Annotated in this window: 204 protein-coding genes, 1 tRNA gene and 13 pseudogenes (2 of these 218 only partly in view); 131 read left to right on the forward strand and 87 right to left on the reverse strand. The window is 69.3% G+C overall.

Translation table 11 applies throughout. The annotated features are described in order from the left end of the window. Positions 1–518 carry the final stretch of a Gfo/Idh/MocA family protein gene (locus HEB94_RS17305; RefSeq protein ID WP_192750854.1) on the forward strand. 640 nt of this gene lie to the left of the window's left edge, so 518 of the gene's 1158 nt are visible here — the last part of the coding sequence; its start codon lies beyond the left edge, outside the window; the stop codon is at positions 516–518. A 375-nt stretch (positions 519–893) separates the two neighbouring features. Here HEB94_RS17305 and disA read toward each other — a convergent pair whose 3' ends face one another. After that, positions 894–1979 carry a DNA integrity scanning diadenylate cyclase DisA gene (gene disA, locus HEB94_RS17310; protein ID WP_192750855.1) on the reverse strand — a complete coding sequence of 362 codons (1086 nt, stop codon included), beginning with the start codon at positions 1977–1979 and terminating at the stop codon, positions 894–896. A gap of 287 nt (positions 1980–2266) precedes the next feature. Between disA and HEB94_RS17315 the strand changes: the two genes are divergently transcribed. Beyond that, positions 2267–4903: an alpha-L-rhamnosidase gene (locus HEB94_RS17315; protein WP_192750856.1), complete on the forward strand. Its 2637-nt coding sequence runs from the start codon at positions 2267–2269 to the stop codon at positions 4901–4903. A gap of 90 nt (positions 4904–4993) precedes the next feature. Here the strand turns inward: HEB94_RS17315 and radA are convergent, their stop codons facing one another. After that, positions 4994–6400: a DNA repair protein RadA gene (gene radA / locus HEB94_RS17320; protein WP_192750857.1), complete on the reverse strand. Its 1407-nt coding sequence runs from the start codon at positions 6398–6400 to the stop codon at positions 4994–4996. A 190-nt stretch (positions 6401–6590) separates the two neighbouring features. On the opposite strand from radA, the gene HEB94_RS17325 reads away from it, so the two are divergent. Then, the gene (locus HEB94_RS17325; RefSeq protein ID WP_337917747.1) at positions 6591–7076 is read left to right on the forward strand and encodes an SAM-dependent methyltransferase; all 486 of its coding nucleotides are present in this window, start codon (positions 6591–6593) and stop codon (positions 7074–7076) included. Positions 7077–7133: 57 nt separating this feature from the next. Here HEB94_RS17325 and HEB94_RS17330 read toward each other — a convergent pair whose 3' ends face one another. Both HEB94_RS17330 and HEB94_RS17335 read right to left on the reverse strand, forming a co-directional pair. Continuing rightward, positions 7134–7832 carry a methyltransferase domain-containing protein gene (locus HEB94_RS17330; protein ID WP_192750859.1) on the reverse strand — a complete coding sequence of 233 codons (699 nt, stop codon included), beginning with the start codon at positions 7830–7832 and terminating at the stop codon, positions 7134–7136. Positions 7833–7864: 32 nt separating this feature from the next. Then, on the reverse strand, positions 7865–8719 hold the full coding sequence (locus HEB94_RS17335; protein ID WP_337917748.1) for a DUF3109 family protein: 855 nt from the start codon (positions 8717–8719) through the stop codon (positions 7865–7867). A gap of 172 nt (positions 8720–8891) precedes the next feature. Between HEB94_RS17335 and HEB94_RS17340 the strand changes: the two genes are divergently transcribed. The 4 genes from HEB94_RS17340 to HEB94_RS17355 all read left to right on the forward strand — a co-directional run bounded on the left by HEB94_RS17340 (position 8892) and on the right by HEB94_RS17355 (position 13150). Further along, entirely contained in the window at positions 8892–9833 is a 942-nt protein-coding gene (locus tag HEB94_RS17340) for a Ppx/GppA family phosphatase (protein WP_192750860.1), read from the forward strand. After that, positions 9830–10915, forward strand: coding sequence for a hypothetical protein (locus HEB94_RS17345; protein ID WP_192750861.1), 1086 nt, complete (start codon positions 9830–9832; stop codon positions 10913–10915). Before HEB94_RS17340 ends, HEB94_RS17345 begins: the two co-directional genes overlap by 4 nt. A 130-nt stretch (positions 10916–11045) precedes the next feature. Continuing rightward, on the forward strand, positions 11046–11924 hold the full coding sequence (locus tag HEB94_RS17350; protein WP_192756504.1) for a TIM barrel protein: 879 nt from the start codon (positions 11046–11048) through the stop codon (positions 11922–11924). Between the two features lie 326 nt (positions 11925–12250). Next, positions 12251–13150: an SGNH/GDSL hydrolase family protein gene (locus HEB94_RS17355; protein ID WP_238361552.1), complete on the forward strand. Its 900-nt coding sequence runs from the start codon at positions 12251–12253 to the stop codon at positions 13148–13150. Between the two features lie 179 nt (positions 13151–13329). Here HEB94_RS17355 and aceA read toward each other — a convergent pair whose 3' ends face one another. Beyond that, positions 13330–14760 (reverse strand): isocitrate lyase, encoded by a 1431-nt coding sequence (gene aceA, locus HEB94_RS17360; RefSeq protein WP_238361553.1) that lies wholly within the window; start codon positions 14758–14760, stop codon positions 13330–13332. Between the two features lie 144 nt (positions 14761–14904). Here aceA and HEB94_RS53565 point away from each other — a divergent pair, with 144 nt between their 5' ends. The 5 genes from HEB94_RS53565 (at position 14905) to proC (ending at position 20925) form a co-directional block, all read left to right on the forward strand. Then, entirely contained in the window at positions 14905–16347 is a 1443-nt protein-coding gene (locus HEB94_RS53565) for a helix-turn-helix domain-containing protein (RefSeq protein ID WP_192750862.1), read from the forward strand. 229 nt (positions 16348–16576) lie between these two features. Further along, the gene (locus HEB94_RS17370) at positions 16577–17905 is read left to right on the forward strand and encodes a hemolysin family protein (RefSeq protein WP_192750863.1); all 1329 of its coding nucleotides are present in this window, start codon (positions 16577–16579) and stop codon (positions 17903–17905) included. Beyond that, the gene (locus HEB94_RS17375; protein WP_192750864.1) at positions 17898–18935 is read left to right on the forward strand and encodes a hemolysin family protein; all 1038 of its coding nucleotides are present in this window, start codon (positions 17898–17900) and stop codon (positions 18933–18935) included. The genes HEB94_RS17370 and HEB94_RS17375 overlap by 8 nt, the downstream gene beginning before the upstream one ends. A gap of 116 nt (positions 18936–19051) precedes the next feature. Further along, on the forward strand, positions 19052–19984 hold the full coding sequence (locus HEB94_RS17380) for a proline dehydrogenase family protein (protein WP_425550404.1): 933 nt from the start codon (positions 19052–19054) through the stop codon (positions 19982–19984). Positions 19985–20106: 122 nt separating this feature from the next. Further along, positions 20107–20925: a pyrroline-5-carboxylate reductase gene (gene proC, locus HEB94_RS17385; RefSeq protein ID WP_192750865.1), complete on the forward strand. Its 819-nt coding sequence runs from the start codon at positions 20107–20109 to the stop codon at positions 20923–20925. 12 nt (positions 20926–20937) lie between these two features. On the opposite strand, the gene HEB94_RS17390 is transcribed toward proC, so the two are convergent. Further along, positions 20938–21321, reverse strand: coding sequence for a nitroreductase family deazaflavin-dependent oxidoreductase (locus HEB94_RS17390; RefSeq protein WP_192750866.1), 384 nt, complete (start codon positions 21319–21321; stop codon positions 20938–20940). A 57-nt stretch (positions 21322–21378) separates the two neighbouring features. After that, positions 21379–22359, reverse strand: a complete 981-nt coding sequence (gene trpS / locus HEB94_RS17395; RefSeq protein ID WP_192750867.1) for a tryptophan--tRNA ligase — start codon at positions 22357–22359, stop codon at positions 21379–21381. A 213-nt stretch (positions 22360–22572) separates the two neighbouring features. On the opposite strand from trpS, the gene HEB94_RS17400 reads away from it, so the two are divergent. Beyond that, positions 22573–23151, forward strand: a complete 579-nt coding sequence (locus HEB94_RS17400) for a GNAT family N-acetyltransferase (protein WP_337917752.1) — start codon at positions 22573–22575, stop codon at positions 23149–23151. 11 nt (positions 23152–23162) lie between these two features. Here the strand turns inward: HEB94_RS17400 and HEB94_RS17405 are convergent, their stop codons facing one another. Then, positions 23163–24716: a serine hydrolase gene (locus HEB94_RS17405; protein WP_192750868.1), complete on the reverse strand. Its 1554-nt coding sequence runs from the start codon at positions 24714–24716 to the stop codon at positions 23163–23165. Between the two features lie 119 nt (positions 24717–24835). Further along, positions 24836–25387 carry an NUDIX hydrolase gene (locus HEB94_RS17410; RefSeq protein WP_192750869.1) on the reverse strand — a complete coding sequence of 184 codons (552 nt, stop codon included), beginning with the start codon at positions 25385–25387 and terminating at the stop codon, positions 24836–24838. A gap of 103 nt (positions 25388–25490) precedes the next feature. Between HEB94_RS17410 and HEB94_RS17415 the strand changes: the two genes are divergently transcribed. From HEB94_RS17415 to HEB94_RS17440, 6 genes are all read left to right on the forward strand, one after another. Then, positions 25491–26456 carry an ROK family protein gene (locus HEB94_RS17415; RefSeq protein WP_192750870.1) on the forward strand — a complete coding sequence of 322 codons (966 nt, stop codon included), beginning with the start codon at positions 25491–25493 and terminating at the stop codon, positions 26454–26456. Positions 26457–26504: 48 nt separating this feature from the next. Beyond that, positions 26505–27716, forward strand: coding sequence for an acetoin utilization protein AcuC (locus HEB94_RS17420; RefSeq protein WP_337917753.1), 1212 nt, complete (start codon positions 26505–26507; stop codon positions 27714–27716). A gap of 162 nt (positions 27717–27878) precedes the next feature. Then, positions 27879–28178 carry a helix-turn-helix domain-containing protein gene (locus tag HEB94_RS55100; protein WP_192750871.1) on the forward strand — a complete coding sequence of 100 codons (300 nt, stop codon included), beginning with the start codon at positions 27879–27881 and terminating at the stop codon, positions 28176–28178. Between the two features lie 202 nt (positions 28179–28380). Beyond that, positions 28381–28482, forward strand: a complete 102-nt coding sequence (locus tag HEB94_RS17430; protein WP_192750872.1) for a 30S ribosomal protein bS22 — start codon at positions 28381–28383, stop codon at positions 28480–28482. Between the two features lie 32 nt (positions 28483–28514). Continuing rightward, positions 28515–29564 carry an NAD-dependent epimerase/dehydratase family protein gene (locus HEB94_RS17435; RefSeq protein WP_192750873.1) on the forward strand — a complete coding sequence of 350 codons (1050 nt, stop codon included), beginning with the start codon at positions 28515–28517 and terminating at the stop codon, positions 29562–29564. Beyond that, a complete protein-coding gene (locus HEB94_RS17440) occupies positions 29557–30564 on the forward strand; it encodes a lysophospholipid acyltransferase family protein (protein WP_192750874.1) in 1008 nt (335 codons plus the stop codon). The genes HEB94_RS17435 and HEB94_RS17440 overlap by 8 nt, the downstream gene beginning before the upstream one ends. A 42-nt stretch (positions 30565–30606) precedes the next feature. Here HEB94_RS17440 and HEB94_RS17445 read toward each other — a convergent pair whose 3' ends face one another. From HEB94_RS17445 to HEB94_RS17455, 3 genes are all read right to left on the reverse strand, one after another. Continuing rightward, on the reverse strand, positions 30607–31881 hold the full coding sequence (locus HEB94_RS17445; protein ID WP_192750875.1) for a DUF5667 domain-containing protein: 1275 nt from the start codon (positions 31879–31881) through the stop codon (positions 30607–30609). 207 nt (positions 31882–32088) lie between these two features. Beyond that, complete coding sequence (locus HEB94_RS17450) at positions 32089–32925, reverse strand: ECF subfamily RNA polymerase sigma factor, BldN family (RefSeq protein ID WP_337917756.1); 837 nt, start codon at positions 32923–32925, stop codon at positions 32089–32091. A 53-nt stretch (positions 32926–32978) separates the two neighbouring features. Continuing rightward, complete coding sequence (locus HEB94_RS17455; protein WP_192750876.1) at positions 32979–33857, reverse strand: HAD family hydrolase; 879 nt, start codon at positions 33855–33857, stop codon at positions 32979–32981. Positions 33858–33971: 114 nt separating this feature from the next. Here HEB94_RS17455 and HEB94_RS17460 point away from each other — a divergent pair, with 114 nt between their 5' ends. Then, positions 33972–35615 carry an AMP-binding protein gene (locus HEB94_RS17460; RefSeq protein ID WP_238361554.1) on the forward strand — a complete coding sequence of 548 codons (1644 nt, stop codon included), beginning with the start codon at positions 33972–33974 and terminating at the stop codon, positions 35613–35615. Beyond that, positions 35615–35869 carry a glutaredoxin family protein gene (locus tag HEB94_RS17465; protein ID WP_192750877.1) on the forward strand — a complete coding sequence of 85 codons (255 nt, stop codon included), beginning with the start codon at positions 35615–35617 and terminating at the stop codon, positions 35867–35869. Before HEB94_RS17460 ends, HEB94_RS17465 begins: the two co-directional genes overlap by 1 nt. An 18-nt stretch (positions 35870–35887) precedes the next feature. On the opposite strand, the gene HEB94_RS17470 is transcribed toward HEB94_RS17465, so the two are convergent. Then, positions 35888–37399, reverse strand: coding sequence for an alpha-amylase family protein (locus HEB94_RS17470; protein ID WP_192750878.1), 1512 nt, complete (start codon positions 37397–37399; stop codon positions 35888–35890). 80 nt (positions 37400–37479) lie between these two features. Between HEB94_RS17470 and HEB94_RS17475 the strand changes: the two genes are divergently transcribed. The 12 genes from HEB94_RS17475 (at position 37480) to ccsB (ending at position 51237) form a co-directional block, all read left to right on the forward strand. Continuing rightward, on the forward strand, positions 37480–38151 hold the full coding sequence (locus HEB94_RS17475; RefSeq protein WP_192750879.1) for a TetR/AcrR family transcriptional regulator C-terminal domain-containing protein: 672 nt from the start codon (positions 37480–37482) through the stop codon (positions 38149–38151). Positions 38152–38426: 275 nt separating this feature from the next. Continuing rightward, positions 38427–39161, forward strand: a complete 735-nt coding sequence (locus tag HEB94_RS17480) for a redox-sensing transcriptional repressor Rex (protein ID WP_192750880.1) — start codon at positions 38427–38429, stop codon at positions 39159–39161. Further along, positions 39158–40528: a glutamyl-tRNA reductase gene (locus tag HEB94_RS17485; protein WP_192750881.1), complete on the forward strand. Its 1371-nt coding sequence runs from the start codon at positions 39158–39160 to the stop codon at positions 40526–40528. Before HEB94_RS17480 ends, HEB94_RS17485 begins: the two co-directional genes overlap by 4 nt. After that, positions 40525–41451 carry a hydroxymethylbilane synthase gene (hemC, locus tag HEB94_RS17490; protein ID WP_192750882.1) on the forward strand — a complete coding sequence of 309 codons (927 nt, stop codon included), beginning with the start codon at positions 40525–40527 and terminating at the stop codon, positions 41449–41451. The genes HEB94_RS17485 and hemC overlap by 4 nt, the downstream gene beginning before the upstream one ends. Beyond that, entirely contained in the window at positions 41448–43049 is a 1602-nt protein-coding gene (locus tag HEB94_RS17495) for a uroporphyrinogen-III synthase (RefSeq protein ID WP_192750883.1), read from the forward strand. Before hemC ends, HEB94_RS17495 begins: the two co-directional genes overlap by 4 nt. Before the next feature lie 218 nt (positions 43050–43267). Beyond that, the gene (hemB, locus tag HEB94_RS17500) at positions 43268–44242 is read left to right on the forward strand and encodes a porphobilinogen synthase (RefSeq protein WP_192750884.1); all 975 of its coding nucleotides are present in this window, start codon (positions 43268–43270) and stop codon (positions 44240–44242) included. A gap of 712 nt (positions 44243–44954) precedes the next feature. After that, complete coding sequence (hemL, locus tag HEB94_RS17505; protein WP_192750885.1) at positions 44955–46301, forward strand: glutamate-1-semialdehyde 2,1-aminomutase; 1347 nt, start codon at positions 44955–44957, stop codon at positions 46299–46301. A gap of 72 nt (positions 46302–46373) precedes the next feature. Next, on the forward strand, positions 46374–47030 hold the full coding sequence (locus HEB94_RS17510; protein ID WP_192750886.1) for a histidine phosphatase family protein: 657 nt from the start codon (positions 46374–46376) through the stop codon (positions 47028–47030). Between the two features lie 34 nt (positions 47031–47064). Continuing rightward, entirely contained in the window at positions 47065–47649 is a 585-nt protein-coding gene (locus HEB94_RS17515) for a TlpA disulfide reductase family protein (protein WP_337917759.1), read from the forward strand. A 2-nt stretch (positions 47650–47651) separates the two neighbouring features. Further along, positions 47652–48455 (forward strand): cytochrome c biogenesis CcdA family protein, encoded by an 804-nt coding sequence (locus HEB94_RS17520; protein WP_192756511.1) that lies wholly within the window; start codon positions 47652–47654, stop codon positions 48453–48455. After that, positions 48425–50158 carry a cytochrome c biogenesis protein ResB gene (gene resB / locus HEB94_RS17525; RefSeq protein WP_337917760.1) on the forward strand — a complete coding sequence of 578 codons (1734 nt, stop codon included), beginning with the start codon at positions 48425–48427 and terminating at the stop codon, positions 50156–50158. Before HEB94_RS17520 ends, resB begins: the two co-directional genes overlap by 31 nt. Before the next feature lie 8 nt (positions 50159–50166). Continuing rightward, on the forward strand, positions 50167–51237 hold the full coding sequence (gene ccsB, locus HEB94_RS17530; protein ID WP_202897241.1) for a c-type cytochrome biogenesis protein CcsB: 1071 nt from the start codon (positions 50167–50169) through the stop codon (positions 51235–51237). Between the two features lie 56 nt (positions 51238–51293). Here ccsB and HEB94_RS17535 read toward each other — a convergent pair whose 3' ends face one another. The 3 genes from HEB94_RS17535 to HEB94_RS17545 form a co-directional block, all read right to left on the reverse strand. After that, positions 51294–52580, reverse strand: a complete 1287-nt coding sequence (locus HEB94_RS17535; protein WP_192750889.1) for a phosphotransferase family protein — start codon at positions 52578–52580, stop codon at positions 51294–51296. A 57-nt stretch (positions 52581–52637) separates the two neighbouring features. Then, the gene (locus tag HEB94_RS17540; protein WP_192750890.1) at positions 52638–53024 is read right to left on the reverse strand and encodes a PLDc N-terminal domain-containing protein; all 387 of its coding nucleotides are present in this window, start codon (positions 53022–53024) and stop codon (positions 52638–52640) included. A gap of 199 nt (positions 53025–53223) precedes the next feature. Further along, a complete protein-coding gene (locus tag HEB94_RS17545) occupies positions 53224–53406 on the reverse strand; it encodes a hypothetical protein (RefSeq protein WP_192750891.1) in 183 nt (60 codons plus the stop codon). A gap of 123 nt (positions 53407–53529) precedes the next feature. Here HEB94_RS17545 and HEB94_RS17550 point away from each other — a divergent pair, with 123 nt between their 5' ends. The 7 genes from HEB94_RS17550 to HEB94_RS17580 all read left to right on the forward strand — a co-directional run bounded on the left by HEB94_RS17550 (position 53530) and on the right by HEB94_RS17580 (position 58109). Beyond that, positions 53530–54012, forward strand: coding sequence for an Lrp/AsnC family transcriptional regulator (locus tag HEB94_RS17550; RefSeq protein ID WP_192750892.1), 483 nt, complete (start codon positions 53530–53532; stop codon positions 54010–54012). A gap of 114 nt (positions 54013–54126) precedes the next feature. Beyond that, positions 54127–55092 (forward strand): threonine ammonia-lyase, encoded by a 966-nt coding sequence (locus tag HEB94_RS17555; RefSeq protein WP_192750893.1) that lies wholly within the window; start codon positions 54127–54129, stop codon positions 55090–55092. Between the two features lie 17 nt (positions 55093–55109). Then, positions 55110–55466 (forward strand): DUF4229 domain-containing protein, encoded by a 357-nt coding sequence (locus HEB94_RS17560; protein WP_192750894.1) that lies wholly within the window; start codon positions 55110–55112, stop codon positions 55464–55466. 131 nt (positions 55467–55597) lie between these two features. Further along, positions 55598–55921 carry a DMT family transporter gene (locus tag HEB94_RS17565; RefSeq protein WP_192750895.1) on the forward strand — a complete coding sequence of 108 codons (324 nt, stop codon included), beginning with the start codon at positions 55598–55600 and terminating at the stop codon, positions 55919–55921. Between the two features lie 71 nt (positions 55922–55992). Continuing rightward, positions 55993–56529: a TetR/AcrR family transcriptional regulator gene (locus tag HEB94_RS17570; RefSeq protein WP_273378000.1), complete on the forward strand. Its 537-nt coding sequence runs from the start codon at positions 55993–55995 to the stop codon at positions 56527–56529. A 104-nt stretch (positions 56530–56633) separates the two neighbouring features. Continuing rightward, entirely contained in the window at positions 56634–57680 is a 1047-nt protein-coding gene (cds1, locus tag HEB94_RS17575; protein WP_425550405.1) for an L-cysteine desulfhydrase Cds1, read from the forward strand. A gap of 210 nt (positions 57681–57890) precedes the next feature. Further along, complete coding sequence (locus tag HEB94_RS17580) at positions 57891–58109, forward strand: hypothetical protein (RefSeq protein ID WP_192750897.1); 219 nt, start codon at positions 57891–57893, stop codon at positions 58107–58109. A gap of 76 nt (positions 58110–58185) precedes the next feature. On the opposite strand, the gene HEB94_RS17585 is transcribed toward HEB94_RS17580, so the two are convergent. Next, on the reverse strand, positions 58186–59058 hold the full coding sequence (locus HEB94_RS17585; RefSeq protein ID WP_192750898.1) for a 1,4-dihydroxy-2-naphthoate polyprenyltransferase: 873 nt from the start codon (positions 59056–59058) through the stop codon (positions 58186–58188). A 116-nt stretch (positions 59059–59174) separates the two neighbouring features. On the opposite strand from HEB94_RS17585, the gene HEB94_RS17590 reads away from it, so the two are divergent. Beyond that, positions 59175–59990: a GNAT family N-acetyltransferase gene (locus HEB94_RS17590; protein ID WP_238361556.1), complete on the forward strand. Its 816-nt coding sequence runs from the start codon at positions 59175–59177 to the stop codon at positions 59988–59990. A 182-nt stretch (positions 59991–60172) separates the two neighbouring features. On the opposite strand, the gene tnpA is transcribed toward HEB94_RS17590, so the two are convergent. Continuing rightward, a complete protein-coding gene (gene tnpA, locus HEB94_RS52490; RefSeq protein ID WP_202896397.1) occupies positions 60173–60586 on the reverse strand; it encodes an IS200/IS605 family transposase in 414 nt (137 codons plus the stop codon). 62 nt (positions 60587–60648) lie between these two features. Between tnpA and HEB94_RS17605 the strand changes: the two genes are divergently transcribed. Both HEB94_RS17605 and HEB94_RS17610 read left to right on the forward strand, forming a co-directional pair. Continuing rightward, positions 60649–61881: an RNA-guided endonuclease InsQ/TnpB family protein gene (locus HEB94_RS17605; RefSeq protein WP_192750900.1), complete on the forward strand. Its 1233-nt coding sequence runs from the start codon at positions 60649–60651 to the stop codon at positions 61879–61881. A 10-nt stretch (positions 61882–61891) separates the two neighbouring features. After that, a complete protein-coding gene (locus HEB94_RS17610; protein ID WP_192750901.1) occupies positions 61892–62527 on the forward strand; it encodes an arylamine N-acetyltransferase family protein in 636 nt (211 codons plus the stop codon). A 49-nt stretch (positions 62528–62576) separates the two neighbouring features. On the opposite strand, the gene HEB94_RS17615 is transcribed toward HEB94_RS17610, so the two are convergent. Both HEB94_RS17615 and HEB94_RS17620 read right to left on the reverse strand, forming a co-directional pair. Further along, positions 62577–63131, reverse strand: coding sequence for a kinase (locus HEB94_RS17615; protein ID WP_192750902.1), 555 nt, complete (start codon positions 63129–63131; stop codon positions 62577–62579). Next, complete coding sequence (locus HEB94_RS17620) at positions 63128–64438, reverse strand: AMP-binding protein (RefSeq protein WP_337917761.1); 1311 nt, start codon at positions 64436–64438, stop codon at positions 63128–63130. Before HEB94_RS17620 ends, HEB94_RS17615 begins: the two co-directional genes overlap by 4 nt. Positions 64439–64524: 86 nt before the next feature. Between HEB94_RS17620 and HEB94_RS17625 the strand changes: the two genes are divergently transcribed. From HEB94_RS17625 to trhA, 8 genes are all read left to right on the forward strand, one after another. Continuing rightward, a complete protein-coding gene (locus HEB94_RS17625; RefSeq protein WP_192750903.1) occupies positions 64525–65487 on the forward strand; it encodes an o-succinylbenzoate synthase in 963 nt (320 codons plus the stop codon). Then, entirely contained in the window at positions 65484–67271 is a 1788-nt protein-coding gene (gene menD, locus HEB94_RS17630; protein WP_192750904.1) for a 2-succinyl-5-enolpyruvyl-6-hydroxy-3-cyclohexene-1-carboxylic-acid synthase, read from the forward strand. Before HEB94_RS17625 ends, menD begins: the two co-directional genes overlap by 4 nt. Before the next feature lie 68 nt (positions 67272–67339). Further along, the gene (locus HEB94_RS17635) at positions 67340–68245 is read left to right on the forward strand and encodes a GNAT family N-acetyltransferase (protein ID WP_192750905.1); all 906 of its coding nucleotides are present in this window, start codon (positions 67340–67342) and stop codon (positions 68243–68245) included. Positions 68246–68362: 117 nt separating this feature from the next. Next, entirely contained in the window at positions 68363–68995 is a 633-nt protein-coding gene (locus HEB94_RS17640) for a hypothetical protein (protein WP_202896398.1), read from the forward strand. A 16-nt stretch (positions 68996–69011) separates the two neighbouring features. Further along, on the forward strand, positions 69012–70646 hold the full coding sequence (locus tag HEB94_RS17645) for an amidohydrolase family protein (RefSeq protein WP_192750906.1): 1635 nt from the start codon (positions 69012–69014) through the stop codon (positions 70644–70646). Positions 70647–70703: 57 nt separating this feature from the next. Continuing rightward, positions 70704–71843 (forward strand): DUF2207 domain-containing protein, encoded by a 1140-nt coding sequence (locus HEB94_RS17650; RefSeq protein ID WP_192750907.1) that lies wholly within the window; start codon positions 70704–70706, stop codon positions 71841–71843. Between the two features lie 202 nt (positions 71844–72045). Further along, positions 72046–73686, forward strand: coding sequence for an ABC-F family ATP-binding cassette domain-containing protein (locus HEB94_RS17655; RefSeq protein WP_192750908.1), 1641 nt, complete (start codon positions 72046–72048; stop codon positions 73684–73686). Between the two features lie 103 nt (positions 73687–73789). Then, complete coding sequence (gene trhA / locus HEB94_RS17660) at positions 73790–74464, forward strand: PAQR family membrane homeostasis protein TrhA (protein WP_192750909.1); 675 nt, start codon at positions 73790–73792, stop codon at positions 74462–74464. Positions 74465–74541: 77 nt separating this feature from the next. On the opposite strand, the gene HEB94_RS17665 is transcribed toward trhA, so the two are convergent. Together HEB94_RS17665 and HEB94_RS17670 are read right to left on the reverse strand one after the other, a co-directional pair. Beyond that, a complete protein-coding gene (locus tag HEB94_RS17665; RefSeq protein ID WP_192750910.1) occupies positions 74542–75423 on the reverse strand; it encodes a PIG-L deacetylase family protein in 882 nt (293 codons plus the stop codon). Between the two features lie 61 nt (positions 75424–75484). Further along, on the reverse strand, positions 75485–76777 hold the full coding sequence (locus HEB94_RS17670) for an isochorismate synthase (protein ID WP_192750911.1): 1293 nt from the start codon (positions 76775–76777) through the stop codon (positions 75485–75487). A gap of 64 nt (positions 76778–76841) precedes the next feature. Here HEB94_RS17670 and HEB94_RS17675 point away from each other — a divergent pair, with 64 nt between their 5' ends. The 19 genes from HEB94_RS17675 (at position 76842) to HEB94_RS17765 (ending at position 96942) form a co-directional block, all read left to right on the forward strand. Beyond that, positions 76842–77534, forward strand: a complete 693-nt coding sequence (locus HEB94_RS17675; protein WP_192750912.1) for a demethylmenaquinone methyltransferase — start codon at positions 76842–76844, stop codon at positions 77532–77534. A 101-nt stretch (positions 77535–77635) separates the two neighbouring features. After that, positions 77636–77863 (forward strand): DUF433 domain-containing protein, encoded by a 228-nt coding sequence (locus HEB94_RS17680; RefSeq protein ID WP_192750913.1) that lies wholly within the window; start codon positions 77636–77638, stop codon positions 77861–77863. After that, a complete protein-coding gene (locus HEB94_RS17685; RefSeq protein WP_192750914.1) occupies positions 77860–78228 on the forward strand; it encodes a DUF5615 family PIN-like protein in 369 nt (122 codons plus the stop codon). Before HEB94_RS17680 ends, HEB94_RS17685 begins: the two co-directional genes overlap by 4 nt. Before the next feature lie 202 nt (positions 78229–78430). Further along, complete coding sequence (locus HEB94_RS17690) at positions 78431–79732, forward strand: geranylgeranyl reductase family protein (RefSeq protein WP_192750915.1); 1302 nt, start codon at positions 78431–78433, stop codon at positions 79730–79732. Positions 79733–79879: 147 nt separating this feature from the next. After that, positions 79880–80239 (forward strand): NADH-quinone oxidoreductase subunit A, encoded by a 360-nt coding sequence (locus HEB94_RS17695; RefSeq protein ID WP_192750916.1) that lies wholly within the window; start codon positions 79880–79882, stop codon positions 80237–80239. A gap of 55 nt (positions 80240–80294) precedes the next feature. Further along, a complete protein-coding gene (locus HEB94_RS17700; RefSeq protein WP_192750917.1) occupies positions 80295–80849 on the forward strand; it encodes a NuoB/complex I 20 kDa subunit family protein in 555 nt (184 codons plus the stop codon). Then, entirely contained in the window at positions 80846–81592 is a 747-nt protein-coding gene (locus tag HEB94_RS17705) for an NADH-quinone oxidoreductase subunit C (RefSeq protein WP_192750918.1), read from the forward strand. Before HEB94_RS17700 ends, HEB94_RS17705 begins: the two co-directional genes overlap by 4 nt. Further along, positions 81592–82938 (forward strand): NADH-quinone oxidoreductase subunit D, encoded by a 1347-nt coding sequence (locus HEB94_RS17710; RefSeq protein WP_192750919.1) that lies wholly within the window; start codon positions 81592–81594, stop codon positions 82936–82938. The genes HEB94_RS17705 and HEB94_RS17710 overlap by 1 nt, the downstream gene beginning before the upstream one ends. A gap of 23 nt (positions 82939–82961) precedes the next feature. Next, a complete protein-coding gene (nuoE, locus tag HEB94_RS17715) occupies positions 82962–83792 on the forward strand; it encodes an NADH-quinone oxidoreductase subunit NuoE (protein WP_192756516.1) in 831 nt (276 codons plus the stop codon). Further along, positions 83789–85111: an NADH-quinone oxidoreductase subunit NuoF gene (gene nuoF / locus HEB94_RS17720; RefSeq protein WP_192750920.1), complete on the forward strand. Its 1323-nt coding sequence runs from the start codon at positions 83789–83791 to the stop codon at positions 85109–85111. Before nuoE ends, nuoF begins: the two co-directional genes overlap by 4 nt. After that, positions 85108–87615, forward strand: a complete 2508-nt coding sequence (locus HEB94_RS17725) for an NADH-quinone oxidoreductase subunit G (RefSeq protein ID WP_192750921.1) — start codon at positions 85108–85110, stop codon at positions 87613–87615. Before nuoF ends, HEB94_RS17725 begins: the two co-directional genes overlap by 4 nt. Then, on the forward strand, positions 87612–89030 hold the full coding sequence (gene nuoH / locus HEB94_RS17730) for an NADH-quinone oxidoreductase subunit NuoH (RefSeq protein WP_192750922.1): 1419 nt from the start codon (positions 87612–87614) through the stop codon (positions 89028–89030). Before HEB94_RS17725 ends, nuoH (HEB94_RS17730) begins: the two co-directional genes overlap by 4 nt. Continuing rightward, entirely contained in the window at positions 89023–89601 is a 579-nt protein-coding gene (nuoI, locus tag HEB94_RS17735; RefSeq protein WP_192750923.1) for an NADH-quinone oxidoreductase subunit NuoI, read from the forward strand. Before nuoH (HEB94_RS17730) ends, nuoI begins: the two co-directional genes overlap by 8 nt. Next, on the forward strand, positions 89598–90470 hold the full coding sequence (locus HEB94_RS17740) for an NADH-quinone oxidoreductase subunit J (protein WP_192750924.1): 873 nt from the start codon (positions 89598–89600) through the stop codon (positions 90468–90470). The genes nuoI and HEB94_RS17740 overlap by 4 nt, the downstream gene beginning before the upstream one ends. Next, positions 90467–90766, forward strand: a complete 300-nt coding sequence (gene nuoK / locus HEB94_RS17745; protein WP_192750925.1) for an NADH-quinone oxidoreductase subunit NuoK — start codon at positions 90467–90469, stop codon at positions 90764–90766. The genes HEB94_RS17740 and nuoK (HEB94_RS17745) overlap by 4 nt, the downstream gene beginning before the upstream one ends. A 72-nt stretch (positions 90767–90838) precedes the next feature. Continuing rightward, positions 90839–92752 (forward strand): NADH-quinone oxidoreductase subunit L, encoded by a 1914-nt coding sequence (gene nuoL / locus HEB94_RS17750; protein ID WP_192756517.1) that lies wholly within the window; start codon positions 90839–90841, stop codon positions 92750–92752. Continuing rightward, positions 92749–94341, forward strand: a complete 1593-nt coding sequence (locus HEB94_RS17755) for an NADH-quinone oxidoreductase subunit M (protein ID WP_192750926.1) — start codon at positions 92749–92751, stop codon at positions 94339–94341. The genes nuoL and HEB94_RS17755 overlap by 4 nt, the downstream gene beginning before the upstream one ends. Then, positions 94338–95900: an NADH-quinone oxidoreductase subunit NuoN gene (gene nuoN / locus HEB94_RS17760; RefSeq protein ID WP_192750927.1), complete on the forward strand. Its 1563-nt coding sequence runs from the start codon at positions 94338–94340 to the stop codon at positions 95898–95900. Before HEB94_RS17755 ends, nuoN begins: the two co-directional genes overlap by 4 nt. A 46-nt stretch (positions 95901–95946) precedes the next feature. Continuing rightward, positions 95947–96942, forward strand: coding sequence for a polyprenyl synthetase family protein (locus HEB94_RS17765; RefSeq protein WP_192750928.1), 996 nt, complete (start codon positions 95947–95949; stop codon positions 96940–96942). Between the two features lie 6 nt (positions 96943–96948). On the opposite strand, the gene HEB94_RS17770 is transcribed toward HEB94_RS17765, so the two are convergent. Continuing rightward, positions 96949–97548 carry a nucleotidyltransferase family protein gene (locus HEB94_RS17770; RefSeq protein ID WP_192750929.1) on the reverse strand — a complete coding sequence of 200 codons (600 nt, stop codon included), beginning with the start codon at positions 97546–97548 and terminating at the stop codon, positions 96949–96951. Between the two features lie 323 nt (positions 97549–97871). Between HEB94_RS17770 and HEB94_RS17775 the strand changes: the two genes are divergently transcribed. Next, positions 97872–99116, forward strand: coding sequence for an acyl-CoA dehydrogenase family protein (locus HEB94_RS17775; RefSeq protein WP_202896399.1), 1245 nt, complete (start codon positions 97872–97874; stop codon positions 99114–99116). A gap of 69 nt (positions 99117–99185) precedes the next feature. Here HEB94_RS17775 and HEB94_RS17780 read toward each other — a convergent pair whose 3' ends face one another. Continuing rightward, the gene (locus HEB94_RS17780; protein ID WP_238361557.1) at positions 99186–101189 is read right to left on the reverse strand and encodes a PhoX family protein; all 2004 of its coding nucleotides are present in this window, start codon (positions 101187–101189) and stop codon (positions 99186–99188) included. 347 nt (positions 101190–101536) lie between these two features. On the opposite strand from HEB94_RS17780, the gene HEB94_RS53575 reads away from it, so the two are divergent. Then, entirely contained in the window at positions 101537–102325 is a 789-nt protein-coding gene (locus HEB94_RS53575) for a DUF4037 domain-containing protein (RefSeq protein ID WP_192750931.1), read from the forward strand. Positions 102326–102385: 60 nt separating this feature from the next. Here HEB94_RS53575 and HEB94_RS17790 read toward each other — a convergent pair whose 3' ends face one another. Then, positions 102386–102751, reverse strand: coding sequence for a DUF427 domain-containing protein (locus HEB94_RS17790; protein WP_192750932.1), 366 nt, complete (start codon positions 102749–102751; stop codon positions 102386–102388). 311 nt (positions 102752–103062) lie between these two features. On the opposite strand from HEB94_RS17790, the gene HEB94_RS17795 reads away from it, so the two are divergent. Beyond that, complete coding sequence (locus tag HEB94_RS17795) at positions 103063–103329, forward strand: hypothetical protein (protein ID WP_192750933.1); 267 nt, start codon at positions 103063–103065, stop codon at positions 103327–103329. A gap of 14 nt (positions 103330–103343) precedes the next feature. Here the strand turns inward: HEB94_RS17795 and HEB94_RS17800 are convergent, their stop codons facing one another. Then, a complete protein-coding gene (locus tag HEB94_RS17800; protein WP_192750934.1) occupies positions 103344–103886 on the reverse strand; it encodes an MOSC domain-containing protein in 543 nt (180 codons plus the stop codon). 96 nt (positions 103887–103982) lie between these two features. Here HEB94_RS17800 and HEB94_RS17805 point away from each other — a divergent pair, with 96 nt between their 5' ends. Further along, entirely contained in the window at positions 103983–104795 is an 813-nt protein-coding gene (locus HEB94_RS17805; RefSeq protein ID WP_192750935.1) for a hypothetical protein, read from the forward strand. Here HEB94_RS17805 and rarD read toward each other — a convergent pair. Both rarD and HEB94_RS17815 read right to left on the reverse strand, forming a co-directional pair. Next, on the reverse strand, positions 104695–105636 hold the full coding sequence (gene rarD / locus HEB94_RS17810) for an EamA family transporter RarD (RefSeq protein ID WP_192750936.1): 942 nt from the start codon (positions 105634–105636) through the stop codon (positions 104695–104697). The genes HEB94_RS17805 and rarD overlap by 101 nt on opposite strands. Positions 105637–105673: 37 nt before the next feature. After that, entirely contained in the window at positions 105674–106585 is a 912-nt protein-coding gene (locus HEB94_RS17815) for an NmrA/HSCARG family protein (protein ID WP_192750937.1), read from the reverse strand. A gap of 97 nt (positions 106586–106682) precedes the next feature. Here HEB94_RS17815 and HEB94_RS17820 point away from each other — a divergent pair, with 97 nt between their 5' ends. Next, positions 106683–107306 (forward strand): TetR/AcrR family transcriptional regulator, encoded by a 624-nt coding sequence (locus HEB94_RS17820; RefSeq protein WP_337917767.1) that lies wholly within the window; start codon positions 106683–106685, stop codon positions 107304–107306. Between the two features lie 66 nt (positions 107307–107372). On the opposite strand, the gene HEB94_RS17825 is transcribed toward HEB94_RS17820, so the two are convergent. Next, positions 107373–108470, reverse strand: a complete 1098-nt coding sequence (locus HEB94_RS17825; RefSeq protein ID WP_192750938.1) for a 2-oxoacid:ferredoxin oxidoreductase subunit beta — start codon at positions 108468–108470, stop codon at positions 107373–107375. Then, on the reverse strand, positions 108467–110359 hold the full coding sequence (locus HEB94_RS17830) for a 2-oxoacid:acceptor oxidoreductase subunit alpha (protein WP_192750939.1): 1893 nt from the start codon (positions 110357–110359) through the stop codon (positions 108467–108469). Before HEB94_RS17830 ends, HEB94_RS17825 begins: the two co-directional genes overlap by 4 nt. Positions 110360–110577: 218 nt before the next feature. Here HEB94_RS17830 and HEB94_RS17835 point away from each other — a divergent pair, with 218 nt between their 5' ends. Next, positions 110578–112338, forward strand: a complete 1761-nt coding sequence (locus tag HEB94_RS17835; RefSeq protein WP_192750940.1) for an ABC transporter substrate-binding protein — start codon at positions 110578–110580, stop codon at positions 112336–112338. A gap of 23 nt (positions 112339–112361) precedes the next feature. Here the strand turns inward: HEB94_RS17835 and HEB94_RS17840 are convergent, their stop codons facing one another. From HEB94_RS17840 to HEB94_RS17850, 3 genes are read right to left on the reverse strand one after another with little or no spacing between them, the layout of a single operon-like run. Further along, positions 112362–113189, reverse strand: coding sequence for an amino acid ABC transporter ATP-binding protein (locus tag HEB94_RS17840; protein ID WP_192750941.1), 828 nt, complete (start codon positions 113187–113189; stop codon positions 112362–112364). Continuing rightward, complete coding sequence (locus HEB94_RS17845; protein WP_337917768.1) at positions 113189–114139, reverse strand: amino acid ABC transporter permease; 951 nt, start codon at positions 114137–114139, stop codon at positions 113189–113191. Before HEB94_RS17845 ends, HEB94_RS17840 begins: the two co-directional genes overlap by 1 nt. A gap of 4 nt (positions 114140–114143) precedes the next feature. Next, on the reverse strand, positions 114144–115067 hold the full coding sequence (locus HEB94_RS17850) for an ABC transporter substrate-binding protein (protein ID WP_192750942.1): 924 nt from the start codon (positions 115065–115067) through the stop codon (positions 114144–114146). 318 nt (positions 115068–115385) lie between these two features. Between HEB94_RS17850 and HEB94_RS17855 the strand changes: the two genes are divergently transcribed. The 17 genes and pseudogenes from HEB94_RS17855 to HEB94_RS17935 all read left to right on the forward strand — a co-directional run bounded on the left by HEB94_RS17855 (position 115386) and on the right by HEB94_RS17935 (position 134496). Beyond that, entirely contained in the window at positions 115386–115787 is a 402-nt protein-coding gene (locus HEB94_RS17855; protein ID WP_192750943.1) for an NADH-quinone oxidoreductase subunit A, read from the forward strand. Continuing rightward, positions 115784–116458, forward strand: coding sequence for an NADH-quinone oxidoreductase subunit B (locus HEB94_RS17860; protein WP_337917769.1), 675 nt, complete (start codon positions 115784–115786; stop codon positions 116456–116458). The genes HEB94_RS17855 and HEB94_RS17860 overlap by 4 nt, the downstream gene beginning before the upstream one ends. Continuing rightward, positions 116455–117372 carry an NADH-quinone oxidoreductase subunit C gene (locus HEB94_RS17865; protein WP_192750944.1) on the forward strand — a complete coding sequence of 306 codons (918 nt, stop codon included), beginning with the start codon at positions 116455–116457 and terminating at the stop codon, positions 117370–117372. The genes HEB94_RS17860 and HEB94_RS17865 overlap by 4 nt, the downstream gene beginning before the upstream one ends. Further along, positions 117365–118324 (forward strand): NADH-quinone oxidoreductase subunit NuoH, encoded by a 960-nt coding sequence (nuoH, locus tag HEB94_RS17870; RefSeq protein ID WP_192750945.1) that lies wholly within the window; start codon positions 117365–117367, stop codon positions 118322–118324. Before HEB94_RS17865 ends, nuoH (HEB94_RS17870) begins: the two co-directional genes overlap by 8 nt. Before the next feature lie 231 nt (positions 118325–118555). Next, a pseudogene (locus tag HEB94_RS50715) lies at positions 118556–118747 on the forward strand (4Fe-4S binding protein); the annotation flags it as partial. A gap of 378 nt (positions 118748–119125) precedes the next feature. Further along, positions 119126–119869, forward strand: coding sequence for an NADH-quinone oxidoreductase subunit J family protein (locus HEB94_RS17880; protein WP_192750947.1), 744 nt, complete (start codon positions 119126–119128; stop codon positions 119867–119869). Continuing rightward, a pseudogene (gene nuoK, locus HEB94_RS50720) lies at positions 119869–120156 on the forward strand (NADH-quinone oxidoreductase subunit NuoK); the annotation flags it as partial. The gene HEB94_RS17880 and the pseudogene nuoK (HEB94_RS50720), both read left to right, overlap by 1 nt. A gap of 116 nt (positions 120157–120272) precedes the next feature. After that, on the forward strand, positions 120273–122186 hold the full coding sequence (locus tag HEB94_RS17890; RefSeq protein WP_192750949.1) for an NADH-quinone oxidoreductase subunit 5 family protein: 1914 nt from the start codon (positions 120273–120275) through the stop codon (positions 122184–122186). Beyond that, positions 122183–123697: a complex I subunit 4 family protein gene (locus HEB94_RS17895; RefSeq protein ID WP_192750950.1), complete on the forward strand. Its 1515-nt coding sequence runs from the start codon at positions 122183–122185 to the stop codon at positions 123695–123697. Before HEB94_RS17890 ends, HEB94_RS17895 begins: the two co-directional genes overlap by 4 nt. A gap of 14 nt (positions 123698–123711) precedes the next feature. Continuing rightward, entirely contained in the window at positions 123712–125421 is a 1710-nt protein-coding gene (locus HEB94_RS17900; protein ID WP_192756521.1) for an NADH-quinone oxidoreductase subunit N, read from the forward strand. An 85-nt stretch (positions 125422–125506) separates the two neighbouring features. Then, complete coding sequence (locus tag HEB94_RS17905) at positions 125507–127126, forward strand: FAD-dependent monooxygenase (protein ID WP_192750951.1); 1620 nt, start codon at positions 125507–125509, stop codon at positions 127124–127126. 73 nt (positions 127127–127199) lie between these two features. Continuing rightward, positions 127200–128081, forward strand: coding sequence for a M48 family metalloprotease (locus tag HEB94_RS17910; RefSeq protein WP_192750952.1), 882 nt, complete (start codon positions 127200–127202; stop codon positions 128079–128081). A 115-nt stretch (positions 128082–128196) separates the two neighbouring features. Beyond that, the gene (locus HEB94_RS17915) at positions 128197–129552 is read left to right on the forward strand and encodes a permuted SH3 domain-containing protein (RefSeq protein ID WP_192750953.1); all 1356 of its coding nucleotides are present in this window, start codon (positions 128197–128199) and stop codon (positions 129550–129552) included. Beyond that, entirely contained in the window at positions 129549–130256 is a 708-nt protein-coding gene (locus tag HEB94_RS17920; protein WP_192750954.1) for an ATP-binding cassette domain-containing protein, read from the forward strand. Before HEB94_RS17915 ends, HEB94_RS17920 begins: the two co-directional genes overlap by 4 nt. Beyond that, positions 130253–131482 (forward strand): ABC transporter permease, encoded by a 1230-nt coding sequence (locus HEB94_RS17925; protein ID WP_192750955.1) that lies wholly within the window; start codon positions 130253–130255, stop codon positions 131480–131482. The genes HEB94_RS17920 and HEB94_RS17925 overlap by 4 nt, the downstream gene beginning before the upstream one ends. A 97-nt stretch (positions 131483–131579) precedes the next feature. Then, positions 131580–132509: a DUF5666 domain-containing protein gene (locus tag HEB94_RS17930; protein WP_192750956.1), complete on the forward strand. Its 930-nt coding sequence runs from the start codon at positions 131580–131582 to the stop codon at positions 132507–132509. Beyond that, the gene (locus tag HEB94_RS17935; protein WP_192750957.1) at positions 132502–134496 is read left to right on the forward strand and encodes an efflux RND transporter periplasmic adaptor subunit; all 1995 of its coding nucleotides are present in this window, start codon (positions 132502–132504) and stop codon (positions 134494–134496) included. Before HEB94_RS17930 ends, HEB94_RS17935 begins: the two co-directional genes overlap by 8 nt. A gap of 225 nt (positions 134497–134721) precedes the next feature. Here HEB94_RS17935 and HEB94_RS17940 read toward each other — a convergent pair whose 3' ends face one another. Further along, positions 134722–135216, reverse strand: coding sequence for a YajQ family cyclic di-GMP-binding protein (locus HEB94_RS17940; protein ID WP_192756522.1), 495 nt, complete (start codon positions 135214–135216; stop codon positions 134722–134724). A gap of 103 nt (positions 135217–135319) precedes the next feature. Between HEB94_RS17940 and HEB94_RS17945 the strand changes: the two genes are divergently transcribed. Further along, a tRNA-Tyr gene (locus tag HEB94_RS17945) sits at positions 135320–135401 on the forward strand. Positions 135402–136022: 621 nt separating this feature from the next. Further along, positions 136023–136586, forward strand: coding sequence for a histidine phosphatase family protein (locus tag HEB94_RS17950; RefSeq protein ID WP_192750958.1), 564 nt, complete (start codon positions 136023–136025; stop codon positions 136584–136586). 10 nt (positions 136587–136596) lie between these two features. On the opposite strand, the pseudogene HEB94_RS17955 reads toward HEB94_RS17950, so the two are convergent. The 5 genes and pseudogenes from HEB94_RS17955 to HEB94_RS17975 all read right to left on the reverse strand — a co-directional run. Next, positions 136597–137215 (reverse strand): annotated as a pseudogene (locus HEB94_RS17955) (transposase); the annotation flags it as partial. Between the two features lie 76 nt (positions 137216–137291). Beyond that, positions 137292–138551, reverse strand: a complete 1260-nt coding sequence (gene ltrA / locus HEB94_RS17960; protein WP_192750960.1) for a group II intron reverse transcriptase/maturase — start codon at positions 138549–138551, stop codon at positions 137292–137294. Positions 138552–139175: 624 nt separating this feature from the next. Continuing rightward, positions 139176–139343, reverse strand: a pseudogene (locus tag HEB94_RS54610) (IS3-like element IS1141 family transposase); the annotation flags it as partial. Between the two features lie 232 nt (positions 139344–139575). Continuing rightward, positions 139576–139980: a transposase gene (locus tag HEB94_RS17970; protein WP_202896400.1), complete on the reverse strand. Its 405-nt coding sequence runs from the start codon at positions 139978–139980 to the stop codon at positions 139576–139578. A gap of 1297 nt (positions 139981–141277) precedes the next feature. Then, a pseudogene (locus tag HEB94_RS17975) lies at positions 141278–141955 on the reverse strand (transposase); the annotation flags it as partial. A 457-nt stretch (positions 141956–142412) separates the two neighbouring features. Between HEB94_RS17975 and HEB94_RS17980 the strand changes: the two are divergent. Beyond that, positions 142413–143630, forward strand: coding sequence for an IS110 family RNA-guided transposase (locus HEB94_RS17980; RefSeq protein WP_192750963.1), 1218 nt, complete (start codon positions 142413–142415; stop codon positions 143628–143630). Here HEB94_RS17980 and HEB94_RS17985 read toward each other — a convergent pair. Both HEB94_RS17985 and HEB94_RS17990 read right to left on the reverse strand, forming a co-directional pair. Beyond that, a complete protein-coding gene (locus HEB94_RS17985) occupies positions 143601–144089 on the reverse strand; it encodes a hypothetical protein (protein WP_420481534.1) in 489 nt (162 codons plus the stop codon). The two genes, HEB94_RS17980 and HEB94_RS17985, sit on opposite strands and share 30 nt — an antisense overlap. Before the next feature lie 703 nt (positions 144090–144792). After that, positions 144793–145320 (reverse strand): NUDIX domain-containing protein, encoded by a 528-nt coding sequence (locus HEB94_RS17990; protein WP_192750964.1) that lies wholly within the window; start codon positions 145318–145320, stop codon positions 144793–144795. 182 nt (positions 145321–145502) lie between these two features. On the opposite strand from HEB94_RS17990, the gene HEB94_RS54615 reads away from it, so the two are divergent. Further along, positions 145503–146084 carry a tyrosine-type recombinase/integrase gene (locus HEB94_RS54615; protein ID WP_202897259.1) on the forward strand — a complete coding sequence of 194 codons (582 nt, stop codon included), beginning with the start codon at positions 145503–145505 and terminating at the stop codon, positions 146082–146084. 368 nt (positions 146085–146452) lie between these two features. Continuing rightward, entirely contained in the window at positions 146453–147556 is a 1104-nt protein-coding gene (locus HEB94_RS18000; RefSeq protein ID WP_192750965.1) for an IS630 family transposase, read from the forward strand. A gap of 276 nt (positions 147557–147832) precedes the next feature. Here the strand turns inward: HEB94_RS18000 and HEB94_RS18005 are convergent, their stop codons facing one another. The 6 genes and pseudogenes from HEB94_RS18005 to HEB94_RS18025 all read right to left on the reverse strand — a co-directional run bounded on the left by HEB94_RS18005 (position 147833) and on the right by HEB94_RS18025 (position 154950). Beyond that, positions 147833–148915: an IS630 family transposase gene (locus HEB94_RS18005; RefSeq protein ID WP_202896401.1), complete on the reverse strand. Its 1083-nt coding sequence runs from the start codon at positions 148913–148915 to the stop codon at positions 147833–147835. A gap of 100 nt (positions 148916–149015) precedes the next feature. Then, positions 149016–150191: an ammonium transporter gene (locus HEB94_RS18010; protein WP_202896402.1), complete on the reverse strand. Its 1176-nt coding sequence runs from the start codon at positions 150189–150191 to the stop codon at positions 149016–149018. Between the two features lie 924 nt (positions 150192–151115). Next, positions 151116–152383 (reverse strand): annotated as a pseudogene (locus HEB94_RS50730) (HoxN/HupN/NixA family nickel/cobalt transporter). Positions 152384–152859: 476 nt separating this feature from the next. Then, on the reverse strand, positions 152860–153204 hold the full coding sequence (locus tag HEB94_RS18020; RefSeq protein ID WP_192750968.1) for a hypothetical protein: 345 nt from the start codon (positions 153202–153204) through the stop codon (positions 152860–152862). Between the two features lie 1345 nt (positions 153205–154549). Further along, positions 154550–154675 carry a hypothetical protein gene (locus HEB94_RS52500; RefSeq protein ID WP_273375863.1) on the reverse strand — a complete coding sequence of 42 codons (126 nt, stop codon included), beginning with the start codon at positions 154673–154675 and terminating at the stop codon, positions 154550–154552. A gap of 32 nt (positions 154676–154707) precedes the next feature. Beyond that, entirely contained in the window at positions 154708–154950 is a 243-nt protein-coding gene (locus tag HEB94_RS18025) for a hypothetical protein (RefSeq protein ID WP_192750969.1), read from the reverse strand. A gap of 928 nt (positions 154951–155878) precedes the next feature. On the opposite strand from HEB94_RS18025, the gene HEB94_RS18030 reads away from it, so the two are divergent. The 4 genes and pseudogenes from HEB94_RS18030 (at position 155879) to HEB94_RS49330 (ending at position 158988) form a co-directional block, all read left to right on the forward strand. Beyond that, positions 155879–157522 (forward strand): endonuclease/exonuclease/phosphatase family protein, encoded by a 1644-nt coding sequence (locus HEB94_RS18030; RefSeq protein WP_192750970.1) that lies wholly within the window; start codon positions 155879–155881, stop codon positions 157520–157522. A gap of 61 nt (positions 157523–157583) precedes the next feature. After that, positions 157584–157817: pseudogene (locus HEB94_RS53580) on the forward strand (ATP-binding cassette domain-containing protein); the annotation flags it as partial. 244 nt (positions 157818–158061) lie between these two features. Continuing rightward, positions 158062–158271, forward strand: a complete 210-nt coding sequence (locus HEB94_RS49325) for a hypothetical protein (RefSeq protein WP_202896405.1) — start codon at positions 158062–158064, stop codon at positions 158269–158271. A gap of 357 nt (positions 158272–158628) precedes the next feature. Continuing rightward, on the forward strand, positions 158629–158988 hold the full coding sequence (locus HEB94_RS49330) for a hypothetical protein (protein WP_202896406.1): 360 nt from the start codon (positions 158629–158631) through the stop codon (positions 158986–158988). 7 nt (positions 158989–158995) lie between these two features. On the opposite strand, the gene HEB94_RS53585 is transcribed toward HEB94_RS49330, so the two are convergent. Beyond that, positions 158996–160933 carry a metallophosphoesterase gene (locus tag HEB94_RS53585; RefSeq protein ID WP_192750972.1) on the reverse strand — a complete coding sequence of 646 codons (1938 nt, stop codon included), beginning with the start codon at positions 160931–160933 and terminating at the stop codon, positions 158996–158998. Positions 160934–161596: 663 nt separating this feature from the next. Here HEB94_RS53585 and HEB94_RS18045 point away from each other — a divergent pair. Continuing rightward, the gene (locus tag HEB94_RS18045; RefSeq protein WP_202896407.1) at positions 161597–162280 is read left to right on the forward strand and encodes a maleylpyruvate isomerase family mycothiol-dependent enzyme; all 684 of its coding nucleotides are present in this window, start codon (positions 161597–161599) and stop codon (positions 162278–162280) included. Positions 162281–162689: 409 nt separating this feature from the next. Here HEB94_RS18045 and HEB94_RS18050 read toward each other — a convergent pair whose 3' ends face one another. Both HEB94_RS18050 and HEB94_RS18055 read right to left on the reverse strand, forming a co-directional pair. After that, positions 162690–163475: a tetratricopeptide repeat protein gene (locus tag HEB94_RS18050; protein WP_192750973.1), complete on the reverse strand. Its 786-nt coding sequence runs from the start codon at positions 163473–163475 to the stop codon at positions 162690–162692. A gap of 1413 nt (positions 163476–164888) precedes the next feature. Further along, positions 164889–166286: an alkaline phosphatase PhoX gene (locus HEB94_RS18055; protein ID WP_192750974.1), complete on the reverse strand. Its 1398-nt coding sequence runs from the start codon at positions 166284–166286 to the stop codon at positions 164889–164891. A gap of 701 nt (positions 166287–166987) precedes the next feature. Between HEB94_RS18055 and HEB94_RS18060 the strand changes: the two genes are divergently transcribed. After that, positions 166988–168043, forward strand: coding sequence for a hypothetical protein (locus tag HEB94_RS18060; RefSeq protein ID WP_192750975.1), 1056 nt, complete (start codon positions 166988–166990; stop codon positions 168041–168043). Positions 168044–168266: 223 nt separating this feature from the next. Here HEB94_RS18060 and HEB94_RS52510 read toward each other — a convergent pair whose 3' ends face one another. From HEB94_RS52510 to HEB94_RS18075, 3 genes are all read right to left on the reverse strand, one after another. Then, positions 168267–169313 carry a PQQ-binding-like beta-propeller repeat protein gene (locus HEB94_RS52510; protein WP_337918532.1) on the reverse strand — a complete coding sequence of 349 codons (1047 nt, stop codon included), beginning with the start codon at positions 169311–169313 and terminating at the stop codon, positions 168267–168269. A 550-nt stretch (positions 169314–169863) separates the two neighbouring features. Next, complete coding sequence (locus tag HEB94_RS18070) at positions 169864–171156, reverse strand: IS110 family RNA-guided transposase (protein ID WP_192750977.1); 1293 nt, start codon at positions 171154–171156, stop codon at positions 169864–169866. A 666-nt stretch (positions 171157–171822) separates the two neighbouring features. Next, the gene (locus HEB94_RS18075) at positions 171823–174393 is read right to left on the reverse strand and encodes an outer membrane protein assembly factor BamB family protein (RefSeq protein ID WP_192750978.1); all 2571 of its coding nucleotides are present in this window, start codon (positions 174391–174393) and stop codon (positions 171823–171825) included. A 359-nt stretch (positions 174394–174752) separates the two neighbouring features. Between HEB94_RS18075 and HEB94_RS18080 the strand changes: the two are divergent. After that, positions 174753–175026: pseudogene (locus HEB94_RS18080) on the forward strand (transposase); the annotation flags it as partial. Between the two features lie 1069 nt (positions 175027–176095). Here HEB94_RS18080 and HEB94_RS18085 read toward each other — a convergent pair. From HEB94_RS18085 to HEB94_RS18095, 3 genes are all read right to left on the reverse strand, one after another. Continuing rightward, positions 176096–176644 carry an alpha/beta fold hydrolase gene (locus tag HEB94_RS18085; protein WP_202896410.1) on the reverse strand — a complete coding sequence of 183 codons (549 nt, stop codon included), beginning with the start codon at positions 176642–176644 and terminating at the stop codon, positions 176096–176098. A 111-nt stretch (positions 176645–176755) separates the two neighbouring features. After that, positions 176756–177286 carry a tetratricopeptide repeat protein gene (locus tag HEB94_RS53590; RefSeq protein ID WP_337918533.1) on the reverse strand — a complete coding sequence of 177 codons (531 nt, stop codon included), beginning with the start codon at positions 177284–177286 and terminating at the stop codon, positions 176756–176758. A gap of 18 nt (positions 177287–177304) precedes the next feature. After that, positions 177305–179002, reverse strand: coding sequence for an XRE family transcriptional regulator (locus tag HEB94_RS18095; RefSeq protein WP_192750980.1), 1698 nt, complete (start codon positions 179000–179002; stop codon positions 177305–177307). A 297-nt stretch (positions 179003–179299) separates the two neighbouring features. Between HEB94_RS18095 and HEB94_RS18100 the strand changes: the two genes are divergently transcribed. Further along, a complete protein-coding gene (locus tag HEB94_RS18100) occupies positions 179300–179461 on the forward strand; it encodes a hypothetical protein (protein ID WP_192750981.1) in 162 nt (53 codons plus the stop codon). Between the two features lie 112 nt (positions 179462–179573). On the opposite strand, the gene HEB94_RS18105 is transcribed toward HEB94_RS18100, so the two are convergent. Then, a complete protein-coding gene (locus tag HEB94_RS18105; RefSeq protein ID WP_192750982.1) occupies positions 179574–179990 on the reverse strand; it encodes a hypothetical protein in 417 nt (138 codons plus the stop codon). Positions 179991–180124: 134 nt separating this feature from the next. Here HEB94_RS18105 and HEB94_RS18110 point away from each other — a divergent pair, with 134 nt between their 5' ends. Continuing rightward, on the forward strand, positions 180125–180895 hold the full coding sequence (locus HEB94_RS18110; RefSeq protein WP_192750983.1) for a transposase family protein: 771 nt from the start codon (positions 180125–180127) through the stop codon (positions 180893–180895). Between the two features lie 736 nt (positions 180896–181631). On the opposite strand, the gene HEB94_RS18115 is transcribed toward HEB94_RS18110, so the two are convergent. Continuing rightward, positions 181632–181844, reverse strand: coding sequence for a hypothetical protein (locus HEB94_RS18115; RefSeq protein WP_192750984.1), 213 nt, complete (start codon positions 181842–181844; stop codon positions 181632–181634). A 225-nt stretch (positions 181845–182069) separates the two neighbouring features. On the opposite strand from HEB94_RS18115, the gene HEB94_RS18120 reads away from it, so the two are divergent. The 3 genes and pseudogenes from HEB94_RS18120 to HEB94_RS18130 all read left to right on the forward strand — a co-directional run bounded on the left by HEB94_RS18120 (position 182070) and on the right by HEB94_RS18130 (position 183948). Further along, positions 182070–182222 (forward strand): hypothetical protein, encoded by a 153-nt coding sequence (locus HEB94_RS18120; RefSeq protein ID WP_192750985.1) that lies wholly within the window; start codon positions 182070–182072, stop codon positions 182220–182222. 151 nt (positions 182223–182373) lie between these two features. Then, positions 182374–182538, forward strand: coding sequence for a hypothetical protein (locus HEB94_RS18125; RefSeq protein ID WP_192750986.1), 165 nt, complete (start codon positions 182374–182376; stop codon positions 182536–182538). Between the two features lie 209 nt (positions 182539–182747). Then, positions 182748–183948: pseudogene (locus HEB94_RS18130) on the forward strand (IS110 family RNA-guided transposase). A gap of 154 nt (positions 183949–184102) precedes the next feature. Here the strand turns inward: HEB94_RS18130 and HEB94_RS18135 are convergent. The 4 genes and pseudogenes from HEB94_RS18135 to HEB94_RS50760 all read right to left on the reverse strand — a co-directional run. Continuing rightward, positions 184103–184378 (reverse strand): annotated as a pseudogene (locus HEB94_RS18135) (transposase); the annotation flags it as partial. A gap of 48 nt (positions 184379–184426) precedes the next feature. Further along, the gene (locus tag HEB94_RS53595) at positions 184427–184984 is read right to left on the reverse strand and encodes an integrase core domain-containing protein (RefSeq protein ID WP_202896411.1); all 558 of its coding nucleotides are present in this window, start codon (positions 184982–184984) and stop codon (positions 184427–184429) included. 508 nt (positions 184985–185492) lie between these two features. Then, complete coding sequence (locus HEB94_RS18145) at positions 185493–185846, reverse strand: helix-turn-helix domain-containing protein (RefSeq protein ID WP_192750987.1); 354 nt, start codon at positions 185844–185846, stop codon at positions 185493–185495. An 87-nt stretch (positions 185847–185933) separates the two neighbouring features. Beyond that, positions 185934–186878, reverse strand: a pseudogene (locus HEB94_RS50760) (IS1380 family transposase); the annotation flags it as partial. Between HEB94_RS50760 and HEB94_RS18160 the strand changes: the two are divergent. The 5 genes from HEB94_RS18160 to HEB94_RS53600 all read left to right on the forward strand — a co-directional run bounded on the left by HEB94_RS18160 (position 186841) and on the right by HEB94_RS53600 (position 189362). Next, positions 186841–187017: a hypothetical protein gene (locus HEB94_RS18160; protein ID WP_192750990.1), complete on the forward strand. Its 177-nt coding sequence runs from the start codon at positions 186841–186843 to the stop codon at positions 187015–187017. The pseudogene HEB94_RS50760 and the gene HEB94_RS18160 overlap by 38 nt on opposite strands. An 80-nt stretch (positions 187018–187097) precedes the next feature. After that, entirely contained in the window at positions 187098–187223 is a 126-nt protein-coding gene (locus HEB94_RS52520) for a hypothetical protein (RefSeq protein WP_273375870.1), read from the forward strand. 119 nt (positions 187224–187342) lie between these two features. Then, complete coding sequence (locus HEB94_RS18165; RefSeq protein WP_192750991.1) at positions 187343–187693, forward strand: hypothetical protein; 351 nt, start codon at positions 187343–187345, stop codon at positions 187691–187693. Positions 187694–187786: 93 nt separating this feature from the next. Next, positions 187787–188398 carry an NADPH-dependent F420 reductase gene (locus HEB94_RS18170; RefSeq protein ID WP_192750992.1) on the forward strand — a complete coding sequence of 204 codons (612 nt, stop codon included), beginning with the start codon at positions 187787–187789 and terminating at the stop codon, positions 188396–188398. Between the two features lie 82 nt (positions 188399–188480). Then, the gene (locus tag HEB94_RS53600; RefSeq protein ID WP_420481592.1) at positions 188481–189362 is read left to right on the forward strand and encodes an NADP-dependent oxidoreductase; all 882 of its coding nucleotides are present in this window, start codon (positions 188481–188483) and stop codon (positions 189360–189362) included. A 91-nt stretch (positions 189363–189453) separates the two neighbouring features. On the opposite strand, the gene HEB94_RS18180 is transcribed toward HEB94_RS53600, so the two are convergent. The 14 genes and pseudogenes from HEB94_RS18180 to HEB94_RS18245 form a co-directional block, all read right to left on the reverse strand. Continuing rightward, a complete protein-coding gene (locus HEB94_RS18180) occupies positions 189454–189666 on the reverse strand; it encodes a hypothetical protein (protein ID WP_192750994.1) in 213 nt (70 codons plus the stop codon). 393 nt (positions 189667–190059) lie between these two features. Then, positions 190060–190295, reverse strand: a pseudogene (locus HEB94_RS18185) (transposase); the annotation flags it as partial. A gap of 174 nt (positions 190296–190469) precedes the next feature. After that, on the reverse strand, positions 190470–190766 hold the full coding sequence (locus tag HEB94_RS18190) for an IS110 family transposase (RefSeq protein WP_192750995.1): 297 nt from the start codon (positions 190764–190766) through the stop codon (positions 190470–190472). 172 nt (positions 190767–190938) lie between these two features. Next, a pseudogene (locus HEB94_RS18195) lies at positions 190939–191105 on the reverse strand (transposase); the annotation flags it as partial. 205 nt (positions 191106–191310) lie between these two features. Continuing rightward, positions 191311–192504, reverse strand: coding sequence for an alpha-D-ribose 1-methylphosphonate 5-triphosphate diphosphatase (locus HEB94_RS18200; RefSeq protein ID WP_192750996.1), 1194 nt, complete (start codon positions 192502–192504; stop codon positions 191311–191313). Next, complete coding sequence (locus tag HEB94_RS18205; protein ID WP_192750997.1) at positions 192501–193271, reverse strand: ATP-binding cassette domain-containing protein; 771 nt, start codon at positions 193269–193271, stop codon at positions 192501–192503. Before HEB94_RS18205 ends, HEB94_RS18200 begins: the two co-directional genes overlap by 4 nt. Positions 193272–193285: 14 nt before the next feature. Then, positions 193286–195073 (reverse strand): alpha-D-ribose 1-methylphosphonate 5-phosphate C-P-lyase PhnJ, encoded by a 1788-nt coding sequence (locus HEB94_RS18210; protein ID WP_192750998.1) that lies wholly within the window; start codon positions 195071–195073, stop codon positions 193286–193288. Positions 195074–195086: 13 nt separating this feature from the next. Continuing rightward, positions 195087–196244 carry a carbon-phosphorus lyase complex subunit PhnI gene (locus HEB94_RS18215; protein ID WP_192750999.1) on the reverse strand — a complete coding sequence of 386 codons (1158 nt, stop codon included), beginning with the start codon at positions 196242–196244 and terminating at the stop codon, positions 195087–195089. Next, positions 196244–196867: a phosphonate C-P lyase system protein PhnH gene (gene phnH, locus HEB94_RS18220; RefSeq protein WP_192751000.1), complete on the reverse strand. Its 624-nt coding sequence runs from the start codon at positions 196865–196867 to the stop codon at positions 196244–196246. The genes HEB94_RS18215 and phnH overlap by 1 nt, the downstream gene beginning before the upstream one ends. Beyond that, entirely contained in the window at positions 196864–197310 is a 447-nt protein-coding gene (locus HEB94_RS18225; protein ID WP_192751001.1) for a phosphonate C-P lyase system protein PhnG, read from the reverse strand. The genes phnH and HEB94_RS18225 overlap by 4 nt, the downstream gene beginning before the upstream one ends. A 46-nt stretch (positions 197311–197356) precedes the next feature. Next, entirely contained in the window at positions 197357–199105 is a 1749-nt protein-coding gene (phnE, locus tag HEB94_RS18230) for a phosphonate ABC transporter, permease protein PhnE (protein WP_192751002.1), read from the reverse strand. A 5-nt stretch (positions 199106–199110) separates the two neighbouring features. Next, positions 199111–199968, reverse strand: coding sequence for a phosphonate ABC transporter ATP-binding protein (gene phnC, locus HEB94_RS18235; protein ID WP_192751003.1), 858 nt, complete (start codon positions 199966–199968; stop codon positions 199111–199113). A gap of 18 nt (positions 199969–199986) precedes the next feature. Further along, positions 199987–200970, reverse strand: a complete 984-nt coding sequence (locus HEB94_RS18240) for a phosphate/phosphite/phosphonate ABC transporter substrate-binding protein (RefSeq protein ID WP_192751004.1) — start codon at positions 200968–200970, stop codon at positions 199987–199989. A 47-nt stretch (positions 200971–201017) separates the two neighbouring features. Next, a complete protein-coding gene (locus HEB94_RS18245) occupies positions 201018–201932 on the reverse strand; it encodes an SIS domain-containing protein (RefSeq protein ID WP_192751005.1) in 915 nt (304 codons plus the stop codon). A gap of 292 nt (positions 201933–202224) precedes the next feature. On the opposite strand from HEB94_RS18245, the gene HEB94_RS18250 reads away from it, so the two are divergent. Continuing rightward, positions 202225–202425: a hypothetical protein gene (locus HEB94_RS18250; RefSeq protein ID WP_192751006.1), complete on the forward strand. Its 201-nt coding sequence runs from the start codon at positions 202225–202227 to the stop codon at positions 202423–202425. Between the two features lie 941 nt (positions 202426–203366). Here the strand turns inward: HEB94_RS18250 and HEB94_RS18255 are convergent. After that, positions 203367–203858, reverse strand: coding sequence for a CGNR zinc finger domain-containing protein (locus HEB94_RS18255; RefSeq protein ID WP_202896413.1), 492 nt, complete (start codon positions 203856–203858; stop codon positions 203367–203369). 64 nt (positions 203859–203922) lie between these two features. Here HEB94_RS18255 and HEB94_RS18260 point away from each other — a divergent pair, with 64 nt between their 5' ends. Continuing rightward, positions 203923–204603 (forward strand): hypothetical protein, encoded by a 681-nt coding sequence (locus tag HEB94_RS18260; protein WP_202896414.1) that lies wholly within the window; start codon positions 203923–203925, stop codon positions 204601–204603. A gap of 42 nt (positions 204604–204645) precedes the next feature. Here the strand turns inward: HEB94_RS18260 and HEB94_RS18265 are convergent, their stop codons facing one another. Together HEB94_RS18265 and HEB94_RS18270 are read right to left on the reverse strand one after the other, a co-directional pair. After that, positions 204646–205407 carry a nucleotidyl transferase AbiEii/AbiGii toxin family protein gene (locus tag HEB94_RS18265; protein ID WP_192751008.1) on the reverse strand — a complete coding sequence of 254 codons (762 nt, stop codon included), beginning with the start codon at positions 205405–205407 and terminating at the stop codon, positions 204646–204648. Next, positions 205400–205996 carry a type IV toxin-antitoxin system AbiEi family antitoxin domain-containing protein gene (locus HEB94_RS18270; protein ID WP_238361560.1) on the reverse strand — a complete coding sequence of 199 codons (597 nt, stop codon included), beginning with the start codon at positions 205994–205996 and terminating at the stop codon, positions 205400–205402. The genes HEB94_RS18265 and HEB94_RS18270 overlap by 8 nt, the downstream gene beginning before the upstream one ends. A 274-nt stretch (positions 205997–206270) precedes the next feature. Between HEB94_RS18270 and HEB94_RS49340 the strand changes: the two genes are divergently transcribed. Next, positions 206271–206438, forward strand: a complete 168-nt coding sequence (locus tag HEB94_RS49340) for a hypothetical protein (protein ID WP_202896415.1) — start codon at positions 206271–206273, stop codon at positions 206436–206438. A gap of 52 nt (positions 206439–206490) precedes the next feature. Here HEB94_RS49340 and HEB94_RS18280 read toward each other — a convergent pair whose 3' ends face one another. Next, positions 206491–207687, reverse strand: coding sequence for a DUF418 domain-containing protein (locus HEB94_RS18280; protein ID WP_192751010.1), 1197 nt, complete (start codon positions 207685–207687; stop codon positions 206491–206493). A gap of 73 nt (positions 207688–207760) precedes the next feature. Between HEB94_RS18280 and HEB94_RS18285 the strand changes: the two genes are divergently transcribed. After that, positions 207761–208549 (forward strand): TetR/AcrR family transcriptional regulator, encoded by a 789-nt coding sequence (locus HEB94_RS18285; protein ID WP_238361561.1) that lies wholly within the window; start codon positions 207761–207763, stop codon positions 208547–208549. Between the two features lie 106 nt (positions 208550–208655). Here the strand turns inward: HEB94_RS18285 and HEB94_RS18290 are convergent, their stop codons facing one another. Next, on the reverse strand, positions 208656–209432 hold the full coding sequence (locus tag HEB94_RS18290) for a methyltransferase domain-containing protein (RefSeq protein ID WP_192756527.1): 777 nt from the start codon (positions 209430–209432) through the stop codon (positions 208656–208658). 289 nt (positions 209433–209721) lie between these two features. Between HEB94_RS18290 and HEB94_RS18295 the strand changes: the two genes are divergently transcribed. The 6 genes from HEB94_RS18295 (at position 209722) to HEB94_RS18320 (ending at position 217224) form a co-directional block, all read left to right on the forward strand. Beyond that, positions 209722–210543 carry an SDR family NAD(P)-dependent oxidoreductase gene (locus HEB94_RS18295; protein ID WP_192751011.1) on the forward strand — a complete coding sequence of 274 codons (822 nt, stop codon included), beginning with the start codon at positions 209722–209724 and terminating at the stop codon, positions 210541–210543. 384 nt (positions 210544–210927) lie between these two features. Continuing rightward, positions 210928–212190, forward strand: a complete 1263-nt coding sequence (locus HEB94_RS18300) for an ABC transporter substrate-binding protein (RefSeq protein ID WP_192751012.1) — start codon at positions 210928–210930, stop codon at positions 212188–212190. Continuing rightward, positions 212190–213134, forward strand: coding sequence for a carbohydrate ABC transporter permease (locus HEB94_RS18305; protein WP_192751013.1), 945 nt, complete (start codon positions 212190–212192; stop codon positions 213132–213134). The genes HEB94_RS18300 and HEB94_RS18305 overlap by 1 nt, the downstream gene beginning before the upstream one ends. A gap of 8 nt (positions 213135–213142) precedes the next feature. Then, positions 213143–214015 carry a carbohydrate ABC transporter permease gene (locus HEB94_RS18310; RefSeq protein WP_192751014.1) on the forward strand — a complete coding sequence of 291 codons (873 nt, stop codon included), beginning with the start codon at positions 213143–213145 and terminating at the stop codon, positions 214013–214015. Positions 214016–214035: 20 nt separating this feature from the next. Then, entirely contained in the window at positions 214036–214686 is a 651-nt protein-coding gene (locus HEB94_RS18315) for a hypothetical protein (protein WP_192751015.1), read from the forward strand. A gap of 30 nt (positions 214687–214716) precedes the next feature. Beyond that, positions 214717–217224 carry a GH116 family glycosyl-hydrolase gene (locus HEB94_RS18320; protein WP_192751016.1) on the forward strand — a complete coding sequence of 836 codons (2508 nt, stop codon included), beginning with the start codon at positions 214717–214719 and terminating at the stop codon, positions 217222–217224. Between the two features lie 78 nt (positions 217225–217302). Here the strand turns inward: HEB94_RS18320 and HEB94_RS18325 are convergent, their stop codons facing one another. Continuing rightward, positions 217303–218523, reverse strand: coding sequence for a glycoside hydrolase family 76 protein (locus tag HEB94_RS18325; protein ID WP_192751017.1), 1221 nt, complete (start codon positions 218521–218523; stop codon positions 217303–217305). 402 nt (positions 218524–218925) lie between these two features. On the opposite strand from HEB94_RS18325, the gene HEB94_RS18330 reads away from it, so the two are divergent. Beyond that, positions 218926–220023 (forward strand): VanZ family protein, encoded by a 1098-nt coding sequence (locus HEB94_RS18330; protein ID WP_192751018.1) that lies wholly within the window; start codon positions 218926–218928, stop codon positions 220021–220023. 24 nt (positions 220024–220047) lie between these two features. On the opposite strand, the gene HEB94_RS18335 is transcribed toward HEB94_RS18330, so the two are convergent. Further along, complete coding sequence (locus tag HEB94_RS18335; protein ID WP_192751019.1) at positions 220048–220815, reverse strand: AAC(3) family N-acetyltransferase; 768 nt, start codon at positions 220813–220815, stop codon at positions 220048–220050. A gap of 267 nt (positions 220816–221082) precedes the next feature. On the opposite strand from HEB94_RS18335, the gene HEB94_RS18340 reads away from it, so the two are divergent. Further along, complete coding sequence (locus tag HEB94_RS18340) at positions 221083–222687, forward strand: hypothetical protein (RefSeq protein ID WP_192751020.1); 1605 nt, start codon at positions 221083–221085, stop codon at positions 222685–222687. A gap of 56 nt (positions 222688–222743) precedes the next feature. Here the strand turns inward: HEB94_RS18340 and HEB94_RS18345 are convergent, their stop codons facing one another. After that, positions 222744–223892, reverse strand: coding sequence for an acyltransferase (locus tag HEB94_RS18345; RefSeq protein WP_238361562.1), 1149 nt, complete (start codon positions 223890–223892; stop codon positions 222744–222746). Between the two features lie 402 nt (positions 223893–224294). Here HEB94_RS18345 and HEB94_RS18350 point away from each other — a divergent pair, with 402 nt between their 5' ends. After that, the gene (locus HEB94_RS18350) at positions 224295–225317 is read left to right on the forward strand and encodes an alpha/beta hydrolase (protein ID WP_192751022.1); all 1023 of its coding nucleotides are present in this window, start codon (positions 224295–224297) and stop codon (positions 225315–225317) included. Between the two features lie 74 nt (positions 225318–225391). On the opposite strand, the gene HEB94_RS18355 is transcribed toward HEB94_RS18350, so the two are convergent. Together HEB94_RS18355 and HEB94_RS18360 are read right to left on the reverse strand one after the other, a co-directional pair. After that, complete coding sequence (locus tag HEB94_RS18355) at positions 225392–226279, reverse strand: slipin family protein (RefSeq protein ID WP_192751023.1); 888 nt, start codon at positions 226277–226279, stop codon at positions 225392–225394. Positions 226280–226451: 172 nt separating this feature from the next. Continuing rightward, entirely contained in the window at positions 226452–227204 is a 753-nt protein-coding gene (locus tag HEB94_RS18360; protein WP_202896416.1) for an isochorismatase family protein, read from the reverse strand. 171 nt (positions 227205–227375) lie between these two features. On the opposite strand from HEB94_RS18360, the gene HEB94_RS18365 reads away from it, so the two are divergent. Both HEB94_RS18365 and HEB94_RS18370 read left to right on the forward strand, forming a co-directional pair. Continuing rightward, entirely contained in the window at positions 227376–228359 is a 984-nt protein-coding gene (locus tag HEB94_RS18365; protein WP_192751024.1) for an aldo/keto reductase, read from the forward strand. A gap of 222 nt (positions 228360–228581) precedes the next feature. Continuing rightward, positions 228582–228971 (forward strand): cupin domain-containing protein, encoded by a 390-nt coding sequence (locus HEB94_RS18370; protein ID WP_192751025.1) that lies wholly within the window; start codon positions 228582–228584, stop codon positions 228969–228971. Positions 228972–228993: 22 nt separating this feature from the next. On the opposite strand, the gene HEB94_RS53605 is transcribed toward HEB94_RS18370, so the two are convergent. Continuing rightward, positions 228994–229875, reverse strand: coding sequence for a DUF1932 domain-containing protein (locus HEB94_RS53605; protein ID WP_202896417.1), 882 nt, complete (start codon positions 229873–229875; stop codon positions 228994–228996). A 628-nt stretch (positions 229876–230503) separates the two neighbouring features. On the opposite strand from HEB94_RS53605, the gene HEB94_RS18380 reads away from it, so the two are divergent. Then, positions 230504–230686, forward strand: the start of a protein-coding gene (locus HEB94_RS18380) for a hypothetical protein (RefSeq protein ID WP_192751026.1). 192 nt of this gene lie beyond the right edge of the window; 183 of the gene's 375 nt are visible here — the first part of the coding sequence; the start codon lies at positions 230504–230506; the stop codon falls past the right edge of the window.

Genomic DNA, 230686 nt, shown 5'->3' on the forward strand with positions numbered 1-230686 from the left:
GCGAGGAGGAGCCGTGGTGGCAGGGTGAGCGCAACCTCAAGCGCTGGCCGCCGAAGTCGCTCACCGGGCTCAACCCGAAGATGGACGTCGAGGACGTCTCGATGGTCCACATGCGGCTCCAGAACGGCATCCTCGCGTCGTACGAGCAGTGCCACTTCACCCCCGACTACTGGCGCAACTACACGATCATCGGGACCGAGGGCCGGATCGAGAACTTCGGCAACGGCGAGCCCGGCACGGTGATCCGGCTGTGGAACCAGCGGCACCAGTACGCCCCGGACGGCGACCACTCGGTGCCGCTCGGCGAAGAGGAGGGCGGTCACGGCGGGGCCGACCCGCGGATCGTCGCGGAGTTCCTGCGCTACGTGCGGGAAGGCGGCGCCACCGACACCTCGCCGGTGGCCGCGAGGTACGCCGTCGCGGCCGGATGCGCGGGTGCTGAGTCGCTGCGTGCGGGCAGCGTGCCGGTGCGGGTGCCGGACGCGAACCCCGAGGTCGTGTCCTACTTCGAGGGCTGATCCGGCAGGTCCGTCAGGGCTGTCAGGGCAGATTCGTTCGATCGCCGCGAGGCCGGCGCCGGAATTCCGGCGCCGGCCTCGCGGCATCTTCGGTAGATGAGTGGGGGGCTGCTCGGGTCGACGACAACGCGCCCAGGCGGGATGCGGGGGCCGGCATGAGGAGCGGGTCATCCGCGCCCGGCTGGGAAGGCGGAGGAGGAGGCGCGTAGCGGTGTTCTACGTGCGACGACGAGAACGCCGCCAGCGTGGATGCGGGGGCCGGCATGAGGAGGGGGTCATCCGCGCCCGGCTGGGAAGGCGGAGGAGGAGGCCCGTAGCGGTGTTCTACGTGCGACGACGACAACGCACCCAGGCGGGATGCGGGGGCCCGCGACCCTAGACGTAGCGTTCGAGGATGCTGGACTCGGCCAACCGGGACAGCCCTTCGCGGACCGAGCGGGCGCGGTTTTCGCCCACGCCGCCGACCGCCTGCAAGTCGTCGATGCTGGCCGCGAGGAGCTTCTGCAGGCTGCCGAAGTGTTCGACGAGCCGGTCGATGACGGTGCCGGGCAGTCGCGGCACCTTGGCGAGGAGCCGGTAGCCGCGCGGACTGACCGCGGCGTCGAGCGCGTCCCCGCCATGACCGAGGGCGCGGGCCACCGCGCCGATGTCGAGCAAGTCGGTGGCCGAGAGCCCGTCGAGCTCGGCGAGAGCCTCCTCGACGCTGCGCTGGCGCTTGCCGGTGGTCTGCGGGAGGTAGTCGCGGGCGACCAGTTCGCGCTCGGGCTCGACGCCCGCCACCAGCTCGTCGAGCTGGAGGGACAGCAGCCGGCCGTCGACACCGAGTTCGACGACGTAGCCGTGGATCTCGTTGGCGATGCGCCGCACCATCTCCAGCCGCTGGGCGACCTGGGCGACGTCGCGCACGGTCACCAGATCCTCGATCTCGAGAGCGGACAGGGTGCCGGACACCTCGTCGAGGCGCAGCTTGTAGCGCTCCAGAGTCGCGAGGGCCTGGTTGGCGCGGCTGAGGATCTGGCCGGTGTCTTCCAGGACGTAGCGGATGTCGTCGACGTAGAGGCCGATGATCCGCATGGACTGCGAGACCGAGACGACCGGGAAGCCGGTCTGCTTGGCGATCCGCTCGGCGGTGCGGTGTCGGGTGCCGGTCTCCACCGTGGGGATGGACGGGTCGGGCATCAGGTGGACGGCGGCCCGGACGATGCGGGTGCACTCCCGGTCGACGACGATCGCGCCGTCCATCTTGGCGAGCTCGCGGAGTCCGGTGGCGCTGAACTCGACATCGAGGCTGAACCCGCCGGTGCACAGGGACTCCACCGTGCGGTCGTAGCCGAGCACGATGAGCGCGCCCGTACGGCCGCGGAGAACGCGCTCGAGCCCGTCACGCAGAGACGTACCCGGCGCGACAGCGGCGAGCGTGGCCCGGAACTTCGCGTCCGGGCTCTTGTCACTTGCAGCCACAACTCTCCTGGGGTGGTCAGCTTGCTCGCGCAAAGTCTACGGTCCGGGAATGTGAGATGGGCCCCGCGCCATGCGCGAGATCTTCACGGCTTTCCGTCCGCTATGTGTGGAGACCGACGGCCTCGCCATTTCGTTGCTTGCCGTGACCGCTTGCGGACAGTGTGACGCTGGACGGGTATAGGCACGGCGGCGTGACACGCAATTCTGGTGCAGCCCGCGTCCGTTGGCACACCGTTCCCGGTAATCGCGGGTGCCCGGCCTACGACAATCCTCTGGAGCCGCCACATATGAGTGCCGTTCTGAGCCCGCACACACTCCGTACCGAGTACGCCGACAATCCCCTCGGAATCGACGAGCCCCGGCCGAGATTCTCCTGGCTGCTGCGCTCCGACGCTGGCAGCGGCGAAAGTTCGGAATCCGGGCAGGGGGCCTTCACCCAGACGTCGTACCAGGTGATCGTGTCCTCCGATCTGCCCGGTCTGGAAGCCGGCCGGGGCGACGTCTGGGATTCGGGCCGGGTGGAGTCCAGCGGCACCGGCCAGGTGGAGTACGACGGAGCGCCGCTGCGGCCGGCGACCGGCTACGTGTGGAGCGTCCGCGTCTGGGACGGTGCCGGTGAGGCGTCGGACTGGGCCGCACCCGCCGCGTTCGAGACCGGTCTGCTCAGCTCCGAGGACTGGGGTGGCGCCGTCTGGGTGCGCCACCCGGCGGCCACCGGCACCGACGGACCCGCCCCCTCACCCCTGCTGCGGAAGACTTTCCAGCTCCCGCCCGGTGACATCGTGCGGGCCCGTCTCCACGCCTGCGGCCTGGGCTTTGGTGAGTTCCACCTCGACGGCGAGCGGGTCGGCCGGGCAGTTCTGGACCCGGCCCCCACCAACTACGAGGCGACCGTCCTCTACTCGACCCACGACGTGACGCCGCAGGTTCGGGCCGGTGCGTCCTCCTCCGAGCACGTGCTCGCGGTCGCCCTCGGGCGGGGCCGCTACGCCGATCCGACGCCGAACGTGTGGTACTGGCAGCGCGCGCCGTGGTGGGACGATCCCAAGCTGCTGGCCCATCTGGTCGTGTCGTACGCCGACGGACGGGTCGAACGCGTGGTCAGCGACCTCAGTTGGCGCGCCGTCGACGGCCCGACCCGGGTCGACTCGCTCTACGCCGGTGAGGTGTACGACGCGGCGAAGACGCGGCGGGGCTGGACCTCCACCGGCTTCGACGACAGCGACTGGAGCGACGTCGTCGCGGCCACTCCGCCACGGGGTGTGCTGCGTTCCCAGCAGGTCGAACCGATCGAGGTGATCGGGGAACTGGAGCCGGTCGGGCTGGCCGAGCCGCAGCCGGGCGTCCATGTCTACGACCTCGGACAGCAGCTCGCGGGGTGGGCGCGGTTGCGGGTGGTCGGTCCGGCCGGCACCAGGCTGCGGATCAGGTACGGCGAGCGGCTCCTGGACGACGGCACGGTCGACATTCGTCAGGTGCACATTGACGGTGACATGCAGACCGACACGTTCGTGCTGAGCGGCGAGGGCTACGAGACGTTCGAGCCGCGCTTTTCCTACAAGGGATTCCAGTACGTCCAGGTCGACGGGCATCCGGGTCGTCCCGACATCGACGACCTGCGCGCCCAGGTCGTTCACACCGCGGTGGCCTCGACCGGTGAGTTCGAGACCGACAACCGGCTCGTCAACCGGATCCACACGGCCACCCGCTGGGCGGTCCTCAACAACCTGCACGGCGTACCGACGGACACCCCGGTGTTCGAGAAGAACGGCTGGACCGGCGACGCGCACCTGACCGCCAACGTCGCGGCCTACAACTTCCACATGCCGCGCTTCTACACCAAGTGGCTGCAGGACTGGGTTGACGCCCAGCTGCCGACTGGGGAGTTCCCGCCGATCGTCCCGACCAGCGGCTGGGGATACCACGGCGACCCGGACGCCGGAATCACCGGACCCATTCCGGCCTGGGACGTGGCGTACGCGGAGATTCCGTGGGTGATGTACCAGCACTACGGTGACGAGCGCATTCTTGCCCGTCACTACGACGGGCAACGGCGCTATCTCGACCACCTCGTCGACGGGTATCTCCGGGACGACGTGGTGCTGGTCGGCCTCGGCGACTGGCTGCCGCCCGGGGTGCACGGGATGCCGCCGGAGGGGCCGGGTGTCTACGAGACGGCGTACACGCTGCGATTCGTCGAGCTTCTCGGCCAGATCGGGCAGGTGCTCGGTCGTCAAGGTGACCTTGCCGGCTACGACGAACTCGCCGGCCGAATCCGGTCCGGCTTCGACCGCGCGTTCTTCGACGCCGCGGCCGGGATCTACCACGGCGAGCGGCCGACGGACTATCGGCAGTCGGTCAACGTGGTCGCGCTGGCCTTCGGGCTGGTCCCCGACGACAGGTACGCCGCGGTCCTCGACCGCCTGGTCGCCGACATCCACGAGCGCGACGACCACCTCGACACCGGCGTGATCGGGACGAAGTTCCTGCTGCCGCTGCTGACCCGGCACGGCATGGTGGATCTCGCCTTCCGGGTCGCGACGCGGTTGACGTACCCGGGTTACGGATTCTGGATGGAGCAGGGCGCGACCGCGTTGTACGAGCACTGGCACGCCGGCTCCCGCTCGCGTAACCACCACTTCTTCGGGCACGTGGACCAGTGGTTCATCGAGGACCTCGCCGGGCTGACTCCGGCGGAGCCGGGCTTCGCCCGGGTGCGGGTGCGGCCGTCGCCGCCGAGCGACCTGGGCCGGGCGCGGGCCGCGCTGGACACCGTACGCGGGCGGGTGGCCACCAGCTGGGAGCGGCGTGGGGAGGGGGTCGCGGTGACGGTGGAGCTGCCGCCCGGGGTGAGCGGCGAGGTGCACGTGCCCGGTGCCGGCGTCCAGGAGTGTGGTCCTGGCACCCACACGTTCGAGTCCTAGGGATCGGGATCCGGTCGGCGAGGTCGAACGCGCGATGCCGGACGTCGTTCGGGCGAGGGGCGGCCGACCAGGCGTCGGTGTGGCCGAACGTCACTGCGGCGAACGGCGGAGCGCGACGACCTTGCCGAGGCGGGCGGCGGCGTCCAGGGCCGCACCGATGTGAGCGACCTGGCGGACCTCCATGCCCTCGGGTCCGGGGCCGCCGTCCAGCGGCACCAGCGCGTAGGTGAAGCCAAGGCGGAACGCCTCGGACAGGCGCCGCTGGATGCCGGTCACGCGCCGGATGTCGCCGCCGAGGCCGACCTCGCCGACCGCGATCAGGTTGACCGGCAGCGGCTGGAGGACGTCGGCGCTCGCGATCGCCAGGGCGACGGCGAGGTCGGAGGCGGGCTCACGCAGGCGTACGCCACCGACGGTGGCGGCGTAGACGTCCTGCCGGCCGATCGAGACCCCCGCCCGGCGTTCGAGCACAGCAAGGATCATCGCCAACCGGCTCGAGTCGAGGCCGGACGTGGCTCGCCGCGGGGTCGCGAGGCTGGACGCCGCAACCAGCGCCTGCACCTCGGCGAGCAAGGGGCGCTTGCCCTCGACGGTCGCGGTGACGCAACTGCCCGACACGGGCGCGCCCCGCCGGGTCAGGAACAGCCCGCTCGGGTCGGGCAGGCTCTCCAGGCCGCCGTCGGCGAAGTCGAAGCAGCCCACCTCGTCGGTGGGGCCGTAGCGGTTCTTCACCGCGCGGACCATGCGCAGCCGGGAGTGCCGCTCGCCCTCGAAGTGCAGGACCACGTCGACGAGGTGCTCCAGCGCGCGCGGACCCGCGATGGATCCGTCCTTGGTCACGTGGCCGACGACGAGGGTGGCGATGTTGCGTTCCTTGGCGACGCGGATCAACGCCCCCGCCACCTCCCGGACCTGTGTCACCCCGCCCGGTGCGCCGTCGACCTCCGCGGAGGCGACGGTCTGCACCGAGTCGAGCACGATGAGATCGGGTCGAACGTCGTCGATGTGGCTCAGCACCGCACCAAGATCGGTCTCCGCCGCGAGGAAGAGTCGGGGCGCCAGAGCGTCGATCCGCTCCGCGCGCAGGCGGATCTGTGCGGCGGACTCCTCGCCGGACAGGTAGAGGCTCTTGCCACCGGAGCGCGCGCGCTGCGCGGCCGCCTCCAGCAGCAGGGTCGACTTGCCGACGCCGGGCTCGCCGGCCACCAGCACGACCGCTCCTGGCACCAGGCCGCCACCGAGCACCCGGTCGAGTTCGGAGATGCCGGTCGGCTCGGCCCGGGCCGCCTCCACACTCACCTGGTCGATCGGGGTGGCGGGCTGGGAGACGGGCCGCGCCGCGGTGACGACGGAGCTGGCCCGACCGGCGCCGATCTCCTCGACCGTGCCCCACGCCTGACACTCGCCGCAGCGACCGACCCACTTGGTGGTCTGCCAGCCGCACTCGCCGCAGCGGTAGGCGGGCCGTGGCGCACGGGACGTCGAAGATCTGGCCATGGTCGCAAAGGCTAGAGCGTGCCGCCGACAGCCCCGGCGTTCTGGCGTACCCGGCGACGAACGTCGCGGCGTGCCCGACAGGCGTTCCAGGTCACGGCTTGGTCTCGTCGCCGTCAGCTTGCGGACAGTTTCGCGGCCCGCTGAGCAATTCGTTGGGCGTCCAAGCAGCGAGGTCCTAGGCTGGTTAGACGTGAGCACCGAGACCAGTTCTGACGTGAGCACACAGATCACGGTCGTTCCGATCGGAGTCGTCGCCGGTGGGCGCGCGGAGATTCGGGACGACAACTGGGCCACCGAGACGGCCCGGATCCTCCTCGACGGCACGCTGCTCGAGCCGGCCGCGACGCAGGGCCTGGCGGCGTTCTCCCACCTCGAGGTGATCTTCTTCTTCCACCGGTCGACCCGGGCGAGATCCGGTGCCGCCCATCCGCGCAGCAACCCGCACTGGCCGCGGGTGGGGATCTTGGCCGACCGTACGCCGCACCGCTTCAACCACCTCGGGGTGTCGCGCTGCGAGCTGCTCGCGGTCGACGGCCTGGAGCTGACGGTGCGCGGCCTGGATGCCGTCGACGGCACGCCGGTCCTCGACGTGAAGCCCTACGTCGAGGAGTACGGTCCGCGTGGACCCGTCCGCGAGCCGGCCTGGACCCGGCAGTTGATGGGCACGTACTACTGATCGGCCCTCTGGATCACTGATCGGTCCGTTGGTGTGCTGGTCGGCTGGCCGGCGGCCTCAGAACTCCCGCCACCACAGGTTGACGGCATAGTCGACCTCGAGGCCCCGGTGCTCGGCCAACACGCGTTCGGCGACCTCGGGACGAAACTCGATCCGTACGACGGCCTCGAAGTCCTGGCGGCGTTCGAAGCTCCACCGCATGTCCACCGCCTCGCGCTGCCAACCGTGGATTGCCCAGAAGCGTTCGACCTCGGCCGGGTCGTAGGCCGGGAACGCCGCCCGAAACCACCCGCCGAAGGTGCTCCGGGTCGCGTCGTTGTCGATCACGAACGCCGCGCCGCCGCGGCGGACGACCCGGCTCAGTTCGGCGAGCCCGGGCTCGCAGCCGGGGCCGAAGAAGTAGGCCCAGCGGGCGTGCACCACATCGACCGACGCGTCGGGAACCGGCAGGTCCTGCGCGGTGCCCTGGCGTACCTCCACCAGGGGCAGCCGCGCACAACGGCGCCGGGCCTGGTCGACGAGGGACCGGTGGGGTTCGACACCGACGACCCGCGCCGCCTCGGCGGCGAAGCGGGGCAGGTGGTATCCGGTGCCGCACCCCACGTCGAGGACGTTCGCACCCGCCCAGGAACGGTGCCGCCGAATCGCCGCCTCGATCGCGCCGTCGGGGTCGACGGCGCGGTTCTCGAGCTCGTAGACGGCGGGACTGTTCCAGATGTTGGGGCTTGGTCTGGCTCCCTTGACGATCCGTGGCACATGGGGAGGTTAGCCCGCCGCACGGAACGTGATCAGCGTGCTCCCTGGTGCGTGGAGGGAAGCTTGCGGGGAAGCTTGCCGCCGGACTTCGCCTTCACCCTCGGGGCGCCCTTCGACTTCGCGGTCGTCTTCGGGGCGGCGGGTGGCACCTCGTCGGCCGGGTGCGGCGCGATCCGCTCCTTCGCGGCGAGGTGTGCCTCACAGTGCTTGGCGAGCTCGTCGTAGGTGGCCTGGCTCATCAGCTCGACGAGCTCGGGCCGGTTGGTGATGTAGACGGGCTCCTGGCCGGCGTGTGCCTCGGTGTTGCCCGTGCAGTACCAGTCGAAGTCGTGTCCGCCCGGACCCCAGCCCCGCCGGTCGTACTCGGTGATCGTGACCTCGGTGTAGGTCGTCCCGTCGGTCAGCTCCACCTCGCGGTAGAGCCGCCTGATCGGCAGCTGCCAGCACACGTCGGGCTTGGTCTCCAGCGGGTGCATGCCGACCCGCAGCGCGTACTTGTGCAGGGCGCACCCGGTGCCGCCCGCGAAACCGGGGCGGTTGTGGAAGATGCAGGCACCGTCGACGACGCGGGTCTTGCGATCGCCGTCCTCGTCGAGTTCGACGAAGCCGTTCTTGCGGCCCTCGGCGCGGTACTGCCAGTCCTCGGCGGTGAGCTTCTTGGCGAAGCCGCGTACGCGCTTCTCGTCGGCCTTGTCGGCGAAATGGGCACCAAGCACACAACATCCGGCATCGGGCTTGTCGTGGAAGATGCCGGGGCATCCGGCGCCGAAGATGCAGTTCCAGCGCGACGTCAGCCAGGTCAGGTCGGCACGGATGACCTGGTCGGCGTCGTCGGGATCAGTGAACTCCACCCAGGCGCGAGGGAAGTCAAGCGAAACCTCGGGCACGCCGCGAAGACTACGCCCCGCACTGTCCACCTGGTGGGACCCCCGCACGATTGGGGTCGTTCGTGCCGGCCGTACGGCGGGCAACCGGGGCCGGGCCAGGACCGGGAGGCCGATTCGGGAGTTTCGTCGGACGCGACGCGACTCGCGCCGGGGCACCCGGTAGCGTCAACCTATGCGTCTCGGCGTGCTCGACGTGGGCTCGAACACCGTTCACCTTCTCGTCGTCGACGCGCGCCCAGGGGCCCGCCCGCTGCCGGCGTACTCCCACAAGACCGATCTCCGCCTCGCCGAGCATCTCGACGACGCCGGCGCCATCGCACCGGTCGGCATCCACGCGCTCCAGCGGCTGGTCGCCGAGGCGCTGGAGATCGGGGAGGACAAGGGGTGCGAATCGATCCTCGCGTTCGCGACCTCCGCGGTCCGGGAGGCCACCAACGGTGAGGAGGTCCTGGGCGCGGTCGCCCGGACCACCGGGGTCGACCTCGGCGTCCTCACCGGCGACCAGGAGGCGACGCTGACCTTCCTCGCCGTACGTCGGTGGTTCGGCTGGTCCTCGCGCCGGCTGCTCGTCTTCGACATCGGCGGGGGTTCGCTGGAGGTCGCGGCCGGCGTCGACGAGGACCCGGACGCCGCGTTGTCCGTCCCGCTCGGTGCCGGGCGGCTGACCCGGACGTGGTTCAGCGCCGACCCACCACCGCGGGAGGAGGTGAAGGCGCTGCGGCGGCACGTGCGGGCCGAGATCGCGAGGCACGCCGGGCAGGTGCTGCGGTTCGGCACCCCCGACCACATGGTCGGTACGTCCAAGACCTTCCGGCAGCTCGCGCGGGTGTGCGGCGCCGCCCCGTCGGCGGAGGGCCCCTATGTCAAGCGGACCCTGCAGCGCACGCTCCTGCACCAGTGGATACCCAAGCTCGCCGCCATGCCGAGCCAGGAGCGGGCCGATCTTCCCGGCGTCTCCCTCGGCCGCGCCCCCCAACTGCTGGCCGGCGCGATCGTCGCGGAGGCGGCGATGGACATCTTCGAGGTGGACGAACTCGAGATCTGCCCGTGGGCCCTCCGTGAGGGAGTGATCCTCCGACACCTCGACACGATGGAGCCGGAGGACTTCGCGTGACGACCATCCGCCCGGCCCGAGCAGCGGCCCGGGAGAAGGCGGAGCGCGCGCGGCCGGTCCGGCTGGTCGTCGACGGCGGCCAGACGATGCTGCGGATGGGCGTCCTCGACGAGGACGGCGACACGCCCCGGCTTCGGGAGCAGGTGTCGGTGCCGGGTTTCCAGTGGACGGCCGGCGACGACCCGGTCGAGCAGCAGTGCCGCCGGGTGGTCGAGGCATGGGACTCGCTGGGCCGGCCGGCGCCGGTCGGCGTGGTCGCGCTCGGGCTGGCCGGCGGAGCGTCCGACCCGGACAGCCGGCGGCGGCTGGCGCCCCTGGTCGCCGAACGCACGGCGGCCGAACGCGTCCTGCTCACCGGTGACGACGTGACCACCCACCTCGGCGTCCTCGGTGGCGCGCCGGGTGTCGTGGTGGCCGCCGGGACCGGTGTCGCCTGCCTGGCCGTGACCGAGGCCGGTGAGTTGATCAACGTCGACGGGCTCGGATACCTCTTCGGTGACGCTGGCGGCGGCTTCTCGCTGGGGCTCGCCGGGCTGCGTGCCGCCCTCGCCGGCTTCGAGGGCCGTGGACCGGAGACCGCGCTGACCGCCCGCGCCGAACGCCGGGTCGGGCGGCCGCTCCGCGACGCCGTGAAGCGGTGGTACCGCTCGCCGTCGCTCGTGGCCGACGTGGCGGGGTTCGCGGCCGAGGTGGCGCAGGCCGCGGGTCCGCCCGACGACGACCCGGTGGCCAGGAGGCTGAGTCTGCGCGCGGGGGAGGACCTCGCGGTCAGCGTGACCGCCGCCGTACGCAAGGGGTTCTCCGGCTCGCGGGACGGCAGCGTCCCGGTGTCGTGGGCCGGCGGGGTGCTCGGAGCGGACGTCATCTTCGAAGCGTTCTCCCGCGGGCTCACGCAGCTGTGTCCGGCCGCCGTGCTGCGGGACCCGATCGGCGACTCCCTCGCCGGGGCGCTACGGCTCGCGGCCGGCAACGCCGTCCCGCACCTCGCGAGCGTCGTCGTCCACACCCGCCCGGCCGGGGCCGGCCTCGGTGCGGGGCCGGGCGGCTCCGGCGGCTCCAGCGGCTCCCCGGCCGCCTCGTAGGGCACGGAAGACCCGGCCGCTGGGGCTGACCGATTGGTGCCGAGGTGTGCGGCCAATCCACAGTCGCCGGGCCGGGCGATGGCACGGGCCGTACGCTGGGGCCGTGCAGTCCGCAGATCCCCAGACCCACGTGCGCGGTAAGGATGCCGTCGTACGGGTTCCGGACGCCCGAATCGCCCTGTCCACGGCTTCGGTCTACCCGGAGTCGACGGCCACGGCCTTCGAGCTCGCGGCACGCCTCGGCTACGACGGGGTGGAGGTCATGGTGGGGGCCGACCCGCTGAGCCAGGACGTCGACGCCCTGCGCCGGCTCAGCGACTACCACCAGCTGCCGATCGTCTCGATCCACGCGCCGACCCTGCTGATCACCCAGCGGGTCTGGGGCACCGACCCCTGGGGCAAGCTCGACCGCAGCGCGGAGGCCGCCAAGGAGCTCGGCGCCTCGGTCGTGGTGGTCCACCCGCCCTTCCGTTGGCAGCGCGACTACGCCCGCGACTTCGTGGCGGGCGTGGCCAAGCGCCAGAAGGAGACGGGGATCAGCTTCGCGGTCGAGAACATGTTTCCGTGGAAGGCGGCCGGCCAGGGCCTTCAGGCCTACCTGCCCGGCTGGGACCCACGGGACTTCGACTACGCCGAGGTGACGCTCGACCTGTCCCACACGGCGACCGCCGGGGTGGACGCCTACGACATGGCCTACGACCTGGGTGACCGGCTCACCCACATCCACCTGGCCGACGGCAGCGGCTCCAACAAGGACGAGCACCTCGTGCCCGGCCGGGGCAACCAGCGGTGCGCCGAGGTGCTCGAACTGCTCGCCCGGCGCGGGTTCACCGGCAGCATCGTGCTGGAGATCAACACCCGGCGGGCGGCCAGCCGGTCCGAGCGTGAGGCCGACCTGGTGGAGGCGCTCGCCTTCGCCCGGCTGAGCTTCGCCGCGCCGGTGGTTCCGTCGTACGCCGTCACCGCCGACGGCACCATCGAGGCGGTCGGGCCGGGCGTCACCAGCTGAGGCTGTCCCTCGCGTCCCCCGCCGCACTCCCGCCCGCTTCCGCCGCTCCCGCCCCTTCTCTCCCGATCTTCATGATCATGAGGTTGTGCGGGTCGCACAGCGCCTGAAATCAGTCATGATCAGTAATGATCACGGACGGGCGGTTGGGTCGGACAAAAGGGTCCGGCCGGTCGGCGCGGGTTTATGAGAGTTTTCTTATCCGCCGTTCGGCGAGCGGCCTTCCCCGCATTCTGGACGCGGCATCGTGGTCTGGTCCGGAGCGTTGTGCGCGACGCCGGGACCTGGCGTCTGTGGGGATCACCTGACGAGGGTTCGGGGTGGTGGCGTTGCGGCGACGACTGGGTTCACAACCGGGCGTACGACCGGGTTCACGACTGGGTTCACGACTGGGTTCACGACTGGGTTCACGACTGGGTTCACGACTGGGCAGGGTCCTGCTGGTCCTCGGGTTCGGTGCGGGATCTCTGCTGGCGACGGGCCTGCCGGCCCGGGCCGCCGCGCCCACCTACACCGCGCTGGGTGACTCCTACACCTCCGGGCTGGGCACCCGCACCTACTACGGCAGCAGTGGTGCCTGCCGGCGCTCGCCGTACAGCTATCCGGTCCTCAACGCGGCTCGGCTCGGCGCGAAACTGACCTTCGCCGCGTGCGCGGGCGCGACGGTGGCCGACGTGCAGAAGCGCCAACTCGCCGGCCTGAACGCCAGGACGACGTACGTCACCGTCTCGGCGGGTGGGAACGACGCTGGATTCGCCGACGTCCTCCTGAGCTGCGGGCTGCCCTGGCCGATCAGCTGCGGCCACGAGCTCGACCAGGCGACGACCTTCATCAAGAAGACCCTGCCCGGACGCCTGGACCGGCTCTACTCCGCGATCCGCAAGGGTGCGCCGAACGCCCGGGTGGCGGTGGTCGGCTACCCGCGGCTGTTCAACGGCGAGCAGTGCAACCTCGTCGCGCGCTTCAGCCCGGGGGAGCAGGCACGGTTGAACGCCGCCGCCGACCTGCTCGCCGTGACGATCCGCAAGCGCGCGCTGGCGCACGGGTTCGGGTTCGTGGACGCGCGGCCGGCGTTCGCGAGTCACCTGGTGTGCGCGGACACGGAGTGGCTCAACGGGCTGTCCAACCCGATCAACGAGTCCTACCACCCCAACCGTAGGGGCCAGGCCGGGTACGCGATCATCGTCGAACCCGCGTTGCGCAAGGCGCCGCTTCCGAAGCTGCTCTGAGCTTCGGGGCGTACGCGGACCGAGCCGAGGTGGCGCGGCCGGCCACAGGCAACCAGACAACGACGAAGGGGCGTCAATATCGCATTGACGCCCCTTCGTCACTCCGTTGTCCGCGAGGCCCGCCGAGCCGGTCACCCGACTTCGGGCCGGCGGGTCTCAGCGGCCGCGAGCCGCGGGACTCACTGCTTCCCCGAGGTGAACTGCTCCTCTTCGGTCGACCCGGACAGGGCCGTCGTCGCGGACTGCGGCGAGATGGCGGTGCTCACCAGGTCGAAGTAGCCGGTACCCACCTCGCGCTGGTGCCGGGTGGCGGTGTAGCCCGCGCTCTCCGACTCGAACTCGCGCTCCTGCAGGGCGACGTAGGCCGTCATGCCATCGCGTGCGTACCCCTTCGCGAGCTCGAACATCGACTCGTTCAGGGCGTGGAACCCCGCCAGGGTGATGAACTGGAAGGTGTAGCCCATCTCCCCGAGTTCGCGCTGGAACTTCGCGATCGTCCCGTCGTCGAGATGTTTCTTCCAGTTGAACGACGGCGAGCAGTTGTAGGCGAGCATCTGGTCGGGGTACTCCGCCTTGATCGCCTCGGCGAACTCCCGCGCCACGTCGAGGTCGGGTTTCGACGTTTCCATCCACAACAGTTCGGAGTACGGCGCGTAGGCGAGGCCGCGTGCGATGCAGGCCGGCAGCCCGTTCCGCACCCGGTAGAAGCCCTCTGCCGTCCGTTCGCCGGTCACGAACGCCCGGTCACGCTCGTCGACGTCGCTCGTGACGAGCGACGCCGCCTGCGCGTCGGTCCGCGCGATCACCAGTGAGGGAACGCCGCAGACGTCCGCCGCGAGCCGGGCGGCGTTGAGCGTACGAATGTGCTGACCGGTCGGGATCAGCACCTTGCCACCGAGATGACCGCACTTCTTCTCCGAGGCCAGCTGGTCCTCCCAGTGCACCCCGGCCGCACCGGCGGCGATCATTGCCTTCATCAGCTCGAACGCGTTGAGGACGCCACCGAAACCTGCCTCCGCGTCGGCCACGATCGGGGCGAGCCAGTGCGGCGCCTCGGCGTCGCCCTCCGCCCAGGTGATCTGGTCGGCCCGCAGCAAGGCGTTGTTGATCCGGCGGACGACCTGGGGCACGGAGTTCGCGGGATAAAGGCTCTGGTCGGGATATGTCTGGCCGGCGAGGTTGGCGTCGGCGGCGACCTGCCAACCGGACAGGTAGATGGCCTGCAGGCCGGCGCGTACCTGCTGCACGGCCTGGTTGCCGGTGAGCGCGCCCAGCGAGTGCACGTAGTCGCGTTCGTGGAGAAGCCGCCAGAGGCGCTCGGCGCCGAGCCGGGCGAGCGTGTGCTCCTCCTGCACCGAGCCTCGTAGCCGTACGACGTCCTCGGCGGTGTAGTCGCGGGTGATGCCGCTCCAACGTGGATCGCGTTCCCAGGCGCGCCGTAGCTCTTCGGCCTCCTTGCGGACGAGCCGGTCGACGTGCCGATCACCATTGCCCTGAGCTGAGGGTTCGGCGCCGGCCTGGGCGTTCCCGGTCGATTCGGACCTGGTGGGTGCGGGCTCCTCCGCCGCGACATCCTTGCGCGCGCGCGAAGGCGTCTCGCTCCGTCTCATCGTGGTCCCCCTCCTTCGGATGTGCTTCCGCCCTGAGTGTCGGACGAAGCCGGGAGGGGCGGAGGAGAACGTCCGACGAAACATTCGCGTTTCTTCTCCTAGCATGAAGTCGAGACCTCCTTCGAACAGAAGGGATCTTCGAACGTGCCAACAGATATCCATCTCGCGACCTTTGGCCAACGATTACGGCATGTCCGGCGTACCCGACACATGACACTCGCCGAACTCGGTGAACGAGTCGGGCGTGCTCCCTCGCAGCTCTCGCTGCTGGAAAACGGTCGGCGGGAGCCGAAACTCTCGTTGATCAAGGCTTTGGCCCAGGTTCTCGACGTACCCGTCGACGACCTGCTCTCCACCGACCCGCCGAGTCGGCGCGCGCAACTCGAGATCGCCCTGGAGGAGGCGCAACGCGACCCGCTCTACAAGGAACTCGACCTTCCGCACCTACGGGTCGGTCCGCGGGTGCCCACGGAGGTTCTCGAACATCTGAGTGCGTTGTACGACGAACTCAAGCGCCGCGACACCAAACCGACCGCGACTCCGGAGGAAGCCCGTATCGCCAATGCCGACCTGCGCCGGCAGATGCGCGAACGCGGCAACTACTTCGAAGACATCGAGAAGGTCGCCGTCCGGACGTTGGAGGCCGTCGGCTACCGAGGCGGGACACTGTCGGACGCGTCGTCGGCGGCGATCGTGATGCACTGCGGGTTCAGCGTGAGGTACGCCGAGGACCTGCCGCGCTCGGTGCGTTCGATCACCGACCTGCGCAACCGCCGCATCTACCTGCGGCGGGAGTCGCTCGGAATGCACACGCCGCGCGGAATTCTCCTGCAGACGGTCGGCCATTTCGTCCTCGGCCACGAGCAGCCGCGCGACTTCGCCGACTTCCTCCGCCAACGCGTGGAGGCCAACTACTTCGCCGCGGCCGTGCTCGTTCCGGAGTTGGAGGCGGCACCGTTTCTCGTGCAGGCGAAGGCCGATCGCGATCTCGCGGTCGAGGACCTGCGCGACATGTTCTCGGTGTCGTACGAGATGGCCGCGCACAGGTTCACCAACCTGGCCACGAAGTACCTCGATCTGCGCTGCCACTTCGTCCGCAACGACGAGGCCGGCACCATCTACAAGGCCTACGAGAACGACGGCCTGCTCTTTCCGGCGGACTCGACGGGCGCGATCGAGGGGCAGCGGATGTGTCGACGCTGGGCCGGGCGGCGGGTCTTCGCCTCCGCGGACCGGTTCTCCGCCTACCACCAGTACACCGACACCCCCGACGGCACCCACTGGTGTGTCGCGCATGTCGACCCGGGCCGCGAGCGGCACTTCGCGGTGACGCTGGGCGTGCCGTTCGAGGAGTCCCGGTGGTTTCGTGGCCGGGAGACCAGCAACCGGGCCGTCTCGCGCTGCCCGACGGGACCGTGCTGCTCCAACCCGCCGCCCGACCTCGCCGCGCGCTGGGAGGGGGCCGCCTGGCCCTCGGCCCGGGCACACTCCCACGTGCTGGCGGTACTCCCGACCGGCACCTTCCCGGGGGTCGACGAGACCGACGTCTACACGTTCCTGGACCGGCACACCCCCGAAGGCGGCTGAGATCGCGATCAGGGCACGAAGTCCGTCGCCCCCGCTTCGGTACAGGGAGAACAGGTAAGATCAGCGACCCACGACGTACTGTGTGTGAATGGTCTTCGGACCTGTTGCCGTACTGGCGATGAATGTGGCATCAATCGTGAACCGCGAGACAGAAGGACATGGAAGGCTCACAACGCTCCTCACCGGCTCCGGTGTCACGATGCGTCGATAGCAGTACGAAGGGTCGCCGATGGTGACCGGACTGCTGGTGGGCGCATCGGTCCTACTGGTGCTCGTCTGCGGCCTCTTCGTAGCCGCCGAGTTCTCCCTGGTGACCGTAAGCCGGCCCGCCGTCGAGCGCGCCGCGAAGGCAAAGGTCCCGGGCGCCCGCGGCGTCCAGAGCGCGGTTCGGTCCCTTTCGACCCATCTGTCGAGCGCCCAGATCGGGATCACGCTCACCAACCTCGCCGTCGGCTGGCTCTCCGAGCCGGCGGTGGCCCACCTGCTCCGGAGCCCGCTCACCGCCCTCGGCGTGCCGAAGGGCGCGGTCGGCGGGGTCTCCCTCGCCGTGGCGCTGGCCGTGGTGACGGTGGCCACCATGGTGATCGGGGAGCTGGTCCCGAAGAACCTCGCCATCGCCCACCCGTTCGCCGTCGCGCGGGTCGTCCAGGTGCCGCAGCGGGCCTTCACCACGGCCACCAAGCCGCTGACACTCGGGCTCAACGCCCTGTCCAACCGGATCGTCCGACTACTCGGCGTCGAGCCGCAGGAGGAGCTCGCCTCGGCCCGGACCCCCGACGAGCTGGTCTCGGTCGTCCGATCCTCCGCCGAGTCCGGCTCGCTGCCGCCGGCCACCGCCGCCCTGGTCGAACGCATGCTGCGGTTCGACGACAAGCAGGCCCGCGACGTCCTCACACCGCGTACCCGGCTGGTCTGGGTCTTCGCGACCGACCCGGTCCAGCGGGTGATCGATCTCGCCCGCGTCCACGGCATCTCCCGGTTCCCGGTGGCGGGGACCGACCTCGACGACATCGTGGGCGTGATCCAGCTGAGCCAGGCGATCGCGGTGCCGCTCGAGCGGCGGTCGTCGACCCAGGTGGGCGGCCTGGCCAGTCCGCCACTGCGCGTCCCGCACACCGCGCCGCTGGACGAGGTGTTGTGGGCGCTCCGGGACCAGCGGACCGAGCTGAGCGTCGTCCTGGACGAGTACGGCGGAACAGCGGGCATCGCGACGTTCGAGGACGTCGTGGAGGAGATCGTCGGCGAGGTGTCCGACGAGCACGACGTCCCGCAGCCGGCGTTCCAGCGCACCGCCAGGGGCTGGGTCGTCTCCGGCCTGCTGCGCCCGGACGAGCTGCACGCACGGATCGGGGTGCGGCTGCCGGAGGCGCAGGGCCGCTACGAGACGGTCGCGGGCCTGGTTTCGCACCAGCTCGGGCAGGTGCCACGCACCGGCGACTCCGTCGCCGTCGACGGGCTGCGGATCACCGTCGTGCGGATGGACGGCCACCGTGTCGACGAGGTACGCATCGAGCGGATCCCGGTGGAGGCTCACCTCGGAGGTGACGGCGATGAGTGACCTCGGCCTGCTGGTCGTCGCCGTCGCGCTGCTGCTCGCGAACGCGTTCTTCGTCGGTGCGGAGTTCGCCCTGGTGTCCGTACGCCGGAGCCAGATCGAACCGCTCGTCGAGAAGGGCTCCCGGCGGGCCCGGGCCACCATGTGGGCGATCCGGCGGGTCACCCTGATGATGGCGGGCGCCCAGCTCGGCATCACCCTGTGCACCGTCGGTCTTGGCGCGGTCGCCGAGCCGGCGCTCGCCCACGTGCTGCAGGGCTGGTTCGGGGCGGTGAACGTGCCGGAGGCGATGGCCCACCCGGTCGCCGTCGTGGTCGCCCTGCTGGTGGTCGTCGCCCTGCACGTGGTGATCGGCGAGATGGTGCCGAAGAACCTCGCGCTGGCCGCACCCGACCGGGCCGCCCTCGCGCTCGGCCCGGTGCTCGGCACCATGGTCCGTGCCACCCGGCCGCTGATCACCGGGCTCAACGGCATCGCCAACGCCGTCTTGTGGGTGGTCCGGGTCAAGCCGCAGAACGAGGTGGCCGACGCCGTGACCCACGAGGAGGTCGCTCACCTGCTCGCGGAATCGCGCCGTGAGGGACTTCTGGACCAGGACGAGCACCGGCTCACCGCGGAGGCACTGTCGTTCGCCGAACGCACGGCGCGGGACGTGGCGATCCCGCTCGATTCCGTGGTGGTGATCGGCGCGGACGCCACGCCCGCCGACGTCGAGGAACTCGCCGCGCGGACCGGGCACTCGCGTTTCCCGCGCCGCGACGTGCGAGGCGTTCTGTCCGGTTACGTCCACCTCAAGGACGTCCTCGCCAACACCGCCGACCAGCGCTCCGCGCCGCTGTCGACCAGCCAGGTCAGGCCGCTGCCGGCGATCTCCTCCGCCACCCCCCTGGTAGACGTGCTCGCCGCCCTTCGCGACGGGGCGAGCCACCTCGCGCGAATCGACGACGCTGCGGGCGCGACCACCGGAGTGCTTACACTCGACGACGTGCTGCTGCGCCTGGTGCCCCCTCGGCACCCGCAGGACGCCCGCTGACATGATCGGCCACCAACCGTGGGGCGTAGCCTGACAGGGCTGGTCGAACGGTGCCGACGGCATGCGACAAGATCCCGGATGCGACAGGATCGTGGTCACACGTATGGGAGGCCAGGGTGGTGCTACGCCAGGCGCTGCTGACCGGCGCCCGCAGTGAGCGGCTACGCAAGCTCGTCTCCACGATGCCGGTCTCCTCGGCGATCGTGTCCCGCTTCGTCGCGGGAGAGACCGCCGACGAGGCGGTGGAGGCGGCCAGGCGGTTGCTCGCCGACGGGCTCCAGTCCTCGATCGACCACCTCGGCGAGGACACCCTCGACCGGGAGCAGGCGACGCGCACCACGAACGCCTACCTCACGCTGCTGGAGCGACTGTCCCGCGCTGGGCTGACCCGCGGCGCCGAGGTCTCCGTCAAGCTCTCCGCGATCGGCCGGGCGCTCGGCGCCGACGGCGAGAAGATCGCGCTCGACAACGCCCGCACCATCGCGCTCGCCGCCCAGAACGCCGGCACCACCCTGACCCTCGACATGGAGGAGCACACGACCGTCGACTCGACGCTGTCGGTACTGCACGAGCTTCGCCGCGACTTCCCCGAGACCGGCGCGGTCCTGCAGGCCTATCTCCACCGCACCGAGGCCGACTGCCGTGACCTCGCCCACGAGGGCTCCCGGGTGCGCCTGTGCAAGGGCGCCTACAACGAGCCGCCGTTCGTCGCCTACCAGAAGCCGAACGACGTCGACCGCGCCTTCGTTCGCTGCCTGAAGATCCTCATGGCCGGGCAGGGGTATCCCATGGTCGCGACCCACGACCCCCGCTTGATCGAGATCGCCAGCGCCCTCGCCATGCGGCACGACCGGTCCCGCGGCAGCTACGAGTTCCAGATGCTCTACGGCATCCGGCCCCAGGAGCAGTTGCGCCTGGTCGCGCTCGGGGACACGGTCCGGGTCTACGTGCCGTACGGCGACCAGTGGTACGCCTACCTGATGCGACGGCTGGCCGAGCGTCCGGCCAACACCGGATTCTTCGTCCGGTCGCTCCTCACCCGGTCCTGACGGACGTGGGCGGCGCGGAGGCGCCCACGGAGGTGTCCACGGGGGCGCACCCACGGGGGCGCACCCACGGGGGCGCACCGGAGCGCAGGCACGGTCGGCGGTAACGAACGGAAGGAAGATCCATGAGTGCGGGACAGCACACCCTGGCGATGGTCGGCGCGGGCAAGATGGGCGAGGCCATCCTGTCGGGGTTGCTTCGAGCCGGCTGGCCGCCGTCCAGGCTGATCGCGACGGCTCGCCGCCCCGAACGCCGGGCGCAGCTCGCCGAGCGCTACGGCGTCCGGGTCCTGTCCAACGCCGAGGCCGCCGCCCAGGCCGACGTCCTGGTGATCGGTGTGAAGCCGCAGGACGCCGCGACCCTGCTGGAGGACCTGGGGCCCCGCGTACCCTCCGGCAAACTGATCATCTCGTTGTGCGCCGGGCTGCCGACGTCGTTCTTCGAGAAGCGGCTGCCCGAGTCGACCCCCGTGGTCCGCGTCATGTCCAACACGCCGGCTCTGGTCGACCAGGCGATGAGCGCCATCTCGGCCGGTTCGCACGCCAGCGCCGAGCACCTGACCTTGACCGAGGAACTGCTGCGCCCGCTGGGCGAGACGATCCAGGTGCCGGAGTCCCAGCAGGACGCCGTGACGGCCCTGTCGGGTTCGGGGCCGGCGTACTTCTACTACCTCGTCGAGGCGATGACGGACGCCGGAATCCTGCTCGGGCTGCCCCGGCAGGTCGCCCACGACCTGATCGTGCAGGCGGCCCTCGGCGCGGCGGTCATGCTGCGGGAGTCCGGTGAGCACCCGGTCACCCTGCGGGAGGCGGTGACCTCCCCGGGCGGAACCACCATCAGCGCGATCCGGGAGCTCGAGAGTCACCGGGTCCGCGCGGCGGTCCTGGACGCCATCGAGGCGGCCCGCGACCGGGCGCGCGAGTTGGCCGCGTCGGTCGACTGACCGAGGCGCGCCTCAGCCGTCCGCGCGGCGCAGGTACAGGAAGTCGGAGACGCCGACCCGCGTCAGGATCACCTTGACGACAGCCGGCATGTCGTCGCGGCGTTCGTCGTGCACGATTCGGGGAGCCCGCAGCCGCACCGTCCGGCCCCGGGTCGTCAGCTCGCAGCCGCCCGCCGCGAGGACGTTCTTCACCCAGTCGGTGGTCGGTCCGTACGTCAGGGCGACGACGTAGCCGTCGCCTCGACGGAAGACGTTGACCGGCGTCCGGTAGCGGCGACCCGAACGCCGGCCCTCGTGCACGACGAAGCCGAACCCCGGCGCCCAGCCGGCGATCCGGCCCGTGATCCGGTTGGTGACGACTCGGTTGAAACGCGCGAGGCCCTTGCTCAGCACCATGCCCTGATCGTCCCGGAGAACCGCGCGTGGTTCAACGGGATGCGGGGACTCGGCCACTCACAAACCCATCGCCGCCCGGGCGGCGGCGACGGTGGGTGTGGTGAGGTCGCGGGCCCGTTCGGCGCCGAGTCGCAGCGTCGCGTCGACGTAGGCCGGGTCCGTCTCGAGTTCGGCGTACTTCTTCTGCAGGGGTTCCAGGACCGCGACCACCGCGTCGGCGGTGTCCCGCTTCAGGGTGGCGTAGGAGGAGTAGCGGCTCGCGAGGGCCGGCAGGTCCGTCTCGCCCACACATCCGGCGAGGATGTCGAGGAGGTTGGCCACGCCTGGCTTGCGCTCGACGTCGTAGCTGACCTCCCGACCCGGATCGGTGACCGCGCGCATCACCTTCCGGCGTACGACGTCGGGCGCGTCCAGCAGCCGCACCGACCCGGGTGCGTCGTCCGGGGCGTCCTTGCTCATCTTGGCGTTCGGGTCCTGCAGGTCCATCACCCGCGCGCCGACCACCGCGTGGCTCATCTCCGGTACGACGAACACCGGCCCGTACGTCCGGTTGAAGCGGACGGCGAGGTCGCGGGTCAGTTCGAGGTGCTGGCGCTGGTCGTCGCCGACGGGCACCTCGGTCGTGCCGTACGCCAGGATGTCGGCCGCCATCAGGACGGGATAGGTGTACAGCGAGACGCGGGTCCCCGGCTGCGCGCGACCCTTCTCCTTGAACTGGATCATCCGGTTGAGTTCGCCGACGTAGGCGGTGGACTCCAGCAGGTAGGCGAGTTCGGTGTGGGCGGGGATGTCGCTCTGCCGGGCGACCACACAGACCGCCGGGTCGAGGCCGGCCGCGAGGTAGAGGGTCGCGGCCTCCCGGGTGAGCCGGCGCAGCCGTGCCGGGTCGTGGTGGACGGTGAGGGCGTGCAGGTCGACCACGCTGAACACGCAGCGGGCTTCGTGTTGCACGTCCACGAACCGGCGCAGGGCGCCGAGGTAGTTGCCGAGGGTGAGGTGGCCGGTGGGTTTGATGCCGGAGAAGATCGTGCGGGCCATCGGTGCTGCCTTTCGGGTCGAAGCCGCCCGGGCGAGGTCACCGTGTGCACGAAAAACGGCCGCCCTCGCTGGGACGGCCGTGGATGCTGGGTCGCGGGTACGCGAGATCGGGCCGCCCTAGGCGGCCCACCAACCAAGAAGTCGGAACGACGTACGCACGGGACCACGATAGCCGCTCGCCGGCGCGGTCGGCGGACTGCGAGGATGCTCGCCGTGACCAACGTTGATCAGCACGCGGAGTCCATGCCGGCCGGGAACGACGGCGCCGGCGACGGCGTGGCCGAGGTGCGCGTCCGGCGTCTGCACGAGGACGACTGGCAGGAGCTTCGACCCGTCCGCCTGGAGGCGTTGCAGGAGGCGCCGATGGCGTTCGGCTCGACCTACGCCCGTGAGGTGGCCTTCACCGAGGCCGACTGGCGGGGCCGGCTCGGCCGGACGTCCGTGATGTTCCTCGCGTACGGGCCCGATCCGGACCTTCCGCCGATCGGGATGGCCGGCGGCTACCAGCCCGACTGGACGCCGGGTGCGATCGAGTTGGTGGGGATGTGGGTACGCCCCTCCGCCCGCGGTCAGCGCGTGGGCGACCCGCTGGTCGAGGCCGTCGTCGGGTGGGCGGGGGAGGTCGGGGCGGCCGACGTGCGGCTGTGGCTGGCCGAGGGAAACACCTCCGCCCAGCGGCTCTACGCCCGGCTGGGCTTCGTCGAGACGGGGGAGCGGCAGCCATTGCCGCACGACGAGACCCGGACCGAGATCGGCATGATCCGCCCGGCCGCGCCGAACCCGTCCGCCTGAGGCTGGCCGGGTCAGGCGTGGCGCATGTTCCTCGCTCGCGGCAGGGCGGTCAGGCCGAGGATGAGGACCGAGAGCCCACGTGCGGTGAGGAACGCGATGATCGCCAGGACGACGACGGTGATGTCCGGCGCGTACCCGAACGCGGTGGAGATCGGCATCGCCCCGCCGGCGCCCATCGTCGCGCCGAGGCCGAAGAAGACGAGTGCGTACACCGCGGCGGCGGCGAGGAGGCTGACCACCGTCGGAACGATCACCGCACGAGTGACACCCCGCTTCGCGACGCGTCCGGGCAGCAGCCGCGCGCGGCGGACCAGGCGAATCACCGACACCACCATGGCGAGCAGGATCAGCGCGGCCACCAGGTCGACCAGGCCGTAGGTCGTCAGGAAGACGTGGCTGGTCTGCGGTGTGGTCGCACCGGTCAGGATGGACAGCGCGCCTTCGTACGCGCCCGCGGTGTCGAACAGGACACCGTTGTACGCCGTGAGCACGACCAGGCCAGCCCGTTGGTCGGGGAGCAGGCCCAGGTTGGCGGAGAAGGTCGCCGTGTCGCCCTCGTGGGACACGACGGGCTGCCCGTGCAGGGTCCCGACGCCCCATCCGAACCCGTAGCCGTCGCTGTCGGGGATCGCGTCGTCGGCTGTCACCGTGGTCGAGGCGCTGTGCATCAGTTTCAGGCCCGCCGCCGACACGATCCGGGTCCCCTGGAAGGTGCCGTCAAGCTGCGCTTGCATGTAGTGGGTCATGTCCTCGGCGGTCGAGATCAGGTACCCGTCGGGCAGCGCTCCCGGGAACGCCGGGGTGCGCCCGGCGACGTCGACTCCGAACCACACCGACGATCCGTCGGGTAGTCCGTCCCCGCGCGCGGCGGCGAGATCGGTGTAGCTGTGCGTCATCCTCAGCGGGCCGAAGATGTGGTCGCGTACGTAGTCGGCGTAGGGCTGGCCGCTGACCTGCTGGACGACCAGCCCGAGCGTGGCGAAGTCCTTGTTGCAGTAGTGGAAGGTCTTCCCCGGCGTGCTCACCAGGTGCACGTCGGCCAGCGCGCGGACGCGTTGTTCCAGCGTGACGTCTGGTGTGTTGAGGTCGACGGTGCCGGCCGAGGTGGGCAGCCCGCTGGTCTGGTCGAGCAGCTGCCGGATCGTGAGGACCGCGTCCGGATCGGCGGTCCGAAACCATGGGAGGTAGCGCGTGACCGGAGCGTCGAGGTCGATCGTGCCTCGGTCGACGAGCTGCATGACCGCGAGAGCGGTGAACGACTTGCTGAGCGAGCCGAGCAGGAAGGGCGTCGAGGTCGAAACCCGGTCACCCACGGCTCCCGAGGCGGTGACGCGACCGTCGCGGACCACCGCGAACGCCGCGGCCGGCGCGTGTGCGGCGGCGAGTTGCTCCCGGGCGAAGGTGGCGGCCCGCTGGTCGACACGCGCTGTGTCGGTGGGCGCCTCCGCGTGGGCCGGTCCCGCGGCCAGAGCTGCGAGCACTCCTGTCCGGAAGAGCAGGTCGTCACGAACCAGCCCGACAGGCGTGTGGTGTTCATATCGGAGACTGTCCTTTCGCGCGGGCACGGCGATGTGGTCCCGCGGTCATGCTGGGACCGACTCCCGTCGTGTGGGAGCCGGTGAGGGGCGAGTCCCGCGAGGTGGCGGGAGCTGGTGGTGGGGGCGCCGTACCCCCGACGCAGCCGTCAGGCTGGTCGCGTCGCGGCCCGGATCTCCCAGGCCAGGTCGAGGAGTTCGGGGTACCACTCCTCGTTGTCCCGCAGCAGAGTCCGCGCCTCCGGCAACGGAACGACGCGGACCTCCTCGACCTGTTCACCGTCAGGTGGGTTGCTCGGCGTCGCGTCGACCACGACGTCGGTGACACACCACAGCCACGCCTTCTCCGGATGTGGAAGGTGCGGACGGTACGGCTCGGGGCCGTCGTCGAGGCAGTAGTGAGCGCCGATCCAGTGCAGGGGTCCGACCCGTCGGGCCCCGGCCTCTTCGGCGATCTCGCGGTCGACGGTCTGCAGGACGGTTTCGCCGGGCTCCCGGGTGCCGCCGGGCAGGAACCAGTCGCGCTTCGCCCGGCACACGGCGATCTCGGTGCCGACGAACCCGACGACGTGGATGCTCTGGACCAGCGGCTCGGGCGGCAGCGTGGTGGAGAACCGCGCGTCCAGCCCGCCCCACTCCCACCGCTGCGGCGTGTGCAGGAGCGGGAAGCGTTCGGCCGGAGTCGCGGGCTTCTCTTCCATGCCGGGCACTCTAGGGTGTGTGTCTGCCTGATCATGGTCGCGTGGTGAGCGCCCCACCGGGACCGGCGTTGGCTCAGCGGCAGCGGACCGGAAGGATGGCGCCGTGACGACCAACCAGCCCGCCGCCCCGCCCGCCGGTCCCGTCCTGGGCGTCGACGTCGGCGGCACGCTGATCAAGGCCGCGGCCGTGGCGGCAGACGGCGAGGTGGTCGCGCGGTTGGAGCGTCCGACCCCGCCCGCCCGTGACCCGGACACCGTCCTGTCCGCGGTCGGTTCGGTGGTGGAGACGCTGCGCGCACAGGTGCCGGATCGCGTGGAGGCGCTCGGCGTCGCCGTTCCCGGCATCATCGACGAGGCGCGGGGCGTGGCCGTGATGGCGGCCAACCTGGGCTGGCGGGACACCCCCGTCGCCGACCTGCTCTCCGCGGCGACCGGGCTGCCGGTCGCCCTGGGCCACGACGTGCGCGCCGCGTGCGTGGCCGAATGGCGGCTCGGCGTGGCCAAGGGCGGCTCCGACGTCCTGCTCGCCACTCTCGGGACCGGCATCGGCGCGGGCGTGGTGAGTGGCGGCCGGTTGCTGGTCGGGAGCGGTTACGCCGGCCAACTCGGCCACACCGTGGTCGACCCGGACGGCCAGCGCTGCTCGTGCGGACAGCGCGGCTGCCTCGCGACGATCGCCTCGGCCACCGCCGTGGTCCGCCGGTACGCCGAGCGCACCGGAGGTGCCGAACACCCCGACGGGACGCCCGCGCTCTCGGCGCGGGACGTGGCTCAGCGCGCCCGGGCCGGTGACCCGGCGGCCGCCGCGGTCTGGGCGGACGCGGTCGGCGCCCTCGGCCGCTCGCTCGCCATCGCGGTGACGGTGTTCGGCTCCGAACTCGTCGTGCTCGGCGGCGGCCTCGCCCTCGCCGGCGACCAGCTCATCGGGCCCGTCCAGGACTCCCTGGACGAGTGGCTGACGTTCCAGCGCCGGCCCCGCGTCGTCCGCGCCGCGATGGGCGCGGAGTCCGGTGTGCTCGGCGCGGCTCTGCTCGGCCGGGCCGCGCTGGAGGAGACGCCCGTCACCTGAGGCGGGGACGAGTTCCGTGTGGGGCTGCCGTCGGGCAAGGTAGGGACCGTGACGGGACATGCGCGGCTGGTCTACGACCCGATGTTGACGGCGTACAACTTCGGGCCCCACCACCCACTTGCGCCGATCAGGGTCAGGCTCACCGTGGCCCTCGCCGAGGAGCTCGGCCTGGTCGGTGCCGCCGGTGCGCTCGAGCAGCCCGGGGGGAAGGGCCTGCGGCTGGTCTCCGCACCGTCGGCTCCCGACGAGCTCGTCGCGTCCGTGCACGACCCGGCCTACGTGCGGGCGGTGAAGCGGGCGAGCGTGCATCCGTACCGGACCGACCTGGACTTCGGGCTCGGCACATCCGACAACCCGACGTTCGCGGGCATGCACGACGCCGCCGCCCACATCGTCGGCGCCAGTGTCGAGGCCGCCCGTTCGGTGTGGACGGGTGAGGCGCTGCACGCGGTCAACGTCGCCGGTGGGCTCCACCACGCGATGCCGGGGTCGGCGAGCGGCTTCTGCGTCTACAACGACCCCGCCGTGGCGATCCGCTGGCTCCTGGACGCCGGCTGTCCGCGCGTCGCCTACCTCGACCTCGACGTCCATCACGGTGACGGTGTCCAGGAGGTCTTCTACGACGATCCGCGCGTCCTCACCATCAGCCTGCACGAGTCGCCGCGGTCGCTGTTCCCCTGGGTGAGCGGCTTTCCGAGCGAGACGGGAGGGCCGAACGCCGAGGGCCTGTCCGTCAACGTCGCCTTGCCGGCGGGGACGGGCGACGCCGGCTGGCTGCGCGCCTTCCACGCCGTCGTACCCCCGCTGCTGCACGCGTTCGAGCCGACGGTGCTCCTCAGCCAGCACGGCTGCGACAGCCACCGGGTCGACCCGCTCGCCCACCTCACGCTGTCGGTCGACGGCCAGCGCGCCGCCGCGCTCGCCGTGCACGATCTCGCGCACCGGGTGTGCGGGGGCCGCTGGGTGGCCACGGGTGGGGGAGGCTACGCCCTGGTCGACGTCGTACCCCGCACCTGGAGCCACCTGCTGGCCATCGCCGGCGGAGAGCCGCTCGACCCCGACACACCCACGCCGGCCGGGTGGCAGGAACTCGTCCAGGTCGAGTGCCGGCGCCCGGGACCACAGTCGATGACCGACGGGGTCACCGCGGCCTACACCGACTGGTCGACCGGATACGACCCCGCCGACGAGGTCGACCGCGCGATTCGAGCCACCCGGCAGGCGACGTTCCCGAGCCACGGTCTCGACCCGGAGCTGTGACCCTGACTCTTGATCACCCCTTCCCCACCGGCCCCGAAAGGTATTAACCTCCCCTCACACCGACCCCGTGGGACATGGGAGCGGTCCGGGGGGCGGCGAAGGTCACGCGAGAAGAGTCCTGGGATGCCCGGGGCCTCGCGTGACGGAAGGCTGTGATGCGCCATGACGTCGCCGAAACCGGGGGAGGAAGAGTCCCCCCACTCCGAGTCCGCACAGTCCACGTCCCCGCAGTCCACCTCTCCGCAGTCCACGTCCCAGACCACGCCGTCGAGGGCCCCGCTGTCCGACGTACGGTTCCTGACCGTGGCCGAGGTGGCCGCGGCGATGCGTGTCTCCAAGATGACGGTCTACCGGCTGGTCCATGCGGGAGACCTCCCCGCGGTCCGGGTCGGCCGGTCGTTCCGGGTGCCCGAGCAGGCGATGCACGACTACCTCCGGCGGGCCTACATCCAGGCGGGTTGACGGGAGGTCAACGTCGGGTGACAGCCGGGCGCGGACCGGGTGCATTCGGGCTGATCGGGCGGCCGGAAGAACCCCACCGTGCCGGGCTGTACCCTGTGAGGGCGCATCGGTCCGCCTCCCAAACGAACGCTCCGTGTTTGTGCGGAGATTCATACGTTCGGATGCGCCTCTGTTGGGTACGAACAGACCGAAAGGTATCGGCGTGGGTTCCGTTATCAAGAAGCGTCGCAAGCGTATGTCGAAGAAGAAGCATCGCAAGCTCCTCAAGAAGACGCGCGTTCAGCGCAGGCGTCTCGGGAAGTAAGCGACGCTCCGTGCCCACGGGGTGAGGCGCAGATGGCGCGTGTTGCACTGGTCACCGGGGTCTCTCGCGACCTCGGGAGTCGCTTCGCGCGCCTGCTCGCCGCCGATCCGTCGGTCGACCGGGTGCTCGGCGTCGACGTCGTTCCGCCGCGGCACGATCTCGGCGGCGCGGAGTTCGTACGGGTCGACCTGCGCAGTCCGGTCGTCTCCCGGGTCATCGCCCGCGAGGGTGTCGACACCGTGGTCCACCTCAACGTGATCGCCACGCCGCAGCATGCCGGCGGGCGGGCCACGATGAAGGAGATCAACGTCATCGGCACGATGCAGTTGCTGGCGGCGTGCCAGCGGCTGCCCTCGGTCAGCAAGGTCGTCGTGAAGTCGTCCACGTCCGTCTACGGCGCCTCTCCGGCCGACCCGGCGATGTTCACCGAGGACATGGAGCCGCGCAGCCTGCCGCACTCCGGCTTCGCCAAGGACGCGGTCGAGGTCGAGGGCTACGTCCGCGGGTTCGCCCGCCGCCGCCCCGACGTGCTGGTGACGACACTGCGGTTCGCCAACGTCATCGGCCCGCGGGTGCGGACGCCGATGACGCGTTACTTCGCGCTGCCCGTCGTGCCCACCGTCCTGGGCTTCGACGCGCGGATGCAGTTCGTCCACGAGGACGACCTGCTCGAGGCGTTGCGCCTCGCGACCGTCGGGCAGACCGCCGGCACCTTCAACATCGCGGGCGACGGCGTCCTGATGGTGTCCCAGGCGATCCGCCGGATGGGCCGACCGACCGCGCCCGTCCCGGCGTTCGCGGTCGCGACGTTCGGGCAGATGTTCCGGGCGGCACGGCTGGCCGACTTCACCCCCGAGCAGTTGACGTTCCTCACCTACGGACGCGGTGTCGACACCACCCGGATGCGTGAGGAGCTTGGCTTCAAGCCGACCTACACGACGGCGAGCGCGTTCGAGACGTTCGCCGAGGCGCACGAGCAGGGACTGCTGAGCGCCGAACGCATCCGCGACGCCGAGGAAGGCGTCGCGGAGTTCCTCGGTGTGCGGGACGGCGGCTCGGGGGTACGACAAAGCCATGGCTGAGTCCTCCGAGGCGAAGGTGATCCCGATCCGGGGTCGCCGTGGCGCAGGTCCCGATTCCGATCCGTCCGCTTCGTCGAACTACGAGGAACTGCCCGGCATCGGCGAGAGTCTGCGCGAGGCGGCGAGCCTCCTCGCGCAGGGGCTCGCGGCCCGGACCCTCGGGGACGACTGGCAGAGCAAGGTCTCCAAGGGGCTCGCGTTCGCGCGGCGGCGGCTCACCGGTGACTACGAGGTCGACGATCTCGGCTTCGACCCCGATCTCACCGAGAACGTCCTGCTCGCCATCCTGCGTCCGCTGTACCACAGCTGGTTTCGGGTCGAGGTCCGCGGCATCGAGAACATCCCGGCCGTGGGCGGCGCGCTGCTTGTCGCCAACCACTCCGGCACGCTGCCACTCGACGGCCTGATGACCCACGTCGCCGTTCACGACACCCACCCGGCCCATCGCCACGTCCGCATGCTGGGAGCCGACCTGGTCTTCCGGATGCCCGTGGTCTCCGAACTCGCCCGCAAGGGCGGAACGACGCTCGCGTGCAACGAGGACGCCGAACGCCTCCTCGACGCCGGTGAGCTCGTGGCCGTGTTCCCCGAGGGCTACAAGGGCCTGGGCAAGCCGTTCTCCGAGCGCTACAAGCTGCAGCGGTTCGGCCGCGGGGGCTTCGTCGCGGCCGCTCTTCGCACCGGCGTTCCCATCGTGCCGTGCTCGATCGTGGGCGCCGAGGAGGCCTTTCCGCTGCTCGGCAACATCGAGCCGCTCGCCCGGCTGCTCGGCGTTCCCTACGTGCCGATCACGCCGACCTTCCCCTGGCTCGGTCCGCTCGGTCTCGTCCCACTGCCGTCGAAGTGGATCATCGCCTTCGGCGACCCGATCTCGACCGACGCCTACGACCGGGACGCCGCCGAGGACCCGATGCTGGTCTTCGACCTGACCGACCAGGTCCGCGAGACCATCCAGCACACGCTGTACGCCCTGCTGCTGGACCGGCCCGAGGCGTTCTGAGCGGACCTCACCGCTCGGCCCGGGGCACGGACCCGTCCAGTACTACGGCAGGTCGACGGGAAGGTCGACCACCTCGCCGCGCCGGTCTTCGGCGGGTGGCGGACCCGAGGACGACCCCGCGGTGGGCGGTGGCTGCTCGGTGGGTTCCGTCCACGACGTGTCGGCGACCTGTGGCCACGGGAGTGGAAGTGGCAGCAGCGTGGGCAACGGCAGCGGCAGGAGCGTGGGCAGCGGCAGCGGCAGGAGCGTGGGCAGCGGCAACGTCGGCAACGGTGTCGGCTCCTGGTCCGAGGGGCCCGGTTTGGGGAGCTCGATCGTGCCGGAGGGATGCGGCAGCGGCAGCCGCGAGCCGTCCGTACGCCGGGGGAGGGGCAAGCCCGGACCGGGGTTGGTCGGCTTCGGGAACTTCCCCGGCCGCATGGTCTGGGACGGACTCCCCTCCGGGCTCTCGGTGCGACCTGTCGGCACGGTGACCGCGGGCTGCGGCTCGCGGCTCCGGCGCTCCGGCACACCTCGGGGGGCGTGCCCAGGTGCGGGTTCGACACAGCGCGGGCAGAGGGCGACGGCCCGCTGGTCGAGGTCGTCGAGGGTCGCTACCGCCGCGGCGAAGGAGTCCGCGAGCGGCGTCGGCAGGAACCCACGCAGGCTGCTCAGACGCGGCCGAGCATCGGCGACGAACGTGTGGATGCCGTTGATCGGCGCCGGGCTGCGGTCGATCTGGTGGGCCCGCACGAGGAGTTCGGCGCCGTCGCGCGCACTGCTGGTGAACTCGTTCAGGGTGGTGCGTGCGAGTCGGACGCGGGCGCGGTCGGTGGCGGGGATCGGCACGCCGTCGGCGAGCCGGTGCGCCTCCGACAGCCGCGCCATGGCCTGCTTGAGGTAGTGGTGACCGCGCGACTCCGGGTTGGAGGCGACGGCCACCTCCGTGCGCTCGAGCCCGAGCTTGAGCGGATACAGCATCTCGCCGGGCTGGGCGCCACGTGCGGCGGCCGCCGTACCGGCCATGCCACCGGCAAGGGCGACGGACAGCGCCACGGCAGCGATCCGCAGCCGGTTGGGCGTGCGGACGGCCGAACGCATGGCCGGGATCGGTACGCCGGCCGGAACGGCATCGCGCGAAGTGTCGGCGGCCGCGCTCACCAGCCGTTCGCGTAGCGCCGCCCGGAAGGCGTCCGAGGGCTCGACAGGCGCCGGCCGCAGCAGCGCCACCAGGTCCTGGAGCGGGGCGAGACCGGGGTCAGCGGGGCGCCGCCGCGACCCCTCCACGAGGCGCGCGAAGTCCTCGGCCCGCCGGCGGGACGCCAGGAGCGAGGTCATGGGCGCCCTCCTCTCACAGGGCCGGCGGGACGGGTCGGGCCATGGTGTCCAGGCCGCGGTGGTACGGGGTTGCCACCTGGTGAACGACTCGCGCGGCCAGGGGTTACGACCTCGCGACCGACCGACTTTCCCGCGCGGCCGACACCGCGGCCGGGGAGGTGCTCGAGGTGGTGGTCGCGGTGGCCGTCGAGGTGGCGGCCGAGGAGCTCACCGGACGCCCTCGGGCAGCAGCTTGGCGAGGTTGCGCACGGCCCGCAACTGGAGCTGCTTGACCGCGCCGTCGCTCTTGCCCAGCACGTGCGCGGTCTCCGCGACGGACAGGCCGTTGAAGAACCGCAGCACCAGGCATTCCTGCTGGTCGGCACGCAGCTGACGGAGGGCCTTGACCAGGGCCTCGTTGGTGAGATGGGAGAGGACGTCGTCCTCCGGCCCGTCGGAGGCGGAGTCGAAGTCGAGGATCTCGCCGGTCGCCACCTCGAGCCGGAAGCGGCCGGACTTGAAGTGGTCCGTCACGAGGTTGCGCGCGATCGTCACCAGCCAGGCGCCGAAGTCGCGGCCCTGCCAGTGGAACGACGAGAGCGAGCGAAGCGCGCGCAGGAACGTCTCGCTCGAGAGGTCCTCGGCCAGCGCGTGCGCACCGACGCGGTAGTAGACGTACCGGTAGACGGTCGAGAGGTAGTGGTCGTAGAGCTGACCGAAGGCCTCGGCGTCACCGCGCTTGGCGAGCTCGACCAGCGCCACGATGCGGGTGGTGCCCGTGTCCGCCGCGGGCTCGCGGGCGCCACTGCGTTCGAAGGCGATGTGGGTGCCGTGCGTGCGGGTCTTGGCCGCCTCCTGGTGGGAGGCCTGCAACAGCCACTCGGCGTCCCGCGGCACGGGGGCGACGCCGGTGCCAGACGCCGTCCCCGGCACCGGGTGGGTGCGCGCGTCGAACAGGGCCTGCAGAAGTGAGTGGAGCTCTGCCACCCCCGACCGGTCGGCGAGAGTGGTCCGTCCGTTTCCAGGTGTTGGTGCCTGGCCCCGAGCGGGGAGTGTTCGGCGCACGGAAGGCATCGTAGGGAAGATCCATTCAGACGGGAACATTCTGTAATGAACCATTACGAACGGTGAAAGGGCCTCCACGGTGAGCGGCCTTTCCCGCTGTTGCGGCGCAGGGCGGCCGCGGCAGCGGCCGCACCGCCCACGGCACCGGCCAGGGCGGCCGCGGCCAGACCGGCCCGGGCGGCTCGCCTGGCGCGGCGGAAGTCGCGGATCCGCCAGCCGCGTTTGCGCGCGTGGGCGCGCAGCCTGCGGTCGGGGTTGATGGCGTACGGCGTGCCGACCAACGACAGCATCGGCACGTCGTTGGCGGAGTCGGAGTACGCCGAGCACCGCCGCAGATCCAGGCCCTCCCGCGCGGCGAGCAGGCGTACGGCGTCCGCCTTGGCCGGACCGTGCATGAGGTCGCCCACCAGCCGGCCCGTGTAGCGGCCGTCCTTCGTCTCCGCGACGGTCCCGAGCGCCCCGGTGAGGTTGAGCCGGTCGGCGATGAGCTGTGCGATCTCCACCGGCGCCGCCGTGACCAGCCACACCCGCTGGCCGTGGTCGAGGTGGCGTTGGGCGAGGGCCGCGGTGCCGGGCCAGATCTTCGTCGTCAGTGCCTCGTCGAAGATCTCCGAGCCCAGCTCGATCAGGTCGCTCACGGGCCAGCCGGCGATGAAGGAGAGCGCGAGCTCACGGACCTCCCGCACGTCCTCGGCGTTCTCCGAACCCAGGACGCGGAACTTCAGCTGCTGGTAGCCGGCGTGCAGGATGTCGCGGGTCGCGAAGTACTGCCGGGAGTGCAGCCCGCGCGCGAGGTAGAACAACGACGCCCCACGCATGAGGGTGTTGTCCACGTCGAAGAAGGCGGCGGCGGTCGGGTCGGACGGCACGCCGGTCTGCGGGGACGTCGAACCATGGGACGGAGCCGTCTGCGCATCCTCCGCGGGCGTCATGTTCCCCGAGCTTAGAGCGCCCGCCGTGTACTACGCCGAGCAGGGATGTGGTGACTCGCGGCGCTTGTCCGGACCCGCCCGGTCGAACGCGGTGGCGTGGATGAGGTGGCGTGGATGAGAGGGGGCGCCGGTGCATGGATGTGTGCCAGACTCGCCGACGTGGTGTTGGCGCCTCGCACACAGCTGCTGCCCGACCAGGTGGGTGCCCCGGTGAACGTGGCCGACCTGGTACGTCGGGCCGCCCAGGATGCTCCCGAACGCCTCGCCCTGGTAGCCGGTGACCGCCGCCTGACCTGGGCGGAGCTCGACCACGCCGTCGACACGGCGGCCGCCGCGTTGTCCGGAGCCGGCCTCGTGACCGGGTTCCGGGTCGCGATCGTCCTGGCCAACACCCCCGAGTTCGTCGCCGCCTACTTCGGCACGCTGCGCGCTGGCCTGGTCGCCGTTCCGGTCAGCCCGGCCAGCACCGCGGAGGAGGTCGCCCGGATGGTGGCGACCGCCCGGGCGCGGGTCGTCCTGGCCGACGAGACCAGCATCGCGGCCGTGCGCTCCGGTGTACGCCAGCTCGACTCCGGCGCCGACCCCGACACCTCGCCGCTTGTCGTGCCGGTCGGTGTCGCCGCGCTGCCGGAGGAGCGGACCTATGACGAGCTGCGGGCGGCCGCGGCGAGTTCGCCAGCGGTTCCGCCCGCCGACCCGGAGACTCTCGCGGCGATCCTCTACACGTCCGGCACCGGCGCGCCCCCGCGCGCGGTGATGCTCACCCATCGCGCGCTGCTCGCCAACCTCGAACAGATGGCCGCGGTGGAGCCGGCCGCGGTGTCCTCCGACGACGTCGTCCTCGGCGTCCTGCCCCTGTGCCACGTCTACGGCCTGAACGCCGTCCTCGGCATGGTCGCCCGCAGGGCGGCGACGCTGGTCCTGGTCCGCCGGTTCACTCCCGAGAGCAGCCTCGACCTGGTGGCGGCGGAGAAGGTCACCAACGTGCCGGCGGTGCCGGCGGTCTTCGCGAGCTGGCTCCGCACGGACATCGCCGGCCGGCTCACCAGCGTCCGGCTGCTCGTGTCGGGAGCCGCACCGCTCCCGCCCGCGGTCCGGCACGGCCTGCGTGCGGTGACCGGACTCACCGTCGAGGAGGGCTACGGCCTGACGGAGGCGGGTCCGGTGGTGACGAGCACGTTGTGTTCAGCCGGCTCCTCGGCGAAGCCGGGCTCGGTCGGAGCCCCGCTGCCGGGAGTCGAGATGCGGGTCGTCGACGAGGGTGGCGGCGACGTCGAGCAGGGCGAGCCGGGCGAGGTCCTCGTTCGTGGGCCCAACGCCTTCTCCGGCTACTGGCCCGACGCCGTGGACGCGCCGGGCGAGCGTGGCTGGGTGGCCACCGGTGACATCGGCTACCTCGACGAGGACGGCGACCTCGTGCTGGTCGACCGGCTCACCGAACTCGTCGTCGTCTCCGGCTTCAACGTCTATCCCCGCGAGGTCGAGGAGGTCGTCGCCGAGGTCGAGGGCGTCGCGGAGGTCGCCGTCGTGGCGATGCCCGACCCGCAGACCGGCGAGGCGGTCCTGGCCTACGTCGTCCCGGCGTCCGGCGCCACCGTGACCGTCGAGGCGGTGCAGCGGCACTGTGCCCGCCGGCTCGCGAGGTTCAAGCGGCCGAGCGTCGTGGAGGTCGTCCCGGAACTGCCCCGCTCGCTCACCGGCAAGGTCGCCAAGGCGAGCTTGCGCAGGTCAGGGCATGAGCGGCGGGGCGACCACTGATGGCGCCGGCCCAGCCGCGGGTCACGCTCTACGGCAAGCCCGGTTGCCACCTGTGCGAGGACGCGCGGGAGACGGTCGCCGCGGTCTGCGCCGAGCTCGGCGTGGAGTGGACCGAGATCGACATCACCACCGACGAGGCGCTCTTCCGCCGCTTCGGGGAGCAGATTCCGGTGACCTTCGTCGACGGTGACCAACACGACTTCTGGCGCGTGGACGCCGCCCGGTTGCGCGCCGCGCTGACCGCGGACGGCTGACCCGGGCGAACGCCCCCCTCAGCCCGACACGAACACGGGTGTGATCGTCAACGCGAGCCGCACCCGACCCTCCGTCACGGTCGTGTCCACCGCCGCACCGTAGGCGTCGACCGCCCGCGCCGAGCTTCCGGGCCACGGCCAGTCGAAGGCGAGCGCGGGCTTGTCCTCCTCGCTCATGCCGTCGCGTCGTTCCCACGCCACCAGCACCGGACCGGCGGGCCGGTCGACCTCGAAGACGTAGACGTCGGGCTGGTCGGGCACCTCGTGCCGGCGAACGTCCGTCGCTCCGGCCAGCATCCGGGCGGTCAGCGCGAGCGTGTCGGCGGCCGGATAGCGGTGCCGTAGCTCGCCGGAGCCGCTCTCGTCGTAGTCCATCAGCTTGAGCTTGTCGAACATGAACTCCATCAGCCCGTGGCCCTCGCCGGGGTCCGGAAGCTCCGCGCCGAGGTTCCAGCACAGGGTCCGGCGCACCCCGGAGGCGAGGGCGAGCATGTTGCGGACCACGATGTCGCGGCAGTTCCAGCGGTGCCGTCTCCCTTCGGCCTCCGGCGGGCAGCCCGGTACGAACATCGCCAGTTCCGGTGGCAGTTCGCCGACCCGGGCGTAGAGCGCGGACAGCGCCTCGTGCTCGGGTGGGAGCTTGTCCTGGTCCGAGGTCTGCGCGGTCCAGTCCTCCGGGAGGCCACCACCGATGATCCCGCCGCTCGCCGCCACGACCGGCCCGAGGTGGGCGAACGCCTGTTGGGGGAACTCGAAGGGCACCGGGCCGTTGTACTCGCCCGCCACCACCGGCTTCTGGTAGCCGGCGGAGGCCATCAGCGCCCGGCAGGCCTCGACCGCGGCCGGGATGCCGTACGGGTCGCCGTAGAGGTGGACGTCGAACACGTCGAAGTCGTCGCGCGCGTTCGCGACGATGTGCTCGAAGACGGCGCCCTCCTCGCGGCCACTCCCGACGGCGCCGGGTGGCGCGCCGCCGAGCACCACCAGGGCGTTCGGGTCGGCCGCGCGGACGGCGGCGGCGAAGACCCGAAGCTGCGCGACGTACTCCTGCGCCGTACCGGCCCACAGGATCGGCACGGAGGGTTCGTTGTCGCACTGCCAGTAGGTCACCCGGCCTCGGCAACGCTCGACCAGGCGGCCGACGAACGCGCCGAAGGCGGCCGGGTCCTTCGCGGGTGAGGGCGGCAGCATGTCGGTGGCCCGGCGGGTCCCCCACAGGGAGCTGGAACTGACCGTGACCCACGCCTCCACGCCGCCGTCCGAGTCGGGAGAGTCTGCCGAGTCGCCGTCCAACTGGGCGAGGAACGCGTCGACGGCGGACCAGTCGTAGGTCCCGGGCTCGGGTTCGATCTGGGACCAGTAGAGGTAGATCCGGACGACCTCCGCGCCGACGGAGCGGGCCTGCGGAACGATCGTCTCGGGTGGGCTGACCAGGCCATACGTGATGCCGCGGACGACACCGAGCCGGATGCCGGGCGGCACGTCGGGTGCGTCCGACGGTAGGTGGTCAGGGACCGAATCAGTGCGCATCGTCACGCCTCCAGGAAGCCAGCTGAACACTGTTCAGTGAACGGTGTTCAGCAACCTAACTGAACACTGTTGAGTTGGCAATGGGATGGCCGTACGATCCGTTCGCGATGGCACTCGACCGGGAACTCATCGTCCGTACCGCCCTCCGGCTGCTCGAGGAGGTGGGTCTGGAGACGCTCTCGCTGCGCCGCCTGGCCAAGGAGCTCGGCGTCAACCCGTCCGCGCTGTACTGGCACTTCGAGAACAAGCAGGAGTTGCTCGACGAAATGGCCAGAGCTGTGGTCCTGACGGCGATCACGCACCCCGACGTCCCGGCGCCGACCCGAAACACCTGGGACGACTGGCTGGCCCATCTGGCGAGGGCGCAGTGGCGTGCCGTCCGCTCCTATCGGGACGGGCCGCTGCTGCTGATGGCCGCACGGCCGACCGCGGACTACCAGCTCAGCTACCTCGACGAGATCCTCTCCCGGCTGGTCGACGCGGGCTTCAGCCCGCGCGAGGCCGGTGACGCGTTCGTCACGATCAGCAACTACGCGCTCGGGACCGCCCTGCTCGGGCAGCAGCACGACCGGGCGGGCGAGATCGTCGGTCGGCGGCTCGACGCCGGCGACGACCGCCACGACCCCCACGACCGCCACCCGAGTCTGGCCCGGATCGCGGAGTCCCTCGCCGACCAGGAAGTGACCTTCGAACGCGGCCTCGGATGGCTGATCGCCGGGATGCGGCAGAGCCGGGACGTGTCCAGCTCCTGACCGGCCGCCCGGGAAACCAGTCGCCGCCGGGATGGCTTCTTCCGGACGGGGAGGATCGTCCCCAGGTGCCCCGTTCGGGGTCGCGGTCAGGTCGTCGATCCAGCGCATTTCGGCGCCAGGGGTTCAGGTTCGGGCCCCTCGAGGCTCCCCGACCGGAACGCTCGATTTTGTTCGCACGTTCACAAAGTCCTAGGCTTGGAGATCGCCGGTCGGATCGGCTCCGATCGAGCGAGAGGTGTCAGGGCTGTGACACCCCTCAAGACCCCAGGAGTGAAGTGAGTCCGCCGAGTCCTCGACGTAACGATCAAGACGCGCGTCCCAGCCGCGGCATCCCCGAGGCGACCGTTGCGCGGCTACCGGTCTACCTGCGTGCGCTGACCGGACTGGCCGACCGTGGCATCGCCACCGCGTCCAGCGAGGAACTCGCCCGCGCGGCGGGCGTCAACTCCGCGAAGTTGCGCAAGGATCTGTCCTACCTCGGCTCCTACGGCACCAGAGGAGTGGGGTACGACGTCGAGTATCTCCGGTACCAGATCGCCCGTGAGATCGGTCTCACCCAGGACTGGCCGGTCGTCATCGTCGGGATCGGAAACCTCGGCCACGCGCTCGCCAACTACTCCGGCTTCGTCTCCCGCGGCTTCGGCATCGTCGGGCTGCTGGACGCCGACCCGGCCCGAGTGGGCGAGCGTGTCGGTGACCACGTGATCCAGGCGTACAACGAGCTCGAGCGGGTCGTCTCGGAGTACGGCGTCGCCATCGGTGTCATCTCGACTCCGGCGACGGCGGCCCAGGAGGTGTGCGACCGGATGGTTGCGGCCGGCATCACGAGCGTGCTCAACTTCGCCCCGGTGGTCCTCTCCGTGCCGCCCGGTGTGGACGTCCGCAAGGTCGATCTCTCCACCGAGTTGCAGATCCTCGCTTACCACGAACAACGCAAGGCACTCGCGGGTCCCGGTCCGCTCAGTCAGGTCGACGGACTACCCGCCGAGAGGAGCCCCCTCATCCCATGAGCATTCTGGTCGTCGGCATCTCCCACCGTGGCGCGCCGGTCGAACTCCTCGAACGGGTCGTACCAGCGCCGGAGACGCTCGACAAGTTCCTCGTCGACGCGGTCGCGTGCCATCACGTCGCGGCCGCGGTGGTGCTGTCCACCTGCAACCGGGTCGAGATCTACGCCGAGGTCGAACGCTTCCACGGCGGCGTCGAGGAACTCGCCGAGCTCTTCGCCCGACACTCCGGCGTCTCCGCCGCCGAACTCACGCCGCACCTGTACGTGCGCTATGAGGACGGCGCGGTGAGCCACCTCTTCTCCGTGGTCTGCGGCCTGGACTCGATGGTGGTCGGCGAGACACAGATCCTCGGACAGGCCAAGGCGGCCCTGCGCAACGCGCAGGACGCCGAGACGGTCGGTTCGGTTCTGAACGGCATCTTCCAGCGCGCCCTCCGCGTCGGTAAGCGCGCCCACACCGAGACCGAGCTCGGCCGCGCCGGCCGGTCGGTGGTCACCGCCGCGCTCGGTCAGGCGACGGGTGTGCTCGGCGACCTGACGGGCCGTACGGCTCTGGTCGTCGGCGCGGGCTCCATGTCCGCCCTGGCCGCGATCACGCTGCGCCGTGACTACGGTGCCGAGGTCGTGATCGCCAACCGGACACCCGCCCGCGCCCGCCGCGTCGCCGAGCAGGTCGAGGGGAAGGCGGTGGCCATGAGCGACCTGCCCGCCGCCCTCGCGGCCGCCGACGTCGTGGTGTCGTGCACGGGGGCGGTCGGCACCGTCCTGTCCGCCGAACTCCTCGGCGCCGCCGTCCGTGACCGCGGTGGCGAGCCGCTGGTCGTCTGCGACCTCGCGATGCCCCGCGACGTCGAGGCGAGCGCCGGCGAGCTGCCCGGGCTGACCCTCATCGACCTCGCCAGCCTCGCGGGCTCGGTCGACGACGGCGGGACCGGCGCCGACGTCGAGGCGGTCCGTGCGATCGTCGCCGCCGAGGTGGCCGACTTCGCCGCGACCCGCCGGGCCGCCACGGTCGCGCCCACCGTGGTCGCGCTGCGGAGCATGGCCGCCGAGGTGGTCGACGCCGAGCTTCGCCGGCTGACCTCCCGCGTACCGCACCTCGATCCGCAGGCCCGGGACGAGGTCGCCAAGACCGTCCGCCGGGTCGTCGACAAGCTGCTGCACGCGCCGACCATCCGGGTGAAGGAGCTCGCGGAGCAGACCGTCGAGACGTCCTACACCGACGCACTGCGCGAGCTGTTCGCGCTCGACCTCAGCGCCCTGGAGGCCCTGAGCAGTGCCGAACCCGTCGAGCCCGCCCAGCCGGACACGCCCGTCCAGCCGGAGTCGCGGCGAGCCGACCGGATTCAGGGAGGGAGTAGCGCATGACCCATCTGCGTATCGGCACCCGCCGTAGCACCCTCGCGGTCGTGCAGACCCGCATCATCGCGACCGCGCTGGAGCGTGCCGGACACACCTGCGAGCTCGTCGAGGTCACCACCGAAGGTGACCGCAACCGCAGTTCGCTCGCCAAGATCGGCGGCCAGGGCGTGTTCGTCGGCGCCCTGCGCGACGCGCTGCTCGAGGAGCGCGTCGACGTCGCGGTCCACTCGTTGAAGGACCTTCCCACCGGGTCGGTCGCTGGGCTCACGCTCGCGGCCGTACCCCCGCGGGAGGATCCGCGCGATGTTCTCGTCGCCCGCGACGGGCTGACGTTCGCCGCACTTCCCGAAGGCGCGCGGGTGGGCACCGGTTCGTCCCGCCGCCTCGCCCAGCTTCGACAGCTCGGAAAGGATGACCTCGAGTTTATCGAGATCCGGGGAAATGTCGACACCCGGATCGCAAAGGTGCGCGACGGCGAGCTGGACGCCGTCGTACTCGCCCATGCCGGTCTCACCAGACTCGGACGGCAGGGCGAGATCACCGAGACGTTCGGCCCGACGGAGCTCGTCCCGGCACCAGGCCAGGGCGCGCTCGCGATCGAGTGCCGCACGGCCGACGAGGGCGTGGTGCGCGCACTCGCCGGGCTCGAAGATCCACGCACCAGGGCGGCGGTGACCGCCGAACGCGCCGTACTGGCCGGAATCGGGGCCGGCTGCAGCGCACCCATGGGAGCATTCGCCGACACCATCGGCGGTGCGGACGGAAACGATCTTTCCCTCCACGCCGTCGTGGCGACCGTCGATGGCTCCACCAGCGTCCGTCTGTCCACCTCGGGGCCTCTTGGTGAAGCGGAGGAGCTCGGTCGCCAGCTTGCGACCGCCCTGCTCGCCGAGGGCGCCAGCCGTTTGATCGAGGAACGCGTCACGTGACCGCCAAGAACAAGACCACGAAGAAACTCCAAGGCTCGGTGTCCTTCGTCGGCGTAGGCCCCGGCGACCCCGCGCTCGTAACGGCCCGCGCGAAAGAACTCCTGGGCCGTGCCGACGTAGTCGCCGGGGAACTCGCCACCTTCGACGCCGTGGTCAGTGCCCACGTCAGCGAAGATGCCGAGCGCCTGGAGCTGACCGAGGACGCTGTGACGCCGGCGGAGGCCGGCCGAGTGCTCGCCAAGCACGCGAAGGACGGCAAGCACGTCGTACGCCTGTACGTCGGTGACCCCTTCCTCGACGGCAACGCCGCCGAGCACGTGGCCTCCTTCGTCCGCCACCACGTCCCCTTCGAAGTGACGCCGGGCCTGCCCGTCGCCACCGCGGTGCCGGCCTACGCCGGGGCCGCCCTGACCAGTCCACGCGTCCGCGAGACGCGCCTCATCGACCTCAGCGGTGGCGAGCCGGAGTGGGAGACGTTCGCCGAAGGCTCGGCGACGCTCGTCCTCACCAACGTCACCGACGGGCTGAAGGACATCGCGGGCTTCCTGGTCAAGGCCGGCCGCGAGCCCTCGACGCCCGCGTCGGTGACCACCGGCGGGACCACCACCGAGCAGCGCACCATCGCAGGAACGCTCGAGACGCTCGCCGCGGACGTGAAGTCGGCGCGCCTCGTCGGCCCGTTCGTGATGGTCGTCGGCTCCGCCGTCGCGATGCGCGACAAGCTGTCGTGGTTCGAGACCAAGCCGCTGTTCGGTTGGCGGATCCTCGTGCCGCGCACCAAGGAGCAGGCCGGCGTGCTCTCCAAGTTGCTCCGCCAGTACGGCGCGGTGCCCGAGGAGGTCCCCACGATCTCCGTCGAGCCGCCGCGCAACCCGCAGCAGCTCGACCGGGCGATCACCGGCCTGGTCACCGGTCGCTACCAGTGGGTGGCCTTCACCTCGGTGAACGCCGTCCGTGCGGTGCGGGAGAAGTTCGAGGAGTACGGCCTGGACGCGCGGGCGTTCGCCGGACTGAAGATCGCTGCGGTGGGGGAGAAGACCGCCGAGGCGATCCAGTCCTGGGGCATCAAGCCCGACCTGGTGCCCACCGGTGAGCACTCGGCCCGTGGGCTGCTCGAGGACTGGCCGCCCTACGACCGGGTGCTCGACCCGATCAACCGGGTGTTCCTGCCACGGGCCGACATCGCCACCGAGACGCTGGTGGCGGGCCTGGTCGAGCTCGGCTGGGAGGTCGACGACGTGACGGCGTACCGCACGGTGCGCGCCGCGCCGCCGCCCGCACCGATCCGGGAGGCCATCAAGACCGGCAAGTTCGACGCGGTGGCCTTCACCTCCAGCTCCACGGTGCGCAACCTCGTCGGTATCGCCGGCAAGCCGCACGCGACCACGGTGATCGCGGCGATCGGCGCGCAGACGGCGACCACCGCGGAGGAGCACGGCCTGCGGGTCGACGTCCAACCGCTGGAAACCTCGATCGAGGCGCTGGCCGAGGCGCTCGCCGACTTCGGCGAGGCACGTCGAGCGGCGCAGATCGAGGCCGGAGACCCGGTGACCAAGCCGTCGGAGCGCAAGTCCGGGGCACGACGCCGGACCAAGTGACCGGCCAGCACGTGACCGGCCAGCACGTGACCGGTACGTAGCGAGGACGGGTACGCAGCGACAGTCGAAGGGCCGCGCCGCTTGGCGCGGTCCTTCGTCGTCTGGTGGCGCGGCACTTGTGCCACAACTTGTGCCCAGTTCGCCGGGTTCGACACGATCCGTACTGGCGCGCGGGTGTCGTTCGCCCGGGCCGGGCGGGGCCGGATAGCCTCATACCCATGGGTTTTCCGGAGATCCGTCCCCGACGACTGCGTACGACGCCCTCGATGCGCAGGCTGGTCGCCGAGACCGAAGTACCACCCCGGTCTCTCGTTCTCCCGATGTTCGTCCGGGAGGGTGCGACCGAACCGACGCCGATCCTCTCCATGCCTGGCGTCGTCCAGCACAGCCTCGACAGCCTGCGCAAGGCCGTCGTCGAGGCGGCCGAGGCCGGTGTGGGCGGATTGATGCTGTTCGCGATCCCGCGGGAGAAGGACGCTGTCGGGTCCGGCGCGACCGACCCCGACGGGATTCTCAACGTCGCGATCCGCGAGGTCGTCTCCGAGGTCGGTGAGGCCAGTGTGGTGATGGCCGACCTGTGCCTCGACGAGTTCACCGACCACGGGCACTGTGGGGTGCTGACTCCTGACGGCCGGGTCGACAACGACGCCACCCTGGAGCGCTACGCCGACATGGCGGTGGCCCAGGCGCAGGCCGGGGTCCACATGGTCGCTCCGAGCGGAATGATGGACGGCCAGATCGGTGTGATCCGGGCCGCGCTCGACCGGGCCGGGCGCACCGACGTGAGCACGATGGCCTACGCCGTGAAGTACGCCTCGGCCTTCTTCGGGCCGTTCCGCGACGCGGTCGAGTCGAGCCTGGAAGGTGATCGCAGGACCTACCAGCAGGATCCCGCCAACGCGACGGAGTCCCTGCGTGAGGTCGCGCTCGACGTCGCCGAAGGCGCCGACATCGTGATCGTCAAGCCCGCGTTGGGATATCTCGACGTCGTACGCCGGGTGAAGGACGCGGTTGACATCCCCGTCGCCGCCTACAACGTCTCCGGTGAGTACTCCATGCTGGAGGCCGCCGCCGCCCAGGGCTGGATCGACCGCGAACGCGCGATCCTCGAGGCGCTGACCTCGATCCGGCGTGCGGGCGCCGACATCGTCCTGACCTACTGGGCCGTCGAGGCCGCCCGGCTGTTGCGCTGACGGCCGCCCCTCCGGCGCGGCCCGCGCGCGCCGGCGACGGGCGTCCACCCACCTGGTGACGCGACCAGGTCGCCTACCACGACCGGCGTCCCGCTCGACCGACACACCGAACCCGAACCCCTGCCGCGACTATGGGTGGCAGGGGTTCGACGCTGTGTGGACGCGAACGATGTGGCCACTTTCGGACATCGACTGATCGTTTTGGTGGGCGTCGGAGTGAGTGATGAGTGTGGAGAAATGGAGGGGCCGCCGCGGCGCCCGGTCGGGGGGGAGGTAACCAGGCGCCGCGACGGCCGAGGAGGCTCGGCGCGCCCGGGGGGGTGAGGGCGCCGAGCCGGTCTTGGTGCCGCGGTCGGTGTGGACCACGCGGACTCAGAGAAAGTCTTTGGGACAGCTGTACTGGAGGTAGTGAGCGTATCGGGCTTTGGTGGATGCCTGCGACACAACCGAGATGGTTGTCCACAGTCCCTGATCGGCTGGGTGCCGTTTGTGCCGCTGTGGTCTGTCAGCGGTCCCCCGCGTCATCACGACCTCCCCGGCTCACGACTCACCATACGTCGCCGCCCTCTGCGTTTGAAGTCTGCGCCTTCGTCGTTTCAACGACCCCGGAGGCGAACGGTTACGGCTGTGATCACAAACTTCTCGGCCCCGATCATCGGGGTGTCGCACCCGCCCTGCCGGCCTGCGAACGGGGGCGAGAGACAATGACGCGGTGACCGAGCCTGGAACTCCCGCGAGCCGTGGCCAACGCGCCTCCGAGGCGCTCTTCGAGCGTGCCCAAGCAGTCACCCCAGGTGGCGTCAACTCACCGGTCCGCGCCTTTCGCGCGGTTGGTGGGACACCGAGATTCGTCACCTCCGCCCGGGGGCCCTACCTGCGAGACGCCGACGGGAACGAATACGTCGATCTCATCGGCTCGTGGGGGCCGATGATCCTGGGCCACGCGCATCCGGAGGTCGTGGCCGCCGTCACCGCCGCCGTGTCGGCCGGTACGTCCTACGGCACTCCCACCAGGCCCGAGGTCGAACTCGCCGAGGAGATCGTCGACCGGACGCCCATCGACCAGGTGAGATTCGTCTCATCGGGCACCGAGGCCACGATGTCCTCCATCCGGCTGGCCCGAGGGGTGACCGGTCGGGCGAAGCTCGTGAAGTTCGCGGGTTGCTACCACGGCCACGTCGACGCGCTGCTCGCGTCCGCGGGTTCGGGCGTCGCGACCTTCGGTCTCCCCGACACCCCGGGCGTCACCGGCGCCCAGGCCTCCGACACCCTCGTCGTTCCCTACAACGACCGCGCCGCCGTCTCGACGGTCTTCGAACGCTACGGCGACCAGATCGCCGCCATCATCACCGAGGCGGCACCCGGCAACATGGGCGCGGTCCCGCCCGAGGAGGGCTTCAACGCGTTTCTCGCGCAGACCGCCCACCAGCACGGCGCGCTGTTCATCTCCGACGAGGTGATGACGGGCTTCCGGGTCACCCGGTCCGGCTGGCACGGGATCGACGGTGTGGTGCCCGACCTGGTGACGTTCGGCAAGGTGATGGGCGGTGGATTCCCGGCCGCGGCGTTCGGCGGAAAGGCCTCCTACATGGAGCGGCTGTCGCCGTCGGGGCCGGTCTACCAGGCGGGAACGCTCGCCGGTAACCCCGTCGCCACCACGGCGGGTCTGACGACCCTGCGTCTCGCGACCAGTGAGGTCTACGCCCATCTCGACCGGACGGCCGCCACGATCGCCGGCATCGTCAGCGAGGCGCTCAGCAAGGAAGGCGTCCCTCATCTCCCGCAGTTCGCCGGGAACCTCTTCAGCATCTTCTTCGTAGACCCGGCGGAAGTACCGCGCGTACGCGACTTCGACGACGCCCGCACCCAGGCCCAACACCGCTTCCGTGCGTTCTTCCACGCCATGCTGGACGGCGGCGTGCATCTGCCGCCCAGTGCCTTCGAGGTGTGGTTCGTGAGCGCCGCGCACGACGAGGAGGCCGTCGAGCGCATCGCCAGGGCGGTCCCGGCGGCGGCGCGTACGGCCGCGGCAGCCCAGCCCGACGGGGAGGCCGGGTGAGCACACCGCATCGGGCCGGAGACGCGCCGACTCGCGTCCCGGCCGCACCGCCCCTACCGAGCAGGAGCGCCTGTGAGTGAAAGCCGCACCGTCGTCCATCTGCTGCGGCACGGCGAGGTCGACAACCCCCGCAAGGTTCTCTACGGCCGGCTGCCCGGCTACCACCTGTCCGAACTCGGCCGGGAGATGGCCGGCCGGGTCGCCGAGGTGGTGGCGCCGCGCGACATCGTGCACGTCACCGCCTCGCCGCTGGAACGGGCGCAGGAGACGGCCGGGCCGATCGCCGACAAGTTCGGATTGACGGTGGGGCGCGACGAGCGCCTCATCGAGGCGGCCAACGTCTTCGAGGGCATGACGTTCGGTGTGGGCGACGGTTCGCTGCGCCGGCCGGGTTCCTGGAAGCACCTGCGCAACCCGCTGCGGCCCTCCTGGGGCGAGCCCTACCGCGCGATCGTGGTGCGCATGCTCGCGGCGATGGCTGACGCGCGGACGGCCGCCGAGGGGCACGAGGCGCTGCTCGTCTCCCACCAGCTGCCGATCTGGACCGTCCGCTCCTACGTCGAGGGACGTCGGCTGTGGCATGACCCGCGCCGACGTCAATGCACGCTTGCGAGCCTGACGACGTTCACCTACGACGGCGACCGGATCGTCTCCGTCGACTACTCCGAGCCCGCCGCCGACCTGCTGCCCACCGCGGTCACGGGCAGGAAGTTCGTCGCGGGAGCCTGAGGTCGCCATGTGGTCGAAGTGCTCGAGACGCCGTGTGTCCGCGCTGGCGGGTGCCCTGGTGGCGTTCGCCCTCGTCGCCGGGTGCAGCAGCAGCGGAGGCGGCGGAGGCGGCGGCTCGCAGTCGGGCACCAACACCACCCGCTTCGTCGCCGGTAGCGGCACGGTGACGAGCATGGCCCCGGGCGAACGCCGGGCCGCGCCGGCGCTGTCGGGTAAGGATCTGGACGGCAAGCCCGTCCGACTCTCCGACTACCGCGGCAAGATCGTCGTCCTCAACGTCTGGGGTTCGTGGTGCCCGCCGTGCCGCAAGGAGGCGCCCGACCTCGCCGCCGCGGCCGCGGCCCTGCGGCCGAAGGGTGTGGAGTTCCTCGGCATCAACACCCGCGACCTCACCGAGCAGCCCGCACAGGCCTTCGTCCGGCGGTTCAAGGTGCCCTACCCGAGCATCTTCGACCCCGACGGTGAGCAGTTGCTCGGGTTCCGCGACACCCTGCCGCCGAGCGCCATCCCCTCGACCCTGGTGATCGACACGCAGGGGCGCGTCGCGGCCCGGATCCTGGGCTCGGTGAGCAGGAGAACGCTGGAGCAGTTGACCGACGACGTCGCGGGGTCCACGTGAGCCTGGTCCTCGCCGGCACGTCGGCCGTCGTACCGCTTGCCGCCACGGTCGGCGGGTCGGTCGGTGACGGCTTCGCCGGCGTGGCCCTGAACGGCTCGCTGCTCATCGCGGTCCCGGTGGCACTGCTCGCCGGGCTGGCGTCGTTCCTGTCCCCGTGCGTGCTCCCGCTGGTGCCGGGCTACCTGTCCTACGTCACCGGCCTGTCGGGAGCCGACCTCGCCTCCGCCCGGCGGGGGCGGATGCTCGCGGGGTCGGTGTTGTTCGTGCTCGGCTTCGCCCTGGTCTTCGTCTCGATCGGGGCGCTCTTCGGCGCGGTCGGCTACTTCCTCGCCGACAACGCCGACCTGCTCACCCGGATCCTCGGCGCGGTGGCCATCCTGATGGGCCTCGCGTTCGTGGGTCTGGTCCCGTGGCTACAGCGCGACATCCGCTTCCACCGGGTTCCCTCGGTGGGCCTGGTCGCGGCGCCCCTGCTCGGCGTGCTCTTCGGCCTCGGCTGGACGCCCTGCATCGGCCCGACCCTGGGTGTCGCGGCGTCCCTCGCGGTCAACGAGGGCACGGCCGGGCGCGGCTCGGTCCTGATGCTCGCCTACGCCCTCGGCCTGGGCGTCCCGTTCGTGCTGGTGGCGCTCGGCTTCCGGCGGTTGCTGGGCGGGCTGGCCTTCGTCCGCCGGCACCACGTCTGGGTGACCCGGGCGGGCGGGGCGCTGCTCGTCCTCGTCGGGATCGCGATGGTGACCGGCCTGTGGGACTCCCTGATCGATCCCATGCGGCAGTGGGTCAGCAACTTCTCGACGGTGGTGTGACGATGGCGCAGACGCAGCAACGCGAAGAGTCGGCCAGCAGGACCGAGCCCCGGTCGGCGCCCCCGATCGGTCCCTGGGAGCTGGCTCGCTGGGTGTGGCGGCAGCTCACCTCGATGCGCACCGCGCTCATCCTGTTGTTCCTGCTCGCGCTCGGGGCGATCCCGGGCTCGATCATCCCGCAGCGCCGCGTCAACCCCGTCCAGGTCGCGGACTTCGTCCAGAACAACCCCGAACTCTCGCGCTGGTACGAGCGGTTCGGGCTCTTCGACGTCTTCGGCTCGCCCTGGTTCGGCGGGATCTACCTGCTGCTGTTGTTGTCGTTGCTCGGCTGCATCCTGCCGCGGACCGTCGCGCACTGGCGGCTGATGCGGTCGCGGCCACCGGTGGCGCCGCGCAACCTGCACCGGCTGTCGGCCCACCAGACCTGGACCACGACGTCCGCGCCCGAGGAGGTCCTCACGGTCGCGCGGCGGCAGTTGCGGTCGCGCAGGTACCGCGTGGTCACCGACGAGACGGCGACCGGCACGTCCTTGTCGGCCGAACGCGGCTACCTCCGTGAGATCGGCAACCTCGTCTTTCACGTGGCGATCGTGGTGGTGCTCGTCGGTGTCGCGGTCGGCAGCCTGTTCGGGTTCCGGGGGACCGCGCTGGTCGTGGCCGGCAACGGTTTCTCCAACACCGTCACGCAGTACGACGGTTACCAGGGCGGCGCGTTCTTCCACGAGAAGCAACTCGCGCCGTTCTCGCTGAAGGTGGACGCCTTCGACGTCACCTACGAGACGTCCGGCGAGGCGCGCGGCGCGGCCCGCTCCTTCAACGCCCGGCTGACCTACTCACCAGAGCCCGGGGCGCGGACCCGCAAGTACGACCTGCAGGTCAACCATCCCTTGCACGTGGACGGCACCGAGGTCCACCTGAGCGGCTACGGCTACGCGCCGCGGTTCACGGTGCACGACGGCAGCGGGAAGGTGGCCTTCTCCGGGCCGGTGCCCTTCCTCCCGCAGGACGGCATGTTCACCTCGACCGGCGTGGTGAAGGCGCCCGACGCCGAACCCAAGCAGCTCGGCTTCGAGGGGTTCTTCCTGCCGACCGCGGTCGTCGACCCGCAGCGGGGACCGGTCTCGATCTTCCCGGACGCGCTCAACCCCTCGGTGTTCCTCACGGGGTACGCCGGCGACCTCGGTCTCGACGCCGGCATCCAGCAGTCCGTCTACGAGCTCGACAAGCAGGGCCTGACCCAGCTGACCGCGAACGGCGGACCCTGGCGGCAGGAGCTCCAGGTCGGCGAGACGGCGAAGCTCCCCGGTGGTGGCAGCGTGCGCCTCGACGGCTACACCCGGTGGGTCAACCTCCAGATCAGCCGCAATCCCGGCGCCCCCATCGCCCTGGTGGGTGCGGTGCTCGCCCTGGCCGGCTTGCTACTATCCCTCGTAGTACGTCGTCGTCGGGTCTGGGTGCGGGTCTCTCAGGTTGACGGGCGTACGGTGGTCGCGGTCGCCGGCATGGACAGGGGCGAGCGGTTCACCTCGCGTGCCCCTGGCGTGGCCCGGACGGATCCTCCGCAGCGGGGCCGTCCGGATCGCGTGGTGAACGACGGGGAGCGCCCGGCCACGGCCGACGGTGAGGAGAACGACCTCGCCATCGAGATCGAGAAAATCGCCGCGGGACTACCCGGTCGCGCGGAACCGGTCGGGGAGGAGTGACCGTGAGCATGACGCTCGCGAGCCTGTCGGACAACTTCGTCCACGCGGCGACCAGTGTGGTGGCGCTGGCGATGTTGGCGCACGCCGCCGAATGGGCCTTCACACGGGAACGCCGTACGGCGGTCCAGTCGGCCGAGCGAGCCGCCGCCAAGGCGACCCGCACCACCTCCGGCGCGGCGGACGCGGTGGGCATGACGTCGGCGGGAGCCGATGTCGCGGCCGAGTCCGCGGGCGGTGGCGTCGCTGTCCTGCCGCGACTCGGTGACGGGACGGGCGACCCGACGACCGGCGACTCCACGCCGGGTACCACCAGGGCCGACCGGGCCGACATGTTCAGCCGGATCGGCATCGCGCTCACGATCCTCACCGCCGCGCTGCTGGGCGCGGGCGTGGTCACCCGGGGCCTCGCGGCCGACCGGGTGCCGTGGGGCAACCTCTACGAGTTCGCGGTCACCGGCAGCTTCGTGGTCACCGTCGCCTACCTCGTCTCGCTGCGCAAGCTGCGCACGAGCTTCCTCGGGCTGCCGCTGACGGGCTTCATCCTCGTCCTGCTGGGCATCGCGATCACGGTGCTCTACATCCCGGTCTCCGGCCTCATCCCCTCCCTCCAGTCGTACTGGCTGGCGATCCACGTCTCGGCGGCCGTCCTCGCGAGTGGTGTCTTCACCCTGGGCGCGGTGGCGAGCGTGCTGCAGCTGGTGAAGGCGCGCCAGGAACGCCGCGCGCTGGCCGGTGTGGGTGGCGCGTCCGGCAACCTCACCAACCTCCCCTCGTCCGAGGCGATCGAACGCATCGCCTACCGGCTGCACGCGTTCGCGTTCCCCGTCTGGACGTTCGCGATGATCGCCGGCGCGATCTGGGCGGCAGCGGCCTGGGGCCGCTACTGGGGTTGGGACCCCAAGGAGACCTGGATGTTCATCACCTGGGTCTGCTACGCGGCCTACCTGCACGCGCGCTCGACCGCCGGATGGCGCAGCAAGGTGTCCTGGATCTCGCTGGTCGCCTACGGCGCTTTGCTGTTCAACCTGATCGGTGTCAACTTCCTGATCTCGGGGCTGCACTCCTACAGCGGTCTGTAGGCAGCCGCGGGCTCAGGTCCGCACTGCCGCATGACTCCCGCGCGGCCACCGACGGGTCAGTGGAACGCCGGGTAGATCGGCAGCGGTTCGATCCCCGGCCAGGCCTGACGGACGGCCGTGCGGACGCGTTCCGCGAAGCCGACCAGGGGTGCGAGCCGCGGTTGGCGAACGGCCGCCTCGCCCAACTCGGTCAGCCGCTGGCCGACGATCTCGCGTCGGGAGCCGAGGTCGAAGTTCCACTCCTCGAAGCGCGGCCGCTCGGCGCCGTCCGGCTCCAGGGCCGCCGGCAGGTGCCACGCGAGCGTCCACAGCGCCCAGAACGCCTGACTCGCGTCCAGTGCGGTCACGAAGTCGGGCCCGTCCGGGTCGCGGCCCGTCGCCTGCTGCCCAGCCGCGGCGAGGTGGCGCCGGTAGCGCTCGACGAGTGTGTCGGCCAGGCCGTCCGGGAGGCGGCGTACGCACCAGCAGGTCGGCATCACGGTCCGCACGTAGGCCAGGTCCAGCAGGGCGTGGCGGTAGTTGCCGAACTCCAGGTCGAACAGCCGGACGGCGCCCTCGGCGTCCACCTGGTTGTTGTCGGGGCAGCAATCCTGCGGGCTGTAGGCCTGCCAGGCAGGGTCCGCGAGCAGCTCGTCGATCCACCCGATGGCGGCCGCGAGGTCGGCGTCGAGGGTGAGGGACTCGTCCAGGGCGGCAAGGGCCGGAAAGAGCTGGCCCTTCGTCTGCTCGGCGAGCGTGGACATCGTGCTCGGCGGACCGAACGCGCCGCGCAGCCGGTCGTAGTCCGGTGTCCGGTCGAACGTCGCGAGGTGGATCCGGGCGAGCACGTCGACGTAGCCCTCCAGCGCGGCACGTGCCTGCTCCGGCGATCCGCCGAGCAGGACGTGGGCGAGGCTGCGGTCGGGGCCGAGATCCTCCAGCAGCAGGAAGCCGAGGTCGGCGTCGCCGCCGAGCAGGCGAGGGGTCGGCGGTGTCAGGGTGGACGGTGTCACGGTGGACGGTGGGGTCGGGGTGGACAGGGTGGTCGAGGAGAGGAACGCGAGGCCCGCCCACTCGTTCCACAGGCGTGCCGCGGGGCTCCACAGGTCGGTGCCCGTCGGATCGAACTCGCCGTTCTCGCCACGGTGGGCCAGCTTGAGGATGGCTGACGTGAACGGCGCGCCCGTGAGCATCAGCCGGGCCACGTGGGCGTGCCCGTCCGGTCGGATCGGCTCGTAACCGGTCACCCGGACGTCGGCGTTGGTGTGTTCGCGCAAGAGGCGCGCCGCCTGTGCCGCCACACCCGCCGGGAGCGGAAGAGTGGTGTCTTCGGCGGCGAGGACGTTCTCGGGATCGGGCGCCATCGGCGCAGCGTAGGTGACGCCAACAGCGGAGTCACCCGGGTTTTGGCCGGCCGGCGGTCAGGGCTTGCTCGTGCCGGTCGGGCCGTCACTGTCGTCAGGGCCGAGCTCGCGCTCACGGCGTTCGAGGTCGGCCTGCCACTCGCGCAGGCGGTCGTCCTCCGCCCGCTGGTTCTCCTGCCGCAGTCTGGCGAGGAACTCCGGGTCGTCGTCGGGTGCGAGCTGGCGCGGCGCGACGTCGGGTGCGACGGGCATGACGGTCCCCTCGTCGGTGGGACGTCCGAGGGCCAACCAGGTGAGTGCCCCGGCGATCGGGATGAACACGATGACCAGCGCCCACGTCCAGCGCGGTAGGACCCGCACGCGGTCGCGGGGGCTCTGGGCCAGGTCGACCAGGGAGAAGACGAGGAGAACCAGGGCGACCAGGATGGGCAAGACTCGAAGCACCGGAACCCCTCCTAGCGACTACGACAGGGTTTCGGGCAAGCGTAGCCGTCCGAGCATGGAACGGGCCCGACTCCGACGCCCCGGACGGCGCCCGAACGAGATCGGGAGCCGTCCAGGATCGGCGCGGAGCCGGGCCCAGCGGGGCAGGCGGGTGCCGGCGAGCCACGCGCGGGCTCAGCCGGACAGGTGGTCGCGGGCCTCAGCGGTGCCTGAGGACGAACCTGCGGACCCGGTGGCTGACCCGGCGGGCGCGGGATCCGTCGAGGTCGAGCGTGGCCGAACCCTGCGACGGTGTAGGGATGCGAGGTGAAGTGATGAGCGAGGTGGTGCCGAGGTGCGGAAGCTGACGGAGTGTGGGGAACTCCGGCGAACCGATGAACATCGTGGTGCTCGTGCCCCTTAGATCGATGGTGTATCCAGTAAGACGTCATCGATTCTAAGGCGAACGGCAGCCGAGCTCCAACGAATTAACGACCAATTATCGACTTCTGCGGAGGAAACCCTGATGGATGAGTTGGACGCGCGACTCGTCACCGCGCTGCGCGAGAACGCCCGGGCGTCCTACGCCGAGCTCGGCCGGCTGGTCGGGCTGTCCGGGCCGAGCGTCCAGGAGCGGGTCCGCCGGCTCGAGGAGCGCGGTGTCCTCACCGGCTACCGCGCGCTCGTCCGACCGGGCGCGGTCGGCCTCACCGTCACCTCCCTGATCGGGTTGCTGCTCTCCGACAACGCCGACCAGACGGCCGTCGTCGAGCGGCTCCAGGACGTACCCGAGATCGAGGACTGTTGGTTCGTCGCGGGGGAGGAGTCCTACGTCGTGAAGGTCCGGGTCCGCGACGTGGACGCGCTGGAGGAGTTGCTCGGCCGGCTGCTGCGCGTCGACGGCATCAGTCGCACCCGCACCACCCTGGTCCTGTCCACCAAGTGGGAGGGGCGGCTGCCACTCGACGGGCTGGCAGGCGAGGTCGGCGCGACTTCGGTCGAGTCCTGACCCCTACCGACACCGGTGCCGGCGACCGCTCACAGAACCGGATCAGGGGTCGACGCGACGTGACCGGGCGCGGGGTGTCCGGTCAGGTGTCGCGGGACCGGTAGCGTCTGCGGCATGGCTGAGGAAAGCGCGTTGGTGACCCTGGACGACGTACGTGCGGCGGCGACCCGGATCGCCGACCGCGTGCTGCGGACGCCGCTCGTACCGGCGGCGTGGGGCGACGAGGCCCACCCGCTCTGGCTCAAGCCGGAGAACCTGCAGGTCATCGGCGCCTTCAAGATCCGCGGTGCGCTCAACGCCATCGGCGCCCTGGACGAGGTGGCGCGGGCGCGCGGTGTCGTCACCCACTCCTCCGGCAACCACGCCCAGGCGGTCGCGTTGGCGGCCCGCGAGTACGGCCTGAAGGCGACCATCGTGATGCCGGAGCAGGCACCCGAGGTCAAGCTCGACGCCACCCGTGCCCTGGGCGGCGAGGTGGTCCTGGTGCCGCCCGCGGAGCGGGAGTCGCGGGTCGCCGAACTCGTCGCCGAGCACGGGTACGCCTACGTCCCGCCGTTCGACCACCCCGACATCATCGCCGGCCAGGGAACGATCGGCCTGGAGCTCCTCGCCGACCTGCCCGACGTCGCCACGGTCCTGGTGCCGGTCTCCGGTGGTGGACTGCTGTCCGGCGTCGCCACCGCCGTCAAGGCACTGCGCCCGAACGTGCGGGTGCTCGGCTGCGAGCCGGAGTTGGCCGGCGACACCGCGGAGAGCTTCCGGCTCGGCGAGCGGCGCGTCTGGCCGGTCGAGCAGACCTACCGCACCATGGCCGACGCCCTTCGGGTCTGTGTCGGTGAACTCACCTGGGCGCACATCAGGGAACGCGTCGACGGCGTGCTCACCGTCACCGAGGACGAGATCGCCGAGGCGGTCCGGGTGCTGGCCACCCGGTCACGTCTGGTGGCCGAGCCCGGCGGTGCGGTCGCGGTCGCCGCCTACCTCGCCCACGCCGGCGAGCTGGACCACGGACCGGTCGTCGCGGTGGTGTCCGGCGGCAACATCGACCCGGCCCTGCTGGCCTCGCTGCTGGCGAGCTGACGTACGCTGCCTTGGTCGTGCGGTCATTTCTCGTTTACAGCCTGCTCCGGCTCGTCATCTTCCTGGCGTGCTTCGGAGTGCTCTTCGTGCTCTTCGGCGCCCAGGTGTCGCCGTCCTGGCTCGTCGCGCTGCCCGCGTTGCTCCTGACGTCCGGTCTGTCCTGGTTGCTGCTGCGTAAGCGCGGAGCCGACGCCGGCATGGCGATGACGAGCGGTGTGCAGGCGATGCGCCACCGGCTCGACGCGGCGTCCCGCAAGGAGGACGTCGACCCGGTGGCTCGTGGTGGCCAGGCCGAGCAGGTCAGCCAGGTCGAGGAGATCGACCAGGCCGAGCAGATCGACCAGGTCGACCAGGCGCCCGACCGCAGGTCGTAGGCCCCCCGCTCCCGCCCGCGCGACTCCGCGCCGTTTCCACAGGTACCCCGAGCTGATGCCTCCTCGGTGCTGAACGTGTACGCTCGTACAGAATTAGCTGTACGGCCGTACACATTCTGGTGAGGTGGCAGATGGCCTGGTTGGTGTTGATCGCATCCGGATTCCTCGAGGCGGGTTGGGCGATCTCCCTGAAGCTCTCCGACGGGTTCAGCCGGTTGATCCCCTCGCTGACGTTCGCCGTGATGGCGATCCTGAGCCTGGCCGGGCTCGCCTGGGCGATGAAGCAGATCGACGTGGGTCCGGCGTACGCGGTGTGGACCGGGATCGGCGCGTCGCTCACAGCGGTGATCGGAATGGTGTTCCTGCACGACGGCGTCTCGGTCCTGAAGATCGTGTCGCTGGTCCTCATCGTCGCCGGGGTGATCGGCCTCAACCTGGCGGGGGCGGGGCACTGAGCGCCGGAGCGTCGGGCTCGCCATCGGAGCGGGTACCGCGGCAGGAGCGCGGCCAGCAGCGACGGGACGCCCTGGTCGCCGCCGCGGCCGATCTCCTGGAGTCCGAGGGCTTCGACGCGGTGAGTCACCGGGCGGTGGCCCGGATCGCCGGCGTCCCGCTCGGCTCAACGACCTACTACTTCGCCTCCCTCGACGACCTGCGGGCGGCCGCGGCCAGTGCGCTGGCACAGCGCTGGGTCCGCCGGATGGCCCGCGCCGCGGACGCCGTCCGGGAGGGGACCTACGACCCCGCGGAGGCCGGCCGCCGGATCGCCCGCGCGGTGTTGCCGGGCGACCGGCGGGCGGTCCTCTCGGAGTACGAGCAGTTGCTCGCCGCGGCCCGCCACCCGGCCGTCGCGACGGTCCTGCGGGAGATGCGGCCCGCGTTCGTCCAGGTGATCGACGACCTGCTGATCCGCACCGGCTGGGCCGGCCGGGTCCGAAGCGACGTCGTTCTCGCGGTCCTCGACGGCGCCGCCGTCAGCGCGCTGTCGGAGGGACGGGCGGACGTCCGCGAGTTCGGCGCCGGTCTGCTGGCCGAGCTTCTCGGCACCGTGGGCCGAAGCTGAGGTTCCAGCCCAGGAGCCGCGCGGGGGTGCGCCTCCGGTCCGGTTAGCCTGCAGCCATGCCAGCCGCCGTACCTGTGTCACGACGACCACCCCAGCGTTCCTGGGTGGCCGAGGCGATCCGCCGGGTGGAGGCGGACGCCAACCGGAGCGCCGACACCCACCTGCACGTCTTCCCGCTTCCGCAGGAGTGGGGGATCGAGCTCTACCTCAAGGACGAGTCGGTCCACCCGACCGGCAGCCTCAAGCACCGGTTGGCCCGGTCGTTGTTCCTGTATTCCCTCGCCAGCGGCTGGCTGAGCGAGGGCACGCCGGTCATCGAGGCCTCCAGCGGCTCCACCGCCGTGAGCGAGGCGTACTTCGCGCGGCTGCTCGGCCTGCCGTTCATCGCGGTGATGCCGGCGTACACCAGCCCGGAGAAGATCGCGCTGATCGAGTTCTACGGCGGGCGATGTCATCTCATCGACGACCCTCGCGGCATCTACGCCGAGTCGAACCGGCTGGCCCAGGAGACCGGTGGCCACTTCATGGACCAGTTCACCTACGCCGAACGCGCGACCGACTGGCGGGGCAACAACAACATCGCCGAGAGCATCTTCGACCAGTTGGCCGCCGAACCGCACCCGGTGCCCCGCTGGATCGTGGTGGGCGCGGGCACCGGCGGCACCAGCGCCACGATCGGGCGGTACGTGCGGTACCGGCGGCACGAGACCGAACTGTGCGTCGTCGACCCGGACGGCTCGGCGTTCTACGAAGGGTGGTCACGCGGCGACGTCGGGGTGAGCGCCGTGGGCTCACGGATCGAGGGCATCGGGCGGCCCCGGGTCGAACCGTCGTTCGTGCCGGCGGTGGTCGACACCATGTTGCGGGTGCCGGACGCCGCGTCACTGGCGGCGATGCGCTACCTCGTCACGGTGACGGGCCAGCGGGCCGGTGGATCCACGGGCACCAACCTGTGGGGAGCGCTGACGCTCGTCGCGCGGATGCGGGCGGGCGGTGAGCGCGGCAGCGTGGTGACGCTGATCTGCGACGGCGGCGACCGGTACGCCCACACCTACTACGACGACGCGTGGGTCGCGGCACAGGGGCTGGACCTCGCGCCCTACACGCGGCGGCTCGAGGCGTTCATGGCGTACGGCGGTCTCGAGCTCTGATCTTCCCGCTGGCGTCCGCGCCGGCCTTCGCGGCGCTCAGACCTTCGGCCCGGGCGTGCCCGTGGGCTCGTGCCTATGGTGGGTGCGGGGACGGGACGGGTAGCGCCGGCCAGCCGGCGCCCGAACCGGCCCCGTGGCCAGATCCGGCGGGTCGCGAGCGGCCCCGTCGCGCCGGATTACCGAAGGGCTGCCGAGGGTAGCGGGAAAGGTATGACCGACGAACCGCGCCGTGACCCGCAGGGTAAGAACCGGTGGACCAAGGAAGGTGCCACGCCTGGCGAGGACCCGCGCGAGATCGACGAAGAACAGATCAACCCGGAGTACGTCCGCAGGCTGCAGGAGCGCCGGCACGTCTCCCATGCCGACGAGGCGACCGAGGACGACATGGGGACCTCCTCGAAGACGTCGGACCCGACCGAACGGCAGTGAGCGGGGGGCCCGCGTCGCGCGTCCCGTCGAGGCGATGATCACGGGTCGAGGCCATGATCGCGGGGCGCGACTTTCGTCAGGTGAGGATGAGGCCCACGGTGAGCAGGACCGCGTAGGCGAGCTCGGCCACGCCCGTGTCGCGCAGCACCGGGATGAGGGCGCGTCCGGTCGTGCCCCGCAGGATCGTCGCCACCGGGCGCAGTGCCAGCGGAACCGCGAGCAGGGCGAGCAGTGTCCACGGTGTCGTGGTGACCGCGAGTAGCAGCACCATGACGTACGCCACGGCCTGCAGGACGACGTACAGCGTCCGCGTCATCCGGTCGCCCATCACGACGGCGAGGGTGCGCTTGCCGCTCACCCGGTCGGTCGGGATGTCGCGGAGGTTGTTCGCGACGAGCAGGGCGCAGGTCTGCGCGCCGATGCCGAGCGCTCCGGCGACAGCCGGCCAGGTCACCGTGTCGGCCTGGACGAAGGTGGTCCCGATCACGGCGACCAGCCCGAAGAAGATGAAGACGCTGATCTCGCCGAGGGCGTTGTAGCCGTAGGGGCGCGCGCCGCCGGTGTAGAACCACGCCGCGGCGACGGCGGCCGCCCCGATCAGGATCAGCCACCACGCGGTGGTGAGGGCGAGTACGAGCCCGCAGACCGCCGCGAGGGCGAAGCACGCGAACGCCGCGGCCTTCACCGCCGCCGGCTTCGCCGCGCCGGAGCCGACGAGTCGCTGCGGGCCGACCCGATGGTCGTCGGTGCCGCGGATGCCGTCGGAATAGTCGTTGGCGTAGTTGGAGCCGACCTGGAGCGCCACGGACACGACGAGCGCGAGCGCGGCCTTCCACCAGACGAAGGCGTCGACGGCCGCGGCGGCCCCGGAACCGACCAGGACCGGGGTGATCGAGGCCGACCAGGTGCGCAGGCGAGCGCCTTCCAACCACTGTGCGGGAGTTGCCACGATGGCGAAGTCTTTCAAGCGCCGCCGCATCAGGTGACGGGTGGGTCGGGACTTCGCTGCCCACTGTTGTCTCACCCGTCGCATTTCTGTATGAAATTGCGGTTTAAGGTATTGTCATGCACTCGTCTCGGGAGATCCGTACGACGGACGAACTTCGCGCCAGCTGTGCCGACGACGCCCTCCTCATGTGGGCCGCGCAGGGTTTCGCTCCGGGAGTTCGTGCGTGGCGACGAGCAGACGCCGTCGCGGTGGCCTCGCCGTACCTCTCCTGCCGGGACCGGTTGGCGATCCACGGCCCGGCCGCCGACGTGGGTGCGCTGGTGGGTGAGGTGCTCGCCGAGGTGGGTACGACGTACCGGCCGATCGGCTCCGCCGAGTTGGTGCGGGAGGTCGCGGAGCGGCTGCCCGGGCTTGAGGTCGTCGGCACGTTCGGCTGGATGGAGACGTCGAACCCGGTACCCGCCGCGCCGGGCCTCGCCGCGGGCCCGGCGCGTTGGCTTCCGGCGGACCGGGCGGCCCTGGTCGCGGAGTTGCTGGCCGAGGCGTACCCGGGGTCCTACGCACGGCCCGGCCTGGTCGGCGTCCGCCGGTGGGCCGGCATGCCCGCGGACGACGGTGTACTCGCCGCGGTGGCCGCGGATGCCTGGTCGGCGCCGGAGGTGGGCTACGTCGCGGGTGTGACGGCCCGGGCCGTCGCCAGGGGACGCGGCTACGCCGCCGCGGTGTTGGGCCTGGTCGTCGACACCCTCGTCGCCGAACACGGCCGGGTCGGCCTGATGGTCAACGGAGCGAACGAGCCCGCGATCCGCCTCTACCGGCGCGCCGGCCTGCGCTGGCGCTCCGTCGCCGCGGCCGCCGTCCACGTGGGCTGGTCGGCTGTCGGTGGGGCCTGGCAACCTCGCGCGAGTGAGTCTGTCGCCGTACGACCCTGACCTGCGCGACCGCTACCTTCGTCGTCTCGGGCTGCCGGCCGTTCCGGTCGAGTCGTCCCCGCCCTCGGCAGAGCTTCTCGCTGTGGTGCACCGTGCGCACGTGGGACGCGTTCCCTACGAGAACCTCGAGATCCAGCTCGGCCGTCCCACCTCGATCGATCCCACCGAGTCGGCCCGGCGGATCATGGCCAGCCCCGGCGGAGTTCGCCGACGCCGGCTGCGGGAATGCTGGTAATGCTCCGCCTTTCAGGGTGGGGGTGAAGGTCCGCGTTGGGAGGGCTGCCACGGCGCCAGCGGCGTCTAAGCGGGACGGTTTTGTTGCTCGATGTACTGTCACGACGTTCAGCGGTGTCCCGTCCATGGAGCCCGCAGTACGAACCCGGCCAGGGTTTGTTGGCCTGGTAGTTGTGGCGTAGGAGGTCGGGGAACTCCTGTCGTAGGCGGTGGGAGGACACGCCGTTGAGGCTGTTGACCAGCCGCGCCACTGCCATCTTGGGCGGGTAGTTGACCCGCAGGTGCACGTGGTTGTTCTCGCCGTTGAACTCGACCAGTTCGGCCTGGAAGTCGGCGCACACGTCCCGCATGATCTGTTCCATCCGGGACAGATCATGCGGGACAGGTGCCGGTCACCGAACACCTTGTGTCGGACAATTGGGTGGTGCAGCTCCGGTACAACTACCGCGTCTACCCCACACCTGGCCAGCAGATCGGGTTGGCCAAGGCGTTCGGGTGCGCGCGGGTGGTGTTCAACGAGGGGCTGCGCCTGCGTCAGCGGGCCCGGGAGGCAGGGGAGAAGTACATCTGCGACGGGGAACTGTCGCGCCGCCTGATCACCGAGGCGAAGCGAACCCCGCGACGGGCGTGGCTGGGGGAGGTCTCGGCCGTGGTGTTGCAGCAGGCACTGGCGGACCTGAACAGCGCCTACCGCAACTTCTTCAACTCGGCGTCCGGCAAGCGTGAGGGCCGCAGGGTCGCCCCGCCGAGGTTCCGTTCGCGTAAGGACAACCGCCAAGCCGTCCGTTTCACCAAGAACGCCCGGTTCAAGGTCCTGGCCAACGGCCGACTCAGGTTGCCGAAGATCGGCGACGTCGAGGTGGCCTGGTCGCGTGCCCTGCCCTCGGAGCCGTCGTCGGTGACGATCATCGCGGACGCGGCCGGGAGGTACTTCGCGTCGTTCGTCGTCACGACCGGCCAGGAGGAGACGCTGCCTCGGGTCGACTCCGAGGTTGGGATCGATCTGGGGTTGACACACTTCGCGGTGCTCTCAGATGGCCGGAAGGTCGCCGCCCCGAAGTTTCTGCGCCGCGCGGCCCGTAAGCTGCGCCGGTTGCAGCAGGGGCTGTGCCGTAAGCAGAAGGGTTCGGCCAACCAGAAGAAGGCCGTGACCAAACTCGCTCGTGCTCATGGCCGGGTTGGCGACACCCGGCGTGACTGGCACCACAAGCTCTCGACCCAGATCATCCGCGAGAACCAAGCGGTTTGCGTCGAGGACCTGTGTGTCGTTGGTCTGGGCCGGACCCGGCTCGCCAGATCGGTGCACGATGCCGGGTGGGCCAGTTTCACCGCCATGTTGGAGTACAAGGCGGCGCGGTACGGGCGGAGGTTCGCCCGGGTGGACCGCTTCTTCCCATCTACTCGTATGTGCTCGGCCTGCGGGCTGATCAACAACAAGATGGCGTTGAACGTGCGGGCGTGGGACTGTGCCTGCGGAGCGGCCCATGACAAGGACGTCAACGCCGCGAAGAACATCAAGGCCGCTGGACAGGCGGACTTCAACGACCGTGGAGCGCAGGTAAGACCAGCACGTGTGCTGGCACCGCGCGGCGAAGCGGTAACCCACCCAGACGCTACGCGTTCCACCCGTAGCGTGGAGGGAATCTCCGCCCTTTAGGGCGGAGAGGATGTCAATGCTTCCACTCAACGGCGCGTTCGCCGGCCTCCTCCTGACCCTGGGCTTCGAGGTCGACCTCGTCCGGGCCGCCGTACCGTCCGCCGGCGAGGACGGACGCGGCTGGGGCTCGCACCTCGTGCTGCTGGTGCGTCTCCCGGAGCAGGTCTGGGTCGCCGACGTCGGGCTGGGCGACGGGATGGCCGACCCGATGCCGCTGCTGGTGCGTGTGGTCGAGCAGCCGCCGTTCCGCTACGAGTGGGAGCGGGTGGGTGGCTCGCGCTGGCGGTTCCACCACGATCGAAGCGCCACGATCGGCGGCTTCGACCTCGACGTGACGCCGGTGCCGCTCTCGGCGTTCGAGCCCAACCACGCCGAGCTGTCGACCGCGCCGCACTCCTCGTTCGTCCAACGGTTGGTCGTGCAGCAACGCCGCCCCGACCACGCCCTCACGCTTCGGGGGTGCGTCCTCACCCGGGCGGACGCGACCGGTCGCACCAGCCGGGACGTGACGAAGGAGGCGGAGTGGACCGCGCTGCTGAGGGAGGAGTTCGGGCTGCGGCTCGACGTGGAGCCGGCGGCGCTGACCGCGCTGTGGGAGCGGATCCGCGCGGGCCACGAGGCGTGGGACCGGGCCGGCCGGCCCTGACCAGGGCTCCCCCGGTCGATGACCGGGGGAGTGTGTTGAGCGCCGGACCTCAGCGGTGCGCCGGCGCCTCGTGGCCCTCCCGGCGTGCCTCCAGGAGCGCTGTTTCGGACAGGATCCGCTCGACCGTGTCGGCCAGTGTGCTCGACTCCGCGATGACCGTCTCGGGCACGACGCCGAGCAGGTCGCGCGATCGGTACCACTCGTGCATGGCGTCCGGTCCGAACTCCGCGGCCTGCGGCCTCGTGGTGTGTCGCCGCAGCGTCTCCGCCAGCGACACGTCGAGGTAGTAGTAGGACGATCGGCCCCGGTGGGCGCCACCGAGTCGGGCCAGCATGTCGGCGTACCGGTCGGCGTACAGCATCCCCTCGACGACCACGTGGAAGCCGTGGTCGAGTGCGTAGCGCGCGGTCTGCTCGATCAGCCCGATGTTGGCGGCGCCGGGCACGTCCCGGTCGCGCAGGACGACACGGCGGAGCAGGTCCTGCCCGACCAGGGCGATCCCGCGCCCGTAGGCGGACCGGATGGCCTGCGCCACCGAACTCTTCCCCGAGCCGGAGTTGCCGCGGATGACGATCAGTCGCGTGTCGTCGGCCCCCACCGTCATCGCAGGATCGTAGAACTCCCCGAGTCGACCGCGGTGGACCGCAACGCCTGCCGATCGATCTTGCCGGAGGGCAGCAGCGGCAGCGCGTCGACCACCACGACCTCCCGGGGCGCGTACGCGCGGGGGTGGTCGGCACTGACCTGGTCGCGCACCTGCGCGAGCGGCGGCGCGGTCGCTCCAGGACGCAGGACGACGTACGCCACGACCCGCGAACCCCACTCGGTATCGGGGACGCCCACCGCGGCCGCCTCCGCGACGCCAGGGCAGGAGGCGACGGCTCGCTCGACCGCCTGCAAGGGGACGTTGACACCGCCGGACACCACCACGTCGTCGGCCCGGCCGAGGATCTCCAGCCTCCCGTCGGGGCGCAACCGACCGAGGTCGCTGGTGACGTGCCACCTGTCGACCAGGCCCGCTGCGGTGAGGTCGGGGCGCAGCCGGTAGCCCGCGAAGACGACCTCGCCGCCGATCCGGACCAGGCCGATGGTGCCCTCGCCGGAACCTTCGCCGTCTCCCTCGTCGAGGCCGGGGGAGCCGTCCCGGTCGATCCGCACCGACACGCCGTCGAGGGCCCGGCCGTCGTACACGCAGCCGCCGCAGGTCTCCGTCATGCCGTACGTCGTCATCACCGCGACACCGGCCGCCCGGGCCCGCCGCAACAGCGCCGTGGAACTCGCCCCGCCACCGACCAGGACCGCGTCGTAGGACGCGAGCGCGGCCACCGCCTCGGGTCCCGCGTCGAGCAGCCGGACGAGCTGGGTGGGCACCAGCGCGGTGTAGCGGCGAAGCTCCCCGTTCGGTCCGTCGCCGCCACCGCCACCGCCGCCCTCGCTGTCCGAGCTGTCCGTGAGCCGGGCGGTCGCCGCGCGGAAGGCGTCCACCGTGAACGATCCCGCCACCGGTACCGGCGCCGTTCCGGCGACCAGCGACCGCACCAGGACCTGGAGTCCGGCGACCCGCGTCGGTGGGAGGGCGAGCACCCAGCGGCCGGCACCGCCGAGCCGGTCCAGCGTGGCCCGGGCCGAGTGCAGGAGGGCCGTTCCGGTGAGCATCGCGCCCTTGGGTTCGCCGGTCGATCCCGACGTCGGGAGCACGACCGCGACGTCGTCACGCTCCAACGGGACGTCCGTGCGGAGCATTGTCCGGATTTGGTCGCGTTCTGGCCCGGTGGTCACCGGTGCCAGGGCGGGCCCGTCGCCGGCGAACCGATCGCCGAGTGCGGTAATAAGATCCGCGACGATCACCTCGGCGTCCCGCACGGGCGAGACGTCGATGGTGACCAGTCGGCGATCGAGGTTCGTTGACACGGGACTAGGCTACGAGGCCGTTCCAGTGACAATCTGTCACGGATTTGCCGGAGTAGCCTGGCGAGGCAGACACGGAGGGTGCGTCCATGATCATCCGCGAGGGCGGCAACACCCACGTCTTCGCGATAGCGATGCGCACCAGGTTCCGTGGGATCACCGTCCGCGAGGGTGTTCTCGTCCGCGGACCCGCCGGCTGGGCGGAGTTCAGCCCGTTCGCCGACTACGACCCACCCGCCTGCGTCCCCTGGCTCCGCGCGGCCCGCGAGGCGGCCTACGACGTCTGGCCGGAGGCGCTCCGCGATCGGATCCCGGTCAACTGCACGGTTCCCGCCGTCGGGCCGGAGCAGGCCATGGCCGTGGTGACCCGGAGCGCGGGCTGTCGGACCGCGAAGGTCAAGGTCGCCGAACCCGGTCAGCCCGACTCCGACGACCTCGCCCGCGTCGAGGCGGTGCGGGAGGCGCTCGGCCCGAGCGGCCGGGTCCGGGTCGACGCCAACGGCCTGTGGGACGTCGACACCGCCGTCCGGATGATCAAGCTGCTGGACAAGGCCGCCGGTGGCCTCGAGTACGTCGAGCAGCCCTGTGCCACCGTCGAGGAGTTGGCCGAGGTACGCCGGAAGGTCGACGTGCCCATCGCGGCCGACGAGTCCATCCGGCGGGCCGCCGACCCCTACCGCGTGGTCCGGCTGCACGCCGCCGACATCGCGGTCCTGAAGGTGCAACCACTCGGCGGGGTCCGGGCCGCCCTGCGCATCGCCGAACAGATCGGGTTGCCGGTCGTCGTCTCGAGCGCCCTCGAGACCTCGGTCGGCATCGCCGCGGGCGTGGCGCTCGCCGCCGCACTGCCCGAACTCCCCTACGCCTGCGGGCTCGCGACCGTGCAGATGCTCACCGGTGACGTGGTGGCCGAGCCGTTGCTGCCCGTCGACGGCGCCCTGCCGGTCATCCGGCCCGAACCCGATCCGGACCGGCTGTCGACGTTCGCCGCCGACGAAGCGACCCGCGCCCGGTGGATGGAACGCCTCGCCCTCGTGGAAGAGCTGACGTGAACCCCTCCACCGCACTCGCCCGGGTGCTGGTCGACGAGCTGTGGCGCAACGGCGTCCGAGAGGCGGTCCTCGCACCGGGCTCACGCAACGCCGCGCTGGCCTTCGCCCTGCACGCCTCCGACGGTCAGGGCCGGATCCGGCTGCACGTGCGGATCGACGAACGGACCGCGGGGTTCCTCGCGCTCGGACTCGCCAAGGCGAGCCGCCGGCCCGTCCCCGTGGTGTGCACGTCGGGCACCGCCGCCGCCAACCTGCACCCGGCCATCCTGGAAGCCCATCACGCCGGCGTCCCTCTACTCGTCCTCACCGCCGACCGGCCGCCGGAGCTACGTGGTGTGGGCGCGAGCCAGACCACCGACCAGGTGAAGCTGTACGGCGACGCGGTCCGGATGTTCCACGAGGTCGGCGTCCCCGAACGCCGGCGCGGACAGAACGCCTACTGGCGGGAGCTGGTCGGACGCGCGACCGCGATCGCCCGCGGGTTCCGCGACCGCAACCCCGGCCCGGTGCACCTCAACCTGGCCTTCCGCGACCCGCTGGTGCCCGAGCCCACCGATCCGGTCGACCCGGCCGACGTCGCTCCCGGCGACTGGCCCGAGTCCCTCGCGGGACGTCCGGGCAACAGCAGATGGACCCGGATCGAGCGCCTCGCCACCGACCACATCGCCTGGCTGGAGGAGGGGCCTCGCACGATCGTGGTCGCGGGTGACGGCGCCGACGCGCAGGCCCGATGGCTGGCCGAGACGGCCGGTTGGCCGTTGTTCGCCGAGCCGTCGAGCAACGCGCGGTCGGGTCCGAACGCCCTGGGCGCCTACCGGCTGCTGCTCGACACCCATCCCGAGCTGACGGAGGGGATCGAGCGGGTCCTCGTCCACGGCTGGCCCACGCTCTCCCGCCCCATCACCCGCCTGCTCGCCCGCCCCGACGTCGAGGTCATCGTGGTGTCCCGGCGACCGTCCTGGCCCGACCCCGGACACCGGGCCTACCGCGTCACCGCCACCGCCGCGCTCGAAGGCACGGTCGACGGCATGGGCCGGCGCGAGCCCGACGAGTGGCTAGCGGCCTGGCTGGCCGCGGACCGCTCCGCCCGCTCCGCCATCCACGACGTCCTCGCCGGCGAACCCGCGTTCACCGGGCTGCACGTCGCCCGCGAGGTCGCGGCCGCCGTGCCCAGCGGTGGCCTGCTGGTCGCGGGCTCCTCCAACCCGATCCGCGACCTCGACCTGGCCGGCGTTCCGTGGAGCAACCGGCTGGTCGACGATGCCGGCCGGATCGACCCACGCGACCATCGCCGGGTGCTCAGCAACCGCGGCCTCGCCGGCATCGACGGGACCCTCTCGACCGCGATCGGGGCGGCGCTGGTGCATCGGACCGGCCCGGCGTACGCGCTGGTGGGCGACCTCACCTTCCTACACGACGCGAACGCGCTCGTCCGGGGCCCCTACGAAGCCCGGCCGGACCTCACCATCGTGGTGATCAACGACGACGGTGGCGGCATCTTCACCACCCTGGAGCAGGGGGCGCCGGCCTACGCCGACGCCTTCGAACGGATCTTCGGCACTCCACACGGCGTCGACCTTCGCGCGCTGGCCGCCGCCACCCGGACGCCGTACGCGCTCGCGGGCACCCGGCAGGAGTTGCGTGGCGCCCTGTCGCGGTCCCGCGGCCTGCGGATCGTGGAGGTCCCGATCGACCGGTCGGGAACCCGGGACCTGCACGAGCGGCTGCGGGAGGCCGTGGCGGGCATGGCGGTCGACGGGGGAGTGCTGAGCCGCCGCGGGTGAGCCCGGCGCGTGAGTCGCCAGTGCGCAAACCCGTTGAACCCGCCCGACGCCGACGCCATGCTCGGCGCATGCGGACCGAGATCACCGATGACCCGGAAGCGTTCTGGTCGCTCGCTCGGGAGTTCCTCTTCGCCGACCCCGTCCTGCACGGCGTGCTGATCACGAACGTCGACCTGCGCAGGTCCGGCGCCGTCACCGACCCCGCCCCGGCGACCTACCTCGCGGTCCGGGCTGACTCGGGCGCGGTGGTCGGGGCGGCCATGCGGACGCCGCCGCAGGCCATCTGGCTCTCCGCGATGCCGACGCACGCTGTCGAGGCCGCCACGCGGGCACTCCTCGACAGTTGCCCCGACGCGTCCGGCGTGACGGGCGTGGACCCGGGCGCGGCCCTCTTCGCGAAGGAGTGGGAACGCCGAACCGGCGCCGTGGCCCACCCTCGCCTGCGCGAACGCATCCACCGGCTCGACGCCGTGACCCCGCCGAGACCGGTGCCCGGCCACTGGCGCCCGGCGCGCCCCGCCGACCGCGACCTGTTGATCGAGTGGACCGGGGGCTTCGAGGTCGACGCGGCGGTGTCCCCCACGGCCCACCCGACGTCCGGCGAGACCACCGAGGCGGCGGCCGAGAAGGAGCGTGCCCGGTACGGCGTCAGAGTCGACCTGCGGGTCTCGGAGGGACGAGCCTGGCTCTGGGAGGACGACGGCCCGGCGTCCTATGTGGGCGCCACCCGCCGGCACGGCGGAATCGTCCGGATCGCACCCGTCTACACCCCTCGGGGGCGACGTGGGAACGGGTACGCGAGCGCGCTGGTCGCCGCGGTCAGTCAAGCCGCGCTTGACGCTGGTGCCCGCGCCTGTTCGCTCTTCACCGACCTCGCCAACCCGACCTCGAACAAGATCTACGCGGCGGTCGGTTATCGCCCGGTACGAGACGTGACGGTCTACGACTTCGTCCCGACCGGCCCACGCCCGTGAGCGACCTCTGACGGCCGGCCGGGCACGAGGGCGTCTGATCGGGCACCAGGTGGGTAGAAGAGCACCAACCCGTTCCGGAGTCACCGCGAGCCCACGACGACGGAGGTGCTGAGCATCATGCCCGGCGAGTTGCTCGTGCTGGCGGCCACGTCCGCGCCTCCCCCTCCTGTGCAGACGATGTTTCCTCCGCTCGCGATCGGCTTCTTCGGGCTCGGCGTCGGCTACCTCATCTACGGCCCGCAGGAACTGCTCGGGTTTCCGCGCCGGTCACCAGAGGTCGACCGGACGACCGGTCTGTGGGGCATCTGGATGCCGGGCTTCATGCAGGCCCTCACCGGGGTGCTGCTCTTCGTCGCGCTGTCCTGGTTCGGTCTCTTCAGCATGCAGCGGACGCTCTACATGGCGGCGCTCGCGTTCACGGCGTACGGCGTGCACTGGTTCGTGATCGGCCGGGCGCGTTACCTCGGCTCCGACCCGCGACCCAACGGGCTGATGGCGGTCCCGTTCGCGATCATCTCGGTCCTCGGCATCGTCGTCTTCTTCTCGGCGGGGGACTGGGCCGTCGGGATCCTGTTCATCGGCCTGACCCTCATCTACGTGACCGACTTCTTCGCGAGCCTGGGGCTGTGGGGCGCCTCGCTGTTCGAACGCGCGCTCGGCGCCGTCCGCATCCTGACCGGCCTGTGGCTGATGTACCTGACCTGGGCGACAGTGCTGGACCTCGCGCTCGGTCGGAGCGTGCCGACCTGACCTGCCGGAGGTACGGGTGGTAGACGGGGGCGCCGACCTGCTCGTGCGTGCGGGGGTCGTCCACACGCTGGTGCCGGGAGAACCACCGCCGCGCGCACTCGCGGTCCGCGGCGACCGGATCGTCGCGCTCTCGGCCGACCCGCACGGCCTGGACGACCGGATCGGCAGGCGTACGACGATTGTCGACCAGCCCGAGGCGGCCGTCCTGCCGGCGTTCGACGACACCCACACCCACCTGATCTTCGCCGGGAACAGTGTCCGGGACGTACCCGTGCACCTGGCCCGCGACATCCCCGAACTCCTCGAGCTGATCCGCCGGCGAGCCGCCACCACCCCGGAAGGGGAGTGGATCCGTACCACCGCCAACTGGCAGGAACGCGACCTGACCGAACGCCGGCTGCCGACCGCCGCCGAACTCGACCGGGCGAGCGACCGGCATCCGATCCTGCTCAAGCGGGGCGGCCACAACGACGTGGTGAACTCCCGTGCGCTGGCGCTCGCCGGCATCGACGAGCACACCGTCGCGCCCGCGGGCGGCATCATCGAACGCGACGACCACGGGCGCCTGACCGGTCGGCTGGTCGACAACGCCCAGGGGCTGGTCGAAACGCTGCTTCCCGCGCCGGACCTGGCGAGCCGGGTCGAGGGGTTGCGGCTCGCGTCCCACCAGTACGCCGCGACCGGTATCGGTACCGCTCGGGACTGCCTGAGCACCCTCGACGACCTGCGGGCGCTGCGGGCCGCCCGGGACGCTGACGCGCTGGGCGTCCGGGTGCGGGTCCTCGTGTCGGCCGCGGGGGCGGCCGGCGTCGCCGACGTCCGAGAGGTGCTGGACGCGATCGAGGAGTGGCGCGGCGTCGACGACCCGTGGCTGCGGGTCTGCGGGGTGAAGTTCCTCCTCGACGGGGGCCTGGAGGCCGGCGCGACCGAGGCGCCCTACCGCGGCCGGACCGACTACCACGGCACGTTGCTGTGGGAGCCGGACGTGCTGGTGGAGGCCGCCGAGGCCGTGGTCCGGCGCGGCTTCCGGGTCGGCACGCACGCCTTCGGCGACCGGGCGGTGCGGGTCCTGCTGGACGTCTACGAGCAGGTGCTCCGCCGCAACCCCGACCTGCCGGCGGGATCGCTGGTGATGGAGCACGGTGGTCTCGCGGACGCGCGGCAGCGCGCGCGAGCGGTGGCGCTGGGCGTCCCGGTGACCCTGCAGCAGCCGCTGCTCCACGACACCGCCGAGGTGGCCCTCGACCACTGGGGCCCGGAGCGTGTCGCCGCCCTGTTCCCCGCCCGGGAGTGGGTGGACGAAGGCGCTCTGGTCACCGCCGGATCGGACTTTCCGGTCGGCCAGTACGGCGCCATGCGCTCGGTCTGGGGCATGGTCACCCGGCAGACCGTGGCGGGCGTGCTCGGTCCCGAACACGCCATCGGCGTCGACGAGGCGATCGCCCTGCACACCACGCGCGCCGTCCGGTTGCTCGGGGAATCAGACCAGCGCGGCAGCCTGACCACCGGCCGGCTCGCCGACCTGACCGTGTGGCCGCTCGACCCGGCGCGCTGCCCGGTCGACGAACTCCGCGACCTCCTCCCGAGCCACACCATCGTGGGCGGCCGGGTCGTGCACGGCCCGGACGACCAGGTCGAGCGCCCGGGCTGACGTGCGTCGGGCCGCTCGGCGGTGAGACGCACCCCGCGACCATGGGAGGCTGCGGTCATGACCATGGCCCGTTTCCGGCGTACCTCGGTCGCGCTCGTGCCGGTCGTTGTGGTGCCGGTCGTTGTGGTGCCGGTCGCTGTGGTGGCCGCGCTCGGCCTGGCGCTCGGTCTGGCGGTCGGCGTGGCCCGGCCGGCATGGGCCGCCGCTCCGGGCGACCGGATCACGTCGTACGACATCGAGGCGCGGATGCGGACCGACGGTTCGATGGCGGTCCGAGAACGCTTCACCTACTCCTTCGTCGCCGCCCGACCCGACCCGCTCTACTGGGGCGTGCCGATCCGGTTGACGAGTGGCGACGCCGACAGCCTCACGGCGCAGGTCGTCTCGGTCGAGGATCTGGCCGTGCGCATGGACGGGCGGTCGACGCGGCCGTTCCTGGGCCACCAGAGCTGGTGGTACTCCGCGTGGATCGGATCCGGTGGTCGGACCCCGGCCGGGCGGCACACCTACGAGCTGACGTACGTGCTGCGCGGGATGGTCACCCTGCCGGAGGGCCGGCCCACCCTGTGGTGGAACGCCGTCTTCGCCCGGGACGAGCCGATCGATCAGGTGCGACTGTCCCTCACCACGCCCGGCCGGACAGGGCGCGCGTCCTGCACGGTCAGTTCCGACGCGGCGCCCTGCCAGGCCACGACCAGTGGCGCCACCGTGTCCTACACCGCGAGGGACCTGCCGGGGAGGAGCGGCGTCACGGCGTACGCCGAACTTCCGGCGACGGTGGTGGCGGAGCCGAGTGACGCGACGCTGCCCGGTGTGCGACCGACGCTGCGGCGCAACCTCGCCGCACCGGGCGCGGGCGCCGGGCTGCCCGCCGGCGCCGTCCACCTCGTCACGGCCCTCCTGCTCGTGGCCGCGCTCGGCGTACTGGTGGTGGTTCGGCGGCGCCCGCGCGGCGCCCGCGAGTCGGACTCACCGCGTGGGTTCGACGTCGGACCGGCCCGCGCGCGGATGCGCGACGCGGGAGCGCTGGTGGCACTCGGCGGTCTGGTGGCGGGATACCTGCTGGCGCCGCGCGACCTGCTGTGGTGGGCTCTTCCGGTGCTGGCGCTCGGCCTGGCGCTGGTCGTTCTCGCGCCCTGGCTCGCGCCGCGTCCGGACGTGGACCGGCGACACAATTCGGTTGCGCCGAGCCGGTAGTGTTGTCGAGTCCGGCTACGTAGGGGTGATTGTCACTGATGGACAGCTGATCCGCGCGGATTCCTCCGTCGCGTGGAGCGCCCGTGCGTTCCACCCGGAAGTCCGCTGACGACCGGCCCCGCGCCCACGCCGTGCGTGTCACGAGCGTCGTGCGCCCCGCCTGGCCAGCCTCTTCTGGCCACGTCGCCTTCCGGAGCAGCACATGTCCACTCTCGTCGTTCGTGACGTCCAGCTTCACCTCGGTCCGCAGCTCGTGCTCGGCGGCATCTCCGTCACCGTCGCACCCGGCGACCGCTTCGCCGTGGTCGGACCCAACGGGGTCGGCAAGACGACCCTGCTGCGGGTCATGGAGGGAACCCTCGCCGCGGACGGGGGCGGCGTCGAACGCCAACCGGCCGCCGCCACGGTCGGTCTGCTCCCACAGGAGCGTGACGCCCGACCAGGCGAGACGCTCGAGGGATACCTCGCGCGCCGTAGCGGCGTCGCCGACGCCGACGCCGAACTGGTCGCGGCGACCACCGCACTCGCCGACGGGGTGAAGGGCGCCGACGACCGCTACGCGCTCGCCCTGGACCGCTACCTCGCCCTCGGTGCCGCCGACCTGGACGTCCGCGCGCCGGCCGTCCTCGCCGACCTCGACCTGCCGCCCGACGGGCTCGCCGACCCGGTGCTGTCCCTGTCCGGCGGCCAGCTGGCCCGGCTGGCCCTCGCGTCGGTCCTTCTCGCGAAGTTCGACGTCCTGCTGCTCGACGAACCCACCAACGACCTCGACCTCGCGGGGCTCGCCCAACTGGAGGAGTTCCTCACCAGCCGGCCGGGCGCGCTCGTCGTCGTCTCGCACGACCGGGCGTTCCTCGACCGGGTGGCGACCGACGTCCTCGAGATCGACGAGTTCAGCCGGACCGGGCAGGTCTATGGCGGCGGCTTCGCGACCTACCTCGAGGAGCGCGAGCGCGCCCACGCCCGGGCGCAGGAGGCCTACGACACCTACGCCGGCCAGCGGGACTCGCTGCTCGAACAGGCCCGCCGCAAGCAGGAATGGGCGCGCTCCGGAGCGACCCGCGCGCATCGCCGGCCGGCCGACAACGACAAGAACAGCAAGCACTTCCACGTCCAGAAGAGCCAGGCGACCGGCGCGGGCGCCGCGCGGGCGCTGCGTGCGGCCGAGCGGCTGGAGACGGTCGAGGAGCCGCGGACACCGTGGGAGCTGCGGCTGCGGCTGGACCAGAAGGCGCGCAGCGGTACCCGGGTCGCGGGGCTCTCCGGTGTCGTCGTCGAACGCGGAAACTTCCGGCTCGGCCCGGTCGACCTCGACCTGCGCTACGCCGACCGGGTGGTGGTGGTCGGGCCGAACGGCGCCGGCAAGTCCAGCCTGATCGGGGTCCTGCTCGGCCGGCTCACGCCGAGCGCGGGCGAGCGCTGGGTCGGGCACGGCGTGGTTCTGGGCGAGATCGACCAGGTACGCCGTGGCGTCGCGGCCGACGTCGAGCTCCTGGAGGCGTTTCGCCGAAGCTCCGGCCAGGACGAGACGGAGGCGCGGACCCTGCTGGCGAAGTTCGGACTCGGCGCCGACGACGTCGTACGACCGACCGGCTCGCTCTCACCAGGGGAGCGCACCCGTGCCGACCTCGCGCTCCTGGTCGCCCGGCAGGCCAACCTGCTCGTCCTGGACGAGCCGACCAACCACCTCGACCTGCCCGCGGTCGAGCAACTCGAACAGGCGCTGGCGGCCTACGACGGTACGCTCGTGCTCGCGAGCCACGACCGGAAGTTGGTCGAAGCTGTCCGCCCGACCCACATCCTGCACGTGCGGGATGGACAGGTCCGGTTGGAACGCCCCTGAGGTTCGGTTCGTTACGGCCAGGTTGGTCCCGTACCTTGTCTTCGGGCGGTCCGCGAACTCTCTCCGAACCGTCGACGCACCATTCCGCAGCACGGAGGTGTCCATGCACGTGCCCGACCTCGGCGGCACCGTCCACGACGTCGCACAGACGGTCAAGCCGAAGTTGCGGGGTTGGCTGCACGCGGGGACGTTCCCGCTCTCCGTGGCGGCCGGCATCGTCATCGTCGTGCTGGCGCCGACGACCGAGGCGCGGATCGCGACGGCGATCTTCGCGTTGACGGCGAGCCTGCTGTTCGGTGTGAGCGCGCTCTACCACCGCGGCCGCTGGACGCCACGCGCCGCGGGCGTCCTACGCCGACTCGACCACGCCAACATCTTCCTGATCATCGCGGGCACCTACACGCCTTTCACGCTGCTGCTCCTCGACCGCCGCGACGCGCAGGTGCTGCTGACGATCGTGTGGGTCGGCGCGCTGCTCGGTGTCGCGTTCCGGGTGCTCTGGCTGGGCGCGCCGCGGTGGTTGTACGTGCCGGTCTACGTCGCGGTCGGCTGGGCGGCGGCGTTCTGGCTGCCGGCGTTCTTCTCCCGCGGCAGTACCGCCGTCTTCGTCCTGATCCTCGCGGGCGGGCTGCTCTACTCCGCGGGGGCGATCGTCTACGCCACCAAGAAGCCCAACCCCTCGCCGCGCTGGTTCGGTTTCCACGAGATCTTCCACGCGTTCACGGTCGCGGCGTTCGTCGCCCACTACGTCGGGATCTCACTCGCCGTCTACTCCTGAGCCTCTCCGGGGCCTCGCGGGGCCTCGCCGGTCGCACCGCGCACCGGTAGCCGGCACGCGTGCGACGGCACGTCACCTCAGGGGCGGAGCGGGCGGAAGTACTCGTGCGGCGGACCGACCACCTCGGCGATGGTCCTGAGCAGGATGCCGTCGCCCACCGGCGGCTCGTCGGGGACGAGATCGGGCAGGGCCGCGGAGCCCAGCCCGGGCGCGTAGGCGTCCAGGGCGGCCAGCTTGGCGGCGCCGGCGTCGGGGGACCAGGCGGTCCGGAGGAGGCCGCGCTCCGACGTCCCCACGATCCGGGTCGTCCCGATCTGGCCGCCCGGCACCAGCCCCGCGAGGCGCTCGCGGGCGGTCGTGACGTCGTCCGCACGTACGCAGCCGCCGAGCGCCAGGGCAGGCGTGCCGGTCGAACCCAGGAGGTCCAGTGCGGCCAGGACCGCTTCGTGGGCACGGATGTGGTCGGGGTGACCGGTCACGCCGTCGGCGTCGACCGTGACCAGGACGTCGGGCCGGTACTCCGTCAACAGATCCTTGACAGCGACGGCGATCTCGGCCGGGTCACCGGCGGCCAGCGAGCCCGGCCCCGAATCGCCGACGTCGCGCCAACGTCCGGGAGCGACGACACCGAACCGGCGTACTCCGAGCGCCGTGCACGCCGAGGCGTACCGCGCGAGTCCCGCGATGGCGGCCGCCTCGAGCGCGCCGAGGTCGGCACGGTCGACGGCCCTCCTCGCCGGCGCCACGCCGATCGCGCCGGCCTCGCCCGCGGTCAGGGTCGCGAGCCGTACGTCGCGGCCGGCCGCCACGCAGGCGGCGAACGTCGCGCCGGCGAAGAAGGTCTCGTCGTCGGGATGGGCGAACACGCCGAGCACCCGCCGACCGGCCACCAGCTCACCCAGGTCGAGCCCACCCAGACCGAGTTCACCCAGACCGGGTGCACCCAGCTCGTCCGCCATCTCCCGGCACCCCCATCTCCGTGATCATGGAACGCCGCCGCCCGCTCGGACGCGTGCCTCCTCAGGTCCCGAGCGCGTCGCGTACGGGCACCAGCTTCGCCTGCGCCTCCGCGAGTTCGGCCTCGGGCACGGAGTCGGCGACGATCCCGCAACCGGCGAACAGCCGCAGCCGTCGGGAGTCCTCCGGGTCGATCTGCGCGCACCGCAGGGCGATTCCCCACTCGCCGTTTCCGGCCGCGTCCACCCAGCCGACGGGCCCGGCGTAGCGCCCCCGGTCCATGTGTTCCAGCTCGGCGATCAGCTCGAGGGCGACCGGCGTGGGCGTACCGCACACCGCGGCGGAGGGATGCAGCGCGGCGGCGAGTTCGAGGGCGGTGGAGTCATCGGCGAGGACCCCCGCGAGGTCGGTCGCGAGGTGCATGACGTTGGGCAGGTGGAGGACGAACGGCGACTCCGGCACGTTGACGCTCGAGCAGTGCGGCGCGAGCGCGTCGGCCACCGAACGAACGGCGTACTCGTGTTCCTCGAGGTCCTTGCTCGACCGCGCGAGCGAGGCGGCCAGGGCGAGGTCGTGCGCGTCGTCGTTGCTGCGGCGGATCGTTCCCGCGAGAACACGCGAGGTGACCAGGCCGTTCTCCAGCCGGACCAGCATCTCCGGGGTCGCGCCGATCAGGCCCTGGACGGCGTAGGTCCAGCACGCGGGGTAGTCCTGTGCGATCCGCGTCAGCGGCCAGCGGAAGTCGATCGGCTTCTCGGCGATCGCGAGGAGGTCCCGGGCGAGCACCACCTTGTCGAGCTCGCCGGCACCGATCCGGCGTACGGCGTCGGCCACCGCGGCCGCCCACTGAGCGCCGGTGAGGGCACCGTCGGCGAAGACCACGCCTTCGGGCCGGCCCACCTGCGAGGAGGTGGGGAACGACGCGATCGACGGCACCACCGGCAGTGCCGGCTCGACGGCGATCGTGGTCAGCCAGGTCCGGTCACCCCTGCGGCCGAGGACGATGCGTGGCACGATAAGGGTGGAATGTCCGGGTTCGTCCGCGAACGCGAAGGAGCCGAAGGCCACCAGCCCGGTGCCGGGCTCCCCGATCTCGTCACGAACGGCGGCCGAGGCCGACAGTCGTGACCACCAGCGGACCGCGGTCGCGAACCGGTCGGGTCCCGCGACGTCGAGTCGGACGGCCTCGCCGTGACCGACGAGTCCTTCGCCGCGTCGCACCCAGGCGGTGGCCTCGGTGGGCGGCAGTGTGGCGAGCAGGTCGACCTCGCGGCCCAGCTCGGTGGTGCGTACGACGAGTCGCGGCGTACTGCCCGGCGCCAGGTCGTCGTCGTGGATGGCCGATGATTCCGTCACGGCTCCCCAGCGTAGGAGGTCGGCCCTGGGCGACGCCCCGGGCCGGGCGTGAGAGGTTGGACACGTGGCACGTGCATCCCTGGCAAAGGCGCCGCACGAGGTGGCGACGATGTTCGACGACATCTCGGAGCGGTATGACCTGGTGAACGACCTGCTCTCGCTCGGGCAGGACCGCTGGTGGCGGCGTGCGGTGGTGAACGCCGTCGACCCGCGCCCGGGCGAGCGCGTCCTCGACCTCGCGGCCGGAACTGGCACCTCGAGTGCTCCCATGGCCAAGCCCGGCGTCCTGGTCGTTCCCTGCGACTTCTCGCTGGGGATGGTCGCGCGCGGTAAGCGCCTGCGTCCGGAACTGTCGTTCGTCGCCGGCGATGCGTTGCGGCTGCCGTTCGCGGACGCGAGCTTCGACGCGGTCACGGTCTCGTTCGGGTTGCGCAACGTGGTCGACGTGGACGCCGGCCTCGCGGAGCTCCTGCGGGTGACGCGGCCCGGTGGGCGGGTCGTGGTGTGCGAGTTCAGCCGCCCGGTCTGGCCGCCGTTCCGCACGGTGTACGTCGAGTACCTCATGCGCGCGGTCCCCGCGATCGCGCGCCGGGTGTCCTCCGGCCCGGATGCCTACGTCTACCTGGCCGAGTCGATCCGAGCCTGGCCCGGGCAGGAGGAACTCGCCGCGGGGTTCGCGAAGGTCGGCTGGTCGCGCGTCGAGTGGCGCAACCTGAGCGGCGGCATCGTCGCGATGCACCGGGCGCACCGGCCCTGAGGCGCTCGCCGCCGCACTCGTTCGAACCCCGTCACAGACCCTGACCGTGCCCAGGAGGCGCGCCGATCCGTAGCGATCGTGAGGACCGAAGGAGCCAGAAGGTGTTGGACCGGATCACCGTCGAGCCGGGCAAGATGGACGGACGACCCTGCATCCGTGGCCTGCGATTCACCGTGGCCCAGCTGGTGCGCCTGGTCGCCGCCGGCTGGAGGCTCGAACAGATCCAGGTGGAGTTCCCGTTCGTGGAGGCCGAGGACCTGCGTCAGGCGCTGCTGTACGCCGCCTCGGCCGCCGAGGTCACGATGGTCCCGTTGCGGGAACCCGCGTGAGGTTCCTCGCCGACAAGAACATCTCCACCCGGCTGTGCCACTACCTCGAGGCGGCCGGTCACGACGCCGTCCACGTCGACGCCCTCGACCTGCAGGGGGCGGCCGACGTCGACCTGCTGGAGCATGCCCGGTTCGACCAGCGGGTGCTCATCTCCTCGTTCACCGAGTTCGGCCTGCTGCTGGCGGGTCAGCGCTCGCTCGGGCCGTCGGTGCTGGTCACCGAGGAGGTCTCGGCGGCCCCGGCGGCCGACCTCGCCGAGGTGTTCCTCGCGCACCTGGACGTCATCGCCGACGATCTCCAGATCGGTGCGATCGTGGCGCTCGGAGCCCGCGGTATCCGCGTTCGAAGACTGCCACTTCGATGACAGTTGTCCGGGGCCGGCCAGGCGCTTTTTTGCAACCCGAACGTCGCTTAAATCCCCAGGTCAGCGCTGGCGTGGGGGCTTGCGCATCGATGGCGGGGTACCTCGTAGACTGTCACCGTCAAGGATTCGTGAAGACGTTCACAAGTCCTCAGACCGAGCTACCGAACCAGGTCCCGACATCTCTAACCAGGCATGAGGGCCGATGAGCCGCAAGAGCGCTGATTACGACGCGGACGTCATCGTCGTCGGAGCAGGTCCGGCTGGTGCCACGACCGCATATCACCTGGCCCGCACCGGCCTCGACGTTCTCCTTCTCGAGAAGACGGCGTTCCCGCGCGAGAAGGTGTGTGGCGACGGGCTCACCCCCCGCGCCGTGAAGCAACTCGTCGCCATGGGCATCGACACCTCCGAGGCCGCGGGCTGGTTGCAGAACAAGGGCCTGCGCATCTACGGCGGCGGGATGCGGCTCGAACTTCCCTGGCCGGACCTGGCCGAGTTCCCTTCGTACGGGCTCGTGCGCAAGCGCAGCGACTTCGACGAGATGCTCGCCCGGCACGCGGAGAAGGCCGGCGCCCGGCTGCTCGAGCGCACCACCGTGACCGGTCCGGTCACCGACGAGAGCACCGGTCGGCTGGTGGGCGTGACCGCGAAGCCGTCCCGCGAGGCCGGGTCGGACGCCGTGCCGGAAGAGGTCACCTACCGCGCGCCGCTGGTGATCGCCGCTGACGGCAACTCCTCCCGGCTCTCGGTCTCGGTCGGCCTGCGCCGGCGCGAGGACCGCCCGATGGGCGTGGCCGTACGCACCTACTTCACCAACCCTCGCCACGACGACGACTGGCTGGAGTCCTGGCTCGAGCTCTGGGACGGCAAACCGGGGCAGAGCAACCTGCTTCCTGGCTACGGCTGGGTGTTCGGCATGGGCGACGGCACCAGCAACGTCGGGCTCGGACTCCTCAACACCAGCACGGGCTTCCAGAACACCGACACCCGGGCGCTGCTCAAGGCGTGGTTGTCGGGAATGCCGGAGGAGTGGGGCTTCGTCGACGACCAGCAGGTCGGTCCGGTGCGCGGAGCGGCACTCCCGATGGGGTTCAACCGGCAGCCCCACTACTCTTCTGGTCTGTTGCTCGTCGGTGACGCCGGCGGCATGGTCAACCCCTTCAACGGCGAAGGGATCGCCTACGCCATGGAGTCGGGCGAGCTGGCGGCACAGATCGTCGCCCAGGCACTCGCGCGGCCCGACGGCTCCTCCCGCGAGCGGGTTCTGCGCACCTACCCGCGCGCGCTCAAGGCGCAGTACGGCGGTTACTACACGCTCGGGCGGGTGTTCGTGAAGGCGATCGGCGATCCCCGGATCATGAAGCTGGCCACGCGACACGGCCTGCCGCACCCGGTGCTGATGCGCTTCACGATCAAGTTGCTGGCCAACCTGACCGACCCTCGTGGAGGCGACGCGATGGACCGGGTCATCAACGCCATGTGCAAAGTGGCTCCGGCGGCCTAGGGAGGGTGCGGTGAAATCGGTGTGGCGATCAAACCGGCGGAGCGCCGCCGGACCGGGGTCCGTGGCGGATCCCGCGAAAAAGAGGAGCCCTAGGATGACCAGCCCGGGGGCCGGAACGACTACAGCCAGAAAGGGGAGCAGGTCGGCGTGAACCCCTATGTGCCGATTCTGATACTGCTTCTGCTCGGCGGCGGCTTCGCGGTCGTCTCGGCCGTGGCCGGGTCCGTCATGGGCCCGAAGCGCTACAACCGGGCGAAGGTGGAGTCCTACGAGTGTGGGATCGAACCCACACCGCAGCCGGCCGGTGGTGGTCGCTTCCCGGTGAAGTACTACATCACCGCGATGCTCTTCATCATCTTCGACATCGAGATCATCTTCCTGTACCCGTGGGCGGTCGCCTTCGACCAGATGGCGATGTTCGGGCTGGTCGAGATGGTGCTGTTCATCCTGACCGTTTTCGTGGCCTACGCCTACGTCTGGAAGCGCGGGGGGCTCGAATGGGACTGAACCACGCGCCGGGCCCGCTGGGTCCGACCATGCACTCGGAAGAGGGCTGACAACCATGGGCATGGAAGAGAAGCTGCCCGCCGGGGTCCTGCTGACCACGGTCGAAGGCATCGTGGGCTACTTCCGCAAGGCGTCGGTGTGGCCCGCGACGTTCGGCCTGGCCTGCTGCGCGATCGAGATGATGACGACCGGTGGGCCCCGCTACGACACCGCGCGGTTCGGCATGGAGGTCTTCCGCGCGTCGCCCCGCCAGGCCGACCTGATGATCGTCGCCGGCCGGGTGAGCCAGAAGATGGCACCCGTGCTGCGGCAGATCTACGACCAGATGCCCGAGCCCAAGTGGGTGCTGTCGATGGGTGTCTGCGCGTCGAGCGGCGGGATGTTCAACAACTACGCGATCGTCCAGGGCGTCGACCACGTCGTCCCCGTCGACATCTACCTGCCCGGCTGCCCGCCGCGCCCGGAGATGCTGCTCGACGCGATCGTCAAGCTGCACCACAAGATCCAGACGGACAAGCTCGGCGTCAACAAGAAGCGCCTGCTCGAGGAGCAGGAGCGCGTCGCCCTCGAGAGCGCGCCGACCTCGCAGATGAAGGGGCTGCTGCGATGAGCGACGAGCAGAAGCCTGACGCCGGGCAGCAGCCCGACGAAGGCCAGGAACGCCTGCCGAGCCGCCGTGAGCCGACGCCGCCGGAGGTCATCGAGACCCGGCGCGGCGCGTTCGGCGCGCGGGGCAGCGGTGACACCTCCGGCTACGGCCGCCTGGTCCGCACGGTCGTCACCCCCGGTGGAACCCCGCCGCCCTACGGCGGCTGGTTCGACGAGGTCGCCCAGCGACTCGACCGGGTGCTCGGCGAGGACGGCACCCCGGCGTTCGACGAGGCGATCGAGAAGGTCGTCGTCGACCGCGGCGAGATCACGTTCTATGTCCGGCGTACGCACCTGATCGACGTCGCTCGCAAGCTGCGCGACGACGTGGGTCTGCGGTTCGAGTTCTGCAGCGGTGTCTCAGGTGTTCACTACCCAGGCGACACCGGCCGCGAACTCCACTCCGTTATCCACCTGCTCTCCATGACCCACAACCGCCGGATCCGGCTCGAGGTGACCTGCCCGGACGCCGATCCGCACATGCCGTCGGTCGTCGACATCTACCCGACCGCCGACTGGCACGAGCGCGAGGCCTACGACTTCTTCGGCATCGTCTACGACGGACACCCGGGCCTGACCCGGATCGAGATGCCCGACGACTGGCCGGGGCACCCGCAGCGCAAGGACTACCCACTGGGCGGCATCCCTGTCGAGTACAAGGGCGCAACCATTCCGCCTCCGGACGAGCGGAGGTCATACAACTGATGACTACGCAGCAAGAGAAGCCTCAGGACCCCTACGCCGGTCTCCGGGACACCACCGAAGGCCAGGTCTTCACCGTCACTGGCCAGGACTGGGACTCCGTTGTGCAGGGAGTCTCCGAGGCCAATGAGGAACGGGTCGTCGTCAACATGGGCCCGCAGCACCCGTCCACCCACGGCGTTCTCCGGCTGATCCTCGAACTCGAGGGCGAGACCGTGAAGGACATGCGGTGCGGGATCGGCTATCTCCACACCGGTATCGAGAAGAACATGGAATACCGGACGTGGACCCAGGGCGTGACCTTCTGCACCCGCGCTGACTACCTCTCGCCGTTCTACAACGAGGCCGCCTACGTCGGAGCGATGGAGAAGCTGCTCGGCATCGAGGACGACATCCCCGAGCGGGCGAAGGTCATCCGGGTGCTGATGATGGAGCTCAACCGCATCTCCTCCCACCTGGTGGCGATCGCCACCGGCGGCATGGAGATCGGCGCCCTCACGGTCATGACGATCGGGTTCCGCGAGCGGGAGAAGACACTCGACCTGTTCGAGCTGATCACCGGCCTGCGGATGAACCACGCGTACATCCGCCCCGGCGGTGTGTCGCAGGACCTGCCCGACGGCACGCTCGACCAGATCCGCGAGTACATCGTCTGGATGAAGAAGCACCTGCCCGAATACGCCGAACTCTGCAACGAGAACCCCATCTTCAAGGGGCGCCTCGGCGAGAACGGCTACCTCGACCTGACCGGCTGCATGGCACTCGGTGCGAGCGGGCCGGTGCTCCGCGCGACCGGCTACCCGTGGGACCTGCGCAAGACCCAGCCCTACTGGGGTTACGAGACCTACGACTTCGACGTGAAGACGTGGGACTCCTGCGACTCCTACGGTCGGTTCCGGATCCGCGTCGAGGAGATGCACGAGAGCCTCAAGATCGTCGAGCAGTGCGTCGAGCGTCTCGAGAAGCCGGGCCCGGTCATGGTGGCCGACAAGAAGATCGCCTGGCCGAGCCAGCTGGCCCTCGGGCCGGACGGTCTGGGCAACTCACTCGACCACATCAAGCACATCATGGGCGAGTCGATGGAAGCCCTGATCCACCACTTCAAGCTGGTGACCGAGGGCTTCCGGGTGCCGGCCGGCCAGGCCTACTTCGCGGTGGAGTCGCCGCGCGGCGAGCTGGCCTGCCACCTGGTCTCCGATGGTGGGACCCGGCCGTTCCGGGCCCACTTCCGCGACCCGTCCTTCGTCAATCTGCAGACGGCGGCGGCGATGTGCGAAGGCGGCCAGGTCGCCGACGTCATCGTCGCGGTCGCGAGCATCGACCCCGTGATGGGTGGGGTGGACCGGTGATCAGCGACAAGACACGTGCGGAGATGCGGGAGATCATCGCGCGCTACCCGGAGCCGCGCTCGGCGCTGCTCCCGATGCTCCACCTCGTCCAGAGCGAGGAGGGCCACGTCAGCCCCGAGGGCATCGAGGTGTGCGCCGAACTCCTGGACATCACCGCGGCGGAGGTCGCGGCGGTGGCGACGTTCTACACGATGTACAAGCGTCGTCCCGTCGGTGACTACCACGTGGGCGTGTGCACCAACACCCTCTGCGCGGTCATGGGTGGCGACGCGATCTTCTCGAGCCTGAAGGACCACCTCGGGATCGGCAACGACGAGACCACCGAGGACGGTTCCATCACCCTGGAGCACGTCGAGTGCAACGCGGCGTGCGACTTCGCGCCCGTGGTGATGGTCAACTGGGAGTTCTTCGACAACATGACTCCCCAGCGGGCCCGGAAGCTGGTCGACGACCTGCGCGCGGGCGTGGAGGTCGAGGCCGACCGCGGTGCACGGGTGTGCACGTGGCGGCAGGCCGAGCGGGTGCTCGCGGGCTTCCCCGACGGCCGCGCCGACGAGGGGCCCGCCAGTGGTGAGGCCTCCCTGGTGGGGCTCCGGCTGGCACACGAGCGAGGCTGGTCCGCGGTAGGTGGCGGCGAGGGCACGGCGCCCGACCTCACCACCCGCCCGTCCACCCCCGCCGAGGCCACCCGGGCAGCCGAGCAGTCCGACACCCAGCGCGCGCACTCCGAGTCGCGCGCCGCCGAGGTGGGTTCGGGGACGGGCGCCGGTCCCGACAAGCGAGCCGACGCGCCGGAGGGCAAGAGGCCCGGTGGCGCTGCCTCGAACGGTGAAGGCGAGAAGGGACAGCGATGACGGATCCGCTGACGCCGGTCCTCACGGCCAACTGGGCGCAGGAGGGGTCCTGGACCCTGCCGGCGTACGTCGACCAGGGTGGCTACCGCGCGCTCAAGCACGCGGTGACCCTCGACCCCAACGACGTCATGCAGATGGTCAAGGACTCCGGCCTGCGCGGTCGTGGAGGCGCGGGCTTCCCGACCGGGATGAAGTGGGGCTTCCTGCCGCCGCTGGCGGACAAGCCGCGCTACCTCGTCGTCAACGCCGACGAGTCCGAGCCGGGTACCTGCAAGGACATCCCGTTGATGTTGGCGAGCCCGCACACGCTGGTCGAGGGCGTCATCATCTCGGCCTACGCGATCCGGGCGCGGCAGGCGTTCATCTACGTACGCGGTGAGGTCCTGCACGTCATCCGACGGCTGCAGCAGGCGGTCTCGGACGCCTACGCCGCCGGCTACATCGGCAAGGACATCCTCGGCTCGGGCTACGACCTCGAGGTCGTCGTGCACGCGGGCGCGGGCGCCTACATCTGTGGCGAGGAGACCGCGCTGCTCGACTCCCTGGAAGGCCGTCGCGGCCAACCCCGGCTGCGGCCGCCCTTCCCGGCCGTCGCGGGTCTGTACGCCTCGCCCACTGTCATCAACAACGTGGAGTCGATCGCGAGCGTTCCCGCGATCGTCGCCAACGGCCCTGAGTGGTTCTCCTCGATGGGGACCGAGAAGAGCAAGGGGCACGTCATCTACTCGCTGTCCGGACACGTCGAGCGTCCCGGGCAGTACGAAGGCCCGCTGGGCATCACGCTGCGGGAACTCCTCGAGCTCGCCGGCGGCATCCGCGCCGGGCACGAGCTGAAGTTCTGGACGCCGGGCGGCTCGTCCACGCCGATGCTCACCAAGGAGCATCTCGACGTCCCGCTCGACTACGAGGGAATGATGGGCGTCGGCAGCATGCTCGGCACCCGTGCCCTCCAGATGTTCGACGACACGACCTGTGTCGTGCGGGCGGTGCTCCGGTGGACGGAGTTCTACAAGCACGAGTCCTGCGGCAAGTGCACGCCGTGCCGTGAAGGCACGTGGTGGCTGGTGCAGCTCCTCGAACGCCTGGAGCACGGCGACGGCAGCGTCGACGACCTGGACACGCTGCTCGACCTGTGTGACAACATCGCCGGCCGGTCGTTCTGCGCCCTGGCCGACGGTGCGGTCGCGCCGATCATGTCGTCCCTCAAGCACTTCCGCGACGAATACGTCGCGCACTTCGAGCACGGCGGCTGCCCGTTCGACCCGGCGGCCGCGACCCTGTTCGAGGCCGAGACTGCGACCGCAGGAGTTGGCGTATGACTGTGCAGGCGTCCGACCAGACGTCGGCCGAACTGGAAGACCTCGTCACCCTCACCATCGACGACGTCCAGGTGAGCGTGCCGAAGGGCACCCTGCTGATCCGCGCGGCGGAGATGATCGGGATCCAGATCCCGCGCTTCTGCGACCACCCGCTGCTGGACCCGGTGGGCGCCTGTCGGCAGTGCCTGGTCGACATCCCGGACGCGGGCAACGGTCGTGGCTTCCCCAAGCCGCAGGCGTCCTGCACCATCGAGGTCGCCCCGGGCATGGTCGTCAAGACCCAGTTGACGTCGCAGGTCGCGGACAAGGCCCAGCAGGGGATCATGGAGTTCCTGCTGGTCAACCACCCGCTCGACTGCCCGATCTGTGACAAGGGCGGCGAGTGCCCGCTGCAGAACCAGGCGATGAGCAACGGCCGGGGTGAGACGCGCTTCCACGAGGAGAAGCGCACCTACCCCAAGCCGATCAACATCTCCAGCCAGGTGCTGCTCGACCGCGAACGCTGCGTCCTCTGCGCGCGCTGCACCCGCTTCTCCAACCAGGTGGCCGGTGACCCGTTCATCGAGTTGCTCGAGCGGGGCGCGCTGCAGCAGGTCGGCATCTACGAGAAGGAGCCGTTCTCGAGCTACTTCTCCGGCAACACCATCCAGATCTGCCCGGTGGGCGCGCTGACGAGCTCGCAGTACCGCTTCCGGTCCCGGCCGTTCGACCTGGTGTCGAGCCCGAGCACCTGCGAGCACTGCGCCAACGGCTGCTCCATCCGCACCGACCACCGGCGCGGCAAGGTCATGCGCCGGCTCTCCGGCGACGACCCCGAGGTCAACGAGGAGTGGATCTGCGACAAGGGCCGGTTCGCCTTCCGGTACGCCGTCGAGAAGGACCGCCTCACCACTCCGCTGGTCCGTGACGAGGAGAGCGGCGAGCTGCGTCCCGCCTCCTGGTCGGAGGCGTTCCGGGTGGCCGCCGACGGTCTCGCGGCCGCGCAGGGCGGTGCCGGTGTCCTGACCGGTGGCCGGGTGACGATGGAGGACGCCTACGCCTACGCGAAGTTCGCCCGGGTCACGCTCGGGACGAACGACGTCGACTTTCGCGCCCGCCAGCACTCCCACGAGGAGGCGGACTTCCTCTCCTCCGCCGTGGCGGGCACCGGCCTCGGTGTCACCTACCGCGAGCTCGAGGCGGCCCGCTCGGTCCTGCTCGTCGGCCTCGAGGTCGAGGAGGAGGCGCCGATCGTCTTCCTGCGGCTGCGCAAGGCGGCACGCAAGGGCGGCACCAAGGTCCTGTCGATGGGCTCGCACACCACCCGCGGGCTCGAGAAGCTGTCCGGCACGCTGCTGCGGGCCGCTCCCGGCACCGAGGCGGAGTTCCTCGACGCACTCGCCAACGGCGGTGCCGAGAGCGGGCTCGACGAGGCCGGTCTCACCGCCGCGGAGGCGCTGCGCGGTGAGCGCAGCGTCATCCTGGTCGGTTCCCGCCTGGCCGCGGTGCCCGGCGCACTCTCGGCCGTGCTGCGGCTGGCCGAGGTGACGGGCTCCCGGCTCGCCTGGGTTCCGCGCCGCGCGGGCGAGCGCGGCGCCGTCGACGCCGGCTGCCTCCCGCACCTGCTGCCCGGTGGCCGGCCGAGCTTCGACGCGGCCGCGCGGGTGGACCTCAGCACCGCCTGGGGCGTCGGCGACCTGCCGATCGAGCCCGGTCGCGACACCTCGACGATGCTCACCGCCGCCGCCCGCGGCGAGCTGGGCGCCTTGGTCGTCGGAGGCGTCGAGATCGCCGACCTGCCTGACCCGGCCGCGGCGCGGGTCGCGCTGGAGAAGGCCGCGTTCGTGGTGAGCCTGGAGCTCGCCGCCAGCGAGGTCACCGAGTACGCCGACGTGGTGTTCCCGGTGGCCGCGGTCGCCGAGAAGGCCGGCACCTTCGTCGACTGGGAGGGCCGGGTCCGGCCGTTCGAGCAGGCGCTGCGTGACGCCGACCACCGCTCGGACCTGTGGGTCCTCGCGGGCCTGGCCGACGAGCTCGACGCGCCGCTCGGCTTCTCCACCGTCGAGGGCGCACGTGCGGAGCTCGTCGAACTCGGAGCCTGGGACGGCGCCCGCGCCGTGCCCCCGCGCCTGCCTTCACCCGACCCGGCACAGCCGCGCGACGGTGAGGCCGTCCTCGCCACCTGGTCGCAGCTGCTCGACCAGGGCCGCCTGCAGGTTGGTGAGCCGCAGCTGGCCGGAACGGCACGCCCGGCCCGGGCCTACCTCTCCGCGGCCACCGCCGCGACCCTCGGACTCGCCGAAGGCGAGCACCTCTCGGTCTCCACGAACCGTGGTGAAGTGAACCTGCCGCTCGTCATCGGGGACCTGCCCGACCAGGTGGTCTGGCTGCCCACGAACTCGCCGGGCTCGGCGATCCACGAGAGGCTCGGCGTCGACGCCGGCGCCATCGTCGGGATCGCCCGCGCGGCGTCGCCGGCGAGCGACACCAACCAGGCCGATGCCAGTCAGGGAGGTCCGGCATGACCGCCGCCACTGTGACGCCCCTCGCCGCCGGGGAGCTGTCGGCGTTCGGCAACGACCCGTGGTGGATCGTCCTCATCAAGGCTGTCGCGATCACGGTCCTGCTGCTCGTCTTCACGATCTTCAACGTGTGGTTCGAGCGGAAGGTCGTCGCCCGGATGCAGCACCGCATCGGGCCCAAGGTGCACGGCCCCTTCGGTCTGCTCCAGAGCCTCGCCGACGGCGTCAAGCTGTCGCTGAAGGAGACGATCCGGCCGAAGAACATCGACACCGTGATCTACGTGCTGGCGCCGGTGATCTCGGCGGCGATGGCGTTCACGGCGTTCTCGGTCATCCCGCTCGGCCCGGAGGTGAGCATCTTCGGCCACCGCACGCCGCTGCAGCTCACCGACCTGCCGGTCGGTGTCCTGCTGGTGCTGGCGGTCGCCTCGCTCGGCATCTACGGCATCGTGCTGGGTGGCTGGTCGTCGGGTTCGACTTACCCGCTGCTCGGTGGTCTGCGCTCCTCGGCGCAGATGATCTCCTACGAGGTCGCGATGGGCCTCGCGTTCGTCGCGGTGTTCCTCTACTCCGGCTCGATGTCGACCTCGGAGATCGTCGGCGCCCAGGCGAGCGGCACATCGGCCAACATCTTCGGCCTGGAGGTCCAGCTACCGAGCTGGTATGCCATCGTGCTGCTCCCGTCGTTCGTCATCTACATCATCTCCATGGTCGGTGAGACGAACCGTGCGCCGTTCGACCTGCCCGAGGCCGAGGGCGAGCTGGTGGCGGGCTTCCTGACCGAGTACTCCTCGATGAAGTACCTCCTGTTCTTCCTCGCCGAGTACGTCAACATGGTCACGGTCTCGGCCCTGGCCACCACGATGTTCCTCGGCGGCTGGCGGGCGCCGTGGCCGCTCTCGCTGTGGTCCGGCGCCAACGAGGGCTGGCTCCCGCTGGTGTGGTTCATCGGCAAGGTCCTGGTCTTCATGTTCGTCTTCATCTGGCTGCGCGGAACGATGCCGCGCTTCCGCTACGACCAGTTCATGCGCATCGGGTGGAAGTTCCTGATCCCGATCGCGCTGGTCTGGACGGTCTTCGTCGCGACCGCGCGGGCGACCCTCACCGCCGGCTACCAACGCCAGTTCTTCATCGGCGTCGGGGCCGTGATCGTCGCCGTGCTCCTGTTGTCGTTCGTCTACGACTCCAGGGCGGCACGCCGCGAGAAGGCCGAACAGGACGCCAAGGAAGAAGCCGAGAAGGTCCCGTTCGATCCGTTCGTCGGGGGCTACCCAGTCCCGCCGATGCCGGGACAGAAGGTGCCCGACCTGGAGCCGGCGGCGGTCACGCTGTCGGCCGCGACGGCGGGCTCGGACGGCCGGGCGTCCGGGGACACACGATCCACCGACAGAGCAGGCCAGGAGGACTCCCGTGGCTAGTCTCAAGCAGCAGCTCTGGGACCCGATTGCAGGATTCGGGGTGACCTTCCGGACGATGTTCCGGAAGGCGGTCACCGAGCAGTACCCGTTCGAGAAGAAGCCCACCGCGCCGCGGTTCCACGGCCGGCACCAGCTCAACCGGCACCCCGACGGGCTGGAGAAGTGCATCGGCTGTGAGCTGTGCGCGTGGGCCTGCCCGGCGGACGCGATCTACGTCGAGGGTGCGGACAACACCGAAGGTGGCCGCTTCTCGCCAGGCGAACGCTACGGCCGGGTGTACCAGATCAACTACCTGCGCTGTATCTTCTGCGGGCTGTGCATCGAGGCGTGCCCCACCCGGGCACTCACGATGACCAACGAGTACGAGCTCGCCGACGACGACCGCGCCAAGCTGATCTACGAGAAGAAGGACCTGCTGGCTCCGATGCTTCCGGGCATGGAGGAGCCACCGCACGAGATGCGGCTCGGTAAGGACGAGAAGGACTACTACCTCGGCGCCGGACTCCCCGGCTGGTCCAGCGGTGGCTCCAAGGAGAAGAAGAACGTGGAGAGCGAGGCAGCGCACTCATGACCGCGACGTTCTGGGTGCTCGCACCGATCGCGGTGCTGGCCGCCCTGGGCATGGTGCTCGCCCGGAAGGCGGTGCACAGTGCGCTGCTCCTGGCAGCGGTGATGATGTGCCTCGCGATTCTCTACGCGAGCCAGGACGCGCCGTTCCTCTTCGCCGTCCAGGTGATCGTCTACACCGGCGCCATCCTGATGCTCTTCCTGTTCGTCCTGATGCTCGTCGGTGTCGACGCCTCCGACTCACCGGTGGAGACACTGCGTGGGCAACGCTGGCTGGCGATCATCGGCGCGATCATCTTCGGGGTCCTGATCTTCACCGCGATCGGCGGGATCACCCTCGGGCAACCGGTCGGGCTGGCCGCGGCGACGCCGGACGGAAACGTCCCGGGCCTCGCGGGGCTGCTCTTCTCGAAGTACGTCTTCGCCTTCGAGGTCACGAGCGCGCTGCTGATCACCGCGGCGATGGGCGCGATGATCCTCGCCCACCGCGAGCGGCTGACCGCCAAGCTGACCCAGAAGGAACTCGCCGAGCAGCGGTTCAAGGACTACGCCGACCGCGGCCGGCACCCGGGCCAGCTGCCGGCGCCGGGCACGTTCGCCCGACACAACGCTGTCGACACACCCGCCCTGCTGCCCGACGGCACCGCGGCGGAGTCGTCGGTGTCCCGGGTCCTCATCGCCCGCGGCACCGTGCGCGATCCGGAGCGCTACACCAACCAGGTGCCGGGGCTGGAGCCCTACACGGGCAAGCCGCGGCCCCGGTCGGTGCGCCACCGCCCAGACGGTGAGGCGTCGGCCAACGGACACTCCAAGAACGGCGCGGCCGGCGAGGGTGACTCCGGCGAGGGCACTCACGAAGGAAGTGACGCATGACCGCCGGCCCCTACCTCGTGCTGTCCGCGCTGCTGTTCATCATCGGCGCGCTCGGCGTGCTCGTACGCCGCAACGCCATCGTCGTGTTCATGTGCGTCGAGCTGATGCTGAACGCCGGCAACCTGGCCTTCGTGTCGTTCGCCCGCCAGTGGGGCAACCTCGAGGGCCAGACCGTGGCGTTCTTCGTGATGGTCGTGGCGGCGGCCGAGGTCGTCGTCGGACTGGCGATCATCATGACCATTTTCCGGACTCGTCGCTCGGCCTCCGTCGACGACGCCAGCCTGCTGAAGTTCTAGCGGGCTGCATATTCCGATGCGGCTAGTTCTGATGCGAGAGGCGAGACCCACGTGACCACCCCTGTGAGCGCCCTGGCCCAGGCCGGCGAGCAAGCGGCCCAGGCGAGCGGCGTCTTCTCGCTGCTGTGGCTGATCGTCGCCATCCCGGCGGTGTCGGCAGCGGTGATCCTCCTTTCCGGACGCGCTGGCAAGTCCTGGGGTCACCTGCTCGGGTGCGCTGCCCCGATCGCGTCGTTCGTGTTGGGCGCGGTGATGTTCTTCACCATGCTCGGACGCGGCGCGGACGACCGGGCCGTCCAGCAGCAGCTCTTCACCTTCATCCCGCTGCCGAGCTACCACGTCGAGGCGGGCCTGCTGCTGGACCAGCTGTCGGTGTGCTTCGTCCTGCTCATCACCGGCGTCGGCAGCATCATCCACATCTACTCCCTTGGCTACATGGCCCACGACGAGCGCAGGAAGAGGTTCTTCGGATACCTCAACCTGTTCGTCGCGGCGATGCTGCTGCTGGTCCTCGCCAACGACTTCCTGTTCGTCTTCATCGGCTGGGAGGGCGTCGGTGTCGCCTCGTACCTGCTGATCGGCTTCTGGCAGCACAAGCACTCGGCAGCCACGGCGGCCAAGAAGGCGTTCGTCGTCAACCGTGTCGGTGACGTCGGCCTGTCCCTGGCCGTCATGTTGATGCTGGCGACGTTCGGCACCTCCTCCTTCGCGGGCGTCTTCTCCCACATCGGCGCCGCAGGCACCGGCATCGCCACCGCGCTCGGGTTCCTGCTCCTGCTGGGCGCGTGCGGAAAGTCGGCGCAGTTCCCGCTGCAGTCCTGGCTGCTGGACGCGATGGAGGGTCCGACCCCGGTCTCCGCGCTGATCCACGCCGCGACGATGGTGACCGCGGGCGTCTACCTCGTGACCCGCTCGCACGCGATCTTCGACCAGGCACCCGCCGCGCAGTCCGCGGTGGTGGCGGTCGGCACGATCACCCTGCTCATGGGTGCGGTGATCGGGTGTGCGAAGGACGACCTGAAGAAGGCGCTGGCCGGTTCGACGATGAGCCAGATCGGCTACATGATGCTCGCGGCCGGGCTCGGTCCGGTGGGCTACGCCTTCGCGATCTTCCACCTGCTGACGCACGGCTTCTTCAAGGCCGACATGTTCCTCGGCGCCGGTTCGGTCATGCACGGCATGAACGACGAGATCAACATGCGCAGGTTCGGTGCGCTGCGCAAGTTCATGCCGCTGACCTTCGGCACGTTCGTGGTCGGCTACCTCGCGATCATCGGAGTCCCGCCCTTCGCCGGGTTCTTCAGCAAGGACAAGATCATCGAGGCGGCCTTCTCCTACAACATCTGGATCGGCCTGTGCGCGCTGGTCGGCGCCGGCATCACGGCGTTCTACATGAGCCGGATGGTCTACATGACCTTCCTCGGCCACAAGCGCTGGGCCAAGGACGCCCACCCGCACGAGTCGCCACCGGTGATGACGATTCCGCTGATCATCCTGGCCGCGCTCAGCCTGGTCGGTGGTGCCGGCCTGGCCTACCTCGGCGGTGGCATCGTCAGCTGGCTCGAGCCGGTCGTGGGGGAGGAGCACGCCGAAGGGCCGATGTCGGTACTCGCGATGACCCTCCTGACGCTCCTCGTCGTCGCGCTCGGCATCGTCGCGGCCTGGTACTTCGTGGCCCGGCGTGACGTTCCGGAGGTGGCTCCGACGAAGGTGTCGCCGATCACCACGGCCGCCCGTCGTGACCTGTACGGCGACGCGTTCAACGAGGTCGTGCTGATGCGCCCCGGCCAGGAGGTCACCCGCGGTCTGGTGACCTTCGACGACCGCGGTGTCGACGGCGTGGTCACCGGCCTCGCGGCGTTCGTCGGTGGTGTCTCCGGCCGGGTCCGCCGACTGCAGACCGGCTTCGTCCGCTCCTACGCTCTCGTCATGTTCGGGGGCGCCGCCCTCGTCGTCGTGTCCATGCTGTTGGTGAGGCTGTCGTGAACAACTTCCCTTGGCTGACCGTCATCGGCGTGCTCCCCGCCGTCGGGGCGATCGTCGTGGCTCTCCTACCGAAGGGCCGCGACCTGCTCGCGAAGCAGACCGCCCTGGCCTTCTCCACGGTCGCGTTGATCCTCACGATCGTGCTGGCGGTGCGCTTCGACCCGAACGCCGCCGGCTCAGGCGACGGGCACCACTTCCAGTTCGTCGAGCAGCACCAGTGGATCCCGGCGTTCGGTGTCCACTACGCGCTCGGCCTGGACGGGATCGGTCTGGTCCTGTTCGTGCTGACCGCGCTCCTCACGCCGGTGGTGATGCTGGCCTCCTGGAACGACGCCGACCCACCGGCGGTGGAGGGCGAGGAGACCGTGGCGCCGCGTCGTAGCGTCAAGACCTTCTTCGCGCTGATGCTGGTGCTGGAGACGCTGGCGCTGGGCGTCTTCTCGGCGACCGACGTCTTCCTCTTCTACCTGCTGTTCGAGGCGACGCTGATCCCGGTCTACTTCCTGATCGGTAGCTACGGCGGGCCGAGGCGCTCCTACGCCGCGGTGAAGTTCCTCATCTACAGCCTCCTCGGTGGTCTGTTGATGCTGGCCTCCGTGATCGGCCTGTACGCCCTGTCGGTGGCGCAGACCAACGGGCAGCCGTCGTTCCTGCTCAACGCGCTGACCCAGCTCAACATCGACCCGGCCACCCAGAAGTGGCTGTTCGCGGGCTTCTTCGTGGCGTTCGCGATCAAGGCGCCGATGTGGCCGGTCCACACCTGGCTGCCCGACGCCGCCCGGGAGGCGACACCTGGCACCTCGGTCCTGCTGGTCTCGATCCTCGACAAGATCGGGACGTTCGGCATGATCCGCTTCTGCCTGCAGCTCTTCCCGGACGCCTCGAAGTGGGCGACGCCGGTGGTGATCACACTGGCGGTGATCAGCGTCATCTACGGCGCGGTGCTTGCGATCGGGCAGCGCGACATCAAGCGCCTGATCGCCTACAGCTCGGTCTCCCACTTCGGCGTCATCGTGCTCGGCATCTTCGCGATGACGAGCACGGGCCAGACCGGCGCGACGCTCTACATGCTGAACCACGGTCTGTCGACGGCGGCGTTGTTCCTCGTCGGCGGTTACCTCATCTCCCGGCGGGGGTCCTCCCGGATCTCCGACTTCGGTGGGGTGGACAAGGTGGCGCCGGTGTTGTCCGGCACCTTCCTGTTCGCCTGTCTGTCGGGCCTCGCCCTACCTGGGCTGGCGCCGTTCGTGAGTGAGTTCCTCTCCCTCTCGGGGACGTTCAGCCGCTACGAGCTGCCGGCGATCATCGCGACCTGCGGGATCATCCTGGCGGCGCTCTACATGCTGATCGTCTACCAACGCACGATGACCGGCCCGACCGCCTCGAGCGTGGCGAAGATGCGTGACCTGCGGCCACGTGAGATCTTCGCGGTGGCGCCGCTGATCATCCTCATCCTCGTGCTCGGGTTGTTCCCCAAGCCCGCCATCGCCTTGATCTCGCCTGCGGTCGAGTCGACGATGAGCCGGGTCGGTGTGACCGATCCGGCGCCGAAAGTCCCCGTCACGGCTCCTTCGGAAGGTACGAAGTGACTCCGATCATCCTGGCCCAGGAGTTTCAGAGCCCGACGATCGAGTACTCCAAGCTCGCGCCGATGCTCATCGTCTTCGGTGCGGCGATCCTCGGCGTACTCCTCGAGGCGTTCCTTCCGCGTCGGCTGCGCTACCCGACCCACGTCGTCGTCGCCCTCGTCGCCCTGGTGGCGGCGCTGGTGACGACGATCGGGCTGGCCGGTACCTCGATGGTGGCGGCCGAGGGCGCGGTCGCGATCGACGGCTTCACGTTGTTCCTGTGGGGCACCATCATCGTGATGGCGATCATCTCCGTCCTGTTGCTGGCCGAGCGCCACGTCGACGGTGGAGTGACGGCGTTCGCGGCCCAGGCGTCGGCGCTGCCCGGCACCGAGGCCGAGCGTGAGGCGCTCAGCCGCCGGCTCGAGCAGACCGAGGTGTTCCCGCTCTTCCTCTTCGCGGTCGGCGGCATGCTGCTGTTCCCCGCCGCCAACGACCTGTTGACGATGTTCGTCGCGCTCGAGGTGCTCTCGCTCCCGCTGTACCTCCTGTGTGGCCTGGCCCGGCGGCGCCGGCTGCTGTCGCAGGAAGCCGCGATGAAGTACTTCCTGCTCGGCGCCTTCGCCTCGGCGTTCTTCCTCTACGGCATGGCGCTGCTCTACGGCTTCGCCGGCACGGTGTCGTTCTCCGGCATCGCTGCGGCCGTCGGCGCGAAGGTCGGCCTGGACGGGCTGCTGCTCGGTGGCACGGCGCTGGTCGCGGTCGGCCTGCTGTTCAAGATCGGTGCCGCGCCGTTCCACATGTGGACGCCGGACGTCTACCAGGGCGCTCCGACCGCCATCACCGGCTTCATGGCCGCCTGCACCAAGATCGCCGCGTTCGGCGCCCTGCTCCGGCTCTTCTACGTCGCGCTCGGTGCGGCTCGCTGGGACTGGCAGCCGATGATCTGGGTCATCGCCATCATCACGATGGGGGTGGGCGCGGTACTCGCGCTCACGCAGACCGACATCAAGCGGATGCTGGCGTACTCCTCGATCGCGCACGCGGGCTTCCTGCTGGTGGGCTTCGTCGGGGTCCGCGACGCCATCGCGGCGAACACCTCCGCGGTGCTCTTCTACCTCGCGGCCTACGGCTTCGCCACGGTCGGCGCCTTCGCGGTCGTCACGCTGGTCCGCGACCAGAGTGGCGAGGCGACGCACCTGTCCCGGTGGGCCGGGCTCGGGAAGAAGTCCCCGTTGCTCGCCGGCGTCATGACGCTGTTCCTGCTCGCCTTCGCCGGAATCCCGCTGACCAGTGGCTTCATGGGCAAGTGGGCGGTCTTCAGCGCGGCCTGGGAGGGCGGCGCCTGGCCGCTCGTGGTGATCGGTGTGTTGGCCAGTGTGGTGGCGGCGTTCTTCTACGTCCGGGTCATCGTGGTGATGTTCTTCTCCACGCCGGCCGCCGAGGGACCGACCGTCGCGGTGCCGAGCGTCTTCACCTCGGTCGCGGTCGCTGTGGGCGTCGCCGCTACGGTTGTCCTGGGTCTGATGCCGCAGCCGCTGTTCGAGCTCGCGACACGGGCCGCACACCTGGTGGGTTAGACGCGATCCGCAGGTGTGACGACACGCCCGCAGGGGAGGTACGCCGATGAGCATGGCGGGTCTTGCGTTGCCGTCGGTCGACCGCGACCTGGAAGAGCGGGTACGCCGGCGGCTGGCTGAGATCGAGGAGGAACTCGCCCGCGAGGTGGCGAGCGAGTTCGGCTTCGTCACCGAGGCCGCGCGGCACCTGATGGACGCGGGCGGCAAGAGGTTCCGGCCGCTGCTCGTCGTACTCGGCGCGGAGTTCGGGGACCCGGAGTCGACGGCGGTCGTGCCGGTCGCGGTCGTCCTCGAACTCACGCACCTGGCGACGCTGCACCACGACGACGTGATGGACGAGGCGGTGCTGCGCCGCGGCGCACCGAGCGCCAACGCGCGTTGGGACAACTCCGTCGCGATCCTCACCGGGGACTACCTGTTCGCGAAGGCGTCGGACCTGATGGTCGACCTCGGCCTGGACGCCGTACGCATCCAGGCCCAGACCTTCGGCCGGTTGGTCGAGGGGCAGATCCGGGAGACCCTCGGCCCGGCCGAGGGGGCGGACGGGCTCGACCACTACCTCGCGGTGCTCACCGACAAGACGGGGTCCCTGATCGCGACCTCGGCACGGCTCGGCGCCAAGCTCACCGGTGCGTCGGCCGCGATCGAGTCCGTCATGACGGACTTCGGCGAGAAGATCGGCATCGCGTTCCAGCTCTCCGACGACATCCTCGACCTCACCAGCGACTCGGCGCAGTCCGGAAAGACACCAGGCACCGACCTGCGGGAGGGCGTCCCCACCCTGCCGGTGCTGCTGGCCCAGCGCTCGACCGACCCGGCCGACGCCCGGCTGATCGAGCTCCTGTCCGCTCCGTTGACCGACGACGCCCGCCATCTCGAGGCGCTCGGGCTGTTGCGCGCACACCCGGCGATGGAGGAGGCCCGCGTGATCGTGCAGCAGTGGGCCGACGACGCACGGGCGAGTCTGGACCCGTTGCCCGACATCCCCGCCCGCAAGGCCCTCGCCGCCCTCTGCGACCTGGTGGTCTCGCGCACCGGCTGACCGTGGTCAGCCGGTGGGCTCGCCCCGCTCCTTCAGGCCGGCGAGGTCCTCAGGGGTGTCCAGGTCCTCCGGCGAACCCACGTCGTCGCAGGGCACCGGTGTGGTGAGCTCGGGGTGCGACCGTAGGTAGGCGCGCGCCCCGACGTCGCCGACCGCCAGCGCCGCGACGTCGGCCCAGGTGGAACGCGCGAGCAGCACGGGGTTGCGGGGCTTGCCCGCGTAGGTCGCGACAGCGGCGACCGCGCCCTGCTCGTACGCCGCGAGCAGTCGGCGTACGGTCCGCGCGGTCAGGAGCGGCTGGTCGACCAGCGTGACCACCACAGCTTCCGCGTCGGCCGGCAGGGAGTCGAGGCCGGCGCGCAGCGAGGAGCCCATGCCGCTGGGCCAGTCGGGATTGGGTACGACGGTGGCTCCGGTCAGGTCGGCGGTCGCGACCACCTCGTCCAGGCTCGCGCCGAGGACGACGTGGTTGGGGGAGCAGCCCCCTTCGGTCACCAACGCGAGGGCACGCTCGACGAGCAGACGTCCCTCGAACTCCACCAGTGCCTTCGGCCGTCCCATGCGTCGACCGGCGCCGGCGGCGAGCAGCAGACCCGCGACGCTCATGGGGCCGCCGGCCTGCTGATGTTGTCTCGCACGCCTCACACCGTAGTCGGCCCGCCGGGCCATGGAGGAGCCCGGCCGTTCCCCCTGCCGGAGGAAGTGGGGTTGGTCCTGACGGGGGAGGCCGCGAGCCAGGCCTCTTGGAAGACTCGTGATCAGCTCAGCAGCCGCGTCAAGGACAAGTCGGGGTCCGTTCGAGGCCTCGTTCCTATGGTCATCCGGTGGCATACGCCCAACTGCGAGTGGCTGTGTCGATGCCCAGCCACGAGGAGCCGGCGTCTTGTCATCGACAGCGATTCCGCAGGAAAGCCAAGGGGGACCGGAAGATGTCCGCGTCGGACTATTTCCATCATGAAGGCCACCGCCAACTCCGACAGGTCGTAGCAGAGTTCGCCGAGCACGAAGTGCGCCCTCACGTCGCCCGCATGGAAGAGGAACGCACGATCGAGTACAAGTTGCCCCGCACGATCGCCGAGCAGGGCTGGATCGGTGTGACGATTCCGCGGGTCTACGGCGGAATGGGGATGGGACACCTCGCCAAGACCATCATCATCGAGGAGTTGTCCAGGGTCAGCGCGGCCATGGGCGCGATGGTCCAGGCATCACAACTCGGCGTCGCGAAGGTGATCCACTTCGGGTCGGCGCAACAGAAACGCCACTGGCTTCCACGCTTCGCCTCCGGTGAGTCGTTGCCCACGATCGCCGTCACCGATCCCGTTTCAGGCGGCCACGTCCTGGGCATGGCCGGAACCGCACGACGTGACGACAACGGCGACTACATCCTCAACGGCCGCAAGTGGTTCGTCGGAAACTCCCACATCGGTGACGTGCACGGAGTCGTCCTGCGCACCGGAGAGGGCTCACGTGGCCTGTCGGCGTTCCTGGTCGAGTCCGACCGTCCCGGCTTTCATCTCGGAGACGCCGGCACCTACGGCGGCCTGCACGGGTTCAGTTTCGGCGAACTCCTCTTCGAGGACTGCCGGGTCCCCGCCGCCAATCTGCTCGGTGAGGAAGGCCAGGGCCTCGACGTGGCCTACTCCTCCAGCGTTTTGTACGGGCGCCCCAACCTCACCGCCGTAGCCCTGGGCATCCACCAGGCCGTCGTCCAGGACACCGTTCGCTTCTGCAAGAACCGTGTCCTCTACGGCAAACCCATGACAGACATGCCCACCATCAACCTCAAGCTCGGCGAAATGCAGTCCCGACTGATGACGGCCCAACTCACCGCCTACCACGCGGCCCACCAACTCGACACCGGTCAACCCTGCGACGCCGAACTCATGAACGCCAAGCTCGTCAACACCGAATACGCCCTCGAATCCGCCCGCGACGCCATGCACATCCTCGCCGGACGCGGACTGCAGATCTCCCACTCGATCGAACGCTACCTCCGCGACACCCTGCACCTGTTTCCCCAGCCGGCACCTCCGACATCCAACGCCTACGACTCGGCAAGGTCGCCTCCGGCAGCTACGGCCGACAGTGGTCGACACGCCTCAACCACCAACGCACGGCCTGACAACCGCCCCACCCGACCGCGGCCCACCTGCCCCAATGAACGTGAAGCCTGACGGGCACGGCCCGTCAGGCTTCACGATCGAGATCATGATCACCCGAAGGTGGTCATGGGGTGGGGACCGTCAGTCCTTCCAGACGCAGGCGACCGCGGGCCGCGGCTGGTCGCCGAAGGGCCAGTGCGACTTCGGGGTCTCCGGAGTCCCACCGTCGAGCTCACCCGGGTGCTGGACCGCGACGAAGACTGTGCGCTGGTCCTCACTCACCAGCGGACCGCAGGTCTCCGCGCCGATCGGCACCGTCAGGAACTGCTTGACGTGGCCACGCTCCGGCCCGCGGGTCGCCGTGGCGAACAGGCCGTCGTTGGAGCCGAGCGCGTTTCCGTCGGTGGAGATCCAGAGGTTCCCGCTGCCGTCGAAGGCCACGTTGTCCGGGCAGGAGATCGGGCTGACCTTGGACTTGTCGTACCCACCGAAGTAGGTGCTCGGGTCCTCGGGGTCGCCGCAGACGAGGAAGAGCCGCCACGTGAACGTCCGGGCTGCCGCGTCCTGGTGTTCCTCGTCGAACTCCACGATGTGACCGTGCTTGTTGGTCGCCCGCGGGTTGGCCTCGTCGACCTGGGCGGCGGTCCGGCTGTCGTTGTTGGTGCAGGCCATGTAGACAGACCCGGTCACCGGGTTGCGCTCGACGTCCTCGGGCCGGTCCATCTTGGTCGGGCCCATCTTGTCGGCGGCGAGCCGGGTGTTGATGAGGACCTCCGCGACCGACATGCCGGGAACGAAGGACTCCTTGTCGGTGCAGAGCTTGATCCACTCGCCCGTGCCGTCGTACTGGCCGTCGTCGCTGCCGTCACCGGTGAACTTCGCGACGTACAGCGTGCCGTGGTCCAGCAGGTCCATGTTGTGCCGGTGGGCCGCGGCGGAGTTGCCCTTGCGCTGACGGTCGGTGGAGACGAACTTGTAGAGGTAGTCGAACTTCTCGTCGTCACCGAGGTAGACGACCGCGCGTCCGTCCTTGGCGATCGTGACCGTCGCGCCCTCGTGCTTGAACCGGCCGAGCATGGTGCGCTTGCGGGGCACGGCGTCGGGGTCGTGCGGGTCGATCTCGACGACCCAGCCGAACCGGTTGGCCTCGTTCGGGTGCTTCGCGAGGTCGAACCGCTCGTCTACCCGGCTCCAGAACTTCCCGGAGTTCGCCGCGATCGGCAGGCCGTAGCGCTTGAAGGCGTCGACGTAGGCGGGGTCGACCGGTGCGGAGGCCTCGAAGTACTGGTTGATGTTCTCCTCGCCGTGCAGCGTCGTACCCCACGGGGTGACGCCACCGGAGCAGTTGTTGAGCGTGCCGAGGACGCGCCGGCCCGAGGGGTCCGCCTTGGTCTTCAGCAGGGCGTGCCCGGCGGCCGGTCCGGTGACGAGGAACGGCGTGGTGGCGGTGAAGCGGCGGTTGAAGGGGCGACGGCCCGACCGCGCGAGCCGCCAGCGTCCGGTCCGCCCGACCCGCTCGATCTCCACCACGGACATGCCGTGGGCGGCCATCGCGATCCTGAGCTGCTCGATCGGGGCGCCGGCGCCGTCCTTCCAGCCGCGGAACATCAGGATCTCGTCGGTGTACTCATGGTTGATGACCATGAGCGCGCGCTCCGAGCCGCGCGGGCCACGTCCCAGCGGGAGCACCATGAGGTAGTCGTTGTTGTAGCCGAACTGCTTGGACTGCGCGTGGGCGGTCTGCCGCTCGAAGTCGAACCTCGGGGCGTCGGGCGTCACCGGGTCGCCCCACGCGGCCACGACGGCCTGGTGGTAGCCCTTCGGGACGGAGAGTTGGTCCAGCTTGTTCGGCGCGACGGGAGTGAAGTCGAGCGAGTCGACCCCACCGTGGTGCCCGCGACCATGGGACGGCTTGGAGGGGCCGTGCGCCGTCGGGAGCTTCGGCATGCCGGCCATCGACGACGCGGCCGCCGGGGTCGGGGCCAGGGCGGCGCCCGCGCTCAGCAGGAGTGCGCCGGCCGCACTGCCCTTGATGACGGAACGACGTGACAGCGCTGCCGTCACGACGTCACCGAAGTACTCGTTGTCGGTCGGGTTCGGCACCGGGTGGTCGCAGGCGCTCCCGCAGCGGAAAGTGCAGGTCATCCGGCTTCGCGTGCCGTGGCGCGGAAGGAGGGGCAGAAGGCGATTCATCGTCGGAGCGCTCCATGTCCACACGGAAGGTCAGAAAGGTCGGGGCAGCACTGGCTGTGACGCTAGGTGGCCAGTGCGGCCGGACCGCGACCCAAATCTGAACGGATGGTGACGGCAGTGGAGCCGCTCAGCATCGCCAAGCCGTCGGATCACTAAAAGAAACCTGGGAGAACCCGATCCGTGATGGCAGCGGCCTGTCGGAGCGTGACGGGCGTCGGGACCGGCGTCCAGCCCGAAACGCCCCACGCCGCCCGACCCCGGGGGCTGCGCTTCCCCCTCACGATGAGGAAGATACGACCGTGGACTCTGCGCTCGAGATCGCGACCCGCATCGCCAGTGCCTACCGGCGCATCGACGGGCTCGCCTTCGCGTACGGGCAGGGCCCGGTGGTCGCGGGGTTCACCCACGACTCCGACCTGGACATCATCGTCGTCTGGGACGGCACCGCTCCGCCGAAGAACCGTTCCGTCGCCATCAAGGCGCTGCACAACGGACCGGGCAAGCCGATCCAGTACGACTACCCGAGCTTCGCCCTCGACCGGTTCTGGGTGAACGGAACGCAGGTCGAGATCTCCCACAAGACCTTCGACACGTTCCAGGGTTGGGTCCGCGACATCCGGTCCGGTTGGGGCTGGGAGGACACCGACACCTCGATGGCGTTGTACTCCGTCGCCGGCTTCGCCTACGGGCGGGTGTTCGCCGACGACGGTCGCGCCGTCGCCGCGCGGACGGATCTGACGTCCTTCCCGCGGCTGCTGATCGAGCGGTCCCAGACCGTTCTCGCCGCCGAGTTGTCGTCGTACGGCCGCGACCTCGACGGGTGCGCCCGGCGTGGGGACGGGCTGCTCTTCCACGAGATCCTCGGCAAGGTGCTGCGGCACGCCCTGGTCGCGTGGTTCTCCGCCGAACACCGCTACTGCCCGCACCCCAAGTGGCTGCAGCACTGGATCGCGAGGTTCGGGATGGATCCGGGTATCGCCGGCCTGGAGCGGTCGCTGTGGGTGCCGGTCAACCTGGCCCGTCGGCGGGAGATCTTCCTCACCATGGCCGAGCGCATCCTGGCGCTCGGCCGGGACGAGAACGGCTGACCCCAGGGCTTGGTCACTCGCGGGGCGCCGTCGCCCGCGGGATGTGGTCGTGGGTGGTGGTCAGCCGCGGTCGGCGTCGACCACGGTGTCCACGGCGTCCTCGTAGAACGACAGGTGGTCCCGGATCCCGACGACCTCGGGCAGCGGGTCAGGGTAGGCCCAGGCGACGTCGCGCCCGGCGCCGTCCCCGCTCCGGAAGGTCCAGTAGGACGCGACTCCCTTGTACGGGCAGGTGGTGTGGGACTCCGTGGGGGCGAGCAGGTCGAAGTTGACGTCCTGCGCGGGAATGTAGAAACGATCGGCGAGCCCGGTCTCGGACACGATCAGCGGGTGCCGGGTCTCCGCGACAACCTGGCCGGACCGCACGATCCGGACATGCTGGGTGCCGGGTTCGGCGTCCACTCGGTGCTGTTCGGACGTGGTCATGAGGATCTCCTCGCTGCCGGTGGCGGTGACAGTTCTTCAACCTACGTCGGCGCCGGAGTATGCCGCGGCCGGCCGCCGGACCGGAAGATCGACGTCGTTCCGTCACGAATGACAGGTTGGCCGAGGCCGCTAACGGGGTACTACGAAACTGCCGCCCGGGCCGAAGGTCCATTTCCGTCCATGCCAGCCAGCTCGACCTCGGCCCGGGTGGCCTCGCCGTCGACGCGGCTCAGGTCGAGGCGAGCGAGCGGTGCCGGCCGACCCGCGTTCGGAGTCGGCGCCCGGTGCTTTGGACAGGTAGGAGGTGTGGAGTGAACGGCTCGGACCTGGGACTGCTGTTCCTCGCTGTGGCGGCCCTGGTGGCGATCTACCTGGGGTCGTGCCTCGTCCACCCCTACCAGGACTGCCCCAGCTGCAAAGGGACGTCCAAACACCGAGGCTCGGTGATGGGCGGGCTCCGTCTGTGCCAGCGCTGCAACGGCACCGGGCGGATCCGCAGGGCCGGGTCGATCCTGCTCGGACGCGGCAACCGAACCGTGCGTGGCAACCGAATCCCTCCCCGCACCCCCCGACGGTGAGCCTGCGGCCTGGCTCAGACGGGTTCGAGTGGGCGGTACGGCGGATCGGGAAGCTCGACCTCGATCGGGTCACCCGTACGGATCTCGCCGTCGGCCAGCACGATGCCCATGACGCCGGCCTTGCGGACGACCGAACCGTCCTCGGCGCGCCCGAGCACCTTGTTGAGCAGGCCCGACTGGAAGCCGTTGATCTGTTGGCAGGGGTTACGCAGTCCGGTCACCTTCACCTTCGCCGTCCCGCCGAACGTGAGCACGGCACCTGTCGGCAGCCCGAGCAGGTCGATGCCCTCGGTCGTGACGTTCTCCCCGAGCTCACCCGGCGCGACCTCGTAACCGGCGTCGCGTAGGTCCGCGTGCAGCTCACTGTGGATCAGGTGCACCTGCCGGAGGTTGGGCTGGCTCGGATCGCGCGCCACCCGGGACCGGTGTTTGACGGTGGTGCCCAGGTGCGCGTCGCCCTCGACGCCGAGGCCGGTGAGGAGCCGGATGGTCTCCTGGTTGGGCTTGCTGAAGCTGTGCGTCCCGCTTCGACTCACTGCCACGACCCGTGCCGCCATCGGAGGCCGCTCCCTTCACCCGTGGCCCCGGTCGGCGCCGATCTCGTCCCGATATGGGAGGTGCGCTCGCCCGGGGCGGACCGTCAGGATACCTGCGTGGACACCACGCCCCGGGTCGCTCGCCAGGTCATCCCCGCCTACCGCGAGCTCGGCGGGCTGGTGTTCGGTTACCGCCAGGCCGACATGCTCACCGGAGACGGCACCGCCCGCGTCGACCTCGTCCTGGTCTGGGATCGCGCGGAGCTACCGGCGGCGACCGCCCGTCCGTGGTCGGTCCTGGCGGGCGGCGAGGGTACGCCGGTCAGCATCCACCGGCCCGGTCTGGTCCTCGACCGGTTCGACCTCGGCGGTGTCCGGGTGGACGTCACCCACCGGCGCCGGAGCGTCTTCGAGGGCTGGCTTCGCGACGTACGGTCCGGACGTGGATGGGAGGGTGCGGCGACCCCGATGCCGCTGCACGCCGTCGCGGGCTTCGCCTACGGCGTACTCCTCGAGGACCCCGAGGGTGCCGGCGCCGCCTACCGCGGCTGCCTCGCGACGTTCCCGCCGGCGTTGGTGGAGCGGTCGCGGGAGGTGCTGGCGGCGGAGGTCGCGGCCCACGACGCACACCTCGAACGCTGCGCGCGTCAGGGTGACGGCTGGCTCTTCCACGAGCTGCTCAGCCCGGTCCTGCGGCATGCGCTGGTGGCGTGGTTCGCGGCCGAGCATCGGTACTGTCCACACCCGCGGTCGCTGCACCAGTGGGTGGCCCGCTTCGCGATGAACCCGTCGATCGCGGCCCTCGAACGCGGCATGTGGGCACCGCCCGTCAGTCTGGCTCGGCGACGGGAACTGTTCTTGACGATGGTGGAACGGATTCTCGCGTTCCCGCCGCCCGCCGCCGGTGCTGACGTACGCCGTCCCAGGTGAAGACGATCAGCGCGAGCCACACGAACCCGAACCCGAGTAGTCGGTGTGCCGGCATGGGTTCGTGGAGGGCGAGGACGCCGAGCAGGAACTGCAGCGTGGGCGAGAGGTACTGCAGGATGCCGAGCATCGTCAGGGACACCCGACGCGCCGCTCCCGCGAACAGCAGCAGCGGGATGGCGGTCACCACGCCGGCCCCGGCGATCAGGACGACCTGGAGCGGGCCGTGATGCCCGAACGCCGCGGTGCCGCTGAACTGCAGCCACACCAGGTAGCCGAGGGCGAGCGGGGTCGCCACCGACGTCTCCACCATCAGTCCCTCGACCGGTGCGACGCCCGCCTTCTTCTTGCAGAACGCGTACGCCGTGAAGGTGACCGCGAGGGTGAGCGCCACCCACGGCGGTCGCCCGTGGTCGACGGTGAGGATGACGACCGCGACGGTCGCGATCCCCACCGCGAACCACTGGACGCGGTTGAGGCGTTCGCCGAGCAGGAGGACGCCGACCAGCACCGTCACCAACGGGTTGATGTAGTACCCGAGAGCGGTCTCCACGACCTGGCCGTGGTTGACGGCCCAGATGTAGGTGCCCCAGTTGACGGTGATGATGAGGCCGGCGGCGGCGACGTAGGCGAGGCTGACCGGCCGTTGCCGGAGGCGGGACCACCATCCCGGTCGGGGCCGTGCCCGCAGGACGGCCGCGGCGAAGACGAGGGACCACACGATCCGGTGCGCGAGGATCTCCAGGGCGCCGGCGGGTTGGAGCAGTGGCCAGTAGAGCGGAAAGAGTCCCCAGGCCGCGTAGGCGGAGGCGCCGAAGATCAGTCCCCGGCGCTGCTCTTCCACGGGACGTAGCGTACGGATCAGATGATGATCAGACGAATCAGGGGTGCGCTGCTCGCGCGGCCTCGATCTTCGCCGCGCCCGTCACCTTCAACCAGGTGGCGAAGTCCAGTAGGCCCGGATGCAGCGTCCGCAGCGCCGCGATGTCGGGGACGCCGGCCGCGCCGGAGTTCAGGTACTCATAGGACCGGGCGAAGTTCGCTCCCCGCGCGCGTATGACGTCCATGGGAACCCGCACGTAACGCGTCGGCCGGCCGGTCGCCAGGGTGACGGCGGCGGCGATCTCGGGTGGGGTGAGGGCGTCGCCGGCGAGTTCGAGTGCCCGCCCGCGGAAGCGGTCCGGGTCGGCGAAGGCGAGGGCCGCGACCGCGCCGATGTCGTCGAGTGCGATCAGAGCCTGCCGTACGTCCGGGGCGATGGCGGTCGCCAACGTACCGTCGTGCACTCCCTGTCCGGGGACCGTCGTCGTGTAGTTCTCCATGAACGACGAGGAACGCAGGATGGTCGCGGACAGGCCCGACCCGCGCAGGTGCTCCTCGATCGCCCACTTGTTGTCGGAGTTGCGGAGGCCGACCCGCTGCTGGGCGCCGAAGCCGGACGCGTAGACGACATGACCGACGCCGCTCGCGCCGGCCGCGTCGACGACGTTCGTTCCCCACCGGATCTCCGTCTGCCAGTCGAAGTCGGCCGGCAGCCCGGGCAGACCCGGAGTGGGCTGGACGCTGAAGACACCGAACACGCCCCGCATGGCGGCTTCGAGCGAGCCGCGGTCGTTCATGTCGCCCGCGACGACCGTGGCGCCCGCCCGCGCGAGTGCCTGCGCGGCTGGACTGTCGACCGTCCGGGTCAGGGCGCGCACCGGCCAACCGTCGGCGAGCAGACGGGCGGCGGTCGCGCCACCCTGCTGGCCGGTGGCGCCGGTCACGAGGATGGGCTGGTCTTTCGAAGTCATGTACACCTCACGGGCCTAGAATCGGAACGATGAACCCGGTTAGACAATACGGAACGACCGCCCCGGTTAGCAACCAGGGGTGGGAGGAGGTCGTGCGGTGAAAGGTCCCAGTCGCCAGGTCGAACACAAGCGCGGCAGCACCACGTTGCGGGCCGACGCACGGCGGAACCGGGCAAGCGTCCTGGCGGCGGCCGAGGAGGCCTTCGCCGCCGAGGGACTCGCGGTGCCTCTCGACGAGATCGCCCGTCGCGCCGGAGTCGGTGCCGGGACGGTGTATCGCCACTTCCCGACCAAGGAGGCGCTCTTCGAGACTGTGGTGAGCGAGCGTCTCGCGCAGCTGGGCGAGGACGCGAAGGGCTACGCGGAGGCCGACGACCCCGGTGCGGCCTTCTTCGCCCTCTTCGCGGAGGTCGTCGAGCGGGCGAGGTTGAACAGGGCGCTCTGCGAGGCGCTCGAGGCCAGCACGGGCGTGGGCTTCACAGGTGGCTCACGTGCCCGCCGGGAGTTCCAGGACGTGTTCGGGGAGCTGCTCGGGCGGGCACAACGTGCCGGCGCAGTTCGCCGCGACGTCGACATCGAGACGGTGCAGGCGCTGCTCCGGGGCTGCGTGAGCATGGAGGCGCAGCGGCAGCGGCAGGGGAGTGCTGGGCAGGTCGTCGCGATCGTGTGCGACGGACTCCGTCCGGACCGGGCGACGTCCCGGTCCGGACCACAGTCCTAACCCCGCCTTCGGCGTTGTCCTGTCGGCGACGACGACAACGCCGCCAGCGTGGATGCCGAACGCCGCTCAGGGGCCGACGGTCCAGGTGTCTGCGCCTCGGAGTAGCTGGTCGAGGTGGCTGTGCCCGATCTCGGTTCCGCTGTCGGTGCTGGTGCCGTGCTCGTCGCGGGCCAACTCGAGCTGTTCGCGGACGAGGTCGTCGTACGCCGGCCGCTGCACCGACCGGAAGATCCCGATCGGCGTGTGCGCGAGTGAGCCTGGATCCGACAGTCGCGACAACGCGAACGCGAGGGCCGGGTCGTCGGCGTGGGCGTCGTGGACGAGTACCTGTTCGAGCCCGACCTCGGCGACGGGTGCGACCCGAAGGCCGCCGGTTGCCGGATCGCGGGTGACCCCGAGTTCGCCGTCGGCGCCGAAGCGGATCGGCTGGCCGTGCTCGAGCCGGATCAGCGCGTCGTCGCGGGTGTCCTTGTCCTTGAGCAGGTCGAAGGCGCCGTCGTTGTAGATGTTGCAGTTCTGGTAGATCTCCACCAGCGACGTGCCGCGGTGCGCGACGGCCTCCCGCAGCACCGAGGTGAGGTGCTTGCGGTCGGTGTCGAGGGTCCGCCCGACGAACGTCGCCTCGGCGCCGAGGGCGAGGGACACCGGGTTGAAGGGCGCGTCGACCGAGCCGAGCGGCGTCGACTTGGTGATCTTGCCGCGCTCGGAGGTGGGGGAGTACTGCCCCTTGGTGAGGCCGTAGATCCGGTTGTTGAACAGCAGGATGTTGAGGTTGACGTTGCGGCGGAGCGCGTGGATCAGGTGGTTGCCACCGATCGAGAGGCCGTCGCCGTCACCCGTGATGACCCACACGGACAGGTCGGGCCGGGACGTCGCGAGCCCGGTCGCGATCGCCGGGGCGCGCCCGTGGATGCCGTGGATGCCGTAGGTGTCGAGGTAGTAGGGGAACCGGCTGGAGCAGCCGATCCCGGAGACGAAGACGATGTTCTCCCGCTTGACCCCGAGGTCGGGCAGGAAGCCCTGCACCGCGGCGAGGATGGCGTAGTCGCCGCAGCCCGGGCACCAGCGCACCTCCTGGTCGGAGGTGAACTCCTTGCGGTTCTGTGGCACGTCACTGGTGGGTACGCCGCGCAGGCCGGGGACCGGCAGGTCGGTCGTTGTCATCGGGTGGACACCTCCGTCGGCTCCGGGTCGAGCGTGTCCGCAAGCTCGGTGATCGCGCCGGTGAGCTCGGCCGCGCTGAACGGCAGGCCGCGCACCCGGTTGTAGCTCACCACGTCGACGAGGTAGTGGGCCCGCAACAGCAGGGAGAGCTGGCCGAGGTTCATCTCGGGGACGAGCACCCGGTCGTAGTGGCGCAGGACGTCACCGAGGTCGGGCGGGAAGGGGTTCAGGTGCCGCAGGTGTGCCTGGGCGACCGGGATCCCGTGCTCGCGGACCGCTCGGCAGGCGGCGCCGATCGGGCCGTACGTCGAGCCCCAGCCCAGCACCAGGATGCGGGCGTCGGACGTCGGGTCGTCGACCTCGAGCGGCGCGATGGAGCGGGCGACCGCGTCGACCTTGGCCTGGCGGGTGCGGACCATGAACTCGTGGTTGGCCGAGTCGTAGGAGATGTTGCCGTGGCCGTCGGCCTTCTCCAGTCCACCGATCCGGTGCTCCAGGCCGGGCGTGCCGGGCACTGCCCAGGGTCGTGCCAGGGTTTCGGGATCACGCTTGTAGGGCCAGAAGACGTGCTGTCCGTCCTCGGTCTCGTGGTTGGGCTCGGTCGCGAAGTCGGCCCGGATCACCGGGAGTTCGGCGACCTGCGGGACGCGCCAGGGCTCCGAGCCGTTGGCGAGGTATCCGTCGGAGAGCAGGATCACCGGGGTGCGGTAGGTCACCGCGATGCGGACGGCCTCGATGGCGGTGTCGAAGCAGTCGGCCGGGGACTGCGCCGCCACGATCGGCACGGGCGCCTCGCCGTTACGGCCGAACATGGACTGGAGCAGGTCGGCCTGCTCGGTCTTGGTCGGCATTCCGGTCGAGGGGCCGGCCCGCTGGATGTCGCAGATCACCAGCGGAAGCTCCAGCGCCACGCCGAGCCCGATCGTCTCGGACTTGAGGGCCATGCCGGGACCGGACGTGGTGGTGACGCCGAGCGAGCCGCCGAAGGACGCGCCGAGGGCGGCGGTGACGCCGGCGATCTCGTCCTCGGCCTGGAAGGTCGTCACGTCGAACTTCTTGTGCTTGCTCAGCTCGTGCAGGACGTCGCTCGCCGGAGTGATCGGGTAGGAGCCGAGGAACATCGGCAGGCTCGCCCGCTGGGCGCCCGCGATCAGTCCGTAGGCGAGCGCGAGGTTTCCGGAGATGTTGCGGTAGAGGCCGGCCTTCATCTCCGCCGGGCTGACCTGGTAGGAGACCGCGAATGCCTCCGCGGTCTCGCCGAAGTTCCAGCCTGCCCGGAATGCCGCGATATTGGCATCCCGGATCGCGGGATTACGGCCGAACTTGGCCTGCAGGAACGACAGCGTGGAGTCGGTCGGCCGGTTGTAGAGCCAGGAAACCAGGCCGAGGGCGTACATGTTCTTCGCCCGCGAGGCGTCCTTACGGGACAGCCCGAACTCCTTGACCGCCTCCGTCGTCATGCTGGTGAGGTTGAAGGAGTGCGTCTGGTAGGCCTCGAGCGAACCGTCCTCCAGCGGGTTGGCGTCATAGCCGACCTTCGCGAGGTTGCGGGTCGTGAACTCGTCGGCGTCCACGATCAGCGTGGCGCCGCGGGGGAGTTCGGGCAGGTTCGCCTTGAGGGCCGCGGGGTTCATGGCCACCAGGACGTCAGGAGCGTCGCCCGGGGTCAGGATGTCGTGGTCCGCGAAGTGGATCTGGAACGACGAGACCCCAGGCAGGGTCCCGGCTGGCGCCCGGATCTCCGCGGGGAAGTTGGGTAACGTCGACAGGTCGTTTCCGAATGAAGCGGTTTCCTGAGTGAATCGGTCACCGGCCAGTTGCATCCCGTCACCGGAGTCTCCGGCAAAGCGGATGATGACACGGTCGACCTGCAGGACCTGTTTGGTCACTGGGTGAACGACCTCCTCGACGCCGCGCAGGAATCTACCCGCCGTCCTGGGCGGCGCATTCCCATATGGTCCTTCTATGCTACGTGCGACCCGTGGTGCGACGTGGGGGCGACCGCACTGTGGAACGCCATTGCAGCATGCTTGTCGACTGTAACTCTCGGTGTTCCGGCCGGGCGAGCGGATCGGCAAGTCCTGGCCCCGACAGGGAGGACCCATCGATGCGACGTCCGACGAGGACGGCGTTCGCGGTCGTGGTGACTGCCATGGCCCTGAGCGCATGCAGTTCGCTGCCGCTTCCAGGACGGTCGGGAGACGATGGTGATTCCCCCGAACCTCGACGCTCGTCGACGGCCTACAGCGAAGCACAGGACGCGCAGGCCAAGGCGCCCGCACCCCCGGTGTCGGGAGCGCAGAACGGCGGGACGCTGCACGTTCTGTCCGACAGTACGCCGCACACGTTCGACCCCACGCAGGTCTACCACCTGGACACGCTGGCGATCATGCGGATGGTCACCCGTGGGCTCACGCAGACGCGCTACGACGACGGAAAGCCGGTGCTCGTCCCCGACATGGCGACCGACCTCGGCCGGCCCAACGCCGACTTCACGCGCTGGGAGTTCACCCTCCGGGACGGCCTGAAGTACGAGGACGGCTCGCCGGTGAAGGCCGCCGACGTGGCGTACGCGATCAAGCGCCAACTCGCCCAGGACACGCTGTCCGGCGGCCCGACGTACGGTCTCGACTACTACCTCGGCGGCAACACCTACAAGGGCCCCTACAAGAGCGGTGACGACTTCGAGGGCGTCGAGGCGCCCGATGACAAGACGGTCATCATCAAGATGCGCAAGTCGTTCCCGTCGATGCGTTATTACACGACGCTGCCGACGTTCGGCGCTATTCCGGAGGCCAAGGACACCCGCGACAAGTACGGTCTGCACCCGCTCGCGACCGGGCCCTACAAGTTCGAGAGCTACCAGCCCGGAAAGCAACTCGTGCTGGTCAAGAACCCGCAGTGGGATCCCGCCACCGACCCGGGCCGGCACCAGTACGTCGACCGGATGGTCTTCGACTTCGGGCTCGAACTCAACGACGTGCAGCAACGCATCATCGCCGACAAGGGAGCCGACCAGGCGGCGGTGAGCTACTCCGACATCCTCGCGACGAACTACGACGCGATTCACGGGACGCCGGCGGAGAAGCGGCTGGTGGTCGGTCCCAGCCCCTGCATCTCCTACATGTGGATGGACACCCGCAAGGTCCCCCTCCAGGTCCGCCGGGCGGTCGCGAAGGCGTGGCCGCTGGCCTCGGAGAACAAGGCGTCGGGGTCCGTGCCCGGGTTGACCTGGCAACCGGCGACCACGATCATGCCGTCGGCCACGCCGGGCTGGCTGGAGGCCGACGCGATCGGCAACAAGGGCGAGGGCAACGGCGACCCGGTGGCGGCCAGGAAGCTGCTGACGGAGGCCGGCCAGCTCGGCTTCGAGTTGTCGTTCTACTACTCGGCGGACGACGAGATCGACACCAAGATCGCGAACGTCCGCAAGAATGCGCTTACCAAGGCCGGCTTCACGGTCAAGACCATGCCGGCGCCGGGTGCGCTCTCGCGCGAACTGTCCGACGACTCGATCCGCCCGGCCAACCTGCGTGAGGCCAGCTGGTGCATGGACTGGGCCAACGGCGACTCGGTGCTGCCGGCCATCCTCGACGGCAAGAAGGCGAACCTTCCGGGCGCTCCGGTCCCGTCGTTCCTGAACGTCAAGACCGTCAACGACGAGATCGAGCGGATCAGCTCGCTGCCAGCCGACAAGGCCCTGGGTGAGTGGGGCCAGCTCGACAAGATGATCATGGACGACTACCTGCCCGTCGTCCCGCTCGGCGAGGGTGGCACCACCCTGCTGCACGGCTCCAAGGTGGGCAACGTGATCGTCGACTCGGTGGGCGGGATGCCCGACTACGGCCAGATCTACGTGCAGAAGTAACGGCGTTCGACCCGGCGCCCACCTCAGGACGTGGCGGCGCCCGGGTCGTCCACCAGTCGGCGCAGGAACTGCCGGGTGCGCGGCTCGACCGGGTCGTCGAGGACCTGCTCGGGTGGGCCCTGTTCGAGGATGACCCCTCGGTCCAGGAAGCACACCCGGTCGGCGACCCGGCGGGCGAAGCCCATCTCGTGGGTGGCGATCACCATCGTCATGCCGTCCTGCTTCAGGTCGCCGACGAGGGCCAGCACCTCGCCGACGAGCTCGGGGTCGAGGGCGGAGGTCACCTCGTCGAACAGCATCAGCCGCGGCGAGTTGATCAGCGCGCGGACGATCGCGGCCCGCTGCTGCTGACCGCCGGAGAGCCGGTCGGGGTACTCGCGCGCCTTGTCGGCGAGCCCGACCCGGGTGAGCAGTTCCATCGCGGCCTGCTCCGCCTCGCCGCGGGCGCGGCGGTGGACCCGGCGCGGTGCCAAGGTCACGTTGTCGAGGACGCTCAGATGCGGGAACAGGTTGAACGACTGGAAGACCAGGCCGATGCGCTGCCGGTGGCGGTCCGCGTCGGCGCGTGGGTCGGTGATCTCCTCCCCGTCGAGGCGGATCGTTCCGTCGCTCACCTGCTCCAGCAGGTTGACGCAGCGGAGCAAGGTCGACTTGCCGGAGCCGGACGCACCGATCAGGACGACGACCTCGTGCTCGGCGACGTCGAGGTCGATGCCGCGCAGCACCGGAGTGCCGGGCCGGCGACCGAAGGTCTTCCAGACGTCGCGGCACTCCAGCACGTGGGTGGTGCTCGGCCCGGCCGAGGCGGCCGGGGTCGACCTCGAGGCGGACTCTCGCGGCGTCGTGGGCATCAGGCCGACCCTTCCGCGGACTGGCGCCGCGCCGCTCGCAGCGTCACCCAGTCGGTGACCGCGACCAGGGGGATGGCGAGGGCGACGAACAACGCGCCGGCGACGACGTACGGCGTGAAGTTGTAGGTGGTGCCGACCGAGATCTCGGCGGCCCGGACGGCGTCGATGGGACCCGCGAGGGAGATGAGGCCGACGTCCTTCTGCATCGCCACCAGGTCGTTGAGCAGCGGCGGGCTGACCCGGCGGACCGCCTGCGGCAGCACCACGAACCGCATCGTCTGCCGGTAGCTCAGGCCGAGTGACCGGGCGGCCGCGCGTTGGCTTGGATGCACCGACTCGATCCCGGCGCGGAACACCTCGGCGAGGTAGGCGCTGTAGGTGAGCACGATCGCCGCCGCGCCGAGGACGACGACGCCCGGCGTCCCCTGGAGCCGCAGGCCCGGAACGCCGAGCGCCATGAGGTAGATGACGATGATCAGGGGTACGCCGCGGAAGGCGTAGGTGTAGCTCGTCGACAGCGCCCGGACCGGGAAGAAGACCGGCCCACGCAGCGTGCGCAGGAAGGCGATCACGAGGCCGAGCAGCAAGGCTCCAGCCGCGCAGGCGAGGAGCAGCCGGATGTTGAGCCAGAGTCCGGACAGGATGGTCGGCAGGGAGTCGCGGGCCACCTGCGGGTCGAGGAACGACTCCCGGACGCGGTCCCAGCCGGGTGCGCCGGTGAGCGCGACGTAGGCGAGGACCCCGAGGACACCGGTCGAGATCGCCGCGACCAGCACGGACCGGATGGTCTGCCGACGGCGGAAGCGTTCGCGTTCGACCTGCAGCGCGCTCGGGGTGTGGGCGGGTGACAGGCCCGACGCCAGCCGGTCGGCCGGCGATTCCGCGGGCGATGCGGTGGACTCGCCGGACGGCCGCTGGGCGGACTGGTGGGAGGGCTCGCGGGAGGACACGGCGTCAGCGCAGGACAGGCGCGTCGGCGACGTCCGCGAGCCAGGTGTCGGCCAGCTTGTCGAGCGTTCCGTCGGCACGGAGCGCGTCGACGGCCTGGGTGACACAGCCGGTGACCGGAGAGCCCTTGTCGAGCACCAGGCCGAACTGCTCCGGCGTACCCGACCGCTGCTCGATCTGGCCGACGATCGTGGCGTTTTCCAACTGCGCACCGGTCATGTAGAACGCTGTCGGCAGGTCCACGACGAGGCCGTCGATGGCGCCGTTGGCGAGTGACTGGCGGGCGTTGTCGTTGTTGGGGTAGACCCGCGGCTGTTTGGTCGGCCGCACGACGTCGGTGATGACGTTGTAGCTGGTGGTGTTGACCTGGGCGCCGAGTTGGGCGTCCTCGAGGTCCGCGACCGACGTCGCGTTCGCGATCTTCGACGACTTCAACGCGACGACGGCCTGGGTCGCGTCGTAGTAGGAGGAGCTGAAGTCGACGGCCTTCCTGCGCTCGTCGGTGATGGTGAACTCGTTGATGTCGAAGTCGAAGTCCTTCGGCCCGGGCTGGATGGCGTTGTTGAACCGCACCCGGGTCCAGGTCACCTCGGCGGCGCTGAACCCCAGCTTCTTGGCGACGGCGTAGGCGACGGCGGACTCGAACCCCTTGCCACTCGACGGGTCGTCGTCGGCGAACCACGGCTCGTAGGCCGGCTGGTCGGTGGCGATGGTGAGGGTGCCGGCGGTGTGCAGGTCGAGGCTGTCCTTCGCGCAGGTCGCGCCGGTCCCTGACGCGCTCGCGCCCGGGGAGGTCGCGGCCGGCTCGCCGCCGCTGTCGGTGGAACTCTTCTCCGGAGCACACGCGGTCAGCGCTGTGGCGAGACCCGTGAGGGCGACGAGGGCGGTCAGGGCGGCGATCCGACGATCCGATCTGGTGCGAGGGCGCATGACGCTGACTCCGGGGGTCGGTACTCGATGTGTGACGGCGGCGGAGCTGCGGCCGACCTCGTCCGGCCGGCCCGACCGAACGAGTATGACGGAGGGCCCGGACAGCGAGCCTCGTGAAGGTCGGTCGCCGGACTCGTGGCGCTTCGACGGCGATCCGGGACGGCGCGCTGGGCTCCCAGCGGCGATGGCCGCGGGTCGCGATGTGCTCGCCTTCGGTAGCGGCGGACGAGGACGACGGTGGGAACGGGCCGACCCAGGCCCTAGACTCGCGGAACTGGTGGAAGGAGCTGCTCGCCGAACGACGGAAGGAGCGCAGGCGTGGGCGCGGAGGGCGTGGTGTTGGCCGACAACGCGGGCTACTACGCGACCTATACGACCGTTCTGCTGGTCGTCCTGGCCGGTGCCGCCTTCGCCGCCGTCGCGTTCGGGGCCAACCGGATGTTGCGGCCAACTCGCCCGACCCGGGAGAAGCTTCTCACCTACGAGTCCGGCGTCGATCCGGTCGGGGAGGGCTGGGCGCAGGCGCACGTCCGCTACTACGTCTTCGCCTACCTCTACGTCGTGTTCGCCGTCGACGCCATCTATCTCTTTCCGTGGGCGACGGTGTTCGCCCTCCCGGGCTTCGGCTGGGCCACGCTGGTGGAGATGTTCGTCTTCATCGGGTTCATCGCGGTCGGTCTGCTCTACGCGTGGCGCAAGGGGGTGTTGGTGTGGACGTGACGTCCACAGGTGGCGACTCGGACGGCGGCTCCGCCGGTCCGGTCGACCTGCCGCTGCCCACGGTCGGTCCGTCGACGGGTGAGCTGGGCGCGGTCTCCCGGCTGGCGCCCGAGCCGCTGAAGTTCGTCCTCAACTGGGGCCGGCGCTGGTCGCTGTGGGTCTTCAACTTCGGCCTGGCCTGCTGCGCCATCGAGTTCATCGCGTCGTCGATGTCGCGCCACGACTTCATCCGGCTGGGTGTCATTCCGTTCGCGCCGGGTCCGCGGCAGGCCGACCTGATGGTCGTCTCCGGCACCGTCACCGACAAGATGGCGCCGGCCATCCGGCGACTCTACGAGCAGATGCCGGAGCCGAAGTACGTCATCTCCTTCGGTTCCTGCTCCAACTCCGGCGGACCGTACTGGGACTCCTACTGCGTCACCAAGGGCGTCGACCAGATCGTCCCGGTCGACGTCTACGTGCCGGGGTGCCCGCCGCGCCCGGAGGCGCTGCTGCAGGGGATCGTGCGGCTGCAGGAGAAGATCGCGGCCGAGTCGCTGCCCGACCGCTACACCGGCGGACCCGCGGCCGGCTCGCCCGCGTCGCCGGGCGGCGAGCCTCGGACCCGCGGCCGCTGGCGTGGTGCCGCGTCCCTGTTGCGTCGTCCGCTGCGGCCGGAGGATCGCGGATGAGCTGGCCCGCGGAGGTGCGCGCCGGCCTGGCGTCCGCGTTGGACGCCGAGGTCGGCCTGGACGAGGGGTTCGGGCCGCCCACGCTCGACGTCCCTCCCGACCGTTGGGTCGACGCGCTCACCGCCCTGCGGGACGTCGCCGGCTGCACGTACTTCGACTGGTTGTCGGCCGTCGACGAACTCGACCAGGGCTTCTCGGTGGTGTGCCACGTCGCCGCGCTGCGTGGTCCACGAGCGGCCGAGCCTCCCGCTGATGGTGCGTACGGTGACGCGTCGATCGGTGCGGCGGCGAACGGTGACACGTCGATCGGTGCGGCGGCGAACGGCGGGCTCGCGCACCTGCTGCTCCGTACCCGGATCCCTCGCGACGCCGCGCGGCTGCCCACGGCGGTCGGTGTGTACGCCGGGGCCGCCTGGCACGAGCGGGAGACCCACGAGATGTTCGACATCGACTTCGTGGGGCATCCGAACCTCGTGCCGCTGCTGCTGCCGGATGAGTTCGAGGGGCACCCGCTCCGTAAGGAGTTCGTGCTCGCCGCACGGGTGGCCAAGCCCTGGCCGGGCGCGAAGGAACCCGGCGAGTCCGACCACGAGGCCTCCCGCGCCCCGAGTCGACGTCGGGTGGCGCCACCCGGCGTGCCCTCCCCGGACGCCTGGGGACCCCGTCCGCCCGGATCTCCCGCACCCGACCCGATGGAGGCCGCGGCGCCCGCGCGGCCTGCCCGGCGGGCCGACCGTGGTGGCAGGGCGGCCGGACGAGCGGCCGGCGCACGAGGGACCGAGCGCCCGGCGCGTGCCCCGCGCCCAGACCGAACCGCGTCGGAGGCCGCGCCGGAAGGGAACACACCGGCTCCACCGCCGGACGATTCTTCCGCGGGAGAGACCCACTCGGACGGGAGCGGCGGCGATGCCTGAGGCTCTCGAGGTCGTACTCCGTGTGGTGTGCGTGTTCGTGGCGTTCCTCGTGCTGCCGCTCCTGGTGGGCCAGACCGAGCACAAGGTGATGGCCCACATGCAGGGCCGCCTCGGCCCGATGTACGCCGGCGGCTTCCACGGGTGGGCTCAGCTGGTCGCCGACGGCGTGAAGTTCGCGCAGAAGGAGGACGTCGTCCCGGCCAGGGCCGACCGGACGGTGTTCCAGCTGGCGCCGGTCCTGGCGCTGCTGCCGTACCTCGTCGCCCTGGTGGCGATCCCGCTCGCACCCGGCCTGGTCGGCGTCGACCTGGAGACCGGGCTCTTCTTCGTGCTCGCCGTGATGGGCATCGGCGTGCTCGGCTCGCTGATGGCCGGGTGGGCCAGTGCCAACAAGTACAGCCTGCTGGGCGCCTTCCGCTCGGCCGGCCAGCTGCTGGCCTACGAACTTCCGTTCGTCCTCGCGGCGGCGAGCGTCGCGATGGCGGCCGGAACGCTGTCGCTGTCCGGGATCGTCGCGGCCTGGCAGCCGTGGTGGCTGCTGTGGCAGCTGCCCGGCCTCTTCGTGTTCTTCGTGGCCGGGCTCGCCGAGCTCGCCCGACCGCCGTTCGACATGCCGGTCGCCGACGCGGAGATCATCTTCGGTCCCTACACCGAGTACACCGGGATCCGCTTCGCGTTGTTCCTGCTCGCGGAGTACGCCGGGATCGTCGTGCTGGCGGCACTGACGACCGTGCTCTTCCTGGGCGGCTGGCAGGGGCCGTTCAGCGATTCACTCGGCTGGTTGTGGACGCTGCTGAAGGTCTTCCTGGTGGCGTTCGTGGTGATCTGGGTGCGGGTGGCCTACCCGCGGCTGCGGGCCGACCAGCTGCAGCGGCTGGGCTGGCAGCTTCTGGTGCCCCTCGCCCTGCTGCAACTCGCCCTGACCGGTGTCGTCACGGTGGCCATGTCATGAGGCGTGGACCTGTCGTGAGGCGTGGACCTGAGGTGAAGGGTGGCTGTTCGTGAAGGAGGTGCGGAAACAGTGACCGAACTCCCGGGCAAAGGACTCGCGCGCGGACTCAAGGTGACGTTCGACAACCTCACCCGGCGCGCGGTGACCCAGCAGTATCCCGACGTCAAACCGGACCTGCCGGCGCGTTCTCGCGGAGTGATCGCGCTCTTCGAGGAGAACTGCACCGTCTGCATGCTCTGCGCGCGTGAGTGTCCGTGCTGGTGCATCTACATCGACTCCCACAAGGAGACGGCGCCACCGACCGAGCCGGGTGCGCGCGAACGCAGCCACAACATGCTCGACCGGTTCGCGATCGACTATTCGCTGTGCATGTACTGCGGGATCTGCATCGAGGTGTGCCCCTTCGACGCGTTGTTCTGGTCGCCGGAGTTCGAGTACGCCGCCACCGACATCGCCGAGCTCACCCACGAGAAGGACGAACTCCGCGAGTGGATGTGGACCGTGCCCGTGCCACCGCCCGTCGACCCCGGTGCTGACGCGCCGAAGGAGTTGGGCGTCGCGGAACGGGCGGCGGACAAGGCGGCGGACAGGGGAGCGGACCGGGCAGGGGGCGTGTCGGGGACCGACCGGCCGACCCGCCGGCCGGGTGCACCGGCATCCGAGCCGCCGCCTCCCGTGGATCCTGACTGACCCGACGTCCACCGCAGTGTCCCGTGGCCGTACCGGCGTGTCCGCCGCACCGGTGTGGGCCGCCGTGGAAGAAATCGACCGAGAGACCGACACCCGGGAGGGAGGCCACGCATGATCGTCGTCGACGTCCTGTTCTGCCTGCTCGGAGCGGTCGCGGTCGGCTCCGCCCTGCTGGTCGTGACCACCCGCCGGATCGTGCACGCCGCGCTCTGGCTCGTCGTCACCCTGGGCTCGCTGGCCGGGTGCTACCTCCTCCTGACGGCGGAGTTCGTGGCGTGGGTGCAGATCCTGATCTACCTCGGAGCGGTCGTCGTACTCCTGCTCTTCGCGCTCATGCTCACCAAGGCGCCGACCGGGCCGATGCCGGGCCTCACCGCCGGCAACGCCTGGGTGGCCGGGATGGTCGCCATCGCGGTCGCCGTGGTGCTCGTCGTCACGGTGGTCGCCGGGTTCGCCGGCCAGGTGATCCCCCTGGACCAGGTGGAGATCGGCGGCGCCCGGGCGACCGGCGACGCGCTCTTCTCGACCTGGGTGCTGCCGTTCGAGGTGCTGTCGGTGCTGCTCCTCGCCGCCCTCGTGGGCGCGATCGCGTTGTCGAGGCGGGACGGCGACGACCGGGCCCGCCGCGGCCGAGGGCGGACCCGAGACGCGTCGGGAGGTACGGCCTCCGCGGGCACGACGTCCACCGGCACGGGGTCCGCGGGCACGGGCTCGACATCCGCGGCGTCCGCGGGGACGGCGGAGTCCGCGGTCTCGGGGCGGACGTCGGTCAGCGCGCCGACGGGTACGGCCAGGTCGGGCGAACCCGACGGGGACGGCGAGACACCTCCGGCCGACCTGGAGAGGAGTACCTGATGCCGCTCCTGTTCCCGCTCGTCGTCGCGGCCCTGCTGTTCGCCATCGGCGTCTACGGCGTCCTCGCCCGCCGCAACGCCGTCCTCGTCCTGATGGGCGTGGAGCTGATGCTGAACGCCGTCAACCTCAACCTCGTCGCCTTCGACGCCTGGCATCGGGACGCACTCCACAGCGGCCAGGTCCTCACCCTCTTCACCATCACGATCGCCGCGGCGGAGATCGGGCTGGGGCTCGCGATCGTCCTGCTGTTGTTCCGGTCCAGACGCCAGATCGACGTGGACGCCGTACGCGATCTCGCCGACCGGGACGCCGCCGACCGTGAGCCGGCTGACCGTGAACTGGCTGACGGTGAGCCGGCTGACCGTGAGCCGGCCGAGCGTGCCGGCGCGGCGGAGGCGGGCCGATGACCGAGGCCTTCCTCGCCCTCGCGGCACCGTTCGTCGCCGCCTTGATGGCCCTCGCACTCGGGAAGCGGGTACCCCGGCTGGTCGCGCCGATCGGTGTCGCGGGCACCGCTCTCGCGTTCGTCGCGGCCTGCGTGCTCACCGGCCGAACCCTCGCCGGCGACCTCGGCGTCCGGAGCGCCTCGCTCGCGTACGTGCCGACCGGCGGGTTGTCGTTCGACATCGCGTTCCGGGTCGACGGGCTCTCCGCGTTGGTGGCGCTCCTCGTCACCGGCGTGGCCCTCGCCGTGCAGATCTACTCGATCGACTACCTGCGTGGCGATCCGCGGTACCCGTCCTACGTCGCGTTCGTCTCGCTGTTCACCGCCGCGATGCTCACCGTGGTGACCGCCGACGACCTGTTCGTCCTGCTGGTCGGCTGGGAGGTGATGGGTGCCTGTTCCTACTTCCTGATCGGTCACCACTGGGAGTTGCGGGAGGCGCGCGACGGTGCGATCAAGGCGTTCCTCGCGACGCGGCTCGGTGACGTCGGCTTCGTGTTCGGGATCTTCGTGCTGGGTCTTGGCGCCGGCACGTTCTCCATCAGCGGCGTCCAGGAGGCCGCCGCGAGCGGCGAGCTGACGACGGGCACGGCGACGCTCGCGACCCTGCTGTTGCTCGCCGGTGTGGTGGGCAAGTCGGCGCAGTTCCCGCTGCACGTCTGGTTGCCGGACGCGATGGCCGGTCCGACGCCGGTCAGCGCGCTCATCCACGCGGCGACCATGGTGGCGGCGGGCGTCTTCCTCGTCGCGCGGTTGCTCGGGGTCTTCCAGGCGGCGCCCGCGACCCTCGCGGTCCTGGCTGTCATCGCCGCGATCACCATGGTCGGTTCCGCGTTGTGCGCCCTCGCCGAGGAGGACGTCAAGCGGGTGTTGGCGTGGTCGACGGTGAGCCAACTCGCCTACATGCTGGCCGGGCTCGCCGCGGGCGGCTACACCGCCGGGCTGCTGTTGCTGGTGGCGCACGGTGCGTTCAAGGCGCTGCTCTTCCTGTGCGCGGGATCGCTGATCCACGCCGTCGGCAGCAACAACATGACCGCGATGGGCGGCCTTCGCCGCACTCTGCCGGTGACGTTCGTGACGATGACGATCGGTCTCGGCGCGCTCGCGGCGCTGCCGCCCCTGTCCGGGTTCTTCGCCAAGGACGCCGTCCTCGGCGCGATCCAGGAGGCCGCGCTGCACGGTGGCGCGCTGCCGGGCTGGGCGGCGTGGGTCGCGCTGGTCGCCGGCTTCGGCACCGTCGTGCTGACCGCGGCGTACGCCACCCGGATGTGGCTGCGCGTCTTCTTCGGCGCCCCGGCCGCGGAGGTGCCCGCCGCACCGAACCTCCCCGCGCACGCCGAGCCGCACCTCGCCGAGGCGCCCGCCTTCATGCGCTGGCCGCTCGTCGTCCTCGCCGTACCCGCCGCGCTCGTGGGGTTCCTGGCCCTGGCTCCGGGCGCGTGGGCGGGTTGGCTCACCGGCGGCGGCGTGTCGCGCCCGGCGGCGGAGGCCCTGGTGCACGTGAGCACCACGGTCCTGTCGCTGGTGCTCGTGCTCGCGTCCGCGGCCCTCGTGATCGGTGCGTGGCGGCGGCTCGACCGCGGTGACCCCGCCGTCCTGCTCGGCCGGGCCAGACCCGTGCTGGAACACGGCTTCCGGGTCGACGACCTGATCGCGGCGTACGTCGTCCGGCCGGTGTGGGGTCTCGCCCGTGCCGTCGTCGCGGGTGACCGGGACGTCGTCGACTTCTACGTACAGGGTTCGGGGCGGGCCGCACGCCTGCTCGGCGGAGCGCTCCGGCTGCTGCAGAACGGCAACGTCTCGGTCTACCTGAGCCTGCTCCTGGCCGGGGTCGTCGTCCTCGTCGTCGCGGCGCTGGGGGTGCGGGCATGAACGTCGTCCTGTGGCTGCTGCTCGCCGTCCCGCTGGCGGGGGCACTCCTGCTCGCGGCCGGCCGCCGGCTGGTCCCGGACGCCGCGGTGGCCGCGGTCGGTGCGGTCGTCGGCGGTGTGACGCTCGCGCTGGCCGTCGTCCTCGCCGCGGCCTTCGACTACGGGGCCGCACACCGGGTGCAGTTCGAGACCGACGTCGCCTGGATCCCCGCCATCGACGTGCGCTGGCACCTCGGCCTGGATGGCATCTCGGTGCCGATGGTGCTGCTGACCGCGCTGCTCGCGTTCCTCTGCCTGCTCTACACGACCCGGATCGCCCCGGAGGCCGGCCGCACGCGTGGGCTGGTGGCGCTGGTGTTCCTGCTCGAGGTCGGGATGCTCGGGACGTTCGTCGCGTTCGACCTGATCGTCTTCTTCCTCTTCTTCGAGGTCGTCCTGATCCCGATGTGGTTCGTGATCGCCGGGTGGGGCGACCCGCACGACGGTCCGGGCCGGCGCCGTGCGGCCACGACGTTCATCCTCTACACCCTGCTCGGCAGCGCGGTCATGCTGCTCGGGTTCCTGCTCGTGTACGCCGGCGCCGGGACGTTCGACCTCACCGAACTCGCGGCCGGCGGCGGGCGCGGCATCGCCCACGGCACCCAGGTCCTGGCGGCCGTCGCCATCGGGCTCGGCCTCGCCGTGAAGAGCCCGATGTGGCCGCTGCACTCCTGGCTGCCCGACGCGCACGCGAAGGCGCCCACGATCGGGTCGGTGCTGTTGGCCGGAGTCCTGCTGAAGATGGGGACCTACGGCTTCGTCCGGGTCTGGCTGCCCGTGGTGCCCGACGGCGCCCGCGCGGTGGCGCCCTACCTCGCCGGACTCGCGACCGTCGGCATCCTCTACGGCGCGCTCGCGTGTCTGCGCCAGGGCGAACTCAAGCGGCTGATCGCGTACTCCTCGGTCGGCCACATGGGCTTCGTCCTGCTCGGCATCGCGACCCTCACGCCGGTCGGTGTCAACGGTGCGCTGTTCGCGGGTGTTGCGCACGGACTCATCACCGGCCTGCTGTTCTTCCTCGCCGGGGCGATCAAGGACCGGCACGGTACGGGTGACCTCGTCCGCCTCGGAGGCGGGCTGTACTCCCGGATGCCACGCCTTGCCGGGTTGTTCGTCTTCGGCGCCGTCGCGAGCCTCGGCCTGCCCGGGCTCGCGGGGTTCTGGGGCGAGATGCTCGCGATGTTCGGGGCGTTCCAGCCGGCGGCCTCGCTGGGGCGGACGACCTACCTCGTGCTGATGGTGCTCGCCGGCCTGGGCACCGTCCTGACCGCGGCGTACTTCCTCGTGCTCGTCCGCCGGCTCTGCCAGGGTGCGGACACGATCGGACCCAGCCTCGCCGTCGCCCGCGACGTCACCGCGGTCGAGGTCGTGGCCTGGGCGCCGCTCGTGCTCCTCACACTGGTCCTCGGTCTGTATCCGCGGGCGGTGCTGGCGATCACCGAACCGGCGGTCCAGGTCCTGGTGGGCAGGTGAGGCGGGTGAGCGGCATGGTCTCCGGAATCGGCTCGGAACTCCCCGCGCGGGATCTCGTCGCGGCGGTGAGTTCCGTCCAGCCCGTCGACTGGCTCGCGATCGGGCCGCCGCTCGCGGTGGCGGTGACCGCGCTCGTGGTGCTCGTGGTCGACGCGTTCCTTCCCGTCCGCCGGCGCGGCCTCGCGCCGTGGTTGTCCCTGCTCGGGCTCCTGGTGGGGTTGGGCCTGCTGGTGCCGCTCGCGGCGGAGTCGGGGCCGCGCGGCGTCTTCTGCGCGGGCGGGACGCTGGAGCCACCGGCGGCCTGCTCCTACGTCGTCGACTCCCTCACCCTGGTCTTCCAACTCATCGCGGCCGGTGGGGCCGCTCTGGTGGTCCTGCTCAGCGCGGGCCGCAAGGGTGCGCGTGCCGACCGTCCGGCGACAGGCACGCTCGGTGCCGGCGTCCCGCCGGGGGAGTACCACTTCCTGCTGCTCGCCTCGGTGACCGGCGCGATGACGCTGGCCGGGGCCCGCGACCTCATCACCCTCGTGGTGGCGCTGGAGGTCGTGTCGCTACCGGCGTTCGCGCTGGTCGGACTCCGCCGAGGCGACGGGCGGGGGGCCGAGGCGGCGCTGAAGTTCTTCCTCGTGTCCGTCGTGTCCGTGGCCGTGATGCTGTTCGGCGTCTCGTTCGTCTACGGCGCGACCGGCACGGTCTACCTCGACCGGATCGCCGCCGTGCTGCGGTCGGGGGGTCTCGCCACCCTGACCGGGGACGGCATGGCGGCGGTCGCGGGTGTCGGTGTGGTGCTGACCCTGGTCGGACTGGCGTTCAAGGTCGCCGCGGTGCCGTTCCACTTCTGGGTGCCCGACACCTACGTCGGCGCGCCGATACCGGTCGCCGCCTACCTGTCGGTGGTGTCGAAGGCGGCCGGGTTCGTGGGGCTGCTGCTGGTGGTGAGCATCGCGTTCCCGTCGTACGCCGACGTGTGGGATCCGGTGGTCGGCGTCCTCGCCGCCCTGACGATGACGCTGGGCAACCTCGTCGCGCTGCGGCAACGCAACGCCGTCCGGCTGCTCGCCTGGTCGAGCGTGGCCCAGGCGGGCTACCTGCTCGTCCCGCTCGGCACGGGCGGTGGGAACGGCGTGCTCGCCGCCACCGTGGCGTACCTCCTCATCTACGCCGTGATCAACCTCGGCGCGTTCTCCGTGGTCGCGCTCGGCGTCGCGGGTCCCGGACGGGGCAGGTTCCTCGACGACTACCGAGGGTTGTTCTGGCGGCAGCCGCTGCGTGCGGCGGCGCTCGGGTTCTTCCTGCTCGCGCTGGCCGGCCTGCCACCCGGCGTGCTCGGGCTGTTCGGGAAGGTCGTGCTCTTCCGCGCCGCCATCGACGGCGGGGCGGGGTGGCTCGCGGTGGTGATGGCGGTCAACGTCGTGATCGCCCTCGCCTACTACCTGTACTGGACCGCGTTGCTCTTCCTGCCGGCGAGGTCGGAGGAGGGTGCCGCCGCGGTGGCCGACAACGGCACCCGTGCCGGAACGGTTACCGGGGCGAGGGCCGGCGCGGTCGCGGGTTCGGTGGCCAGTTCCGGCAACGGCGGGACGCCCGCCGCGGCGTCCGGCGTCACCCTGGATCCCTGGCCGGCGCGACTCGCGGTGGTCGTCCTCGCCGTGCTCGCGCTCGTCCTGTCGGTCGCCCCGAACCTCGCCATCGACGTCCTCCGGCACCTGCCGACGTCGCTGTGAGCGCGGCGTCACCGGCGCCCGTCGTGGCCGTGATCGCCAACGCCAGGGCTTGCCCGTCGAAGGGTGCCGGGAGAAGCTTGCCGGCGTGGTAGACACGCAGGGAGCCGTCGGGTGTGAGGTCCTCGTCCTCGGCGCCGGACCGACCGGGCTCACCGCAGCACTCGACCTGGTCAGGCGTGGGATCGACGTCCGCATCGTGGACCCGGCGTTCTCGGCCCCGATGCGTTCGCCCAGCCGAGGGCTCGGGCCCCGCAGCCTGGAGATCTTCGACGACCTCGGCGTGGTCGACGAACTCCTCCGCTTCGGTTCCCTCGGCCAGGGGCTGCGGATGTACGCCGGGCGCCGCGAGGTGACCCACCTGCCGGCCGGCAGCGACCGGTCCAGCCGGCGGCGCCGGGCGGGCCGGCGTTACAGCCGGTCGCTGGCGATCGCCACCCGGCAGGTGGAGCGGGTACTGCGGGAGTCGCTCGCCGCCGGTGGCGTCAAGGTCGAGGTCGGTCTCGACGTGCGTGCCTGGGAGCAGGACGACTCGGGCGTCACCGTCCGGATGGCCCCCGAAGACGGCGGGTCCGGCGAACTCCGGGTGCGCGCGGCGTACGTCGTCCTGGCCGACGTACCGGCGACCACCCTCCCCGCGACCGGCGCCCCGGGCACCACCGCGCTGACCACCGCCAACGGCTCCGCCTCCTCCGGGCCCGCGGTGTACGTCGGCGAGGTGCGTGTCGACGGCCTACCGCGCGAGGACACGCTGCACGTCTGGACCGAGGGGATCATGCTGGCGCCGCTGCCGGCCGAGGACACCTGGTGGTTCCGCGCCGACGGCGTACCGGACGCGAGCCACCGGGCGCCCACCCTGACCCAGTGCCAGGAGCTGTTCCAGCAGCGCACCGGCCGCGACGACGTACGCATCGTCGGCACGCAGTTCCTGACGGCCTACCCCGCCCGGTACGACGCTGACCTGGGCTCCGCGTCGTACCGCCAGGGTCGGGTGTTCCTCGCGGGAGACGCCGTCGGTGACCGGTCCCTCCCACGCGGCGTCGACGCCGGCATCCAGGACGCCTACAACCTCGGCTGGAAGCTCGCCGCCGCCATCCGGGCCGGCGAGGACGTCGTCCTCGACTCCTACGAGCCGGAACGCCAGGCCCACGAAGCCGGGTCGTCCGGCTCAGGTCCGTCCGCGTCGTATCCACGGCACCGGCCCCGGCTGCCGCTCGGCGCTCGCAGGTGGGGGCGCCGGTGGTACGCCGAACTGGGCGGACAGGCCCAACTCGACCTGCACTACCGCGGTTCGGGTCTGAGTCAGGAACTCGGTGGCAAGCGGGTACTCCTGCGCGCCGGTGACCGGGTGCCCGACATCCGGCTCTGGAGTGTCCGGGCCGCTCGCGAGATCCGGCTCTTCGAGATTCTTCGCGGCACCCACTGGACCGCCCTCGGGCTGGGGTCCGTCGCGGCGGAGGCGGTCGCCGCGGTCGTACGCCGGTTCGGGTCCGGCGTCCAGGGTGAGGTGATCGGCGGTGGCTCGGTCGGCTCCGCCATACCCGGCGTCACGCTCCTCGACAGCCACGGCGAGGCGCGCCACACGCTCGGTAGTCGCGGCGGGAGCGTCCTCCTCGTCCGGCCGGACGGCTACCTCGGCCTGCGCGCGGGCGGTCGGCCGGAGGTGATCGCCGCCTACCTCGAAGGGATGGTGGCGGAGGAGCTGTAACCCTGTAAGCCATCGAGGTGAGGGAACGCCGACCCCAGTGACGGCGTTCTCACGGTGGAGGTCCTCGCTACGTATGCACGACCGCTCGCAGTGCCACCGCAACCAGCTCAAGACCACGGTCATACTCGCCGTGCTCTCGGGGCTGGTTCTCATCGTCGGGCGATCGCTCGGCGGGCGGGCCGGTCTCACGGTCGCGTTGTTCCTCGCCGTCGCGATGAACGCGGCCGCCTACTTCTGGAGCGACCGGATGGCGCTGCGGGCGATGCGCGCCTACCCCGTCAGTGAGGCGGACCATCCGGAGCTGTGCCGGATGGTGCGGGAACTCTCCACCACGATGCGGCTGCCGATTCCCGCCGTCTGCGTCTCACCCACCCCGACGCCGAACGCCTTCACCACCGGGCGAAACCCACGCCACTCGACGGTCTGTGTCACCGAAGGGCTGCTCGCCCTGCTCGATCGCCGGGAGCTTCGCGCCGTCCTCGGGCACGAACTCGGCCACGTGGCCAACCGCGACATCCTGGTCTCGTCGGTGGCCGCCGCGCTGGCGAGCATGATCATGTACGTCGCGCAGTTCGCGTGGCTGTTGCCGTTCGGGCGCGCGGACGACGGCGACGACGGCGACGGCTCCCCGGTCACCGCCCTCGCCATGCTGGTCCTGGGCCCGGTCGCGGCGTCCCTGCTGCAACTGGCCGTCACCAGGTCGCGGGAGTACGACGCCGACATCGTCTCCGCCCGGGTCACCGGCGATCCGCTGGCGCTCGCCAACGCCCTGCGCAAGCTCGAGTTGGCGACCCGGGAGCACCCGCTTCCCGCGGCGCCGGAGTTGCGCAGCACCGCCGCCCTGATGATCGCGAGCCCGTTCCGGGCGAGAGGGTTGGTCCGCCTCTTCGCCACCCACCCGCCGACCCGGAAGCGGATCGCCCGTCTCGAGGACCTCGCCGGCTACGAACGCTGATCCGGAATCGTCGGACCAATTTCCAGCTGATTCCTAGCTTCCCGTCAGCCAAATCTCAGCCACGACTTCCACACTGTCACCGGCCGCGCGCGGGCGGGGCCGCCAGGAGGAAGTCGTGCGGTCCAGAGTCAGAGGCCGGCCGGTACGCCGGGTCGTCGTTCCGGTACTCGTCGTCGTAGTCGTCGTGATAGCCGGTGGCGCTGTGTGGGCGGCCACCCGGGACAGTGGCGACCCCGCACCGGCCGCGACCACGCGGATGGTGACGGCCAGCCCCACGACGTTCCGGCAGACCGTCGCCGCGAGCGGCACGCTCGAACCCACCAACCGCGCCGACCTCGCCTTCGAGGTCGGCGGCAAGGTGACCGCGGTCTCGGTACGCGAGGGCCAACACGTCAACAAGGGCGCGCGGCTCGCCACGGTGTCCTCGGCGACCCTCGCGGCGCAACTCGCCTCCGCCAAGGCGACCCTCGCCGGCGACCAGGCGCGGGTCACCGCGGACCTCGACAACGGCGAGTCCGACGCCCAGGTCGCCGCCGACCGAGCCGCCGTCACGGCCGCGCAGAGCCAGGTGGACGACGCTGAGGCGGCGATGGACGCCGCGACCCTCACCTCACCGATCACCGGGACGGTCGCCTCGGTCGACCTCACCGTCGGGCAACAGGTCTCCGGCTCCGGCGGGTCGGGCGGTGGATCGGGCGGGTCCGGGTCCGCCGGGCGTGGTTCGACCGGGACGGCCGGCGGTACCGGTGGCGCCGGCGGCACCGGTTCGAACGCCGCGGCCTCGTCGTCCTCCGCGGCCTCGTCGTCCGCACAGGTCGTCGTCGTCGACACGACCCACTGGACGGTGCAGGCCACCGTCGACGACACGGTGGTCGGCCAGCTCAAGGAGGGCCTGCAGGCGGTCATCACGCCGAACGGCGCGAGCACGCCGGTCTACGGCCTGGTGTCGAGCGTCGGCCTACTTCCGGCCAGTGGCGCGGAGACCGCGGCGTACCCGGTGTCGATCGAGGTCACCGGCACGCCGGGCGGACTCCTTCCGGGCGCGAGCGCGCAGGTCTCGATCACCGTCAAGCAACTCTCCGACGTGCTCGCCGTTCCCGCCTCGGCTGTCCACTACTCCGCCGGCGGTACGACGGTCACCGTCGTTCGCGACGGGAAGCACGTCACCCAGAAGGTCACCGTGGGCGCGGTCGACGCCGGACGGGTCCAGATCACCTCCGGACTGAAGGCCGGCGACCAGGTGGAGGTGAGCGCGCCGGCGCGGGGTTCGGGCACGGGCGGCGCCGGCGGCGGCACGACCGGCTTCGGTGGCCGCGCCGGGGGCGGTGGCTTCGGTGGCCAGGGTGGCTTCGGTGGCCGGGCCGGTGGGGGTGGCCCGGGCGGTGGAGCCGGTGGCTTCGGCGGTCGCGCTGGTGGCGGCGGGTTCGGCGGCGGCCAGGGCGGTCAGGGCGGCGGGGGCGGTGGCCAGTGAGCACGCCGTACGACACGCCTGTCATCGCCCTGCGCGACGTCGCGAAGACCTACCGCCGAGGCGCCCTCGAGGTGGAGGCCCTCCGCGGCATCTCCCTGGAGATCCCGACCGGCGACTACGTGGCGATCATGGGCCCGTCCGGGTCGGGCAAGTCGACGCTCATGCACATCCTCGGCTGCCTCGACGTACCGACCAGCGGCCGCTACCTCCTGGCCGGGCAGGACGTGAGCCGGATGGGTGAGACCGAGTTGGCGGAAGTACGCAACCGCCGGATCGGCTTCGTCTTCCAGCAGTTCAACCTGCTCCCCTCGTTGCCGGCCTGGCGCAACGTCGAGTTGCCGTTGACCTACGCCGGAGTCGGCCGCGCCGAACGCCGGGAGCGGGCGATGCGGGCACTCGCCCGGGTCGGGCTCGCGCAGCGGGTCGACCACCGGCCGGGTGAACTCTCCGGCGGCCAGCAGCAACGGGTCGCGGTCGCGCGGGCGCTGGTCGGTGATCCCGACCTCATCCTCGCCGACGAGCCGACCGGAAACCTGGACAGCCGGTCCAGCGAAGACGTCCTCGCACTCCTGAGTGAGCTGCACGCGAGCGGACGCACGATCATCCTGATCACGCACGAGGCGGACGTCGCGCGGGCCGCGGCCCGCATCCTGCGCATCCGCGACGGCGTACTCCACGACTCGGCGATCGCGGGGACGCCGTGAACTGGCTCGAGACCCTGCGAACCGGCCTGGAGGCGGTCCGCACGCACCGGCTGCGCTCGACCCTGACCGTCCTCGGCATCCTGATCGGAATCGCGGCGGTGATCCTCACGGTCGGGCTCGGCCTGGGTGCCCAGACGACGATCAGCGCCCAGGTCGACGCGCTCGGCAGCAACCTGCTCATCGTGACGCCGGGCAGTACGACGACCGGTGGCGTACGAGGCGGGCTCGGCTCAGCCTCGACCCTGACCCAGGCCGACGCCGAAGCGCTCGCCGACCCCACCGTCGCGCCGGACGTGAAGGCCGTCGCGCCCATCGTCCAACGTCGCGAGGACCTCGTCGCCGGCTCGACGAACTGGACCACGACCATCGTCGGCACGACGCCCGACTGGCTGTCGGTGCGGGCGCGTACCGTGTCGTCCGGTCGGTTCCTCACCCCGCAGGACGTCAGTGACGGGGGAGCGGTCACCGTGCTCGGCTCCTCGACTGCGACGGAGCTGTTCGGCCCGCGCGACCCGGTGGGACAGTCCGTCACCGTCAACGGCATCCCGTTCACCGTGGTCGGCGTACTCGCGAGCGCGGGTTCCTCGGCCGCGAGCAACGAGGACGACCAGGCCGTCATCCCCATCTCGACCGCATCCGCGCGGCTCGTCGGCGGCGCGACGGCTGGCTCGGTGCAGACGATCTACGTACAGGCGCACGGCGCCGACCTCATCTCGGCGGCGTACCAGGAGATCGACGCCGAACTCGCCGCCCTGCACCGGACGACCGATCCCACCTCGGCCGACTACACCATCGCGACGCAGCAGTCGCTGCTGAGCACGGCCAACTCGATCGCGCGGACGCTGACCGTCCTGCTCGGCGGGATCGCCGCCATCTCGCTTCTCGTCGGCGGCATCGGCGTCATGAACATCATGCTGGTCTCGGTCACCGAACGGCTCCGCGAGATCGGCCTGCGCAAGGCGCTCGGCGCCACGCCGCGGGCGATCCGGCGCCAGTTCCTCGTCGAGTCCAGTGTGCTCGGGCTGGTAGGTGGCCTGCTCGGCCTCGGACTCGGCGTCGTGGGCGCCCTACTGCTCCCGCGGGTGATCTCGAACCCGGTGACGATCAGCCCGGCCGCGGCGGTCGGCGCGCTCGCGGTCGCCGTCGGGATCGGGGTCGCTTTCGGCGTCTACCCCGCGAGCCGTGCCGCCCGGTTGGCCCCGATCGACGCTCTGCGCAGCGAGTGACATGTCGTCGACTCCTGCCTCCACTCCTGCCTCCATTCCTGCTTCTGCCAACTCGGCCCCGACCAGGCGGGCCGCTACCCAGGACGGAACGCGCACCATGCACCGACTCCGCCTCTCCGCCATCCCCGTCCTCCTCGCCGCGGCCACCGTCGCTCTGGTCGGCTGCTCGGGATCCGGCGGTACGACCACCGCGACCGCGCCGTCGGCCACGCCCTCCGCGACTCCGGTCGGCCGGGGCGGTCCGAACCGTGGACCGGGCGGCATGCAGCGCGCCCCGGGCACCTCGGGGACCGTCGCCGCGGTGGAAACGGACCGCATCGAGGTGCAGAACCCGTCGTTCGGGCAGGTGACCGTCACCTTCTCGGCGTCCACCCGGTTCTCCCGGACCGTCGAGGCGAGCGTGAGCAGCGTCGCCGCCGGCGACTGCGTCCAGGCGATCGCGGCAGGGCGGCGGCCGGGCGGGCGTGCCGGTGCCGGGTCCGGAGGTGCCGATTCCGGTGCTGGTTCCGGCGGTGCCGCGGCACCCGCCGACGGTCCCTTCACCGCCACCGCGGTCACGATCGTCGGCACGGCCGACGCCTCTGGTGCCTGCGCGGCGAGCGGCGGCTTCGACCGGGGCGGTGCCCGACCGACCGCCGGGCCACGGATGCGCACCGTCCGCCCACGCCCGACCGGGACCGCTCGCCCTGGTGGCGCGGGTGGCAACGGGCGGTTCGGCGGGTTCGGCGGACTGGCGGTCGGCCGGGTGGTCTCGGTGTCCGGCACCAGCTTCGTCGTCGCGCGGGAAGCGCGCGGTGGTGCGACTCCCGGGAACCAGACGGTACGTACGACCAGTACGACTACCGTGACCCGGACGGAGCCGGCGACCGCGAAGGCCCTCGCCGTCGGGACGTGTGCGACCGCGGTGGGGAAGGCGGACGACACCGGTACCGTCGCCGCGACCGCCATCAGCCTGCGCCAGGCCGGACCACAGGGCTGCGTGCCGGCCGGCGGGTTCCGCCGCGGCATGGGCGGCGGCAATGGCTGAGACGCGGGCCCGACGCCGGGCACCCTGGCGGGGGGTCGCCGCCGGAGTTCTCGTCCTGGCCGTCATCGCGGGTGGTGTCGTCGCCGCCCGCGCGGCGACCGGCCCCGACCAGCCGCGCTACCGGCTGGCCACCGCGACGATCGGTGACGTCGAGCAGTGGCTGTCCAAGCCTGGGACGGTCGCACCCTCCGGCCGGGCCGACGTCAGCTTCCCGATGTCGGGAACCGTGGCCAGCGTCGCCGTCCAGCAGGGCCAGCAGGTCACGGCTGGGCAGGCCCTCGCCAGGTTGGACACCTCGTCCCTCGACGCCGCGGTGACCTCCGCACAGGAGACGCTCGCGTCGGCGAAGGCGCGGCTGGCCGCGGACGAGGCGAGCCAGAACGCGGCCGACTCCGCCGGTGGCGCGAGCGGCTCGTCGGGCGGAGCGCCGGCCGCTTCGGCTGGTGGCGGGTCGGCGGGCCGGTCCTCCCACGGATCCTCGGGTACGCCGGACGCCTCGCGCGCGCTGGCCCGCCAGCAGGCCGCCGTCCTCGCTGCTCAGCGTGCGGTCGACCAGGGGCTGGCTCGATCCGGTGCGGCCCTGCGCTCCGAGCAGGAGGCGTGCGCGGTGTCCCGGGCCGGCGATCCCCCTCCGCCACCGCCGGATTCGCGGGGGAACAGGCACGTCGCGCCGACGGTCTTCACCCGTACGCGGGGAACGACGTCCCCGACCGCGTCGCCGACACCCACGACCGCCACGGTCCAGCCGACGGACTCGCCGACACCCACGCCCACGCCGACCCCGACCGGGTCGCCGACACCCACAACCGCCCCGACGCCGACGACCTCGCCGACACCCACGACCTCCCCGACGCCGACGCCGACGCCGACGCCCTCGCCCACCTCTTCGCCGTCGCCCACGGACGGCCCAGGGCGCGACACCGCGGCCTGTGACGCGGCGATCCAGGCGGTGATGGCGGCGCAGGCTGACACCGCCAAGGCCCAGCACCAACTCGGGCAGGCCGAAATCGCCCTCGCCAGCGCACTCACCGCACTGATGGCCAGTACGTCCCACGGTGGCGGTACGACGTCGGACTCCCCGTCCGGAACGGCGGGCCACGTCGGAGGATCCACCGACGCCCAGCCCCAGTCGGGCGGAGCCCGCACCACGTCGCCGGGTGTCTCGGGGACCATCGGGTCGGGTGGGCAGGCCGGTCGTGGCGAACCCGCGTCCCCCGAACAGCTCGCCGCCGACCAGGCCGACATCGACGCGGCCGAGGCCGCGTCGACCGCCGCCGAGCAGGACCGTACGCAGGCCGAGATCACGGCGCCCATCGCCGGGACGGTGGCGAGCGTCGGTACGAAGGTGGGGGAGCAGGTCACGTCCTCGTCCGCGGCCGTGGTGATCGTCGCGCCGGGAGCGCAGGTCGCGACGATGACGGTCAGCGACACCGAGGTGAGCGGCGTACGAGCGGGGATGGCCGCGAAGGTGACGCCGACCGGTACCTCACGGAGCCTGAGCGCGACGGTCGGCAGCGTCGACACGCTGAACCCGGACACCAGCGCCGGCTCCACGTCGTACACCGTGACCGTGGCAATCGACCGGAGTGCCACGGCGCTACCGGTCGGGGCGTCGGTGACCGTCGCCGTCCTCACCGGGCGAACGGCACAGGTCCTGACCGTGCCGACCTCGGCCGTACGAACCGTCGGCAGCGTCCACGTCGTGTCGGTCCTGAAGAAGGGGGCGCCGTCGCGCACCCTCGTCCAGACCGGCACCGTCGGGCCTGCCCGTACCCAGATCAGGTCCGGCCTCGCGACCGGTACCCAGGTCGTCCTCGCCGACCTCGAGCTCCCGCCGCCGGACGGTGGTGCGGCCAACCTCCGCACTCGTGTGGCGGGCGGGGCCCGGGCGGCAGGTGCGGGTGGCGCCGGCGGCAGTGGCGGCGCCCGGGGTCTCGGCGGCTTCGGTGGTGGCGGCGCGGGCCGTGGCGGGCGCGGACAGGGCTGAACTCCGGGACGCCCTCGGCCCTGTGTTCCCCCCGCCCAGCGGATGGTCTCGCCACGGTCCCCGCGCCTCACGCCCTCACGACGCACCTACCGCCGCGGGTCTGGCCGCGGTCAGGGCGTCACCAGCGGCTGGCTCACTCGGTCGTCCCGCCGGGGCCACGGGCGGACGGCCTCACCGACGTCGGCGGTCGACCTCAGAAGTCGTCGACCCCAGTAATCGTCGACGTCAGCGGTAGTTGACGAACTGAAGGGCGACGTCGAGGTCCTTGCCCTTGAGGAGCTGGATGACGTCCTGGAGGTCGTCACGCTTCTTGCTCGTCACCCGCAGCTCGTCGCCCTGGACCTGGACCTTCACTCCCTTGGGGCCCTCGTCCCGGACGATCTTGGCGACCTTCTTGGCGTTCTCCTGGGAGATGCCCTGCTCGAAGGTTGCCGAGATCCGGTAGTCCTTGCCGGACTGCTTCGGTTCGTCGTCCTTCAGGTTGCGCAGCGATACGCCCCGTTTGACCAGCTTCTCCTTGAACACGTCGAGGACGGCCTTCGCGCGCTCCTCGGAGTTGGCGGCGATCTCCACGCCGAGTTCGCCGGACCACCGGATCTCGGCGTCGGTACCCTTGAAGTCGAACCTCTGTGCGATCTCACGCGTTGCCTGGTTGAGGGCGTTGTCGGCCTCCTGACGATCGACCTTGCTCACGATGTCGAACGACGATTCGGCGGCCATCCGGGCTCCCTTCGTACGTAGCTGCATGGGACGGACCGGCCGGGTACGCAGACCGGTGCGCGTCTGCGCTATCCTCTCAACTCGCTGCTGCAAGGCAGCACCCGGCAGGTTGCCCGAGTGGCCAAAGGGAGCGGTCTGTAAAACCGTCGGCTTCGCCTACACTGGTTCGAATCCAGTACCTGCCACACCAGTACGAACGGCCCCTGACCTGCACAAACAGGTCCGGGGCCGTTCTGGTGGAGGGGCTTTGGAGGTGACGGTGTGCGGACCGTCGGCTCGATTTGTCGGCTCGGGGTTCGTGCAGGTCAGGCGCCTGCGGCAGGTCGTGGATCGGCGAGATTCGGCGCGGCGCGGCGTATATGCGGCACCGTTTGGAGGTGCTCGCTGGGATGTTGATGGTGGCGGCTGTGCTGCACCCATAGGTGGTCGGGGGTGCGTGCCGCCGCGGCGCTTGGGGGTTTCTGCGGGGTTTCCGCGGCGTTCTGCGGCGACGGCCGGTACCGAGCGCACGAGGCCGCTGACCGGGGGAGATGTCGGTGCGGATGCGGTTCTGCGGGTTGTGCGGATTCTGCGGCGGACCCAGCGTCGCTGCCTCGGGGCGACGGGGCTGTGCGAGTCAAGGGTGCGGATGCTTCTGGTGTACGACGACCACGCACCCGGTCCCGGCCTGTGGGGTTGACCTGTGGTTCGCGAGACGCCACGGCTATGGGCCGAACGCCAGGTGCTTCAGCCTTGAGCTCTCTCCGGCTGGTCCGGTTCGCACCGGTATCGACGCCGGGGGGCCACGTTGCCACACAGAATGGAGCATGACGCGACTCATCTTTGTGCGGCATGGCGAGAGCGAAGCGAACCTGCTCCACGTCTTCTCCAACCGCGGTACGAAGCACGGGCTCACCGCCAATGGCCGTGGCCAGGCGTTGGAGCTCGCTCGCCGGCTCGCGGGCGCCTCCGTGGCCCGCATCTACACGAGCCCGCTGCTGCGCGCGGTGCAGACCGCGCAGATCCTGAGCCGGCGGCTGGATGTCGAGGTCGGACCGGCCGAGGCGCTGTGTGAGTACGACGTGGGTGCGTATGAGGGCAGCGACGACCCCGCGCACTGGCGCGAGTACGAAGAGGTGCTCAACACGTGGACGCTCGCTGGCGAGTGGGACCGCCGAGTCGGTGGCGGAGAGAGCTACCGCGACATCAAGCATCGCTTCGCACCTTTCGTCGAGCAGGTCACGGCGATGAGCGGTGTGACCGTCCTGGTCGGCCATGGCGGGCTGTATCGCTGCATGCTGCGTGTGGTTCTGACCAACGTGACCGCGACCTTCGCACTGATACACCCGCTCGCCAACACCCAGCAGGTGCGGTGCGTGTCAAGGTTTTGAGGCGGGTCGGTTAGGGATTCATTGAGTTAGCTGGTGGTTCCTGGCTGGGTTTGTTGATCCATGCTGATGTTGGTAGGGCGGGTGGTTCGGGAGGCTTGCGGACGAACCGTTCGGGGTGGCGGGTGAGAGCGGCGGTGAGCACCTGGGCGCGGCCGGCGCGGAGGGTCTCGGCGTGTTCGTAGTGGACGTCGATGGGGTGGTGCCAGCCGATGCCGGAGTGGTAGTGCTTCGTGTTGTACCAGGTGAAGAAGCGTTGGCAGAACGCGCGAGCGTCGGCGATCGAGCCGAACCTGTCGGGGAAGTCGGGCCGGTACTTCAGGGTGCGGAACTGCGCCTCGGAGTAGGGATTGTCGTTCGAGGTGGGGTCGGGAATGAGTCTTGGTCACGCCGAGGTCGGCGAGCAGGAACGCCACGGGCTTGGATGCCATGGCGGAGCCGTTGTCGGCGTGGACGGTCAACTGCTCACGGTCGATGCCGTGTTTGGCGATCGTGTCGGCCAGTAGCTTCTCGGCCAGGACGGCGGACTCGCGTTCGGCGATCAGCCAGCCGACCACGTAGCGGCTGTAGATGTCGAGGATCACGTACAGGTGGTAGTAGGTCCACTTGGCGGGGCCGAGCAGCTTGGTGAGTCGGGTGGCCCCGAGGAGTTTCACCCCGGGGCTCCCACAGAACGGAGCGTGAACCTCTCGGCTCACTCCGCTCTTCTCATCGATACCCAGACGACATGCGCTCCCATGACCAGTGCCTGAACAGCCCCGGATCTCGAGCGACGATCCCGGACCACCAGCGCCACAGGCGTTTCCAGGCACGCAACCGCTTGTACTTCCGTCGCGCCCATCGCATCAGGTAGGTGTTGATGCGTCGTAGCAGGGGATATATCTCCGACCTGTTGTATCGGCCGTAGTAGTTCATCCAGCCCGCCACGATCGGGTTGATCTGTTTGGCCAGTTCGTTCAGGTCTGTTCCTGTGCGCAGGTGGAGCCGCCAAGAGCGGACCACCCCTCCCATTGCCTTGAGAGCTTTCGGGCTGACCGCAGGCGTGAATCTGACGTGCATTCGCCCGTCCTTGCCTTTCAACGATCGTGCCCGGAACTCGTACCCCAGAAAGACGAACGAGGTGTGTTCATGATCGCCTCGCCGACTCTCGTCCTTGCAATACGCAATCTTGGTCTTGTCCGGATGCAGCCGGACGCCGACCTGTTCCGTCCGCTCTTTCAGCGCGGCCAGGACCGCTTCGGCCTGCCGCTTGGTGGCACAGTGCACGATTGCGTCGTCGGCATAACGTTCGAACTCCACCGTCGGGAATTCGCGCGCCAGCCACGTGTCGAATGCATAGTGCATGAACAGATTGGCGAGCACCGGCGAGACCGCTGACCCTTGCGGGGTTCCTCGGTCTCGCTCGATCACGGCTCCGTCGTGGGTCTGCATCGGCGCGGCCAGCCAGCGCCGCACATACAGCAGCACCCACCGCTGCTCCTGAGTGATGTTGGCCCGCACCGCCTTGACCATCAGTTCCCACGGCACCGTATCGAAGAATTTCTGAAGATCGAGGTCGATCACCCAGCTCTTCTTCCAGCACCGTTGGCGGCACGCGCCCACCGCATCCAGCGCCGACTTACCCGGCCGGTACCCGTATGAGTCGTTCACAAAGATCGACTCGGTTCGGGGCTCCAGCGTCATCGCGACCACCGTCTGCGCCACCCGGTCGGCCACCGTCGGCAACCCGAGGGTCCGGGTCCCACCGTCGGCTTTGGGGATGTCCACCTGAAGCACCGGTGGCGGAAAGTAGGTCCCCGACGACATTCGATTCCAGATCCTGTAGAGGTTGTTCCGCAGGTCCTTCTCGAAGTCCTCGATCGACTGCCCATCCACCCCGGCGGCGCCTTTGTTCGCCGCGACCCTTCGATACGCCTCCCACACTCGCTGCTTGGGAATCACAAACGACTTGCCGTCCGAACCTGACATGCCCTCTCTCGTCCTCCCGGCCCAGACAGACCACCCGGTCTGCCCTGCCAGTTGCTCAAGCGACAGGTCAACGATGAGCCGGCCCCTTCGCTCCACCCCCATTACAGGGGCTTCTCCACTACTACGAGCCGGTCCGCCAGCCAGCGCCGCAACGGTACTCAGCATCTTCCAGCGGCAGCCTTGGATGCACTCCCTCTCGCCGCCTCCCACCGCTGTAGCGGCAGGTTGCGGACGGTTTCGGCGCTCGCTCTCCCACGTTCCATGCAGAAGCCGCAGACCAGGATCACGCCGCCTTCACACCGGACACCGCCTGGCCAATACTCGGGCTCCCGCCAGGCTCATCCCGAAGCTGGGACACTGCCTCGGTTTCGATGTCATCCTTGTCTTTCGGTGCCTCGTCAGCGGTTCACTCACGTTCGTCTTCCTGGTCCCCGCCTTACCCGTTTACTCGGGCCTTTTCCTCACCGCTCACCACGATGGTCTTCAGCCAACGCAGCGTGAGGTGGCTTGACATCTCTCCCCGAAAAGCGACGCCGGAGGGTCAGCAATCCTCCATCTCCTGCACAGCACCACATCAAGCAGCCCTGCCTACATCAGAGCCCCTCTCCGCGCTCGTGGCGCACTGTCCCATGACCAGCAGGTGTTCGGCCGGGTGGCCAGGAGTTCGGGCTTGACCCGCGCGGGATGCACTGCCTGGCGGCGGCGCTCGCCTACCTCGCCGTGCGCGCGCAGGATCCGGTACATCGTCGAGGTCGACGCCAGGTAGACACCGGAGTCGAGCAGCTCGTGGTAGACGGCCGCGGGCGCCTTGTCCACATGCTCTTCGCTGTTGAGCGCACCGCCCGCACCTGGTCCCGCTCGGCCCGGCTCAGCGCCCTGGGCTGCGGCTTGCGCGTGCGTGGCGGGCGCGTGGGGGCGGGGCTCTTGCGGTGACGCCGGTAGTGGGTGGCCTGCGCACGGCCAGTGGCCGCGCAGGCGGCACGGGTGCCCACCAACGGCTCGAGTTCGATGATCGCTTCATCGATCATGGCGTGGGCTCGCTCCCGCTGTTCGGGCTGTCGGTCGCGAGCTGACCCAACAGCGCGGAGAGCTTTCCCTGAACGTCGATGACCTTGCGTGCCTTGTCCAGTTCCGCCTGCAGACGCTCGTTTTCCTTACGCAGCCTGGCGTTCTCCCGCTCCTTCGGATCAGCCTGTGGACGCCCCGCCGGCTTGGCCAGCGCCGCCAACCCAGCGGCATCTCGCTGGTCCCGCCACGCCGAGATCAGCGATGAATACAAGCCCTCCCGACGCAACAGAGCCCCCTTGCCGGCCTTGTCCAACGTCTCGTACTCCGCCAGGATCTTCGCCTTGTAGGACGCCGAGTACCTCCGCGTCGCCGCCTTCGCAGGAACCTCCGGGTCAGGCACCCGCTCATCATTCGAACTCACCGTAGAGACGACTCCTCACTCGCCCTCAAAACAACGTATCAAGCACTGATCTTGCCTCACTCGAGCTTGACACAGAGGGGTGGTCGCCGTCCCGCACAACGGGTCGGCTGCCTGCACCACCTGGGGCAGCCACACCACAGCCCCGGAAGCAGTCCTCGACGCCCCCGGGCCTGGCTGACCTTGGGATCTTGGGCTTGGCCTCGAAGGGGGATAACCACCGGACGGGAGGCGCAGTAGCGTCGCGGCCTTCGTATCAACCCTAGCCAGCCGCTCGCCAGGGGGTCGGGTCGCTGCTCTGCAGTACACGACGCATAAGTGGCGAGAACCTGAGCAGTGCGGCAACGACGGCGTCCGCCACTTCGGCAGGTAGGAGCAGCGGACTCGACCGAGCCCGTGTCCGGCGTGCGGAGCTGTCCCCTCCGGGCCCGCCGACGGGAGGGCGCCCGAGACTCCTGAGAAAGGAAGGGAAAATAGGCGGCGACGCGCTGACCTTAAGAAGTTTCTGCAGACTAGCCAGTACAGGGCCGCCGGTGTAACACGCTCGTCGACAACTACGTCGACGCGTCGGTTTGGCGAGGCATGGGTGACGAAGTAGGTCGGCCTCCGCGGCCATGAGGTGGTCGAGCCAGGCTCCGGGGTCCGGCAACGTCCTTGGGCTTGCCCGAAGGTGCCCACATGACTGCGGTCGAGTTGCAACCCCGCCGTTGCGAGCTTTACGGCAGGTAGTTGCGCAGCGCTGACCCCTGCCGGGTCTTGGTGATCAGATTTGTCGAGATTCCTCACAACTGTCGGCGGGGGATGGTAGGAAATCCCTGTGACATCTTCGACTCACCCGGACCAAGGGCCACCCCGACCTGGAGCGTCGGCCGCGCCGCCTGAGCCGGTCAGGTCACCGTGGTATCGGGACCGCACGATGTGGTGGGCTCTGATGCCCATCATCTCGGGTGGGGCCCTTGCTTGGGTGCCCACCTTGCACGCGTGGGTGAAGTTTCGGCGACGGGACCTGCTCTACTGGACGTTGGTACTGGGCTGCCTGTCGGCGCTTGCGTACCTCTTCATTTCGCTGGATCCGTCTTCGAACAACCCTGAAGAAGAATCTGGGGTCGCCGGAGCGGTGGGCACGGTCCTCGCTCTTGCTGGGGCGGTGTGCGGAGGCGTGCAGTCGTTCCGGCTGCGGCCGAAGGTCTTCGCGTTGTCACGCATCCGCACTGAATCAGTGGGTGTTGACTCAAATTCAGATGCTGCGCTTGCCGGGGTGGAACGAGCTCGTACGAGACGTGCCGAGGCGCGGTCCATTGCGAAGCAGGATCTCCGGCGCACCGTCGACGCCAGGCCGGTAGGACTCCGGGAGCGCTTCAAGGGTCAGGTCCAGCAGTGTCTTGTGGTCGGCGATGGTGTTCGACCCGGCGTTTCCGGGCCGAAGGATCCCAGCCAGCGACTCCCCGCCGGAGATCTCGGGCCGGTCCAGATAGGAGTGCAGCGGATGGAACCCGAAGCTCTTCTTCCAGGTCGGTGCAGCGCCGGACTTCTCGCTGTGAGCGATGGTGATCGTGGCATCGAAGTCGATGTGCAGATACCCACCGGTGGCCTCCAGGTCCGGGGCCGCTCCCGCCTGCCAGGCCCGCTCACGCGCCTTCGCCCGCGCCTGGCGCACCAGCCCCAGATGCTGTTCATCGATCCTGTCGACCAGCCGCCACACGGTCGGCTGACTGGCCACCGCCCCGTGCAGTTGCGGGCGGTCCCGCAACACCGCGATCCCCGACGTCGACGTCGCCCCATCGGCGATCGCACACGCCTGATCAGCGAACACCTGCCCCGGGGAGTGAAGCCACGGGCCCCGATACGTGTCAGCCAACGCCTGGGTGACGAACCTGGTCAGACCCACGAACTCAGCGAGCTCGCGCAGCATCGACACACCCGCATGCGAGGCCAACCCGTGCCCATCCGAGCTGACCCGAAGCCGTGGCCCAGCCATGCCACCCCTGCCGCCAGCCGAACCATCCTTGCCTCGGCGTGCCTTCTTCCCACCCGACGAACCCTTGCTACGCTTCACCTACGGAGTGCCTTTCTGCGAGAAAGATCGTTGTCCTCAAACACCGATTCTTCCTTACAGGCAAGGCACTCCGCCGCATTTAGACCCCGTGCCGCCGACCCACGTGAATAGCCGAGGCTAATGAGAGCTACCGGGTTCGTCGTTGAGGCAGACTCGGTGCTTGGTAGCCGCTGGCAGGTGAGCACTCTCCCGCCCTGGATCTCGGGAGTCCTACAAGCAGATCGTGCCCCTTGCCGGTGGTCGGAAGAGTCGACCGCTGATGGGATGTCGTGCCCGCTGCTCATAGGCGTGAGCACTTGATCATTAGGGTGCTGGTGGTTCTTCCGCGGGCTACGTCAACCTGATCGTTGTGCGGGACACGGAAGAACGGAGAACGGGGTTGCTGTTCGTCGGAGACGACTGGGCCGAGGACCACCACGACATCGAGGTGCAAGACGAGACGGGCCGGCGGTTGGCCAAGGCCCGCTTCACCGAGGGGTTGGCCGGCGTCGCTCAGTTGCATGAGTTGGTCGCCCAGCACCTGGACGAGGACGAGGCCGACCAGGTCGTGGTCGGTATCGAGACCGACCGTGGTCCGTGGGTGCTCGCGTTGATCGCCGCGGGCTACCGGGTGTTCGCGATCAATCCGCTGCAGGTCGCTCGTTACCGCGAGCGGCAGAGTGTCTCCGGTGCCAAGAGCGACGCCGCGGACGCACACGCCCTCGCCGACATGGTCCGCACCGACTCTCATCAGCTGCGTTCGGTCGCCGGTGACAGCGACCAGGCCGAAGCGGTGAAGGTGGTGGCCCGCGCCCACAAGAGCCTGATCTGGGAACGCACTAGGCATGCGCAACGGCTACGTAACGTGCTGCGGGAGTTCTTCCCCGCGGCGTTGCAGGCCTTCGATGATCTGACTGCCGCCGATGCCCTTGAGCTGCTTGCCAAAGCCCCCGATCCTGATGCGGCGGCGCGGCTCACCATCGCGCAGATCAGCGCGGCGCTCAAGCATGCCCATCGACACCACGCCAGCGACAAGGCCCGGGTGATCCGCGCGGCGCCGCGCACTGAGCAGCTGCGTCAGCCCGCCGCGGTGACGACCGCCTACGCGGCCACGGTCCGTGCGCAGGTCGCCGTCATCGGCACCCTCAACGCGCAGATCAAGACGATGGGAGCGCAGGTCGAAGCCCATTTTGGTCAGCACCCGGACGCTGAAATCTACCTCAGCCAGCCCGGCATGGGCCCCATCCTCGGCGCCCGGGTGCTTGCCGAATTCGGAGACGATGACCACCGCTACGCCGACGCCCGCTCCCGCAAGAACTACGCCGGCACAAGCCCGATCACCCGCGCCTCGGGCAAGAAGAAGACCGTCCTCGCGCGTTACGTCCACAACAACAGACTGATCGATGCACTCGGCCAGCAAGCGTTCAGCGCCCTGACCGGCTCGCCAGGCGCCCGCTCCTACTACGACGAACTCCGCCGGCGCGGGACCGGCCACCGCGCCGCACTGCGTCAACTCGCCAACCGCCTCGTGGGCATCCTGCACGGCTGCCTCAAGACCGGCACCGTCTACGACGAAGCGGCCGCCTGGTCACACCACACCCACACCGCCGCCGCTTGACAATATTTCGCCATGGGATGTCTGCTTGGCCCGCCCATACACCGGGCGCAACAACGAGTCGATATCGATGAACACCCGATCCTCGATACCCGGCAACAACCCGCTGGCCTGAACAAGGTTGACCAGATGAGCCCGCGCGACCGAGGCCAACTGCATGCAGTGGCCGTGGGTGAACTCCCGCAGAAACTGGCCAAGCGTCGCCGGCGCATACACCCCACCAAACAGCCGACGCATCCCACCCGAGCGGATCACATCCAGATCATCGATACAATCCGCGCCCGCGGCCATCCCCGCGATGATCGAGGCCAGCTTGCCCGCCGGGTTGGCCGCCGCCGAAGCCACCGTCGTCTCCGTGATCGCGACCCGCTCGCCCACCAGCTCCGACAGGCCCGCCCGCTCCGCCAGCGCCATCACCGGCACCAACCCCGCACACGACACCAGATTCTGATCATCGAACACCGGCGTGGCCCGCGACCACCCATACGGTAGTTTCACTCTCAGTGCCTTTTGGATCGGGTTGGATCAGGACCTAGACACTCCAGATTCTCCCGATCCAGAAGGCACTTTCCCTGCTACCGCGCCGAGGCCCACTCACCCGGTCCACGGATTGAGGCTTAGATCACCGGGCTGACCAGGAGTGCCCTGCGTGTCAAGCAGTCGGTGTTCTGGAGGGCGATGAAGTACAGGACGCTGAGCCACACTTTGAGCGTGTAGATGATGATGACTATGAGGTCTGGATGGACCTCAGTGTTGGATCGGAGCACTTTAGTTGCCCAACATGCCATTTGGTATTGGACAGTTACGAACTCATCGAGGAGGCCAAGCTCCCAGTCGAGTTCACCGGCGTCGGCGATTTTGAGGACTTCATGGAGCCCGACTACGGCAACGACTAGGGCAATAGCCGGCAGGCCTGCGCTTCCCTCTCCATGCGATCACCTCGCGGCTCTCCTTCATCCGGACGAGTGTTGCGCTGCAGAGGCCTGTAGGTGGCGGCTGCGCACAGTGCCGTCGATCCGACATGCTGGGTGACTGCTCTGGTGAGGCCACCCTTGATCTCGCCAGCTGCCCCCCTGCGGGAGTGGGGCGGGGACATCGGAAGGCTCCTGGTCCTGGGCGCTCCGGCAAGGCGATGATCGGATCGCTCAGCCGTCTGCGAGGGGGCTTACAAAACGGCACGCCCGAAGTGCGCATAGGTCGGCCCGGCGTGCAGGGCGTCGACCGCGGATATCAGGCGCCTGACCATAGATGGCCGTAGCCGAGGGCTGGCTTCGTCGATCGTCAAGAACTCGAGGTCCCGGACTTCGCCGTCACGGGCCGAGAGGCCCTGGGCCTGGTCGCTGTCGAGCACGCCGCCATCGAAGATGAACATTAGCCCGTCGCCCCATATGCCGTGAGCGGGGATCCAGTCGACGATGAGCAGTGCGCCGGTTGCGAGGTCTAGGCCGATTTCCTCATTGACTTCCCTGCGACACGCATCCCACGGGGACTCATTCTCTTCCGCGATTCCGCCTGGGATTTCAAGCGTGGGCTTGTAGGTAGGGTCGACGAAGAAGATTCGCCCGGCCTGATCCCTGATGAGGGTTCCTCCAGCGGTTCGTTTCCTCGGCAAGCGTGAGGCGATTCCGGGATGGAACTCCTTTTCGGGCTCACCTTCGGCCTGGAGGTCCAGGTCAACGCTGACGCCGGTCATACTTCCTCGCTTCCCGGATCGGAATATACGGAGGTGGTCAGCGCGACGTGAGCACGCTCCTCAAAGGCCCGAGCGACGGTCGACAAGCGCAGCGTCCTGAACCCCGCCCAGGCGGCGGCGTTGCTGGAGGCAGTGGGGGAGTTGAAGCCGAGCGGGCCGCGACTGAAGCCTTCTTCGGAGCGATGTACTACGCCGGCCTCCGCCCCGAGGAGGCGGTCGAACTCCGAATGCCGAACCTCGACCTGCCTGCGGTCGGATGGGGAGAGATCCACCTCGATCATGCGGCCCCAGATGCGGGCTCCGCGTGGACCAACAACGGTGAGTCCCGCGAGCGTCGTCAGCTGAAACACCGGGGCGTCGGCGACGGCCGGACCGTGCCGTGCCCGCCGCAGCTGACGGCGCTGCTGCGTGCGCACCTCCAGCGCTTCGGAGTGGACCAGGATGGGCGACTCTTCCGGGGAGTGCGCCAGGGACGGCAGCCGGACTCCAGCACCTACGAACGTGCCTGGCGAAAGGCCCGGGAGGCTGTCCTCACTCCTGCGCAGGCCAGGTCGCCCCTAGGAAGGCGGCCGTACGACCTGAGGCATGCAGCGGTAAGCACATGGCTCAACGCAGGCGTCGGAGCCGCTCAGGTTGCGGAATGGGCTGGCCACAGCCTCAAGGTCCTTCTTGATATCTATGCCCACTGCATCGACGGCGAAGAGAGCGCTGCCCGCCGGCGTATTGATGCTGCATTGGCCGAGGCGCGCCAGAGCAGCCACTGAGGGGGCACGCGGCCGTCCTAACGCGCGGCTGATGGTGCGCGGAGGAGTCTCGTGGCGTCGCTCACACGAACTCTCCCCGGATGGTCGCCTCGAGGCCGTTGTGAGCCGCCCGGATATTCATCGCGACGCCCGCCAGCTCCAAGCGTTGCTTTATCGCCCACTCGTCGTCGTAGTGGCCATGCTCGTGGAGGATTCGGGCGTGTGCCCGCGCCCTAAAGAGTCACCCGTTGAAGTCCTGTACCTTCAACTCCCGGAGGCGCTTGTAGACATCCTTGCCTGCGACGACCCGTGCCCGGGCGAGAAGGCTATCTAGTGTCATGTAATTGAATTCACTTTACTTTCAATGGTGCTTGTGAAACAATTTTGGTATGCAGCAGCTTACGGAGGAGCGGCGTAGCGAGTTGGAGTCGGTTGTGTCTGTCGGGTACGACGGCTCGGTGTCGATGCGGGCACAGATGGTGCTGGCGTGGTTCGATGGTGAGAGTGCCGCGGATATTGCGAGGCGCTTCGGAGCGTCGAAGCCGACGGTGTATAAGTGGGTGGACCGATTCGAAGAGGCCGGCGTAGCGGGGTTAGACGACCGTACGTCGACTGGCAGGCCTCGTTCTGTGTCTGATTCGGTGCGGTCGCGGATTGTGGCGTTAACGAAGCTCGGCCCGCCGAAAGAAACGGGGCTGACGCACTGGTCGAGCTATGAGATGGCCAAGTATCTGAGACGCCGTGAAGGTATCAGCGTCTCGCACAACTTCGTCGCCGAATTGTGGCGTGAGCACGGCTTGAAGCCACATCGGCAGGGCACGTTCAAGACCTCCACCGACCCGGAGTTCGCGACCAAAGTGGTCGACGTCGTAGGCCTTTACCTCGATCCGCCCGAGGGTGCGGTGGTGCTCAGCTTCGACGAGAAGACGCAGGTCCAGGCTCTGGACCGGACCCAGCCGCTACTGCCGATCAGCTTCGACAAGACCGAGAAGCGCACCCACGACTACGTCCGCCACGGCACCACGAACCTGTTCGCCGCCCTTGAGGTGCTCACCGGAAAAATCACCGGACAAACCTTCCACCGAAAGCGGACCAAAGAGTTCCTACGCTTCATGGAACGACTGGTCAAACGGTACCCGGCAGAGCAAGAAATCCACGTAGTCCTCGACAACCTCAAAACTCACAACAACGGCGACGTCAACGAATGGCTGGCCAAACACCCCAACGTGAAGTTCCACTTCACGCCGAAAGGTAGCTCCTGGATCAACCAGATCGAAACATGGTTCGGCATCATCACCCGGCAATCCATCCGCCGCGGCTCCTTCAAATCCCTCGCCGAGCTGATCCGCCATATCGAGAACTACATCGACCACTGGAACGAAGACGCCGAGCCGTTCGAGTGGACAGCGACAGCCGATCAGATCCTTGAGAAAGTAGCCATGCTCGACCGCGACTACGTGAAGCTGGTCGCCAACAACTACAAGCCCAAGTAAAGCACTTTTAATTACGACACACTAGCTCGTCGGGGTCTGTCTCCGGAAGCTCCGCGATCGGGATCGCTGACCACGTACCCGCGTTGTCCACGAAACGGGCGCTGACCTTGAGAAGCTCGCTGTAGATGTCGAGTCGCCGTGTGCGTAGCTGCTCTTACTTCGTCGCCCTGCGACGCAAGGGCTCGGTAATGAGCGGTGGCAGTGCGGTGGCCGTCAAGGTGCCTGCGATGCCAGCGATACCTAGTCCTAGCCTAGTGTTGCGTGATTCTGGTTGTGTTATTTCGCGTTGTTGTCGACGAGTTTCTTGATGTTGGTCTGGACGAGGCGGACCTTGGCGAGGATCTCTTCGCTGGTGGCGGTCCAGGCGAACGGCTTCGCGTCGATGTTCCAGGTGTCGATGTAGTCCTTGATCTGTTTGATCAGCACGTTCACCGAGGTGAAGGTGCCGCGGCGGATCGACTGGCGGGTCAGGATCCCGAACCACGTCTCGATCTGGTTGATCCAGCTCGATCCGACCGGGGTGAAGTGGAACCTGACGTGCGGATTCTCCTCCAGCCAGGCTTCCACCTCTGGCGTGGTGTGGGTGGACAGGTTGTCCAACACGACATGAATGTCCTTGCCCGCATGAGGTTTGACGGCCTTCTTCAAGAAGGCCAGGAAGTTCACCCCGTCCCGGGTCGGCCTGCACTCCCCGACGACCTGGCCGGTGCCCACATCCAAAGCGGCGAACAGGTTCGTGACACCGTGCCGCACATAGTCGTGGGTGCGTTTCTCGGTCACGCCGAAGTCCAACGGCAGTAGCGGCTGGGTCCGGTCCAACGCCTGGATCTGTGTCTTCTCATCGATGGAGAGCACCACCGCACCACCGGGCGGGTCCAGATACAACCCGACCACATCGGAGACCTTCTCCGCGAACGCGGGATCCTTGGACAACTTGAACGTGGCATGCCGGTGCGGTGCGAGGCCTTCCTCCCGCCACACCCGAGCCACATAGCTCCACGACACACAGATCCCCTCGACCCGCTTCAGATACCCAGCCAACCCACGGGTCGACCAGTGCGACAGCCCCGTCTCCACCGGCGGAGAAGTCCTGGTCAACGCCACCACCCGAGCCCGCACCCGCGGTGGAACCTGCACCCGCGGCGCAGCCCGATCACGATCGTCCAACCCGGCCAGGCCATGCTCGGCGTGGCGGCGGACCCACCGATCCACCGTCGGCAACGACACCCCCGCCAACTCCGCGATGTCCTTACGACGCCGACCTTCCCCATGCCACAACACGATCCGCGCCCGAGTCGCCAGCACCCCCGACACATCCCGACTGTTCACCAACGCCCGCAACTCAGCGTCCTGCTCCACCGAAAGCTCCACACCGAGTCAACGAGCCACAACACGAAAAGTAACGCAACCAGAATCACGCAACACTAGTGGGGGTCGCGCGGAACACGGCGCTGCGGCGTCACGCCTCGGGGAAGGCCTCGTCCGAGCCACGCAGTTGCTCCTCCTGAGTCATATGCATGCGGAAGAGCTTGTCGACCACGGTTCCGATGACATGCGTGGCGACGAACGCGTAGACTCCCACAACGACGATCGCCACCCCCTGCTTTCCCAGTACCGAGGCCGAGCCGCCGTAGAAGAGTCCAGCAGTTCCGCGCAGCTCTCCGGTGGCGAAGAAGCCCAGCAACAGCACTCCGACGATCCCGCCCGCCCCGTGGATGCCGGCCACGTCCAGCGTGTCGTCGTAACCGAGGACGAGCTTCATCTCCACTGCGTACGCGCACACCATCGCGGCGATGGCGCCGATGAAGAATGCGCCGGCGACGTCCACGAACGCGCAGGACGGCGTGATGGCCACCAGCCCGGCCAGCGCGCCGCTGGCGGATCCGAGCCTGGTCAGGTGCCGCAGGCGGATCCACTCCAGCAGGCGCCACGCCAGCATGCCCGAACTGCCCGCGATCAACGTGCTGACGAACGCCCGTGCGGCCAGGGCACCGTCGGTGAGCGCGGAGCCGGCGTTGAAGCCGAACCAGCCAAACCACAGCAGCCCGAGCCCCAGCATGACGAAGGCGATGTTCCCCGGCCGGGGTCCCTCGTGACGCCGGAAGCCGATCCCGCGCCCGAGGACCAGCGCCAAGGCAAGTCCGGCGATGCCTGAGTTCAGCTCAACGACCAGACCGCCGGCGAAGTCCATCACGCCCCATCGGTAAAGCCAGCCGGACGGTGCGAACACCCAGTGCGCGATGGGCGCGTACACGAGGGAGATCCAGACGACGACGAAAATGATCCACGCGCCGAAACGGGCGCGCCCTGCGATCGAGCCGCTGATCAGCGCAACGGTGATGATGGCGAACGTGGCCTGGAAGGCGGCGTAGACGTACGTGGGGATCCGCTCGTACGCCTGCCCCGGGCTGATGCCCGTGAGCAAGAAGTGGCTCCCACCGATTATCCCGGTGCCTCCAACGTCCTTGCCGAAGGCCAGTCCGTAGCCGTACGCGAACCACACGATCGTCACCAGACTGATGCAGATGAAACTCATGTAGAGCATGGTCAAAAGGTTCTTCGAGCGCACCATTCCGCCGTAGAACAGGGCGAGCCCGGGAACCATCAGCAGCACCATCGCGGTGCTGGCGAGCATCCAAGCGGAATCGCCCGTATTCAGACCAGTCGACATCGAGCCTGCGCATTCCTTCGACCGCGTTCAGCAGGAGGGTGCAACTGACTGACGTAATCGCGCATGGCAGAGTTAGGCATGCCTGCTCACTTCCGCGCGGATTTGACGGACAGCGTCAATATTGGCGCTATGAGGCGGACCGGAGCGGATGGCGAGCGTGAAGACAACCGCAGACCGGACAGCGATCTGGTCTCCGATCTTGAAGCGTCTCACGGCCGTTCCCCTCTGACTCGCGTGCGGATTTCGTGGATCTTGCGCCGGACTCGTCGACCGTGATGATCCTGTGATCGACGAGCGTTCGACGGCAGGCCAAAGTACTGAATCGCGCCCAAGTCGTTCTCCATGCGACGACGCATCTCCGCGTTCCATACCCCACGCCACCCGAGACATTCACAGGTGATGGAGGTGTTCAGCTTTCACGGCTGCTCGGACCTCCTCCTTCGACTCGTACGGCACTTGCGTCAAGCGGGATGAACATTGGACACCTGTCTTTAAATTCGTCATACCGCACCGTCGACACCATCGAGCTCCACCCCTCGTGGTCGAATCCACCCGTTGTCCACAGACCGGCCTCGCGTAGAGGGTGCATTTTTGCCTCTCCATAATGCGCCGAGGAGAAGCTGTGATGGATCATGGTTTCGCTGAGCCGGACGAACCTCTGGGTGGCATAAGGAGCCACACGCCGGCAGTGGACGCTCCTTTCCGGTGGCGCGACAACCACGACGGGACCTCGCCCGCTCCGGGTTGGTCGGCCGGGTGACCCTCAACGAGCGAACTCCGGCGGGTGGCCCGCCCACGCCGACGAGGTGGCGCTCGTGGGCCCTCTCCCGGCGATCGTCGACCGCATCCTGGCGTCGAACAACTCGCGCGTGAGCGTCCTGATCGTGCTCACTCGCGACGTCGAGCTGCTGGAGGCCGGCCAGGCCGCGCTATAGCCGGTCTGGGCTCCGCCGCTTCCCGCAGGCCCGACAGCCGCCGTACCAACGCGGCGAGGCTCCACGTGGCGACGAGCAGCGCGACGATGACATACCCGAGGATCTCGAAGTGCTCCGCCAGCGACGCGTACGCCGCGAGGGGCCTGCTCGTCCCGGTCGCATCGGTCACCAGCGCGGCGAGGTAGACGGTCGCGACGAACGCCGCGACCAGCACGGTCATCCCGGTCGTTGCCGCGTTGTAGTAGAGCCGGCGCGCCGGACTGCGGTAGGCCCACGAATAGGCGCGTGACATGATCAGGCTGTCGGCGGTGTCACAGGCCGTCATTCCGGCGGCGAACAGCAGCGGCAGCGTGAGCACGGCCATCATCGGTATCCCGCCCTGTGACGCGGTGCTGGCTGACAGTGCGAGCAGCGTCACCTCGCTGGCGGTCTCCAGGCCAACCCAAACAGCAGCCCGACCGGGAACATGTGCCATGAGGATCGGATCAGCCCTCGAACGCGGCTGCCGAGAATGCGGTTCATGAGGCCCCGGTTGACCAGCATCAGCTCCAGCTCGTCCGGGTCGATCCGACCGCGGGTCATCCGCCGCCATAGCCCGATCAACCCTGCGAGCACGAGGCCGTTCAGCACTGCGACGAGCAGCAGGAACGACATGGCGACGACCTGCGAGACCGGCCCGCCGATCCGCTGGAAGCTCTCCACGTCGTGCCCGGCGGCCGTCGTCACGATCAGGGCCAGCGCCAGCACGATGGTCGAGTGGCCGAGTGCGAAAAAGAAGCCCACGCCGACCGGGCGGCGACCGCGCTGCAGCATCAGTCGGGTCGTGTCGTCGATCGCCGCGATGTGGTCGGCGTCGAAGGCATGCCGGATGCCCAAGGTGTAGGCGAGCGTCCCGGCCCCCGCGAACGCCCCGGCCTCCGCCAAGCCGGCGGCGTAGAACAAGTACAACGACCAGCCCGCGATATGAAGTACCGCGACCACGGCCACGATGCCGCCGATTCGCATCCGTTCCCGCGCCGTCCAGCGCGGGTATGCGTACGCGGATAGGCTCATCGCCGCACCTTCGGGAATCTGCCCGCACCCCTGCGGCCCGTGCGCCGTGCATTCAGGAGCCTCATCTGCACTGACGTCACGACCACCTCTGGCATCGGGCTGCACACCAACCACCCTCTTGATCAACCGCCTCTGCCCGAGGTGACTCAATGAAGACAGCCAGATCATTCACGTCTCAAAGCCGCCTCAAACAGGTCGACAGATTCGGCATGTACGACGCCGCGCTACCTACCCGGCGGGAACCTCCACCTCGATCGACCGCAAGCCCCAACCAGTGCACAGGTGAAGGCCGTCACAGAGATCGTCAGCGAACTACTCGGTTAGCCCTCGCCAAGTGGTCACGGTGCGCGACCTCATCGGCACCGCTCAACTTCGACGTGCAGTCAGTCCTTAGCTGAATGGCCGGCGGCTCCCTAGTCCTCAAATAAGCGAGTCGGTTCTGTGGTGGTGGCCGAACGCGATTTGATCATGTCGGTTGTCGTGTTGGGCATGTCGATGGGACGCTTGAAGGTGTCGGTGGCGGGTCGGAGTGGCCTGGTGGGGGCTGTGTGGGGGTGTTCGGCGCCGGTTTTTGGTGTCTGGGCAGGTGTGGTCGCCGCCGCGGCTGCGCGGCGGTCGGTTCGGGGTCGGCGACAGGTTGTGGTTTAGCCGAAGCGGGTTCGTTCGGTGGTGTTCCAGGCGCTGAAGAGCCGGTCCAGGTTGGGGTTGTGGCCGATGAGTCGGATGGTGATGGTGCGGGCTCGGCGGGTGACCATGGCGGGGATGAGGATGATGGCGGCCAAGAAGCGCCGGAACTCCATGCGGATGTAGTCGTGCCGCTCTTGTTTGGGTTGCATCATCATCGCGAACCAGGACTTGATGTTCCAGGCGAGTGCGGCGATGACCATGTAGGCCCAGTTGGAGACCAGCGTCTCCTCGCGGTCGACTGCATTACCCGCCCCGGCGTGGCGGCGCTCCGGCTGGCTCTGAGCGGCTTCCGCTCCTAGCAATGAGCGACCGAGACGAGCGTTAGCCCTTACTCCGTCGCCCTCGCGGGCGTGGCGTGGAGACTGGCCGGCCCGGAACACGCCGTGACGGTCTTTGTCGCCGTGCTCGGTCTCTTCCGCGGCGTCCAGACGAAGCGACGACGCGGGTAACCGGGGGGAGGCGAAGTAAGCGGCACCCCCGGCCTCCGGAAGGTGCCGCTTACGTTTGGGGCCAGTTCGCGGCCCCATCCCAGACTAGAACATTTGTTCGAGTGACATGTGTCAGACCGGCTGCGTTGGGTCGATGCGGGCCGGATGGCCACCACTCCAAGCCACCCCACAATTCGAGGCTCGCCTCCGTCGAAAGCGCTGGCCCAACCCGTTTGTCCCACATGCTCCCCAGAGAGGCGCCTCCGGAGCGCGTATGGCCAGGTCAGGCGCGGTGTTGCTGATGCTCTGTAAAACCGTCGGCTTCGCCTACACTGGTTCGAACCCAGTACCTGCCACAGCAGTAGAAACGGCCCCTGACCTGCACAAACAGGTCCGGGGCCGTTCGTGTGGCGGTGCTTTGGGGGCGACGGTGTGTGGACCGTCGGCTCTGCATGTCGGTCGGGCGTTGGTGCTGGTCAGGCGGCTGCGGCTGGTTCCGGGGTGGCGGAGTTTCGCGCGGCGCGGCGTATACGTGGCCTTGCTTTTGGCCGTGCTTGCGGGGCGCTGATGGTGGCTGGCAGCCGTGCTGGGCTGCGCCGCGTGGCGGCGCTCGCAGGGTTTCTGCGGGGTTGTGCGGGATTCTGCGGTAGAAGTGGGGGCGATGCATCTTGGTGACCTGCGGGGACTGCCGCGGGGATGTGGTTCTGCGGATTCTGCGACGGGCCTGGGGACCGGCCGTGGTTGCTGGCAGTCCGTGGACGGCGGAGGGCGCAGGGCGATGTCGCCGTCTGCCGGACCGCCGTTCGGTGCCGAGGCTGTGGGGGCAGTGGCGTGTGGTGTCGTCGAAGGTCGCGGCCGGTCTGGGTCGGGCACCGTCGACGGTTAGCCGGGAACTGTGACGCAATCGGCTTCGGCATGACGGTGGCGTCTGCGACGGTGACCTGGCACACGCCGGGGCCCGGGCGTGTGCTCGGCGTCGACGCCGTGGACGGTTTGCTGAGCGATCCGGCGTTGCGGGCGCAGGTGCGGGTCAAGCGGGACGCCCGCGATCCGGCCAGGCCTACGATGTGGCCCGCGGTCACGCCGAAGTGTGCTCCACGAAAGCAGCCCGGAATGATCACGCGGTGGCCGCCCTGTGTCACGCCACACCCAAGATCACGAAACATCCTTGGTCCTTGGTCTTGGCGGACGACTCGGCGTAGGTCGGCTGCCCCAGACATCAGGTCAGTCGCTCGATCGCCGGGGAGTCTGAGTTGATGTCTGGGCTGAAGATCTTGATGATCAACAGGTCGTGGTCCCCGGTGTTCTCCATATCGAGCGGCCGGACCGCTCGATCGTGGGTCACGGGCAGTTCGTCGTTGGCCGGGTCGCCGGCGGCTACCGGCGCGCCGCCAGTGGTGCCCGTACCCTGCCAGACCAGGAGGCTGAAGACCCCCGGTTCTCGCTCGTCTGGTACCGGGCGCCGGGGGAGAGGAACAGCCGTTTGCCGCTGAACTTCGGCGAACCGTAGAAGATCCACGACTCGACCACCCCGTCCTCCTCATGCAAGGGCACTGGCGGCGTGTGGTGGTTCTCGTAGAAGTACGGATCGCTGTTCTCATCCCAGTCGATCCAGTGCAATACCGCGGGCTCGCCGTGCTTGTGGCGCGCCGCGTCGCTGATGTGTTGAACAGCAGGTCCTTGCTGATGATCTGGCCGGCGTTGAGCGCCTGAAGCATCGCCAGGGTGTGGTCCTCCTGCAGTTCGATGTGCCCGCGGCGCATGCCCGCGCTGCGCAGCCGGGATGGAACAGGCCTGTCGGCAGCGCCGGGTCATCGGCGTGACCGCCGACATGGAGAGCCAGGGGATGGCGAGCGAGTCGGCAGTCAAGCACTAACCCGCTCGCCGCTCCCCGCAGCGGCACTCGCCCGACCCGCCTCCGCCTCGGGGCCACGATCTTCAAATCGACGGCTAGCACGGCGGATTGTCCCCGGCCGTCCCCGAGTCTGTGCGTCCTTCGCCCAGGTCAGAGAGTGATGGGGGACGGCTGGGACAGCTGGGACAGAACGAGCACTCCCCCGCATGGGTCATGCTTTGTGGCTAGCGCCGACGGGCGGCTCGGGCTTGTTCCCGAGCCATCCCCGTCTACCGTCCTTGCAGTAGACGACCTTCGTCCGGATTCTGTCGCAGCCCGACGCTTTCCAGTCGTGCCCCGATCCGATCCGCTGCATCAGAGTCCTTGGCGCCTCGGCACTTGGTATTGCCCGCTGCATTCGCTAAGGCCCCGATGGCCGGCCGGTTTCGTCAAGTGGACCATGCCCGATTACCCGACCGTAGGCAGTGGTCAAGCCTCAGGAGGCTTATCAGGCGAGGTTAACGGCCGATCGAAAATTGGGTTTCGGTTGGAGAAATAGGCAATGAATTTAGATTGATCTTTGACAGTTTGTGGTGTGATGGGCGAGGCTATCGGGCAGCGTGCGTCAACTGGCGGAGTCTTATGGAGGGACGGATTCTTATGGGCGCAAAGCCGTCGCATAACTGCGCTGGCCGTAAAGGCGACGAGGCGCCGATGGGGAGTGTGCGCCGCCTCAGCCGTAAGACGTTCCTGGGTGCCGCAGGTTTTGGGGCGGTAGCGCTGGCCGTCGGTCCGGCGTTGTCCGGGGATGTAGAGGCCCGCGCCGCCGAGGTACGTGCGGGTCACGGCTCCGGCGAGGATACCGCGCTGCGGGTCGTGTCGTGGAACATCCGCAATGGCCGCCTTGGCGGTACTGATCCGCACTTCACTGGCGGGGAGCAGAATCTCAGGCAGTTGATTCAGTTCTTGCGCCGCGAGCGGCCCGACGTCCTGGTGACCGTTGAGACCTACGGTGCCGGCGACGAGATCCTTGCCGGTCTCAACCGTGGCGTGGACGAGGACCGTCGCTACGCGGGCGTGCAGATCACGGTGGGTACGAAAGAGCAAGAGGAAGGTCCCGACCGGGACAACCTCTGGCTGTTCACCAGGTACCCGGTGGTGGAGAGGTACGCACCGATCAACGAAGATCGGCTCTCGTCGTTCAACTTCGGCGGGATACGAATCCGCCTTCCGGATGGCAAAGAGGTCAGCGTCTTCAGTACTTGGCTGTGGAACGCCGGCTGGGCATGGGGAACTGCTGACGACACCGCGCTCGATCTGAAGTACGGTCTGCCCCGGCGATGGACCGACCAGGAGATCATTCAGACCGACCTGGAACGCCGGCAGGAGATGGCCAGTGTCATCGTCAACGAACGGTTGCCGCAGTACATCGGTGACCCCGGTGCACCGGTCATCATGGCCGGTGACTTCAACACGATGTCGCCTCTCGACTGGAGCGCCCAGTGGGCCGGTGCTCCGGGCCACGAGGGTCTGGTGCTGGAGTGGCCCGCGATGAAGGTCTTCGAGCAGGCGGGATTCGTCGACACCTATCGCGCGGCGAATCCCGATGCCGGGCGCTATCCGGGACGGACCTGGTCGCCGTACTTCGGGTTCGGTTACGCGCCGGGCAGGATCGACTTCATCCTCGCCCGGGGTGCGGACATCCGTATCACCGGATCGCACACTCACACCAGAAGACTTCCCGAACACCAGGTCGTCAGCTTCGACGACCAGTTCCCCTTCTACTCCGACCACGGAGTGGTCGTGAGCGACCTTGTCGTCCACGGCGGCGGTCCCAGCTACTTCGGCGAACCCCCGCGAGAGACCGAGCCACCGTTCGGGGTCGAATGGCCCGAACCTGCAGGGAAGTTGGTACCGCGCGAAGAGATCACGGCCACCGCCACGACTGCGCACGTCGGCTTCGAAGCGACAAAGGCCATCGATGGAGACGTCGCAACGATGTGGCATTCGGAATGGAGCCCGAAATCGTCGCTTCCGCAGTCGATCACTCTCGAGCTCGGCAAGGTTCGCCGGGTCCGGACGCTCACATACCAGGGCCGGGTCACTTCCCGCTACAACGGCAATGTCACCCACTGGCGCGTCCTGGCCGCGCGTGACGGGAGCAGTTTCCATCAGGTAGTCGAGGGGACCTGGGAAGCCAATTCCTGGGAGAAGGCGATCGACCTCAAGGGCATCCACGCTAGCCACCTGCGCTTCGAGGTCATCTGGGGCTTCGAAACCACCTGGATCTCCGGCAGCACCGACCCAGGGCTCGCTGCCGCCACCGAGATACGCGTCTACGAAGAGCCGGCAGGCTGACGCGTCATTCACTACCGCTGATCCACAGGGCAGAGGTGGGCCGACAGTGCGGCAGCGGTGCGTGTCAACAGCGCGCGACTGGTACCCCAAACAAGCAGCACAAAGGGGAGAGCCCACTTGCGAGCCGGCTACGCGCACGGCAAGACCGGCGAGTTCGACGAGGCGCCTCCAACGCGCAACGATCACCGTCGTGGTCGGCGAGGTCGGCTCGGGCAAGTCCACCCTGCTCGAGGTGCCGCTCACCCTCCGGCACCCCGATGCGGGACGCATCTGCTGGAACGGCGCCGTTGTGGCGACGCCCGCCGAGTTCATGCAGCCGCCACGGGTCGCCTACAAAACAGCAGTGGCCGGACTGCTCAGCGACACCCTTAAGAAGAACAACGTCCTGCTCGGGCTGTCGAAGGCCGCGTCGGTCTGCGTGTTCGGGGAGTTCGACTGGTCCCCCGGCGTGTACGAGCAGTGCATCGGCCCGTTGGGGCGCGACGGAGTCCGCGGTCGCCGCGTACTACGGGCTGTCCGAGGGCGGCACCGACCCGCTGATGGCGGAGCTGCTCGGTCTCAAGTGGCAGCAGTCGCGGAGCATCCTCAACCCGGACGCCGCACTGTCCGCCCCGTCGGTGGACAATGCGGAGCGCACGAAGGGGGCTCGCCCAGGATGTTCTCACCGGCTACGTGGGCGTACACCAGATCCGGAGACCGAGGCGCCGGTGACGTCGCTCGCCGCGGTGCGGGCGCTGTGCTGCTGCTGATCGGAGCAGCGTGCATCTATCCGTTCGTATACATAGCCAGCGTGTCCATCAGCGACGGGGCCAAGGTCGCGTCAGGCCAGATCTACCGGCTGCCCAAGGGACTCAACTTCGAGACGTACCGCTATATCTTCTCCAACCCACGACTGGGCATCGTGCAAGGCGTAGTCAACTCCGTCCTGTACACAGTGGTCGGAACCGTCGTGGCCGTGCTGTTGATGTACTTCACCGCCTATGTACTGTCGCGCAAGAGGTTCCGCGGCCGCCACTTCATCATGATGGCTTTCGTGGCATCGTGGATCTCTATGACCATCTGGCGGCTGGTGAACTCGCGCTGGGTAATGATCCTTCCCGGGCGCCATGTCCGGGGTCGGCGAGGTCGAGGAGATCGCCGACGCCGCCAAGCAGGAGCTGTTCGCGGACACCGACAGCCGCGCAGGTGGCCGGGCCAGGCTTCACGCACCGGACTGGTTCGCGGCGCTGCTCGACCGCCAGATCGGCGGGCTGCTCTCGTCGTTGCGCACGGACTGCACTGGATCCAGCGCGCGGTACGGCTGCTTGTGGAACCAGACGGATACGTATTCGTCACCGCTGACGAGTTCGACCCCTGTGGAGGAGAAGTCAGACGCGTTGACCGACGCCCTCGGTCGAGCCGGACGCAGCTGCGGGCTGGTGAGCGGTCGTTACCCCGACTCACCAGCCCCGGCTTGGCTGCTCTGACTAGTGCCTACTTGCCTGTCTGGCCTTGCGGTACGGCGGTGCAGCGGGCGGAGCCGGCATCGGTGAAGGTGCCGTTGTCGCCGGGTTCGGGGGTGAACGCCCAGTCATAGCCCGTTGGCCGCAACGTGAGCCGGAGGGCGCCGAAGGTGTCGGCGTTCCCGACCTCGAGGTTCGGGACCTGGGTGATCCCGGGGTGGAATCCGACACCGCCGGTACCGATGACGATCTCCCGGATGCCGGTCGGGTCGGCCTTACCGTCAGCGTCCTGCGGTGCGTAGCGCTGGTAGTTGTGGTCGTGGCCGTTGAGCACCAGGTCGACACCGTGCTGCTGCGCGAGCCGCCACAACGGCGTCGTGTCGGGATTGCCGACCCCACCCGGGGTGAGCGCGGAGAAGATCGGCTTGTGCCAGTACACCAAGGTGCACTTGTTCGGGTGCGCCTGAAGGTCCTGCTCGAACCAGCGGTACTGGCCCGACCCGGGCGCACACGACACGACCCCACACTCGCTGTTCAGCGCCACGACGTGCCAGCGCCCGAGGTCGTAGGAGTAGTAGCCGCGCTCACGATCGCCAGCGCGACCATCGGCCTGACCGACCCCGTTGAAGTAGTCGAAGAACCCGTCCGCCCGGGCACCCGGGTAGTAGGCCTGCGCGTACTCGTGGTTGCCCACCGCGGGGTAGGTCATATCCTTGAACGCACCCCATGACTTGTCGTACGAGGACTGGAAAGCCTCCAGCGTACCGACGTCGTACTGCCCGTCGGCGAGCATCGTCACCACGTCGGGTTTCATCGACTGAACCAGCGTGGCCGTACCCGCCTGATGGCACGCGGTCCGTGTCACCTTGCTGGTGGCCGCGCAGGCGACGTCGCCGGCAGCGACCAACACCGGGGCGTCAGTACCCGACGCGTCGCCGCTGCTCGGGAGCCGGCCACGGAAGTAGGCGTTGCGCGGGATCGGCACTGGCGTGGTGGTGAACCGAACTGTCTCGGTGTCGGTGTTGCCGGCCTTGTCCGTCACCGTGACCGCGAGGGTGTGGTCACCGGCCGGGATGTTCTCCACCGGGAACCGGTCGGGTACCGGGATCGCCCTGCCATCGAGCACCGCGGCGGCGCCGGCCATCCCCGAGACCGAGTCGGTCGCGTCGACCCGCACCACCAGGTTGCCGCTCCCGATCCGTTCGCCCTCCGCCGGTGAGGTCGAACCGATCACCGGTGGCGTGTTGTCGACGCGGAAGCCCACCTTGCTGGTCTGCCCGTCGGCGGCGGCCGCCGCCAGGGTGTGCGGACCATCCGCGAGCTGCCGGGAGTCCAGCGCGTAGGACACGCCGTGGATCTGGTCAGCAGAGGTGGTCATGATGAAGTTCTTGGTGACCTGTTCCTCGGTCGCGTTGCCGCCGGGGAACCCGTCGCCCAGCGGAATCACCTGCGTGCTCGGCACCGAGGGGTCGGCGAGGTCCGTGCCGCCCAACAGGCGCAAGCGGACGTTGCGGATGGTGAAGTCGTCGTGGTTCTTCGTCAGGTCAGTTGGTGACACCGAGCTTCCAGCCCGAACTGTCACCACGTTCGCGCCCTCGTGCAGGACTCCCGCCGGCATCGCCACCGTCGCGGTCGCGTAGCCGGAGTAGTCCTGGCTGATGAGCGAGACCATCTTCCCGTTCACCCACAGCGAGTTGAGCAGCCGCTGAGAGCCGCTCTGCACACCGTCGGCCTCGAACAGCACCGTGGCCGGGAGGCTCGACTCCGGCCGGGTAACCGCCGGCGCGTCGTCGAGCGTGAGCTTTAGATCCGATCCGGCGCTCGCGTAAACAGTCACCTGGCCGCGGACGGCCTGCCCTTCCTGCAGCGACACCGCCGGACCGCTCCCCGCAGCAGCCGCCGTTCCCGTCATGGTCGCCGGCTGCGCGAGCGCACCCAGCGCGGCGGCGCACACCAGACCCGCAACCACGCCCTTATCTCGCCACCGGCCATGCCGGCGCCGCGAATGTTCCCTTTTCATGTTGTGTCCCCTCCGGGGTCGTGGAAACCATGCGTAGGATAGGTAAGGAAATGGGGCGAACGGGAAACGCTCGGTGGACCCCATCATGAATTCTGTGAGCGATTGATGCCGCACGGTCGCGGCGTACTCGTCCCCGGCTCGATGGGCCGACGTTCTGGGCGCATGGACTTTGGTCGCGGCACTCCGAATCTGACGCAGTTCCGCAAGCTCGATCGCCTGATGCCGATATGGCTGGCACCAGAGAGGAGACGATGGTGACGACGCCGCCGCGGCGGGTCATCACAGGCCTGGGGCCGCCCTCTGGGACCGTCGCGGTCGCGGCGGCCCTGCACCGCAAGCTCTGCTGTGTCTTGGGCTGACCGTTCCCGTACTTCAGATGATGGCGCTCGAGGAACTAGCCTTTGGGGGACATGGCAGTCAGATGATGGAGGTGGCGCGGCGCCCCAGGGTTCGGGCAGTACCGGCCCAGCGACGGCGTCCTCCGCCCATTCGCACTCGTCTCGGTTGACATACGAGACGGACAGATCACCCAACTCGTGACGTTCCTCGGCGCGCAGCATCGGTTCGCCGAGTTCGGCCTCCCAGAGTCCCTCCGTGCGGAGCATGTCAGGGGTGACCGATGAGTTCTCCCGCCCCGTGTCGTACAAGTCGATGAACACACCGACGATGCGGAAGGACAGCCCGATGGGAACATCCTCGGCCCACCTGACAAGCGAGACCCGGACGGAGCGGGAGCGGCTCGCCAGCCTCTTTGGCGACCTCACGCCAAAGCAGTGGGGCATGCCGTCCCTCTGCGACGGCTGGCAGGTCCGTGAGGTGGTCGCCCACATGACGATGCCGTTCCGGACCAAGCCGTTCGGGGTGATGGCAGGTGTGGCTCGGGCCAGGTTCTCGTTCAACAGGTACGCCGACCGGGACGCCCGGTCAGCAGCACAGGCGATGAGCGAGGCCGAGCTCGTCGACCTTCTCCGGCGCAACGTCGACCACCCCTGGCAGCCACCCGGTGGCGGAGAGGCCGGTGCCCTCAGCCACGACGTCATCCACGGCCTCGACGTCACTGAACCACTCGGCCTCCCCTCGGCACCGGCTGATCGCGTCGCGCTGGTTCTGGCATCAACCAGGCCCCGGCAGATGAACTACTTCGGGGTCGACCTTGACGGGAGAAAACTGGCCGCCATCGACACGGACGTGTCCGTCGGCGAGGGATCGACCGTCGTGATGATGACAGCCAAGGAGATTCTCCTCGTGGTCACCGGACGACGACCGCTCAACGAGGTCCCTGGAGCGAGCCGGTGACGACCCCTGCCCAACTCCGCAAAGCCGCGCTCGCGCTTCCCGTAACCACCGAAGGGAAACACTTCGGTTCGGCCGCGCTCTTCTCCGTGCGCGGGCGAGAGTTCGCGTCGCTGACCAAGGACGGGATCGTACAACTCAAAGTCTCGCCCGGCGATGTCGACCGGTTCCTCGCGGACCATCCCACCGGGGGAGCCCCTGCACCGCAACGGGGAAGACTGTGTCGGAGTCCGAGCACCGCTGGCCGACATCAACGGCAAGACCCTCAACGCTCTGGTGAAAGCTGCCTGGGTCAACAACGCCCCGAAACAACTGGTCGTGCGACTGGCGGAGGCCAACGACACAAGCCACGTTGGCGACCTACCCGCCAACCTCGGCAAGCCAGCGCTCAGAGCACTACGTACGGTAGGCATCACCAGACTACAACAGGCGGCCACTTGGAGTGAGTCAGTCGCCGGTAGTCTCGTGCCGTCTCAACCTCGTCGGCGACTTCAGGCCAGTACCGTTCGGCAAGGACCGGTTGCAACCTCTCGCGCGTGACCTTCAGAGCCTGTGCGCGAGCCTTCGACTGGGATTCGTCGACTTCCACCCACTGGTCGGCGAGTTCCTTCGCGGCACTGAGCAGTTTCAGGTAGGCGTAGCGCACATCGATGACGTCCGGACGCAGCCACAGATGGTGTAGATACCGGAGCCGCTGCCGGTGCATGAACGGCGCCCACAGTCGTCGACTGTACGTCTTGGCGTTCTGCCCGTCGTAGATGAGCGCGCCCTGGTAGGAGTCGAGCGCGTCGACGAACAGCCCCAGCCGCTGCCGCACCGAGGCCACCTCGGCTCGTAGGTAGGGGTTCAACGGGTCGTGCTTTTGCGTGCGGTTGTACAGGGTCAGCGCCTCATCGAACCGTCTCGCCGCGACAAGCCGCTTCGCCTCCTGATAGGCCTCGAACAGCTCCGCCGGAATCTCACGTCCCTGCCATTCGGGCCACGGTGTGTACCTGCATGCTCGGGTGACCGGGAGAAGTGCGGCCATGCTCCACCAACCGGCTGTCCGCACCGCGTGTTGCCAGCTGTCCTGCCATACGGTGTGGGTGCAACTCCCCTGACTCGACAGCGGGGTCACCGTGGTGGTGACTCCGTATCTCGGAGACTCGTCCCGGAGGTGCAGCGTGCCGCTCACCCGGTAGGCGATCTTCGGCCGCATCCGACCGAGCAGCTTCAGAACACTCGGCCAGAACTTCTGCGGGTCGGTGTGGAGCGGGATGAGTAGGTGGAGGCGCTCCGCACCTGCCCACTCGACGCAGCCCCCTACACCTTCGTCGCGGTCTTGAACTTGCGGGAGGTGGCCGGGTGGCCGACGTGCGGGCGACCGCCCACGGCGCCGGCGGCCCAAGGTCTGTCAATGGTCGTGTCAATGAAACGCGGTCGTCGAGGGCCATCTGTGACAGGCCAAATAGGTAAATGGCCAGGTCAGTCGACGTCAGACAGCCCGCCCCGGACTGGTCGGCCCTCTTGTAATCGGGCGGTTAGGGGTTCAAGTCCCCTCGCTGGCTCCGCATGAAAGCCCAGGTCAGAGGCGTCGTTCTGGCCTGGGCTTCGCCTTGCCTGCCTCAGGTTCTGTCAATGGTCCGGTGGTAGACAGAGAAGGCCGGCTTCTACTCCATCCTCGAACAGCAGGAGGGTGTCGATCTCTCGACCTCACGGGAGTTCCCCAACTGGCACTCACCGGTGACCGTCTCGCTTGCCTACCAGGCCGACCGCAGCCGGACGATCTCGGCCGACCGCGTGTCGAGTGTCTCGATCAGCGCGGCGAGCCGCGAGCTGGACTCGGCGGCGACGACCGTCTCGTCTGGACCCGGCATGACGTCCCGGGCGACCAAGTCGCCCAGCGAGAGTTGTAGGCCCTGGCCGCCGGGCGGGACGAGGATGTCCGCAGCCTCTGGGTGTGGCGTGTAACCGAGTGCCGCCGACCAGAACTTCGCAGCACGCTTCCAGTCAGTTCAGGCAGATCACACCGATCTTGACCATGGCTCAGCTCCTTGAGACAAGGAAGAAGTTCACTCGCCTTGGCAACTTTGTATTCGCCGCCTGAGTGCCTGGGCGATAGCAGCAGACCGCCGACCACCGCGCAAGGATGGCGCCGAGCAGAACCACCCGAGCGGAACCACCCGAGCAGAACCACCCGATCAGCGCGGCCGAGGAGCCCTGGGGGCAACGGGTGTGCGGTCTCAACCGTCGGATGATGCTGTCAGGGCGAAGGTCCTTGCGCAGCATCGTGCACGTCGTCTCGTACAGCGGGCCCGTGCCCTCTTCTGCTTCGTTGCCCCAGGAGGCGGGCCCACAGCCGTAGGCCACGTAGCCCAGTCGCTCGTACAGCGCGTGCCCGGGGGTTGTTCTCTTCCACACCGATCTCGGCGCGGGGGAGGTCGCGCGCCCGGATCCGGTCCTCGGCGGCACCGATGAGGACTGTCCCGATCCCGAGCGAGCGCAACGCGTCGGGTGCTGGTTGCCGGACCCTTGCCGTGGGTGAAACCGAGCGTGTGGGCGAAGGCCGCTGCCGGCGTTCGCCCACACCTCGTCAAGGTAGCCTTGCGCCGTCCGGCTCCTGATCCGTTGCCTACAGGGAGCCGTTGCGGAACGGTCCGGTGATGGCGAAGGTGATCCCCGGGCTCTGCGCGTTGGCGAAGAGCCAGTTGCCCCTTGCCGGCTCGAACGTCGAACCGCACCATTCGGAGCCGGAGTAGTCGCCCGGCGCTACCCGCTTGCCTGGGACGCCGCTGGCCGGGATGACGATCTGGTTCAGAGCGAAGGGGAAGATCTCGCCGTCGGTGGTGAGCCCGTGGAGGTACTCGCCGGCGTCGCCGTCCTCGCACAGGACGATGCCGCCGCGCGGGCTGACGCAGATGTTGTCGGGATTGTTGAGCACGTTCGCGTCGGGCGAGGCGAACAGCACCCGCATCCGTTCGCTGGCCGGGTCGTACTCGAAGACCTGCCCCTGCCCTTGGGGTCCGCCGCTCGTCGAGACGATGTAGATCCGGTCGTTGCCCCACCACGCGCCCTCGAGCCGCCGGAACACTGCGGCGCCAAGAGCGGCGCCCTGTTCAGCGGGCCGGACCTCACCAGGGGCGTAGTCGGGGTTGGGGATCCGCACCCAGGAGGTGCGGTAGCTCGTGCCAGTGCCGTCGGTGTAGGTGGAGTAGGACGAACCGTCGTCGGTCTCCACCACGAGCATCTGCAGCTCACCGCCGGTGGCGAGGTCGCCCTTCTTGGTCGGGATGTACCGGTAGAAGCCAGAGGGTGTTGCGTCCTCGGTGAGGTAGACGATGCCGGTGCGCGGGTCGACGGCGACCGCCTCGTGGCTATAGCGCCCCATTCCCTTGATCGGGCGCGGGTCGCCCTTCCCGTCGTAGGGCACCTCGAAGACGTAACCGTGTCGCGTGCCGTCCGGGCCGACGGTCGTCGTCTCCTCACAGGTGAGCCAGCTACCCCATGGCGTCGGGCCGCCGGCGCAGTTGCGGATCGTGCCGGACAGGCTCGCCCTCGACTCGATGAACTCACCCTTGTCGGGGTTGAACACCAGGTTCGACGTACCGCCGCCGGCCTGTGGGTTGTAGGCAGGATTGGTGAACGCACCGTCGAACCCGCCGCGCTCGTGGTTGCGAACGATCGCGATCTTGCCGTCGGGGCGACGGAAGGCGGCCATGCCGTCGTGCGAGCTCGGCGTCGGGATGCCGTCCGACATCTCGTCACCGGTCCAGCCGTAGGTGAGGTACTCGAAACCCTTGGGCAGCTTGATGAGTTCCAGTCCGGTCGTGTGGTCCTTGACGGGATAGAGGGGGCCGTAGTCGGGGCTCGAGGGCCGCTTGGACAACGGAGCCGCGCCTGCCGTACGTGCGGCCAGCGCCTCCAGCGGTCCGAGTGCCACCAGCGATGCGGCGGTGGCGATAGTTCCGCGCAGGAGCTGACGGCGGCCAGGATTGCCTGCGGTGGCGCCGCCCGGAGCGGTGTCGGTCACGTCTTCTCCTCTTGTCGCGAGACCAGAACGTTGCCTGTGAACGTAGGCGAGGCTTCGAGGCCGTAATCGAACGGAGATCAAAGACTGACCTAACAGCGCGCGACGCGACAGCGTGTCTGGGGTCGACTCGCCGAGCCGGCCGACTTGCCGGCCTTTCGCAGAGGCTCGGGTTCTTTCGTTCGTAAAAGCACGAACCGGCGAGTCCGACCTACGACGCGGACGTCCTCGTGGGGTGGGTCAGCTCACCCTTCGACCGGAAGATACTGCCGGTCCCATCTGGTCTGGCCGACGTCATCAGATGGCTAGTCGTGCATCATCCGACACAGCCCCACCTTTTCGCGGGGAGATCATCGCGTCGCTAGAGCACGCGTTCGACCGTGGGTCTGATGACGTGCCGGGCCTAACCGCTGTCAGTGGTGTCGAGATGATTCCAGACCCGGGCCAACCGGGGTCAGAGCTGCGGGAGTTCCTCGGGCCCCGCCTCCGCAATCTCGCCCCCTGGAATGCGATCTAAATTTAGTCGTCGCCGGGCGGTGCTCGCTTCGACGTGGGCCTGTGGCGGTGCCCCTGCGGCGAGAGAGGACCCCGCCCCGCACCAGGCCCATTATCGGGAGCCTGGGAATCTCGACGGCTCGCGCGAGATCACCGACTGGCCACAGCGCAGTCACGGGCTGGTCAATTCGCCGCGGTGAGATCGAGCGATGAACCGCCTGCTGCGAAACACATCGATTGCGGTTGCCCTTGCGGGCGCAACGATCGTCCCCGTCATATCCACACCCAGTGCGAACGCCGGCACGACCGCCGACCGCTCCGAGAATCCTGTCTCGCTCGCTGTGTTTGGCGACGTTCCCTATGGCACTGACCAGGAAGCCGCGTTCGGTGATCTCATCGACGCCATCAACTCCGACCCCAAGGTGCGGGTCGGCGTGCACGTCGGCGACATCAAGAGCGGAAGCACCACGTGCAGCGATGAGCGCTTCGCCGCCGTGTACGACGCCTTCGAGCAACTCGAGGACCCGCTCGTGTACACGCCGGGCGACAACGAATGGGCCGACTGCCACCGTACTGCGGCTGGTGCCTACAACCCGCTCGAGCGACTCGACGCGCTCCGCGAGCTGTTCTTCCCCGAGCCCGGCTCCGTGCTCGGTCGACGACCGATGCGCGTGGACTACCAACCGGAGTTCGTCGAGAACGTCCGCTGGATCGAGTCGCGCACCGCGTTCGCGACGCTGCATGTGATCGGCAGCAGCAACGGCCTCTCGCCGTGGAGCGGAATCGGCTTCAACGAACCGACGCCGGAGCAGTCCGCCGAGGTCGCTGCCCGCAAGGATGCGGCGCTCGCATGGATCGACGAGACGTTCGATGCGGCGGAGGCGGCGAACCTTCAGGGCGTCGTACTCTTCATGCAGGCCGACACGTTCCCGCCGTCGAGCGCAGAGGCAGCGTTCGTCGAACGAATCTCTACGCGGACTGCGGCCTTCGACGGCGAGGTGCTGCTCCTGCAGGGTGACTCGCACGTGTACAGAGTCGACAACCCACTCGGACTCGAGAATTTCACCCGCATCGTCGTGCACGGCGAGGACCTGCCGTTTGAGTACCTGCGGCTGACCATCGATCCGGATGATCCCGAGCTCTTCAGCTGGGACCGTGTCGCGACCGTCGGCTCTTCCACCGGGGGCCCGGCTACCTCGAAGGACGTCGGGGCCGCAGCCTCGCGAGCAGCGGGCGATCGCCGACCGAACCAATCTCGAGCGTGAACGAGCAACGCTGAACGGATCTGGACAGATGACCATGGGTTCCTAACCCGAGCGTCGTCCGGTGGTCGCCCGTGCCATCCACGTGCCATGACGGTGGGCGAAGCAGGGTTACCCGCGCGAGGCTACCGTTCCTGCGAGACGGCGGTCAGAGCCGGGCCGTCTCGACATCTTCCATGCTGGCGTGTGTGGGGGGCGGCGGAGCAGCCAAGCATACGGTGTCGCATCACGGTGCACCGATGGCCGAGATCACTCCGCTGGTGTCGGCTAGATACACCACGTCGTCGTTGGCTCCCAGTGGGTCGCCAGGAGTCGGGTTCGGGTTGGTCCACCGAGTGCGCCCGGTCATCGCGTCCAGGGCGAGAAGTTTGCCGGCCAGACGGACGTACACCGTGGTGCCCGACGAAAAGGCAGGCGCAGGCGGGAGGGCGGGGTCGTTCGTACCAAACGCGCGGACCCAGCGCTGCCGACCTGTCCGATGGTCCAGCCCGCGTACCTGGGCATCCTGGCTGACGACGACAACTGCGTCGGCGGCTACTACCGGTGCGTGGAACGCTTCGACTTCGCGCACTTCTGAGACCCAGCGCTGCTGACCCGACTGTGCGTCGAAGGCGTACATGGCGGACTCGCCGTATCCCCATGCACGAACGACGTGGACGAGACTGCCGTGGATCACGGGCGGCGACACGCTTCCGCCGTCCAGGCTGACCCGCCAGCGGACGCTGCCATCCGCGACGGCGAGTGCGACCAACTCGGCAGAGGTGGTGACATAGACCGTGCGGGCAGCGACCACCGGCGCGGACACTTGAGCATTGGGACTGTCTATGTGAACGCTCCAGCGCTGCCGACCGGTGTCGGCGTCCAGCGCCATGACGCGGGCGGGTTCGTGAGTGCTTCCGGTGGCGTCGATGACGCCTGCGGTGGTCAGGTAGGCGAGTCCGTCGGCCACGCCCACCAACAAGCGCGAGCAGGGTTGGGAGGACCACGACCACCGGGGAGTCCCATTTGCGGCGTCGAGGGCGCGCAGGCGGCATTGGGGGGTTTGGGCATCGCTGCTGGCGACGTACAGCTGTCCGTCTGCCACCGCCAGTGCGTCACCGAACCCGCCGAGGTCGCGTCGCCACCGCACAGCTCCCGACTGGGCGTCAAGGGCGGCCAGGTTGCCGTGGTGGGTGCTCACGAAAACGACTCCTGCGGCGAAGGCTGGAGCGGCCTCGGCGGAGTCCTCTAGGTCGACACTCCATCGGATCGACTCAGCTGGAGCCGGTGACACCGATCCGGTCGGCGTTGCTGAGGGTGGGGCCGCCGGGGTCGGCGTCGCGTTGCCGCGCCGATCCGGGGACTGACATGCGCCGAGAACCACGACGAGCACGGCGGCCGTCCAGGCGATCAGCGCCGCATTGCTGACGAGATGCCTGCCCCATATCCTCACGCGGTGATGATGACACGACCATCGCCGTGGCACGAACGGCGACAACTTGAGTCTTCCCTCGCATGAGGGTTCGGCTGCTGGTCATGGAGTCACACCTGCTCGCCATCGGCTTCTGTCAGGGACATTGGTTTCTCCCCGTTGGCGCGCGGCGAGGTCGCCGGCGTGGCGCAGCGGCTGCGGGTGGAGCGCAGCGGTGTGAGGTGAGGTGAGCCAGCTGGCGACGAACAGCGGCTCGCGCCGGCCGGTGCCAGCGAGGACCGGTTCGCGGCTCTCGGCCACTGCCTGCTCGACGACGAGCCCGCGAGAGGCAAGCGATGCCGGACGTCGGTCTATCTGGCCCCACAGCGCCCAGACCGTTGATCGTCGGTTAGGGGTGGGTGGTCGGTGGTGGTTAGGCGGCTTCGGGTTCGAGGATGACGGCTTTGCCGTTGCGGATGAGTATCTTCTGGCCGGTGGCGGCTTGCAGTTGGGTGGCCAGGTTGCGGGCTCGGCGTTCTTTGTTGATGCGGGATTCGTAGTGGTCGGCGCCGAGGTCGTGGAAGCGGGCTTCGGGGTCGGTGAGTAGGTGGTAGGCGATGGTGAGCAGGGTGTTGCCGGTGGCGACGATTGCTTTCTGTTTACCGCGGCGGCGGGCGATGCGCCGGTAGCGGGCGCCGAGGAAGGTGTCGGTGCGGGCTGCTGCGGCGGCGATGTTGCCGAGTGTGGCGGCCAGCCATGGGTTGCCGCCGCCTCTGCCCTTGTTCTTGGTCTTGCCGGCGGAGGCGTGGACTTGTGGGCAGAACTTGGCCCAGGACACCAGGTGGGCGGGCGTGGGGAAGCGGTTCATGTCGATGCCGATCTCGGCGATCAGTTCTTGGGCGGAGGTGACGCCGACCGCGGTGATGGCGTCGAGTTGGTCGACCTGGTGGGCGAAGGGGGCGATCGCCAGCTCGATCTTGGCGTCGAGGTCGGTGATCTGGACGCCGAGGCGGTCGATGTTGTCCAGCATGGTCGCCAGGATGGTGGCGTGGTGGTCGGTGAAGAACCCGGTCAGTGCCTCTTGCAGTGCGATGGTCTTGGTGCGCATTCGGCCCTTGGCCATTGCGGCGAGTACCTTCGGGTTCCGCTGCCCGGCGATGAGCGCGTGCATCATCGCCCGTCCCGACACCCCGAAGAGGTCGCTGACCACTGAGCTGAGCTTGATTTGGGCGTCTTCCAATAGCTTCTCGACCCGTTGCATCTCCCGTCCTCGGTCTCGGATCAGGGTCCGCCGGTATCGGGTGAGGTCTCGCAGTTGCCGGATCGGTTTGGGGTGCACCAGGGATGGCCGGCACATGCCTCGTTCGGCGACTTTGGCCAGCCAGATGGCATCGAGTTTGTCGGTCTTGGGGCGGCCCGGCACGTTCTTCACCTCGCAGGCGTTGACCAGCCAGCAGTCGAAGCCGGCGGTCTCGAGTAGGTAGTAGACGCCCTTCCAGTAGTCACTGGTCGACTCCATCACCACACGGCTGACTCCGCAGGTGCGGAACCAGTCGGCCATGCCTATCAGTGCTGAGGTGGTGGTGGCGAAGCCGCGCACCTCCTGCATTCGGCGGCCTGGTCTGGAGTCGTGGGGCACCCGCACGCACGCCTCCAACGCCGCCTTTCCAAGATCGAGCGCTGCCACCCGCTCGACAAGTAGCTCGTCCTCATCGACGTTGTCCACGCCATCCCTCTTGAGATCCCGGATCGGACAGAAGCGGCTGCCCGCGGGAGCTAGCGGGACGGAGAGAGTCGGACCCTCGAGCTCGTGGCGACAATGCGCAGCACCCGAAGCAGCTCCCAGCGTCAAACTGTCAGACGGGCTCACCTGCGCCAAGAACCACCGACGTCGGCGGGCAACCGCACCCAATTTTCCCGCATACGCGGTGTCCCCGAAGGTGACCGGGAAACTGTCAATGAAGCGCAGTCGTCGAGGGCCTTATGTGACAGGCCAGACAGGCAAACGGCTAGGTCAGCAGGCGTGTGGCAGCCCATTCGGGGCTGGTCGGCCCTCTTGTAATCGGGCGGTTAGGGGTTCAAGTCCCCTCGCTGGCTCCAGCCAAAAGCCAGGTCAGAGGCGTTTTCTGACCTGGGCTTCGCCTTGCCGCCTCAAGGTCTGTCAATGGCCCTGTGGCGGACGGGGAAGGCCGGCGTCTACTCCGGCGATGCCACCTTCAACCCGCAGATCGTGCGCGAACGGCAACGTCGCCTGAGAGGAACAGTCCGGCCTCCGGACTGACCTGTGAACGGGCCGGTCCGGAGGCCAGAGGTGAGCGTGCCTACGACAGCGCGGTGGTCGTCAGCGTGGCGGTGCGGCCAGCGGCACCTCGACGTTGAGGCTCACGTCGCCTTACCCGGCTCTGCGGGCGTCGTCGGCGGTGAAGGCGTAGACGTTGCCGTCCCAGGCACCGACCACCAGCGTGTTGCCGGTGATCGCGGGGCTGGAGGCGACCCATGTGCCGATCTGGAACTTCCAGGTCGGGGTGCCGGTGGCCCGGTCCAGACCGTAGACGGAGCCGTCGTTCGACCCGAAGTAGACCGTGTCGCCGCTGACGATCGGAGCCGACGTGATGCCGCCGCCGGTCCGCTGGGTCCACTTGAGCTCACCGGTTTTGGCGTCGAGAGCGGTCATGTTGCCGTCGGAGAAGCCCTGGTATGCCACGCCGTCGACGATGGCCGGCGACGAGCCGGTCGGGGTTCCGCGTAGGAAGCTTTCGTCGGGGCTGGCGTAGCGCCAGACCTCTTCACCGGTGGCGGCGTTGAGGACGATCAGCTCGTCACCCTCGCAGCCCATGTAGAGGAGCTCGTCGGAGTAGGTCGGCGTGGTGTTGGTGCATTCCATGTCGTCGATGCGCCACTCCTCGGCACCGGTCTTCGCGTTCACCGCGACCAGCCAGTCGTTGTCGCCGTCGATGTACAGCCGGCCACCGCCGAGAGCGGGCGGGGTCTCGGAGATCCAGCCGCCGTTGAGGCGGACGTCCCAGAGCTGGGTGCCGGTCTTGGCGTCCAGGGCCATGAGGCGCCGCTCGCCGGTGCTGTAGACCTGGTAGATCACGCCATCTGAGTAGTTCGGCGGCTCGTACATCCAGCCACGGTGCACACCATCGCGCACCTCGTCACCCTTGGTGATCGACCAGATCTTCTCGCCGGTCGTGGCGTCGATGGCGAAGAGGGTGCCGCGTACGGACGCCGCGTAGACGATGCCGTCGGCGACCACGGGGGTTGCTTCGGCCTGCCCGTCGGTTGGGAACCGCCACAGCTGCTCGCCGGTGGCCAGGTCGATGGCGTGGATCGCGTGGTTCGCCTCGCCGTCCTCGTCGCGGGTGCCGGCGTACACCACGCCGTCCACGACGACGGGCGACGATGTGAGGAGCGTGCCTGGGGTGCGGTAGGTCCAGGCGAGCTGCAGGTTGTCGCCGAGGACGTCCTGGGTGACACCGGTGTAGGCGGAGTTGCCCTTGAACATCGACCAGTCGGTACCCATGCGAGGCGCGTTGAGCTCCTCGGCCGGGACGACCTGGAAGCTCGACGTCTCTCTCCAGGTCTCACCGGTGTCGTCGGTGACCCGGACCTCGATGGTGTGCTCGCCGACCGGGAGGCCGAGCCCGCGGGTTTCCACGGCCCAGGTGAAGGCGCTGCTCTGCCTCAGGCCCTTCCACTTGCCACCGTCGATGCGGTAGTCGACGTCGGTCACGTTGGAGGTCGTGTTGTAGGCGTTGACCTGCACGGATCCTTCGTTGGCGGCGATCCGGCCACCCGGGGCGGGACTGGTCACCGTGAGGCTGTGATCGACCCCGTACATCTTGAACGGATACGTGATCTTGCTGCCCCTGAACGTGACGACCCGGAAGCCGTTGGGCGTCTGGTCGAGCGTGCTCGAGGTCGCGTTGGTGACGACGTGCGCGGCACCCTCGATCGCGTGCAGGTCGACGTCGTTCTTGTGCGTGTGGCCGGTGAGCACCAGCTTGGTGTTGTACTGCTCCATCAGGTCGATGTACGGCGCGGGGGAGTCGCCGCCACCGCCGGTGGGGGGAGCCTGCATCGGCCGGTGCGCGACCACCGTCACGACCTTGTCGCCCTTGGCGTTCGTGGCCAGGTCATTCCGCATCCACTCCAGCTGCGCAGGATCCTTGAACCCGGACGTGTTCTCGAGGATGACGAAGTGCCGGTTGCCGTAGTCGAAGGAGTACCATTCCGGGCCGAGGTACTTGCGGTAGTTGTCGTAGAGCGGCTGGTCGTCAAAGTCGTGGTTGCCGACGGCCGGCCAGATCGGTACTCGAGAGGTGGCCGTGGTGTTCCGGTACCGCACGAACTCCGGTTCGGTGGAGTTCTGCGTGAGATCGCCGGACACGATCATGAACTCAGGCTGGTCGCTGAGCTGGTTGAGCTCACCTACCGCACCCTCGAAGATCTTGCGGACGTCCTCGTTCAACGTCAGCGTCTGAGTGTCTGTGAACGTGCCGAAGGTGAAGTTCGGTTTCGAGGTCCTCGGAGCGTGAACGAGGCCGAAGGAGGCGCTGGCCTCCTGACCGACGGCCAGTTCACCGAGGTGCTTGTAGAACTGCGGGGTCTTGAACTCGTCGACGGGCACGAGGTAGCCGGTCGGCTGGGAGACGAACACGATCTCGTCGGTGCGGCGCGCCGGGTCGGTCTGGAGTTCGTACTTGCCGTGGGTGTCGGTCTGGACGGTGGTCACGCCGTCGGAGACGCTGACGTTCGGCAGGCCCCGTTCGCCTCGGTCCTGTGTGCCGTTCTTGTTCGCGTCGGCGAACACGGCACCGTTGACGGTCGCGGACGATTCCGGTGCCGGCGTGGTGGCAGTGGGGACCGCGGCCGACGCGCCGGGGCTGACTGCGACCAGCGCGACCAGTGCGCTGCTCACCGCCCCGATCGTCAGCCGAGCCTTGGTTGTGGTTCTCATTCGGTGATCCCTTCGAGATCGCCGTGCACAACCTCATGCACGTGGGGAGACACGGACCGCCCCGCGAGGTGGGCGGCGCGCCGGAACACCGTAGAAAGCCGGGGTGGCCGTCGTGCGTCGCTCCGGGAACTGGCCGGATGAGCCAGGACGAAACTTCGATCCGCTGTTCAAGGCCGCTAGCGATCTTCGGTTGATGTGCGTGCGGCGTTAAGCCCGGATCGGGACGGTCTGACGAACGGTGGATCTGGCCTGGCCTGCGACACCGCGCGGCTCTCGGTGAGGAAGGAACAGGTGATGGCCGAGACGATGGGCGTGTGGATGGCAACAGCAACGTTGATCCTCAGGAGGTCGCCCGCCGGTTGGTGGTGCAGGCGAACGAACGGGGATCGAGCTGGTAGGCCCCGTTTGTTGAACCAGCTCACCGGCCGGGTGTTGGAGACCGCGCTGGAGGAGGAGTTGACCGAGCACCTCGGCTATGACGGGCATGATCCAGCCGGCCGAGGCTCGGGTAACTCTCGCAACGGCACCCGGGCAAAGACGGTGTTGACCGCGATCGGGCCGGTGCAGATCGAGGTGCCCAGGGACACAGGCGGGTGTTTCGACCCGCAGATCGTACGCAAGCGGCAGCGTCGGAGCGAGTGGGGTCCACCCGCCCGTCCGACACCCTGTTCAGCCGCTGGTCAGGCACCACGGGTTTCGCCACCTCGCTGACCATGCTGAGCTGGGCTACCGCCTGGGGAGCGCCCCTACTGGCCGGCCTGTTCGCCGGTGACAGCTTCGCCAGCGAGACCGCCACGGCACCTGGACGACCATCCTCACCCGCTCGTGCACGCGCACTCGGCTGTTCCTCGGCAAGGCGGTCGCGGCGACGCTGTGTGTCTGCTTCAGCTTCGGCGTGATCGTCGTCGTCAGCATCGCCGCCGGCCTCGCCGCAGTCGGCTCGGCGCCGCTCGTCGGGCTGTCAGGTCGCTCATCAGCTCGGTCATGCGCTCGGCCTCGTGGCCGCAACTGGAGGCTGTTGCTGCTGTGGACCAGCGTATTCGTCGCGCTCGGACTGTTGGGAAGGGCACTACACCGGTCGCGGCAGCGCTCGGCACGCATTGAAGGCCCAGCCCTGATGGCACGCAGTGGCACTGCGTGCCGAGCTACCTCTGCCAGTCCTCAAGGGCTTTTAGAGTGGCAGTACGGCCGGAAGGGCGAGCCGCCTATGCCCCAGTGCGGAGGCGTGGCCAAGGGCATAGGCGACCCTCGTGAGGGTGTGCTGGACCCACCGGCCAGATACCCGCCGCGAGGCCCGCATGGTCGGGCCCAAGTCACACGAATCCAGGTCCTTTAGGCCTCTTGTTCTAAACGCTGTGGATAAGCCTGTGGACCTCGGCTTCTCGTTGTCCAGTCGTCACACTGCGGCTTTATCGAAGCCCAGGCAGAGACGTTTTCTGACCTGGGCTTCCCGTTGATGTTTGGGTTATGTCACACCTGGGTCCAGCGGATTGGCGGCGGCCTCACCCTCGCCTGACTCGCATCGGTGACCGGGGGACGACGGCAGGTGATTCGAGCCGATGACGGTCGTGATCAGGCGGCGGCGTGACGGATGAGGTCGGCGACAGCGGCGGGCTGGGAGACGTAGACGGCGTGGCTGCCGATGGCTTCGACGACGGAGGATCCGGCGCGGTCGGCCATGGCGCGTTGGGCCGGGGCGGGATCATGCGGTCCTCGGTGGCGACGAGGTACCAGCTCGGCTTGTTCCGCCAGGCTGGTTCGGTGACCGCTCCGCCGAGGGCGTCCACGCCCCAGGGGACCTGTGCGTCGGCCATGAACGCGGCCAGCTGCGCGGGCAGATCGGCGGCGAACGCGTTGTAAAACTTGTCACGGTCGAGATAGAGAAGCCGTCGCGCGGCGGCAGGATGGGCGGTACAGGGGCACCGGGCGGTGGGTCGGCGATTAGTGTGCTGACCGACTCGCCCTTGTCGGGGGCGAAGGCGGCGATGTAGGCCAGTGCCGCCACGTGGGGGTGCGTACCGGCTTCGGTGATGACGACCCCGCCGTAGGAGTGGCCGACCAGGACGGCAGGGCCGTCGAGCGTGTCCAGGACGTGACGGGTCGCGGCGACGTCGCCTTCAAGGGACAGCGTGGGGTTCTGCACGATGTGGATTCGGTAACCGTCTTTGGCGAGGTTGTCGTAGACGCCCTGCCAACCGGATCCGTCCACGAACCCGCCGTGCACGAGCACGACGTTCCTGATTCTTGTCATGGTCACTCCTGACCTGGATGTGTGGACGGGGCCAATGCCTGTCCTGTGCGCTCAATCCAAGTCCTTGGGGAGAGACATGACCATGCAGAACAGCAAGCAGAAGTTCCGCGGTCAACTGACCTTCGGCGTGTCAGCGGCGGCGGTTGCCAGGTCCTGGCAGCGGCTACTCGCCTCGATGTCACCGATCGCCTCGAACACCTCGGCCGCCCGCTCGTAGGCTCGGCGGCTCTCGTCGGTGCGACCCTCGTCGACCAGGACGGCCGCGAGTATCTCCAGGGAGCGGGCTTGTTGGCCGGACAACTGGAGCTCCTCCATGAGGCTGATCGCCTCGGTGAGCTTGGTGACCGCTTCGGTCGGGCGGCCGAGCAGTCCCAGGCATTCGCCGACCCGTGCCAGCGTGGATGGGCGGGTGAGCGCCGCGATGCTCGGTGTCATCCCAGACCCCTCGTGGTCCGCCAGGTCATGCATCGTGAGGAACTGGTCCAGTGCTTCGGCGTAGCGTCCATCGTCGCGAAGGCAGTCGCCCAGGGTGCCGAGACACTGGCAGTACCCGTCGATGTCGTCGTTGGCCTTGAACATCTCTGCCGCCCGGGATGCCGACGCGACGGCTTCATCGAGTCGTCCGAGCCGTCGAAGCGCAATGCCGGCGTTCTGGTGGGCCTAGGCGATCTGTGGCGTGGCGCCGCTGCGGGTGGCGAGGTCCAACGCCCGCGTCGCGTACCGCAGGGTGGCTTCCGGGTCCCCAGGCGTCACCAGGTGGACCCAGGCCAGATGGTTCAACTGAGCGGCATGTTGCGCCTGATCGCCCAGGGCGGCGGCGGCCTGCGCGCCGAGCGTGAAAACCTCCCGCCAATGCGGCCCGTGCATCCACCGGTCGGAGAACCAGTGCATCGACTCGGCGCAGTCGAGGGCGAGGGAGTGCTGGCCGCTGCTCGCCGCATACCGCAACGCGCCCAGCCAGTTGTCCACGTTCACGCGCAGCCAGCGGTCGGCTTCGTCGATGGAGGTCAGGTCGGCGAGGTCGGGGTCAGACCGGTCGGGACGGCCGAAGGTGGGTTCGAACCACCGCCCGGCTGTCGCGGCCATCCGCAGCAGCCACGACGTGATGCTTCTGGTCAGCGCATCGCGCTGCGCCGAGGTGTCCTCCTCCTGAAGCTTGTTGCGGGCGAAGAGGCGGACCAGGTCGTGGAAGCGGTAACGGCCAGACGTACTGTCTTGCAGCAGGCCGAGGTCGACCAGCTCGTCGAGAGCATCCCAGGCGCCCTCGATCGCGGTCTCACCCAGCACCGCGGCGAGGGCAGCGTCGAAGTCCCGGCCGGGCACCAGGGCGAGCCGGCGGAAGACCCGCCGTGCGGAGTCCGCGAGCTGTTCGTAGGACATCTCGAACGCATTGGCGATCTTGAGGTCGCCCGCCCTGAGCTGGTCGAGGCGGCGTTCCTCGTTCGACAGCCGGGCGACGAGTCCGGCGGCGTTCCAGCCTGGGCGGCTGACCAACCGGTTTCCGATGATCCGCAGTGCGAGAGGCAGGCCACCGCACAGCTGCGCGAGCTGGGTAAGGGCCGGCTCCCCGTCCGATTCGCAGCGTTCGCCCAGAATGCCGGTCAGCAGTTCGGTGGCCTCCAGCAGCGGCAAGGGCCCCAGGCTCAGTCTGCGCACGCCTTCCAGACCGGCCAGCAACCGGCGACTGGTCACCAGAGTCCTACCGGCGCCGCCACCCGGCAGGAGCGGACGAATCTGCTCCTCCGAGGCGGCGTTGTCGAGCACGACCACGACGCGCCTGTCCCGCAGCATCGACCGGTACAAGGAGGCACGCCCGGCGGTGTTGGGAGGCATGCGCTTGTCCGCGACACCGAGCGCTCGGAGCAGCCTTGCCAACGCCTCCTCGACGGCGAGGGGCTGGGCCGACATGCCGAACAGATCGAGGAAGAACACCCCGTCCGGAAAGTCTGGCCGCAGAGCGTGGGCGGCACGGACGGCGAACGTGGTCTTTCCCAACCCGGCGGGGCCGGTGATGAGCCCCACCCCGGCGACAGTTGGCGAGCCGGCGGCATGAACGAGTTCGTTCGTCCAGGCGAGTTCCGCGGCCCGGCCGGTGAAGTCGTCGACGGATCGGGGTAGCTCGCACAGGCCTGTGGGACGCCTCCAGTGATCACGCAGTCGTCCGGACCGCGCCAACTCGATGAACTCCTCGCGGGGGGTCCCCTCCAGAGCGAGCGCGCCCGCCAGGGCGGAGACGGTTCGGTGCTGGGGTCCCCTGCTGCGTCCCCGCTCCATGTCCGACAGCGTGCGCGCACTGACCCGCGACGCGTCAGCGAGCTGCTCCAACGTCAGACGCGCCGCGTGCCGATACCGGCGCAACAGCTCCGCGAAAGTGAGAGAGGCGGTGATGGGACTACTCCTTCTCTGCGGTGGGCCTGACCCACCAGGAACGAGCGAAGCTTAGTCGTGCCCATGGCAGCCTCCTCCCAATTGCGTGGAGTAGATGCAACATTCGATTCGCGCGTCAGTAAGGCCGCGGTGACGGCGCGGGCGTAACCGCGCACGGCGGGTGTTCTGCTACGTGGTGCTGCCACTGGTCGGCGCATTGCTGTGTCCAGGCACGCATCGGGGGAAGAAGACATGGAGGGAGCCAAGGTCGGGTGAGGGGAGACGAGCGTGGCAGCACCCGAGGCGAAGAAGGCGGTCGACGACGCATTCGCACAGATCTGCCCGAATCGGCACCCGGGGCCGGTCTGCACGGCGAGCCGGTACTGGGACGGATGCGCCCGCCTGCTGCCGGCGGACCTGCTGAACGACCTGCTGGACGAGAAGGTCTGAACAGCGTGTAGCGCCGGATCGTCTGCGGGCTACTCGGAGTACATGCTCGCGCGAGGCTAGCTACTTCGACCTGAAAAACGCTGGGGATGCTTGAGTGGCCTTAGCTTGTCGTTTAACCTCTGGTCCTTTCGTCATGAGGTTGGTTGGTGTGTTTGCCGACGTTGTGGCGTGGTGCTTGTCGGCGGTTTTTACGGCCTGGTGGGCGTCCTGGGCCTGGCCGGCTGGGTTTTGGTGCGCGGGCGGGGACGGGTAGTTTCCGGTGGATGTTCCGATAGCCGCGGTGTACTTGTGCCGGTGTGAGCGGGCGGCCTGCTTGTTGGCGGGGTTCCCAGGGGCGACGGATGTGGTCAGTGAGATCGCGGGCAAGTCGTAGCTGGGTGTAGGCGACGACGATGAGCCAGGTCCAGCGGTCGGCCGCTTCGGGGTGGCGGATCTTCGGTTTGGTCCCGCCGAGGGTTTGTTTGAGCATGCGGAAGGTGTGTTCGAGATCGAATCGGCGCAGGAATGCCCGCCAGGTGTCCATGGCCATGAAAAGGTGGATCTGGCACAAATTTAGTGAGCCGATGACGGACTGCTATTGGAGCTGTGCGGCTTCTCTGTTGCTGGCGGGTTCTTCGGGATTCTTGTAGTAACCAGATTTTGACTTTGTCGCGTGTATGTCAGGTGGGCAAGGAAGGCCCTTCTCGTGCAGGGTTCTGTTTCGACCAGGAAACGCCTGAACAAGAATGGCTATGTCGAGTGTTTGTTTCGCTGCCGCTGTTGCTGCCCCATCTGGCTGATGTCGTGGTTCGCGGCGTCGAACATCTGGAATCGGAGGTGGTGATCTGGGCACGTGCCTCGAGCGGGGGTGCTCTGTGTCCTCAGTGTGGTGCCGGTTCGGCGCGGGTGCACAGCCGCTACTGGCGCAGGCTTGCCGACACCGCGATAGGAGGCCGACCGGTAGTGATCAAGTTGCAGGTACGACGGTTCTTTTGCATCGCCGACGGCTGTGGAGCGGTGACATTCGCCGAACAGATTCCCGGGCTGACCTCGCCGCATGCTCGGCGAACGCCGTTGGTGCGCGGCCAGTTGGAGTCGATCGGGATCGCGCTCGCGGACAGAGCCGGTGCGCGGCTTGCTCGATGTCTGGGCGTGGGGACTAGCCGATCCACCCTGCTGCGCATGGTGCGAGCGCTACCCGACCCGCCAACCGGGATTGTCAGCGTGCTTGGGGTCGACGATTTCGCGTTCCGACGTGGCCGGGTGTATGGCACCGTGCTGATGAACCTCGACACCAACACTCCGATTGACCTGCTGCCAGATAGCCAGTCGGACACCTTCGCCGCCTGGCTGCGTGAGCATCCCGGCGCCTCGATGGGCCTCGCCGAGGTGGGACTTATGACCTGGCCCACGGTGTGGCTGGAGTCCATTCGAGTGGTGGACTGCTTACGTTAGCGGGCCCTCATCCTCGGGCAGACTTCACAAGGGCCGACCGAGTTCTGTGCCCCGAGGGGTCGCCTACGTCAGCAGCGCGCCCGCGTTCGCTGGCGTAGGCGACCCCCACCACGTGAGCAGGTCATCATCGACTTGTGGGTGAGGGCTCTGGGCGGCGGTGGAAGGGTGTGACGGGTCCGCCTCGTCAGCAGCCATGATCTGGCCGCGCTCGCCGCAGCCGTCTCCGGAAGCCCGGCGCTCTGCGGTCCCAGCTTCACGGACGCGGCCGCGACAGCCTCCGGGCATGGTAAAGGACCTGCAGAACAATTTCCCTTCGCCGGCATTACCCGGATCAGGTTGTAGGGTCGTCTCGGAGGATCTTTCGATCCTGTTAGCCCTCTCGAGCTCCCCCGCTTGTCCCACAGGCCAATTCCAAATCTCCGCGCGGCCGCCGCACCGCGGGCAGGGGCCAAGGTCCCGTTCCGGCCGGTCCTCTTTCCGTTTACGCGCCGCCGATCCGCGAGCTGTCCCGTTGTGCCCGACCGGCCGGTGGAGGCTGCAGGTCACCCCGCCGATCAGGGGCTCCAAGCCGCTGTGCACGCTTGCTGGTGGTGGCCACCGCCGAGCCGTTCCGGGTGGCGACGACCCTCGCGCTGTCCACGGGAGCGCCCGTGTCCGGGTCCTTCACCAGGCCGGTGAGGGTGGGCCACCGCTGGGCGGACCGGCCGTCGTCGGTGAACGCGTAGAGGTTGCCGTCCTACGCGCCGACGACGACGGTGTTGCCGCTGACCGCCGGGCCGGCCGCCACCCACGTGCCGATCAGCCTGCTGGCACAGCACCTGACTGGTGTGCCGGTCCAGTGCGTAGAAGGTGCCGTTGTTGGAGCCACGAACAGCGTGTCGCCGGCAACCGCGGGCGAGGAGGCGATGCCACCGGTGTAGGTGCCACCGGGCAGGAGGTGGTCCCCCACAGCACCGCGCCGGTCCGAGGGTCGAGCGCGGTCATGGCACGGCTCGGGAAGCCCATGTAGAGGACATCACCCGCGACAGCCAGGGCCGGGCCTATCTTCAGCTTCGCCGTGGGACACTTCGGCGTAGGCGCGGACGGAGACGCCGATGGAGTCGGCTAGGTCGGCGAGTACCTCGCGGTGCGGGCCGAACGCTTCCGCCTTCGGCGAGCAGGCCTTCTCGTTCCTGTGGGCATCCTCGGTGAGCACGGCGGCGAGGTCTTTGACGGACCGTTCGGGTCGCTGCTCATCCTCGGCTTTGGTGGGTGGTCGAGGTACGTGTCCAGGCCGGCGGGGAAGATGCGGTCCTTCCCGGCGGCCTCGATGACGGTGGGGGAGTAGTAAGCCGGATGATCCCAAGCCGGGTGTGATGCGCAGGTTGTCGAACGACCCGTCGCCGGTTCGGCGTGCCTCGGTGAGGGCGACCGACTCGGTGAGAGTCTGCGTCTCAGGCAGGACGAACCTCCGCTGATGGATGCCCTACGCTCCGGGCATGTACGAATACGCAACGGTCTTCCTCGCACCGGAGTTGGGAATGGTCGTGTGGCAGAACGAGATCAACGAGTGGGCGAGCAACGGTTGGCGCCTTGTCGCCGTGTCGAATGACGTGGCGTTCATGGAACGGCCGGCCGATATGTTGTCCGAGCGGCAGGTCTAAGCCTGGATCCGTAAGTTCTTGGTTGGCCCGGGAGGGCTGGGTGTGGCTGAGCCTTGATCGCCCTTGATGGCTCCGATGGATTGGCCGCCCGGCTCCTCCTGGGACGCCTTGACTGCTGATTGAGATGCGTGTCCTGGTCGCTGTTTACGGATCTGTCGGCGGGGTGTCCTTCGGGCCACGGCAATGTCGTTTGCTCGGAGGAGGATGAGATGAAGAAGCGGATCCCGTTCGGCTGGGTGGGCGTCGATGTCGGCAAGGGTCATCACTGGGTCTGTCTGATCGACGAGAGCGGCACGACCGTCTGGTCGGCGAGGGTCATCAACGACGAGGCTGCGATCCTCGACGCGGTCGGCAGCGTGCTTACTCGGGCTGAGGAGGTCGTGTGGGGAGTTGACGTCACGGGGACGATGTCGGGGCTCTTGCTGGCGCTGTTGGCGGCGCAGGGTCAGCGGGTGAGGTATGTGCCCGGTCGGACCGTGAACCAGATGGCGGGCGCCTACCGCGGTGAAGCCAAGACCGATGCCCGCGATGCATATGTCATCGCCGAGACGCTTCGACACCGCGGCGATCTGCAGGAGGTGGAGGTCTCGGCTTCGCTGGTGAGTGAGCTGCGGCTGCTGGTGACCCATCGCAGCGATCTGGTCGGGGACCGGGTCCGCATGGTCAACCGGCTCCGCGACGTACTCAGTGGCTACTTCCCTGCGCTGGAACGGTCCTTGGCTACGCCCACAGCCGTGGCGCGCTGGTTCTACTGACCGGCTACCAGACCCCCGGGGCGATCCGTCGGATCGGGCAGTCGCGGCTGCGGGCATGGCTGGTCAAGGGCGAAGGTCCGCAGCGCGGAGGAGATCGCAGCCGCTGCCCTGGCCGCGGCCAGGGCTCAGCAGAGTGTTGTGCCCGGGCAAGACGTCGCGGCCAGCATCGTGGCCGACCTCGCCGTCCAGATCCTGGCGATCGGCACTCGGATCAGCGAGTTGGACGCTCGCATCACCACTACCTTCCGCGCGCCCTCAGGCCGAGATCATCGAGTCCCTGCCGGGCATGGGCCCGATCCTGGGCGCCGAGCTCATCGCCGCAGCCGGGGACCTGGGCGGCTACGCCGACGCCGGCCGGCTCGCCTCGGCTGCCGGGCTCGTACCCGTTCCGCGTGACTCCGGACGACGCACCGGGAACCTGCACCGGCCGATGCGCTACTCACGCAAGCTGCGCAGAGTGTTCTACCTGTCCGCCTCCGCGGCCATGATGCGCGAGGGACCCAACCGCGACTACTACCTCAAGAAGCGTGGACAGGGACTCAAACACGTCCAAGCACTCATCGCGTTGGCCCGTCGCCGCGTCGACGTCTTGTGGGCTCTACTCCGCGACAACCGGGTCTTTCAAATCGAACCACCAACTGCTCAAGAGGCTTGACAACTTCATTGAGAATCCACCGATGAGCTTCGGGTGAGTGGGTCTGGTCCGTTTTGGTTTCGGTGGTGTGTGTGGGGGCGGCGTGGAGTCCCGGACCTCGCCTGTCCGGTTGTTCCACTGGTAGGTCTCCGGTCGGGCCGCGTGCGGCGGGTGGTCAGGTCGGGATCGTTGTGGGTGGGCCGCAGGTTCGGGTGAACAGGTCGGTCCATCCGCTTTGCCATGGCCAGGCGAGTGGGAGGTGGAGTGTGAGGCGTCTGGCGGAGGTCGCGATCCGGGCGGGGACGTTGACCAGCGTGCGGCGGATGGTGGCGGTGGTGGCTTTGGCCAGCGTGGGGCCGGTGAGGGTGGCGGCGGCGCGGGTGAGGTTGAAGGCAATGACGGCGAGGACGAGCCAGGCGGCGTTGGCGGCGAACTTGCCTGATGGCAGGTTGACCCGTTTCTGACTTTGCGATAGAGATTCGCGTCGGATTAGCCAACATCATCGGGGGTCCGGGTCGGGTTGAGTGTGCCGGTTGTTGCGGTGCCAGGCAAGCCTGGTTTGGTGGGCTCGTTCGAGCCCGTCTCGGCGGGCTTTGCGGATGGCTTGCCCGCGTCCGTCGTGTTCGTCGTTCGGGGTGACGTAGCCGATCGACTCGTGCAGGCGAACGCCGTTGTAGAACGACCGCACCTCGGCGAGCTCGGCACGTAGCGTGACTGGGTCGGTGATGGCGAGCAGGTGCGGGTGTTCGCGTTTGACGTGCCCGAACAGCGACTCGATCCAGCCCTGGTCCTGCGGGACACCGGGACGGCCGAAGTGCTGGGCGATCGCGCACATGGCCAGGAACTCCCGGGTCGACCCGGACCGCATCTGCGGCCCGTTGTCGGAGACAGCGAGCAGGATCGGCAGCCGTTCATCGTCGGCGCCTGACAGGTCGACCCGGCCGGTCTCGCCGCGGGCGATCGCCTCATCCCACAGGCCTCTTCCTCGAGTGCGGCGGTGAACGCGAGCTCGACCTGGGTGGAGGTCTCCTCGGATGAGACATGCGTCGATAGCCACTTGCGCGAGACCAGATCCTCCACCACGGTCACGTTCATCCCGCACCTGGTGAAGTGGGTCGTGTCGTAAACCCACAGCTGCCTGGGCCGGTACTCGACCCAGGCGGGGAACGGCTTGCGGACCGACCGTCCCGGCCGTGGCAGTGGCCGGAACCGCTTGTCGTGCAGGAAAAGCACCCTTCGCACCGTCGACGGCGACACCCACACCACACCGGTGTAGGAGCCGCGGTGGGCGAGCTTGCGATGGGACCGGTCGGTCTCGGCCCATAGGTCGAACAGCTCAAGGATCGCCGCCTCCTCAGCCGGCAGCAGGCCATGGGACGGGCTGCCGCCCGGCGTATTGTCGGCCAGCCCAGAACCGTGGCCGGCTCGGTCGACCCACCGGTAGTAGCGCAGCTCGTTCAGCTGCAGCACCCGGCGCGCGTCTCGGACAGTCCAGCCCTGGCCCGACGCCTCGCCGATGAGGTCCAGCAGCCCAGCCTTGGCGGCCGCGTCGACCCGTCGTGGGATCACACCCTCGAACCCCAGCCGTCTTTTCCCTCCACCAACGTGAGCTTGACCGCCATCTCCTTCAGGGCCTCCCCGAGCCGGGCCGCCTCGGCACGAGCCTGCTCCAGCTCCCAGTCCCGCTCGGCCTGCTGCCGGCCCGGCTTGGACGCCGCAAGGGCCGACAACGCGCCCTCCTTGGCCACGGTGCGTATCCGCATGATCGTCGACCGATCCACCTGATACTGCTCGGCCGCCTCGGCGATTGTGGTCTCCCCACGCACCAGCTGAAGCCAGATCTCGTACTTCTGCGACGGCGAGAGAAACCTCTTCGCCCTGCGTCCCGCACGATCGGTCGAGCGCTGCCCATCTGCCATGATCAGATCCTCCCGTCAGGGTCGGAGGACCCACCAGATGTTGTCTGATAGACGGACCGATCTCTATCGCGAAGTCAGACGCAAACCAAGGTGGGCCAAGGCCGCGTTCTTCAGGTCGGCGTGGACTTGTTCGATGATTGCGTGGTGGCGGTGGGTCTTGTCCGGGGTCACCGTGTCCCATCACACCTGGATCGGTGGTGGTGAAGAACGCGTGGAACCGCCAGGTGGTGAAGATGGTGTCCTGGCCCTGTCCGGCTTTGGGATTGAGGTCGGGGATACGTCGCACGATCAGTCGGCCTGGAACCTGCTCGGACTTCTTGGCCGAGGAGAACGCGGTGAAGTCGATTTCGGCGACCTCGGCGCGGGAGATCCACTGTCGGGTCGCTTCGTCGAAAACTGCGTCGGTGTACTCGATGGTCTGCCAGGCGGCCTCGCTGATGGAGGTGATGGCCTTCTTGACCGTCGCGTCCAGGCGGAGGGTGACCGACACGTCCGCGCCAGCGCTGATGGCGGTCACGATGGTCGCCCGGCCGTAGAAGGCCGAATCGGCTCGGAGAGCGGCTTGGCCCGCGCGGTCGGGCCACGCAACTGGGCAAGGGTGGCCGGCGCGTCAGCGACCAGCCGTTTCGCGCCTCGCGCGGACCCGCATGAGCCTTTGCGTAGCCGCTGCGCAACGATCACCGGCGCGGCTTGGCTGGTGGTCACGGTCGCCAGCAGCGCGTTGAGTCCACGCACCCCGGAGTAACCGAATCCTGCGCCCTGTTTGGCATAGCCGTGGACCTCGATGATCGTGTCATCGATGTCGAGGAGCGCGTACTCCTCGATCCCGGCCATCAGCGGCGTCTTGTTCGCCAGACCGACCAGTAGCCTCGAGGCGACCTCATCGAGCTGACGGATATGGCCGAAGGCGAACGCCCGCAAGAACGACCCCAACGTTGACGGCGCATACACGCCATTGAAGACCCGACCCATCCCACCATGGCGCAGCAGCCCCATGGCGTCTGGAGCAGTGTCGAAGCTGGTCAGACCGGCCCGGGTCTGCATTCCCTCGCTGCTTGGCGACGCCCTGGTCGACATCTGGCCACGCGACCGCTACACCGCAGACCGGATCGGCGGTCCCCAAGCCGCCGCGATCATCGGGACCATCGAGCGCGTAGAGCTGTCGACCTGAAACGGGGCGCCCCACGTTCACGTGGGGCAGGTCGAACCTGGCGGTCCAGCCGAGCGGCTACCACCAGGTCGCCGCTGGCCGTGGTGGAGATCCGCGCCGACATCGCCACCGACCAGGGCCGGAGGTGGCGGCACGCCGTCCGCATGCTGCGGGTGCGCGACATCGCACCTAACGAGGTGCCGCTCGATCTCGACCTAGAGGCGTGAGCCGCACGCCGCGACGTAAGCGGCGATCGCTGCTAGCTGTCCCGGGCGGCCCCGGACCCGCCGCAGCGGCCAGGGCCCGCACCAGCCTACATCGAACGTCTGTTCGAGCAAGAATGCGGGTGTGGCAGCATCGCAGGTACGGAAAGCAGGGCGTCGACGGGTATGAGGTGCCGACCGGTGGGCGCCGGCAGCAACTCGAGGTGGCCGTGCAGGCCACCTACGACCACGTGAGGATCGCTGGCGTCGAGGAGCGTTACAGGACGCGGAAGCAGGTCCGGGAGCTGGTCGCCGCCGTCGAGGACCGGACGGCGAGCGATCCGGCGGACATCGTGCTGGAGTCGTTGCGGATCGTCGTCAGTAACCGGCAGCTGCGCGACGCGTCGCCGAGCTCCGGGACACCTGCTGCGATGTGGAGGCGACCCGTGTACGAGATCGCCACCCGCATGTTCGAGATGGAAGGAGGGGTGTGATGGTGTATCAGGGCGAGGTGCTTTCCGTGGCGGCGCTGATCACACCCGCGTCTTGTGAACGATCCGAGTTTTCGGCGAGCCAAAGGAGTGCAGATGAGGATTGCCATTTTGGGAACGGGCAAGGTTGCACGGAGCATCGGAGGTGGGCTCGCGCGAGCTGGTCATGAGGTCGACTTCGGGTCGCGCAGCGGAGCCGCCGATCCAGACCTGCCCGGGCGGGTGGCGTCGCTGGCCGATGCCGCGGCGGTCGGCGAGCTCGTCATCAATGCGACCCCCGGCGCCACGTCGCTGGAGATGCTGAAGCAGATCGGGGCAGGACCGCTCGCGGGCAAGGTCCTGATGGACGTCTCGAACGCGATCCGGCCTGGGTTCGACCTGATGTACCACAACAGCAGCCTCGGTGCGTTGATCCAGTCCACGTTTCCCGACAGTGCCGTGGTCAAGGCGCTCAACACGGTGCATGCCGGGGTGATGGCCGACTCGCAGGCCCTGTCGGCGCCGACCATCGTGTTCCTGTCCGGGGACGACGGTGCCGCGAAGGCAACCGTCTCCGAGCTGCTCGCCGATATCGGATGGTCGCCGGAGTCGCAGATCGATCTTGGTGACATCACGACCGCACGCGCCACCGAGCACTTCATCCTGCTCTCGGCGGCCCTGAGTGGCGCCATCGGGTCGACGTCGTACAACCTGTCGATCACCCAGTGACGCCCCCATTGCTTCAAGGTCACCTGACGGGAGCGCGAACGTGCCCAGAGCCGTGAAGTTCCGCCGGTACGGCGGGCCGGAGGTGCTCGAGATCCTCGAGGTCGACCGACCAACCGCCGGTCCGGGTGAGGTCGTGATCGAGGTGGTCGCTGCAGCGATGAACCCCGGCGAGATCGCGATTCGAGAGGGCGCCTTCGCCACCATGTGGCCGGCTCACTTCCCGGAGGGCCAAGGCAACGACTTCGCTGGTTACATCGCACAGGTCGGGAAAGGCGTCGGGCGGTTCGAGGTGGGAGACCAAGTGGTCGGCTACCTGCCCCGGGCAGCCCAGGCGGACTTTGTACTGGCGCCGGTGTCACAGGTTGTGCCGAAGCCTCACGAGCTGAGTTGGGAGCAGGCCGCCGCTATCACCGGCGTGGGCGCCACCGCCTGGGCGGCCGTCGAGGCCATCGCGCCACACGAAGGCGACACGGTCGTGATCGCCGGTGCCGCCGGCGGAGTCGGCTCGATCGCGACCCAACTGGTCCAACTGCGAGGAGCGAGCGTCGTCGGGACGGCCAGCGCTGAGAATGCGGAGTTCCTGCGTGGGTTGGGCGCGGAGCCGATGCTCTACGGCGAAGGACTCTTCGAGCGGATGAAGGCGAGGATAGGCCCGCCTGTCACCGCACTCATCGACACCGTGGGCCGCGGCAACGTCGACATCGCACTAGCGCTGGGCGTTTCTCCGGGGCGCATCAACACCCTGGTCGACGGCGGCGCGATTCAACGCTACGGGGTCCGGTCCGAAGCCCAGGAGTCGACGACACCACAGGAATGGGAACTCTTGGCACGGATGGCGGCGAGCGGCGCGTTCCATGTGCCCATCGAGCAGGTCTACCCGCTCGAGCAGGTGCGCCAGGCCTACATAGACGTCGCGACACGTCACGGCCGCGGAAAGCGGATTCTCCGGATGAGAGCCGACTAGACGACGCCTCGACAATCGGCGGGCCCTGTCGAACCCGGCTGCTGCAGCAACCTTCTCCAACGCTGCAGTAATGCTGGCTGGAGCAGCGCTATCACGCCGTCATGGAGGGGTTTTCCGGTCGGGTGCGCGCTGGCTCACCGAGTACGTATGGCTGCGGGAACCCGACTCCCGTGCGGAATCCGGAAAGCAGCAGCAACGCGACGAGTGCGAGGCCCAGCGCACTGGCAGAAAGTGGCAGCACAGGCTCGCCGCCAGCCTGCGGGCGCCGCTTCTCCTCGCTCACGACGCCCGGCACTACGTGCATACCGAGGCACCGGCATTGGTGGGTCGAGCCGTTGAGGCTGTGATCGGCGCAGCGCGAGACGTGGCACCTTCCACCTCACCGTCCCCCGGCGATAACCAGCGGAGCGCTTAGATCGGCGGCGCGAGGAGTGTCTATCGCCGACTATTATCCCGTCACTCGCCTGGCTGAGTTGGTAGATCACGGCGCCGCGCTTATCACGAAGCACGGGTCGCATCTGATGCCTCCATCGTCCCCCTGTTCAGGATGGCCCGCAGCACCCGCACACCTTCGCCGTGGTGATCTCGCTGCCTCCGCATCCCAGTCGGTGGTCCGCGACTGTGGCGGTGTGGCGCAGTGGGTGGCTAGGGCCGGCCGCTGGCGCCGGCCACCTCGTTGGGGCGCGAGTAACGGGCCGCACAAGGACTCATAGCTCAACCGGTACCGGACTTCAAAAACATCAACCGCAGGTAAGTCTCCATCGGAGTCGAGGGGCGACCGATCCGAGGGTCGAAGAACGAAACGAACGGCGCGAAGAACGCCCGATCATCCAACAGCCCATCGACCCGGGCCAACTCCTCCGGAAGCCGAAGCAGCTCTTCCGGCAGCACCGACTCCCACAACGACGGCTGATGCCCTACCGTACGAAACATGATGGCCTCGATCCCTTCTAGCCCAAGGGTTCGAGGCCATCCTCCCGACTAAGCACCACCCGACCACGCCCCGACGCGCCAGACTCTTTCAGGTCGAAGTAGCTAGTGCCGCGGGTGGTCGCTGTCGATGTGGATGGCCCCGTACTCGAACGTGCGCAGACGCGGTTTCGGAGGTCAACGTGACGGTGCCACGGCGACGTGTTGATCCGGCCGATCCACCTCAACGACCGCTATCTGCTCCCCAGTCAGCGCACGCGCGAGGCCAGCGCCATAGGATCCAGTACCTTCGACACCAACTTTGATCACGTCACCCAACTGCCTGAGCCAACCGATCAGCTGCCGGTAGCCAGTAGGTGTCGCAGCGAACTCCCGATCTGCGATCACCTCACCAGCACGACTGATCGCAGCCGCATGATGAGTGCGCCCGTGGGTGTCAACACCGCCGTAGACCTCCGGCCTGTTCCTCGCCATCCTGGATGTGCCGTCTCTTCTGCGATAGCTGTGGCGGCACGCATCCGGCTGGGCGGGCGGACAGGAGAGTGATCGGGGCCTCAGCACAGGCTCCTATGAGGTCACGACGCTCGTCCGGTCGCGTGCCGAGTCGAGTTGGTCAGCCCCGCCGACGGATCTGGCTAAAGACACAGCCGTTGCGCTGATTCGTCCGGTCCGGGCTTGGCTGGCCGTAGGGGCGCCACAGATCGCGTCGGCCTCCGCACCCATCAGCGCGTCGATGAACGTGGCGAGCAGTTGACGCAGCAGGTCTGGCGAGGCCTGAGCCAGCTGCTCATGCAGGAACCGGTCAGGGGTCATACTGGGCTTGGCGGTCATCGCATGTACTCCTTCGGAAGGACTGTGAGAGGTCTTCATGAGGATCACGCGATGACCGCCCTAGACGACTACGACACGCCCATCAACGAGCGCCTGCGGTACACCACTCTGCTGGACGCCACTGAGGTGCCAATCACGTTCTACCTGCGCTGCCGCCGTACCGCGGCCTGAGTTGGCGCCCAGTTGATCATGCGACGGACTTGAACGTCGTCACCACCGACGGCCAGGTGCCGCGGTCGTCGATCAGGGCGAAGTCGGCGAGCAGTCCCTGATCGATCCGGCCGCGGTCGGGCAGCCCGCCGACGGCCGCCCCGCCGGCGGTGATCAACTTGATCGCCGCCGGCAACGTGAGCAGGCGCAGGTTCACCACCCGGGACACACAGCCGAGCAGGGCGCTGGCCAGGTAGTCCGACGAGACCGCGTCGATCAGCCCTTCGCGCAGCAGGTCGGCGGCCGAGACGTTTCCCGAGTGCGAGCCACCGCGCAGCAGGTTCGGGGCGCCAGCAACGATCAGCAGCCCACGTTCCCTGGCCCGCCGGGCCGCCTCGATGGTCGTCGGGAACTCGGCGACGACGCCACCCCGCTCCACCAACTCGTCGATCGCCTCGGGTGAGTCGCAGTCGTGGCCGAGCAGCCGGGCCGTACCGGTGCGGGCGAGTTCCCCGGCCCAGGCCAGGTTGGCCTCCCGAACCTGCTCGGTGCGTTTAGCGTCCTCGATCCGCTCGTACACCCGGCGGGTGGCGTCGGCACGATCGGCGCCGCCGGAGACCAGGAAGTCGATATGTCGCTCGACGTCGGCGTACTGGCCCTGGCCCGGCGTGTGGTCCTCGTGGGAGAGCTGGACCGGCAGCCGGGACGGCGGCAGGCTCTCGATCCGCTGGCGGAGGACTTCAGCGCCCTCCTCGGCACGGACGTTGAATCGGTGCAGCACTCGGTGGTCGACCCGGCTGCCGCGGTAGCCGTCGATGAACGAACTCATGCTGTTGGACTGAACCGGATCCCGGCGTACGCCGTGGGATGAGTTGTTGTGGAATCCCAGGCCGTGGAAGATCGTCGTGATCCCGACCCCGGCGACCCGCGACTCGAACGAGCCGATCGCGAAGTCCAGCGGCAGGTGGACCGAGGGCCGGGGCGTACGTTCCTTCTCCAGGGCGTCGCTGTGGGTGTCGATGAACCCCGGTGTGAGCAGCAGACCACCGCCGTCGACGTCGCCGCGCAGGCTCGGACCCTCGACGACCTCGGCGATCCGGCCGTCGGTGACCGCAACCGACGCTGGATCGGTGACCCGGTCACCCAGCACCACCCGGACGTTGGAGATCACGTACGTCGCCGGGGACGTCCCGAGCTGCCAGGTGTGCGCGGTCTCCCCGATGGCGGTCACGCGAAGACCTCGTCTAGCACGGTATGGCCGGCCGACAGCACCTCGTCGGGCGTGCCGTCGGCGGCGATGACACCACCGTCCATCAGCAGGACGCGATCGGCGACCCGGCGGATGACCGTCATGTCGTGGTAGATCGCCAGCACGCTCACGTCGTGATGATGCAGATCCTCGATCACCTCGAGGGCCAGCGCCCGGTTGGCCGGGTCGAGCGCCGAGACCGGCTCGTCGAGCAGCAGCAGCCGCGGCGGGCTCACGGTCCCGGCGGCGAGATTGACTCGCTGCCGTTCGCCGCCGGACAGCACCGAGCAGTCGACATCCCAGAGCCGCTCCTCGATGCCGAGCCTGGTCAGCGAGACGGCGGCCGCCTGTTCGGCCTCCTGGTGGGCCAGCCCGCGGCGAAGCGCGGCATTGGTGACCAGGCGCAGCGGGCCCTGCCGCGGCGGTGCGTTCAGGAACTGCGAGACGTAGCCGAAGTCGCGGCCGCGCAGCCGTGCCATCCTGCGGTCGTCCAGTGCGGTCAGGTCGATCGTGGTGTCGCCGTCGTGCAGGATCACGGTGCCGGAGTTGGGCAGGTAGTTGCGCACGATGCAGCGCAGCAGGCTCGACTTGCCTGCGCCGCTCGCGCCGGCCAGGGCCAGGTGTTCACCCTCGTACAGGGTGAAGGACACCGCGGTGAGCGACTGCACGAAGCGGTTGATGGCATGCAGGGTGAAGGACATGCTCAGGTTGTCGACCGTCAGCACCGGCGCTGGGTTGTCGTGGGTCATCGGCGGTTCATCTCTCAGCTGCGGGCAGCTGCGACGAGCTGCTGGGTGTACGGGTGGTGGGGGTTGGCGAACAGCTGGTCGGTGAGGCCTGTCTCGACGATCCGGCCCTCCTTCATGACGACCGCGCGATCGGTGAGCGCGGAGATTACCGAGAAGTCGTGGCTTACAACGACGACGGCCAGCTCACGCTCGGCGAGCAGCTCGCGCAGCAGGTCCAGAACGCCGGCCGCGACCGAGGCGTCCAGGCCGGTGGTCGGCTCGTCCAGCAGCAGTACCTGTGGGTCAGTGGCCAGGGCCTTGGCGATCTGGACGCGTTGCCGCATGCCGCCGGAGAACTGCCCGACGACGTCGTCCATCCGGCTCAGCGGCACCTCGACCCGGTCGAGCAGCTCGGCCGCCCGCTGCCGGATCTGGTGGTACGAACGCCAGCCGGCCGCGATCAGCGCGTCGGCGATGTTCCCTCCGGCCGAGATCCGCAGGTTCAGCCCCATCGCCGGATCCTGGTAGACGACGCTGAGGATGTTGGTCCGCAGCCTCCGGCGCAGCGGCGGCGCCCACCCGAGCAGGTTGGCCCTGCCGGCGCCGACCGCGCCGATGTAGACCGCTCCGGTCGACTCGAGTTCGTCGCCGATGATGCAGCGCATCACGGTTGACTTGCCGGAGCCGGATTCGCCGATCACGCCGAGCGCCTCGCCGGGCGCGACGTCGAAGCTGATGTCGCGGGCCGCAACCACCTCGGAGGATACCCGGCTGCCACCGAACACCTTGCCGAGCCGATCGACCTTCAGCGACCAGTCCTCGCCGGGCGCGGTGATCCCGGCCGGTGCGACCGGACGCTGTCCCGGATCGACGTGCACGGTCTGGCGTACGCGCTTGGACGGGTCGGGGTAGTAACGGCGCGGCACCAGCGGGTCGCGGCGCGCCTGATCCACGACACCGGCCCGGACCTTGAGGCAGAACTGGACGTCGGAGCAGATGTAGTCGCCGGTCCTGGTCTCGACCATGAACGACTCGTCCGAGCCGCACTTGGCGCAGCGCACACCCTCGAGGTACTCCACTTCGAACGGTACGTCGTCGAACCGCAGCGGCTCCACCCTGGTGTGCGGCGGCACTGCGTAGATCTTCTTGTCCCGGCCATGGCTGAGGATGGTCAGATGGTCGCTCTGGTTCAGCCGCGGTACGTCCCAGCGGGGGATCGGGCTCGGGGCCATCAGGTAGCGGTCGTGCACCAGCACCGGGTGGCCGGCGCCGGTGCCCATCACCCCGGTCAGCGCCAGCCGCTCGTAGAGGTGCACCCACATCTTGGCGTAGTCGGCCTCGGCATGCCGTCGCTTGCACTCGTACACCGACTTCTCGACCACACGCAGCGGCTCGGACTGTGGCACCTGGAGAACCAGGATCCGGCCGTTGCCCATCGGCTCCTCGGGGACCCGGTGCCGGGACTGGACGATGGTCGCGTCGTCGGTGTCGGCGGTCGAGCCGCTGCCGAGGGTGCCGACGATCAACCGCCGCAGGTTGACGGCGTTGACGCCTTCCTCGTCGCCCTGGTCGATGACCTTGACGTTGTCGGCCGGGCCGCCGATGGCGAGGGTGACCTGCAGTCCGCCGGATCCCCAGCCGCGGGCGACCGGCATCTCCCGGGAGCCGAACGGCACGATGTAGCCGGGGATACAGATGCCGGAGAGTACGGCCCGGCGGACCTCCCGCTTGGCCTGCTCGTCCATCACCACCGGGCGGCCGTCGTTGGAGTCCGGGGGCAGCAGCGGCGTGATCACAGCCGTGCCGTCGATCGTGGTTGTCATGGCTTCTCCCGGCTCAGTGCTCGTGGCCGTCATGGTCCTCGTGATCTTCGTGATCTTGGTTGTCGTCCTCGGCCAGCCGATGCAGCAGCGCCTCGGCCTCGACCCGTGCGGCCATGGCCGCGTCCAGCCTGGACTGGAACGTGACGAAGTGCGGCAGCTTGAGATGCTCCAGGAAGCCGCTGGTCGCCAGCCCGTCGGTGGTGTGCAGCAACAGCTGCTCCATCCGCTTGCCGGTGTCGGTACCGCGGAACCGCCAGGCCACGATGTCCAAGGACGCGGCGGCGATCGCCTTACGCTCGTTGTGCCCGAGCGCCATCGCATAGCCGATGTCGTAGGTGGTCGGATCCTCGCCGCGCTGCCCGCCGAGGTGGGCGACGGCCTCGGTCTCGGAGACCCGGATCCGGCCGATCTCGGTCAGCTCGCCGGTGTGCGGGTGCGCGACCCGTACCGGAAGCCGGCCGTGCCGGACCTCGCCGAGGGTGACGCCTTCGGACGGGTAGCCCTCGGGCCCGAGGACGCCCTGGTACCAGATGTTGATCAAGGCGCCGGTGTCGGCCTGGGACATCATCGACAGCCACGCCGAGCGTGACGCGGGCAGCCGTGGGGCCACCATCTGGATGTCGAACGGCTGCTCGTCGGTCTGGACGTGCCGGTCGACGAGGACACCCTTGTCGTCCAGGTAGTCGCGGAACCTGCGGAACGGCTCGTCGGCCGGGTGCTGCAGTTCGAGGTCGACCTCGTCGGGCTCGTCGATGATCGGCAGCGGCAACTCCGGACCGTCGTGCAGGATGCGTGCCGTGTAGTCGACGGTCTCGCCCAGCAGGATCGGCCCGTCGGGCTGGCGCTGGGTCGACACCACACGGCGCAGCAACTGCATCTCACGCGGGTTGAGCGGATGGCTGAAGGCCAGCCGCGGGAGGGTCGAGCGGTGCGCCCGGATCAGGTGCACGGCTTCGGTGATGTCGCCGTTGGCCTGCAGGAACGCCGCCGCCGCGGTCGCCTCGTCCCACAGCCCGGCCTCGCCCATGATCCGGTCGATGGCCATCGGGAAGGAGGCGACGACCGACTCGTGTGTCAGGCCTGAGTCGAGCTGTGCCCGGCGCTCCAGGACGAGTCGCTCGGCGGCGATGATGGCCTCGGTGCCGCCCTTGTTGGTACCTGCGTAGGACATCAGGCGAGCTCGACTTTCGTCGTACGGGAGAGGGCGGCGACCCGGCCCTCATCGGTGACCAGCAGGACGTCGATCCCGGCCGGGTAATCGGAAACCAGGTCCGCGCGTACGTCCAGGAATTCCTCGCTCAGGCCGGCCACCTCCAGAGCGGAATGGCGTTGGATGCCCGGGCCGGTGAGGGTCCAGCCGCCGGTCTCGCGGAGGTCGGTGACACGCTGGAACAGCATCGCCCCGGCTTCCGGCGACCAGTGCGTACCGGTGTTCAGGCGCCGGAACTCCCGGGGATCCGGCTCACCGAATGCCAGGGCGTACCGAGTGGACTCCAAGTCGGCTACCGGGGCCACCGTCAGCCGGGCAGCGAGCTCAAGGGCCTGGTCGACCGGCTGGCCGGGTGTCGGGAGCGCGGCGATCGGCGTCATGATGTCGGCCAGCATCAGTAGCGGGATCATCACCGCCGGAACACCATCGGGTACGGCCTCCAGCGGCAACTGCTGCAGGGTTCCCGGCTCTGAGAACGCCTCCATGATCGCGCGGAAGGCTTGCTGGGCGGTGTCCGGCGGAAGCTCGCGCGGCGTCGGCCAGTCGGCGACCGGCCGGACCGGCATGGCGGTCGTCGTGGTCACGGGATCTCCTCGAATTCGACGATGGACGGGGTCAGCCGCTCCCATTCGGCGGCGCGCTCGACCCGGCGCCGGTCCTCGGTCCGGTCGGCGAGTGCCTCGATCTCGGTGGCGCGCGGGCCGCCTGCCTGCCACTCGGCGGCCAGGATCGCCCCGGCCAGCGCGGCGACACGGTCCGAGCCCAGCCGCATCGACCAGCCGAAGGTGCCGCGGCGCTGCACCTCGGCCTGGGTCACCAGCACGTCGCCGAGGATGAAGCGCTCTTCGGCGACGGTGTCGCGTACCTGGGTCACGACGACCCCGACGGTCGGCGGCCGGGTGACGGTGACGTCGGGATCATCGATCAGGCAGGCGGCGGCGAGGTCGATCACCGCACGGGGGTCGGCCTGGTTGAGTTCGGAACTGAGTCGCGCTCGCGGGGAGGGCTGTGTCAACTGCGATGTCATTTGTGATCTTTCGGGTGATGATCTTTCGTGTGTGTGGTGGGAACGGTCATTTGACGGTCTGTCGGGTCCAGACCGCGAGGCCCTCGGAGCACAGCACCAGGGCGACGACGCCGATCAGGCAACTGGTGACGAGGCTGTACTGCAGGACCCGGGTGGCGTCGCTCATCAGGAAGCCGATGCCGCCGGCGCCGATCACGCCCATGCTGGTGGCTCCGCGGACGTTGGTGTCGAGCTGGTGCATGGTGTGGGCTGCCAGGGCAGGCATCACCTGGCGGAATGTTGCGGTGAAGAAGACCTGGGAGGCACTGGCACCGGAGGTGCGTACGGCGTCCTGGACGCGGATGTCGACGTCCTCGAGGGAGTCGGCGATGATCTTGCTGAAGAACCCGATCGCATGCACGCCGAGGGCGAGGGCGCCGGCGGTCGCGCCGAGTCCGGTGATCACCACGAAGACGATGCCGACGATGATCCCGGGGACGGCGCGGATGGTCACGACGAGGAGCCGGAAGAAGCCGGAGACGTAGCCGTTGCGTACCACGTTGTTGGCCGACAGCAGGCCGAGCGGGATGGCCAGGATCAGCCCGAACAGGGTACCGGCCAGGCCCATCTGGGCGGTCTCGATCAGGCCGACGACGATGCTCGGGAACTGGCCTGCGGTGGTCGGCGGGAAATAGAGCCGGATGGCTTTCCACGCCGACTGGACCCCCTCGGTGAAGCCGACGACCTCGAACCCGGCCCCGAAGATCGACGCGACGATGATCGCGAAGACCAGCACGGTACCGGCGGTGCGCCGGATCCGCGCCGGGGTCCACGGCTCGGTGATCGAGTACGACCCCGTGGTCCTGGTTCGGACGGCAGCCGCCCCGGACGACCTGGCGGTGCCGGTGATCCAGCCGCGCGGGGTTCGGTGTCCGGTGAGGACGGCGAGCCAGCGCGACCCGCTCGATGTCGACGCCCGCTGCTGGCGGCCGAGGATGCTCCGGCGGATCAGCGTCGAGATGATCTCGGCGGCCAGGCACATCACCAACAGCACCAGGGTCAGGCCCATGCCGCGCGGATAGTTCAGCGAGTCCAGCGCTGCGGAGATGTTCATGCCGATTCCGGCGATGCCGACGAAGCCCAGCAGCACCGAGCCGCGCAGGTTGATGTCGAACGCGTGCAAGGTGGTGGCGATCAGCGTCGGCCGCACCTGCGCCAGCACCGAGCCCATGATCTGTTGGAGCTTCGTTGCGCCCGCCGCCCGGAACGCCTCCGTCGGGCCCGCGTCGACTTCTTCGATGGCATCGGCGAACAACTTCGCCATGAAGCCGACCGAGCCGAGGCCGAGAGCCAGCACGCCTGGGGTGCCGCCGAGTCCGAACATCTGCACCAGCAGCATGGCGATGACGAATTCCGGGGTGGAGCGGAAGGCCACGATCGCCGCCCGCATGACCAGCCGTACGGCCGGATGCGGCGAGGTGTTGGATGCCGCAAGCAAGGCGACCGGAAAGCTGATGATCAAGCCCAGGACGGTCGCCAGGACGACGATCGCCAGGGTCTGGATGATCATCCCGGCCAGATCCGTGAAGTCCGGGAAGGTGAACGGGACGGTACGCCGCAGAAAGTCGATCGCATTGTCCCGTCCGTCGATGAAGGTCACCGGGTTGAGGTGCAGCGCGATCATCGACCAGACGGCCAGGCCGAAGACGATGATCAACGCGATGGAGAGCAGCCTGCTGCCGATAGACCGCTTTGGGCGCGGTGGGAAGGTCAGCTCCCCGACTGAGATCGGTTGATCAAGTTGGGTCGCGGACATGGCGGCTACCTCGCCAGCCCCGGGCGTGCCGGAGCGTGCGCAGCCAGCGGCTGCGGAACGCCGGCAGCGACCGTCAGTGAGTCGTCGGTGGTTCCGGTGGCGGCGCTGTAGATCTGCATGGCCCGCTCGGCGTCCAGGTTCAGCGCCGACTCGTCCAGGACGACCCGTCCCTCACGAAGGCCGACGATCCGGTCGGCGAAGCCGAGGGCGTACTCAATCTGGTGCAGGCTCATCAGGACCGTGAGCCGATCCTCCTTGCTGATCCGGGTCAGGATGCCCAGGACGTCCGCACTCGACTCCGGGTCGAGGGAGGCCACCGGTTCGTCGGCCAGCAGCACCGAAGGCTGCTGGATCAGGGCCCGCGCGATCGCCACTCGCTGCTGCTGACCACCGGAGAGCGTGTCGGAGCGCTGGTACGCCCGCTCCGCCAACCCGACGCGATCCAGCAGATCCAGCGCGTGCCGGCGGACGGCCGACGGATACATCCACAGGCCGACTCGGGGGCCCCGCAGGGCGCCGAGGTTTCCGGAGCAGACGTTCTCCAGCGCGCTGATGTTGCCGACCAGGTGGAAGTTCTGGAACACCATGCCGATGCCGCGCCGAAGGTCGCGCAGCTGCCGTCCGCGCACAGTCCCCACGTCGGTGCCGTGCACCAGCACGGCACCAGACGTCGGGGAGTGCAACCGGTTGACGTGCCGCAGCAGGGTTGACTTGCCCGATCCCGATTTGCCGAGCAGCACGACCCGGGTACCGGATGAGATGTCGAGACTGATGTCGTCCAGCCCGAGGACCATCGGGGTGAATCGCTTGGTGACCCGGCTGAGCCGGATGGCGGGCACTTCCGGCCCCGCTGCGTTGATCATGAGGCTTGTTCCTTCCGGTCAGCCTAGGTTCGTGCAGGCGTCGGCCTTGGTGGCCTTGCAGACGGCGCGGATGCCGTTGTAGTCGGAGTCCTTGACGGGCACATAGCCCCAGCCGCCGAGGTCGCAGAACCCGGTCTTGTCGGCCGGGTCGCAGTCGCCATCGGCCTTCAAGGCGTCCACGTTGAGGTCTTTCAGATAGACGTTCTTGATCTTGTTCTGCAGCGCCGGGGACAGTTTCGAGCTCACCGTGACCGGCGAGTTGGGAATCGGCTCCGAGGTCCAGATCTGCCGGATCTCACCCTTCTTGAGCTGCCCGGACTCGATGAGCTGGGCCGGGGTGTCTTGGGTGGAGAAGGAGATGTCGCACTGGCCGCTGTGCAGTGCCAGGGCGGATGCCGGGTGAGTGCCGGCGAAGACCGGCCTGATGTCCTTCTTGGCATCGAAGCCGACCTTCAGCAGGGCTGCCGTCGGGTACAGGTAGCCCGAGGTCGACAGCGGGTCGACGAAGCAGACCTTCTTGCCTCTGGCCTGCTTGAGTGAGGTGATGTCGCTGCCTGCCTTGACACTGGCCACCGAACGGTAGAAGGCGCTGGCGCCCTTGGTCGGCGCCATCACACCGATCACGTTGACGCCGACGCCGGTGTCCTTGGCGACGGTGTAGGAGAACGGCCCGTAGCCGGCGACCTGGGCCTTCCCGGCGCGCTGGGCCTCGATGGTTGCGGCGTAGCTGGTGGCGCGGACGTAGTCGACCTTCATGCCGAGCTTCTTCTCCAGCACCTTCTGGATCAGCTTCTCGCCGGTGCTCAGCGAGGTCTGCTCCTCGCCGGGGAGGTGCACGATCGCGAGTGTGCTGGGATCATTGCCGTCCTTCGCGTTCGCGGCGTTGGCACCACCGCTCGACGTGTTCTGGCTGTCCATGGCCGAGGTACACGCGGTCAGACTGATCGCCGCCATGGCCATGGCGGCGACGGCAACAGCGGCTGTGCGGAACCTGATGGGCATCGTGCGTTCTCCTCGTACTTAAACGGTGGGAATAGCAGGGATGCTGCTCAGCGCCCCACCGACAACGGCGCGGGGCCGGTTCGGGTGGGTTCTTGATCAGGTGACGGCCGCCCCCCGCACGGGGCGGCGCACCCGGTCGACGTTGGGTTCGGTGGGTCGGCAGCGACCGAGGTGATGGCCTGGACGAGCGCGAGATGTACGGTTCGGCTAGCCGTGTCGGCGCTGCGGTACGGGTCCCCGGGCGCCCCGGCGACCAGGGTCATGTCACCGAGCTCGGCCAGCGGCGACCCGGAGAAGCTGGTCAGCACGACCAACCGGGCGCCGGCCTGGGAGGCCAGTTCGGCCGCGTGCAAGGTGGCCGCGGTGGTTCCGGAGTGGCTGACTGCCACGCACACGTCGCGTGCTGTGAGGCGGGCAGCAATGGCAGTCTGGGTGTCGGAGTCGTCGGGGTAGGAGCAGTGGAATCCCGACCTGCTCAGCAGCCCGCCGAAGGCCGTGGTGATGCGCAGCGACGGTCCCGACCCGCACAGGTGCACCCGCTCGGCCTGCCGGATCGCCAGTCCGACACGTTCGATCAGCTCGACGTCCATGCTGGCGATGGCCCGGCCGAGGTTGGTGAGCGTGCGCTGCAGGACGTCGTCGGGTGCGTTGACGGGTCGCTTACCGATAATGTCTGGACGCTGTGACCCCAGTCGGAGCGAGGTCAGTTGCAGCTTGAATGCCTGGAATCCCTCCAGTCCGATGCTGTGGCAGAACCGGATGACGGTGCCGACCGAACTCGCCGAGGCCAGGGCAAGTCGCGCGGCCGACATCGACAGCACGCCATCGGGATCGCGGAGCACCAGGTCGGCGACCCGGCGCTCTGCCCCGGAGAACTCGAACATCAGGGATCGCACTCGCTCGAGCACGTCCGGATCGGCGACCTCGGTCGAGCAGTTCGGCGTCCGATAGTCCTGCGTCACATCGACGACGCTAAGGAGGGACTGTTGACAGGGCTTAGCCAGTTAAGTAAATGGAACGTAGCTACCAATGACCTTTCGAATGTGAAACGTGCACATCATTCGCCGCCGATCAGGTGCCGCTCCGTGGCGTCGTGAAATCGCAGCGGCCGGTCTGTCATGGTGCCGAAACGGTGATCATGTCGCGGAACCGGGAAAGATCAGGTCCCGCCGAGCACGCTCCTGAGTGCCGCTTCGGCGTCGGCGAGGACTCTCATCGCGCCCACCGAGCCGCGGTGTCGATCGCGTCCCGGGCATGCAGTTCGGCCTGGTGCTGGTCGCCCTTGGCCAGCGACAGGTACGCGAGCCCGACGAGATTGGCCGCAACCCCGGAAGTGAACCGAGCTGCCGGCGCAGCGCGGTCGACGCGGGCCAGCTGACGTTCCTCCTCGTCCACCCCCCGCGCAGCTGGTCGGCGATGGCCAGGTGGCGCAGACAGTACGAGGCGGTGAGTTGATCATCAGCCTCGTCGGCGATCACCGGTGCGCGGCGCAGCACGGGCCGGCGGTCTCGTCGTCGTGGCCGAGGACCTGCTCGACCCACCGATACCCTGAAGCCGCGCCACCCCCACCGACCGCGCGGCATCCGACATGCTCGTCCCGCGATCGAACAACACCCAAAATCGGGCTTCCACCGCCGCCCTACCGTACGAAACACGACGGCCTCGATCCCTTCTACCTCAAGGGTCCGAGGCGATCCTCTCGATCAGACACCACCCGACCACGCCCCGACGCGCCAGACTTTTTCAGGTCGAAGTAGCTAGGCCCGCCGCCGCGTCTCGATCCGCCCTGAGGTCTGTCAATGGTTTTGACAATGAAACGCCGTCGGCGAGGGCCATCTGTGACAGCGCAGACAGGCGAATGGCCAGGTCAGCAGGCGTCAGACAGGCCACTCGGGGCTTGTCGGCCCTCTTGTAATCGGGCGTAGGGGTTCAAGTCACGTCGCAGGCCCTCCTGGCTCCCGGACCAAGCCGCGCCCCCGCCGAAGCCCGACCTTGGCGATCGGATACCTACGGCAGCATGCGCCGATGACGGCCGAGGATGCCACCTCTGGCCTTTGCGGCACCGTGCTGGAGTCGGCCGCGGAGCACGGAGAGTCTGAAAAGCGTGACGGCAACCGCACTGCGCGGCGTATACGCGGCGAAGTTCGCGGTTCGCAGATGAACGCGCAGGTCAGAGGGTGGTTGGCGTCCTTCTGTAAAACCGTCGGCTTCGCCTACACTGGTTCGAACCCAGTACCTGCCACAGCACCACGAACGGCCCCTGACCTGCACAAACAGGTCCGGGGCCGTTGTCATTGATCCCCGGCTGCAGCTGGTCGAGTTCGGTGGCCTACGGCGGCCCGTCGAAGCGCGTCCGCGCCCTCGTACTCCGCCGCGTGGTTTCGCGCGCCGTGCTGCTAGGTGTTTTTCGCCGCCCGGGCCCGATAGGCCGCGACCGTCGTCCGACTCGCGCACGCGTTGGAGCAGAACCGGCGCGCCCGGTTCCGCGACTGGTCCACGAAGTAGTTTGCGCACCCGGCCGCGGCGCACCGCCCCAGCGTCACCGCCGGATCCCCGGCCGCGACCAGGGCGAGCTTGGCGGCGATTAGCTGGCCGACCCAGCGCTTGGCCGGGGTGCCGTTTCGGCTGAAGTGGATGTGCCAGCCGTCGAGGCCGTCGTGGTCGGACAGGTGCATTTCCGGCGGATAATCGCGCAGCAGGCGGTGCACGGCGTCGGGGGCGGCGCCGTCGACCGACTGCGCCAGGGCCGTGCGCACGAGGTCCGGCAGTTCGCCGTAGTCGCCGCCCGGCGGCGGAGTGATCTCGTGCTCTGCGAAGAACGTGGCGACCAGTTCGCCGTGCTGGTCGAGGGTCCCGGTATTGGCCAGCTCGACGGCCAACCGCGTCACGTTCCCAATGTAGTCACCGTATTGCACTTGACCACCTACATCGCCGCTTCTTACTGTAGGCGCCATGCTAACTGACGACACCTACGTGGCCCGCCGACTGCACGTGCTCGGGGAGTGGGACGCCGCGCTCGCCGTCTTGGGTCCGGATGCCGAGCCCGAGTTGCGCGCGGAGATTGCCGTCGACCGCTGGTTCTTCCAGATCGAGGGTCATGAGGAGGCCGAGAAGGCGGTCGCGGCGCTCGATCCCGCATCGCCGACCGCGCACCTGCTCACGGCGCGACTGGCCTACAGCCGCCTGCTGTTCCGGCGCGACCCCCGCGCCGACGACCGCGCCGTGGCCGAGGCCGGCTACCGCGCGGCGGTTGAGAGCGGCGACGAGAAGCTGCGCGCTTGGGCCGAGTACCACTGGGCCGTCCTGCTGGACAACATCGACGAGGACCCGGCCGGCGCAATCCCGCGCTACGAGACAGCCCTCGAGATCGCGACGAAGTCCGGCGACGGCTACTTCGAGTCCTACATCATCCGGCACCTCGCACCGCACAAGGAGCCGGCCGAGCGGATCGCGATGCTGCGCCGCTCACTCCACCTGCGCGCCGCGCTCGGCGCCCGACCCCAGACGCTCGCCGCGCAGGCCACCCTGGCCGACAACCTCCCCGAGAACGACCCTGAGCGCGCCGAGCTCATGCAGACATTCCGCCCGGGTGCCGAAGAACTGCACATCGGCTGGCTCCTGTCCGAGGACTGATCCGCCGCTCCGCGCGTCCGTCGGCTGCCGGCGGTGGCGAAGTCAGGACGCGGGGTCGTCAGTGACTGCGGCCCAGGTGTCGCGGACGACGGTGAGTGCGTGGGCGGCAGTGATGGTGAGGCGGGTTTGGCCGCTGAGGTCTCGGTGCCAGGTCTGCTCACTTGGTGGCTGGTCAAACATGTGTGGCGTCGGAGGCTTGCCGGTTGGGCCGTAGCGGGCGAACAAGCATGCTGCTTCTGCGTTGATGGCGCCAATGCCAGCCAGCGACCACAGGTCGTACAAGTCACGGGAGACCCTGCGGTCGTTCCAGGCGGTGGTCTTCCATGCGGCGAACGAGGCGGGAGTGGGGACGGTCAACGCCACCGGTGGCGCGTCGGCGTAGCGTTGCAGCAACGATCTTCGCAATGTGGGCCAGGGCGGATACCCCCCGCTTCCCACAAGTTGGATCCTGACGGTGAGTCCGTCGGGTGCGATCAACACGGCGGGCTGTGCGTTTGGTACGGCGCGCAACGGTGGCTGCCAACGCAGCCCGGGGAACTCCCGTCGGACGCCCTGGACGAGGCGGTGCTCGACGGCTTCGGCAACGTGGTCACGATGGCGGCTAGTCATCAGATCGATGTCTTCGGAGAGCCGACCGTCGGTCAGGATCGTGCGGGACAGCGCTGTTCCGCCGAAGAAGAGCAGATCGTCGGCGAGCGGTTCCAGTGCGGCGAGTAGGTGGGAGATCAGATGATCTCGCCTGACCTGCGTGCGGGCGACGCCGAACTGGGCAGCCACGGCCGCCTCCTCGCGAGGATCAAGCACGCCCGGCCTCCTTCAACAGTCTGTGTAGCGTGGCCGTCTTGCGCTGTCGAGCGGCCAGGTCGCCCAGCATGGACTGGTCGGCGCGAGGTAACAGGGCTAGGGCGGCGGCCGTTGCTTCGCTGGACATGCCGCCCAGTTCGGGATGGGCGGCGAGGTCGAGAATCGTCTGCTCGATGCTGGTCACCCAGCCTGCCCCCAGCTCGGTGGTGGCACGCTGCAGATCTGTCCGCGCCAGGTCACGCCGTACGAACACGATCTGGGCGTTGCGATCGACCAGGTCGAGGATGCGCCGACGATGGTGATGGGTCGCGACGACCGCGACGCCCAGGGCTCGAGGGATGGCCCCGTGCAGGCGGGCTGCGCTGATACCCGTCAGTGCGGCGTCATCGACCGTTCCGCCGGCGACGGCGATGCCCAACGCCACTGCCTCCAACTCCGGCAGCCACGGCTGTCCCACAAGGTGGTCCGGGAGGACCGCGTAGTAGCCCGGCGCCACCCGGTGCAACGCGCCCTGCCGTTCCAGTCGGGCGAACTCCGGGCGAGGATGCGCGTACACGCTGGCCGCGTCGGCTGGGCGGAGCACGCGCATCGGCCCACGTAAGAGCGTTGGTGGCACCCGGCCTGGTGCCCTTCTCGCCATGACTGTCACCTCCGTTGGTTCCAACCCTACGCCTGTGACACTCATCGTCAGGGCGGGAAGCGGTCAGTTACCGCTATCGCCGCGAAGCCGGCTCGAGACGCGATGCCGGAACGGCAGGGCCAGCGCGGGTCGACCTTGACCTTGGGCCGAGGTTCAGGCTCGCCACCTGGCTACCGCATGCTCCAACAAATTCAGCAAAGCGGGTAATTCGACCTGGGCCGGAATGGTGCGGGTCGACGACACGGCGCTGGCCGTCACCGACACCGACGGTCCCGGTATCCCCGAGGTCTACCTCAACGGCTCCTACGCCAGCCAGCGGAGCCAAGCTCCGCGCCGCGGGCGTACCCATCCCACACCAGTGACGGCGCTCGCAGAACGACCCCGGACCTGAAGCGACCAGGTCCGGGGCCGTGCTGCGTTGCGGCCGCCGCGTTGGCCGGCGACTACGACCGAGGCCCGTAGGTCAGGCGGCGCAGGACGGTCTCCGCGGGACCGGCCTGCTGGCGCTTGTCCAGCAGGAGAGCGATCAGAACGGTCGCGAGCCAGACGGCCGCCGCGATGATGAGTCCGGTCAGCGTGGGGCTGCCGAAACGGTCGCCGAGGTGGAGCGTGAAGGGCGCCAGCAGGATCAGCCAGGCCACCGACTGGAACAGGTATCCCGACAGGGAGCGCTGACCCAGGGCGGAGAGCGCGCCGACGACGGGACCGGATCGGGTGACCCGGGTGGCGATCAGGGCGAACACGGCCACGTAACCCGGCCCGGCGAACATGCCACTGGCGCCGTGGAGCATCACCGTCATGCTGGCGGTCGACCCGTCGACGTGCAGCCATCCGGCGCTGATCAGGGCGGCCGGAAGCCCTCCGACGAGGGCGACGCCGAGCCCCAGGACGGCGGTCCACGTGAGCAGACTCTTGTGCTGGGCCGGCTCTTCGAGGATTCGGCGGCGGGCTGCCCACATGCCCAGCCACGTGATCATGATGAAGGGCAGGACGGTCATCGTGTGCATCGGCCATTCGCCGAGGCGATCCAGCATGGACGCGAAGTACCCGGGCGCGGCGAGGGAGCCGACGTGGCCCGACGGCAGCGGGGCCGATCCGCCCGGACCCGCGAGGCTGCTCACCACGAGGGCGCCGACGACCAGGACCTCGATCGCCGACAGTGCCCAGAGCACCAGCGCGATCCGGTGGAACTTGTCGGAGCGGCGCAGCAGGACCAGGGTCATCACGACCCCGACGATCCCGTAGGCACCGAGGAAGTCGCCGTAGTACAGCAAGGTGGCGTGCGCGATCCCGAAGACGACGAGCCAGAGGTTGCGGCGCAACAGCACCGAGCGGACCTGCTTCGGCGTGGCGCCGGAGGCGTCCTGGCGGCGGGCGAGTTGGACGAGTCCGTAGCCGAACATCACGGCGAAGACCGGGTAGCTGCGGGCGTGGATGAGTTCGAAGAGCAGGAAATTGAGGCCGCGGTCGGCACCTGCTGGCGTGGCGTCGAGGCCGGGCTCGCCGGCGAAGACAACTCCGGCGACGTTGGCCAACGCGATGATCAGCAGCATCGCTCCCCGGGTCAGGTCGGGTGCGAGGGCGCGTTCGGCGCGCCGCACCGGCCCTCTCGACGTCCGCGGTGCCGTGGCAATGCTCATGTTCGTCTGTCCCCTTGGACTCGTGGCTTAGTTTCAGAGAAAAAGTATCACAGGCAAACTAATGTGGTCTGACATGATGAACCCTGATTTCAGGGCGAGCGAGGGAGCCATGACCGGCGAGGACTTCGTTCCGGCGCCGCTGCGCCGGCTGTGGCGGATGTCGGAGTCCTCGCGTCTGGGACGGCCCGCCGCCCTCGACGTCGACGTCGTCGTCGCCGCGGCGGTGGAGATCGCCGACCGCGACGGGCTCGGCGGCGTGACCCTTCCCAAGGTCGCCAAGAGCCTCGGCTTCACGGGGATGTCGCTCTACCGGCACGTCGGATCCAAGGAGGAGCTCCTCGCGCTGATGGCCGACTCCGCCCTGGGTGCGCCGCCGGAGATCGACACCGACGACTGGCGCGCAGGGCTGCGCGGCTGGGCCTTCGCGCATCGCGCGGTGTACCAGCGCCGGCCGTGGCTGACGCGCGTACCTACCTCCGGGCCGCCCTCCGGGCCGAACCAGATCGCCTGGATGGACGCCGCGCTGGCAGCCATGTCCCGCACCAGCCTCGAGTGGGGCCCCAAGGTTGGCGTCCTGTCGCTGATCAGCGGCTACGTGGTCCAGTCGGTGCGGCAGTTCAGCGAACTCGCGGAGGGCAGGCCGGAGGGGCAGGGGCAGGTCGACACCGAGCGCGACTACGGCCGCGCGCTGGCGCGGCTCGTCACTCCCGAACGCTTCCCCGAGGCGGCCCGGCTGTTCTCCTCGACGCTGTTCGAGGCGCCACCGCCGGACACCGCCGACGAGACGATCGCCGACGCGGACTTCTCGTTCGGGCTGGAGCTGATCCTCGACGGCATCGCCGTCTCGATCGAGCGGTCCTGAACGACGCGTACGTCAGCGAGGTGCCACGGCCCCGACGGCTGACGTCGCGCGCGAGGTGAGGCTGGTTCGGTTCGTCTACGACTGGCCCGCGGCGAAAACGGTGGGGTCAGGTTGCCGTCGCCAGGAAGACGTACCGGTTGATGCTGAAGAGGTAGTCACCCTCGTCGCTGCGCGCGCGAAGGTCGGCGAGCCATGCCGCGGCGTCGGCCTCGCGGAGGCCCTGCCGGCCCACGACGAATCGCGCGATCGTGTCCATGTATCTGGTGCTGAACGCGTCCGGGGCCAGCTGCGCGTTGAACATCGCGTACACCCGTTGCTCCGTGACCTGGAATCCGGCCCGACGCAGCAGCCCGGCGAGCGTCCTCGGGAGACGCGGGTGCACGAGGTGTTCCTCCCACGCCGCGAGGACGCGTCGGTGCAGCTCCTGGTCAGCCGTGTGCCACACCAGCGAGTCCGCGTCCGTGTCGAGGATCAGCGAACGCCCTCCGGGCCGAAGGACCCGCCGCAACTCGCTGAGCGCTCCCGCGATGTCGGCGACGTACTCGTACACCTGGATGGACGCCGCCGCGTCGAACGCGCCGTCGGGGTACGGCAGTGCGACGGCGTCACCGTCGTCGATGTGGACCCACGGCATGCCGTCGGTACGGGCGGTGGCGAGCGCGTTCATCGCCGGGCTCGGGTCCAGACCATGCGCCGCACCCGTCGGGCCCACCGCCTCCGCGATCGACGCGAGCAGATAACCCGGGCCGGATCCGACGTCGAGTACACGCTCTCCCGGTCGCGGTGCGAGCAAGGACAGCACTTCTCGCCGTTGGGCCGCGACGTCAGGGCTCGCATACGTTCGTTCGGTGCTCCGCGCACCGCTCTCATCGAAGCGAAGCATGCTCACCGCTCAACGGTACGTCGCGCGATGGTCGAGATCGCGCCAGCCGTTCCTGTGGCCAGACGGCCGCTGGTAAAGGGTGGAAACGGGCTTTTTCGGATGGAGCGCAGTCGTCCTCGGCCAGGGCGGGATCAGTCGCGCCGGACGCTCACGCAACTACCTCGGAGCATTGGTCATTCTCCGTCCAATTCTCACCGCTTAGTGTTGCGGTCGTGCCAATCCTGGCACCCGTTCACGGGCGTAGTCCGCCCACGGCGAGTTCGCCGTCGACCGACATGGAGAAGTGACGATGAGGACCTGGTTCATCACCGGCGCCTCCCGCGGCTTCGGCCGCATCTGGGCCGAGGCCGCGCTGAACCGCGGCGACCGGGTGGCGGCCACCGCCCGAGACCCGCGGGCTCTGGCGGCGCTCGGGCAGATCGCCGGCGACCGGGTCCTCCCGCTGTCCCTTGACGTCACCGACCGAGCGGCGGTGGTCGCGGCGGTCGACCGTGCACACGAGCACTTCGGCACGCTCGACATCGTGGTCAACAACGCCGGACACGGGCTGTTCGGAGCCGTCGAGGACGTCACCGAGGAGCAGGCCCGTCGGCAGCTCGACACCAACGTGCTCGGCGCCGTGTGGGTCACCCAAGCCGCGCTGCCCCACCTACGCACAGCGGGCGCCGGGCACATCATCAACGTGTCGAGCATCGGCGGGATCGTGGCATGGCCGTTCCTGTCCCTCTACAACGCCTCCAAGTTCGCGGTCGAAGGCTTCAGCGAGGGTCTGGCCAAGGAGATCGCGCCGTTCGGCGTCAAGGTGACGATCGTCGAACCCGGACCGTACGCCACGGACTGGGGCGGCTCGTCGTCCATCCAGGCCACGACCTCTCCGGCGTACGCGGGCCTGGCCGCCCAGATGGCGGCCATCGACGCCGCCACGCCGCAAGGCGACCCGGCGGCCACAGCGCGGGCGATCCTGGAACTGGTGGACACCGCCGAGCCGCCGCTGCGCCTGTTCCTCGGGGACACGCCCCTGCCGATCGCGGTGGAAACGTACGCGGAACGCCTCGCCGAATGGCAGAAGTGGAACCACGTTTCCACCCTCGCCCAGAAGCTCGCCGACTGAGCACCTCCGCCGCTCCCCGGCAGGACCCGCGTCGGGCAAACCCGCGTGGCACCAACGGCACCTCTCAGCGACCCGTTTCACCGGCGGCACGTACGTGACCGCGCGGACTGACCGGAACAGGCCGCCACCAGATCCTTGCGCCTGCTACCTCGCCGGGGTTGCATACGGATCGATGATCCGTTGACGCGGTGACGGCCCGGAGGTGGAAAAAGGGCCGGCGTACGTGTGATCGAAGAGCTATTCCGGGGTTGTTCGGCAGCATCGATCCGTCACAGGTCCAACCTCGAGGAAATGTTCGGCGCCTCTTACGGAACGCCTCAGGGAGGGATCCTCGCGATGGACTCCAGGCATCAGAGACTGTCTCGACGTTCGATGCTCCGCGCGATGGGCGCCGCGGCACTCCTGCCCGCCGCCGCGCCGCTGGCGGCCTGCGGCGGCGACGGCGACGGCGCGAACAGCGGAGAATCGACTCTCACGTTCGTCTACTACGGGGATGCGCAACTACAGAAGAGTTACACCACTCTCTTCAAGCAGTTCTCCGACGAGAATCCACACATCAAGTTGAGGGCCCAGGGGATTCCGGGGGACTCATGGGCCGGATTCGCGAACGCCGTGGCGACACGGATCGCCGGAGGTCAGCCTCTGGACGTGGTTCAGATCGCGACCGAGGGTCAGCGAATCTTCGCGTCCAAGGGCCTGCTCGAGCCGTTGGACCCCTACGTCAAGAAGGACCAGGCCGCGGTCGACGACTACTTCAAGGACGTTCCTGAGGCGCTGAAGAAGTGGACCGATCACTATGCCGCCTCCGACGGCAAGACCTACTACATCCCCGGTAGCTACAACACCGTCGCCATGCATGTGAACACCGACCTCTTCACCAAGGCCGGACTGGAGATTCCCACCGACGAATGGAGTTGGGACGATCTCCGGTCGGCGGCCGAGGTCATCAAGAAGAAGACCGGCGCCTACATCATGCCCGCCGGCAACAGCTACTTCGCCGAGGTGATGCCGTGGCTGTTGACCAACGGGGCCTCACCGATCGACGCGGACTGGAAGACGGCCACCTTCGACGCGCCGGCCGCGATCGAGGCCGCTGAGTTCGTCCGTTCACTCGTTGTCGACGGGTTGGCGCCGAAACCGGGCGGCACCTTCGACGCGGCGACGCTGATGCGGCAGGGAAAGCTCGCATGCATGGCGGGCGGCAGGTGGCTGGCCAACGGGCTGCGCACCGTGAAGTTCGTCGACCCGGTGACGCTGGTGCGTTTCCCGCAGAAGACCCAGACCGGTACGCCGCTCGGCTGGGACGCGTGGCCGATTCTGAAGCAGTCGAAGAACAAGGACGCGGCGTGGACCCTGATCAAGTTCTTCATGTCCAAGAAGTTCGGGGACGCCCTCGTGCAGAACGGCACGGCCGCAGTGCCCGCCCGCGCCTCGGTGGCGACGAGTGCGGCGTTTCTGGAGGACGCTCCGAAGAACACCGAACTGCTCTCGTCCATCCTGGACGAGTCCACTCCGATTCCTGGACCAGACCGAGGCGCTGAGACGCAGGCAGCGATCGAGGAGGCCTGGCTGGCAGCGGTCAGTGGTACCAAGGCTCCGGCGACGGCACTCGGCGAGGCCAATGCCAAGCTGGAGCAACTGCTCTGATGGGATCTCCCCGACTGGCTTCCGCCACGATCGACTCCCCGGCTGTCGAGGCGCGGCATCGACCACGGAGAAAGGGCCAGTCCGGGCTCGCGGGATGGCTTTTCGTCAGCCCCGCGGTGCTCCTCTTCGTGGTCTTCGTCCTGGGGCCGTTCGTCGCCGCGATGATCTTCAGCCTGTACGCGTGGGACCTGCTGACGCCGCCGCAGTTCGTCGGGCTGCAGAACTTCAGGAAACTGGGCAGCGATCCCATCCTGCTGCGCTCCCTGGCCAACACCTTCGTCTTCGCGTTCGCTTCGGTGGTCACCCACATCGTGGGCGGACTACTCCTGGCGATGGCGGTGAACCGGCCTCTGCATCGCGCCCTCTCCTACCTGGTGCGCACGTGTGTCTTCTTCCCGTTCCTCATCTCCTGGGCAGCGGTCGCGTTGCTGTGGCGGTATGCGCTCGACCCGACGTTCGGTCTGGTCTCGCACTACGTCTCCCGGCTGGGCTTCACCGTCCCTGGATTCTTCTCAGACCCCGACTGGGCCCTGCCCTCCATCATCGGGATCGACTTCTGGCACACGATCGGCTACACGTTCCTAATCATGCTCGCCGGCATCCAGACCGTCCCGAAGGAGCTGGTCGAGGCCGCGAGGGTCGACGGTGCGTCCGGGATACGGACGTTCTTCCACGTCACGCTCCCGATGATGTCGCCCACCTTCTTCTTCGCCACCATCATCACCTTCATCGGTGCCTTCCAGATCTTCGATCCGGTACAGATCATCACCAGTGGTGGCCCGAACGATTCGACCATCACTGCCGTGATGTATCTGTACCGAACGGGATTCGAGGCCTTCCAGGTGGGCTACGCGTCGGCCATCGCTCTCCTCGTGTTCGTGGTGATCATGCTGGTCACCCTGCTGCAGTTCTGGGGTTCCCGAAAGTGGGTGCACTCGGCATGACCTCGACCATGGAGTCAGAACGGGGCACCGTGGGATCGGTCCCGGTACGACGGCGCGCCAGTCTTCGGCCGTCGAACATCGTCGTCAGCGTCGTTCTGCTGGTGATCGCGCTCATCATGGTCGCTCCGCTGGTCTGGCTGGTCAGTACCAGCCTCACGGCACCCGAGGCCGCGTTCTCGCTCCCGCCGAAGTGGATCCCGCGCCCGTTCAGCCTGGAGAACTTCCAGGCTGTCGACGATGTGCTCCCGTTCGGTCGGATGGCCCTGAACAGCGTGATCGTCTCCGTCATCGTCGTCTGCGGGTCGTTGTTCACTAGTGTCCTGGCGGCGTTCGCCTTCTCGCGGCTGTCCTTCCCCGGGCGCGGTCCACTGTTCATGCTGCTCCTCAGCGCCCTCATGGTTCCGACGCAGTTGACGGTCATCCCGGTCTTCGTCCTGATGCGCAACATCGGGTTGATCGACAACCTGGCGGCGATCTGGCTCCCCGCGCTGGTCAACGTGTTCGCCATCTTCTTTCTTCGGCAGTACTTCAACACCATTCCGCGCGAGCTGGACGACGCGGCACGCATCGATGGCGCCGGGAACGTGCGGATCCTCTTCCAGGTCATCGTTCCGCTGTCCGGTCCTGCCCTGTCGGCGTTGGCGATTCTCGGCTTCGAAGCCTCGTGGAACAACTACTTCGGCCCGCTGATCTTCCTGACCAGCCCTGAGAAGATGACGCTTCCGGTGGGCCTCGTCTCACTGCAGTCCAATGTCGGCGGCGCCACACCCGGCGTCATCTTCGCGGCCATCACCCTCGTCGTCGTGCCGATGCTGGTGCTGTTCCTCGCCTTCCAACGGGCGTTCGTGCAGAGCATCGCCTCGGTGGGGATCAGGGGATGAACCCGCCGGCGGAGGATGTCATGCGCCGAGCCGTCAGGAGTGCGTGGACGAGCCTTCCCCTCTACCTGCTCGGCAGCCTGGTGGTGGCGAGCGCTCTCGCTGTCACGATGTGGATGGCGCCCGGAGTCAACCTGCTGTCCCTGATGTCGCTCTGCTACCTCGTGACGCCGCTCATGGCGCCGATGATCAGGGCGACCCAGGTCCTCGCCACCAGCGACGACACGTTCAGGCTCAGAGACTATGTGGCCACGCTCCCTACCGGCTGGTCGGTGACGGTCCGACTCGCGTCCCCGATAGTGGGCGTTCTCGCCTTGACCGCGGTCGCCTTCACCGCCTGGCGCTCCTCGGGCCACGACCTGTTCCTGGTGCCGCTGGGGGTGGGGGCGTCCATCACCGTCGTCGGCGTTCTCGGTTTCCTCATGGCCTTTCCGCTCGCCCTCGAGGACCGCCGCCGATCCTTCGGGTACCTGTGGATCCATGGACTGCACCTGGCGGCGCGCGGCATCGTCCCCACCGTCGCGATCGTGGCGACGATGGGACTGGGACTCTGGCTGCTGCTGAACGTGTCCGCCGGACTGTTGGTCGTGCTTCCCGGCGCGATCGCGGTGGTCTGGACCGTTGCGTTTCTGACCGCCCAGTCGCGCAGCCACCTGACGACGACAGCCCACTGACGCATCCACCGCGACGATCGAGGAGTTCTCATGTCCCGCAGGGAGTGGCCCGTCCTCCGGACCTATGACGCCGACCATCTCGATCGGATCAGCCTTCCCCTGGGCGGGATCGGTACCGGCACGATCGGACTGGGTGGTCGCGGCGACCTGAGGGACTTCGAGGTCGGGAACCGCCCCGCCAAGGGCTTCCGCCCCGCCGTGTGCATGGCAGCCCTGCGAACGCAGTCCAGCGCCGGTGTCCAGACCCGCGTGCTCGAAGGACCTCTTCCGGACTGGGCGTTCGAAGGATGGCGTGGTGCGACTGCCGCCAACCATGGCCTCCCGAGGTTCGCGCACCCCAGTTTCGACGGCTCCTACCCACTCGGCAGAGTCCGTCTGGACGACGACTCCAGCCCGGTCTCGGTCAGCGTCGAGGGTTTCAACCCGATGGTCCCCGGCGACCTGGACGCGAGCAGTTGGCCGACGGTTGTGCTGAGGTACCGGCTGGTGAACAAGACGGCCGTTCGGGTGAACGCCAGTGTCGCGTTGTCGTTGTCGAACTTCGTCGGATCCGACGGCACCCATGACCAGACCGGTGACAACCGCAACACCATGGTGACGGCCCCAGGGGTGACCGGAATCCGGATGGAGGCGCCGACCCTCGATGCACGGGCGGAGCCCGCCGGGGAGTTCGTGCTGGCGGTCCTTGGCGAGGACGCCGCCGAGGTCAGTGCCCGGACGGCGTGGAGCAGCGCGAGTTGGGGTGGGGGCCTGCTCGACTTCTGGGACGACCTGACCTCCGATGGTCGACTTGACGACCGTTCCGGGACCGACCGGCGTCCGGTCGGCAGCCTGTGCAGGTCGGTGGACCTGGCTCCGCGGTCGGAGGGCGAGGTCGTCTTCATCCTGGCCTGGCGTTTCCCGAACCGCCGAGCCTGGCGCTCGGAGGACCACGGCATCGACGTGGCGGAGTACGCCGAAGAGATCGTCGGTAACCACTACGCCGAGGTGTTCGGGTCGCCCTGGGAGACCGTCCAGCGGTTCGCGGATCACCTCGACGCCCTCGAAGCCCGCACGGTGCGGGCGGTCGGTGCCCTGGCGGCCTCGTCGGTACCGGCAGAGATCAAGGAGGCAGCCATCTTCAACCTCAGCACGTTGCGGAGCCAGACGGTGTTCCGTACGGCTGATGGCAGGTTCTACGGCTGGGAGGGCCTCACCGATCGGACCGGTAGTTGTTTCGGCTCCTGCAGCCACGTCTGGGGGTACGAGTTCGCCACGGGATTCTGGTTTCCCGAGATCTCCCGGTCCATGCGGGAGACGCAGTTCGGGCTGTGCACGGACGACCGCGGGCACATGAGCTTTCGGGTGGGCCTGCCGATCGAGAAGGCCCGCACCTGGAAGATCGCCGCGGCGGACGGCCAGATGGCCACCCTGGTGCATCTCTACAACGACTGGCGGCTCTGCGGGGACGACGAATGGCTTCGACGACTGTGGCCCTCCGCCCGGAAGGCCATGGAGTTCTGCTGGATCGAGGGTGGCTGGGACGCCGACGCGGACGGGGTCATGGAAGGCTGCCAGCACAACACGATGGACGTGGAGTACTACGGCCCGAACCCACAGATGGGGTCGTGGTATCTCGCCGCTCTCCGGGCGTGCGCGGTGATGGCAGAAGCCTTGGGCGAGCCGGACTTCGCGGCCCGCTGCACCGCCCTCGCGGACGCCGGGTCGAAGTGGCTCGACGCGCACCTCTTCAACGGCTCCTTCTATCGGCATCTGGTGCGGCCCGTTGAAGAGGACGGCCTCATCGCCGAGGGTCTGCGACACCCGAGCATGGGCAGCGCCAGTGTCGAGGATCCGGACTTGCAACTCGCGGATGGCTGCCTGGTCGACCAACTCGTCGGCCAGTACGCCTCCCGGACCGTCGGGCTCGGCGCTCTCCTTGATGGCGAGCACGTGGCCACCACACTGGAGAGCATCTGGCGGCGGAACTTCCACCGTGACCTGTCCGGCCACTTCAACAACATGCGGAGCTATGCGCTGGCCGACGAGGCGGCGACCCTGATGTGTTCCTACGACGAGGGGAACCGTCCGGCCCGACCGTTCCCCTACTTCAACGAGGCGATGACCGGCTTCGAGTACACCGCGGCGACCTCGATGATCTTCGACGGCGATCGAAGTCAGGGGCTGGAACTGATCCGCGCCGTACGGGACCGGTATCGAGGCAACCGAAGGAATCCCTACGACGAAGCCGAATGCGGGTTCCACTACGCCCGGGCGATGGCGAGTTGGTCGGCGTTCGTGGCCTGGACCGGATTCGGCTGGGACGCGACCACCGGAGCGTTGTCGGTCGACCTCGGCCGGACCGACGCGAGCACGTTCTGGACGGTCGGCAGCGGTTGGGGGACCTGGACCCAGACCATCGAGGGTGACCACCTGGTGGGGCGGGTGACGGTGGAGGAAGGTGACGTCGCGCTGAGATCGATGGCGGTCGCTGGGATCACGGTCCCTGTCTCGTTGCGCGAGGGGAGCGCCGAGGTCCGGCTCGACCTACCAGCTTGAGCGGACTCTCGCCAGACCTGGGATGACCGACGGCTCCGGACCGTACGACACGGGTCCGGAGCCGTTCGGATCCTCCGCTCAGGTGAGCTTGTGGTAGTCGTCCGGCGACCAGGCGAGCATCGCCTCGATACGGACCATGCCGGACTGCTCCAGCAGCGTGACCGGATCGGAGCCGTCGAAGCGGTAGAGGCCGGTGGCGGGGTCGCGGAACCGTTCGTGGGCCTCGTCGGCGTACCACTGCATCGCGGCGCGGTAGGCGGGGTCGGGTCGGAGCACCGACAACTGCAGCAGGTTGGCGAAGAAGATGGCGTGGAACCTCGCCGGCTGGCTGAAGTAGCGCTCGTTGTCCGCGTAGAACGCGAGCGCCTTGTCCGCGGTGTCGGCGGCCTGGTCGAGGTAGCTCCGCTCGCCGGTCGCGCGGTGGAGCAGGACTCCGGCACCGATCATGACGCCCTGGTTGTAGGACCACTGGGTCTTCTCGATCCTGCCGGCCAGGTCGACGTGGTCCCAGTAGAGGCCGTTCGGCGCGAGCATGTACGACCGCACCCAGTCATACATCCGGGTCGACCACTGGAGGTAGTACGGGCGCCTGGTGGCGAGGTAGAGGTGGGCGCCCACCTCGGCCCCGGGCGCGTTGGAGACGGTGTTGCGGTCGTTGCTCCAGCTGGCCTGGGTCCAGAAGACCCCGCCGGGGCAGGGGTGGCTCGGGTCGGTGTCCCACCCGAAGACGAGCAGGTCGAAGATCTCGGCCGCCCGTCGCAACGCCGCCGCGTCTCCGCCGCTGGCCATGTTGTGGCGCTGGAGCATGCCCAGGGCGATCCACTCGTTGTCGTCGTAGAACTTGTCGCCGCCCTGCCCGAGCGGTGGGCGCAGGTAGGAGTCGTAGCCGGGCGGGTCGGTCTCGGCGTTCCAGTAGCCCTCGAGCGCGGAGTAGCGGTCGTCGACGTCGCGTGCGTAGCGATGCCCGAGGCCCCGCAGGCCGGCCAGGTCCTGGGTCGCGACCATCGCCTGCGAGAACGGCCAGACGTACGCCCACGGGTTCCCTCCCGTACGGGGGTACTCCTCCAGGTAGTGACCGCTCGCCGTGTCGTGGAAGTAGCGCTGCAGTGCGGCGTAGCTGTCCTGGGCTCGCCGGGCGTACCGCATGCGGGACGCGGGGCCGACGTTCTCGACGTCCGCCAGCCCCTCACCGGGGCGTGTCTCGGCGTGCGCGATCGTCGGGGCTCCCACCGCCGTCGCGGCGGCCAGCCCGCCGAGCAGGACAGCCCGACGCGACAGGGCGCTGAGGCGATGATCCACGTGCTCCTCCTGGTCGTTTCAGGGGACGGTCGGCGGGTTCCGCGTACGCCGCGTCCGAGGTTGAGGTGGTTGGACACCTGCAGGTGGTGGTTCCCGCGTTGTTCCGGTCGAAGGCACGGACCACCAACAGTGAGGCGCCGGACACAAGGTGCCGCCGATCTGGCAACGCGTCAATCGGCTGTGGCGGCCGTTACCGGCGTGCGTCGCCACCCCCGGTGACCACCACGCTCCGCTCAGGTGCAAGCCAGGCTTGACAGAGCTGTCCGGCTCTGTGTCATCGCCGTGCCCGGAACCTCCCAGCACGGCCGCCGAACTCGATGAACTAGATTCACCGGTCGACACGGGCAGGCGTCAGGTCTGGTGAGGGCAGACCACGAACGAGTGTGAACGAAGGGTCAGGCATTGCTTTCCGACCGGCTGTTGCCAGCCCTGCCGGCGCTGTTCGGCGGGACGCTGCTCGCCTTCATCTTGTTCGTACCGTTCGTCTTCCGCAGCTATCGGCAGCGCGGCGAGGTGGGGCTCGGCCCGGCACTGCTCGCGTTCGGCTTCCTGGTCTACGGGTTCGCGCTCGTCGCCTACACGCTGTTCCCGATACCCCACGTCGACGACGCGTGGTGTTCGGTCAACGCGGCGACGAGCCATCCGCAGCTCGACCCGCTGCGTTTCCTCGACGACATCGCGCGGGAGCAGCGGACGCCGGGCCTGCGCGGGGTGCCGGCGAACCCGGCGATACAGCAGATCCTGTTCAACGTGGCGTTGTTCGTTCCACTCGGCGCGTACGTCCGCCACTACCTCCGGCGCGGTGTGGTCACCGCGGTGCTGGCGGGGGCCGGGGTGTCGCTCCTGATCGAGGTCACCCAGTTCACCGGGAACTGGTTCCTGTTCCCGTGCGCCTATCGTCTGTTCGACGTGGACGACCTGCTCGCCAACAGCCTCGGCGCGGCCGTCGGCGTCATGTTCGCGCCGCTGCTGCACCTGCTCAGCGGACGCCAGGGCGCCCTCGGCGCGGATGTCGCCCGTCCGCTCACCGCCGGGCGGCGGGTGTTGGGGATGCTGGTGGACCTCGTCGCGGTCTTCCTGCTCGGCGGAGTCCTCGCCACCGTCCTCGACCTGGTCGTCGAGTACGGCTTCGACGCCCAGGTGGCGGAGCAGCCGTGGGGCGCACTGGCGAACTCCGCCCTGAAGCCCTGGCTACCCGCTGTGCTGCTGCTGGTCCTCCCCTCACTCCGTGCGGACGGCGTCACGTTCGGGCAGCGTGCCGTACGGCTGCGCCGAGCCGGCCCGGACGGCACCCGGCCGGGACTCCGGCTCGTTCCCGCACTGCTGTTCGGAGGCTTCGGCTACTGCCTCCTGGTCGGGCTCGCTCCCTTCGCTCCGGGGGCGGGCGGGTTGGCCAACCTGATGGCCCCGGTCTGCCTGGTGCTCGCCCTGACGCGAACCCACCGGGGGTTGTCCGGGCTGGTCTCCGGGCTCACCTTCACAGACGCACGCGAGCGGTGACGGAGACCAGCCAGGTCACGGCGTTCAGCCGCGCGCGGGGGCGTCCCGGACGAAGAAGCCGGGTGCCGCGCGCAACACCTCGGTCCCGAGCGACACCAGACTGCCGACGGGCATCAGCCGGGCCGTCGCGGCTCCGACCGGGCCGAGCGTCTGGAGCCCGCGCTGGGCGAGCAGCGGTTCGATGGCGCTGAAGTTCCGCGGTGTTCCGTACCGATGGACCCAGTAGTCACGTCGCTCGGTGCGGTCACCCACGTGGAGCACCGCGTGGACCGGCAACGGTTGCAGGTGGTAGTCGGATCCGGTGACCTCCTCCACGTGGTGCAGGGTGGTGTTGGACTCGTGGCCACAACCCAACAGCAGGATCACTGCGTCCGGGTCGGCCGCGAGGCGGGCGTAGGGCGAACCCGGGCCGCATGGGGTCACACAGTCCTCGTGGCCCTCGGTCAGTCGCCGCGCCGCGGCGCCGACTGCCGCCACGGAGTGGGTCGGATGGACCGATCGCCGGGCTCCGTCCCAGGTACGCACCGTCTCCGCGATGGCGCCGGTCCACGCTCGTGAGCCGACGAGATCGAAGACCACCTCCTCGTGCGGGCCGATGTGCTCGTGTCCGGTGAGAGTCGGAGCGAGCACGGTGCCCTCGGCTCCCACGACGTCGAGCAACGCCCGGACGACCGTGGGAGCGCCACCGACCACGTGCCCCATGGACGACAACGACGAGTGGACCAGAACGTGATGTCCGGGCCGTAGCCCCAGCAGCGTGAGTGCCGAGCCGATCTGTTCCGCGTCGACCATGCGTACCGTCCTTCGTGAGTTGTCCCCCGACCAGGCATGCGTCGCGGTTTCGGGGCTCCCGCATCCTTGTAGGATCGCCCGGATGCCAGGGAGCCGAAGAGATCGATCCCCGTGTCGGCGTCCACCCTGTCGCTGCCGGCTCGAAGGCTGCGAGCGTAGATGACCGCCGCCACCTCGCCAACTCACCCACCCGGCAGTCCACCGGCTGCCGCGGAGGCTGGATCCTCCGGCTCGTTGCGGCGGGGCCTTCGGGGACTTCGGGACCGCGTGGGCAACGTGGGCGGGCTCGTGGTGTGGGCGGCGGTCCTGGCCGGGATCGTCGTCCGGGTGGCGCTGTGGTGGCAGGACCGGGCGTTCTGGCGCGACGAGCTGGCGTTGGTACAGAGCCTGGACGCCTATCCGCTCCGGAAGCTACTCGGCGGTCCGTTGGCCGACACCCAGTCCGCACCACCGGGCTGGCTGCTGCTGGAACGGCTGGTGTCCCTCGGGCTCGGCACCGGGGAGCGCGCCTACCGGCTGATCCCGCTGCTGCTCGGCTGCGGGACGTTGGTGCTGGTCGCCCTGCTGGCGAGGCGCTTCGTCCGCCACACCTGGACCGCGGCGATCCCGGTGCTCGCGCTCGCCACCCTTCCCCAGCTGGTCTTCTACTCCGCCCAGGCGAAGCAGTACACCACCGACACGTTCCTGGTCACCGCCATGCTTCTGGTCGCGGTCGGCCTGATCCGCGGTGGGCCGTCCCGACGACTCGAGATCGGCTGGTACGCCCTGCTCGCCGTCGGTCCGTGGCTCTCGCACGGGTTCATGCTGGCGGCGCCACTCGTCGCCCTCTGGGTCGGGATTTTCCAGTGGTGGCGCGGGGTCCGATCGTTCCTCGGAGTGCTGGTCCGACTGGCCGGCCCCGGACTCTCCTTGCTGCTCGCGGCCCTGTGGGCCCGCCATCTCACCTCGCTCTCCCCGGCGTTCGAGTCCTACTGGGCGCCGTTCATGCGCACCGGCGACAGTGGCTTCCTGAGCTGGAACCACTTCGTCTGGGAGGACTTCGCGATCAGGGAGCTGGGGTTCGCCCGGTCCGGGGCGCTGGCCCTGCTCGCTCTTCCCGTCCTGGGCGTGGTCGTCGCGTTCGCGCGGCGGTGGTCCAGGAGCACGGCCGTGCTCCTGGTGCTCCCGCTCGTCGCGGCGTACCTGTTCGCCTTCGCGGGGATGTATCCGTTCGGTCGCCGGCTCGTGCTGTTCTGCGTACCAGGCCTGCTCGTGGCGCTGGCTGTGTTGGTGGACGCGGTCATCGGCGTCGTTTCGAGGGCCCGTGGTCGCTGGGTGGGGCAGGCCGCCGGGCTGGTCGGGGTGGTCGGGCTCGGGTTGTGTGCCTGGACGACTCCGGCGCGCCTCGACCTGAACCTGCGCTACCAGTACGGCGCGGACGACTACCGCATCGCCCTCCAGTTCGTCGAGTCCCGGTGGAAGCAGGGCGACGTCCTCGTCATGGGTAACGGCGACCGGGTGGCCTTCCGGGTCTACGGGGTGCGCCTCGGACTGCCGGAGGAGCGCGCGTACCGCGTGCGGCCCGTTCCGGAGGGGACCAGACGGGTCGGCTGCCCCCTTCCGGCCGAGATCACCTCGGCCGGACGCATCTGGTTGGTCACCGGCGACGCGGTCCCGATCTTCCCCGACGAGCGGAGCCGGCACTCGGCGATCAGCCCGTTCCTCGATCGCTACCGCCGGGTGTACTTCGCCGACAAGGGGCACGTGTCGATCCAGGTCCTGCTGCCCGGACCGGCTGATGGCGTCGCACCACCGCCGGCCGGGTGCCTCTCGTTCGCCCCCGTAGGGCCGGCCGGCGCGCCGGGACTCGCGCCCGCGCTGCCGGTCGAGTGACGGCGGGCTCGTCGGTCGGTGTCAGCGCGTCCCGAAACGGTGGGGCGACGCGTCGTTCAGACCAGCCGCCGGGCGTAGGGGATGCGCCGCAACAGCCAGACCACCGCTGAGCACACGGCGAGGATGGCGATGATGGCACCTGAGTGGTAGGCGATGCTGGACCACGGCGAGCTGAACCGTGGCTGGTAGTCCCGGACGAACAGCACCGGGATCGGATGGATCAGGTAGATACCGAGCGTGAGGTCGGCCAGGCGCTGCCCGATGGGTCTCTTCGCCTGGCTGGCAGGGCGCTCGCTGGAGCGGTCGACCGGACCGCCGTCGCCGAGGAACGCCCGCAGGAAGAAGACCGCGGAGATGGCCATGATCATGGGGCCGAGCAGGTGGTGGTGGTACAGCATCAGGCCGTACCGGTTGCCGAACGCGATGTGCATGACCCAGTTGCCCATGGCGTTCGCCAGCATGACGCCGACGAACGTCGCGGCGGCGATCCAGGCGACGCGGCGGCGGTTGGCCGGCATGGGCGTCGTCAACAGCACGTACCCGAGAAGGTAGTACCCGATCCAGGGCACGAAGTAGCTGAACGCGTTCGGGTCCACACCGAGCCCGGTGAGTGACCGGTGGAGCTTGTCGACGAAGGCCAGGCCGACAGCCAGTGCGGTCGCCACGACGACGTACTTGCGGGGTGCCGCGTCGATGAACAACCGGAGGAACGGCGTGAACAGGTAGAGCCCCATGATGACGAACAGGAAGTACAGGTGATAGTAGGGCCGGCCGAGCAGGAGGAGCTTGGAGAAGTCCGTCCAGACCAGCTCCTGACCGGTCGTCAGGCGACTGAACCAGACGTAGAAGCATGACCAGACCAGGAGCGGAATGGCCAGTCTGGACGCGCGGCGGCCATAGAAGGTGCGCAGTGACTGGGCACGGCCGGATTGGAGTAGTACGGCACCGGACGCCATCACGAACAACGGCACACTGAACCGGCTGGTGGCCGCGACGAGATTCCCGAAATGCCATTCGCGGTCGGAAACCTTGCCCCACTCCCACACCAGGTGCGTGCACACATGGCCGGAGACCACAGCGATCGCCGATACGACCCGCACCCACGACAACCACGGAACGTATCGACGGGTACGGGAGGGCGCTTCGCTTGGCGTTTCTGCCGCTGCGCCAGCTTCCGTCGCCGCCGCCTGGGCAGATGACGCCATAAAGTGCCCCCTGAATGTGGTGTAGGCGAGACAGGCAGACGACGCTGCCTCGAAAGCCAGTCGCGAACGTATACCTCGCCCTGGGCAAGGATCTATATCTGCCTCCAGGAAAGTGTCGAAAACTACCAATGGCGACTCCTCCGTAGCGGCGAGTTCTCGACGGTGATCAGACGCGAGCCGGTTCCGCCACCGGAGACAATTCGTTTGACTTTCGCCCGCCCGTGAACTCGTGGAGTACGTGGCTCCATCGGGTGGCCCTACGGGCGTCGGGCGGCGAGGACCCTGGCCGGAACACCGGGCGTACGGCCGGAGCTCGCAGGACCAGTGGGGGACCAGTCACAAGCACCCAGGAACCACCATGAGGCATGGGCGGAATGGGCATGGGTCCGTGCGGAGGGCGCGATGAACACCAGCGACGTGGACGGGCCGGGCAACGACACCTTTGTCGAACCCCGCACTCAGGCATGGTTGGAGGAGTTCGAAGCGGCGACGGCCGGCGCCCCGCCCGTGTACGAGCTCTCGCCGCAGGATGCCCGGCAGGCGTTCCGGCACCTGCAGGCCAGTGTTCCGGTCGACCTCGCCACGGCTGACCTCGCGACGGCTGACGTCGCGACGACTGACATCGAGGATCGAACCATCGCCGGCGGACCGACGGGCGAGGTCGACATCCGGATCGTGCGGCCGAGGGAGGCCAGCGGAGCGCTCCCGGTCGTTCTCCACTGCCGTGGCGGTGGCTGGGTCCTGGGCGACAAGGACACCCACGACCGGCTGATCCGGGAGCTGGCCGTCCGGGCCGGAGCGGTGGTCGTGTTCGTCGACTACACGCCGGCACCTGAGGCGCGGTACCCGGTACAGAACGAGCAGGCCTACGCGGCCCTGGAATGGGTCGCGGCGAATCCGACCGAACTGGCCGCCGCCCCGAACCGCATCGCCGTCGTCGGGGACAGCGCGGGCGGCGCCATCGCCGCCGCGTTGACCCTCATGGCCAAGCAACGTCGTGGCCCGAGGATCGCCGCGCAGGTGCTCTTCTACCCGACGACGGATGCCAACTTCCACACGCCGACCTACGAGCGATTCGCCGAGGGGCCGTGGCTGACCCGCCGGGCGATGGAGTGGTTCTGGGACGCCTACCTGCCCGATCATGGACGGCGCTCCGAGCCCACGGCGGCGCCGCTGCGGGCGTCGAGCGGCCAGTTGGGTGGGCTCCCGCGGGCGCTGGTCATCAACGGCGAGAACGACGTCCTACGCGACGAAGGTGAGGCCTACGCGCGCCGGCTCGCCCAGGCGGGCGTACGCGTCACCCAGGTGCGCTACGGCGGCACCATCCACGACTTCGTGTTGCTCAACCCGATCGCGCGGGCACCCGCGGCACGGGCCGGCACCGTACAGGCGGGGGAGTTCCTACGCGAAGCCCTGGCCCGCTGAACGTCTCGACATGGGCCGACCTGGCGAGTCCGCCCGCTTCGCGCCGCGGTCCGCAGGAGGGGGAGCGCGGGTGCCTATGTGCGGGTCTGCCGGGGCACCCTTCCTGTCGTGCCCTGCCGCGAGGGCATGGCTCCTTCGGAGTCGCGAATGTCGGAGGGGGCAAGCTCGGCCCCTTCGACGTCGCCCTTGGCGGACAACTGCCGGACGAGTGCATCCGCTCCCTGGTCGAGGAACCGCAGCAGCTCCACCGGGAATGGGAGGACGACCGTCGAGTTCTTCTCCGCGGCGACTTCGACGATGGTTTGGAGCAGACGCAGCTGCAGCGCGGCCGGCGCGTCGGCCATCGCGGTCGCGGCGGACGCGAGCTTCTTCGACGCCTGGAACTCCCCGTCGGCGGTGATGACTCGAGACCGCCGTTCGCGTTCGGCCTCGGCCTGCCGTGACATCGACCGCTTCATCGTTTCCGGTAGGGCGACATCCTTGATCTCCACCCTGTCGATCGCGACGCCCCAGCCGACGGCCGGGCTGTCGATCATGAGGGCGAGCCCTTCGTTGAGCCGCTCACGGTTACAGAGCAGATCGTCCAGCTCGCTCTTGCCGATGATGGAGCGCAACGATGTCTGTGCGACCTGGGAGACCGCGAACACGTAGTCCTGCACCTCGACGGTCGCGCGAACCGGATCCACGACCCGGAAGTAGACCACCGCGTCCACCCGCACGGTGACGTTGTCGTGCGTGATTCCCTCCTGGGCGGGAATCGGCATCGTCACGACCTGGACGTTGACCTTACGCAGGTGATCCACGATCGGGACGATCATGGTGAGACCAGGTGGCCGAGGCGGTGGTTGGACCTGGCCAAGACGGAAGACCACACCGCGCTCGATCTGCCGCACTACCCGCGCGCTCGCCGCGAAGCCCACAAGAGCCAGACAAATGATGCTGAGCACAACAGCGAGAACCATCGCTGACCTCCAGTATCAGAGGGCAACTTCAATCCTATGCCGCGCCCTCGCCGGCACCTCACGGAAGGCCAAACCGGAAAAATGCCGTACCGTCCCGCTGGAAACGATGGGCGAGTTCGAGAGGTCGGTCCGCGGACGCGGCCCGCACCGGCGCCTGGGGCTGGCGTCGCACTCAGGGGCGGAGCAGGTCGGTGCTGCGCACACTCGGACACAGGTGGCGTTCGATGTGCTCGACGACGAGTTCCGTACCGCGCTCGTGGCTCACGTACGGTGGCATCGCGGGGTTGTACATCGCGTCGGTCAGGTCGCGCACGAGGATCGTGTCGAGGCCCCACCGAACGAGGTTCCTGATGCCGAACGAGCGTCGCAGGACGCACATGTTGGTGTGGACGCCGAGGATCAGGACGGTCCGTCTCTCCTCGGCGCGGAGCAGACTGTAGACCTCGGTTCCGTCGTCGGAGATGGCGTCGCGGTCGTCGATCCTGATCGCCTCGTGCTGGCGCGACCATGCTGGATACCAGGACTCCTCGCCTGTGTCGGAGCCACCGTCGGAGTCGTCGATCGGAAGCGACGGCTCGGGGAGGGCCGGCGTGGACGGGGGCTGGAGCGGGGGAACGTCGGCGAGGCGTCTGCGGGCCGGATGGTCGCGGTAGAAGTCGAGCGTCTCCGACGGCGCGTGCACGATGAGCGTTCCTCGGCCGCGTAGCTGCTCGGCGACCTCGTTGATCCGCGGTGCCAGGACGTCGACGCGTGCCGCGGCGCCCCGACTCCAGTGCTGATCCCAGACGTCACAGATGACCAGCGCCGTCCGCGCGGGCGAGACCTCCCGTACGTCGGTCACGGCGCTCGCACCGGCGGGCCGGGTTCGCAGCGTCAGGGACAGCGGCTCGCTCGGACCGCCGTGGCCAACTTCGTCGCCCAGCAAGGCGCCTCCCCGTACAACGGTTTCGGAACTGCTCGTGAGCCCGCGGCTCGATGGTAGTGGGAATCCCGGCGTGTTCCACCGGGCTTCGCTCGCCACTATCGGAGAGCGCCGTCAGCCAGGTACCGTCGCGGCGTTCGTACCTTGTGCGGGGCGACGGAAGGGAACGTGCCGATGCGGACGAACCTGCTCGGGAACACCACGGTCGAGGTCACCGAACTCGGTTTCGGCGGTGGGCCGCTCGGCGGCCTCTTCGAGTCCGTGGACGACGAGGGCGCCACGGCGGCTCTGTCGGCGGCCTGGGACAGCGGCATCCGGTACTTCGACACCGCGCCGCACTACGGCATCGGCCACTCCGAACGGCGGTTCGGTGAGGTCCTGCGCCACAAAGCCCGCGGCGAGTACACCCTGTCGACGAAGGTCGGCCGGGTGCTCGTCCCGCAGGAGGCGAACGGTCGTAGCGACGAGGACTTCGAGGTGCCCGCGACCCATCGGCGGGTGTGGGACTTCTCCCGCGACGGTGTTCGACGTAGCGTCGAGGACTCGCTCACCCGCCTGGGCCTGGACCGGATCGACGTGCTGTACCTCCATGACGCCGAGGACCATTTCGAGGCGGCGCTCCGCGACGGGTATCCGGCGTTGGCGGAGCTTCGCTCGGAAGGGGTGGTGGGTGCCATCGGCGCCGGGATGTACCACGCCGGGATGCTGACGACGCTGGTTCGGGAGGCAGACGTCGACGTCGTGCTGCTGGCCAGCGGCTACACGCTGCTCGAGCACCGGTCTCTCGACGACCTGTTGCCCGCCTGCGCCGAACGAGGAGTGTCCGTATTCGCGGCCGCGATCTTCAACTCGGGGATCCTCGCCACGCCGCGGCCCCCGGACGACGCGTACTTCGACTACGCGCCCGCGTCGCCGGAGGTGCTGCGGCGGGCACGTCGCATCGCGGACGTCTGTGAGGCGCACGGGGTCACGCTCCCGGAAGCGGCGATGGCCTTTCCGCTGGCCCATCCCGTGGTCGCGGGCATCATCGTCGGCATGCGTTCGGTGACGGAGGTGCGCCGTAACATCGCGTCGCTCCAGGCCGAGGTGCCGCCGGGGCTGTGGGCCGACCTGCGAGGCGAAGGGCTCGTGGACGAACGCGCGCCGCTGCCGGCGTGAGCCGACCGACCTTCCACGCCGGACCTCGGTCGCCTCGGCGACCCCACGCCGTACGGCGACGAACCGAGGTCGGTAGCGTCGTGAAGGAAGAGTGCTGCCGCCACCACGCAAGGGCGGCATGTACGTCACATCCGAGTACGGCCGCAACCGGGACGTTCGTCTTGGCCGGGCGACATGGATCTTCTGCCCCGCCGCGCCCGGTAACGGCCGAGGGGGTTCGCGATGTCCAGCCTGGAAGTGAAGAGCTTCAACACACCTGACGAAACGAGGCCAGTCGCGGACAAGGGTGCCGCGGAACTGGTGACACTGGCCGGCGACCACACGGTGCTCAAGGCCAGCTTCGAGCCCGGATGGCACTGGGCTGAGCACGTGCGCTCGATCGCGGGAACCCAGTCCTGCCGCTCGCCACATCTGCTGTTCTGTGTCTCAGGACGTATGCACCTGAAGATGGACGACGGCACCGAGGGCGAGTTCGGAGCCAACGACGTCGCGCGTATCGAGCCAGGGCACGACGCCTGGGTGGTCGGTGACAAGCCCTGCGTCATCGTCGACTTCGGGGCGTCCCCCGCCTACCCCATGGCGGCTCGACCCGCGGCCTCCGCGCGAGCCTGAGGAGGTTCCGGCCCGTCGAGGCTCACCGATCGCGCGGCTCGGGGGGGCCGAGAAGCGCCGCCACCACGTGGTCCAGGGCTCCGGCGCCTTGTTGATCGAGGGCGGAGCCGTCGGCGCCGACGGCAGCCGGGGGAGGAGTGCGCGCGAAGATCTCCGCGGCCGCCTGGTGGAAGCCCGCGGGCAGCCCGGCCGCGGTGAAGGCCGACGCGATCTCCTCCATCTCGCCGGTCCAGCGCCACCCCTTCTGGTGGGCCGAACCCGCCGCGGAGACGCTGCGCTCAGCGAGATCGGGAACAGAACGTCGCCACTCGGCGAGCAGGGCTTCGTCCACATGCTCGTGCGCAGCCAGCGCACGGATCGCCAGGAGCAGGGCGCTCGTGCCCTTGGTCCAGGCGGCGTAACACATCTTCAGCGCCGAGGCGAGGCCGACGTCGGCACCCACGACGGGTGTCTCCAGAACCGTGTCGGCGAAGAGTCCGGCGATCTCCGCGGCGTACTCGCCGGAGAGGTACATCCGGGTGGTGCCCGCGCGCTCGGGCGGCGGTCCGACGATGCCACCGTCGACCAGGTGGCCGCCACCCCCATGGATGAGGGCCGCGATCTCGCGCACGGTCGCCGGTGCGACCGCGTTGGCGTCGACGAAGACGCCCCGGAAACCGGCGACCTCGGCGGCCACGTCCACGGCCGCGTGCGGAGGGCAGATCGACAGGACGACCTCGCTGTCCTCGAGGACGGCGGCGACGGTGGAAGTGTCGGTCAGTCCCGCACGGGCGGCCCGTTCGCGGCTGGCGTCGCTGCGTCCGGTCGATGCGTAGAGCACCCGGTGACCGCGCTCGGTGAGTGCTCGTCCGACAGCCGAACCCATCTCGCCAGGATGTAGGAGTCCGATACGCGTCTCGCTCACGTCGTGACCTTAGGCGATCGCGCGGACGGCGCGCCCACTGGGCCGATCTTCGTCGTGGCGTGCCATCGCTACGCCGTACTCAGGTGCTTCTCAGGTGCTTCGCATGGGCAAACACTCATGCTGTGCGGCGGTGACAAAACCCACCGAACGGGCACATGGCCCTACGGAGGCGCCCGCCTCTGTACTGCGCGTCCGGAGGCGGGCCCTGCCACCCGGCGGAGAGTGCGGACTTGTCACTCCGCTCGATGTCGGGTGGTGGCGCCCGGGTTATCCGTCCCGCCCTCCTGTCGCCTGCGTCATGCCCTCCGACGGCCGGCTTGACGCAGGCGACACCTCTCATACTCGCCGTGGTCCTGGTGCGGGCAGACCGTATTCACGCCTTCGGGTAATTCCCTTCCGGCGCACACGTGATTCGATGTGGGACACGTCGAGAATTCGGCGTCGCACACTACTTTCAGAATCATAGATTGACCGACTCTCTTTGATTAGACCTCTCTCGCTCAAATAGCCTGCCGCTGTCTGCAATTCCGAATCGGGGGCGATTATGGGGTTGGGAACAGGGCGTAGCAGAAGGCGCTGGTACCTGGCTGCCGCCGGCGGTCTGGCCGGCGTCGCGGGAGTGGCCGCGGTGAGTGTGCTCGCGGACGGCGTATCTCCTGGGGAAAGCCAGGGCAGGCTCGCGCAGTTGAAGTCGCAGACCAGTCAGCAGTTGGCCCGTCCGGCGCTGGATGGCTCCAAGGACCATTCCAGGGACGGCGACAAAAAGAAGGACGACGAGGGGCGCGACGGTAAGAAGGTCAAGGAGGTTGGG

This window comes from Actinopolymorpha pittospori (assembly GCF_014873875.1).
GTDB lineage: Bacteria > Actinomycetota > Actinomycetes > Propionibacteriales > Actinopolymorphaceae > Actinopolymorpha > Actinopolymorpha pittospori.

Excerpts from the sequence above, each read along its gene's own strand:
- HEB94_RS17315 (WP_192750856.1), top strand. The coding sequence starts at position 2,267 with ATGAGTGCCGTTCTGAGCCCGCACACACTCCGTACCGAGTACGCCGAC.
- radA (WP_192750857.1), bottom strand. The coding sequence starts at position 6,400 with ATGGCCAGATCTTCGACGTCCCGTGCGCCACGGCCCGCCTACCGCTGC.
- HEB94_RS17340 (WP_192750860.1), top strand. The coding sequence starts at position 8,892 with ATGCGTCTCGGCGTGCTCGACGTGGGCTCGAACACCGTTCACCTTCTC.
- aceA (WP_238361553.1), bottom strand. The coding sequence starts at position 14,760 with ATGAGACGGAGCGAGACGCCTTCGCGCGCGCGCAAGGATGTCGCGGCG.
- HEB94_RS17370 (WP_192750863.1), top strand. The coding sequence starts at position 16,577 with ATGGTGACCGGACTGCTGGTGGGCGCATCGGTCCTACTGGTGCTCGTC.
- HEB94_RS17375 (WP_192750864.1), top strand. The coding sequence starts at position 17,898 with ATGAGTGACCTCGGCCTGCTGGTCGTCGCCGTCGCGCTGCTGCTCGCG.
- proC (WP_192750865.1), top strand. The coding sequence starts at position 20,107 with ATGAGTGCGGGACAGCACACCCTGGCGATGGTCGGCGCGGGCAAGATG.
- HEB94_RS17390 (WP_192750866.1), bottom strand. The coding sequence starts at position 21,321 with ATGGTGCTGAGCAAGGGCCTCGCGCGTTTCAACCGAGTCGTCACCAAC.
- trpS (WP_192750867.1), bottom strand. The coding sequence starts at position 22,359 with ATGGCCCGCACGATCTTCTCCGGCATCAAACCCACCGGCCACCTCACC.
- HEB94_RS17410 (WP_192750869.1), bottom strand. The coding sequence starts at position 25,387 with ATGGAAGAGAAGCCCGCGACTCCGGCCGAACGCTTCCCGCTCCTGCAC.
- HEB94_RS55100 (WP_192750871.1), top strand. The coding sequence starts at position 27,879 with ATGACGTCGCCGAAACCGGGGGAGGAAGAGTCCCCCCACTCCGAGTCC.
- HEB94_RS17435 (WP_192750873.1), top strand. The coding sequence starts at position 28,515 with ATGGCGCGTGTTGCACTGGTCACCGGGGTCTCTCGCGACCTCGGGAGT.
- HEB94_RS17440 (WP_192750874.1), top strand. The coding sequence starts at position 29,557 with ATGGCTGAGTCCTCCGAGGCGAAGGTGATCCCGATCCGGGGTCGCCGT.
- HEB94_RS17445 (WP_192750875.1), bottom strand. The coding sequence starts at position 31,881 with ATGACCTCGCTCCTGGCGTCCCGCCGGCGGGCCGAGGACTTCGCGCGC.
- HEB94_RS17455 (WP_192750876.1), bottom strand. The coding sequence starts at position 33,857 with ATGACGCCCGCGGAGGATGCGCAGACGGCTCCGTCCCATGGTTCGACG.
- HEB94_RS17460 (WP_238361554.1), top strand. The coding sequence starts at position 33,972 with ATGAGAGGGGGCGCCGGTGCATGGATGTGTGCCAGACTCGCCGACGTG.
- HEB94_RS17465 (WP_192750877.1), top strand. The coding sequence starts at position 35,615 with ATGGCGCCGGCCCAGCCGCGGGTCACGCTCTACGGCAAGCCCGGTTGC.
- HEB94_RS17470 (WP_192750878.1), bottom strand. The coding sequence starts at position 37,399 with ATGCGCACTGATTCGGTCCCTGACCACCTACCGTCGGACGCACCCGAC.
- HEB94_RS17475 (WP_192750879.1), top strand. The coding sequence starts at position 37,480 with ATGGGATGGCCGTACGATCCGTTCGCGATGGCACTCGACCGGGAACTC.
- HEB94_RS17485 (WP_192750881.1), top strand. The coding sequence starts at position 39,158 with ATGAGCATTCTGGTCGTCGGCATCTCCCACCGTGGCGCGCCGGTCGAA.
- hemC (WP_192750882.1), top strand. The coding sequence starts at position 40,525 with ATGACCCATCTGCGTATCGGCACCCGCCGTAGCACCCTCGCGGTCGTG.
- hemB (WP_192750884.1), top strand. The coding sequence starts at position 43,268 with ATGGGTTTTCCGGAGATCCGTCCCCGACGACTGCGTACGACGCCCTCG.
- ccsB (WP_202897241.1), top strand. The coding sequence starts at position 50,167 with ATGACGCTCGCGAGCCTGTCGGACAACTTCGTCCACGCGGCGACCAGT.
- HEB94_RS17535 (WP_192750889.1), bottom strand. The coding sequence starts at position 52,580 with ATGGCGCCCGATCCCGAGAACGTCCTCGCCGCCGAAGACACCACTCTT.
- HEB94_RS17545 (WP_192750891.1), bottom strand. The coding sequence starts at position 53,406 with ATGTTCATCGGTTCGCCGGAGTTCCCCACACTCCGTCAGCTTCCGCAC.
- HEB94_RS17550 (WP_192750892.1), top strand. The coding sequence starts at position 53,530 with ATGGATGAGTTGGACGCGCGACTCGTCACCGCGCTGCGCGAGAACGCC.
- HEB94_RS17555 (WP_192750893.1), top strand. The coding sequence starts at position 54,127 with ATGGCTGAGGAAAGCGCGTTGGTGACCCTGGACGACGTACGTGCGGCG.
- HEB94_RS17565 (WP_192750895.1), top strand. The coding sequence starts at position 55,598 with ATGGCCTGGTTGGTGTTGATCGCATCCGGATTCCTCGAGGCGGGTTGG.
- HEB94_RS17580 (WP_192750897.1), top strand. The coding sequence starts at position 57,891 with ATGACCGACGAACCGCGCCGTGACCCGCAGGGTAAGAACCGGTGGACC.
- HEB94_RS17590 (WP_238361556.1), top strand. The coding sequence starts at position 59,175 with ATGCACTCGTCTCGGGAGATCCGTACGACGGACGAACTTCGCGCCAGC.
- tnpA (WP_202896397.1), bottom strand. The coding sequence starts at position 60,586 with ATGGAACAGATCATGCGGGACGTGTGCGCCGACTTCCAGGCCGAACTG.
- HEB94_RS17610 (WP_192750901.1), top strand. The coding sequence starts at position 61,892 with ATGTCAATGCTTCCACTCAACGGCGCGTTCGCCGGCCTCCTCCTGACC.
- HEB94_RS17615 (WP_192750902.1), bottom strand. The coding sequence starts at position 63,131 with ATGACGGTGGGGGCCGACGACACGCGACTGATCGTCATCCGCGGCAAC.
- HEB94_RS17625 (WP_192750903.1), top strand. The coding sequence starts at position 64,525 with ATGATCATCCGCGAGGGCGGCAACACCCACGTCTTCGCGATAGCGATG.
- HEB94_RS17635 (WP_192750905.1), top strand. The coding sequence starts at position 67,340 with ATGCGGACCGAGATCACCGATGACCCGGAAGCGTTCTGGTCGCTCGCT.
- HEB94_RS17640 (WP_202896398.1), top strand. The coding sequence starts at position 68,363 with ATGCCCGGCGAGTTGCTCGTGCTGGCGGCCACGTCCGCGCCTCCCCCT.
- HEB94_RS17650 (WP_192750907.1), top strand. The coding sequence starts at position 70,704 with ATGACCATGGCCCGTTTCCGGCGTACCTCGGTCGCGCTCGTGCCGGTC.
- HEB94_RS17655 (WP_192750908.1), top strand. The coding sequence starts at position 72,046 with ATGTCCACTCTCGTCGTTCGTGACGTCCAGCTTCACCTCGGTCCGCAG.
- trhA (WP_192750909.1), top strand. The coding sequence starts at position 73,790 with ATGCACGTGCCCGACCTCGGCGGCACCGTCCACGACGTCGCACAGACG.
- HEB94_RS17665 (WP_192750910.1), bottom strand. The coding sequence starts at position 75,423 with ATGGCGGACGAGCTGGGTGCACCCGGTCTGGGTGAACTCGGTCTGGGT.
- HEB94_RS17690 (WP_192750915.1), top strand. The coding sequence starts at position 78,431 with ATGAGCCGCAAGAGCGCTGATTACGACGCGGACGTCATCGTCGTCGGA.
- HEB94_RS17700 (WP_192750917.1), top strand. The coding sequence starts at position 80,295 with ATGGGCATGGAAGAGAAGCTGCCCGCCGGGGTCCTGCTGACCACGGTC.
- HEB94_RS17705 (WP_192750918.1), top strand. The coding sequence starts at position 80,846 with ATGAGCGACGAGCAGAAGCCTGACGCCGGGCAGCAGCCCGACGAAGGC.
- HEB94_RS17710 (WP_192750919.1), top strand. The coding sequence starts at position 81,592 with ATGACTACGCAGCAAGAGAAGCCTCAGGACCCCTACGCCGGTCTCCGG.
- nuoE (WP_192756516.1), top strand. The coding sequence starts at position 82,962 with ATGCGGGAGATCATCGCGCGCTACCCGGAGCCGCGCTCGGCGCTGCTC.
- nuoF (WP_192750920.1), top strand. The coding sequence starts at position 83,789 with ATGACGGATCCGCTGACGCCGGTCCTCACGGCCAACTGGGCGCAGGAG.
- HEB94_RS17725 (WP_192750921.1), top strand. The coding sequence starts at position 85,108 with ATGACTGTGCAGGCGTCCGACCAGACGTCGGCCGAACTGGAAGACCTC.
- nuoH (WP_192750922.1), top strand. The coding sequence starts at position 87,612 with ATGACCGCCGCCACTGTGACGCCCCTCGCCGCCGGGGAGCTGTCGGCG.
- HEB94_RS17740 (WP_192750924.1), top strand. The coding sequence starts at position 89,598 with ATGACCGCGACGTTCTGGGTGCTCGCACCGATCGCGGTGCTGGCCGCC.
- nuoK (WP_192750925.1), top strand. The coding sequence starts at position 90,467 with ATGACCGCCGGCCCCTACCTCGTGCTGTCCGCGCTGCTGTTCATCATC.
- HEB94_RS17765 (WP_192750928.1), top strand. The coding sequence starts at position 95,947 with ATGAGCATGGCGGGTCTTGCGTTGCCGTCGGTCGACCGCGACCTGGAA.
- HEB94_RS17770 (WP_192750929.1), bottom strand. The coding sequence starts at position 97,548 with ATGAGCGTCGCGGGTCTGCTGCTCGCCGCCGGCGCCGGTCGACGCATG.
- HEB94_RS17775 (WP_202896399.1), top strand. The coding sequence starts at position 97,872 with ATGTCCGCGTCGGACTATTTCCATCATGAAGGCCACCGCCAACTCCGA.
- HEB94_RS17780 (WP_238361557.1), bottom strand. The coding sequence starts at position 101,189 with ATGACCTGCACTTTCCGCTGCGGGAGCGCCTGCGACCACCCGGTGCCG.
- HEB94_RS17790 (WP_192750932.1), bottom strand. The coding sequence starts at position 102,751 with ATGACCACGTCCGAACAGCACCGAGTGGACGCCGAACCCGGCACCCAG.
- HEB94_RS17800 (WP_192750934.1), bottom strand. The coding sequence starts at position 103,886 with ATGGCGGCACGGGTCGTGGCAGTGAGTCGAAGCGGGACGCACAGCTTC.
- HEB94_RS17815 (WP_192750937.1), bottom strand. The coding sequence starts at position 106,585 with ATGACTTCGAAAGACCAGCCCATCCTCGTGACCGGCGCCACCGGCCAG.
- HEB94_RS17825 (WP_192750938.1), bottom strand. The coding sequence starts at position 108,470 with ATGACAACGACCGACCTGCCGGTCCCCGGCCTGCGCGGCGTACCCACC.
- HEB94_RS17835 (WP_192750940.1), top strand. The coding sequence starts at position 110,578 with ATGCGACGTCCGACGAGGACGGCGTTCGCGGTCGTGGTGACTGCCATG.
- HEB94_RS17840 (WP_192750941.1), bottom strand. The coding sequence starts at position 113,189 with ATGCCCACGACGCCGCGAGAGTCCGCCTCGAGGTCGACCCCGGCCGCC.
- HEB94_RS17850 (WP_192750942.1), bottom strand. The coding sequence starts at position 115,067 with ATGCGCCCTCGCACCAGATCGGATCGTCGGATCGCCGCCCTGACCGCC.
- HEB94_RS17865 (WP_192750944.1), top strand. The coding sequence starts at position 116,455 with ATGAGCTGGCCCGCGGAGGTGCGCGCCGGCCTGGCGTCCGCGTTGGAC.
- nuoH (WP_192750945.1), top strand. The coding sequence starts at position 117,365 with ATGCCTGAGGCTCTCGAGGTCGTACTCCGTGTGGTGTGCGTGTTCGTG.
- HEB94_RS17880 (WP_192750947.1), top strand. The coding sequence starts at position 119,126 with ATGATCGTCGTCGACGTCCTGTTCTGCCTGCTCGGAGCGGTCGCGGTC.
- HEB94_RS17890 (WP_192750949.1), top strand. The coding sequence starts at position 120,273 with ATGACCGAGGCCTTCCTCGCCCTCGCGGCACCGTTCGTCGCCGCCTTG.
- HEB94_RS17895 (WP_192750950.1), top strand. The coding sequence starts at position 122,183 with ATGAACGTCGTCCTGTGGCTGCTGCTCGCCGTCCCGCTGGCGGGGGCA.
- HEB94_RS17900 (WP_192756521.1), top strand. The coding sequence starts at position 123,712 with ATGGTCTCCGGAATCGGCTCGGAACTCCCCGCGCGGGATCTCGTCGCG.
- HEB94_RS17910 (WP_192750952.1), top strand. The coding sequence starts at position 127,200 with ATGCACGACCGCTCGCAGTGCCACCGCAACCAGCTCAAGACCACGGTC.
- HEB94_RS17930 (WP_192750956.1), top strand. The coding sequence starts at position 131,580 with ATGCACCGACTCCGCCTCTCCGCCATCCCCGTCCTCCTCGCCGCGGCC.
- HEB94_RS17935 (WP_192750957.1), top strand. The coding sequence starts at position 132,502 with ATGGCTGAGACGCGGGCCCGACGCCGGGCACCCTGGCGGGGGGTCGCC.
- HEB94_RS17940 (WP_192756522.1), bottom strand. The coding sequence starts at position 135,216 with ATGGCCGCCGAATCGTCGTTCGACATCGTGAGCAAGGTCGATCGTCAG.
- HEB94_RS17950 (WP_192750958.1), top strand. The coding sequence starts at position 136,023 with ATGACGCGACTCATCTTTGTGCGGCATGGCGAGAGCGAAGCGAACCTG.
- ltrA (WP_192750960.1), bottom strand. The coding sequence starts at position 138,551 with ATGTCAGGTTCGGACGGCAAGTCGTTTGTGATTCCCAAGCAGCGAGTG.
- HEB94_RS17990 (WP_192750964.1), bottom strand. The coding sequence starts at position 145,320 with ATGACCGGCGTCAGCGTTGACCTGGACCTCCAGGCCGAAGGTGAGCCC.
- HEB94_RS54615 (WP_202897259.1), top strand. The coding sequence starts at position 145,503 with ATGTACTACGCCGGCCTCCGCCCCGAGGAGGCGGTCGAACTCCGAATG.
- HEB94_RS18000 (WP_192750965.1), top strand. The coding sequence starts at position 146,453 with ATGCAGCAGCTTACGGAGGAGCGGCGTAGCGAGTTGGAGTCGGTTGTG.
- HEB94_RS18010 (WP_202896402.1), bottom strand. The coding sequence starts at position 150,191 with ATGCTCGCCAGCACCGCGATGGTGCTGCTGATGGTTCCCGGGCTCGCC.
- HEB94_RS18030 (WP_192750970.1), top strand. The coding sequence starts at position 155,879 with ATGGGGAGTGTGCGCCGCCTCAGCCGTAAGACGTTCCTGGGTGCCGCA.
- HEB94_RS49325 (WP_202896405.1), top strand. The coding sequence starts at position 158,062 with ATGGCGGAGCTGCTCGGTCTCAAGTGGCAGCAGTCGCGGAGCATCCTC.
- HEB94_RS49330 (WP_202896406.1), top strand. The coding sequence starts at position 158,629 with ATGTCCGGGGTCGGCGAGGTCGAGGAGATCGCCGACGCCGCCAAGCAG.
- HEB94_RS18050 (WP_192750973.1), bottom strand. The coding sequence starts at position 163,475 with ATGCGGCCGAAGATCGCCTACCGGGTGAGCGGCACGCTGCACCTCCGG.
- HEB94_RS18060 (WP_192750975.1), top strand. The coding sequence starts at position 166,988 with ATGAACCGCCTGCTGCGAAACACATCGATTGCGGTTGCCCTTGCGGGC.
- HEB94_RS18075 (WP_192750978.1), bottom strand. The coding sequence starts at position 174,393 with ATGAGAACCACAACCAAGGCTCGGCTGACGATCGGGGCGGTGAGCAGC.
- HEB94_RS18085 (WP_202896410.1), bottom strand. The coding sequence starts at position 176,644 with ATGACAAGAATCAGGAACGTCGTGCTCGTGCACGGCGGGTTCGTGGAC.
- HEB94_RS18105 (WP_192750982.1), bottom strand. The coding sequence starts at position 179,990 with ATGGCCATGGACACCTGGCGGGCATTCCTGCGCCGATTCGATCTCGAA.
- HEB94_RS18125 (WP_192750986.1), top strand. The coding sequence starts at position 182,374 with ATGTACGAATACGCAACGGTCTTCCTCGCACCGGAGTTGGGAATGGTC.
- HEB94_RS18145 (WP_192750987.1), bottom strand. The coding sequence starts at position 185,846 with ATGGCAGATGGGCAGCGCTCGACCGATCGTGCGGGACGCAGGGCGAAG.
- HEB94_RS18160 (WP_192750990.1), top strand. The coding sequence starts at position 186,841 with ATGGCGTCTGGAGCAGTGTCGAAGCTGGTCAGACCGGCCCGGGTCTGC.
- HEB94_RS18170 (WP_192750992.1), top strand. The coding sequence starts at position 187,787 with ATGAGGATTGCCATTTTGGGAACGGGCAAGGTTGCACGGAGCATCGGA.
- HEB94_RS18180 (WP_192750994.1), bottom strand. The coding sequence starts at position 189,666 with ATGCACGTAGTGCCGGGCGTCGTGAGCGAGGAGAAGCGGCGCCCGCAG.
- HEB94_RS18190 (WP_192750995.1), bottom strand. The coding sequence starts at position 190,766 with ATGGCGAGGAACAGGCCGGAGGTCTACGGCGGTGTTGACACCCACGGG.
- HEB94_RS18205 (WP_192750997.1), bottom strand. The coding sequence starts at position 193,271 with ATGACCCACGACAACCCAGCGCCGGTGCTGACGGTCGACAACCTGAGC.
- HEB94_RS18210 (WP_192750998.1), bottom strand. The coding sequence starts at position 195,073 with ATGACAACCACGATCGACGGCACGGCTGTGATCACGCCGCTGCTGCCC.
- HEB94_RS18215 (WP_192750999.1), bottom strand. The coding sequence starts at position 196,244 with ATGTCCTACGCAGGTACCAACAAGGGCGGCACCGAGGCCATCATCGCC.
- HEB94_RS18225 (WP_192751001.1), bottom strand. The coding sequence starts at position 197,310 with ATGACATCGCAGTTGACACAGCCCTCCCCGCGAGCGCGACTCAGTTCC.
- phnE (WP_192751002.1), bottom strand. The coding sequence starts at position 199,105 with ATGTCCGCGACCCAACTTGATCAACCGATCTCAGTCGGGGAGCTGACC.
- phnC (WP_192751003.1), bottom strand. The coding sequence starts at position 199,968 with ATGATCAACGCAGCGGGGCCGGAAGTGCCCGCCATCCGGCTCAGCCGG.
- HEB94_RS18240 (WP_192751004.1), bottom strand. The coding sequence starts at position 200,970 with ATGCCCATCAGGTTCCGCACAGCCGCTGTTGCCGTCGCCGCCATGGCC.
- HEB94_RS18250 (WP_192751006.1), top strand. The coding sequence starts at position 202,225 with ATGCAGTTCGGCCTGGTGCTGGTCGCCCTTGGCCAGCGACAGGTACGC.
- HEB94_RS18260 (WP_202896414.1), top strand. The coding sequence starts at position 203,923 with ATGCTAACTGACGACACCTACGTGGCCCGCCGACTGCACGTGCTCGGG.
- HEB94_RS18270 (WP_238361560.1), bottom strand. The coding sequence starts at position 205,996 with ATGCGCGTGCTCCGCCCAGCCGACGCGGCCAGCGTGTACGCGCATCCT.
- HEB94_RS49340 (WP_202896415.1), top strand. The coding sequence starts at position 206,271 with ATGGTGCGGGTCGACGACACGGCGCTGGCCGTCACCGACACCGACGGT.
- HEB94_RS18280 (WP_192751010.1), bottom strand. The coding sequence starts at position 207,687 with ATGAGCATTGCCACGGCACCGCGGACGTCGAGAGGGCCGGTGCGGCGC.
- HEB94_RS18285 (WP_238361561.1), top strand. The coding sequence starts at position 207,761 with ATGATGAACCCTGATTTCAGGGCGAGCGAGGGAGCCATGACCGGCGAG.
- HEB94_RS18290 (WP_192756527.1), bottom strand. The coding sequence starts at position 209,432 with ATGCTTCGCTTCGATGAGAGCGGTGCGCGGAGCACCGAACGAACGTAT.
- HEB94_RS18295 (WP_192751011.1), top strand. The coding sequence starts at position 209,722 with ATGAGGACCTGGTTCATCACCGGCGCCTCCCGCGGCTTCGGCCGCATC.
- HEB94_RS18300 (WP_192751012.1), top strand. The coding sequence starts at position 210,928 with ATGGGCGCCGCGGCACTCCTGCCCGCCGCCGCGCCGCTGGCGGCCTGC.
- HEB94_RS18305 (WP_192751013.1), top strand. The coding sequence starts at position 212,190 with ATGGGATCTCCCCGACTGGCTTCCGCCACGATCGACTCCCCGGCTGTC.
- HEB94_RS18310 (WP_192751014.1), top strand. The coding sequence starts at position 213,143 with ATGGAGTCAGAACGGGGCACCGTGGGATCGGTCCCGGTACGACGGCGC.
- HEB94_RS18315 (WP_192751015.1), top strand. The coding sequence starts at position 214,036 with ATGCGCCGAGCCGTCAGGAGTGCGTGGACGAGCCTTCCCCTCTACCTG.
- HEB94_RS18320 (WP_192751016.1), top strand. The coding sequence starts at position 214,717 with ATGTCCCGCAGGGAGTGGCCCGTCCTCCGGACCTATGACGCCGACCAT.
- HEB94_RS18335 (WP_192751019.1), bottom strand. The coding sequence starts at position 220,815 with ATGGTCGACGCGGAACAGATCGGCTCGGCACTCACGCTGCTGGGGCTA.
- HEB94_RS18345 (WP_238361562.1), bottom strand. The coding sequence starts at position 223,892 with ATGGCGTCATCTGCCCAGGCGGCGGCGACGGAAGCTGGCGCAGCGGCA.
- HEB94_RS18350 (WP_192751022.1), top strand. The coding sequence starts at position 224,295 with ATGAACACCAGCGACGTGGACGGGCCGGGCAACGACACCTTTGTCGAA.
- HEB94_RS18355 (WP_192751023.1), bottom strand. The coding sequence starts at position 226,279 with ATGGTTCTCGCTGTTGTGCTCAGCATCATTTGTCTGGCTCTTGTGGGC.
- HEB94_RS18365 (WP_192751024.1), top strand. The coding sequence starts at position 227,376 with ATGCGGACGAACCTGCTCGGGAACACCACGGTCGAGGTCACCGAACTC.
- HEB94_RS18370 (WP_192751025.1), top strand. The coding sequence starts at position 228,582 with ATGTCCAGCCTGGAAGTGAAGAGCTTCAACACACCTGACGAAACGAGG.